194 protein-coding genes and 1 riboswitch (2 of these 195 cut by a window edge) are annotated in these 230686 nt (G+C 51.6%); of the genes, 81 read left to right on the top strand and 113 right to left on the bottom strand.

The window, feature by feature from the left end:
* From D568_RS0101835 to thiD, 6 genes are all read right to left on the bottom strand, one after another.
* Positions 1 to 269: the 5' end (the start) of a YqiA/YcfP family alpha/beta fold hydrolase gene (locus D568_RS0101835; RefSeq protein WP_020207858.1), read on the bottom strand. The gene continues 328 nt to the left of window position 1, outside the view; 269 of the gene's 597 nt are visible here — the first part of the coding sequence; its start codon is at positions 267 to 269; its stop codon lies off the left edge, out of view.
* 44 nt (positions 270 to 313) lie between these two features.
* The gene (gene cpdA / locus D568_RS0101830; RefSeq protein ID WP_026286791.1) at positions 314 to 1126 is read right to left on the bottom strand and encodes a 3',5'-cyclic-AMP phosphodiesterase; all 813 of its coding nucleotides are present in this window, start codon (positions 1124 to 1126) and stop codon (positions 314 to 316) included.
* Positions 1127 to 1295: 169 nt separating this feature from the next.
* Entirely contained in the window at positions 1296 to 1703 is a 408-nt protein-coding gene (locus D568_RS18910; RefSeq protein WP_020207856.1) for a DUF1249 domain-containing protein, read from the bottom strand.
* Between the two features lie 45 nt (positions 1704 to 1748).
* The gene (locus tag D568_RS0101820) at positions 1749 to 2381 is read right to left on the bottom strand and encodes an NUDIX domain-containing protein (RefSeq protein ID WP_020207855.1); all 633 of its coding nucleotides are present in this window, start codon (positions 2379 to 2381) and stop codon (positions 1749 to 1751) included.
* Between the two features lie 8 nt (positions 2382 to 2389).
* Positions 2390 to 4306, bottom strand: a complete 1917-nt coding sequence (gene thiC / locus D568_RS0101815) for a phosphomethylpyrimidine synthase ThiC (RefSeq protein WP_020207854.1) — start codon at positions 4304 to 4306, stop codon at positions 2390 to 2392.
* Positions 4293 to 5180, bottom strand: coding sequence for a bifunctional hydroxymethylpyrimidine kinase/phosphomethylpyrimidine kinase (thiD, locus tag D568_RS18905; protein ID WP_020207853.1), 888 nt, complete (start codon positions 5178 to 5180; stop codon positions 4293 to 4295). Before thiD ends, thiC begins: the two co-directional genes overlap by 14 nt.
* Before the next feature lie 102 nt (positions 5181 to 5282).
* Positions 5283 to 5377: riboswitch (TPP riboswitch) on the bottom strand.
* A 220-nt stretch (positions 5378 to 5597) separates the two neighbouring features.
* Between thiD and D568_RS0101805 the strand changes: the two genes are divergently transcribed.
* Positions 5598 to 6980 carry a TolC family outer membrane protein gene (locus tag D568_RS0101805; RefSeq protein ID WP_020207852.1) on the top strand — a complete coding sequence of 461 codons (1383 nt, stop codon included), beginning with the start codon at positions 5598 to 5600 and terminating at the stop codon, positions 6978 to 6980.
* A gap of 320 nt (positions 6981 to 7300) precedes the next feature.
* Here D568_RS0101805 and D568_RS0101800 read toward each other — a convergent pair whose 3' ends face one another.
* Positions 7301 to 8032, bottom strand: a complete 732-nt coding sequence (locus D568_RS0101800) for a sulfite exporter TauE/SafE family protein (RefSeq protein WP_026286790.1) — start codon at positions 8030 to 8032, stop codon at positions 7301 to 7303.
* Positions 8033 to 8265: 233 nt separating this feature from the next.
* On the opposite strand from D568_RS0101800, the gene D568_RS0101795 reads away from it, so the two are divergent.
* Complete coding sequence (locus tag D568_RS0101795) at positions 8266 to 9318, top strand: aldo/keto reductase (protein ID WP_020207850.1); 1053 nt, start codon at positions 8266 to 8268, stop codon at positions 9316 to 9318.
* A gap of 89 nt (positions 9319 to 9407) precedes the next feature.
* Here the strand turns inward: D568_RS0101795 and D568_RS0101790 are convergent, their stop codons facing one another.
* On the bottom strand, positions 9408 to 11231 hold the full coding sequence (locus D568_RS0101790; RefSeq protein ID WP_020207849.1) for a glycosyl hydrolase: 1824 nt from the start codon (positions 11229 to 11231) through the stop codon (positions 9408 to 9410).
* Positions 11232 to 11760: 529 nt separating this feature from the next.
* Between D568_RS0101790 and D568_RS0101780 the strand changes: the two genes are divergently transcribed.
* The 3 genes from D568_RS0101780 (at position 11761) to D568_RS20855 (ending at position 13110) form a co-directional block, all read left to right on the top strand.
* A complete protein-coding gene (locus D568_RS0101780; protein WP_020207847.1) occupies positions 11761 to 11976 on the top strand; it encodes a dodecin in 216 nt (71 codons plus the stop codon).
* Between the two features lie 232 nt (positions 11977 to 12208).
* Entirely contained in the window at positions 12209 to 12490 is a 282-nt protein-coding gene (locus D568_RS0101775) for a peptidylprolyl isomerase (RefSeq protein WP_020207846.1), read from the top strand.
* A gap of 191 nt (positions 12491 to 12681) precedes the next feature.
* A complete protein-coding gene (locus D568_RS20855) occupies positions 12682 to 13110 on the top strand; it encodes a DUF3429 domain-containing protein (RefSeq protein WP_020207845.1) in 429 nt (142 codons plus the stop codon).
* Here the strand turns inward: D568_RS20855 and D568_RS21805 are convergent.
* The 5 genes from D568_RS21805 to D568_RS0101745 form a co-directional block, all read right to left on the bottom strand.
* Positions 13102 to 13329: a hypothetical protein gene (locus D568_RS21805; protein ID WP_020207844.1), complete on the bottom strand. Its 228-nt coding sequence runs from the start codon at positions 13327 to 13329 to the stop codon at positions 13102 to 13104. The genes D568_RS20855 and D568_RS21805 overlap by 9 nt on opposite strands.
* A gap of 267 nt (positions 13330 to 13596) precedes the next feature.
* Positions 13597 to 17532, bottom strand: a complete 3936-nt coding sequence (gene dsr2, locus D568_RS20850) for an anti-phage defense-associated sirtuin Dsr2 (protein ID WP_020207843.1) — start codon at positions 17530 to 17532, stop codon at positions 13597 to 13599.
* A gap of 42 nt (positions 17533 to 17574) precedes the next feature.
* A complete protein-coding gene (locus D568_RS18890; protein WP_020207842.1) occupies positions 17575 to 18087 on the bottom strand; it encodes a BrxR family helix-turn-helix transcriptional regulator in 513 nt (170 codons plus the stop codon).
* Positions 18088 to 18218: 131 nt separating this feature from the next.
* Positions 18219 to 18896: a hypothetical protein gene (locus D568_RS0101750; protein WP_020207841.1), complete on the bottom strand. Its 678-nt coding sequence runs from the start codon at positions 18894 to 18896 to the stop codon at positions 18219 to 18221.
* A 25-nt stretch (positions 18897 to 18921) separates the two neighbouring features.
* Positions 18922 to 19104: a hypothetical protein gene (locus D568_RS0101745; RefSeq protein ID WP_020207840.1), complete on the bottom strand. Its 183-nt coding sequence runs from the start codon at positions 19102 to 19104 to the stop codon at positions 18922 to 18924.
* A 185-nt stretch (positions 19105 to 19289) separates the two neighbouring features.
* On the opposite strand from D568_RS0101745, the gene D568_RS0101740 reads away from it, so the two are divergent.
* Positions 19290 to 20204 carry a bile acid:sodium symporter family protein gene (locus D568_RS0101740; RefSeq protein WP_026286789.1) on the top strand — a complete coding sequence of 305 codons (915 nt, stop codon included), beginning with the start codon at positions 19290 to 19292 and terminating at the stop codon, positions 20202 to 20204.
* Positions 20205 to 20260: 56 nt separating this feature from the next.
* Here D568_RS0101740 and D568_RS21800 read toward each other — a convergent pair whose 3' ends face one another.
* Positions 20261 to 20464, bottom strand: coding sequence for a DUF1418 family protein (locus tag D568_RS21800; protein WP_020207838.1), 204 nt, complete (start codon positions 20462 to 20464; stop codon positions 20261 to 20263).
* Positions 20465 to 20525: 61 nt separating this feature from the next.
* The gene (gene smrA, locus D568_RS0101730; RefSeq protein ID WP_020207837.1) at positions 20526 to 21104 is read right to left on the bottom strand and encodes a DNA endonuclease SmrA; all 579 of its coding nucleotides are present in this window, start codon (positions 21102 to 21104) and stop codon (positions 20526 to 20528) included.
* 110 nt (positions 21105 to 21214) lie between these two features.
* On the opposite strand from smrA, the gene D568_RS0101725 reads away from it, so the two are divergent.
* Positions 21215 to 22099: a GGDEF domain-containing protein gene (locus tag D568_RS0101725; protein ID WP_020207836.1), complete on the top strand. Its 885-nt coding sequence runs from the start codon at positions 21215 to 21217 to the stop codon at positions 22097 to 22099.
* Between the two features lie 15 nt (positions 22100 to 22114).
* On the opposite strand, the gene acs is transcribed toward D568_RS0101725, so the two are convergent.
* Entirely contained in the window at positions 22115 to 24052 is a 1938-nt protein-coding gene (gene acs / locus D568_RS0101720) for an acetate--CoA ligase (RefSeq protein WP_020207835.1), read from the bottom strand.
* 306 nt (positions 24053 to 24358) lie between these two features.
* On the opposite strand from acs, the gene D568_RS0101715 reads away from it, so the two are divergent.
* The 4 genes from D568_RS0101715 to D568_RS21615 all read left to right on the top strand — a co-directional run bounded on the left by D568_RS0101715 (position 24359) and on the right by D568_RS21615 (position 28957).
* Complete coding sequence (locus D568_RS0101715; RefSeq protein ID WP_020207834.1) at positions 24359 to 25045, top strand: OmpA family protein; 687 nt, start codon at positions 24359 to 24361, stop codon at positions 25043 to 25045.
* Positions 25046 to 25565: 520 nt separating this feature from the next.
* Complete coding sequence (locus D568_RS18885; protein ID WP_020207833.1) at positions 25566 to 26432, top strand: MlaA family lipoprotein; 867 nt, start codon at positions 25566 to 25568, stop codon at positions 26430 to 26432.
* The gene (locus D568_RS0101705; protein ID WP_020207832.1) at positions 26422 to 28833 is read left to right on the top strand and encodes an efflux RND transporter permease subunit; all 2412 of its coding nucleotides are present in this window, start codon (positions 26422 to 26424) and stop codon (positions 28831 to 28833) included. The genes D568_RS18885 and D568_RS0101705 overlap by 11 nt, the downstream gene beginning before the upstream one ends.
* On the top strand, positions 28811 to 28957 hold the full coding sequence (locus D568_RS21615) for a hypothetical protein (protein WP_020207831.1): 147 nt from the start codon (positions 28811 to 28813) through the stop codon (positions 28955 to 28957). The genes D568_RS0101705 and D568_RS21615 overlap by 23 nt, the downstream gene beginning before the upstream one ends.
* A 28-nt stretch (positions 28958 to 28985) precedes the next feature.
* Here D568_RS21615 and D568_RS0101695 read toward each other — a convergent pair whose 3' ends face one another.
* Genes D568_RS0101695 through D568_RS0101685 form a run of 3 tightly spaced genes read right to left on the bottom strand, consistent with a single transcriptional unit; the run spans position 28986 to position 35674 of the window.
* The gene (locus D568_RS0101695; protein ID WP_020207830.1) at positions 28986 to 30962 is read right to left on the bottom strand and encodes a PhoX family protein; all 1977 of its coding nucleotides are present in this window, start codon (positions 30960 to 30962) and stop codon (positions 28986 to 28988) included.
* The gene (locus D568_RS0101690; RefSeq protein ID WP_020207829.1) at positions 30955 to 32841 is read right to left on the bottom strand and encodes a phytase; all 1887 of its coding nucleotides are present in this window, start codon (positions 32839 to 32841) and stop codon (positions 30955 to 30957) included. Before D568_RS0101690 ends, D568_RS0101695 begins: the two co-directional genes overlap by 8 nt.
* 58 nt (positions 32842 to 32899) lie before the next feature.
* Positions 32900 to 35674, bottom strand: coding sequence for a TonB-dependent receptor (locus D568_RS0101685; RefSeq protein ID WP_211211589.1), 2775 nt, complete (start codon positions 35672 to 35674; stop codon positions 32900 to 32902).
* 314 nt (positions 35675 to 35988) lie between these two features.
* Here D568_RS0101685 and D568_RS0101680 point away from each other — a divergent pair, with 314 nt between their 5' ends.
* The 7 genes from D568_RS0101680 to fabB all read left to right on the top strand — a co-directional run bounded on the left by D568_RS0101680 (position 35989) and on the right by fabB (position 43610).
* Entirely contained in the window at positions 35989 to 36894 is a 906-nt protein-coding gene (locus D568_RS0101680) for a GGDEF domain-containing protein (RefSeq protein ID WP_020207827.1), read from the top strand.
* Entirely contained in the window at positions 36895 to 37908 is a 1014-nt protein-coding gene (locus tag D568_RS0101675) for an AraC family transcriptional regulator (RefSeq protein ID WP_020207826.1), read from the top strand.
* A gap of 144 nt (positions 37909 to 38052) precedes the next feature.
* Positions 38053 to 39036: a Gfo/Idh/MocA family protein gene (locus D568_RS0101670; RefSeq protein WP_020207825.1), complete on the top strand. Its 984-nt coding sequence runs from the start codon at positions 38053 to 38055 to the stop codon at positions 39034 to 39036.
* Between the two features lie 86 nt (positions 39037 to 39122).
* Positions 39123 to 40415 (top strand): NAD(P)/FAD-dependent oxidoreductase, encoded by a 1293-nt coding sequence (locus tag D568_RS0101665; protein ID WP_020207824.1) that lies wholly within the window; start codon positions 39123 to 39125, stop codon positions 40413 to 40415.
* A gap of 187 nt (positions 40416 to 40602) precedes the next feature.
* Positions 40603 to 41565, top strand: a complete 963-nt coding sequence (locus D568_RS0101660) for a polyprenyl synthetase family protein (RefSeq protein WP_020207823.1) — start codon at positions 40603 to 40605, stop codon at positions 41563 to 41565.
* Between the two features lie 158 nt (positions 41566 to 41723).
* A complete protein-coding gene (fabA, locus tag D568_RS0101655) occupies positions 41724 to 42248 on the top strand; it encodes a 3-hydroxyacyl-[acyl-carrier-protein] dehydratase FabA (protein ID WP_020207822.1) in 525 nt (174 codons plus the stop codon).
* Between the two features lie 144 nt (positions 42249 to 42392).
* Positions 42393 to 43610, top strand: a complete 1218-nt coding sequence (gene fabB / locus D568_RS0101650) for a beta-ketoacyl-ACP synthase I (protein ID WP_020207821.1) — start codon at positions 42393 to 42395, stop codon at positions 43608 to 43610.
* A 77-nt stretch (positions 43611 to 43687) separates the two neighbouring features.
* Here fabB and D568_RS0101645 read toward each other — a convergent pair whose 3' ends face one another.
* Positions 43688 to 44554: an SDR family oxidoreductase gene (locus D568_RS0101645; protein WP_020207820.1), complete on the bottom strand. Its 867-nt coding sequence runs from the start codon at positions 44552 to 44554 to the stop codon at positions 43688 to 43690.
* Positions 44555 to 44727: 173 nt separating this feature from the next.
* On the opposite strand from D568_RS0101645, the gene D568_RS0101640 reads away from it, so the two are divergent.
* Positions 44728 to 46101 carry an alpha/beta fold hydrolase gene (locus tag D568_RS0101640; RefSeq protein ID WP_020207819.1) on the top strand — a complete coding sequence of 458 codons (1374 nt, stop codon included), beginning with the start codon at positions 44728 to 44730 and terminating at the stop codon, positions 46099 to 46101.
* 33 nt (positions 46102 to 46134) lie between these two features.
* Here D568_RS0101640 and D568_RS0101635 read toward each other — a convergent pair whose 3' ends face one another.
* Entirely contained in the window at positions 46135 to 48153 is a 2019-nt protein-coding gene (locus D568_RS0101635; protein WP_020207818.1) for an O-linked N-acetylglucosamine transferase, SPINDLY family protein, read from the bottom strand.
* Positions 48154 to 48340: 187 nt separating this feature from the next.
* On the opposite strand from D568_RS0101635, the gene D568_RS0101630 reads away from it, so the two are divergent.
* Positions 48341 to 49654, top strand: coding sequence for a gluconate:H+ symporter (locus D568_RS0101630; protein WP_020207817.1), 1314 nt, complete (start codon positions 48341 to 48343; stop codon positions 49652 to 49654).
* Positions 49655 to 49784: 130 nt separating this feature from the next.
* On the opposite strand, the gene D568_RS0101625 is transcribed toward D568_RS0101630, so the two are convergent.
* Entirely contained in the window at positions 49785 to 52496 is a 2712-nt protein-coding gene (locus D568_RS0101625; RefSeq protein WP_020207816.1) for a LuxR C-terminal-related transcriptional regulator, read from the bottom strand.
* 51 nt (positions 52497 to 52547) lie between these two features.
* On the bottom strand, positions 52548 to 52964 hold the full coding sequence (locus D568_RS0101620; RefSeq protein WP_020207815.1) for a hypothetical protein: 417 nt from the start codon (positions 52962 to 52964) through the stop codon (positions 52548 to 52550).
* 677 nt (positions 52965 to 53641) lie between these two features.
* On the opposite strand from D568_RS0101620, the gene D568_RS0101615 reads away from it, so the two are divergent.
* From D568_RS0101615 to D568_RS0101595, 5 genes are all read left to right on the top strand, one after another.
* Positions 53642 to 54364, top strand: a complete 723-nt coding sequence (locus D568_RS0101615; protein WP_020207814.1) for a hypothetical protein — start codon at positions 53642 to 53644, stop codon at positions 54362 to 54364.
* A gap of 33 nt (positions 54365 to 54397) precedes the next feature.
* Positions 54398 to 56746: an arylsulfatase gene (locus tag D568_RS0101610; RefSeq protein WP_020207813.1), complete on the top strand. Its 2349-nt coding sequence runs from the start codon at positions 54398 to 54400 to the stop codon at positions 56744 to 56746.
* A gap of 37 nt (positions 56747 to 56783) precedes the next feature.
* Positions 56784 to 57752, top strand: a complete 969-nt coding sequence (locus D568_RS0101605; protein ID WP_020207812.1) for a SphA family protein — start codon at positions 56784 to 56786, stop codon at positions 57750 to 57752.
* Positions 57753 to 57815: 63 nt separating this feature from the next.
* Complete coding sequence (locus D568_RS18880) at positions 57816 to 59390, top strand: phospholipase D family protein (protein ID WP_020207811.1); 1575 nt, start codon at positions 57816 to 57818, stop codon at positions 59388 to 59390.
* A gap of 39 nt (positions 59391 to 59429) precedes the next feature.
* Positions 59430 to 60527 carry a DUF481 domain-containing protein gene (locus D568_RS0101595; protein ID WP_020207810.1) on the top strand — a complete coding sequence of 366 codons (1098 nt, stop codon included), beginning with the start codon at positions 59430 to 59432 and terminating at the stop codon, positions 60525 to 60527.
* A gap of 281 nt (positions 60528 to 60808) precedes the next feature.
* On the opposite strand, the gene ssb is transcribed toward D568_RS0101595, so the two are convergent.
* Entirely contained in the window at positions 60809 to 61399 is a 591-nt protein-coding gene (gene ssb / locus D568_RS0101590) for a single-stranded DNA-binding protein (protein ID WP_020207809.1), read from the bottom strand.
* Positions 61400 to 61460: 61 nt separating this feature from the next.
* Positions 61461 to 62822, bottom strand: a complete 1362-nt coding sequence (locus tag D568_RS0101585) for an MFS transporter (RefSeq protein ID WP_020207808.1) — start codon at positions 62820 to 62822, stop codon at positions 61461 to 61463.
* A gap of 124 nt (positions 62823 to 62946) precedes the next feature.
* Between D568_RS0101585 and uvrA the strand changes: the two genes are divergently transcribed.
* The gene (gene uvrA / locus D568_RS0101580; protein ID WP_020207807.1) at positions 62947 to 65772 is read left to right on the top strand and encodes an excinuclease ABC subunit UvrA; all 2826 of its coding nucleotides are present in this window, start codon (positions 62947 to 62949) and stop codon (positions 65770 to 65772) included.
* A gap of 243 nt (positions 65773 to 66015) precedes the next feature.
* Here the strand turns inward: uvrA and D568_RS0101575 are convergent, their stop codons facing one another.
* The 4 genes from D568_RS0101575 to D568_RS20845 form a co-directional block, all read right to left on the bottom strand.
* Positions 66016 to 66306, bottom strand: coding sequence for a hypothetical protein (locus D568_RS0101575; RefSeq protein WP_020207806.1), 291 nt, complete (start codon positions 66304 to 66306; stop codon positions 66016 to 66018).
* Between the two features lie 129 nt (positions 66307 to 66435).
* Positions 66436 to 66987 (bottom strand): YdeI/OmpD-associated family protein, encoded by a 552-nt coding sequence (locus tag D568_RS0101570; RefSeq protein ID WP_245551588.1) that lies wholly within the window; start codon positions 66985 to 66987, stop codon positions 66436 to 66438.
* A gap of 167 nt (positions 66988 to 67154) precedes the next feature.
* The gene (locus tag D568_RS0101565) at positions 67155 to 67862 is read right to left on the bottom strand and encodes a DUF3313 domain-containing protein (RefSeq protein WP_020207804.1); all 708 of its coding nucleotides are present in this window, start codon (positions 67860 to 67862) and stop codon (positions 67155 to 67157) included.
* Between the two features lie 244 nt (positions 67863 to 68106).
* Positions 68107 to 68556 (bottom strand): DUF4168 domain-containing protein, encoded by a 450-nt coding sequence (locus D568_RS20845; RefSeq protein WP_020207803.1) that lies wholly within the window; start codon positions 68554 to 68556, stop codon positions 68107 to 68109.
* A 228-nt stretch (positions 68557 to 68784) separates the two neighbouring features.
* Here D568_RS20845 and D568_RS0101555 point away from each other — a divergent pair, with 228 nt between their 5' ends.
* Positions 68785 to 69540, top strand: a complete 756-nt coding sequence (locus D568_RS0101555; protein WP_020207802.1) for a DNA alkylation repair protein — start codon at positions 68785 to 68787, stop codon at positions 69538 to 69540.
* Between the two features lie 2 nt (positions 69541 to 69542).
* On the opposite strand, the gene D568_RS0101550 is transcribed toward D568_RS0101555, so the two are convergent.
* Positions 69543 to 70265 carry a glutamine amidotransferase-related protein gene (locus D568_RS0101550; RefSeq protein WP_020207801.1) on the bottom strand — a complete coding sequence of 241 codons (723 nt, stop codon included), beginning with the start codon at positions 70263 to 70265 and terminating at the stop codon, positions 69543 to 69545.
* Between the two features lie 106 nt (positions 70266 to 70371).
* Between D568_RS0101550 and D568_RS0101545 the strand changes: the two genes are divergently transcribed.
* Positions 70372 to 71151, top strand: a complete 780-nt coding sequence (locus D568_RS0101545; RefSeq protein WP_020207800.1) for a polysaccharide deacetylase family protein — start codon at positions 70372 to 70374, stop codon at positions 71149 to 71151.
* Here D568_RS0101545 and D568_RS18870 read toward each other — a convergent pair.
* Positions 71148 to 72371, bottom strand: a complete 1224-nt coding sequence (locus tag D568_RS18870) for an EAL domain-containing protein (protein ID WP_020207799.1) — start codon at positions 72369 to 72371, stop codon at positions 71148 to 71150. The genes D568_RS0101545 and D568_RS18870 overlap by 4 nt on opposite strands.
* Positions 72372 to 72755: 384 nt before the next feature.
* On the opposite strand from D568_RS18870, the gene fusA reads away from it, so the two are divergent.
* The gene (gene fusA / locus D568_RS0101535; protein WP_020207797.1) at positions 72756 to 74846 is read left to right on the top strand and encodes an elongation factor G; all 2091 of its coding nucleotides are present in this window, start codon (positions 72756 to 72758) and stop codon (positions 74844 to 74846) included.
* A gap of 64 nt (positions 74847 to 74910) precedes the next feature.
* Here fusA and D568_RS0101530 read toward each other — a convergent pair whose 3' ends face one another.
* Positions 74911 to 75825: a LysR family transcriptional regulator gene (locus D568_RS0101530; RefSeq protein WP_020207796.1), complete on the bottom strand. Its 915-nt coding sequence runs from the start codon at positions 75823 to 75825 to the stop codon at positions 74911 to 74913.
* 122 nt (positions 75826 to 75947) lie between these two features.
* Here D568_RS0101530 and ahr point away from each other — a divergent pair, with 122 nt between their 5' ends.
* Complete coding sequence (gene ahr / locus D568_RS0101525) at positions 75948 to 76958, top strand: NADPH-dependent aldehyde reductase Ahr (protein WP_020207795.1); 1011 nt, start codon at positions 75948 to 75950, stop codon at positions 76956 to 76958.
* 56 nt (positions 76959 to 77014) lie between these two features.
* Positions 77015 to 77968, top strand: a complete 954-nt coding sequence (locus D568_RS18865; RefSeq protein WP_157497592.1) for a DUF6268 family outer membrane beta-barrel protein — start codon at positions 77015 to 77017, stop codon at positions 77966 to 77968.
* A gap of 43 nt (positions 77969 to 78011) precedes the next feature.
* On the opposite strand, the gene D568_RS18860 is transcribed toward D568_RS18865, so the two are convergent.
* The 6 genes from D568_RS18860 to dauA form a co-directional block, all read right to left on the bottom strand.
* A complete protein-coding gene (locus D568_RS18860) occupies positions 78012 to 79094 on the bottom strand; it encodes an ABC transporter substrate-binding protein (RefSeq protein WP_020207793.1) in 1083 nt (360 codons plus the stop codon).
* Positions 79095 to 79099: 5 nt separating this feature from the next.
* Positions 79100 to 80359 carry a porin gene (locus D568_RS0101510; RefSeq protein WP_020207792.1) on the bottom strand — a complete coding sequence of 420 codons (1260 nt, stop codon included), beginning with the start codon at positions 80357 to 80359 and terminating at the stop codon, positions 79100 to 79102.
* Positions 80360 to 80369: 10 nt separating this feature from the next.
* Positions 80370 to 82475 (bottom strand): BCCT family transporter, encoded by a 2106-nt coding sequence (locus D568_RS0101505; RefSeq protein ID WP_020207791.1) that lies wholly within the window; start codon positions 82473 to 82475, stop codon positions 80370 to 80372.
* An 81-nt stretch (positions 82476 to 82556) separates the two neighbouring features.
* Complete coding sequence (locus tag D568_RS0101500; RefSeq protein ID WP_020207790.1) at positions 82557 to 83564, bottom strand: HAD family hydrolase; 1008 nt, start codon at positions 83562 to 83564, stop codon at positions 82557 to 82559.
* Positions 83565 to 83699: 135 nt separating this feature from the next.
* On the bottom strand, positions 83700 to 84194 hold the full coding sequence (locus tag D568_RS0101495) for a TspO/MBR family protein (RefSeq protein ID WP_020207789.1): 495 nt from the start codon (positions 84192 to 84194) through the stop codon (positions 83700 to 83702).
* A 58-nt stretch (positions 84195 to 84252) separates the two neighbouring features.
* Complete coding sequence (gene dauA, locus D568_RS0101490; RefSeq protein ID WP_020207788.1) at positions 84253 to 85998, bottom strand: C4-dicarboxylic acid transporter DauA; 1746 nt, start codon at positions 85996 to 85998, stop codon at positions 84253 to 84255.
* Between the two features lie 145 nt (positions 85999 to 86143).
* On the opposite strand from dauA, the gene D568_RS0101485 reads away from it, so the two are divergent.
* Positions 86144 to 87070, top strand: coding sequence for a type 2 periplasmic-binding domain-containing protein (locus D568_RS0101485; protein WP_040515986.1), 927 nt, complete (start codon positions 86144 to 86146; stop codon positions 87068 to 87070).
* 41 nt (positions 87071 to 87111) lie between these two features.
* On the opposite strand, the gene D568_RS0101480 is transcribed toward D568_RS0101485, so the two are convergent.
* On the bottom strand, positions 87112 to 87756 hold the full coding sequence (locus tag D568_RS0101480) for a class GN sortase (RefSeq protein ID WP_020207786.1): 645 nt from the start codon (positions 87754 to 87756) through the stop codon (positions 87112 to 87114).
* Complete coding sequence (locus D568_RS18855) at positions 87746 to 89788, bottom strand: marine proteobacterial sortase target protein (protein ID WP_020207785.1); 2043 nt, start codon at positions 89786 to 89788, stop codon at positions 87746 to 87748. The genes D568_RS0101480 and D568_RS18855 overlap by 11 nt, the downstream gene beginning before the upstream one ends.
* A gap of 115 nt (positions 89789 to 89903) precedes the next feature.
* Between D568_RS18855 and D568_RS0101470 the strand changes: the two genes are divergently transcribed.
* From D568_RS0101470 to D568_RS0101460, 3 genes are all read left to right on the top strand, one after another.
* Positions 89904 to 90476, top strand: coding sequence for a GNAT family N-acetyltransferase (locus D568_RS0101470; protein WP_020207784.1), 573 nt, complete (start codon positions 89904 to 89906; stop codon positions 90474 to 90476).
* Positions 90451 to 90921 (top strand): Cys-tRNA(Pro) deacylase, encoded by a 471-nt coding sequence (ybaK, locus tag D568_RS0101465; RefSeq protein ID WP_020207783.1) that lies wholly within the window; start codon positions 90451 to 90453, stop codon positions 90919 to 90921. Before D568_RS0101470 ends, ybaK begins: the two co-directional genes overlap by 26 nt.
* A gap of 77 nt (positions 90922 to 90998) precedes the next feature.
* Positions 90999 to 92450 carry a helicase HerA-like domain-containing protein gene (locus D568_RS0101460; protein WP_020207782.1) on the top strand — a complete coding sequence of 484 codons (1452 nt, stop codon included), beginning with the start codon at positions 90999 to 91001 and terminating at the stop codon, positions 92448 to 92450.
* Here the strand turns inward: D568_RS0101460 and ypfJ are convergent.
* The 5 genes from ypfJ to D568_RS0101435 all read right to left on the bottom strand — a co-directional run bounded on the left by ypfJ (position 92443) and on the right by D568_RS0101435 (position 96712).
* The gene (gene ypfJ / locus D568_RS0101455) at positions 92443 to 93336 is read right to left on the bottom strand and encodes a KPN_02809 family neutral zinc metallopeptidase (protein WP_020207781.1); all 894 of its coding nucleotides are present in this window, start codon (positions 93334 to 93336) and stop codon (positions 92443 to 92445) included. The genes D568_RS0101460 and ypfJ overlap by 8 nt on opposite strands.
* A 153-nt stretch (positions 93337 to 93489) precedes the next feature.
* A complete protein-coding gene (locus D568_RS0101450; protein ID WP_020207780.1) occupies positions 93490 to 94746 on the bottom strand; it encodes a cellulase family glycosylhydrolase in 1257 nt (418 codons plus the stop codon).
* A gap of 208 nt (positions 94747 to 94954) precedes the next feature.
* The gene (locus D568_RS0101445) at positions 94955 to 95449 is read right to left on the bottom strand and encodes a P-loop nucleotide/nucleoside kinase family protein (RefSeq protein ID WP_020207779.1); all 495 of its coding nucleotides are present in this window, start codon (positions 95447 to 95449) and stop codon (positions 94955 to 94957) included.
* Positions 95450 to 95455: 6 nt separating this feature from the next.
* Positions 95456 to 95878 carry a CBS domain-containing protein gene (locus D568_RS0101440; RefSeq protein ID WP_020207778.1) on the bottom strand — a complete coding sequence of 141 codons (423 nt, stop codon included), beginning with the start codon at positions 95876 to 95878 and terminating at the stop codon, positions 95456 to 95458.
* 60 nt (positions 95879 to 95938) lie between these two features.
* Positions 95939 to 96712: a cation diffusion facilitator family transporter gene (locus D568_RS0101435; RefSeq protein ID WP_026286777.1), complete on the bottom strand. Its 774-nt coding sequence runs from the start codon at positions 96710 to 96712 to the stop codon at positions 95939 to 95941.
* A gap of 89 nt (positions 96713 to 96801) precedes the next feature.
* Between D568_RS0101435 and D568_RS0101430 the strand changes: the two genes are divergently transcribed.
* Positions 96802 to 97683, top strand: a complete 882-nt coding sequence (locus D568_RS0101430; protein ID WP_020207776.1) for a LysR family transcriptional regulator — start codon at positions 96802 to 96804, stop codon at positions 97681 to 97683.
* On the opposite strand, the gene D568_RS0101425 is transcribed toward D568_RS0101430, so the two are convergent.
* Together D568_RS0101425 and D568_RS0101420 are read right to left on the bottom strand one after the other, a co-directional pair.
* On the bottom strand, positions 97680 to 98144 hold the full coding sequence (locus D568_RS0101425) for a hypothetical protein (protein WP_020207775.1): 465 nt from the start codon (positions 98142 to 98144) through the stop codon (positions 97680 to 97682). The genes D568_RS0101430 and D568_RS0101425 overlap by 4 nt on opposite strands.
* 167 nt (positions 98145 to 98311) lie before the next feature.
* Positions 98312 to 98758 carry a helix-turn-helix domain-containing protein gene (locus D568_RS0101420; RefSeq protein WP_020207774.1) on the bottom strand — a complete coding sequence of 149 codons (447 nt, stop codon included), beginning with the start codon at positions 98756 to 98758 and terminating at the stop codon, positions 98312 to 98314.
* Between the two features lie 79 nt (positions 98759 to 98837).
* Between D568_RS0101420 and D568_RS0101415 the strand changes: the two genes are divergently transcribed.
* Positions 98838 to 99329: a DUF2938 domain-containing protein gene (locus D568_RS0101415; protein WP_020207773.1), complete on the top strand. Its 492-nt coding sequence runs from the start codon at positions 98838 to 98840 to the stop codon at positions 99327 to 99329.
* A gap of 8 nt (positions 99330 to 99337) precedes the next feature.
* Here D568_RS0101415 and D568_RS20840 read toward each other — a convergent pair whose 3' ends face one another.
* From D568_RS20840 to D568_RS21885, 3 genes are read right to left on the bottom strand one after another with little or no spacing between them, the layout of a single operon-like run.
* Positions 99338 to 99712, bottom strand: coding sequence for a reverse transcriptase domain-containing protein (locus D568_RS20840; RefSeq protein ID WP_051083984.1), 375 nt, complete (start codon positions 99710 to 99712; stop codon positions 99338 to 99340).
* A gap of 20 nt (positions 99713 to 99732) precedes the next feature.
* A complete protein-coding gene (locus tag D568_RS21890) occupies positions 99733 to 99894 on the bottom strand; it encodes a hypothetical protein (RefSeq protein ID WP_020207771.1) in 162 nt (53 codons plus the stop codon).
* An 8-nt stretch (positions 99895 to 99902) separates the two neighbouring features.
* On the bottom strand, positions 99903 to 100103 hold the full coding sequence (locus tag D568_RS21885; RefSeq protein ID WP_020207770.1) for a reverse transcriptase family protein: 201 nt from the start codon (positions 100101 to 100103) through the stop codon (positions 99903 to 99905).
* A gap of 959 nt (positions 100104 to 101062) precedes the next feature.
* Here D568_RS21885 and D568_RS18845 point away from each other — a divergent pair.
* Positions 101063 to 101788 (top strand): hypothetical protein, encoded by a 726-nt coding sequence (locus tag D568_RS18845; protein ID WP_020207768.1) that lies wholly within the window; start codon positions 101063 to 101065, stop codon positions 101786 to 101788.
* A gap of 335 nt (positions 101789 to 102123) precedes the next feature.
* Here the strand turns inward: D568_RS18845 and D568_RS0101390 are convergent, their stop codons facing one another.
* The 6 genes from D568_RS0101390 to D568_RS0101370 form a co-directional block, all read right to left on the bottom strand.
* Entirely contained in the window at positions 102124 to 102561 is a 438-nt protein-coding gene (locus D568_RS0101390; protein WP_020207767.1) for a hypothetical protein, read from the bottom strand.
* Positions 102562 to 102587: 26 nt separating this feature from the next.
* Positions 102588 to 103325, bottom strand: coding sequence for a hypothetical protein (locus tag D568_RS0101385; RefSeq protein ID WP_020207766.1), 738 nt, complete (start codon positions 103323 to 103325; stop codon positions 102588 to 102590).
* A 106-nt stretch (positions 103326 to 103431) separates the two neighbouring features.
* Positions 103432 to 103698 carry a hypothetical protein gene (locus D568_RS0101380; RefSeq protein ID WP_157497591.1) on the bottom strand — a complete coding sequence of 89 codons (267 nt, stop codon included), beginning with the start codon at positions 103696 to 103698 and terminating at the stop codon, positions 103432 to 103434.
* A 48-nt stretch (positions 103699 to 103746) separates the two neighbouring features.
* The gene (locus D568_RS21880) at positions 103747 to 104148 is read right to left on the bottom strand and encodes an HNH endonuclease (protein ID WP_020207765.1); all 402 of its coding nucleotides are present in this window, start codon (positions 104146 to 104148) and stop codon (positions 103747 to 103749) included.
* Positions 104149 to 104205: 57 nt separating this feature from the next.
* Entirely contained in the window at positions 104206 to 104424 is a 219-nt protein-coding gene (locus D568_RS21875) for a hypothetical protein (RefSeq protein WP_020207764.1), read from the bottom strand.
* Between the two features lie 82 nt (positions 104425 to 104506).
* Positions 104507 to 104875, bottom strand: coding sequence for a hypothetical protein (locus tag D568_RS0101370; protein ID WP_157497590.1), 369 nt, complete (start codon positions 104873 to 104875; stop codon positions 104507 to 104509).
* An 883-nt stretch (positions 104876 to 105758) separates the two neighbouring features.
* On the opposite strand from D568_RS0101370, the gene D568_RS0101365 reads away from it, so the two are divergent.
* A complete protein-coding gene (locus D568_RS0101365) occupies positions 105759 to 105953 on the top strand; it encodes a type II toxin-antitoxin system VapB family antitoxin (protein WP_020207762.1) in 195 nt (64 codons plus the stop codon).
* A gap of 5 nt (positions 105954 to 105958) precedes the next feature.
* Positions 105959 to 106345 (top strand): type II toxin-antitoxin system VapC family toxin, encoded by a 387-nt coding sequence (gene vapC, locus D568_RS0101360; RefSeq protein WP_245551599.1) that lies wholly within the window; start codon positions 105959 to 105961, stop codon positions 106343 to 106345.
* Positions 106346 to 106503: 158 nt separating this feature from the next.
* Here vapC and ppc read toward each other — a convergent pair whose 3' ends face one another.
* The 3 genes from ppc to efp all read right to left on the bottom strand — a co-directional run bounded on the left by ppc (position 106504) and on the right by efp (position 110971).
* The gene (ppc, locus tag D568_RS0101355) at positions 106504 to 109119 is read right to left on the bottom strand and encodes a phosphoenolpyruvate carboxylase (RefSeq protein ID WP_020207760.1); all 2616 of its coding nucleotides are present in this window, start codon (positions 109117 to 109119) and stop codon (positions 106504 to 106506) included.
* Positions 109120 to 109442: 323 nt separating this feature from the next.
* The gene (gene epmA, locus D568_RS0101350) at positions 109443 to 110396 is read right to left on the bottom strand and encodes an EF-P lysine aminoacylase EpmA (protein ID WP_020207759.1); all 954 of its coding nucleotides are present in this window, start codon (positions 110394 to 110396) and stop codon (positions 109443 to 109445) included.
* Positions 110397 to 110401: 5 nt separating this feature from the next.
* Complete coding sequence (efp, locus tag D568_RS0101345) at positions 110402 to 110971, bottom strand: elongation factor P (RefSeq protein ID WP_020207758.1); 570 nt, start codon at positions 110969 to 110971, stop codon at positions 110402 to 110404.
* Between the two features lie 39 nt (positions 110972 to 111010).
* On the opposite strand from efp, the gene epmB reads away from it, so the two are divergent.
* The 3 genes from epmB to D568_RS0101330 all read left to right on the top strand — a co-directional run bounded on the left by epmB (position 111011) and on the right by D568_RS0101330 (position 116222).
* Complete coding sequence (epmB, locus tag D568_RS0101340) at positions 111011 to 112039, top strand: EF-P beta-lysylation protein EpmB (protein WP_020207757.1); 1029 nt, start codon at positions 111011 to 111013, stop codon at positions 112037 to 112039.
* Between the two features lie 61 nt (positions 112040 to 112100).
* Entirely contained in the window at positions 112101 to 113906 is a 1806-nt protein-coding gene (locus D568_RS0101335) for a hypothetical protein (protein WP_020207756.1), read from the top strand.
* Between the two features lie 234 nt (positions 113907 to 114140).
* Entirely contained in the window at positions 114141 to 116222 is a 2082-nt protein-coding gene (locus D568_RS0101330; protein ID WP_020207755.1) for an EAL domain-containing response regulator, read from the top strand.
* A 79-nt stretch (positions 116223 to 116301) separates the two neighbouring features.
* On the opposite strand, the gene D568_RS0101325 is transcribed toward D568_RS0101330, so the two are convergent.
* The 5 genes from D568_RS0101325 to D568_RS0101305 form a co-directional block, all read right to left on the bottom strand.
* Positions 116302 to 117528 (bottom strand): glycoside hydrolase family 27 protein, encoded by a 1227-nt coding sequence (locus tag D568_RS0101325; protein ID WP_026286775.1) that lies wholly within the window; start codon positions 117526 to 117528, stop codon positions 116302 to 116304.
* An 11-nt stretch (positions 117529 to 117539) separates the two neighbouring features.
* On the bottom strand, positions 117540 to 118862 hold the full coding sequence (locus D568_RS0101320) for a glycoside hydrolase 5 family protein (protein ID WP_020207753.1): 1323 nt from the start codon (positions 118860 to 118862) through the stop codon (positions 117540 to 117542).
* A gap of 37 nt (positions 118863 to 118899) precedes the next feature.
* Positions 118900 to 120120, bottom strand: a complete 1221-nt coding sequence (locus tag D568_RS0101315) for an AGE family epimerase/isomerase (RefSeq protein WP_020207752.1) — start codon at positions 120118 to 120120, stop codon at positions 118900 to 118902.
* Positions 120117 to 121298 carry a 4-O-beta-d-mannosyl-d-glucose phosphorylase Mgp130 gene (gene mgp130, locus D568_RS0101310; protein ID WP_020207751.1) on the bottom strand — a complete coding sequence of 394 codons (1182 nt, stop codon included), beginning with the start codon at positions 121296 to 121298 and terminating at the stop codon, positions 120117 to 120119. The genes D568_RS0101315 and mgp130 overlap by 4 nt, the downstream gene beginning before the upstream one ends.
* Before the next feature lie 114 nt (positions 121299 to 121412).
* Complete coding sequence (locus D568_RS0101305) at positions 121413 to 123272, bottom strand: sodium:solute symporter family protein (RefSeq protein WP_020207750.1); 1860 nt, start codon at positions 123270 to 123272, stop codon at positions 121413 to 121415.
* A 291-nt stretch (positions 123273 to 123563) separates the two neighbouring features.
* Here D568_RS0101305 and D568_RS0101300 point away from each other — a divergent pair, with 291 nt between their 5' ends.
* Complete coding sequence (locus D568_RS0101300) at positions 123564 to 124568, top strand: LacI family DNA-binding transcriptional regulator (protein ID WP_020207749.1); 1005 nt, start codon at positions 123564 to 123566, stop codon at positions 124566 to 124568.
* A gap of 46 nt (positions 124569 to 124614) precedes the next feature.
* Here the strand turns inward: D568_RS0101300 and D568_RS0101295 are convergent, their stop codons facing one another.
* Positions 124615 to 125766 (bottom strand): AGE family epimerase/isomerase, encoded by a 1152-nt coding sequence (locus D568_RS0101295; protein ID WP_020207748.1) that lies wholly within the window; start codon positions 125764 to 125766, stop codon positions 124615 to 124617.
* A 183-nt stretch (positions 125767 to 125949) separates the two neighbouring features.
* On the opposite strand from D568_RS0101295, the gene D568_RS0101290 reads away from it, so the two are divergent.
* A complete protein-coding gene (locus tag D568_RS0101290; RefSeq protein ID WP_020207747.1) occupies positions 125950 to 126807 on the top strand; it encodes a type 2 periplasmic-binding domain-containing protein in 858 nt (285 codons plus the stop codon).
* Here D568_RS0101290 and coaD read toward each other — a convergent pair.
* On the bottom strand, positions 126804 to 127280 hold the full coding sequence (coaD, locus tag D568_RS0101285; RefSeq protein WP_020207746.1) for a pantetheine-phosphate adenylyltransferase: 477 nt from the start codon (positions 127278 to 127280) through the stop codon (positions 126804 to 126806). The genes D568_RS0101290 and coaD overlap by 4 nt on opposite strands.
* A gap of 36 nt (positions 127281 to 127316) precedes the next feature.
* Complete coding sequence (gene rsmD, locus D568_RS0101280) at positions 127317 to 127991, bottom strand: 16S rRNA (guanine(966)-N(2))-methyltransferase RsmD (RefSeq protein WP_020207745.1); 675 nt, start codon at positions 127989 to 127991, stop codon at positions 127317 to 127319.
* Here rsmD and ftsY point away from each other — a divergent pair.
* The 7 genes from ftsY (at position 127990) to D568_RS20830 (ending at position 133796) form a co-directional block, all read left to right on the top strand.
* Complete coding sequence (ftsY, locus tag D568_RS0101275) at positions 127990 to 129162, top strand: signal recognition particle-docking protein FtsY (protein ID WP_020207744.1); 1173 nt, start codon at positions 127990 to 127992, stop codon at positions 129160 to 129162. The genes rsmD and ftsY overlap by 2 nt on opposite strands.
* Positions 129159 to 129836 carry a cell division ATP-binding protein FtsE gene (ftsE, locus tag D568_RS0101270; protein ID WP_020207743.1) on the top strand — a complete coding sequence of 226 codons (678 nt, stop codon included), beginning with the start codon at positions 129159 to 129161 and terminating at the stop codon, positions 129834 to 129836. The genes ftsY and ftsE overlap by 4 nt, the downstream gene beginning before the upstream one ends.
* Positions 129833 to 130819 carry a permease-like cell division protein FtsX gene (ftsX, locus tag D568_RS0101265; protein ID WP_020207742.1) on the top strand — a complete coding sequence of 329 codons (987 nt, stop codon included), beginning with the start codon at positions 129833 to 129835 and terminating at the stop codon, positions 130817 to 130819. The genes ftsE and ftsX overlap by 4 nt, the downstream gene beginning before the upstream one ends.
* Positions 130820 to 130976: 157 nt before the next feature.
* Positions 130977 to 131837: an RNA polymerase sigma factor RpoH gene (gene rpoH / locus D568_RS0101260; RefSeq protein WP_020207741.1), complete on the top strand. Its 861-nt coding sequence runs from the start codon at positions 130977 to 130979 to the stop codon at positions 131835 to 131837.
* Positions 131838 to 131912: 75 nt separating this feature from the next.
* The gene (locus D568_RS0101255; protein WP_020207740.1) at positions 131913 to 132287 is read left to right on the top strand and encodes a DUF423 domain-containing protein; all 375 of its coding nucleotides are present in this window, start codon (positions 131913 to 131915) and stop codon (positions 132285 to 132287) included.
* A 4-nt stretch (positions 132288 to 132291) separates the two neighbouring features.
* A complete protein-coding gene (trmB, locus tag D568_RS0101250) occupies positions 132292 to 132990 on the top strand; it encodes a tRNA (guanosine(46)-N7)-methyltransferase TrmB (RefSeq protein ID WP_020207739.1) in 699 nt (232 codons plus the stop codon).
* Positions 132991 to 133028: 38 nt separating this feature from the next.
* Positions 133029 to 133796: a CPBP family intramembrane glutamic endopeptidase gene (locus D568_RS20830; RefSeq protein WP_169334777.1), complete on the top strand. Its 768-nt coding sequence runs from the start codon at positions 133029 to 133031 to the stop codon at positions 133794 to 133796.
* Here the strand turns inward: D568_RS20830 and D568_RS18825 are convergent.
* Positions 133793 to 134512, bottom strand: coding sequence for a substrate-binding periplasmic protein (locus D568_RS18825; protein WP_020207737.1), 720 nt, complete (start codon positions 134510 to 134512; stop codon positions 133793 to 133795). The genes D568_RS20830 and D568_RS18825 overlap by 4 nt on opposite strands.
* Before the next feature lie 285 nt (positions 134513 to 134797).
* Here D568_RS18825 and D568_RS0101235 point away from each other — a divergent pair, with 285 nt between their 5' ends.
* From D568_RS0101235 to D568_RS18820, 4 genes are all read left to right on the top strand, one after another.
* Positions 134798 to 135880 carry an endonuclease/exonuclease/phosphatase family protein gene (locus D568_RS0101235; RefSeq protein ID WP_020207736.1) on the top strand — a complete coding sequence of 361 codons (1083 nt, stop codon included), beginning with the start codon at positions 134798 to 134800 and terminating at the stop codon, positions 135878 to 135880.
* 42 nt (positions 135881 to 135922) lie between these two features.
* Positions 135923 to 136645 (top strand): SIMPL domain-containing protein, encoded by a 723-nt coding sequence (locus tag D568_RS0101230; RefSeq protein ID WP_020207735.1) that lies wholly within the window; start codon positions 135923 to 135925, stop codon positions 136643 to 136645.
* Positions 136646 to 136744: 99 nt separating this feature from the next.
* Positions 136745 to 137344 (top strand): hypothetical protein, encoded by a 600-nt coding sequence (locus tag D568_RS0101225; RefSeq protein ID WP_020207734.1) that lies wholly within the window; start codon positions 136745 to 136747, stop codon positions 137342 to 137344.
* A complete protein-coding gene (locus D568_RS18820; RefSeq protein ID WP_020207733.1) occupies positions 137335 to 137733 on the top strand; it encodes a GGDEF domain-containing protein in 399 nt (132 codons plus the stop codon). The genes D568_RS0101225 and D568_RS18820 overlap by 10 nt, the downstream gene beginning before the upstream one ends.
* Here D568_RS18820 and fghA read toward each other — a convergent pair.
* A complete protein-coding gene (gene fghA / locus D568_RS0101215) occupies positions 137693 to 138529 on the bottom strand; it encodes an S-formylglutathione hydrolase (protein WP_020207732.1) in 837 nt (278 codons plus the stop codon). The two genes, D568_RS18820 and fghA, sit on opposite strands and share 41 nt — an antisense overlap.
* Positions 138526 to 139653: an S-(hydroxymethyl)glutathione dehydrogenase/class III alcohol dehydrogenase gene (locus D568_RS0101210; protein WP_020207731.1), complete on the bottom strand. Its 1128-nt coding sequence runs from the start codon at positions 139651 to 139653 to the stop codon at positions 138526 to 138528. The genes fghA and D568_RS0101210 overlap by 4 nt, the downstream gene beginning before the upstream one ends.
* Positions 139654 to 139755: 102 nt before the next feature.
* Here D568_RS0101210 and D568_RS0101205 point away from each other — a divergent pair, with 102 nt between their 5' ends.
* Positions 139756 to 140640, top strand: coding sequence for a LysR family transcriptional regulator (locus D568_RS0101205; RefSeq protein ID WP_020207730.1), 885 nt, complete (start codon positions 139756 to 139758; stop codon positions 140638 to 140640).
* Between the two features lie 79 nt (positions 140641 to 140719).
* On the top strand, positions 140720 to 142855 hold the full coding sequence (locus tag D568_RS0101200) for a methyl-accepting chemotaxis protein (protein ID WP_020207729.1): 2136 nt from the start codon (positions 140720 to 140722) through the stop codon (positions 142853 to 142855).
* 23 nt (positions 142856 to 142878) lie between these two features.
* Here D568_RS0101200 and D568_RS0101195 read toward each other — a convergent pair whose 3' ends face one another.
* Genes D568_RS0101195 through D568_RS0101165 form a run of 7 tightly spaced genes read right to left on the bottom strand, consistent with a single transcriptional unit; the run spans position 142879 to position 151399 of the window.
* On the bottom strand, positions 142879 to 144078 hold the full coding sequence (locus tag D568_RS0101195; protein ID WP_020207728.1) for a BatD family protein: 1200 nt from the start codon (positions 144076 to 144078) through the stop codon (positions 142879 to 142881).
* Positions 144071 to 145678, bottom strand: coding sequence for a vWA domain-containing protein (locus D568_RS0101190; RefSeq protein ID WP_020207727.1), 1608 nt, complete (start codon positions 145676 to 145678; stop codon positions 144071 to 144073). The genes D568_RS0101195 and D568_RS0101190 overlap by 8 nt, the downstream gene beginning before the upstream one ends.
* Positions 145671 to 146660 (bottom strand): VWA domain-containing protein, encoded by a 990-nt coding sequence (locus D568_RS0101185; RefSeq protein WP_020207726.1) that lies wholly within the window; start codon positions 146658 to 146660, stop codon positions 145671 to 145673. The genes D568_RS0101190 and D568_RS0101185 overlap by 8 nt, the downstream gene beginning before the upstream one ends.
* Positions 146657 to 147136, bottom strand: a complete 480-nt coding sequence (locus D568_RS20825) for a DUF4381 domain-containing protein (RefSeq protein WP_020207725.1) — start codon at positions 147134 to 147136, stop codon at positions 146657 to 146659. Before D568_RS20825 ends, D568_RS0101185 begins: the two co-directional genes overlap by 4 nt.
* Positions 147137 to 147139: 3 nt before the next feature.
* Positions 147140 to 148084, bottom strand: coding sequence for a DUF58 domain-containing protein (locus tag D568_RS0101175; RefSeq protein WP_026286773.1), 945 nt, complete (start codon positions 148082 to 148084; stop codon positions 147140 to 147142).
* Positions 148085 to 148092: 8 nt separating this feature from the next.
* Positions 148093 to 149070 carry an AAA family ATPase gene (locus D568_RS0101170; protein ID WP_020207723.1) on the bottom strand — a complete coding sequence of 326 codons (978 nt, stop codon included), beginning with the start codon at positions 149068 to 149070 and terminating at the stop codon, positions 148093 to 148095.
* A gap of 16 nt (positions 149071 to 149086) precedes the next feature.
* Positions 149087 to 151399, bottom strand: a complete 2313-nt coding sequence (locus D568_RS0101165; RefSeq protein WP_020207722.1) for an ammonia-forming cytochrome c nitrite reductase subunit c552 — start codon at positions 151397 to 151399, stop codon at positions 149087 to 149089.
* 315 nt (positions 151400 to 151714) lie between these two features.
* Here D568_RS0101165 and D568_RS0101160 point away from each other — a divergent pair, with 315 nt between their 5' ends.
* On the top strand, positions 151715 to 153289 hold the full coding sequence (locus D568_RS0101160; protein WP_020207721.1) for an arylsulfatase: 1575 nt from the start codon (positions 151715 to 151717) through the stop codon (positions 153287 to 153289).
* An 80-nt stretch (positions 153290 to 153369) separates the two neighbouring features.
* Here D568_RS0101160 and D568_RS0101155 read toward each other — a convergent pair whose 3' ends face one another.
* Positions 153370 to 154170 carry a hypothetical protein gene (locus D568_RS0101155; RefSeq protein WP_051083982.1) on the bottom strand — a complete coding sequence of 267 codons (801 nt, stop codon included), beginning with the start codon at positions 154168 to 154170 and terminating at the stop codon, positions 153370 to 153372.
* Between the two features lie 91 nt (positions 154171 to 154261).
* A complete protein-coding gene (locus D568_RS18810) occupies positions 154262 to 154837 on the bottom strand; it encodes an MliC family protein (RefSeq protein ID WP_020207719.1) in 576 nt (191 codons plus the stop codon).
* Between the two features lie 94 nt (positions 154838 to 154931).
* Between D568_RS18810 and D568_RS18805 the strand changes: the two genes are divergently transcribed.
* Positions 154932 to 156707 (top strand): sensor domain-containing diguanylate cyclase, encoded by a 1776-nt coding sequence (locus D568_RS18805; protein WP_020207718.1) that lies wholly within the window; start codon positions 154932 to 154934, stop codon positions 156705 to 156707.
* Between the two features lie 170 nt (positions 156708 to 156877).
* Positions 156878 to 158023, top strand: coding sequence for a helix-turn-helix domain-containing protein (locus tag D568_RS0101140; protein ID WP_020207717.1), 1146 nt, complete (start codon positions 156878 to 156880; stop codon positions 158021 to 158023).
* Between the two features lie 337 nt (positions 158024 to 158360).
* On the opposite strand, the gene D568_RS0101135 is transcribed toward D568_RS0101140, so the two are convergent.
* The 5 genes from D568_RS0101135 to D568_RS0101115 form a co-directional block, all read right to left on the bottom strand.
* Positions 158361 to 163508 carry a di-heme oxidoredictase family protein gene (locus D568_RS0101135; RefSeq protein WP_020207716.1) on the bottom strand — a complete coding sequence of 1716 codons (5148 nt, stop codon included), beginning with the start codon at positions 163506 to 163508 and terminating at the stop codon, positions 158361 to 158363.
* 375 nt (positions 163509 to 163883) lie between these two features.
* On the bottom strand, positions 163884 to 165032 hold the full coding sequence (locus D568_RS0101130) for a helix-turn-helix domain-containing protein (RefSeq protein WP_020207715.1): 1149 nt from the start codon (positions 165030 to 165032) through the stop codon (positions 163884 to 163886).
* A gap of 60 nt (positions 165033 to 165092) precedes the next feature.
* On the bottom strand, positions 165093 to 166580 hold the full coding sequence (locus D568_RS0101125) for a tryptophan halogenase family protein (RefSeq protein WP_026286770.1): 1488 nt from the start codon (positions 166578 to 166580) through the stop codon (positions 165093 to 165095).
* A 119-nt stretch (positions 166581 to 166699) separates the two neighbouring features.
* A complete protein-coding gene (locus D568_RS0101120; RefSeq protein WP_211211583.1) occupies positions 166700 to 169714 on the bottom strand; it encodes a TonB-dependent receptor in 3015 nt (1004 codons plus the stop codon).
* A 373-nt stretch (positions 169715 to 170087) separates the two neighbouring features.
* On the bottom strand, positions 170088 to 170339 hold the full coding sequence (locus D568_RS0101115) for a GlsB/YeaQ/YmgE family stress response membrane protein (protein WP_020207712.1): 252 nt from the start codon (positions 170337 to 170339) through the stop codon (positions 170088 to 170090).
* A gap of 251 nt (positions 170340 to 170590) precedes the next feature.
* Here D568_RS0101115 and D568_RS18800 point away from each other — a divergent pair, with 251 nt between their 5' ends.
* Positions 170591 to 171835 (top strand): DUF3300 domain-containing protein, encoded by a 1245-nt coding sequence (locus D568_RS18800; RefSeq protein ID WP_020207711.1) that lies wholly within the window; start codon positions 170591 to 170593, stop codon positions 171833 to 171835.
* A gap of 81 nt (positions 171836 to 171916) precedes the next feature.
* On the opposite strand, the gene D568_RS0101105 is transcribed toward D568_RS18800, so the two are convergent.
* On the bottom strand, positions 171917 to 173695 hold the full coding sequence (locus tag D568_RS0101105; RefSeq protein WP_020207710.1) for an alkaline phosphatase D family protein: 1779 nt from the start codon (positions 173693 to 173695) through the stop codon (positions 171917 to 171919).
* Positions 173696 to 173921: 226 nt separating this feature from the next.
* Between D568_RS0101105 and D568_RS0101100 the strand changes: the two genes are divergently transcribed.
* The gene (locus tag D568_RS0101100; protein WP_020207709.1) at positions 173922 to 175397 is read left to right on the top strand and encodes a glycosyl hydrolase; all 1476 of its coding nucleotides are present in this window, start codon (positions 173922 to 173924) and stop codon (positions 175395 to 175397) included.
* Positions 175398 to 175444: 47 nt separating this feature from the next.
* Here D568_RS0101100 and D568_RS0101095 read toward each other — a convergent pair whose 3' ends face one another.
* Entirely contained in the window at positions 175445 to 175993 is a 549-nt protein-coding gene (locus D568_RS0101095; protein WP_020207708.1) for a YbhB/YbcL family Raf kinase inhibitor-like protein, read from the bottom strand.
* Positions 175994 to 176156: 163 nt separating this feature from the next.
* Here D568_RS0101095 and D568_RS0101090 point away from each other — a divergent pair, with 163 nt between their 5' ends.
* Positions 176157 to 177227 carry a CNNM domain-containing protein gene (locus D568_RS0101090; RefSeq protein ID WP_020207707.1) on the top strand — a complete coding sequence of 357 codons (1071 nt, stop codon included), beginning with the start codon at positions 176157 to 176159 and terminating at the stop codon, positions 177225 to 177227.
* Positions 177228 to 177297: 70 nt separating this feature from the next.
* Here D568_RS0101090 and D568_RS0101085 read toward each other — a convergent pair whose 3' ends face one another.
* The 9 genes from D568_RS0101085 to tkt all read right to left on the bottom strand — a co-directional run bounded on the left by D568_RS0101085 (position 177298) and on the right by tkt (position 186917).
* Complete coding sequence (locus tag D568_RS0101085) at positions 177298 to 177504, bottom strand: cold-shock protein (protein ID WP_020207706.1); 207 nt, start codon at positions 177502 to 177504, stop codon at positions 177298 to 177300.
* A 271-nt stretch (positions 177505 to 177775) separates the two neighbouring features.
* Entirely contained in the window at positions 177776 to 178612 is an 837-nt protein-coding gene (gene rhlP, locus D568_RS0101080; protein ID WP_020207705.1) for a rhombotarget lipoprotein, read from the bottom strand.
* 68 nt (positions 178613 to 178680) lie between these two features.
* Positions 178681 to 179010 carry a YceK/YidQ family lipoprotein gene (locus D568_RS0101075; RefSeq protein WP_020207704.1) on the bottom strand — a complete coding sequence of 110 codons (330 nt, stop codon included), beginning with the start codon at positions 179008 to 179010 and terminating at the stop codon, positions 178681 to 178683.
* Between the two features lie 72 nt (positions 179011 to 179082).
* Entirely contained in the window at positions 179083 to 180708 is a 1626-nt protein-coding gene (locus tag D568_RS0101070; RefSeq protein WP_020207703.1) for a DUF4124 domain-containing protein, read from the bottom strand.
* A 121-nt stretch (positions 180709 to 180829) separates the two neighbouring features.
* The gene (locus tag D568_RS0101065) at positions 180830 to 181234 is read right to left on the bottom strand and encodes a GFA family protein (RefSeq protein ID WP_020207702.1); all 405 of its coding nucleotides are present in this window, start codon (positions 181232 to 181234) and stop codon (positions 180830 to 180832) included.
* 173 nt (positions 181235 to 181407) lie between these two features.
* Positions 181408 to 182904, bottom strand: a complete 1497-nt coding sequence (locus D568_RS18795) for a methyl-accepting chemotaxis protein (RefSeq protein ID WP_020207701.1) — start codon at positions 182902 to 182904, stop codon at positions 181408 to 181410.
* Between the two features lie 23 nt (positions 182905 to 182927).
* Positions 182928 to 183482 carry an SCO family protein gene (locus tag D568_RS0101055; protein ID WP_020207700.1) on the bottom strand — a complete coding sequence of 185 codons (555 nt, stop codon included), beginning with the start codon at positions 183480 to 183482 and terminating at the stop codon, positions 182928 to 182930.
* Between the two features lie 161 nt (positions 183483 to 183643).
* The gene (locus tag D568_RS0101050; protein WP_020207699.1) at positions 183644 to 184819 is read right to left on the bottom strand and encodes a phosphoglycerate kinase; all 1176 of its coding nucleotides are present in this window, start codon (positions 184817 to 184819) and stop codon (positions 183644 to 183646) included.
* A 97-nt stretch (positions 184820 to 184916) separates the two neighbouring features.
* A complete protein-coding gene (tkt, locus tag D568_RS0101045; RefSeq protein WP_020207698.1) occupies positions 184917 to 186917 on the bottom strand; it encodes a transketolase in 2001 nt (666 codons plus the stop codon).
* Positions 186918 to 187173: 256 nt separating this feature from the next.
* On the opposite strand from tkt, the gene D568_RS0101040 reads away from it, so the two are divergent.
* From D568_RS0101040 to ppk1, 6 genes are all read left to right on the top strand, one after another.
* A complete protein-coding gene (locus tag D568_RS0101040; RefSeq protein ID WP_051084008.1) occupies positions 187174 to 188166 on the top strand; it encodes an ArsR/SmtB family transcription factor in 993 nt (330 codons plus the stop codon).
* Between the two features lie 36 nt (positions 188167 to 188202).
* Positions 188203 to 189357, top strand: coding sequence for a methionine adenosyltransferase (gene metK, locus D568_RS0101035; protein WP_020207696.1), 1155 nt, complete (start codon positions 188203 to 188205; stop codon positions 189355 to 189357).
* A 41-nt stretch (positions 189358 to 189398) separates the two neighbouring features.
* A complete protein-coding gene (gene ahcY, locus D568_RS0101030; RefSeq protein WP_020207695.1) occupies positions 189399 to 190790 on the top strand; it encodes an adenosylhomocysteinase in 1392 nt (463 codons plus the stop codon).
* 53 nt (positions 190791 to 190843) lie between these two features.
* On the top strand, positions 190844 to 191689 hold the full coding sequence (metF, locus tag D568_RS0101025; RefSeq protein WP_020207694.1) for a methylenetetrahydrofolate reductase [NAD(P)H]: 846 nt from the start codon (positions 190844 to 190846) through the stop codon (positions 191687 to 191689).
* A gap of 11 nt (positions 191690 to 191700) precedes the next feature.
* Positions 191701 to 192015 (top strand): DUF4156 domain-containing protein, encoded by a 315-nt coding sequence (locus tag D568_RS0101020; RefSeq protein WP_020207693.1) that lies wholly within the window; start codon positions 191701 to 191703, stop codon positions 192013 to 192015.
* A 102-nt stretch (positions 192016 to 192117) separates the two neighbouring features.
* On the top strand, positions 192118 to 194172 hold the full coding sequence (gene ppk1, locus D568_RS0101015; RefSeq protein ID WP_020207692.1) for a polyphosphate kinase 1: 2055 nt from the start codon (positions 192118 to 192120) through the stop codon (positions 194170 to 194172).
* A gap of 78 nt (positions 194173 to 194250) precedes the next feature.
* On the opposite strand, the gene ppx is transcribed toward ppk1, so the two are convergent.
* From ppx to D568_RS0100995, 4 genes are all read right to left on the bottom strand, one after another.
* Positions 194251 to 195756 (bottom strand): exopolyphosphatase, encoded by a 1506-nt coding sequence (gene ppx / locus D568_RS0101010; protein ID WP_020207691.1) that lies wholly within the window; start codon positions 195754 to 195756, stop codon positions 194251 to 194253.
* A 106-nt stretch (positions 195757 to 195862) separates the two neighbouring features.
* A complete protein-coding gene (gene secB / locus D568_RS0101005; RefSeq protein WP_020207690.1) occupies positions 195863 to 196363 on the bottom strand; it encodes a protein-export chaperone SecB in 501 nt (166 codons plus the stop codon).
* 32 nt (positions 196364 to 196395) lie between these two features.
* The gene (grxC, locus tag D568_RS0101000) at positions 196396 to 196650 is read right to left on the bottom strand and encodes a glutaredoxin 3 (protein ID WP_020207689.1); all 255 of its coding nucleotides are present in this window, start codon (positions 196648 to 196650) and stop codon (positions 196396 to 196398) included.
* Between the two features lie 29 nt (positions 196651 to 196679).
* A complete protein-coding gene (locus tag D568_RS0100995; RefSeq protein ID WP_026286765.1) occupies positions 196680 to 197093 on the bottom strand; it encodes a rhodanese-like domain-containing protein in 414 nt (137 codons plus the stop codon).
* Between the two features lie 223 nt (positions 197094 to 197316).
* On the opposite strand from D568_RS0100995, the gene gpmM reads away from it, so the two are divergent.
* From gpmM to D568_RS0100965, 6 genes are all read left to right on the top strand, one after another.
* Positions 197317 to 198867 carry a 2,3-bisphosphoglycerate-independent phosphoglycerate mutase gene (gpmM, locus tag D568_RS0100990; RefSeq protein ID WP_020207687.1) on the top strand — a complete coding sequence of 517 codons (1551 nt, stop codon included), beginning with the start codon at positions 197317 to 197319 and terminating at the stop codon, positions 198865 to 198867.
* Positions 198868 to 198956: 89 nt separating this feature from the next.
* Positions 198957 to 200075, top strand: a complete 1119-nt coding sequence (locus D568_RS0100985; RefSeq protein WP_040516137.1) for a murein hydrolase activator EnvC family protein — start codon at positions 198957 to 198959, stop codon at positions 200073 to 200075.
* 87 nt (positions 200076 to 200162) lie between these two features.
* Complete coding sequence (locus D568_RS0100980; RefSeq protein WP_020207685.1) at positions 200163 to 201527, top strand: S41 family peptidase; 1365 nt, start codon at positions 200163 to 200165, stop codon at positions 201525 to 201527.
* Entirely contained in the window at positions 201502 to 202416 is a 915-nt protein-coding gene (locus tag D568_RS18790) for a divergent polysaccharide deacetylase family protein (RefSeq protein ID WP_020207684.1), read from the top strand. The genes D568_RS0100980 and D568_RS18790 overlap by 26 nt, the downstream gene beginning before the upstream one ends.
* A 39-nt stretch (positions 202417 to 202455) precedes the next feature.
* Complete coding sequence (locus D568_RS0100970; protein WP_020207683.1) at positions 202456 to 202743, top strand: DUF6316 family protein; 288 nt, start codon at positions 202456 to 202458, stop codon at positions 202741 to 202743.
* A 333-nt stretch (positions 202744 to 203076) separates the two neighbouring features.
* The gene (locus tag D568_RS0100965; protein WP_020207682.1) at positions 203077 to 203319 is read left to right on the top strand and encodes a DUF5062 family protein; all 243 of its coding nucleotides are present in this window, start codon (positions 203077 to 203079) and stop codon (positions 203317 to 203319) included.
* 11 nt (positions 203320 to 203330) lie between these two features.
* Here the strand turns inward: D568_RS0100965 and D568_RS0100960 are convergent, their stop codons facing one another.
* From D568_RS0100960 to D568_RS18780, 7 genes are read right to left on the bottom strand one after another with little or no spacing between them, the layout of a single operon-like run.
* Positions 203331 to 203663, bottom strand: coding sequence for a cupin domain-containing protein (locus tag D568_RS0100960; RefSeq protein ID WP_020207681.1), 333 nt, complete (start codon positions 203661 to 203663; stop codon positions 203331 to 203333).
* On the bottom strand, positions 203660 to 204886 hold the full coding sequence (locus D568_RS0100955) for a heme biosynthesis HemY N-terminal domain-containing protein (RefSeq protein WP_020207680.1): 1227 nt from the start codon (positions 204884 to 204886) through the stop codon (positions 203660 to 203662). The genes D568_RS0100960 and D568_RS0100955 overlap by 4 nt, the downstream gene beginning before the upstream one ends.
* The gene (locus D568_RS18785) at positions 204883 to 206046 is read right to left on the bottom strand and encodes a uroporphyrinogen-III C-methyltransferase (protein ID WP_020207679.1); all 1164 of its coding nucleotides are present in this window, start codon (positions 206044 to 206046) and stop codon (positions 204883 to 204885) included. The genes D568_RS0100955 and D568_RS18785 overlap by 4 nt, the downstream gene beginning before the upstream one ends.
* A 25-nt stretch (positions 206047 to 206071) precedes the next feature.
* Complete coding sequence (locus D568_RS0100945) at positions 206072 to 206860, bottom strand: uroporphyrinogen-III synthase (protein ID WP_020207678.1); 789 nt, start codon at positions 206858 to 206860, stop codon at positions 206072 to 206074.
* Positions 206857 to 207804 carry a hydroxymethylbilane synthase gene (gene hemC / locus D568_RS0100940; RefSeq protein WP_020207677.1) on the bottom strand — a complete coding sequence of 316 codons (948 nt, stop codon included), beginning with the start codon at positions 207802 to 207804 and terminating at the stop codon, positions 206857 to 206859. Before hemC ends, D568_RS0100945 begins: the two co-directional genes overlap by 4 nt.
* 52 nt (positions 207805 to 207856) lie before the next feature.
* Entirely contained in the window at positions 207857 to 208576 is a 720-nt protein-coding gene (locus D568_RS0100935; protein ID WP_040516128.1) for a LytR/AlgR family response regulator transcription factor, read from the bottom strand.
* A 4-nt stretch (positions 208577 to 208580) separates the two neighbouring features.
* Complete coding sequence (locus D568_RS18780; RefSeq protein ID WP_083915268.1) at positions 208581 to 209654, bottom strand: sensor histidine kinase; 1074 nt, start codon at positions 209652 to 209654, stop codon at positions 208581 to 208583.
* A gap of 122 nt (positions 209655 to 209776) precedes the next feature.
* Between D568_RS18780 and argH the strand changes: the two genes are divergently transcribed.
* Together argH and D568_RS0100920 are read left to right on the top strand one after the other, a co-directional pair.
* Entirely contained in the window at positions 209777 to 211165 is a 1389-nt protein-coding gene (gene argH, locus D568_RS0100925; protein WP_020207674.1) for an argininosuccinate lyase, read from the top strand.
* A 193-nt stretch (positions 211166 to 211358) separates the two neighbouring features.
* The gene (locus tag D568_RS0100920; protein WP_020207673.1) at positions 211359 to 213830 is read left to right on the top strand and encodes a PAS domain-containing hybrid sensor histidine kinase/response regulator; all 2472 of its coding nucleotides are present in this window, start codon (positions 211359 to 211361) and stop codon (positions 213828 to 213830) included.
* A 36-nt stretch (positions 213831 to 213866) separates the two neighbouring features.
* Here D568_RS0100920 and D568_RS0100915 read toward each other — a convergent pair whose 3' ends face one another.
* From D568_RS0100915 to D568_RS0100885, 7 genes are all read right to left on the bottom strand, one after another.
* Positions 213867 to 215357 carry a tryptophan halogenase family protein gene (locus tag D568_RS0100915; protein ID WP_020207672.1) on the bottom strand — a complete coding sequence of 497 codons (1491 nt, stop codon included), beginning with the start codon at positions 215355 to 215357 and terminating at the stop codon, positions 213867 to 213869.
* Positions 215358 to 215370: 13 nt separating this feature from the next.
* On the bottom strand, positions 215371 to 216870 hold the full coding sequence (locus D568_RS0100910; protein ID WP_020207671.1) for a tryptophan 7-halogenase: 1500 nt from the start codon (positions 216868 to 216870) through the stop codon (positions 215371 to 215373).
* Positions 216863 to 218383: a tryptophan halogenase family protein gene (locus tag D568_RS0100905; RefSeq protein WP_020207670.1), complete on the bottom strand. Its 1521-nt coding sequence runs from the start codon at positions 218381 to 218383 to the stop codon at positions 216863 to 216865. Before D568_RS0100905 ends, D568_RS0100910 begins: the two co-directional genes overlap by 8 nt.
* A 71-nt stretch (positions 218384 to 218454) precedes the next feature.
* Positions 218455 to 221829: a TonB-dependent receptor gene (locus tag D568_RS0100900; protein ID WP_020207669.1), complete on the bottom strand. Its 3375-nt coding sequence runs from the start codon at positions 221827 to 221829 to the stop codon at positions 218455 to 218457.
* Between the two features lie 672 nt (positions 221830 to 222501).
* Positions 222502 to 223833 (bottom strand): xylose isomerase, encoded by a 1332-nt coding sequence (xylA, locus tag D568_RS0100895; RefSeq protein ID WP_020207668.1) that lies wholly within the window; start codon positions 223831 to 223833, stop codon positions 222502 to 222504.
* 64 nt (positions 223834 to 223897) lie between these two features.
* The gene (locus D568_RS0100890; protein WP_020207667.1) at positions 223898 to 224908 is read right to left on the bottom strand and encodes an aldose 1-epimerase; all 1011 of its coding nucleotides are present in this window, start codon (positions 224906 to 224908) and stop codon (positions 223898 to 223900) included.
* A gap of 3 nt (positions 224909 to 224911) precedes the next feature.
* Positions 224912 to 226396, bottom strand: a complete 1485-nt coding sequence (locus tag D568_RS0100885) for a xylulokinase (RefSeq protein ID WP_020207666.1) — start codon at positions 226394 to 226396, stop codon at positions 224912 to 224914.
* A 268-nt stretch (positions 226397 to 226664) separates the two neighbouring features.
* Here D568_RS0100885 and D568_RS0100880 point away from each other — a divergent pair, with 268 nt between their 5' ends.
* The 3 genes from D568_RS0100880 to D568_RS0100870 form a co-directional block, all read left to right on the top strand.
* Positions 226665 to 227393, top strand: a complete 729-nt coding sequence (locus tag D568_RS0100880) for an NUDIX hydrolase (protein ID WP_020207665.1) — start codon at positions 226665 to 226667, stop codon at positions 227391 to 227393.
* Positions 227394 to 227472: 79 nt separating this feature from the next.
* Positions 227473 to 230343 (top strand): glycosyl hydrolase 115 family protein, encoded by a 2871-nt coding sequence (locus D568_RS0100875; protein ID WP_020207664.1) that lies wholly within the window; start codon positions 227473 to 227475, stop codon positions 230341 to 230343.
* Positions 230344 to 230462: 119 nt separating this feature from the next.
* Positions 230463 to 230686 carry the 5' portion of a DUF6491 family protein gene (locus tag D568_RS0100870; protein WP_020207663.1) on the top strand. It continues 226 nt past the right edge of the window, so the window shows 224 of its 450 coding nt (coding positions 1-224); it begins with the start codon at positions 230463 to 230465; the stop codon falls past the right edge of the window.

The following is a 230686-nucleotide window of genomic DNA, read 5'->3' as shown; positions in this document are numbered from 1 at the left end:
TTCACCAGCACCGCAGGGCGATTGTAGTGCTCGGCAAGCCAGGTAGCCCAGTAGCCGCCAAGGGAGCTGCCGATCAGCCAAACGGGCTCTGGCTGCAAAAACTCCATTAACGCTTTTAGTTCTGCTTGAGTTTGCGCAGGATAGGGGGTTAGCTGCGGGCAATGAAAGCTGAGATCTGGCTGCTGCGCTTTAAGCCACGCTTTCATCTGCTGCGCTTTAACAGAAAGCGGCGAGCTTAAGAAACCGTGCAAATAAACAACAGCAGACATATTTAAGCCTTGATTGAGACCAGTTCAACAGGGGCTAGCCCAGATCAATAACCAGCCGATTTATAATCGATGACATAACTCTTATCGGTTACCCGCGACACACCGGTTTCCAAGCGCCCGTCCGGGTATAAATCAAACCAGCGGTAGCCTGGCATCTGCGTATCTACGGTAAAATCATCACAGCCCGGTTTAAATTGTACGCAGGTAGATGGTGTCGCTAATAATAACCGCTCATCGGCCAGCCGCTCAAAATTTTGATGCACATGCCCCCAACTGATGGCCTTAACCTGCTCATGGTGCGCCAAAGCTGCAAAAAAGTCGGCATGATTACGAACGAGGTACTGATCAATCCATTCACTGCCCACGGGTACGGGCTGATGATGCAGCATTATCAACGTAGGTATATCTGAATGTTCATTTAAGGTATCGCGCAGAAAGGTCATTTCTGACTCGCTCAAGGCACCATGAACATACCCGGGCACACTTGAATCCAGTAACACCAGTAACCAACCACCTACCCGCATAGTGCGATGTGCGGGCTGAGCGGCATGCTCGACCTTCAACATAACCTCAGCAAGGTCATGATTGCCTGGCAACCAGCCTAAGGGGCAGGTGAAGTTTCGTTGCAGCGTGTCGAGAAACCGTCCATAGCAGTCCGCATCCGGCTCACTGGCAATATCCCCAGTACACACAACCGCCGCAGGTTCCTGCTGCTCACGAGCAATCAGCGCCAGCACATCAGCCAAGCTCTGGTCCGTATTCAAGCCCAATAAAGTCTCACCGTCGGCCGAGCCCAGATGGGTATCGGTAATTTGAATCAACCGTACGGGTAAACCGTTGTTGTGTGTGGGTATCACATTCGCCGCCATTGCTGAAAAGAGTCCTTTTTGTTACACCAACCCTGCGTCCTTAGCAGAAAATCGATACAACAATAAACGGTAATAGACGCCAAATCTATAGAACTACAGTACCAGCCGACAAAACTATGACGCCCACCCCATTTTTTAGCGGCAAAGCGTATGCGGTTTAAGACAAGGTGATTTCGTGCAAAGAGTGGCCGTTCTTTAAGCAGTGGTTAAGCCACTCACCCAAAAAACGATTGAATTGGGACTTTTCATCCGCTTGATACATTTTTTGATTGGGGTAGTCATAACGCGCTTCAAGGCGGCGATGCCCCTCCCAGGCCAGCACTTCGGCCAAAGCCGCATCGTGATACAGGCGTACCAGCAGTTGCGGACTTTGTAACCATTCGCTGCCATTGTCATCTTCACGGCGTACGCGCAGTGTAGTGGTATAGCGCATACGCTCGGTGACTTCGATGTGCATTTCCCAACGACTGCGCCCCTGATCGACAGCAAATCGCCAGTCATCGCGCGACTCCAGACCTGGCGTTAGTTTCAGCAAAAGCCAATAATTCGCTTCACACTGAGCCATGTGGCGTGGAAAATCTACTTTATAGCGCTCTTTAACAGCGATGAGTTACACCTCACTCATTAACGATTGACGATTCATGGCCAACCACTGCAATGTAATTAAGGCAGCGGGGTTATTCCAGCGGCCGGTATATAAAGACTCCAGCACTTCTGCCGCGGGAAGAACGTGCACTTTAATATCTTCGTGTTCTTCCGCCAGACCAAATATGCCTCCCGCATCAGTGAGGTCGCACAAGCCAATATACAAGTGCAATTTCTCATCGCAACCACCGGGGCTGGCTAAATAATTACCGATATAACGCAACTCAACAGTCTCTACGCCCGCCTCTTCCAGCAATTCGCGGCGTGCAACCTCAGGCGGCGTTTCACCTGGCTCGACCATTCCGGCGACTACCTCAAGACACCAGGGGCCAGCTTTTTCTTCCAGCGCGCCGATACGAAACTGCTCTACTAAAGCAAGCTCGTCACGCGCAGGATCGTACAACAACACACCAACGGCTTCTTTGTGATGAACCAGCTCCCGTGTCAGCGACTCGCCCCACTCACCCGTGCGAAATTGGCGGTGGCATAAACGCACCCTCTCGGCATGAAAAAAGCCCCGGTACAGCTCCTCGCGCTCAGTAATATTGACATCATCACGATTAAAAACAGGTGGTGCTAAATCGGGGCTTTTACTCATTAATCTTCCTATACTTTGTGATACAACTGCGAACCGCTTTCGCGAAACTCTTCAGCCTTAGCCTGCATTTCGGCCTCTACGTCTAGCATTCGGATTACCTGTTCACCGCTATCATCCAGGCCCAGCCCATTTTCGGCGGCGTAATCGCGAACCTCCTGACTGATTTTCATAGAGCAAAACTTGGGCCCACACATGGAACAAAAGTGGGCCACTTTGGCCGAGTCTTTCGGCAGAGTTTCATCGTGATATTCGCGTGCGGTATCCGGGTCCAGCCCTAGGTTGAACTGATCTTCCCAGCGAAATTCAAAGCGCGCTTTGGACAATGCATCATCGCGTAATTGCGCGCCCGGATGACCTTTAGCCAAATCCGCCGCGTGTGCAGCGATTTTGTAGGTAATAATACCTTCTTTTACATCGTCTTTGTTAGGCAGCCCCAAATGCTCTTTGGGCGTCACATAACAAAGCATTGCACAGCCGTACCAGCCGATCATGGCCGCGCCAATACCCGAGGTAATATGATCGTAACCGGGAGCAATATCTGTGGTTAAAGGGCCTAAGGTATAAAAAGGGGCTTCATCACAACACTCAAGCTGTTTATCCATGTTTTCTTTAATCATGTGCATGGGGACATGGCCCGGCCCCTCAATCATGCACTGAACATCGTGTTTCCAGGCAATTTTGGTTAGTTCGCCCAAGGTTTCCAGCTCGCCAAATTGAGCCTCGTCGTTGGCATCCGCAATCGAACCAGGGCGCAGTCCATCCCCCAACGAGAAAGACACATCATAGGCCTTCATGATTTCGCAAATGTCTTCAAAGTGGGTATAGAGAAAGTTCTCTTTATGATGCGCCAAACACCACTTGGCCATAATCGAGCCGCCGCGACTGACAATACCAGTAACCCGCTTGGCGGTGAGCGGCACATAACGCAGCAGCACCCCGGCGTGAATGGTGAAATAATCCACCCCTTGTTCAGCCTGCTCGATTAACGTATCGCGGAAGATTTCCCATGTTAAATCTTCTGCAACGCCATTCACTTTCTCCAGCGCTTGATAAATCGGCACAGTGCCAATGGGCACATGAGAGTTGCGAATAATCCACTCACGAGTTTCGTGAATGTTTTTCCCCGTGGATAAATCCATAATCGTGTCAGCACCCCAGCGGGTCCCCCAAGTGAGCTTTTCCACTTCTTCTTCAATGGAGCTGGTAAGCGCTGAATTACCGATATTGCCGTTGATTTTCACCAAAAAATTACGACCGATAATCATCGGCTCCAGCTCGGGGTGGTTAATGTTGGCAGGAATAATCGCACGACCACGAGCCACCTCATCGCGCACAAACTCTGGGGTAATCTCTGCGGGAATGGCAGCACCAAAATCATTGCCTTGATGCTGCTTATTTAAAATTCCCAGCTCACGCGCTTGCGCCAGAGCCATGTTTTCACGAATCGCGATGTATTCCATCTCGGGGGTAATAATCCCTTGGCGGGCGTAATGCATTTGCGACACATTTTTTCCCGTTTTGGCACGGCGTGGCACCCGGTGATGATTAAAACGCAGGTGGGCAAGCTTAGGGTCGGCCAGGCGCTCTCGGGTAAACTCCGAATTCATGCCCTCTAACTGCTCGGTGTCCTCACGCTCTTCAATCCAACGGCTGCGTATATCCGCCAGCCCCTGGCGCACATCTACCGCAACCGCCGGATCGGTATAAGGCCCAGAAGTATCGTAAACCCGCACGGGGGGGTTGGTTTCCCCCCCGAAGTCTGTCGGCGTGTCGTCCAGGCTAATCTCCCGCATGGGCACTCGAATATCGTTCCGTGAACCTTTGACATATATTTTTTCCGAGCGAGGAAAAGGCTGCACCGAAGCATTGTCAACTTGCGCACTTTCACTCAACACTCTCTCGGTACTTTGATTATTCTGGGTCATGGGAAATCTCCTGGGTATTTGGCAGGTTTTCTGCCACAGATGCATAAGAAAACGCGTAAAAATGGTCTACAGGCCCCTGACCACGGCCAACCTGCAAGCGGTCAGCTGCGGCCAAGGCGCCCGTTAAATAATGTTTAGCCTCGCGGCATGCCTCAAAAGTCTGTAAGCCACGGGCCATAAAAGCCGCCACAGCTGAAGCCAAGGTGCAACCCGTGCCGTGCGTGTTGAGTGTCTGCACGCGACGGGCTCGCAGTAACTCGCACTGGTGCTGATCCAGATACACATCCACCGCTTCATCGCCGTGCTGAAGGTGCCCTCCTTTTAGCAACACCGCTTTTGCGCCATAGGCCAGTAGCTTCTGCGCCTGCTCGGTCATCTGTTCGACGCTCTGCGCCACAGGCTCATCCAACAGTGCAGCGGCTTCGGGAAGGTTGGGAGTCATCAGGTAAGCGCGCGGTATCAGCGTGTGCCGTAGCGCCTGCAGTGCGTCATCGGCCAGCAGACGATCGCCACTGGTAGCAACCATGACCGGGTCTAACACCAGGGGAATAGAGCTGGGCAGCGACTGCGCTAAGGTTTGAATAATTGCGGCATTCGCCAACATACCTGTTTTAATCACCTTAACGGGCATGTCTTCAAGCACTGACTGTACCTGACGCGCTACAAACTGCGGCGTTACCGCCTCAACCGCCTGCACGCCTCGGGTGTTCTGTGCGGTTAACGCGGTAATAGCGGACGCGCCATAAACGCCCAATGCCGCAAAGGTTTTTAAGTCTGCCTGAACGCCAGCACCTGCGCCGCTGTCGCTACCAGCAACCGTCAGGGCTACGCACGCAGACGCAGTGCTACGGGAGGAAGATAAAGATGGGGGCATAAGCTGCTTCCTGGTGAGGGCGAGGAAACAGCGCACGCGCTACCACTTTGGCAGCGACGTTAAATCGGGTGCAACAAACCCGATAAACAGAATAGATACATTCAATCATAAGCGCTCGTTCCCTACGCCGGTACTAACCGGATCAGGTCGACGGGACTCTCTCAGCTTTGCGACGCAAAGCACCCCGACAAGACAGAACCGGCAGTCTAGAGAACAAGCCAATGACTGTAAAGCGTCGTGTTTACGGTTTTTTACCCCCCTCTTGAAAAAATGAACGTTTATTCATCTCGACCTTGAGCCTGCAAACCGCTAAACTCTGGCCTGTATTAAAATCGCACACAGCACGGTGCAACTAAATTTGTGACGCCAGCGTCTTAGCGGTCACAAAAACGGACGCGAGACCTACCGGGATACCCAATGAAGCAGACAAAACGTTACTTTCTTGCAGCCCTGATTGCTCTAAGCAGCAGCGCTCAAGCCGATTCGATCCTCGACATTTACAACCTGGCACTGGAAAACGACCCCCAGTTAAAAGCCGATAAAGCCGCCTTCGAAGCCGGACTGGAAAACAAAACGATAGGCCGTGCTGGCCTGCTGCCACAAATTAACGGTTCGGCCAGTGTCAGCTACAGTGAAACCGACTCTGCGTATGAAATTCGCAGCGGTGAGGCATCACTCACCCCCGCCGGCACCACAGAAAGTGAAGTCACCCGCTGGGGGCTAGACTTAAATCAGGCGCTGATAGACTTGAACGCATGGCACACCTACCAGCAAGGTGCCGCCTTGAGCGAACAGGCGAAAGCGCAATATTCAGCCGACCAGCAAAACTTGATTGTGCGTGTGGCAGAAGCCTACTTTAACGTACTGCGTGCTATCGATAACCTTGAAGTGGCTCTGGCCGAAGAAAAGGCCTTAGGGCAACAGTTAGAGCAAACCAAACAACGCTTTGAAGTGGGTTTGACCCCGATCACAGACGTACACGACGCCCAGGCCGCCTACGACAGCGCTCAAGCGGCCACTCTTGAGGCACGCGGCCAGCTGGGTATCAGCTACGAAGCCCTTGAAGTAATCACCGGCCAAAGCCACGATGCGATCGCACCGTTAGGTGAAGATTTTCCCGTTGTTCCACCGTCACCGGCAGATCGCCACAGCTGGGTAGAATTCGCTCTGGAAAACAACTTTACGCTCAAGGCGGTCAGTGAGGCGGCTAACGCTGCTGAACAACAAGCCAAAGCCGCTCGCGCCAATCACCTGCCCACGCTGGGACTGAGTGCCGGATACAATGAATCCGATACCGAAACCGACATTGACTCTATTCCGTTTAACTACAACGACCAAGATGGCTACAACGTCGGCATCAATCTGAGCGTGCCCATTTTTAGCGGCCTGCGCACCTCGGGCCAGCGTCGTCAGGCATACGCCCAAGCCATGCAGGCCGACGAGCAATTTAACTTTCAACAGCGCAACGTTATTCAAAACACCCGCTCGCTGCACCTGGCGGTAGAAACCGGCGTGGCGCGAGTCAAAGCGCGTAAACAAGCAATCGTTTCCAACGAAAGCGCCGTAAAAGCCACGCAATCAGGTTTTGAGGTGGGCACCCGCAACCTGGTTGAAGTGCTGCTGGCGCAGCAATCTCTGTATCAGGCGCGCCGGGATTACTCTAACGCGCTCTACGATTACCTGATTCAAATGACCAATTTACGCGAAGCGGCCGGCATGTTAACCCCCGCCGATGTCGAACGCATTGACAGCTACTTGAAAGAAACAGAAGTGGTGCGCCGCAGCGATTACGGTTTGTAGCATCATCGCTTAATACGCAAAAAAACGGGCCAGGTGGCCCGTTTTTTTATGTGGGAAATTTGCCGTGGTGTAACATTTCTCCTGCTGATAACACGGCTAACCGTCGGCAGAAGACTCTCAGAGAGAAGAGCGCAAAGAGTGAAGGTTTACCGCGGCCCACCATAGGGTAGACAGCGCCTACGTATGACTAAAAACCAAACACTGATCATCAAACACAACCACCCACTATTACGCACCATTTCCAGTTAGCGCCCCATAAACACCGAGCACAACCTATTGAGGGGGCTCTTGCTTAACCAGCATCACGGTAAAAACATCCGCTAATAAGACAGCACCCCACGAGCAACAGCGGCAATACCGGCCAATGCAGCAATAGAAAGAATAACGGGCCGCAATGCCGAAAAAGGCAGACGGTTTACCAAGAGCCCGGACAACCAAAAGCCGACAAACACGCCGGGGCAAGTCCACAAAAACAAGGTCAGCTCTTTGCTGCCAATAAAACCGGCAGGGGCCAAAGCCACGACGCTGGCAAGGCAGGCAAAGAGAAAAAAGGCCGACAAATTAGCACGCACCAAAGGCCCGGTTTCATTTTGATAAATCAGCGCGATCGGTGGCCCGCCTACAGCGGTTATGGTACCCATATACCCCGACGCGCCCCCTGCTAAAATGCTGTTGCGATCCGTCAGGCGAGGCTTCACCCCCATCACACTTATGGCAACGGCCAGCAATATCAGTACGCCAAACGCCAAATCAAACCCCTGAGCACTTAATACCGTAAGGGTAAGCGCGGCCAGTGCGGTCCCAATAATATTGCCACCAATGGCATAACGCACCTGGCGAAAACTCAGGCTTTGATGATTGCGTATCAGCATAAGAACATTGAGCAAAACTGCATTCACAACAGCCACACCGGGTACCAGTGAAGGGCTGATCAAAAACAACAGTGGTGCCGAAAGCGTACCAATACCGTAACCCGCCACACCCTGTAAGCAAGAACCCGCAAGTAACGCAAGGTTGGCGAGCAATAGTTGCATCAAACTGATATCGGTCAAAACACGTCCTAAAAATTTAACAGCGGAGAATCTGAATCGGTTCGCAATTTTAACGACGCCAAGGTGAGCCATGCGAGCTTTTTTGCACAACTTTCTCTGGTTTCGATGGTACTCCCTAAACAAAAAACAGACATCCACACAATTGAGAGAATCAAGTAACGTAAGTCACGTAGCGATTAGCGGGAACTGCCCCCATACTACAAGGCTGTTAACCTACCAACCGGAGACTACCTATGGACTACAGCACACTGGGCCACAGCGGGCTGTCTGTGTCGCGGGTTTGCCTGGGCACCATGACCTGGGGCACACAAAACAATCAGGCAGACGCCAACGCGCAAATTGAATACGCGCTGGCGCAGGGCATCAATTTTATCGACACCGCCGAAATGTACGCGGTACCGCCCACCGCCGACACCTACGGCACCACCGAAACCATTATCGGCAACTGGATTGCCGCCAACCCCGGCCGCCGCGACGAGTTTTATCTCGCCAGCAAAATTGCCGGCAACGGGCTTAAGTACATTCGAGGCGGTGGCGACATCACCGGCGAAGCCATTATTAAGGCCATCGATGATTCCCTCGCCCGGCTGCAAACCGATTATATTGACCTGTACCAGCTGCACTGGCCCAACCGCACCTCGCCGCACTTTGGCAAACACGCCCCGGGTCGTATTCACTTTACCGATGTGGACACCGCTGCGCACTCGGCGCAAATGCTTGAAATTCTGCAGGCGCTGGATGAAAGCGTAAAAGCGGGCAAGATTCGCCACTTCGGCCTGTCGGATGACACCCCGTGGGGCATTAATGAATACGTGCGTTTAGCCGAGCAGCACAAACTCACCCGGGTAACGGCCATTCAAAACGAATTTAATTTACTGCACAGCAAAGACTGGCCCTACCTGATTGAAAACTGCGTTCACCAGCAGGTGGCTTTCTTGCCTTGGTCCCCCTTGGCCGCAGGTGCACTAACCGGTAAGTACCTGAACGGTGCCCGCCCCGAAGGCAGCCGCTGGAGCAAAGCGCAGCGCAATGGGTTGTTTCGCGATACCGAACAAAGTAACGCCGCTGTAAGCGCTTATTGCGATGTGGCACAAAAGCACGGTTTAACCCCGGCGCAATTAGCGCTCGCTTGGTGCAATCAGGTGGATGGCGTTACCTCAACCATTATCGGTGCCACCAGCATGGACCAACTTAAAGAAGACATTGATGCCTTTGCCATTACCTTAAACGACACGGTACTCGCCGATATTGCCGCCGTGCACAGGGAGTATCCGGTGCCCTTCTAAACCGGGCAGCTACTTTTATTCAGCGCACAAAAAAGGGCGAGCCAAATGGCCCGCCCTTATTCACGCCTTTTTTAGCGTGCGTAAAACGTTTATGGAAAGTCCGGCAACTCGTCCAGCGTAATCACCCGTTCATGGTTATACACGTGGGATTTATGCGCGTTGGTGTTGTAGTACTCGCCGGTCCAGAAATTCGACGAACTGCTTACGCCCTCGGCCGTGTCACCATCATTCCACACCATAAAGTACAACCACCAGGCACCGTCGGCCGCCATTTGGTCGGGGTCCGGGATGTTGCTGTTCTCACTGAGCGCCACCATTTTTACCTCGTGGGGGTAAGCCTTTGTGAGTTCATACACATCCGATTGCGACTCGTAGTTTTGCTGGCCGTCGTAAATATCGTGGCTGACAATATCCACATACTCATCGCCGGGGTACCAGGCACCGCTTTGACCGTTCCACACCCAAATTAAATTATCCAGGCCGTAATGGTTGGTTAAACGGTCGTACAGGTAACGCCACAAAACCACTTGAGCGTAAGCGGCGGGAACACCGTCGGTGCGATCACTGCGACCCCACCAGAACCAGCCACCCGAGGCCTCGTGCAAGGGGCGCCACAACACGGGCACATCGGCGTCTTCCAAACGTTGCAGCTCAGCGGCAATCATATCCACATCGGCTTCAATGTTGGCAAAGCTTGCGCTGGCGGTATCCAGTTCTCCGTTGGCAATGGGGATCACAAAGTCCGTGTCTTCGGTATAAAACTCACCGATCACACCCTCTGCGGCATCCGGGTCGCGCCAGTGCCAGGTAAAGTTCACCAAGCCGCCCTGGTTCCAATACTCTATAGCCTCTTCGGTTTGCGTCAGACCCGAAATACCATTCCAATACAAACCGTAGTTCATAAAGTCGTAACCCATCATCGCCGGAGCGCGCCCAGTGTCGTTAATCACACGCTGAGTCTGGTCAATGGCGTCTTGCCAGGTTTGATCCATCTGCCCCGAGAGCATATAGCGGCCCCAAATAGATTGCAGATAATCGTAAACCGCCACCGTGCTGGCACTGGCATTGGGGTTTACCGGCACGTCACGCATAGCACTTTGCTCGCTACTGCCCATACCGGGGCACATACTTTGCGACAAGCACACCGCGCCGTTTTCACTGCCCCAGCTGCCATTATCGGCGGAGCACAAGGTAATTTGCTCGGCGCCTATCTGGCAGTAAGGAAAATCACCGGGGCCCGGGTCGGCGGCCGACTCGAACACAATGCACGAGTAACTGTTCTCCCACCCCCAGCCATCGCCGTCCGGGTCTGACGCCGCATTGCGACAGTAAGGCCAACCGTTACTGGCAGAGTTAGGAATCAGATTGCCAGCGCCCGAGCTTGAGGAAGACGAACTGGTGGATGAACTTGACGATTCTGAGCTTGAAGATGAAGACTCTGAACTCGAAGACGACGAGCTCGACGATGACTCCGAAGAGCTGCTGGATGACGAACTACTGGACGACGAACTGCCACCGCCCCCATTCACCTGCAGAGCAACCAGCTCGGGCAAATAGTTTTGCGCCGCACTCGCCGTGGCACAAAAACCAAAGCTCGTGCTGCTGCCCGCACCTACCTGGCCGTTGTAACCCATATTGGTCACAGCATTGCCGCTTAAATTGCCGTTCCATAAATTGTTAATGGATGAGTTATTGGCCTGCAGGGTGACCTGCCAACCGCTCAGCGCGGCGCTGCCGCCATTATCCACTGAAACCGACGCACAATAACCACTGCCCCAGTCGTTCTGCACCGTTAACGTGGCAGAGGTTTGATGAATACCGGTAACGGTATTGGCCTGCACGCCACCGGTCACCACAGCAAGCGTTGCCGCCAGCGCTACAGGTAAGATGGGCCTTAATCGTTTATCTATCATAGGTTCACTCCATTGCTTTACATTATTGTTAAACCAATAAAAAACAGAGCTGAACAAAGCGCTAAAAGCTGGCGTTTAAAAATAAAAAACTACGCCAAACGCTTGCGGATTTTTGCGCTTAAAACCAAAGCGTTATTATCTATACCGCCATCAATCCGTCGGGAACAACACATTGTCACTCCATCCAAACAACATGTAACCGATACCATTCAGCTCGCGCACATCATTCTCTTAAAAGCCAAAAAACACAGAGAAGTGGGTCACAGCTGAAAACCTTTTTTCATTTGAAACTGAAAAATGAGCACTAACGCATAGACATTCGGCGGATAAATCTTTTGTTATCGTTACCTGTTCTTACGCTTAAACAATCGCACCAAAAGCAAAGCCAGATTAACGCGCGGGCAATGCTAAGGGTGTACTCCGAAAACAACACGAAAATGATCCAGACCAGAACAACGCTCGTCTATGCTTAAACACATTCACCGGCTTTACTGAACGCAAGGTTCATGTCTTAGAAAAGGAGATACCTATGTCTAACCACCACACCTACAAAAAAGTAGAAATTGTCGGCTCATCGCCCAACAGCATCGAAGAGGCCATCGAAAACGCGCTGGCCGAGTGCCATAAAAGCATCAAAAACCTGGAGTGGTTTGAAGTCACCGAAACCCGCGGCCATATTGTTGACGGTAAAGTTGGACACTACCAGGTTGGCCTGAAAGTCGGGTTTCGTATCGAGGGCAGCTGACGCAGCCGCTCATCCTCTTGCAGCCAAACCGTTAATACCGGCATTGATTAAAAACGCCAATAGCAGGCGGGATAACACGGTCTGAACACACCCAAGCGCAGCGCAAGCGTAAAGGTTGGTTAGTTCTACGAGCGTTCGCCCGCCTGCGTCTGGATATGCGCCGCAAAACCGATTATCGTACGCGGCCTATGGTTAACCCTAACACCGCTTATTATTGAAGAGAGACATCACTATGGCACAAGCATCTGCACGTCACATTCTGGTTGAAAGCGAAACCGCCTGTAACGAACTCAAAGCCCAAATCCAGGGCGGCGAAGATTTCGCCAAGCTGGCACAAGAGCACTCCAAATGCCCCTCGGGCCGTAACGGCGGCGATTTGGGCTCATTCCGTCCGGGCCAAATGGTGCCAGAATTCGATAAAGTCGTGTTCAGCGCGCCGCTGAATGAAGTGCAAGGCCCGGTAAAAACCCAGTTTGGCTACCACCTGCTGGAAGTGACCGAGCGTCAGGACTAACCGCATTTTGCAGCGACCGGTGGCGCCGACAACTCGGTGGCCCACCGGGGCTCTGCCCCTCCTCTGTTCCCCGGGCAATTCCACAATTTATTCCCCCAAAAAGAGCCGTCCGTATCCTCCCTCTGCGGTCAAATAACGCTAACCCCACATCCGTTCTCCCGCCGACTGCGTAACAAAGGTTAGGAGGCACCATGAACCAGACACTTCGAAACCGGCTCGGCTACGCAGGTTTAATTCCCTTTGTCGGCCTCGCGCTTGTGAGCGTCCTGCCCGACTACCGTCATACAGCACTGCTGGCGCTGGTCAGCTACGGCGCCATCATCCTGAGCTTTATGGCGGGTAGCCTGTGGGGGCAAGTTCAGGGCAAGGCGCATCGGCGTGCCGGGCCATTAATTGCCAGCAACGCCCTCGCGCTCAGTAGTTGGGCCGCGCTGTATTGCGCCGTAACCGGCTGGATTCTGATCGCGCTGGCAGGGCTGGCGTTGGGGTTTATTGCTTGCTGGGCCTGTGAACGGCTATGGGTTCGACAAGCGCCGGACTACAGAAAATTGCGGAGTGTGCTGACCTCTATAGTAGCTGCGTGTTTGCTAGCCGTTATTTTCATAATCGTTCTAAGCTGACTTTCGCGTGGACTCAATGTTGACTGGTAAAGCCCGGCCATCAGTAAACAAATGGATTGGCACGTGGTAAGGATCGCTATAAAAACGAGCTTGAGAAATTAACAGGGCAAAGAACTCGCCCGGCGAAACAAGGCCTACCGGCCTAAAATAATGTGACGCCTTTTCAACAAATTTTTCCAGCCCAATTTGTTCTTGTTTTCCCTGCTCCTTAAAGGCCATGTATAGCACGTCTCTCCAGTTCCATTGAAAGCGAAAAGTAGGATATATTGCTTCTTACCCAACCGCTCGCGAACATGGTTCGTGATAAAGTTAAAGCTATCAAAAGTTTCAGCAGGGGCGGAGCACGAGTCCATCTTCAGCCAAGCGGGGCCAGCAAATGAGTCGCTCTAACCCATACCGAGCATCGCTTCACTCTCCCAGCCAGCTTTGCAAGCCACCAAATCACCTCATTCGTGCGTATAGGAACAGAACGCAGTGACTAAGTGACTAATGGGAACATTCTGTAGATTGACACTCTAGCCAAGGAATTCGAATTTCAGCGAATTCATCAGGTGCGAGACATTCGATTTTCCACTTTTCAACAACTTCAGGAACAGGGTCGCCAATGGTTTCATAATACTCAAAAAGTGCTACCGCCAGAACTGATGAAACTTGACGAACCCCTAGGTTTTCGTCAAAGTCAAATTCTTGTGTATCTCTATCATATGCTGTTTCATTCAACAATCTGTTAAGTCGACTTAGAGTAGCCAACTCCAAGCGGGGATCGAATCTAGCCGGTGATTTTTTCAAAACACGAACTATAATCCATAGCGCTGGGATTATTCTATTTGACGGACACCATGCGAGATACTGAGTAAGCATTGACACTGGATCAACTTCTTCAAAGCTTGAATCGACATCGCTGGCATATAGGATAATTTTATCGATAGCTTTGAGACCATCTACTTGAATAGCAATTTGATTGGAAAGCAATGCCTCATTGATTCGGCTATTAAGCTCACCCTTCCAATCAGGAAATAAGTGAAGAGATGCTGCTTCAGCTTTGAGTGCAGGCAATTCTAGTTCTTGAGCTTCCTTAAGAAATCGACCAAGAGATGATTTAATTTCCTCAGGCGAGTCTACGCTGAGCTTAGGCCCTACAACCTCGGAAATCAGATCAAGCATACGGGAAAATCTTGCTCGAAACTCCTCTGAAATGGATGGAGAACCAACGGGTTCGTTTTCTTTTTCAGCCAACCTATCTTTGTCGGCGTCCCACCATTCTATCAGGCGCTGTAATATCTCGGCGGCATCTTTCGCTGTCCATATATTTTCACCATTACTGCTAGCACCAATAATTTCATGCACGATGGATAGGCGCCCTCCCGTCATACTAACGCCCCTGTCCTTCTGTATCGGGAAAGGTGCACTCTCTACATATCTTTTGAAACGCTTAACAGGATTAACGCCCTCTGGGTAAGGAAATCTTAGAAGAGCAAATTTGTAAAAATCGGTTTCATCCGGCAAACCGTAACCATCAGTTACGCTCCAAATGACTTCAGCGAGGTCTTCGCTCTCGTCTACGTCGAGCAGCTGTAACGTATGGAGGGTTACTAGGGAAGTTATCGCCCAACGCCGACGATCAGGGTTATCCAAAGCTGCTTGCTGGAATAAATGATCTACCATTTCAGGGCGAATCTCCACCGCTTGTACACATCCGGGCTTCTGCTTGAGATCGACCAGCAAGAAGGGATTTATAAATTCATCCCTCACAATTGGATTAAGATCTTCGGGGAACGGAATTTTCAGAAACTCTGGTATCAGGTTGTATTGTTCCACTTCGGGCATAGAGTTTATAAGCCGATTAAGCAGGTTCCTCATATTTCCGTAACTATTTTTTTCGGGTGAGGCATAAATATCGGCAATAAACTCAAGAACGCAGCGCTTCATGCCGTCTGAACACTTACAACAAAGTCTAGAGATTAATTCAGGCAGTAATTGAGCGAGGCGAACACCGTAGCTATCATTTCGGGATGAATCGTCCTCGTTAATATCATTCCGGCATTTTCTAATCGCATCCAAGTAATTCTGAATGAGCTGATCGGCTTCACTGGTGGTAAACCTGTAAACGGATTCGCGGTTGAATAAGCTATCAGCAGCTTTCACATCCCCCAATCTGGCGAGCGTGGATATAGCCCAAAATGAGGAAGATCTTGAGATACGCTGCAAACTTGCCAAGGTGGTTTTTACGTCCATCCGATATGACAAACCGATCTCTTCAAAGAACCTAAGAAATGAATACGCGTTTATCAACTCCTGATCAACACCGAAAAAATGACGTGTTTTGGAGACTAGACCGACATCAAACTCACGCTTTTCGGTAAAAGTTTTTAACTGAAAATACGGCTTATCCAACTTTAATTCGTACATTTTAATTTCATTCCACGGATCACAGCGGAACGCTTTGAGCTCATCCCAACGAGCATTCTGTTGCTGTAGCTCGTTTCTGCGCTGGCGCATTCGAATACTTATTAAATACTGATTCCATTCTAACCTTCTGTCACTTAATCGTTTCTCACACAGGTCTTCCCAGTTTTCATCAAAACTATCAAATCTTTTTCGGGGCTTAACAGTACTGCTTGTCTGGCGTTTAGATTCAGAACTATGCTGTCCTTGCACCCACTCATCTTTAATATATTCCTTTATTACACTTTCTTCATCAGCTGTTGCAGGCTTCCGCATCATCCAATCACTGGCATCTTTAACATACCGAAAAAGAAGCATTTGATACGATTCAGCGGAAACCGAAAAGTAGCTTTTCGGGGTATATTCGTTATTGCTCTTTTTGCGGGATTCAGCCAGTGACAAACGGATTTTCTCATCCGTGTCATTTACGTGGCCAATCTCTGCAAACGCAGCCGCACGCTTAGCCATCCAGTAGGGCTGCGATTCATTTGGCCGCCAGTTTTCAAGTCGATCTTTAGCGGCAGGAAAATCCAGGGTGAATAAACTAAAAAGAAACCCTTCATAATTCAGAAACTCCCTTTGTTCCGCTGAAAGAAAATCAGAAAGCGCCTTAAGCTGAATTTCTGATTCCTTCCACTTCTCAAGATGCCCCTCTTCGCGATAAAACCTCAGCATCGCCACCCCGATGGCCAGCCACGCCTGCTGGAGATCATCCCATGGAAGATCTCGAAATTCAGTATTACTAATATAGATCTGGCAGTTTGCGGCCGGACTTTCGCGTTTAAATGGCCAATACTTTTCAAGAATTTTTTCGCATATCTCTGCGATATTGTCGAAAACTGGCAGTAAACATCGTTCAAGTCGCCAAATCAGTTCAAATATGTATTGAATGTCCAACCCTGGAGGACATTCTTCCAGCCCCGGAAGGTAGTTAACCCAAGCATGCGAGTACACCCACAAATTCTCACGATTGCTATGCGGCAAGATCAACCAGCCGGGATATGCCTGCCTCTGTCGACGCCATTCTTCAGTGACCTTCTGAATTTCTTCAATACGGTCCGAGCTATGCTCAGGGTGCATCATGGAGGGGTTGTAAGGCCAATCGAGAGCATCCGGCTTTTTCGATCGTATGTACTCGAAAAACCGAATCAGCGCCTTGCTGTGGTCGCTTTTATCAATCCCATCACAGCACGAGAAGTCAACAACGATAATCCCACGCTGGGCCAAGAGCTGAAGTCGGGCGGGCAAAAGGTCGAATACCCCAACCAGATAGATTTTCTGAGACTTATCCTTGCCGAGATTGTCGCGAATCCAACCGATCCACTGCAGAAAATTAGGGTCGTCGCCGGAAAACCCAATCAGACAAAAAGTATTCTCAAGAAGTGCTTGCTGAACGGTATTGACGAATGGGGCATACTCGTGCGGATAACGTCGATAATCCTCTTCAGTGATAATAAAGGGTCGTTCCGAAGGGAAGCTTCCGTGTAGTTTCACAATTCTGGGCTTAACGGCGTAAGGAATATCCTCTTTGTTTACAACCGGCTCATATCTCCGGGTTACGACCTTGGCACTGGCCCGCTCAAGCAAGGTATCGTAATTAGTGGTAAACACATCCACCCACGGTAGCTCAAGCAACTCGACATGTAACCCAGATGGTTCGACGTTCTTATCCGGAATATTAGAGCGCAGCAAATTCTCTAATGCGGGCCTGCCGATACCAGATTGTACTTCTTCAGCCAACCGCAAAACGTTCAGGTACTTTTGGCTAGCCGCATCAGCCTTGACGCCATGCGCCTTTTGATAGAAAAGCTCACCCAACTGGTTCCAATCAGGAAACCCACTGTCAGCGTTCTTGCTGTAGCCCGCGCCGACCATGACAGCGGCTCGTTCGGCCCATAAACGTTCGGCAATCTCGTTCAAATAAGGCCGAATGGAATCCGGCACATCAATTTCGCCTCCACTTTCTATACCTCTCATGGGGCATATACCTCTCGATAATTTATCACTAAAAAACATGTTTCAAATCAGAATGAAACAGTACCTCTTTTGACTATTCATCACCTTCGATCCTCTAGCATCGGAAAAATAATATTCCGCATTAGACCTCTTTAAGCAGGTGAGCGTTATGCCGCTGCCGGTGGTTTGCCAGATGTAGTCATTGGCCTGGCTGTTGTGAATGGCTTGAACAATGGGCCATATCAAAGCCGCAGACACTCCCCGTGCAGGAAGGCTTAAAGAGTAGATAGGAAGTGTTTCGATGGCCAAAGGTTGCGCCAACCAAGCCAGGTACTGATCGGCCAGCCTGGTAATAAACAGTGGCTTAAAATCTGACTCGGGCTGGTGGCACTTGCGGCGGGTATTGTAGCTAAGATTATTAGGCGCTAATTCCAGGTAGCGCTTTATATCCTGACTGGCCTGCTGGCGGGAGAGCCCAAAGTGCTTCACCAACAAGCTACTGTTGGCAGCCCCTTCCCAGTAGACGACTAACTCAAATATCTGTAAGCGCGCTCGCTGCGCGTCGCTGGTGTCCATAACAGCGTGTCCTTTTTATATTCGCGCCTTGGCGCACAGATCAACACCAATATAGTGCCATAAGCTCGCACCAGTTAAAATGCCGGGCCGCTGACTGCGAAAATAACCCACCGCTTTCAGACGCCAGCACGTTAGCTGTTAAGTTGCTGGTAGAGGTGATCGTTATAGATGTGAAGACTTAGAATCTTGCCCTTGGGTACAATGATTACCAAATCTTGAAGGCTCGTGTCGTCATCCCCTTCTAATAACTTTTTCAGTTCATGCTCGTAGTCATTCACTAAGTTGAACGACAATGTCTCATCGCTTCGATAACCACTGTAAGCCGGAAGAAAAGTTAAATACTCCGACTCCGGCGCTGGGGTGTCGATAATCATGCCCACATAAACTTTTCGCGTCTCGAGAGTGATTGCGATAGGCTTAAAAGCCTCGGAAGCATACAGACAGGTTGCATCAAAATCGTTTTTCTGCAGTTCTCGGGTTAGTGCATTTGTACGCACGTTTGGCAATTTATTGTACAGGGCAGCGGTAAGCCACCCCCAAAAGAGCATGTGAATCGCAAAGGCAAGGCTTTTTATATCTGCCGAAATAGGGAGACAGGCCGAATTTTCAAGTTGATTACAAATCCAATATCCAGATTCAAGAGAAAACAATGACAGGGGAGCCAAGACAAATCCAACGCCAAGAGCAGGAAGATATAACTTATGTCCTGATTGGCGGGCTATTCGATATCGGGTAGCGTAACACTTTGTGGAAAAAATAAAGCCACCGACGGCAATAGCCAACAGGGTAAAAAAACTTGTTCCAATCATAATGGCTCCATCCTTGGACCAAAGGCTATTTTTTTTCAGTACGGTTTGCTAGCTTTGCGTCTATTAACTGGCGAAGATTTTTTTGAAAGGTTTTGGATTTGGTAGGAGTGTCGTGCTTCATTTGAAGCTTGCCGTTGCCGACAATCGTATAGTACTTTTCCAAGGTATCTTTACGTTTAGTTTTGGGTAAATCGTGTACGGTACTCATGGTTGCCCCCCTGCTCTCTCACGCTTTACTATAGCACCTGAACATTAGGTAATGACAGCCCGCCCCTAAATGCTTGAAGGCGATTATCCTCTACGTCTGGCAACTTCCAAGTCTCTGCCATTCACCATGAAACCGAAACCTCGCCCCCAAAAACCATAACATCTATATATTCAATAACTTACGCCATGAAACTATTCCACTACTTCAACCGCCTCTTCCCACTCTGGGCCATTTTGCTGGGAACGCTGGGTTACTTGCTCCCCGCGACGTTCACCCCGATGGCACCCGGCATTGCCTGGCTGCTGGCACTAGTGATGTTTGCTATGGGGCTGACGTTATCGGCGGCGGATTTTACGCGCGTGGCTCGCACGCCGAAGCCGATTTTGCTGGGGTTAGTATTGCAATTTACGGTGATGCCTTTGGCGGCGCTGGCGGTTTCACGCCTATTGGAGTTAAGTGCGGAGCTGACCACGGGCATGGTGCTGGTGGGTTCGGCGGCAGGTGGTACGGCCTCTAACGTAATTACCTGGTTGGCCGGTGGTCGCGTGGCCTTGTCTGTGTCTATGACTCTTGCCTCAACCTTAGCCTCGGTGCTGTTAACGCCTTTGATTACCTGGCTGCTGTTACAGAATGCGGTAGAGATTAACGCGGCGGGCATGCTGGTCAGCATTGCCAAGATTGTGCTGGCGCCGGTGTTACTGGGTGTAGTGGTGCATCACTTTACGGCCCGCGCCGTAAAGCGGATTGAGCCACTGCTGGCCAGTGTGGCCGTGGCGCTGATTGTTTTGATTATCGCCATTGTTGTGGCACTGAACGCTGGGCGCTTAGCAAGCATTGGCGCCGTGGTTTTATTAGCCGTTGTTATGCACAACGGTATGGGCCTGCTGGGCGGCTACTGGCTGGCCCGCGCACTGCGCTTTGATGAGCCCACCTGCCGCACTATTGCCATTGAGGTGGGCATGCAAAACTCTGGCTTAGCGGTCGCATTAGCACAGCAGTTTTTTACCGCCACGGCCGCGCTGCCGGGCGCGCTTTTTTCAGTGTGGCACAATGTGTCTGGCTCGCTGTTGGCGAGCTGGAGGAAAAGACATAACGACTAACACCGCGTTAGTCGTTCGCCTTTTCCTGCAACCGTTCTCGGCCAGGTTGAAACGATTTACCCCTGCCGCAAGCCGCGCAGAATATAAATAACCGCTGGCAGCAAGAGCGCGATACCCACCACAATAAATACCACGCCATCTTTTTCAAACTGCATAGCTTCGGGCAGAAAATTAACCTCAGCAAATTCCATCGCCATACCCAAACCGACCAAGATGCAGCCGATAAAATCCAACACGGCCAAGTGAATAGGTAATTTCATGTGAGTTCCTTTTGTTATTGTCAGCGAAAGGTCAGTCATAACCCAACGCCATGCGCGGCGGCTATTTTCGCCGTGAGTGTTTTTCCCAATTTTCGCGGCGTTTTTCTTCGCTTTTTTTAAGCAATATGTAGGTGGCGCCACTGGCGCCATGGTGTTTTTGCGCCGAATGAAACGCCAGCACATCGTCAAATTGTGGCAGCCAGTTGGCGACGCAGCTTTTTAGCAGGGCCGGGTTTTCTCTGCCCTCGCCTTTGCCGTGGGTAATCAGCGCGCAGCGAATGTCGTGGTTCATGCAATCTTGCACAAACTGGTAGAGCGCAGCGCGCGCCTGCTCCACCGTCATGCGGTGCAAATCCAGGCGGGCATCAATGCTGTATTTACCCAGGCGCAGGTTTTTGTACACCCCGTGCTGCACACCGTCGCGCTTAAATTCCAGAATATCCAGGGGTTTTACCGGGTCGATATGCTCCGCACTGAGAAAGTTGGTGTCTTTTGCGGTGGTTTCGGTCGCGGCTTCGCGACGCTTAGCCAGGGTTTGGCTGCTGGGCTTGGCTTTTTCCAGGGCGACCTTTTTATCGGCGCGAATAGGGCGCACGTCGCTCATTTCTTGGAGGAAAATGTCCTGCTCTTTGTCACTCATGGCTCTACATCTTTGCACGTCAATTAATGTGCATTATGCCGGATTTCAAGCCTGGCATCACGCCGGTTTTGGGCTATGCTGTTTAACTACCACCAGCGCAAGGGATTACCATGAGTCAGTTTTCGCAGGCGATGCTCACGCTGCTTGGCATATTACTGGCGTGTTTATTGTGGGCTGGCGCAGGGTTTGCCGGTGGCGATATTCAACCCTCTGACCAATTGCAGCCGCTGTATGTTGTTTGCGATGCATTGCTTACTGCGGTGAGTTTCCTGCTGCTCGCTATTTTTTGTTTTGCCCCAATCAAGCGCTCTTTAGCCACCGTATTGGTGGCGGCAAGTGCTCTGATATTTATGAGTGCCTGGCATACCCTTTTAAGCAATTTGGTGTATTCAATGCCCGCCGTGATGGCGCTCATCGGCAAATGCTTTTTACCTCTCGGGCTTGGGGGTTTAACTCTGGGGATTTATCGGCTGATTAAAACCTATCGCCTGAGCCGCTTGTTACTGGGCAGCTATCGTAAAATTGAGCACAGCCTATCTACCCGTGACCAGCTTACCCAGTTATTTAATCGACGGTATTTTTACACCAGCTGCTCTGAGCTGCTTAATTCTTGCCAGGCGCAAGGCGAGCCCTGTTCGCTGATTACCTTTATTGTTCGTAATTTAGCTGATATTAACGCCCGATACGGAATTCAGGCCGGTGATGCGGTCCTCAGCGAGTCTGGGTTGACGCTTTTGCGCAATACCCGACAACAGGATATCGCCAGCCGCCTGGGTGGGCGTAAATTGACCCTCTTTTTACCTAACACTAAAGCGCAAGACGCACTTCCTGTTGCTCAACGGCTGGAATCTGCGCTGAGCAATGCCCACCTGACCCAACCGGTAGAGCAAACTATAACGCTGCAAATAGAGTGGAATATCCAGCAGTCGGCCACTACGGACAGCCTGGAAGCGCTGGTTGAAAGAAATGAGGCAGCCCTGAGCAGGGCTGCCTAGAAGGGTCGAGCAGTGTTACCGGTTAACGCGATGGTCGATCAGGTCATCCACCACGGCAGGGTCTGCCAGGGTTGAGGTATCACCCAAGGTATCCAGCTCATTGGCGGCAATTTTACGCAAAATACGACGCATAATTTTCCCCGAGCGGGTTTTCGGCAAGCCCGGTGCCCACTGAATAATATCCGGCTTGGCAATGGCGCCAATCTCTTGCACACACAGCGCGATAAGCTCTTTTTTCAGTTCATCGCTGGGTTCTACGCCGTCCATCGGGGTCACGTAGGCGTAAATGCCCTGCCCTTTAATGTCGTGGGGGTAGCCCACCACGGCAGCTTCGGCGACTTTATCGTGCAGCACCAACGCGCTTTCAACTTCGGCTGTGCCCATACGGTGGCCAGAAACGTTCAGTACATCGTCCACACGGCCGGTAATCCAAAAGTAACCGTCTTCGTCACGGCGCGCGCCGTCGCCGGTAAAGTAATAGCCAGGGTAGGTTGAGTAGTAGGTGTCAATGCAGCGCTGGTGGTCGCCATACACAGTGCGAATCTGGCTGGGCCAGCTGGCTTTAATGGCCAGACTGCCTTCACCGGCGCCTTCCACTTCGTTGCCCTCGGCATCCAGCAGTACCGGTTGCACGCCAAAAAAGGGCTTGGTGCACGAGCCAGGTTTCAGGTCGGTAGCGCCCGGTAATGGCGTCATCATGTGGGCGCCGGTTTCGGTCTGCCACCAGGTGTCCATAATGGGGCAGCGCTCATCGCCCACGACTCTGTAATACCACTCCCACGCTTCGGGGTTAATGGGCTCGCCCACACTGCCCAAAATACGCAGGGATTTACGCGAGGTGCGCTTGACGAAATCATCGCCCGCGCCCATCAAGGCTCGCACGGCCGTTGGTGCGGTGTAAAAGCTGTTAACGCCGTGCTTGTCGACCACCTCCCAGCAGCGCGCGGCATCCGGGTAGGTGGGTACGCCTTCAAACATCAGGGTAGTCGCGCCATTGGCCAGCGGGCCGTACACAATATAACTGTGCCCGGTCACCCAGCCGACATCAGCGGTACACCAGTAGACATCACCTTCTTGAATATCGAACACGTATTTGTGGGTCATGGCCGCCTGCAGTAAGTAGCCGCCAGTGGTGTGCAACACGCCCTTGGGCTTACCCGTGGAGCCTGAGGTGTAAAGAATAAACAGCGGATCTTCCGAGTCCATCCACTCGGGCTCGCATTCTGGGGCCACCGCTTCAACGGCGTCGCGGTACCAGACATCGCGCGACTCGTTCCACTCGATATCACCCGCCGTGCGCTTCACCACCAGGCAGGTATGCACCCCCGGGCATTCGGCCAGAGCTTTGTCGGCGTTGGCTTTAAGCGGGACTTTACGGCCGCCGCGCAGGCCTTCGTCGGCGGTAATCAGCACTTGGCAGTCGGCGTTTTGAATACGATCTTTCAGAGCGTCGGGCGAGAAACCGCCAAACACGACCGAGTGCACGGCACCAATACGGGCGCAGGCCAGCATGGCGTAGCAGGCCTCGGGAATCATGGGCATGTACAGGCACACCCGATCACCTTTTTTCACACCGCGATCGCGCAGCACATTGGCCAGGCGACACACTTCTTCGTGCAACTCGCGGTAAGTAATCAGCTGATCTTCAGACGGGTCGTCCCCTTCCCAGATAATGGCGGTTTGATCGCCCCGGGCCTCAAGGTGACGGTCGATACAGTTGACACTGACATTCAGCTTACCGCCCACAAACCAGGCGACTTCACCTTTTTTCAGGTCGCTTTCGCAGACGGTGTGCCACTTTTCTTTCCAGTCTAAAAAGGTCTCGGCCTGAGCGGCCCAGAAGGCGTCGGGGGATTCTACCGACTGACGGTAAAGGCTTTGGTAGGTGTCGGCATCGATGGCGGCGTTCTGTTTGATCGCCTCGGGTACCGGGTAAACGTGCTGCTCGGTCATACATAATCTCCGCGCTGATTTGTCTGTTATTGTGCCGCCCGCCGTCGGCAGGGCTGGGCCGATATTATGAACTGACCAAGCTTAACAGCGGATTACCGTCAGCGCCAGAGACAACGTTGTCAAAACACGCAGAATTGCAAAACTTAAACCTCACTCAAAACGCTCCGATTCACGGCGCCATTATTCGGCACAATTGCTACGCAACTTGCCCGATTTGCGTCACCGTCCTGCCCTTTTGCGACGGTTAAATAGCTCCTGTAGACACAGAAAACACCCACTTTTTACGGTAATAACAGGAGCAACACCATGAAAAAAGCATTACTCGCCAGCGCTATTATCGCGGCCAGCACCACGCAAGTACCCACCACTCAGGCAGCCAGCCTGGAAACCAAACAAGCCGGTGTTGCCACCGCGGGTGTGATTACCGGCGCACTGGTTGGCGGCCCTGTGGGTATGCTGGCGGCGTTTATCGGCACCATTTATGTTACCGAACAAATGGAAAATAACGCGGAGGCAAAACAACTGGAGAAAGAATATCAACTATCGCAAAGCCAGCTGCGCGATGTCACCGAACAGCTGCACGCAGCCCACTCCACCATCAACGACTTTGAAAGCATCACTCTGGATCAACTTGAACTGCAGGTGATGTTTAAAACGGGCGAGGACAGCTTAAGCCCGCAAAACCAGCAAGCATTGGACAGCCTGGCAAAATTTTTAGTGGATAACGCCGAGCTTAACGTACAGCTGGACGGCTACGCCGATCCGCGCGGTACCGATGAATACAACAACGTGCTGTCGCAATATCGCGCTCACTCGGTCAAAGATGCCCTGGTCGCGGCGGGCGTCGACGCCGCACGCATCAACATTACCGCCCACGGCGCATCCTCTGGGCGCAGCAATGGGCAAGATTTAGAAACCTACGCCCTGGAGCGCCGGGTGGATATTCAAATTATCAACCAAAGCCAAGCGCCCTCTTTAGTTCACGCTCACTGACGCCAACCATTTTCCAGGGCCTGTTGACACTGATTGAATACAGCCTGTTACGACTAAAAATTCGTCAATCAAGGCGCGAGGAGAGAAGTTTGGTTATTCCAAATGAACGACGAGCAACGCAGAGTGGCGGATTTTTAACCGCAACCCGAAGGGCTGGAACCAGTTTTGCCCCCAGCGTTGTTACCGAGACCCAAAGCACTCGCTGTGCTCGCGGGGCCAGCTTTCGCTTATTTGGAATAACCAAACTGCGCTCACGGTGCCTAGCTGGAAACAAAACTGGTTTCCAGCAGGCGGATTCAATCAGTGTCAACAGGCCCTAGCTCACCCCCAACTTGGGCGGCTTGGCCGCCCCTTTTTTGGTAGAACTTACAAACCGCCAAGCCCACCGCTGTAGTTTTTAACCCACACCTTACGCGTAACCCCTCTACTCCGCGCTAAACACCGTCTGGCACAGCGCTTGCTCAAGACCTGTAGATACGCCTAAAAATCACAACACAATAGCGCGAAACAGGACTTCACCATGATCGGCACCCGCCTTGGTACGCAAACGCTTTCCCGTTGGCTTTTGATTACGTTGCTGGCCGTTGCTGGCAGTGGCTGCGCCAGCCTTAATCAGCCCGAACAAGACGTGGGCCGCCGCTACGTACCCTTGGAAACGCCCGCCAGCGAGGTCGAAGGCGGCGTAAAAGTGATTGACGCTCCCGAAGGCATTCCCGATGTAGAGCCGACGGTGGTGTCTTATACGGACTACAACGACCCCCTTGAAGGCTTTAACCGCGCGATGTTTGCCTTTAACGATGTCGCCTACCGCTACGCGTTAATTCCGCTGGGAAGCGGTTACGTAAAAGTCGTGCCGCTGCCCGTGCGCAACAGCGTCACCAACCTGTTTTACAACTTGAAAACGCCGATTTATTTCGTTAACAACTTGCTGCAACTTGAGGGCGCCTTGGCTTGCCGCAACCTGGCGCGCTTTGTCATTAACTCTACCTTAGGCCTCGCTGGGCTGTTTGACCCGGCGGCCGACTGGTTTGGACTGGAGCGCGCCGAAGCTCACTTTGACGATACTTTAATGAAATACGGCGCGGGCTACGGCGTATACTTGGTGTTGCCATTTTTTGGCCCGTCGGATTTACGGGACGGCACCTCGGCCATTACCGACTACCTGCTCAACCCCATCACCTATTTGATGGATAACCCGGAAAAGTTCGGCGTAAAAGCCTTCGACTACCTACAGGATTATGCCAGCGATGCCGAACGCTACGAAGTGCTAAGAGAAAAGAGCGACGACCCTTATATTCTGTTTCGCAATCTGTATTTGCAAAGCATTATGCGCGATAAAGACTACCAGGGGTTAAGTAAACAAAGCGAGGCAACCGATGGACCATAAAATTTCCGCTGCGGTTCGCCACCATAAACTCATACTGCTGATATTTGCGGCGCTCACTCTGTTGCTGGCCTGGCAAGCCAGCAAGTTCACCATTGATGCCTCAGCAGATACTCTGCTCACCAAAGACAATGAGCTGTACTTAAAAACCCGGGTAACGGACTCGCGCTTTGCCCCGCAAGAGTTTCTGTTAGTTGCCTATGAGCCAAAAGATCATGAGGTGCTGTCCGAAACCAGCTTTAACGACATAGCTGCACTAAGCCAAGCGTTTGAAAAAATAGAACGGGTTGAATCCGTACGCTCTATTTTGAACGTGCCCTTAATCAGCCTTGCGGACGGAGGCTTAGGCGCCGGAGCAGCCGACCAGTGGACAATAGAAAACAAAAACTTCTCACCCTCGCGCCTTAAAGACACCTTCAAAAACCACCCTATATTTGAAGACTTGGTGATCAACCAAGAGCAAACCGCTACCGCCATTCAACTGCTGTTTAAGGCAGACCCCGAGCTTGCCGACATAGAAAGCCAGATCACCCAACTGCAAGAAAAAATGCTGCAAGGTGAGTTGAGCGATGAAGAGACCCAACAGCTTGAGGCTCTGCAAAAACAAGCGGAGCCTATCGAAAAGCGATTGACGCAAATCCGCAACCGGGAAATTGACCGAATTCGCGAGATTATTAAGCCCTACGAAAAATCGGTCAATTTATACATCGGCGGTGCCCACGCACTGGGTTATCAGCTGATTAATATCGTGAAAAATGATTTGGTGATTTTTGGTAGCGCCATCGCGGTTATCATCTGCCTGCTACTGCTGACACTGTTCCGTCGCTTGCGCTGGGTAGCGCTTACGGCTACCTGTTGCGTTAGCAGTGTGGTGATGACCCTTGGCCTGTTTGGGGCACTGGGGTTTAAGGCCACAGTCATTTCAGCCAACTTTGTCGCCTTGCAGCTTATTCTCACCCTGGCCATTGTGGTACATCTGATTGTGCAGTACCGAGAGAGCTGCGAGAAGCATCGCGAGTGGACACAAAAACAATTGCTAAGCGAAACCCTGCGTAAAAAGTTTAAACCCTGTCTTTACGCCGGCATTACAACCTCGGTGGGCTTTGCCTCATTGCTGCTAACAGACATTCAACCGGTGATCGCTTTTGGCTGGATGATGATGATCGCAATGCTGGTGTCCATTACCACCAGCCTGTTGCTGTTTCCGGCGCTGCTGTCGTTTTTAAAGCGCGAAGAAAAAGCCACCCCTCACAACCTTGCCAAACATTTACTCAACGGCTTTTATGGCATAGCAGACAAAAACGGCAAGCTGGTGGTGTTACTCAGCCTCGTTTTACTGGGCGTCAGTGCGGCGGGCCTGTTTCGCTTGAGCATTGAAAACAGCTTTATTAATTATTTTAAAGACTCAACCAATGTGTACCGTGAACTGAGCTTTATCGACCAGCAGTTTGGCGGCACCACCGCATTAGACATTACCTTTTCACCCACCAAGCCCAGCAACACGGATTTGGACTTTACCGCCGAGCAACTGCAAAGGCTGCAATTAATACAAGCGGCCTTAACGGACTACGAAGCCAGTGGCGATACGCTGTCGGTGGTTAACTTTACCGAACTTGCAAAGCAGATTAATGGCGGCAAGCCGTTAACAGAGTATGAAATCAATGCGGTTTACTGGACGCTGGATAAAAAGCTTCGCGACAGTCTGTTAGGCTCTTACTACAACGAAACGCAACATCAATTTCGCGTAAGCACCCGTGTACAGGACACCACCGAAGGGCTCAACCGCAGCGATTACCTTGAGCAAATTAAAGCTGACATGCAGGCGCTGGAAATACCGGAAGACCAGTATCAAATGACCGGCCTGTTTATGTTGTATCAGAACATTCTGCAAAAGCTTTTTCGCTCGCAGATTTTATCGTTAGGTTTGGTTTATGTGGTGTTAACCCTGGCGTTCTGGGTGATTTTTCGCTCACTGCGCTTGGCCCTTATCGGTATTGCACCGAACATTCTTACCACGGTAACGGTGCTGGGTACCATGGGCTGGCTTGGTATTCCGCTCGACTTGATGACCATGACCATTGCCTCGATTGCCATGGGTATTGCCGTAGACGACACCATCCACTATATGCATCGCTACCGCGAAGAGAGCAGCCACAGCGATGCCATGTACCGCACCCATCACAGCGTCGGCTATGCCCTGCTGTACACCACACTGATTATCGTGATCGGGTTTTCCATGCTGCTGTTCTCGGACTTTGTGCCCAGCATTCAATTCGGGCTGCTATCCGGTTTGGCCATGAGCATTGCGCTACTGGCCGATCTAACCTTGTTGCCGGTGCTACTGAAAAAGTTTTTACCCAGCAAGGCGGAAATCGTCAAGAATGAATCAGGATTTGCGTATTAACCCGGCAACTATGATTGTCGGGTTAATAACGGCGCAGGAGGCGAGCGCGAGCCTCTTAATTACCAGGTTAATAGGTGAAAGCGCCTGGCTGGAAATCAGTTTTATTCCCAGCCAGGCGCAGTAGCTTTAAGAAACCCTCAGGTTTGTAGCTGTCAGGTTCCTATCACGCCGCCATCATCCTTGGTGACGACCACGGTGGTGGAGCGCGGCCGGGTTACACCATCGCTGGCCGGGTAACTTAACCCCGGGTGCTGAACGTTAAACCACAAAGTTTTGCCATCGGGCGTGCCGGTTAAGCCGGTAATTTCGGCACCCACGGGTCCGGTCATAAAGCGTTTCACTTCGCGGGTAACCGGGTCGGCGCACAGTAACTGATTGGTACCCTGGCCTGCGTATTCCGGCTCAAGCTCGTCGTAGTCAGTGGCAATCCACAGGCGGCCGTCGCCATCAAACCACAAGCCATCGGGGCAGGAAAAGCGATCCCCCTCAAGCGCGGCAAACTCACCGGGCTTAGGCTGGGTTTGCAGCACGGGACCGGCGAGCAAAAATAACTCCCAGTGGAATTTTTTTGCAGCCGGATTTTGATCGAACTCACGCCAGCGCAAGATCTGCCCGTGGTCGTTATCGGCGCGCGGATTGGCGGCGTTTAGCGGCTGATCGGGGTCGACTCCGCGCTTGTAGTTGTTGGTAAGGGTTACGTAACCGTCGGTGGTTTGCGGATGCACGGCAACCCACTCGGGGCGGTCCATGGGGGTTGCCCCCACGACATCGGCAGCGCCGCGCAGATTAATCAGTACATCGGCTTGCGTAGTAAAACCGTTCTCTGCGGTCAGGCCATTTTCACCCTGCACCAGAGCGCGCCACTCGCCGGTACCATCGGCGTGATAAACAGCCACATAGGCGGTGCCTTTGTCCAGCAAGTCTCGATTGGCAGCGGGGGCATCGGCGCGAAACTTACCCTCGGGAACAAATTTATACACGTACTCGCCGCGAGTATCGTCGCCGGAATAAAACGCCATGGTGCCATCGTCGGCCAATACACAAGTGCAGCCCTCGCGCACCAATCGGCCAAGGGCAGTGCGCTTAACGGGGCGAGATTCGGGGTCGAAAGGGTCAAACTCCACCACCCAACCGAAACGATTGGGCTCGTTCACATAACCGCTGTGTTTTTGCTCCGCTTTGGGTGTGGCATCAAAACGTTCGTCCACCGACTCCCAATAGTTGTAATGGCTGCTGGCACCTGACGCTATGCCATAGCGCTTGTGAGCCGGGCGATTTTGCCAATCCTGCTGGTCGCGGTTAACGAAATAATTCTTCCAGTTTTCTTCGCAAATTAAATACGTACCCCACGGGGTTACACCCATAGCGCAATTATTTAACGTCCCCAGCACGCGGCGTCCGGTATCATCCTGCAGGGTTTTCATCGCCGTTGTGCCCGCTGCCGGGCCGCTGATATCCATTACCGTATTGGCCGTCAAGCGGCGGTTGAAGCGCGAGGGGTAAACCTTTTGCCACTGCCCGGCGTCATCTTTTTTAATTTCAATCACACTCACGCCGTGGGCGGCTTGCTCTTTGAGCACTTCTTCCATGGGGCGCTGCTTGTGCCCTTGCTCATTTTCGCTAATGGTGGGGCCGTTGGTGTGCAAAGTGTCGTTGATGTATTCGTGATTTACCACCAACAAGCCGTGCTCGTTGGGCGCATCGGGAAAGGGGAAAAAGTGCATGCCGTCGTTATTCTGCCCGGCTTGCAGCTCCTGCTCGGCGGCGGAGTTACTGGCATCACTACGCCAGTCGACCGCCCCGTTAACCACCTTATCGCCCCAGGAGAAAAAAGGCCGAGCGGTGTAGCCCTGGGGCACGGTTACCTCATCGACTTTGTCGCCCAGAGCCACCGGCACGGGCGCAAAGCCTATCTCCGGGCGCAGCGCATCGGTAAACATGCCTGCGGGCTGTGAGCTGCAGGCCAATAATAAAAAAGGCCCGGCGCCGGGCGCCAGGCAAGCAGCCATGGAACCTGTCACGAAACGACGTCGTGAACAGGCGAGCTCCCCGAGGGAAGTTCTTTGGGTGGGGTTAACCGCGATATCGTCAATATCGAAATCGCGCCCCTGTATTTTTTTCTCAGTCATTCAAATTCAACTCCTGGGCGATATCTGACCAAGGCACCAGTTTAAAGTTTTGCGGACGTTCGGGCATAACATTATGCCCATCCTGTGCGATAAAGGCCCCTTGCTCGTAGCCTTTACCCAGCGAGCGGTGTGTGACCTCTAAACCATCGGTTTCAGAAATCGCATCGATGCCCGCGCCGTAGTTTGCCCCGACACGAAACTTACCCAGCACCTTGTAAGGCGCGCTGGACTGCAGCACTACGTAACTGTCATCACCCTGGCTGGAGACGATCAGGTAGCGGCTGTTTTCGGCCGGGTACAAAGCCATACCTTCCACATCGGCCACCATTATCTCGTCGACGCCTCTGATCAGCACAGGTGCATCACCAGCTTCGGGGTTTGCTGACAAGGTGTAAACGCCAACCCCCTCTTCACCCACAAATAACTGGCCGGTAGCGTCGTCGGCTACGCAACCTTCGGGCTGGGTTTCAACCGCGAAGGTACGCGCTAAAGATGCGCTGATCTTGCCATTGTCTGCCTGCAGCAAATACTGCTCAAAGGTACCGCTTTTACCATTGGCAATCGCGTAGGTGTTGCCACCGTTTTGGTACATGCAGAAGCCGTAAATTTCTTCGAGCCCGGTGGGCAGTTCCGCTACATGCTGAATGTGACCATTTTCAGCGTCAACGCGATAAATCGACAATGAATTGTCATCGCGCTGGGTTGCGACGGCGATATCATCGATACCATTGCCAAAATCAAAACCGTAGCGCAAATCCACGTTGTTTAAACGACCGGTTGGCAACAGCTGCTTTTGTTTGCCATCTAAGGTGTACACCAGTAAACCGTGCTTTTTATCGGTACCGAGAATCAAACTTTTTTCAGGGGTTTGCGGGTGTACCCAGATAGCCGGGTCGTCGGCCGCATCGCCAAAACGCGCTACCGGGTCGGTTTGTACACTGGGCTGTACCAGTTTAACGCTTTGTTCGCTAGCCGCTGGGGCGGAAAAATCCAGCTGACCGCCAGCAACCGCAAAACTTTTACGCGCAAATTCGCCGCTGGCATCGTCACGAGCTTGCAAGTGCAGCTGACCGTCTTTGGCGTTATACCAGGCGCGCAATTGCTCTGGCTCTTCAATGCCCTGCCACTGCCCCAAGGTCGTCGAACTCCAGCCGTTATCACTGGGTTGATGCACATGTACCTCGGCAGTATCTACGGTTACGGTGACCAAATTATTACCCAGATAAGCAATGGCTTCTGTACCCTCGCCCAGTTCACCGTAAGGGCTTGCCAAACCGACCACTTCCCGGCTTACCGGCTTTTCAGCGTTGGAAGAGTAGCGCCACACGCCCATTTCCTCTTCGGCAATAAACAACCCTCCGTTGCCATCCGCTGCGCACGCTGTGGCGTTGGGGGCAATGGGTAAGGTGCGCAGTTGCGCCGGTGTTAACGACTGCTTATCGCTGTACACAACCCATTGCTCGGCACTGCCGCGCTCGTCCAGCATAAACAAGGACACACTGCCATCGGCTTCGGGGGCCAGGCACAAACCTTCCACTAAAAAGTTGGGCGATGCCAACGTCGCTAAACGCTCAACACGTTTTGCATTATCGCGAAGCAAGTACAATGTCGGCGTCGCCTCTACTCCGGCAATGGTGGCGACCAAATAGCCATCGCTTACTTGCACGATATTCACAGCGCTTACGTCACGGGCAATGGCTTTGCCATTCTCAACGCGCAACTGACCACTGTCATCAAGTGCCAACCAAAAAACCGCTTCGCCTTGCTGTAAGGCGGGAATATAGTCCACGGAGGCGTCCGTAGGTTTATCTACCGGCGCAGCACAGGCACCCAAACTTAAACATAAGGCAATAGACGCGGATAAATGCTTTAAAGTCATATTACGTAATCCCAAAAAGCGGCGACGGGCGCCGCTGTGAGTTCTTGTTATTCAATGCTTAGAAGTTGGTAACCGTGAGCCCCAGCTTGAAAGTCAAGCCGTAGGTTTCAAACTGCGCATTGTAGGATGAATCATTTACGTAGGCGTAATAAGGCTCATCGGTTAGGTTCAGCGCTTCGAAATACAGCTGCACACCTTCACTCAAGTAATAGCGAGCCGAAAAGTCCAGTTGAGTTTGTTCATCCACATAGACGTCTTCAGACGCATCGGTCACATCTTGAACTTCAAGCAGGTACTCAGACTTATAGTTGGCCGCTAAGCGAACATTAAAGCTGGCGGCTTCGTAACCAATGCTTACGTTACCGGTCGTGTCAGACTGACTTGGCAGCTTGCTATCACGGCTTAACCAACCACCTTCGTCTTCATCGTAGTAGCTCAGGCTCGCTTCAGAATCCGAGAACGTAGCGTTAGCCGACAGCAACAACCCGCTCAAGGCACCGGGCAAAAAGTCCATTTGCTTAGAGAATGCCAGTTCAATACCAGACACTTCGGCCGAATCGCCATTGGCGAAGGTTATCGCTTCGTCATAGTCACCGTACTGATCGGTAGCGGCCAAATCTGTCTGGTAGATAAAGTTTTCAATATCCTTGTAGTACACGTACGCAGAGACTACACCGGCCAGCCCCATGTAGTGCTCAAAGCCGAAGTCAAAGTTTTCCGACTCCATAGGCTTAAGCAGCGGGTTACCAAACTCTGCCTCGCCATCGTCAATAACAAAGTTTGGTGCCAGTTGCTCAAAGTTAGGGCGCACCAGCGAGTTAGTCCAGGAGCCGCGAATTTGCGAGTTTTCGCCAATGGTGTAACGGGCGAGCACGGATGGGAAAAAGTTATCGTACTGATTATCAACCTCTAAAGGTGAGAACTCATCACCATCAAACAGTGTGCCTTGGGAGGCAAACTCGGTATCTTCGTAACGTACACCGGCAATCAACCGCAGATCGTGCAAATCAATACGGCCCATGACGTATGCTGCCGATACGGTTTCTTCGACATCAAAGTCTTCGATGGTTGAGTCTTCCTCCGAGTAAAACTCACTTTCGTCCAGCCCCGTGAGCGACGCGGCAACCGCATCGCTGTTAATACCCGGACCAAAATCACCTAGGGTGAAATCAGGTGCGCCAGCGGCATACCCGCTCATCAGCAGTTGCTCATCGCTGAAGCCGTGTTCATCCAGGTCTTCAAACACCCAGATTTCAACGTCGTTGTCTTTCTCACGGTTGCGGTACTTACCACCAAATTTTAATTGTGCTGAGTGATTCGCAACAAAGAAGTCGCGGGTAAAATCCAGCTGGAAAGACTGCTGGGTATCGTTAGTGCCCGATGAAGCTTTTTCCACTTCGTCCATTTCATAGCTGTCGGCGGCAAAGAAAGCATCGGGTACCATTAGGTAAGGTTCACGGGTATCGGTAAAGGATACATTTTCAAACGCATCGCTAGCGGCAAACACTGCACCGCTCACATGCTGTGGCTCGTCTTCACTGGACTCAGAAACGGCGGCACGGTAGTCAATGGTCCAACTGTTAACTCGCGTGGTACCACCTAACGCAGTCGACAGAATCTCTTGGGTTTCTTCGCGGTCTTTTAATTCGCGTGCAACCTCAGCAACACCAGAAGCACCTGGAAGAACACCGTCTTCAAATTCAAATATGTTAGCCAGACGAATCTCTGAATCGGTGTATTCACTGTACAGGTTACGCCAGTAAAGCTCGGTGTTTTCACTGAGCTTGTAATCAAAGTTTAGCGTTGCACCAGAGCGCTCACGAGAGATTAAATAATCGCGTTGTTCTACTTCTTCGAGCAGGGTGCCGTCATCGTCAAAATCCCAAGCGCCGCCGGTCTCTACGTTATCGGAGCCAAAGTCGCGGTCGTACCAGCTGATACCACCCGCGATGCCAAGGTTATTCGTACCGCTGCCAATGCTGAACTGATCCGATGCGGTCAAAGCCAGCTTGGGGCTGGTGCTGTCGGTTAACTCGTTATAACTTCCCTCGGCGGTAAACGAGTAGAACATATCGTCACGGTCAAACGCTGACAAACTTTGAATATCAATGCTACCACCGAGCGAGTTCGCATCCATATCAGCCGTTAACGTTTTGCTGACAACCAGTCCTTCAAGTAAATCGGAAGGGATAACATCCAAAGCCACGGCGCGACGGCCAGAGTCAGGAGACGGTAAGTTCACGCCGTTAACGGTTACCGAGTTATAGTCTGGGCCCAACCCGCGAATACGAACGTAACGGCCTTCACCTTGGTCACGCTCAATGGACAAACCGGGCAAGCGCTGCAACGCTTCGGAAACGTTGGTATCGGGAAACTGGCCGATGGCATCGGCGGCCACGGCGCTCACCAAATTGTCAGATGAGCGTTGAACGTTTAACGCTTTGTTCAAGCTACCCGCCTGGCCCATAACAATCACGAATTCTTCGCGCGTGTTATTAGGTTGAATTTGGAAGTTACTGACTAAGGTTTCGTTATCAACCACCTCAATGGTGCGCTGCATGGTTTGCACACCCAGGTAGCTCACGCTCAGCGTGTAAGTGCCCGGCTCGATACCGCTTAAGTTGTAGCGACCATCACGACCGGTGACGGTGCTCACGTTTAACTCTTCGAGCTTAACCCGGCTACCCTGCAACGGCAGGCCACTAACTTCGGTAGTCAGTTGGCCGCTGATTTGACCATCAGCAATAGCGCTAGCAGCACCCAGCATGGCGATAGTGGCGGCGAGCATTTGACGGCGCACTTGCGGTGCACGGCGATTGGCAATTTTTTTCACGGTATCTCCCCCAAAGAGTCCTACATCGATACCAGCGGCTTGCTGGTCAGTAAAAGTGGGGCAGACAATAAAAAGCCTGCGTGACAGTTCTGTGACAGCGATTGCCCCGTCATACCATTTGAGGTGCGTCAGCCAGAGAATTGAGCTAATCAGCCCCCGCAAAATAACGGGCGACCGGCATTGCAGCGCATAATTGCGGTAAAAACACCGGCTCGCCAAAAACTCCCTGAGCCAATTTGCCCCCGACCTTTGTCATACAACTGTTACAAAAGGCTGATAGTTACAATGCGTTCATACTACTTTGCGACTGCACCATGATTTTTCTGCACAAATGGAAGCTATTAGCCATAGCGCTGGCCACCAACCTCACTATCCTGCTCAGCCTTGCTGTAGGTGATATAAAACTCTGGCAAGAGATTGATTGGCTGGATATTGTCGGGGAGTCCGGTGTGTGCCTTCTTACAATTCTGTGGCTGGCCTTTACCCTGAACAGCCGCCCCAAAGGCTCGGTTACCACACTATTAGCCCTCGGCCTGGGTTTGATTTTTATCGGCTCCTTTCAAGACTTGATGGACGAGGTTATCGCCATTCCTGAAACCTCCATTTGGCGCGGCAGCATCGAGTCTACCCTTATGCCCGTGGGCCTGATTGTGCTCACCCTGGCACTGTACCACTGGCATAAAGAGCAATTGCTATTCAGTCAGGAACGCCGTCGCAAAGAACAAAACCTGCGCGAGTACCGCCTGCAGGATCAATTAACCGGGCTTGGCGATGCACGCTTTTTACAGCAGCAGCTGGAGCAACAACTGGAGCACTGCCGCCAACAGCAACAACCTTTGACATTAGTACTGCTGGACTTGGATCAGTTTGACACCATCAACCGTCGCTTCGGCCACGCCGAAGGCGACCGTTTGCTGAAAGAGCTGACGGAGCTTTTACTGCTGAACCTGCGCCGCTGCGACCTGTTATGCCGCTATGCCGGTGATCGCTTTGCGGTGCTGCTACCGGGGGCCGGTGAACAACTGGCCACTCAGCTATCTTCGCAATTGCAAGATGCCGTAAGCCACTTCGCTTACAAAACCACTCAGGGTGAAAGCGTGTACCACAGCGCCAGCGTAGGGGTTGCCACCGATACAGGCCACACCCCCGAGTCATTGATTGACCTGGCAACGCAAAGACTGTTAACGGCCAAAGACAGCCGCGCACCGAGGGCGGCATAAATGACACTTTGGTATGAAAATGACAGCCCGATCATTGCCGCTCATGAATTTCCTGCCGCTTTAATTGATTTAGGCTGCAGCCGTGGTTTGGAACCAGACAAACTGTTGCGCGGCACGGGAATCTTTATGGAAGACTTTCTCTCCGGCTGCCTGAACATCAAGCCCAGTCAATGCTACGCACTGATACGCAACCTGCGCCAGCAGTTGCCGGGGGCCGACACCCCTTTTCTTGCGGGCCACAGACTCTACCCGGGCAACTTTGGCCCGGCCAGTACCGCGCTGACTCTTGCCCCTAACTTACTTGAAGCCCTACAAACTCTTGAGACCTACCACAGGTGCTTGAGCCCCTTGCTGCACCCCCGCCTCTCGGTGGACAGCGAATTTGTCTACCTATACTGGCACGACTGCTGCGATGTCAGTGATGGCAATAGCTTTCTAACCGATATGATGATGACCGCGGTCACTTCCGTGGGCCGGCTGCTGCATCAGCGCCCCCTGCCGTGGGACTATTTTTTACACGGCGACATTCGCAACCACGAGCAGTACAGCGTGAACTGGGGTAGCCGAGTGCGCCCTCAGCAGCACATTAGCGCTATGCGCCTTCCTCGAGACATCGCTACCGCCCCCAGTATCAGCAACAGCGCCAGTGCGGCGATTATTGCTAAACGCCAGTGCCAAACACAGTACCAGGCCATTCCCAGCACAGGCTTTGTGGCCCATATCGATGGCTTGATCCGTGCCAGCATTCCTGGGCACATCAGCTTAGAATCGGTGGCGGATTCGCTCAACATGAGTACGGCCACCTTTAAACGTAAACTGCAAAAACACCACACCCATTTTCAACAGCGCTATGACACGGTGCGCAAAGAGCTGGCGATTGAGTGGCTGACACGACAACAGCTGGATATTGAAGAAATTGCGGCACGGCTGCATTTTCACGACAGCCGCAACTTACGCCGAGCCTTCAAGCGCTGGACGGGAGTACTGCCCAGCGCCCTTTGCTTACCCATTTAATTCACACGCCCGCCTTTATCTCACGGGCTGCCCCACATCAGTCTTGACCATTCTTTAACACAAGCACAAAGTTATCCACATAGTTTGGGCTCACTCAAGGGCGTATACTGTGGCCATTCCCACTCCACCACCATTGAGGAGACTATGGCCAAAATTCGCTGGGGCGTGCTCAGCACCGCCAAAATCGCCCGCAATCACGTCATTCCCGCCATTCAGAGCTCGTCCCTAGGCGAGGTTGTTGCCATTTGCTCACGCAGTGAAGATCAGGCACAACGCGTTGCTGCCGAGCTGGATATAGAACGCGCCCACGGCAGTTATGAGGCGCTGCTGGCCGACCCGAACATTGATGCCATCTACAACCCTTTACCCAATCATTTGCACGTGCCCTGGTCTATTAAAGCCATGGAAGCAGGCAAACATGTGCTGGTGGAAAAACCCATGGGGCTGGATGCCGCTGACGCCCAGACACTGCTAGAGGCGAGCACCAAGTTTGCAGACTTGAAAGTGATGGAAGCGTTTATGTACCGCTTTCACCCCCAGTGGCAGCAAATTCGCGAGTTGTGCCAAAACACCATTGGTCCGGTGCGCAACATTCAATGTGAGTTTTCCTACAACAATCGCGACGCCAGCAACATTCGCAACAGCGCCGATATGGGCGGGGGCGCGCTGATGGACATTGGCTGCTACGGGATCTCTCTGGCGCGTTTTATTTACAACGCCGAGCCAAACCGCGTATGCGGCCACATGAACTTTATGGACTACGAGGTGGACGCCATTACCTCAGCCATTATGGAGTTTGAGGCGGGTACCGCCAGTTTTAGCTGCTCGACCAAAACCGAGCCCGGCCAATGGGCTAAATTGTGTGGCGAAGCGGGCTATATTTACATCCCACTGCCATTTAACCCAACAGCCGATAGCGAAGCTGAGATTATTGTGCGCCGCGGCGGCAACAGCGAGACCATCACCCTCGCGCCCGCCAACCAATACCGCGCTATGGCCGATCACTTTTGCGATGCCATACTGCACAACAAAGCGGTGCCCACCCCGTTGAGTGATGGGGTCAATAATATGAAAGTGCTGGACAAAATTATTGCCAGCGCGCAAGCAGGCACCTGGCTTAAGGTGTAAAGCTGAACACAACTACCAAAACAATACGGGCCAAAAGCCCATAGCCACTGCAAGGCAATCCCTTGCAAAAAAGGAGAAAGTCACACGTGAAAAAGATTGTTGTCGTTGGCGGCGGGGCCGGTGGGTTAGAGCTTGTTACCAAGCTCGGTAATAAGCTGGGCCGCAAAGAAAAAGCACACATTACCCTGATTGATAAAAACACCACCCATGTATGGAAGCCGCTGCTGCACGAAATTGCCGTAGGCACCATGGACGAAGGGGTCGATGCCGTGAGTTATCGCGCCCATGCTTTCGCCAACCACTTCCATTTTCGCATCGGCACCATGACCGATATTGACCGGGAAAATCATCAGGTCATATTGGCCCCCATGTTTGATGAGGACGGCCAGGAGCTACTGCCCGAAACACGCATCGACTACGACATGCTGGTGCTCGCTATGGGCTCATCGTCCAACGACTTCAATACTCCAGGCGTTAAAGACCACTGTATTTTTCTCGACGGCCCGGGCCAGGCGCACCGCTTTCGCAACAAACTGCTGGGCAAATTTTTACGCATTCAGCGGGTGCCTGGGGTGCGCGACTCGGTGAACATCGCTATTGTCGGAGCCGGCGCTACCGGTGTGGAGCTGTCGGCCGAGCTGCATCACGCGGTACACAAGTTTCACACCTACGGCTTTGATGCCGTCGACAACGAACACCTAAACGTCACATTAATTGAAGCGGGTGAACGCATACTGCCCGCCTTGCCCGAGCGTATTTCTGCCTCGGCCAGCCGCGAACTGGCGAAGCTGGGGGTCAACATTAAATTGAACACCCGCATTACCGCCGCTCAGCCAGACGGCTTAGAAACCGGTGACGGAAACAAAATTGAGGCTGATTTAATGGTCTGGGCAGCAGGCGTTAAGGTGCCGGATGTATTAAAGAACATTGGCGGCATTGAAACCAACCGCATTAACCAGCTGCCGGTAAACGCCTATTTGCAGGTAAAGGGCGAAGCCAACATTTTCGCTATTGGCGACTGTGCAGAATTCGTACAAACCGACGGTAGCCGCGTCCCACCCCGAGCGCAAGCCGCTCACCAAATGGCGGACATTTGTTATCACAACATTCGCGCGCAGCTCGACGGCGGCAAGAAAAAAGTCTTTCAGTACAAAGACCATGGCTCACTGGTATCCCTGGCCAACTACTCCACGGTGGGCAGCTTAATGGGCAACCTGAGCCGCGGTACTTTGTTTATTGAAGGGCGTCTGGCGCGCATCGTGTACATCTCTTTGTACCGTATGCACCAACTGGCGGTACACGGCTACATCAAAACAGGCCTGCTGATGTTATCGGGCAGTATTAATCGCTGGTTAAAGCCCAAGCTGAAACTGCACTAACTCGCCCACAGACACTCATGGATTCTTTCCACCTTCTATGAGTGTTTTCATAAGCCCCTTTTGCCAACCGTAAAAAGGGGCTTATCCGGTAACCTGCCGCCCCAACCGCTCGGGCATACCCAAGCCCGGCTTGACAGCCTACCCCCCTCTGCTAGGATGCGCTCTGCCGAATTTACAGGACATCTACATGCTGCCCTTCCACAACGTCGTCGCCGATGACTTCGAACAAGTTAACGAACTGATTATTCGCCAACTGCACTCGGATGTAGGGCTGGTGGAAAATATCGGCCATTACTTGATTGAGGCCGGCGGCAAACGACTGCGCCCGCTGATGGTGTTACTGGCCGCGCGCGCGCTGAATTACTCTGGCAAACAACATTTAGATTTAGCCGCAATTATCGAGTTTATTCACTCGGCCACCTTGCTGCACGACGATGTTGTCGACACCTCCACACTGCGCCGCGGCCGCCCTACCGCTAACGCACAATGGGGGAATGCCCCAAGCGTACTGGTCGGGGATTTTTTATATTCGCGTTCTTTTCAAATGATGGTGGCCATTGGCAATATGGATGTGATGACTATTTTGTCGGACACCACCAACGTGATTGCCGAAGGCGAAGTGCAGCAGTTAATTAACGCTAAAGACCCGGATTTATCCGAAGCCGGCTATATTGACGTTATCCACAAAAAAACCGCCGTGCTTTTTGCCGCTGCCTGTGAGGTCGGAGCCGTGATTGCCGGTGCCGATCAGGCCACCCGCCAGGCGCTGAAAGAATACGGTTTGCAAGTGGGTATTGCGTTTCAACTGGTGGACGACGCGTTGGACTACAAGGGCGACGCCGAGACTCTGGGCAAAAACGTGGGCGATGATTTGGCCGAGGGTAAACCCACCCTGCCACTCATTTACGCCATGAGCCGAGCACCTGCAGCCGAGCGTGACACCATCCGTAATGCCATCAGCAATGGTGATGCCAGTAAACTTGAAGAGGTGGTGGCTATTGTGGAGTCCACAGGTGCCATGGACTACACCTTGAAAGCCGCAGAAAAAGCCGTACAACAAGCCCACGCAGCACTAGAGCCACTAGCGGCAACGCCTTATCGCCAAGCCATGGCGGATATCGCCGACTTTTCTCTGGGCCGTAACCACTAACCACTGATTGGTTCATGCCAGCGCCACCCGCCACAAGCCAGTGCTGCAAGCCTATGACCACTGGACAAGCGCCGGGCAAACGGTAGAATGTGCCCCTTTGCGGGTTGCACCGTTTGTCGGGTATTGCCGCCTATGAATTTTTATCCAGAGTTAAAACTATGACTTCATTCGTCCAAAAGAGCTCGTACAATTTGGAAGAGTTGCTCGAGTGTGGCCACGGCCGTATGTTTGGCCCGGGCAATGCCCAGTTGCCAGTTCCCAATATGCTGATGCTTAACCGCATAGCGCATATCAGTGAAACTGGCGGCGAGTATAACAAGGGCGAAATTGTCGCCGAACTGGATATCAGCCCCGACCTGTGGTTTTTCGACTGCCATTTCCCTGGCGACCCGGTAATGCCCGGTTGCTTGGGCCTGGACGCCATGTGGCAACTGGTGGGCTTCTTTTTAGCCTGGAAAGGCAACCCGGGCCGCGGGCGCGCCCTCGGTTGTGGCGAAGTGAAGTTCACGGGCCAAATTCTACCCACCGCGAAAAAGGTGAGCTATCACATTAATTTAAAGCGAGTGATCGAGCGCAAACTGATTATGGGTATCGCCGATGGCCGAGTATCCGTAGACGGTAAAGATATCTACTTTGCCAAAGATTTGCGGGTAGGCCTGTTTTCCAACACCGACTCCTTTTAATAATAACGGCAATACTGCCCTTTTAGGGCACTATGCTTTCCCCCGCGGGTCGAAACACCCCTGCCACAGAAATATGGCAGGGTATGTCATAATGGCAGAGTTAAATGCCGCCTGTGCGGGCTGAGCAATTCAAAGAGGTAGCCTATGAAACGCGTTGTAGTTACCGGTATGGGCATTGTCTCCTGCCTTGGTAATGATAAAGCCACTGTTCTCGACGCCTTGCGCGAGGGCAAATCCGGCATTTCATACAATTCCAGCTATGAAGAGATGGGGTTCCGCTCAAAAGTGTCGGGCTCAGTCGACATCAACCTGAAAGATCACATCGACCGCAAAGTATTGCGCTTTATGGGCGATGCGGCAGGTTACGCCTATATCTCAATGGACCAAGCCATTCGCGATGCAGGCCTGAGCGAAGAGCAGGTCTCCAACGAGCGGACCGGCATTATCATGGGTTCTGGCGGTGCCTCTTCTCAAAACTTAGTAGAAGCGGCCGACATTTTACGTGAACGCGGCCTCAAGCGCGTTGGCCCCTACCGCGTTACCCAAACCATGGGCAGCACCACGTCTGCTTGCCTGGCAACGCCTTTCAAAATTAAGGGCGTCAACTACACCATTTCCTCGGCCTGTGCCACCAGTGCCCATTGCATCGGAAACGCTATGGAGCTGATTCAACTGGGCAAACAGGACGTAGTGTTTGCCGGTGGCGGCGAGGAAGAGCACTGGTCTTTATCCTGCTTATTCGACGCCATGGGCGCCCTGTCCACCAAGTACAACGACTCGCCGGATAAAGCTTCACGCGCTTACGATGCGGCCCGAGACGGCTTTGTGATTGCCGGCGGTGGCGGCTGTCTGGTACTCGAAGAGTTAGAACACGCCAAAGCTCGCGGCGCCAAGATTTACGGTGAATTGGTGGGCTATGGTGCCACCTCTGACGGCTACGATATGGTTGCCCCCTCTGGCGAAGGCGCACAGCGCTGCATGCGCCAAGCGATGGCCACCGTAGACGGTGAGATCGACTACATTAATTCCCATGGCACCAGTACTCCGGTTGGCGATCTGGCCGAATTAAAAGCCATTCGCGCCACTTTCGATAAAGTGCCCGCCATCAGCTCAACCAAGTCTTTGACCGGTCACTCTCTGGGTGCCACAGGCGTGCAAGAAGCCATTTATTCGTTGCTGATGATGGAGAATAACTTTATCTGCGCCTCGGCGAATGTTGATGAGTTGGATGCAGAAGCCGATGGAATGAATATTGTGCGTGAACGTCAGGACAATGTGCAGCTTAATCGTATTTTGTCCAACAGCTTTGGCTTTGGTGGCACCAACGCCTGTTTGGTATTCCAGCGTTACAGCGAACAATAAGCAAAAGATTGCTCGCTATTGCGGCCAGGGATGGCCGCCACCATTCGAGAGCCCACTTTACACCCTAAGCCTTGCGTTTATTTGTTGTGCTGTGCGTGCAGCCACTGGCGTACCATTGGCAATAAGTAAGTACGCCAAGTCCGTGTTTGCACCCCGAAGTCGTTACGTACCCGCAAACTATTCAATACGGCGCTGATCGGCACCTCCAGCGCAGCCTCATCCACCTGGTCCCACTTCGGCTCTGGACCTTGGTAGTCCTGCTGGCACAGAACCTCCCAAAGCTGTTCAGCAAACTCCACTTCATTACAAGCGTCGCCCGAGCAGTAATGGTACACACCCCAGCAATCAGCACCACTGTCAATCTGCTTAAGAATGCCTACCGTGACACGCGCCAAGTCAGACAAGGCTGTGGGTGCCCCCCGCAAGCGACGGTTTAACCGCCAGGGCTGCTCGCCCTGCAAAGCATCTAATAGCCGCGTGAGCAGGTTATCCCCGTAGCTACTGATGACCCAGCTAGTACGCAACACCAGCACCCGGGTATCGGCGGCCAAGGCTTTCTGCTCTGCAAGATAGAAGGCTTTTCCCAACTCACTATTGGGTTGTGGCTCGTCTTTTTCAGAGTGCTTACTTTTGTTGTCATCACCGAAAACACGGTAACTGGACATCTGTAACAGCGGGATTTTTTGTTGGGCACACACCCTGGCAATATTTTCAGCCGCTACCGGCAGCAGAGCTGTATTGGCTGAAAGCGGACTGTCCCCCCAACCAAGATTGTTGAGCACCACATTGGGTCTCTGGTGAGACATATATTCCATCACCGCGGCACGGTCCGTCCAATTCAACTCATTGCTGGGAGGCTGTAATACATTAAAGGGCTCACGCTCAAGCTCATGCTCCAGCGCTACTCCAAGTGAATGGTGTGAATCAGCTAACAACAGTTTCAAAATACACTCTCTCGGTTGAGTTTGGCTTGCATTATCGCAATCACTTTAGCCCAAGGCTACCGTAATCAATAACAAAGTCTGGTTTACGGCCCACTCAACCCCTCAGCAAAGCCTAGCCTGAATTATCAATTTTCTGCCACAATAGAAGCCCTGAAACCAACGGTACGCCTCTCTTGTTAAACGTTTTATTGTTCGCCACGTTTTTACTTTTATTGCCGCTAATGCAAGCCAAGGCTGCTCCTCCTGAACTGCCCCCCGACTGGCACTCGGGGTTTGCTACAGAGCCCGTGTTCGACAGCAAGGTGTTTTGGGTTGAAGCAGGCAAAGAAAACGACAACACCATTTTACTGATTCACGGATTAGGGCAAAAAGGCTGGCGCGATTGGCAGCAGTTAATCCCACTACTTGCCCAAGAGCACCGGGTGTTGGCCATCGACCTGCCCGGCTTTGGCCGCTCAGACTCCCCTGCCGGAAAATACTCCCCTGAGAACTATGCCAACATGATCAAAGCACTGGCAGACAATGCAGGGCTTAGCCACTTCGACCTTATCGGCCACTCAATGGGTGGCAATGTCGCCTTGCGTTTCGCCACTCGCTATCCTGAATATTTAAAACACCTTGTACTGATCAGTGCCGCCGGTGTTTTAGAACGCAGCACCTTTGCTCAGCATTCTGCGGCGCTGCCGATAGAGTCGGGCATGGTACCGGCACTGCAGGAGCTGCCCGAATCTCTGCAAGTGGATATCAGCCAATTAATCCGTGATGTGAGTGGGGAGCTATTGCGCTGGGAGGCCCTCCCCACACCTGAGGATTTGTTAGGTAGCGATGAACACACCTGGGCGAGAGCATTAGCTGGCCAGCCAACCATCAATGCGGCCCTGGCCCTCACACAAGAAAATTATTCTGGCGACCTTTCATCACTTCAAGTACCCAGTTTTATCATCTGGGGAAAAGACGACCCAGTGACACCTCTGCGTACAGGCCATCTGCTCAACGGACAACTGCCCAACTCACGTTTAGAGGTTTTTCCTGAGATGGGTCACATGCCGGTCAACTACCCTGAACGAATTTATCCGCTCATAAGAGACTTTCTGAAAAACCCAGACACGCGGTCTCAGCATGTAGCAGATACCCCAGCCTCTAAAGGTGAGTACCACTGCAACAACCAAAACAATCAAACCGTCAGCGGTGTCTACACCGCCATGCGCATTGTGGGCTGCAAAAACATTCAGCTAAAGCAGGTTCAGGCTCAGTCCATTTTTATTCATCAAAGCCAAGTAGACATGCTGAATGTCAGCGTCACAAGCCCAGGCACTGGCCTTCAAGTAGAGCACAGCAGCCTTACCGCTACCAACCTCAGCATCAACGCCGAGCGCGCTATTGTGGCGGGCAATAGCGAGTTGGACCTCGCCGGTGCCACCCTAACAGCAAAAAAAGCGGCGCTGACGAACCTTGCTCCAAATCGGTATGTATTTTCGGTCAGCGAGCTTAAAAGTTCTGGTGTTCAAGAGTGGGCTCATGGAGTTTACCGTTTAGGCGCACAATAAATGCACAACAAACGTCACAAGCCCACCATCAAATCATTCGCCGTTTTGCAGCGCTTTTACACGTAATTCGAAGTCTTTTGCGAACGCTTCCGGCTGACATACGCTGTCAGCAAAAGATTGGTGCACCCGTATTTTCAGTTCATCATCGGACTTAACCTGAGAGGCAGTTTCCAGCGCAAGCTCAATGTAGTCGCCTGTACTGTGGGTAACCCACTGGGACAACCCCGCGTACTCTAAGACACTATGAGTTTGCCTTGAAACCATTGAATCCCCCGAAAGCGTGATGACTGGCGTACCCATCCACAAGGCATCGCAACTGGTTGCACACCCAGAAAAAGGAAAGGGGTCAAGCACAACATCAATGGCATTGTAAGCGGACAATAGGTCGGAGTGGCTTTTGGTCCCCGACAACGTGATTGCTCCTACATCAATACCCGCGTTTTCGGCTCGCCGTAAAAAGTCGGTTCGCTGTTCTTGAAAGTCAAACGGCCAAGAGATCAAATCCAAGCTTGCACCCTCGCAGCGACGGATAATGTCTGCCCATGCACGCAACACCGTGTCGTTGAGTTTAGACACTCGATTAAAGCAACCAAACCGGGTTCGCTCTGAGCGCTTCGGCTGCACAGCGGGGGCGTCGGCAGGCGGTGAATAACACAAACGCCCCTTAGGGAGGTACATACACTGCGTCAGCTCTTGCCCCCCTAAAATCTTATCGCTCACAAAACAATCTATTTGCGGCAGCCCTGTGGGATGAAAATAATCCAACCAACTCAATTGCAGCGGTGCAATGCGGTGCGCAAATGCGTGTAAATTGTGGTGCGGGCCATGCCCTGACAGCTCAATAGCGATATCAATTCGGTCTTTTCGCGCACGCTTTTGCAGTTGCGTTGCAGAGAGCTTACTGGCATCCACATATTCGTCTGCCGCTTTGATAAAACGCTCGGTACTGCGATCGGAGTATTCATGAGTTTTATAAAGGTAGTGCTTTACCCCGTTGCGGGGAAACCGTTCCAGCACCTCAGCAAAGAAGGTTTCAGTGGGGCCGCTCGCCAACCTGGGGCTCACCCATGCTATGTTCAATGTATCGGCAACAGCTCGTGGCTTTAGCTGGGCTGACTTAATTGAAGCCAAATGTAAATCCACCCATGTTGCGTGTTCACGAGCGATGTTCTCGGCGCTAACAGCAGGGTCATGCTGGAGGGTAATCAGATAATTGCTGTGCGCCTGCCAATACTCAGGGGCCACAGAAAGTATTTGACGGTAATACTCACCTGCGCGTTCAGGCTGTCCGCGGCCCTGGTGTACAGAGGCTAATAACAATAAAGCCTCTTTATACTCTTCAACAGAATCCGGGGGGATTTTTTCGGCCAACTCAATAGCCAGTTTTAACGCCCCTAGCTGTCTTACGCACTTCGCCAACTGCAATAGCAAGGCGTCAGTTATTTCACCGTGCCCCGCAAGCATTCCTGCAAGAGACTCGGCGGCTTCTGTGGATCTTTCGGCTTCGAGCCGAACCAACACCAGCCAGCGGGGCCAAAGGCTAAGCTCTGCGTCCTCCCGCGGTAATGGCAAAGAACGAGAGTTTTCAGCAAAGCCAAGCTGCCGTTCAGATATTGCCAATTCCAGCTGCGACTTCACATCGCCTGGGTTCAAGTCAGTCGCTTTAACAAAAGCCTCGTAAGCTGCCTGCCATAGCTGTTGCTCACGATAGGCAATACCAAGATTCATCCACGCGCCAAAATGCTGTGGGTTTTGCGACAAAACAGCTTTGGCATCACGCTCAACTTGCGGCCAGGCCTCAAGCGCTAATGCATTGGCGGAACGAGACAGAAGCGCGGAGGCGTGGCCCTTAGATAAAGCTACTGCCTTATCAAACCAAGGCGCTGCAACAAGGTACCGCCCCTGCGAATACAGAGACAACGCCAGTATTTGATTAACGCCCGGGTGGCCGGGCTGCTTTTTCACAATTTTTTTTGCCAGAGCCTCCGCGCGAGCAAAGTCCCCGCTGTGGTAAGCAGCCATACAATCGCTTAACAGCTTTTGTAAACTCATATAATTCCCTTTCACATCACGACATAGCCCATGTTAACACTGGCATAAGCACGAGCAACGACTACAACGCTCACGCGTCGCATTAACGACTACACCTGGCAATCCACTCCACCCCTCGCATTTGCAATCACAAGTATGCGAGAATAATGGTAGCGCTACCAAATAAAAATAACCCGAGAGACCACCTATGGATATTTTCGCCGTATTACTCGTTATTGCCCTGCTAGTGGGGCTCATTACCCTGGGCAAGTTGCATCCGTTTTTAGCCTTTTTAATTACATCGTTGGTAGGCGGGATGTTGCTGGGCATTCCACTGGCACAAATTCCAGGCTCTATCGAAACCGGTATAGGCAATACGTTAAGTGGCCTGGTCATCATCATTTGCGTGGGCGCCATGTTCGGTAAACTGGTCGCCGAAACCGGTGCCGCGCAACGTATCGCCGATGTACTGATGAAAGCCTTTGGCCGCAAACGAATTACCTGGGCACTGATGCTGACCGGTTTTATTGTCGGCATTCCGCTGTTTTATAACGTGGGTTTCGTGCTGTTAGTGCCGCTGGTGTTCTCGGTGATGTATCAATCCAAACTGCCAGCGGTGTATTTGGGTATTCCCCTGCTGGCGGCGTTATCTGTCACCCACGGCTTTTTGCCCCCGCACCCCTCGCCGACGGCGATGGTGCCCATGTTTAATGCCAGCATCAGCACCACGTTAATCTACGGCTTGATCGTCGCCATACCGACGATGATTGTCGCGGGGCCATTGTTTGCCAACTATTTAAAGCGCATTCCCTCGCAACCGTTAAAAAGCTTCACCCCCAAAGACATACCCGACGCACAACTGCCGGGCAAAACCAATGCGTTTATCACCGCGCTTTTGCCCGTGGCATTTATTGCCGGCTCATCGTTTTTGCCCAGCCTGGCCGCTGAGGACACCACCCTGCGCGGGCTGTTCGAGCTAATCAGCAACCCCTCCGTGGTAATGCTGGTAACGCTCGGCATCGCCACCTGGACGCTGGGCCTCGCTCAGGGCCATAGCATGACAAAGTTAATGGAGCACTACGCCGAGGCCATCCGCGATATTTCCGTCATTATGCTGATTGTCGCCGGGGCCGGGGCGTTAAAGCAGGTGTTTATCGACAGTGGCGTCAGCGATCAAATTGCCGCTGTCCTGCAGGATGTAGCGCTCAACCCGCTGCTACTCGGTTGGCTTATCGCCACCGTTATTAGAATTTGCCTGGGTTCTGCCACCGTGGCGGGGCTTACCGCTGCCGGCATTATGGCACCGGTGGTCGCGGTTACCGGCGCCGACCCCAACCTGATGATTCTAGCGGTAGGCGCGGGCAGCTTAATGTGCTCCCACGTCAACGACTCGGGTTTTTGGATGTTTAAGGAGTACTTTAACTTAAGCTTGAAAGACACCTTGAAATCGTGGACGGTAATGGAGTCAATCGTGGGCGTGATGGGGCTAATCAGCGTGCTACTAATAGATACTCTGATTTAATACTACACCACATTCAGGGTAGAACGACTTAAGGTGATCGACAGGTTAAACCATTCGCCAGTAAGGTGCGGCGATAGCCTATTTGCCAGTGTGGCAGACACGTATAACCGGTCACTTTTTCGAGAATGTTTTACCCCTCTCTTTTTAACAAGCGCAGTTGCTCAACCCTAATAACAGCTTCTCTTCTGCTGGAGACTTCTAGTTTTTGATAGATATTTTTCAGATGGTAACTAACCGTATTAGTAGAAATGAACAGGGACTCAGCAATTTCTTTATTCCTACGTCGGGATACTAAATGCTCCAGAATGTCCACCTCCCTGCTGGTAAGCTGCGCCAAAAGTTTATTCTCTTCAGCATCTGAATCACTTTCTTTTAACTTTGACTCCCCAGTGACATTTAAAACTCGAGAAATAAAACCTATCTGTTCCTCACCTTTAAGAGACTCAACAACGTCAAGGGGTATGAACCTTGCCATCTCCATAAACGGAGCGACCCAGTACTGTTCGACCGCCTCATCTACCGCTTTTTGAAGGGAGGTTTGTGCTTGGTATATATTTTCAGATAGCGCATAAGCGATTGACAGCAACAACAAAATCTCAACTTTGTAATTATTAAGGTGCTGCGAGCAAACCTGATCATAGAGCTTCGTTAACCCCGGAAGCAGAGAACTCGCGGCCTCCCTTCCGGCCATGGCAAGGGTTGCCTTTATTCTTGTCAGACAAGGCTCCTCTAACCAGAAGACAAAGGTTCCTGCGGAAGGGTGTTGACTTATTTCCCCTGCCATATCAAAAGCGACTAGGACATTGTTCTGCACATACAGGCGGGCAAGAGAGGAATAGGCAAGCTCGTACGTACTCGACTCTACTGGAGCCTCACTAAGTATATTACGCAAGCAACTTATAGATCGGTTAATCTCCTCCTCATCAGATAAATATAGACTGCACAAACCCATCACAAGGAACGCTTCAATCTGAAGCCGTTTTTCTACATTATTACCTACTGCTATTACTTCATCTGCTGCACGTCTGGCGCTTTCAATGCGTCCGCTGGAAAAAAGACACAACATTCTCATGTACCAGCCCCAGCCTTTAGCATGATCACTTTTTACACTTTCTGTTGCTACAACTATTAATCGGTCAGCTTTTCGCAGAGAACCGATAGCGTCTAAAGACACATACAACACATAACTATAAGCAGCTAATATTCGTGTCGCTAAAAAATTGTGACCATAAGCATTCAAACGGTTCACTTCTTCCAAATCCAGAAGGGCTTCCTTGAGGTCACCTCCCATGGTTTTAACCATGGTGTAGTAGATGTACGCTTCTCCCAAGACAAAAGGGTCATCTATACCACACGAAACCGCCTTTTCTAAAAGAACACTGGCCCCGCCCACATCCCCCATCCAAAACTTGGGAATGGCCTTATAGAGATACAGCTCATAAAGCTGGCCATTGGTAAGATGGCCTTCGCCCCCTTTTGAGGTTATCTGAGCGATAGTTTCCTCCATTGAAACTACATCCAGTTTAAATTTCTCTAAAGACAACCTTGTGAGCAGTAAGACAGGGTTTTCCTGCAAGGTTTTTCGCGAAAAAAGATTCATCCACGACTCGATAGCAAGCCATTTATCGGCGTCCATATAATGACGCCGATAACAACCAACCAGCTCCACCCCCCGAGCCTCCATACCGTTTTCTAGATATAACTTTATCGCCTCTTCGACAAACCCTTCTTTTGAGTACCACTCACACACTGAGACAACAATGTTTTCAATCTTTTTTTGGTCGACGCGCTTATGTAGCCTATCAATTAGAAGAGATCGAAAAAGGCTATGAAACCGAAAATAGTGCTCTTTTAACTCGAGCCGGCTCACGAACAAGTTGCACCGCTCAGCCAGATTTACAAACTCATGACCTGAAGGCAGGCACTCCTCCCTCGAGGCGGCGACAATCTTATCGACTTGCTCCACCGTAAATGTCGACGGTATGGACGCATACATCAACAACTTAGAGATAGCGGGGTCAAGTTCATTTATCACCTCATTAAACAGGCACTCTTGAGCTTGGCCTATTCCGCCAGAAAGACACGCCAAATAATCATTATCAATTTTTTTGGTCTGCCCAATGATGGATAACATTTGCAGACCATTAGGCCACCCCTCCAGAACACGCTGCACATTATTTAAAGATTTTGCGGCCAATGAAAAATCTAAGCTGTTTTCTAAATACACCTTAGTTTCACCATTATTAAACCTTAACTGAGAGATTCTTATTTCTTCAATGGCGCCCGTTGCCCTCATTCTTCTCAAAGGAAATGACGGGTCCCTTCTAGTGACAATTACAACGTGAAGATCGTCTAACGCATAATCTATGACCGTGCCTACCAACTCGTTAACCTTAGAAGTGGTGGCTATCTCATGATAATCATCCATCACCAGATAGACATCGCTTCCCAATGCCTCAACATCAAGCAAAATATTCTGCGCCAGGCTAGCCAGGGAGTAAGAGTCCAATGATTTCATCGCCGATTTTGTTTGTCGCATGGACCCCGGAAACGAAACCTGAAAAGAAGCTATTAAGTAACAAAGAAATTTGCTGAGGCTGCCTTCTTCTTTATTCAATCTAAGCCAAACCACAGGAGAGTTAAGTGTTTTACACCACGCAGAGACAATGGTAGTTTTTCCATACCCCGGAGGAGCAGAGACCAAGCTCAGTTTTTTATAACTTGATTGATCAAGCCTTTCGTAGAGCCCTTTACGTTCTATTAACCCTTCCCGCAGCTTAGGACAAACGATCTTTGACTTAAAAATTTGCCCATATTCTTCCATACCTTGCCACCACTCCATTAAAAATGGTTCTTATTAATTGGTATAATTTTTCTATTTTTCCGGCGTCATTTAAGCAGCAGAATCCGGTTTCTTGGCTACTCGTAGCCGTAAATAGCTGTACCAGCAAAATATTACCGTTCCTATAAATAGAGCATAATAAGCTACCGATAAGGTAAGGCTTAACTCTAACGGTCTCGGTGCCTCCATCAAAAACTGACGGGTCCCGGCTGAAAGCTCTGGCAAGTGGTTTAAATCGGCCATATAACTGGAGACAATTTCTCTGTTGTACTTAAGAAGTCGCGCCGTCAATATCGAAAAGTCGATATAAAGCAAAGTGATGAGCAGCAAAAGCCAAGCATTGAGCCGCCGCACTGCAAGTTGCGATATTGCCAGAAGACCAAAGGTAATGCCGACCCAAAACTGCAGAATATCCCAGCTTCTGTTGATGTATTCACTAGAAATGTAGACAAACTCATACTCTTCCATTGTCTCTACCTTATGTAAGTCATTTTCTCACTCTCGTCCCGAGAAGAGCCCCTGGCACCTAACAACAGAAACCCCTTCAAGTTTTAAGCCCTAAGATAAATTTACTATCAGGTGGTTTTCAGATAGTTATCGGCCTCAACTTATTAATAATGATGAATGCGCCAATCCATGGGGTTTTCAGTATAAAACTACCCATTTACTACCCATACGGCTAACCCAATTTGCCTTACTCTTTCATTGGTTCAGGGCTGGTGGTTCGCGGCGTTATCAAATCTCTATGCTCTAACCTCTCACGAAACACCCCTTTACCGCTTGTTTTATGTAGTTGGGCTTATTTTACTCTATCTATGGATAGCTGGGAGGCCAGGGAATGACTCACGTCACCAGTGATCATGAAAACACAGTACATAACTACAAAATTGTCGTCTCAGGCGCAATTCCAGAATCTTGGCTAGACCGGATGGGAGAAATGCGATGCACCACCATCAGCTCTTTAAGCGCACACCAACAAAGAACAACCTTACAAGGCGCCGTTAAAGATCAGGCTGAACTAAACGGTATTTTGCAATCGTTATATGACCTCCAACTCCCCATAGTCAGCGTCTGTCGAGTAAAAGATACACAGTCACGTTAACAATCGCAGTATTACCGAAAATTAGATTAGGGATGAACATATTATGAACTACCTAAGATCGCTTGCTTTCGCTTCCGGATCAATAGCCGCTGCATTCGCATCACCTGCGTATTCTGCTGAAGTGCAATACACCGCAGAGCTGTACGCATTAGGTGCGGATGTGGATATTTCCGGTGAAGGCTTCTCCGAAACAGCGGAGTTTGGAGACATATTGGATAACCTGGAGATGGGCTTTTTTGGCTCGTTTTCAGCCAAAGGCGACAAGTTTGGTGTTATTGGAAACCTTCTGTATGTGGATGTCGAAAACACCAAATCAAAAGAAAACCCAAACATTTCCGCCTCGATTAAGGCCGAGATTTCAACATTAGTACTAACGGCGGCAGCAGGGTGGGAGTTTTATGAGTCAACGTCCGCTGAAATTAACGGGGTTTTAGGTGTTAGGTGGTTAGACTTAAATTCAGATATCGATTTCGCCCTGAGCTCCATTGGCGAAGCCAGTAACCATGCCGATGAAGATATCTGGGATGGCGTAATCGGCATCCAGGGTAGAAACAACTTGTCGGAAAAATGGTATATCAGCTACTACGCCGATATCGGCACTGGCGATTCCGATTTTACCTGGCAAGCAACCGCATCTCTCGGATACCAATTTAGCAAACTGGTTGTCGTTTTAGGGTACCAGTATCTGGAATGGGATCTGAAAGATACCTTAGTAGATGAACTCACCGTTTCAGGTCCTGCTCTGGGGCTGAGGTTTTCGTGGTAACAACCGTACTAACTATTATACGAGGACACTTCAATGTTTAGAGGGATATTAGCGCTGACAGCTATGCTCAGCGCAACCGTTACTTATGCTCAGGAGTCGCTCCCCTTTCCGCCAGATCCATCGGGCAGTAAAGCGGGAGAAACCATTGCCGAGTCAAAGTATTCACCGTCACCTGCAAAGTCGCACCTTCCGGATAATGCACCAAATGTTGTTATTATCATGCTGGATGACGTAGGACCCGCGCTGCCTGGCACTTTTGGCGGACCGATTAAAACCCCCACCTTGAGCGAAGTTGCCAACTCAGGTATTACCTTCAACACCTTTCACAATGCGGCCATGTGCTCACCCACACGAGCTGCACTGTTAACCGGTAGAAACCATCACCGTTCGGGTTTTGGCCAAATCGCTGAATTGGCCAACGATTGGGACGGATACACTGGTCACTGGCCTGCAACCACCGCCTCTGTGGCAAAAGTATTAAGCTACTACGGTTACAATACCGGCGCCTTTGGTAAGTGGCATAACACCCCTGCGGAACACACCACCAGCGCCGGCCCCTACGAGCGCTGGCCTACTGGCCGATTGGTAGGCTTTGACTATTTCTACGGCTTTCTGGCAGGCGAGTCCTCTCAATGGGAACCCGCTGTTGTGGAAAACACCGTCAGGCTGACCCCACCTCATCACGAAGAAGGCTATCACTTTACTGAAGATATGACAGAACAAGCGGTCAGCTGGATGCGCAACCATGTTGCTTTGCGCCCCGAAGACCCTTTCTTTATGTACTGGGCTCCAGGTGCCTCTCACGGGCCCCATCATATTTTCAAAGAGTGGGCTGACAAATACGAAGGCAAGTTCGATGAGGGTTGGGATGAACTTCGCAAGTCCATCTTTGCTCAGCAAAAGGCCCTGGGCTGGATTCCGGAAAACACCAAGCTCACCGATCGTCCGGAAACCATGGAGTCTTGGGAAAGCATCCCTAAAGACGAGCGTGAGTTTCAATCCCGCCTGATGGAAGTTTTTGCCGGCTATACCGAGCACGCCGATACCCAGGCAGGTCGAATCCTCGACGAGCTGGATCACTTGGGGCTGAAAGAAAATACCCTCGTCTTCTATGTATGGGGCGACAACGGCTCAAGCTCTGAAGGTCAGCGTGGGACCATCAGTGAGCTGCTTGCGCAGAACGGTATTGCCACCGAGACGAAAGACCACATTCGCGCTCTCAACGAATTGGGGGGTCTTGATGTTCTAGGCAGCAATAAAACGGATAACATGTACCACGCTGGCTGGGCCTGGGCTGGCTCTACCCCGTTCCAGGGAACCAAGCTGAACGCATCGCATTTTGGTGGCACTCGCACACCGCTGGCTATTTCCTGGCCCAAGCATATTAAGCCAGACGATACTCCGCGCAACCAGTTTCACCATGTTAACGACATTGTACCTACCATCTACGATGTTATCGGTATTGAAGCTCCTAAAGAAGTGGATGGCGTAACGCAACAACCCATGGATGGTGTCAGTATGGTCTACACCTTCGATAACCCTAAAGCTGAGAGCCGCAAACAGGTTCAATACTTTGAGGTTATGGGCGATCGGGGTATATACCATGATGGTTGGTTCGCTTCCGCCTGGGGGCCACGCATTCCTTGGGTTCCGGGATTACCGAAAAGCATAGGAACCTGGACACCCAAAGACGATAAATGGCAGCTGTATGATCTGAGTGAAGACTTCTCTCAAGCTAACGACCTTGCCGACTCTCATCCTAAACAGCTAAAGAAAATGAAGTCGTTGTTTAGAGATGTAGCAAAAGATAATCAGGTCTTTCCCATCGGCGGTGGCTTATGGTCGATTGTATGGAGCCCCCAATCGGCACCTCAGAACCCCGCAACTGAGTTTAACTACACCCAGGATGTGGTCGGTGTCCCCGAGTTTGCAGGGCCTAAAATTGGTGCTCGCAGCAACAAAGTTACCCTCAAAACCGACATTACCTCGGACACTCAAGGCGTTCTTTACGCTCTAGGGGCTTTCTCTGGGGGTATTGCACTTTGGGTAGAAGACGGCAAGCTTCATTACGAATACAACCTTTTCGAAATCGAAAGAACGCGTATTACCAGTGAAGAGAAATTGCCGAAAGGTGAAGTTACCATTGTTGTCGAGACAAAAATCGCCAAGCCCCGAGGCAAAGCTGACATATCCATAAGCGTCAACGGCAAGCAAGTCGCGTCCGGAACCGCACCTCGTACAGCGGCCCTTGCTTTCACGGCTAATGACGCCTTCGACGTGGGTACTGACAGCTACTCGCCGGTTTCACTCGCTTACTTTGACAAAGCTCCGTTCACCTACAACGGTAAAATCGATACTTTCAATATTGTTTATACCAAGTAACGGGTTTGTTATCGAAAAGTAAGGAGTATCAAACAGAATGGAAACTTATAACAGTTTAAAGAAAAAAGTGATGTTCCCACTGTTAGGCATCTCCATTCTGGCCTTGAACTCCCCCTCGTCCGCGCTCGCGGACGAAGGGGGAGTGAGCTTTTGGCTCCCAGGCCAGTTTGGTAGCTTTTCAGCAGCGCCGGTAAGTGAAGGTTGGTCGTTAGGCGCCGTTTACTATCACTTATCGGCGGATGCGGAGTCCAGTCGAGAATTTCCCTTGGGCGGTAATATTGTCGCCGGTCTGGACACAAGGGCGGACCTACTGTTTTTAGCACCCAGCTATGCATTTAGCGATCCCATCTGGAATGGCGGCCAGCTTAGTCTTTCTATTACCGGGGTGGCTGGGCAGGTGGATGTTGCGGTTGACTCTACGTTAACCCGAGTGGACTCAACCACTGCAACACGTCATCTAAGCGATTCCTCTTCTGGAATTGGCGATTTATATCCGGCCGCTACGGTTCGTTGGAATAGCGGTGTTCATAACTATATGACCTACGCCATGGCCGGAGTACCGGTTGGCGAATACAGTAAAGATGCTCTCGCAAATATCGGCACCAACCATTGGGCGCTGGATATCGGCGGAGGCTACACCTACCTGAACAACGACAACGGCCGAGAGTTCTCCGGTGTTTTAGGGGTAAATTATAATTTCGAAAACCCGGACACCGACTATCAAAATGGGGTCAGCATGCATTTTGATTGGGCCGCCTCCCAGTTCTTATCGGAAAGCTTTCACTTGGGGTTAGTTGGGTATGTCTACCAGCAAGTCACAGGCGATAGCGGTAAGGGAGCCAAGCTAGGTGACTTTAAGTCCAGTGTTGCATCAGTAGGGCCGGAATTTGGCTGGCTAATGGGCGACGGGAAATGGTACTTAAATCTGAAAGGGTACTATGAGTTTGACGCCGATAAACGGCCCGAAGGCTGGAACACCTGGTTAACGTTGTCTGCACCTTTGTAAAGGTGTGATTGGCAAGCAAGCCAGTATGAGTACGTATTTTTATACAAGAATAGACACATTAATATGAATTTATCTCGTATAGTGCTGAGTGCCACCAGAATTTTAATAATATATTTGGCAGCGCTCGTCGCTGCCTGCTCTTCGCTCCCCGATCGACTTGCCACCCCTAACCAGTTTCCCCCCCCAAGTCACGCCGAGTTAGAAAGCAGCAAGCTGCATCAGCAAGTCAAGCAAGCAAGTGCTAAGCACTCAGGTAAATCGGGATTCTATGCATTAGAAAGTGGCGTTGATGCCCTGGCGGCTCGTCTCGCCCTGATCGACCAAGCCGAGGTCAGCCTGGACCTTCAATATTATATTTGGCACGACGATCTTTCAGGAAGATTGCTGTTTAACAGTTTACTCAACGCAGCTGACCGTGGAGTAAAAGTTAGATTATTACTGGATGACATAGACACGCCGGGAAAAGATCGTCTTCTATCGCTTTTGCAGGCAAATCAAAACATTGATATTCGACTATTCAATCCTTTTATAAACCGCAATGTTCGGTGGTGGAACTTCCTTACCGACTCCACCAGGCTTGACCATCGAATGCACAATAAATCTCTCACCGCAGACAGGATTGTCAGCATTATTGGCGGTAGAAACATCGGCGATGAATATTTTGAAACTGGAGATAGAATAGGGTTTAGCGACTTAGACGTTTTAGTTTCTGGAAGCGCTGCTAAGGAGGTCAACGCTTCTTTTGACGAATTCTGGAGCAGCCAATGGGCATACCCGCTTGGCCAGATAGCAACTGACATAGAAGTAACTGACGAAGACTACGCTAATTACCGACAAACGCTTGAAATCTACTTACACAAGAGTCTTGAGTCTGAACTAAGAAATTCAATTGAACTGAGCCAATCAAAGATAGAGGACGACCTTGGAGGAAAAGGTGTGGTCTGGAGCGGTTGGCAATTCTGGCATGACAAACCATCCACAGTAGAGCACACGCACCCCGACAGGGATAGCTACCTGGCACCGAAAATAATAGAACTCTTACAGTCCGCACAGCGGGAAATATTAATAGTTTCTCCATACTTTGTTCCCGGAGATAAACTGACCGATCTTTTAGTGAACAAAGCTCAGCAAGGCCTTACTGTTAAGGTTCTTACTAACTCGCTAGCAAGTAACGATGTGCCGATAGTTTACGCCGGATATATCAACTACAGGGAGGAGTTAATCAAGGGCGGCGTCGAGGTATACGAGTTGATGCCAACATCCAAAAGAGACAAAAGCAAAGGCGGCGGAGAGTGGAGCGGATCATCCAGTTCAAGCTTGCACGGAAAATATTTGGGAATTGACGCCAACTACTTCTTTGTCGGTTCATTTAATTTAGACCCTAGGTCTGCTTTTTTGAATACAGAACTAGGAATAGTATTTGAAACCCCTTCTTACTATAAACTTCTGTCAGATGGTTTTAATGAACTTACGGATGGGTGGGGCTATCGAGTATACCTGGATGATAACGGCGATGAGACGTGGGAGACACTTGTAAACGGAGAGCGTGTGACGTTCGACTCCGCGCCCGAAGTATCTTCATGGGATAATTTTTGGGTTAACTTCCTTTCGATTATCGTGCCAGAATCCGAACTCTAACTGACAACATGGACACTCGACCTTCAGTGGTATTGACTCATGGATAGTCTGATTCCTGCGGTATTTAAGTATATTTTTATCTTTTTACTCGCTGTCACTGTATCGACGGCTTCTAACGCTGAGAGTACAACTCAATCTAACTACGAACCTGTCTCGGTCGATTTGGCCGCGCCTTGGGATTGGATACAGCTGACATCAGGAGAATGGTTAAAAGGCGACATCGATAGAATGGACAACTTCAAGCTCTATTTCGATAGCAGCAAGCTGGATGCTCTGACCATTAAATGGGACAACATAGAATCGATTTATACCAATCGGGTTATGGCGGTACTTCTTTCCGATTTCACAACAGTGGTTGGTAGAATTCAAACTAAAAATGGCAGGTTGTACGTTGAAGAAGTGGATGCCGAGTTTTCGTTTGATGATGTTTTGAATATTGCATCGGGCGAAAAAAAACGTCAGGACTTATGGTCTGGCGACTTAAGTATAGGGCTCAATCTACGCGAAGGAAACGTAAATCAGGAAGACTTAAGCATGAATGTCAACTTAGTGGGGCAGACTGCTTTAAACAGAGTTCAGTTCACCTACCAGGGGCACTACTCATCTACTGACGATGTTACCAGTACAAACGAAGACAGAGTGAATTTAATATGGGATAAACGCTGGAATAAAGATTGGTTTTGGCGCCCTTTTTTCGTCGAGTTTTATAGCGATCCTTTTCAAAATGTTGACTACCAGTGGACGGCTGGCGGCGGGATAGGCTATTTCATCTATGAGCGCTACTCTCTTAACTGGGCTGTAGCCGCAGGGCCTGCCTATCAAAGAGTAAAATACGTTAACACTGCCGCCACCAACCCCTTGGGTTCAGCCGCATTTTTTACCGCCACTCAATACTCTCACGAAGTAACCGACGACATTGATATAAAGCTTACTTATCAGGTTATTTTCTCCTCTACCGAATCCGGCAAAGAGAACCACCACCTATTGATGGGCTTTAGCTTCGACCTCACCGACACCATCGACCTAGACATTAACGCCTACTGGGACAGAACATCCGAACCGCAGCCAGATAAGGAAGGCAATATTCCAGAAAAAAATGACTACCGCTTAAGTGTTGGGATTGGCTGGGAAATATAGCATTCACGGCGTCGCCACAAGACCAACAGTTTATTTACTGGCAATCTTTTTCATCTTTCAATGCAGTCATATTAGCCAGCAAACGCGAGGCCCTGAAGCTAATATGGCCCCCTATAAGACACAAATTACCTCTAAGAAAAACACCACCTCACCTCAAAGCTCCCAAAAGTTTGCAATTTACATGGGCGTTGAAAACTTCTTGAAATCAGATCAGTAATTTACGACCCCATTAAACCAAGAAAGCCCCGGTTAACGGGGCTTTCTGTACACTCTGGGAATCGCTAGAACGGAATATCATCATCAAAGCTGTCAAAACCACCAGCCGGAGGCTGAGGTTGTGCCGGTGGCTGCTGAGGGGCTTGTTGTTGATTGGGCTGGCCCTGAGGCTGGTTAAAACCGCCCGCCGCGGCTCCAGCTGCCGCAGCCGGAGCGCCGTAGTTTTGCTGACCGCCACCGTAATTTTGCTGGCCACCACCAAAGTTCTGGCCGCCGCCGTAATTATCCTGGCCATAGTTACCACCGCCGTCGCCACCGCGTGAATCCAGCATTTGCATTTCGCTGGCAACAATTTCCGTGGTGTAGCGGTCTTGACCGTCTTGCCCCTGCCACTTGCGGGTACGCAGGGAGCCTTCAATATAAACTTTTGAGCCTTTGCGCAAATACTCGCCCGCAATTTCTGCCAACCGATTAAAAAATACCACGCGATGCCACTCGGTACGCTCTTGCGGCTGGCCGGTATTTTTATCTTTCCACTGGTCAGAGGTCGCCACACTGACATTGGTTACGGCGCCGCCAGAGGGCATGAATTTGGTTTCCGGGTCCTGCCCCAGATTTCCCACCAAGATGACTTTATTTACGCCACGCGATGCCATAGTTTTCTCCTGAGAATTTCGTCGTCATTCATTAGCGGGCCACTTTATCACAGTGGCCGAATTATGCAGATTCCAATAGCTTTGCGATTGCCGCCCGATCCACCCGGCGCGAATCCACCTTTAAGTACACCATATCTTCGTCCGGTACGATCAGCACCTCGGCAACCCCTTCTTGCGCCGCCAGCAAAGGCTCAATAACATCTGGGCGGCGGCCATTTAACGGAAACAGCATACTCGCCAAATAGCGTGGTGGCGCCATCCCCCGTGCCAATAGCCACCACAGGCCAACCACTAAAGCGCAGGCTCCCAGCACTAAAGCTGCATCACCCTGCTGATACAAGATGCCGCCCACAGCCCCGCCACAAAAGGCCCCAAAAAACTGGGCCGTCGAGTAGATACCTGTAGCTGTGCCCTTGGAGCCTGCCGGAGCCAATTTGCTGACCAGCGATGGCAAGGTAGCCTCAAGCAGGTTAAAAGCCATAAAAAAGGCAAATAACCCCACCAACCACCAGACTAATGCCTTCGGCACTAGCGCCAACCAGAGTAACGACAAGGCTAGCAGCCCCACCGCCAACAAAAACACCGGTTTCATTTTGCGACGTTTTTCGGCCACGATGATCAGCGGCAACATGGCAATAAAAGAGCCTGCCAACACCGGCAAATAAATCAGCCACTGCTGTGTACGCGCCACCCCCAATGGTCCGCTGAGCATTAAGGGCACCACCACAAAGCTCGCCATCAGCACAAAATGCAACGCAAAAATACCGGCATCCAGGCGCAGCAACTCTTTGTTTTTCAGTGTTTGCCACAGCAGCTGGGGCACAGCCCCGGATTCGCGCCGCCGGTTACGGCTCTGGGCCACCTTCGGTACCACGTACAACGTGATTATGATGCCCTGCACACCCAGCGCCGCGGTTACCCAAAAAATCAGGCTTAAGCCGCCAAGGCCTGCCAAAGCGGGGCCCACCACCAACGCCAGAGCGAAGGATACGCCGATGGAGGCGCCGATGCTGGCCATGGCCTTGGTGCGATTTTCATCCGAGGTTAAATCGGTTACCAGCGACATTACCGCACTGGCGATAGCCCCACCGCCCTGCAGTAAGCGCCCCAGTATCAGCCCCCAGATGGAATCGGCAACGGCGGCGATAATCGAGCCGAGAATAAAAATAAGCAGCCCGGTAATAATCACGGGCTTGCGACCAATTTTATCCGAGAGCACGCCGAAGGGAATTTGCAGCAGCGCCTGAGACGCCCCATAAGCACCCAGCGCCAACCCCAGCAGCGCCGCACTGGCCCCAGTGTACTGTGCGCCGTACACACTCAATACCGGCAACACCATAAAAAGCCCTAACATGCGAAACGCATAGAGCGAAGACAACGCCATCACAGCGCGGCGTTCAAACTGAGAGGTGCCGGGTGTCACAGATAAACCTAAACCAGTGGTCGAAAAGAGCGGAATTCTACCAGAGATTGCCCTACACCGGAGCGGCCTCTGTCTTCCATTTACCGTATAATGGGCGGTTTTTGAACAAATCACAGGTGAGCTTTTGGATACCATCTACGTTCGCGGCGCGCGCACTCACAATCTGAAGAACATCGATCTGGACATCCCCCGGGACAAGCTGGTGGTTATTACCGGCCTGTCGGGCTCGGGCAAGTCCTCGCTGGCCTTCGACACCCTTTACGCCGAGGGCCAGCGCCGTTACGTCGAGTCGCTGTCCACTTACGCGCGCCAGTTTTTGTCGATGATGGAGAAGCCGGACGTCGACCACGTAGAGGGCCTGAGCCCCGCGATTTCCATCGAACAGAAGTCCACCTCCCATAACCCGCGCTCCACCGTGGGCACCATCACCGAAATTTACGATTACCTGCGCCTGCTGTTTGCCCGCGTGGGTGAGCCGCGCTGCCCCGAGCACAATATCCCCCTGGCCGCGCAAACCGTGAGCGAAATGGTCGACACCGTATTGGCGCTGCCCGAAGGCACCAAACTGATGCTGCTGGCACCCGTGGTGCGCGACCGCAAAGGTGAGCACTTGCACACCTTAGAGAACCTGAAACGCGAGGGGTTTATTCGCGCCCGTATTGACGGCCTGCTGGTGGATTTAGACGATGCCCCCAAGCTGGATAAAAAGAAAAAGCACAGCATTGATGTGGTGGTGGACCGCTTTAAAGTGCGCGATGGCCTGCAAATTCGCCTGGCCGAATCTTTCGAGACCGCTCTTAACCTCAGCGAAGGCTTGGCCGGCATCAGCTTTATGGATGGCGAGCAGGACGACCGAGTGTTCTCGGCAAAGCACGCCTGCCCCGTTTGCGACTACAGCCTGAGCGAGCTGGAACCGCGACTGTTTTCGTTTAACAATCCGGCGGGGGCCTGCCCCACCTGCGATGGCCTGGGTGTGAAACAGTTTTTTGATGAGAGCAAAGTGGTGCTCTACCCTGAGGCCTCGCTGTCCCAAGGTGCCATTCGCGGCTGGGACAAACGCAACGTGTACTATTTTCACATGCTCACGTCGCTCGCCGAGCACTACGGCTTTGATGTAGAAACCCCCTGGGAGAGCCTGAGCGCTAAACAGAAAAACGCTATTTTGCAGGGCTCGGGCAAAGAGTCTATCCAGTTTAACTACGTCAACGAGCGCGGCGATGTTATTAAGCGCAATCACACCTTTGAAGGGGTAATCCCTAACCTTGAGCGCCGCTACCGCGACACCGAGTCGGCCAGTGTGCGTGAAGACCTGGCGAAATTTTTATCCACCCAGCCCTGCCCATCGTGCAAAGGCACCCGCCTGCGCGAAGAAGCCCGCCACGTGTTTGTGGATGAAAAAACACTGCCGCAAATGGTCGAACTGCCGGTAGGCGAAGCCCACAGCTATTTTGAAGCGCTGGAATTTGAGGGTGCCCGCGCCGGCATTGCCGACAAAATATTAAAAGAGCTGCGCGACCGCTTCCGCTTTTTGGTGGACGTGGGCCTTAACTACCTGACCGTGAACCGCAGCGCGGATACTCTGTCTGGAGGCGAGGCGCAGCGCATTCGTCTGGCCAGTCAAATTGGCGCGGGGCTGGTAGGTGTGATGTACATTCTGGATGAACCCTCCATTGGCCTGCACCAACGCGACAACGAACGTCTGCTCAGCACCTTGACGCACCTCCGCGATTTGGGCAACACCGTGATTGTGGTGGAGCACGACGAGGACGCCATTCGCCTCGCCGACCACGTAATCGATATAGGTCCGGGCGCGGGCGTACACGGCGGGCAGGTCATTGCCGAGGGCACGGTGGATGACATTATGGCCAATGCCGACTCCTTAACCGGGCAATACCTGTCGGGCAGTAAACAAATTGCCGTACCCCGTCAACGCACCCCTATCACCCCAGAAAAAATGCTCACACTCGCAGGCGCCACCGGCAACAACCTGCAAAACGTCACCCTGGAATTACCCCTGGGACTGATGACCTGTATTACCGGTGTCTCTGGTTCCGGTAAATCGACCCTTATTAACTCCACGCTCTATCCGATTGCGGCCACCGAGCTAAACGGTGCCAGCACCTTAAAACCCGCCCCCTATAAAAGCATTACCGGGATGGACCAGCTGGATAAGTGCGTGGATATCGACCAAAGTCCCATCGGCCGCACACCGCGCTCTAACCCCGCGACCTACACGGGTATTTTTACTCCGGTGCGTGAACTTTTTGCCGGTACGCCCGAGGCGCGCTCACGCGGCTACAAAGCCGGGCGCTTTAGCTTTAATGTCAAAGGCGGGCGCTGCGAAGCCTGTCAGGGCGATGGCGTAACCAAAGTTGAAATGCACTTTCTCGCCGATGTGTACGTGCCCTGCGACATTTGCAAAGGCAAACGCTACAACCGCGAAACCCTGGAAATTAAATACAAAGGCAAAAACATTCACGAAGTCTTGGAGCTGACCGTAGAAGAAGGCCGCGAGTTTTTTGAGGCCATTCCATCGGTCGCCAACAAGCTGCAAACTTTGATGGATGTAGGCTTGTCTTACATACGCCTGGGCCAAGCGGCGACCACACTGTCCGGCGGTGAAGCGCAGCGCGTTAAATTGGCTAAAGAACTGTCCAAACGCGACACAGGTAAAACCCTGTACATACTCGACGAACCCACCACCGGTTTGCACTTTGGCGATATTCAACTGCTACTGGATGTTCTGCACCGGCTGCGCGACCACGGCAATACCATTGTCGTCATTGAGCATAATCTGGATGTTATTAAAACCGCCGACTACCTGATCGACCTCGGCCCCGAAGGCGGCAGCGGCGGCGGGCAAATTATTGCCAGCGGCACACCGGAAAAGGTAGCGAAAAACACACACTCTTACACCGGCCACTTTTTGCAGCCGCTACTCAAAAAATAGGCGGATAATTCCCCAACTGAAAAGCGTCGTTTAACGGCGCTTTTAACTGTGCAGCGGTATCGAAGATGTTTGTGCTCAGTGATTGTTAGTAAATCATAGACGGCTGAACCGCACGGGCGCTTTCACAAACATTAAACATCACCCGATATTTTATAAAATCTGTAAAGAGTCAAACCAGCTATCACAGGTCGACAGCAACTAATAAAAAAAGAAAACTCTAAAAGCTTGCAGATATAACCACGATTAATCGTTGCGATCTTCGTGCGGCCGGGTACTGGAAATCACAGACCACAGCCTGCGAAACCGGCGCTCTAATAATTTTTCTACCTTATACACAGTATGATTAATTTTATGCCAACGTGACCTTGCCTGCTGCAGCAAGTGACGCGAGCGTTTGTTCGCGTACAGTAACGCCACCAGACTGATAGTGAGCACCAATAAACCGACAGGGATTGGGGACAACAACAGTACGACGCCAAGCAACAGCCCCACCAGCGCTATCAAGGTAATCAGCCAATCTCGGAGACGCCTCATCGCCTTGGCTTTTCACCCATTGCATGACGACAGATTTTGTAAAGCAGCGACATGCTCATCCGTTACCTCGTCAACCAAATAAAATGAAGCCTACCGGGCAATTATTTCATTCAGTTAACAATGGCGGCCTTACAAGGACTCTGGAGCACGAAATGCTTTGCTGTAAAAGCCAGATGAGTCGAAACAGCAGACCCGGGTTTTTCCCTCGGCCAGCATATCGCAGGCGTCACTGATACGCTTATTGCGAGTTTTTGCCTGCTTGGCCGATTCAATCCAATGAATCCAGTCAACCTGTGCGACAGGCGTCGTTTTACTCCAGGTTTCCTTTGCAGCAGGCGCGGCGACGAGCGCTTCGCGAAAGTCTTCGGGCAGCTCTGGTTCTGGCTCATGCGACAACAATGTGATCGTAAAACCCGCTGTGTGGCCGAAACTCAGGTCGGCCGCGTCCAGTATTTGCTTATTCAATTTAAGCCAATGACCTTTTTGGCCATCCGGCTCCAGCATCGCGACAAACTCCTTAGAATTTACACGAACACTGACGGAAATCCGCCCCCGCCTAGGCAAGATCTCGCTGGCTGAGTCAGGTAGCAACACAAACCCCCAGCCACCCTCTGGCGATTGCGCGGGGCGAAGAATGTCTGCGCTGAAACTTTTGCTTTTATTGGAAGTAAGCATTGTCATATACCTTAACCAATGAAAACTTAATAAGGAGTAACCCCAAAACCACTCTCGTCACCAGTACCGGCTCTCTGTGCATCCGCTTCGTCTCCGCCCACTCAAAAAAGCCCTATGCAGGTACCGAAGCCCATGTCATGTGAAAGTACTTTATTACACACCAGAGAGCGTCTTTATTGTGCACTCTGGCTCTGCATTTCTTCAATGTCTTTATGCAGATCCGTCACCACCCTCTGAAACGAGCGCTTCCAGGCCAGGTTACGCCCTACCCGATCATCCACCGAGTAAGAGCTGGACTTAATTTCCATACCATCTTCAATAACGGCAACCAAATTACCGCTTTGCGACTCAACCAACACCGCCTGAAAGGTCAGCACACCAACGCCCATATTGTTATTTGACTGACCGACTGTACCCAGCGCATCCTCACGGCGCATAGACGTCGGCATAAAATCTTTCATGCGAAACTCAATCGCCAATACATTAGGGCCACCGGTACGGGTTGACTCAAGAACCTTTGAGCGAGAAAATTTTTTCTCAATATAGTCATCAAAAAACTGACAAATCTTATCCATCTCATCGAACGACGATTTATTCCATGACGCTCTAAACTCTTCATCCGAATGATTCGAAAGCGCCATTCGATCAAATGTCATGGGAAAGAAAATCGCTTTATCGTAACGCGAGAAATCCACGCGCGTGTCATAGAAAAAAGTACTGAAGTTAGAATCGCCCCATAATGCAAAATGTTCTACTTCGGTGGCGGGCATCACGGTGGCCACCTTAGAGGACTCTGGGGAGCTTTCATTTGAAAGAGGCGCTGGACTCGCAACAGCCCCCACACTGAAACACAAGGGCACAATAAGAAACAGCATGCGCATGGTAAATTTCTCGATTCTTTAGCTTTAATTATCGTTTTTTTAAAACGCACACTATTCCTGTGCACGCGCTTCACTATAGCGGATTCTTTGCTAGCAAGGGAGAAATAAGGAAAACCGCTGGAGGCGCCGACGCTGCCGAAGGCGAGCGCGAGCCCTGTAAAATAAAGGGATTTCGCAGATTTTACAGGGCGACAATTAAGAGACTCAGGACGAGTCTCTTAATGGCAGGTTAATAGACAGAAGATTAGCTTTCGGCTTCGGTCTCTTGACCTTGGCCAGTAATTTCGGAGATAGCCGCGGCGATGCGGTTACGCAGCTCTTCGCTCTGATTGGCAGCCTGTGCAATCTGACGATACTCAACCAACTCCAAGCCGGAATCCGTAATCGCCGATTTCATTTTCCCCTGCGCTTCCTGTTGCAGCTGCTGGGTTTGCTCTGGGTCTTCCGCGGCACCCTGTAACTTGGCGCGATACTCTTGACTCAACCCCTGCACGGCAACGTAAGCATCGGCAAACTCATCAATTTGCGCATCACTCACCTCCAAGGTGGGAGCCGCCTGTTGTGGCATAGCTGGCGTCGCGGGCGCTTGAGGTTTTTGCTCCTGAGCGTAAACATTACCCGCCGCAAGCCCTGACACCAGCGCCAGACTCATCAGCGATGACTTTACAAGCTTTGATGATTTTAAAAGTTTCATAGTTAACTCCAGTTTTCCAGAATGATCTTAAATGTCTAAAACTTTATGCCTAGAATTTTTAGCAGCACTCAAGCTGACAATGTCAGCTATGTAAACGCAGCAACCATGCCGACTTTACAAGCGATTGATTTGTTTGAAAAAGTTTGACTCTGAACCAAAAAAATTAAAACAATCTGTAACTTTCACCAACGCTTTCATAAAATCTACAAAAAACTCAGGCGCTAGACGATGAATGTGACCCTAACATACGCGAACTCACTCACCAAATTGCTCAGGCGCCACCAAAGTGCCGCTCAAAAGTCTTCTTTACAGCGGTATTTCTCACACAACGTTGCTCTGCTAGGCGTTACCGCACCGCAAATACGACAGGTCATTAACGATTTTTACTCCAGTCACGCTGAATTAAACAGCGAGGATGTGCTGCAGATCACAGAGCACGTGCTGCAGCATGCAAACTACAATGAAGAGAAGCTGTTAGCTTTCGGTTTGATAAACCGATGGGTAAAAAAGAGCTATGACGACAACCTGCTAAAAACTTTTAGGTTCTGGCTCGAACATTATGCGGACAACTGGTCTTTGGTTGACGATCTGTGTCTGAAAACCATTTATTCCTTTTTTCTCGCCAGGCCACACCTGATTAACACCATTCAACCCTGGGCGTTGTCACCCAGCCCCTGGTGTCGCAGAGCAAGCAATGTGGCTTGGGTCAAGTTTGTCGATAGACAAATAGGCAAAGATCACTACCGGCTAAACACCGATTTGATTTTTTCTAACTGCAATACGCTGTTATACGATCCGCATGAACATGTACAAAAAAGTATCGGCTGGCTGCTGAAAGTGACAGGCCAGCACCACGGCGAACTCACCGAGAACTACCTTCGTCGCCAAGGCCCCTTTATGCCACGCGCGACCTTAGGCTGCGCCGTAGAAAAAATGCCAAATCGAAAAACTCTGCTGGCAGAAATCTCATCGCGCCATCAATAATCTTATCGCGCTTCTGACTCGGCGCCGGACAGAACCCGCAGCATCCAGCTCAGGGCAAGTTCATCATCCAAAGGCGCTGATAGCGATGCCAGTGCCCGTTGATACACTTTCTCACCAATGTCCTGTTTGCGCTTGTTCATCAGCGCCAATGCATACTCACGGGTGAACTCCGGATGCCCTTGCAGCGTTAATACACACTCGCCTATGCGAGTGATTGCCACGGGGCAAAAAGCCGTGCTGGCCAACACTTCTGCATCAGGCGCTGGAGCAATTACTTGGTCCTGATGACTGGATAGCAGCTTAAGCTCGCGGCCCTTATCGCCAACGCCAGTTACCGACGCCGTTAGCTGATTTTTATGAATACCTACGCACCAGCCGCCTTGCGCTTTTTGCACCACACCGCCCAGCGCCTGATGAATAACTTGATGCCCGAAACAAATGCCCACTAAAGGAATTTGCAGCCTTACGAGGTCACGAATGGTGCTTTGCAGACGATGAATCCACTTGTCCGTATCGTAAGCGGCGCTTTGGCTTCCGGTAATCAGAACGCCTGAAAACGTTTCTAGCGCCTCAGGAAACTCACCTTTATTCACGTCAAAGCGAACAAATTCCCGTGCAGGCTCTATAGCGCAAAGGCTGTGGATAAACATATCCGGATACTGTCCGTGCACACTGGCAAGCTCATCGGGTATGGTATCGGTATTTAAAATGGCAACAGGCTTCACGCCGCCTCCTTTTCAATCATTAACATTTGCGCACTTGGCGCACCGTTTGTGCTCAATTATTCTGCTGCCCCAATAACAACTCAATAACAAAACAGAGGAATTCAAAGTGCGCATCTTCATCTCCTGGGTTACTGGTTTATCGCTCTCACTTTGCGCAAGTCTGGGCCAGGCAGAATCACAGTGGAACGGCAAAAGCGCCGCTGTAGTTCTTACTTATGATGACTCTTTAAATGTTCACCTCGATACGGTCATCCCCGCGCTGGACCAACGCAACCTCAAAGGTACGTTTTATATCACCCTGGCCTCTCAAGGTTTTTCTCAGCGAATTGACGAATGGCGCAGCGCCGCCGCTAATGGCCATGAGCTGGGCAATCACACCTTGTTTCACCCGTGTAATGGACAAGGAGCCGGTCGAAGCTGGGTGTCATCAGAGCAGGATTTATCCACGTGGAGCGTAGACCGCATGGTGCGTCATTTAGAGGTCGCCAATACCGCGCTACAGGCGGTCGACGGCAAAACCAAACGCACTTACGCTTACCCCTGTGGGGACATGACAGCGGGCGGTGAATCGTATGTAGACGCCATAAAGCCTCTCTTTGTCGGAGCACGCGGCGTTGTGCCAGGCTTTCCACCAGCCGCGCAAACAGACCGCTACGATATCGCGTCGCATGTGGTCAACGGCCAGAGTATCGAAGCGTTGAAAGCGCTGGTAAATACCGCCATTGGCGAAAAAGGCTTACTGGTGTTTTTGTTTCACGGCGTGGGCGGTGAACACTCGATGAATGTGGACACAGAAACCCATAACCAGCTGCTGGACTACCTAAGGCAACAGCAAGACCAACTGTGGATTGCCCCTATGCTGGACATTGCCCAAAGCTTGCCTTAACGAACAAACAGTACCTGGTCATTCACCAGCACATCCAATAACAATATGTGGGTATCCGACAGCGCAAGCGCATACGTTTTACACATATCGCCACTGCGAATATCACGATAAATATCGGATACCACAATTTGTTCCTGAGCCATTCCGCGAATACCTATTAACTTGGGAAAATACGGTCGGTGACTCCAGTTCCGCCCTAAATAGACCTGCTCAGGAATAAAACCTTCATAACCCAACTCAAAGTTAGGCGAAGTTTGAGTGCCCTCATAATTACACCAATACAATCTCAAAACGCCTAAATTATGCAGCGCATTGGCTGACAGAGCCTGGTGTATATCGCCTGTTTTATCAGATGAGTTTAACCAGGTCTTAAGTTTGCGAGCCTCCTGCTCGACAGCCAGTTGATGACGATAAGCCCGCCTGTGACTGGCCGCTTTACGCTGCAAATAATGCGATTTCAACTCTTGCATTTGCTCCACGTAAGCCGAACCACAGGCCACTTCGCGCAAAGCAGCATCAAACAGCCACCCCTGCACCATATCGGCACCGCACTCCACGGCAAAGTCAAACTCATCGGCCGTTTCAACCCCTTCGCAGACGATCTGACAGCCAGCTCTCATCGCCATGGCGGTGGTAGCCAAAGCAATGTCGGCAGCCGCACCGCCGCTTGTCGCAGCCTTAAACAGGCTCATGTCCAGCTTTATCAAATCAGGTTCCAGCGCAATAATGCGATCCACCTGTGACGCACCAGATCCAAAGTCGTCCACAGCAACCCGTATTCCATGACGCTGATACTCACGGGTTAAACGTCTCAGGTTATCCAAATTCCCACTGCGTTCGGTCACCTCCAACACCACACGTTTTGGATCAACCTGCAGCTCATCAATCATTTGTAGCGTAGGAATAACATGGGTATCCGGTAGGCGATCAACCCATACAGGAGAAATATTTAACGCTAAAAAACCCGAATCAGGCCGCAAGGCAAACTTTTTTAACGCCTGATAGCGGATTGATCTATCAACACTGAGCACCCAGTCCTGACTGTGACTCTCATCAAAAAAAATACCGGCAGCCGACACCACTCCGCCTGCATCATTTTGAGACCTCGCCAGAGCTTCGCTTCCTGCCACACGACCAGTTTCCAACTCAATAATCGGCTGATAACAGGGGAAGTACTGCTGCAGCTGCGTACCCGGGGGAAACTCTCTCTGTGACTTCAAGGCTGTCTCTTCTCTCATATCAATACAGCATTCACCGGGACGGACCCTTTACACGTAAATGACAACGGTGTCAGCAGGAATCGTACCAACTCCCTGCCACCTAACAGCTGAGACGCAAGCGCTGATAATGTTCGGCTTCGCACCAAGTTGGAGTAACGTGTTTATTGCAGCGAGCCTTACGCACCAAAAGAGAGCCAAGCCACCACAACCACTATCGAAACCTCAAACTCCATACACTAGAACTATTGAAACTCAAGGAAGGAGGGACGAATTTGAACAAAATAGTAAAAAGCTGGACTTTCAAGACCAATTGCCATTGGCAATTGGTGCCTCGCTCGCTGTACAATGCCGTCCAATTTTTGGCCTAGATCAACGAGTATCGACATGACAGACCTTAGTTTATATAGAAACATCGGTATCTTTGCCCACGTAGACGCGGGTAAAACCACCACCACCGAGCGTATCCTTAAGCTCACCGGTAAAATCCATAAGCTGGGTGAAGTGCACGAGGGTGAATCCACCACCGACTTCATGGAGCAGGAAGCCGAGCGCGGCATTACCATTCAGTCCGCTGCCGTTACCTGTGAGTGGAAAGGTCACCGCTTTAACGTGATCGACACCCCTGGGCACGTTGACTTTACCGTTGAAGTGTACCGCTCTTTGAAAGTACTGGACGGCGGTATCGGCGTATTCTGTGGTTCTGGTGGTGTTGAGCCCCAGTCAGAAACCAACTGGCGCTACGCCAACGAATCCGAGGTAGCCCGTATTATCTTCGTCAACAAGCTGGACCGTATCGGTGCTGACTTCCTCAACGTGGTTGATCAAATCCGCAACGTTCTGGGCGCCAAGCCACTGGTTATGACTCTGCCTATCGGCCGCGAAGACACCTTTAAAGGTGTGGTTGACCTGCTGAGCCAGAAGGCCTACGTATGGGACGACTCAGGTCAGCCAGAAAACTACAGCGTTGAAGATATCCCTGAAGATATGAAAGACGACGTTGCAGCCTACCGCGAAGAGCTGATCGAAACCGCGTTGGAAGCCGACGACGACCTGCTGATGGCTTACATGGAAGGCGAAATGCCCTCTGAGGAAGACCTGAAGCGCTGTATCCGTGAAGGCACCCGCGATCTGACCTTCTTCCCCACCTTCTGTGGTTCTGCCTTTAAGAACAAAGGTATGCAGTTGGTTCTGGACGCCGTAGTTGACTACCTGCCCGCTCCGACCGAAGTAGATCCACAAGATCTGACTGACGAAGAAGGTAACCCAACTGGCGAGAAAGCCATTGTAAGCGCCGACGAGCCCTTCCGCGCCCTGGCGTTTAAAATTATGGACGACCGTTTCGGCGCCCTGACCTTCGTTCGTATTTACTCCGGTAAATTGAACAAAGGCGACACCATCCTCAACTCGTTCACCGGTAAAACCGAGCGTGTGGGCCGCATGGTGGAAATGCAGGCCGACGAACGTAACGAGCTGAGCCACGCGCAAGCCGGTGACATTATCGCCATCGTGGGTATGAAGAACGTACAAACCGGTCACACCCTGTGTGATCCTAAGCACCCTTGTACTCTGGAAGCCATGGTGTTCCCGGATCCCGTTATCTCTATCGCGGTTGCGCCAAAAGACAAAGGCTCTACCGAAAAAATGGGTATCGCCATTGGTAAAATGGTTGCTGAAGATCCATCCTTCCAGGTTGAGACCGACCAGGACTCTGGCGAAACCATTCTGAAAGGTATGGGCGAGCTGCACCTGGACATTAAAGTAGACATCCTGAAGCGCACCTACGGCGTGGAAATGGAAGTGGGTCAGCCTCAGGTGGCTTACCGCGAAACCATTACTCAGGAAATCGAAGACTCCTACACCCACAAGAAGCAATCTGGTGGTTCGGGTCAGTTTGGTAAAATCGACTACCGCATTAAGCCCGGCGAGCCGAACTCTGATTTCACCTTCAGCTCTTCCGTTGTGGGCGGTAACGTGCCGAAAGAATTCTTCCCGGCCATTGAGAAAGGCTTTAAGAGCATGATGGAAAAAGGCCCACTGGCTGGCTTCCCTGTGCTGGACGTAGACATCGAGCTGTTCGACGGTGCTTACCACGCGGTTGACTCCTCGGCGGTAGCCTTCGAAATCGCCGCGAAAGGCGCTTTCCGTCAGTCTATGCCCAAAGCTGGCCCGCAGCTGCTGGAGCCTCTGATGAAAGTGGACGTGTTCACCCCGGAAGATCATGTAGGTGATGTGATCGGTGATTTGAACCGTCGTCGCGGTATGATCAGCGGCCAAGAGCCAAACGCCACTGGCGTGCGTATCAAGGCAGAAGTACCTCTGTCAGAGATGTTCGGCTACATTGGTCACCTGCGTACCATGACTTCTGGTCGCGGTCAGTTCTCTATGGAGTTCTCTAAGTACGCTCCATGCCCACAGAACGTCACCGAAGAAGTGATTGCCAAGGTAAAAGAGCGCGAAGCAGCTGAGAAGAAGTAAGCCGCAACCCGCTTAAAAAAAGCCCCGCCATGTGCGGGGCTTTTTTGTTTATAGCGCCCGGTTATCACATGTCCCGCTGCAAATTAAACAATGTTAGATTCTGATCCAACAGAGACAGAAACTCCGCGAGCTTTGCAGGCTTATTCACCCCCAGGCGGTACACGGCCGAAATACTCATACCACTGCTGACCCAACCGGGCAAAAGCTCAACTAACGCCCCTCGCTGTACCTCTTCACGCACGACTAACCAAGGCAGCTGAGCAACCCCTGTACCCGCCAACAGCATGCTTTTCAGCGCTTCCATATCGCTGCATTGGAATACCCGCGGCACAGTCACCGTATGGGCAGCAGCTCCACGAGTTAACGTCCAGTCCACAAAGGGGCGATCAAAAACCTGCAGGCACCGATGCGCGGGCAGTTGCTGAGGCTCCGAGATTGCGCCATAGCGGCGAATGTAATCAGGAGATGCCACCAGTACACGGTTGGCGTAGCCAAGCTTTTTCTCAATTAAGTTTTCATCCCTCGGCCCCCCCATCCGAAAGGCCAAATCCAATCCTTCACGAAACAAGTCTTCGTAATCATAAGAGAGCTTAAGCGTGACATTCACCTCAGGCCAAGCATCGAGAAACTGCGGCAATAAGTCCCGAGCGATATAGCGGCCCAAGGCCGGTGGTGCCGCCAAGCGTAGTTGCCCACTGACGCGTCGATGACTGCTCTGCACATCCGTGAACATCAGCGAGGCCTCTTCGAGCAGCGAGCGCGCCCGGCTGAGTAAAATCACGCCAGGCTCGGTCAAGCGCACCACCCGCGATGAGCGTTCAAACAGTGATACGCCCAGCTCAGTCTCAAGGCGCTGAATCGCTTTGCTGACAGCGGATTTCGGCACAGCCAGTTCTTCCGACGCACGGGTAAAGCTCAGCTGCTGTGCCGTGGCGACAAAAATACGAAGTAACTTAAAATCTATTGTTTCCAAATTCATAACAGTGGGTTTCTAAATAACGCATTGTTTCAGCCACTTCAAGATACCATAATTAATTCGATCACCCCCTTGTCACCGTATTTTTTATCTCGGTGACCACCACAGCCAATTCAGGAGGAAGCATGATTAAGGCCTACGCCGCCCAAGAAGCCGGGCAAGAACTTACACCTTTCGAGTATGATCCAGGCCCCCTGGCCGCCGATGAAGTAGAAATTAATGTTGAATCCTGCGGCCTGTGCCACAGTGATCTGAGCATGCTGGATAACGAGTGGGGCTTTACTCAATACCCCTTTGTGCCTGGGCATGAAGTTATAGGCACGGTTAACGCTGTAGGCAGTAATGTCAGCACACTAAAGGTCGGCCAAAAAGTGGGCCTGGGTTGGCACAGTGGCTACTGCAACGAATGCCACACCTGCAACTCGGGCGACCACAACCTGTGTGCCAGCGCCCAGCCCACCATCGCTGGTCACCACGGTGGCTTTGCCGATAAAGTGCGCGCCCAGGCAAAAGCCGTGGTTGCCCTTCCAGATGGCGTCAACCCAGACACCGCAGGCCCGCTGTTTTGCGGCGGCATTACCGTGTTCAACCCCCTGGTGCAGTTTGATTTACCCCCTACCGCCAAAGTGGGCATTATCGGTATTGGTGGCCTGGGTCACATGGCGGTTAAATTCCTTAATGCCTGGGGCTGTGAGGTTACCGCGTTTACCAGCAGTGAGCACAAAAAAGCCGAAGCCTTAGAGATGGGTGCCCACAAAACGCTGGATTCAAAAAGCAGTGAAGCCCTGGAAAATGCCGCGGGTTATTTCGATTTAATTCTGTCCACCGTCAACGTTAAGCTGGACTGGAACGCCTATGTAAACACCCTCAGCCCAAAGGGGCGTCTGCATTTCGTGGGTGCAACCTTAGAGCCCATAGAGTTAGGCGTATTTGGCTTAATCGGAGCACAGCGCTCGGTTTCCGGCTCACCAGTGGGCAGCCCTGCGACCATTAAAAAAATGCTGGATTTCGCCGCGCTTCACAAGATTGAACCGACGACGCAAACCTACCCCATGAGCCAAATTAACGAGGCGATTGCCGCCTTGCGCGATGGCAAGGCGCACTATCGGATTGTACTGAGCAACACCGCACAGTAGATGCCTAACGGGTAGTCGTGCACAATGCACGACTACTCAGTTTTTATGGCACTGCTATGTCACGAACGACACCACTCACTTTACGTTTAACCCTCCTTCTTACCGGTGCTGTATCGGCTAACACCCACGCAGGCATTATGACCGAATGGGCAGAAAAATTTGCCGCCAGTGATATTGTATTCAGTCGCTCCGATTCAAACGTTCCTTTCTTACCATTAGCCTTCGCCAGCGCCCGCCACTATCAAGACAGCGACGTCACTTTAGACGATGGTCGCACCTTAAGCTTTTCGCAACAGGCCATCAGCCAAGGGGCTGTAGTACCGTTTTTAATGAGTAACCGCGACGCGTTACTGCTGGGTGAATGGATTAGTTGGTCGAAACTTTCTCCCGAATCCGAGCACTACAATGACTTGCAAGTGCTGTCTGTTGGTTTGCCCGTGGGCTGGCTTCATCAACGCAGCAAAGATTGGCAAACCGGCGGTTTTTTAATGCCTTTGGGTCACAAAGCCGACAGCAACGATGCACAATGGAGCTGGGAGTTAATGGGCGGAGGTTTTGCTCGCTATACCCAAACCGACAAGCTGTGGTGGGCTTATGGTTTGTATTTCGATGTCAGCGATCATTCAAGCTTGGTGTTGCCTTACCTAGGCGCCTCTTATCAGTTTAACGAACGCTGGACACTGAGTGCGATCATGCCCTGGCCTGCTGTCATGTACGCCCCAAGCGATGACTGGTTGTTTCGTTTTGGCCTTGCTCCTGCAGGAAACTCGTGGCAATTGAATACGGATGGCGATCAGTTCAATTATGTGATGGATAATTGGGACCTGGGTTTGTCGGTAGAAAAACGCGTACACCGCCATTTTTGGTTAGAACTAGAAGCCGGTGTAGGTGGGTTAAAGGGGCTAAGCGTCGATGTGAATAGCGGCGACTGGGAAGCACCCGACTTTGCCATGAGCAGCAGTGGCTACATTAACATTGGCTTTAATTTTCGCCCGTCCCTGGGCAATTAGAAGAACTTAACACGTCGGAGAAAGAGCGCTTCACACCATCGTATTATCTCGGCAAAGCTTTGGGCACCATCACCGACCGCTCTACCCAACGATCAAACCGACGCTCGATTCGGCCTAAATTTTCAGACCACCAGTTAGAGTCCAGTTCAATCGCATTTTGTAGATGTGCCTCAGAGGTTGGCAATCGATTACGCACCGATTCATCCAGCATAGCAACTGCCGAATGGCGCATCGGGCCGTAGGTTATATAGTTGGCCTGCTCGGCCAGGCTTTCGGTTTTGCTGGCAAAGCGAATAAAGTCCAACGCCAAACCAGGGTTGCGACCATTTTTTACAATCGCCCACACATCGTAATACCAGATATGGTTATCCCATAAAATGTCCAAAGATTCGCCGCGATCGATGGCCGCACCAACACGACCATTGTACGCCGAAGACATCACCACCTGATCCGTTTCCAATAACCGAATAGCCTCTTGCCCGGTTTCCCACCACAGCAAATTCGGTTTCAAACGATCGAGCACCGCAAACGCTCGGCTCAAGCCATCTTCAGTGGATAAAACATCATAGACTTTGTCAGCGGGTACTCCGTCGGCAACTAATGCCCACTCAAGGTTACCTTGCGGAGTTTTACGTAACGCACGCTTACCGGGATATTTGTTCAGATCAAAAAAATCTTTCACGCTGCTTGGCGGAGCTTGAAAACGGCTTGGATCAAAGCTGATTACCGTTGCACTGGCAATATTAGGGATACCACAGGGTGTTACCTGACCATTTACAAAATCTTCTGTCGCAGATGTTCCATCTGGCGCTGCGGGCATATCCTCTAGGCTGATAGTTTCCAACAACCCTTCTTTACAGGCGCGAATGGCGTCGTAAAGCTCCAGGTCAATAACCTCCCAAGAAACATTCCAAGAGCGAACCTGACTGCGAATTTCATCAATACCGCCTGTGTACTGCAACACATTCACACGGTGCCCTGTGTGCTGTTCGAACGGCCGTATATAACCCAAAATTTGGCTTTTTACATAAGCGCCGTCCCAAGAGACAACATTCAGAGTCTCTGCCGAGATGGCGGTACTGAAAACACTGGCCAGAAATCCGGCCAATAAACTTCGCATACGCATAACAATTACCAGTAATACCCGATGTTAATATTGAAGCGCCCCTGCCAATCGTCTTCACCGCCAGCAGCCAATGAACCCGCGCCAAAGTAAGGCATATTTTTCGCCAGGATATAATCGACGTAGGTAAATATAGGGCCGCTACCGATGGCGCAGCCGGTCGTATTAATTTCAGAATCCACCGCACCGGCAATGGATTTGCTGAGACGGGAATAATCGTTGTAACAGGTCAGGCTATCGATAAGACGCCAGGGTGATGGCACGTTGTAAGCGACATTGGCCACCATTACATCGGCGTCGCTGTCGATATCGTAACTACCGGCAAAAGCCCCTACTCTGACTGTAGATGGATCTACTCCAGAAGGATCTTTGGCATCGTATTCGTAGGTAGTCCCCTGAAGCTGGAAGTTCCAACGACCACAACGGCTGTCAAGGTGTGCCGCACCTGCGTATCTGTCGCCGCTGCTGTCGGTGGTGGTATTGTATATCTGCCCCGCTTCTATTGATGCCCCCAGCTCAGTTTCACACCCCGAGTCCAAACCAAAAGTGTAAGCCAGACGGCCATTAACCGTGTTGGTCTCTTCGTTTTGCTGCTCGTCGACACGAACCAAATCAAAACCATAGCGATCTAAGTTCGTAGCGTCATTCAGCTCTTCGTTTTTATAAAATGCCAGCTGTGAACTCCATGGACCATCGTTGCGTACATACTTGATGCCCATGTCATAATCATCTGCCAAGCCCACATAGTAAGGTACACCGTACCAGGCGTTATGCGATGCGTAGGGCAATAAACCAAAGGGCACTTGACTGATGCCCAGCTGCAGCTGGCTTTGATCTTCAAATTCGTACCCCACCCAACCGTGATGAATGACATTCATGTAAGCGTAAAAACGATATTCAGCAGAAATCAAAAAATCATCAATTTTGCCATCGACATTAAAGCGAAAAACGTCCAGGCCACTCTCGCCTTTCTTCCCCACTGACGCATCCACGTCATCGCGATAAATCAAATTAAAGCGAAGCGCCCCACCAATATCGATAGCAGGCTCTTCGACTTTGTTAATCACAGCGGCTTCTTTTCGCTCTGCCGGAAGCTCAGCCAGCTCAAGATTTTGCTCAACAACCTTAGACTGCTGGCTTTCCAGCACCTCGATTCTCTGTTTCAGAGCTTCAATCTGCGCCTGTAAATCTTTTTCAGCCTCATCCGCTGATGCTGTCATCACCAGCGTAGAGAAAGATGTCAGAACCAAATAACGGATTGCGTTCACAGCCGGCCTCCTAGCTTGCTGATGGCGTGCGGGGATCTTCCGAATTATTATTTACGCCAGCTTCGTCTTCAGGTGGTTCAGGTGGCGTTGCCAGCATATCGTCATGCTCTTCCATACGCCAAGGCAAACTCGCCGTGGAAATATGCAGAAAGTGCAGGTGCTTTTCAAACTGATCTAAAATGTCGGTAATGATATCTTGCTGATCAAAACCGTAAACATCATACGACTGCCCACCTCTGCGTAAAAACACTTCAGCGCGATAATAAAGCTTCTGCTCTTCATCTTCACGTGGCATTTCCGGATAAGCATAATCTGGAAGTGCATGATCCAACATTCGAATTTCGTAAATGAAATCAACATGCTCTTCTTTGATAACCTCAAGATAAATACGCTGATTTTCTTCATCCGTATGCACTTGGGCCTGCCAACCCTCTTTCACCAGTTCACGCTCTACGCGGTGCATGGCTTTACTGACTGTGGTATCCATGAACTCACGCACTTCGTCGCAAGTGGGGAATGTTACCAAGCCATGCAACCGCTGCCGCCATAAGCCGCGCCCATTGGTTCCAGTAAACCGCGTGTGAATATCGGTTTTCAAACTGCTTTGATGGTGCCCTTCAATCACCAGAGCGCGCCACATCCCAACCGCCGAAACAATCATAATTAAGCTGAACGGCAAAGCACTGGCAATGGTCATCGTCTGCAGCGCACTCAAGCCGCCGGCTAACAATAAGGTAGCCGCCACAACCCCTTCGGCTGTAGCCCAGAATACTCTCTGCCAAACCGGGGTGTGCAATGCACCGCCAGAAGCCAAGGAGTCAATCACCAAAGACCCAGAGTCAGATGAAGTAACGAAGAAGGTAATAATAAGCAGTACCGTAATAAAAGAGACTATTGAGGTCAGCGGTAATACTTCATAGAGTTTAAACAGCGCAATCGCCTGATTATTTTGCACATCGCCAATAAGTGCGGTATAGCCCTCATTCATAATCTCATTAAGCGCGGTATCGCCAAATACCGAGAACCATAAAAAAGTAAACAGTGATGGTACCAGCATCACCCCCACCACAAATTCACGAATGGTACGGCCGCGGCTGATTTTGGCGATAAACAAGCCCACAAACGGTGCCCAGGCAATAGTCCAGCCGAAAATAAATAATGTCCAGTTACCAATCCAGTCACTGCGGGAATACGCCTCTAAATTGAAGGTACGCTCGACGATGAAATTTAAATAACTGCCGGTATTTTGTAGGAAGGTTTCCAGAATATGAACCGAGGGGCCGACGATAAAGACAAACACCATCAGCGAAATAGCCAGCACCATATTCAAAATGGACAGCCGCTTAACGCCTTTGTCCATACCGGCAACTACCGAGAAAATGGCCAAACCGGTAATGCAGGCGATGGTGATAATTTGCACCGTGTTACTGACGGGAATGTCGGGCCAAAGATAATTGATACCCGCATTAATTTGTGTAACCGACAGCCCCAGGGTGGTAGCAATACCAAACATAGTGCCAAGAATGGCAAAGACATCTACCGCGTGGCCAATAGGACCGTAAATTTTGTCTCCTACCAGTGGATACAGCGCCGAGCGAATGGATAACGGCAAGCCGTGACGAAAGGCGAAGTACGCCAACACCAAGCCAACCAAGCCATAAATAGCCCAGATATGAAAACCCCAATGGAAAAATGCAATTTGCATTGCTTGTTTCGCAGAACCAACGGTTTCGGCAGCCCCTTCGGGTGGTGATGCATAATGCAATACTGGCTCCGCGACCCCAAAAAACAAAAGGGCAATACCATAGCCCGCTGAAAACAGCATGGCGAACCAGGCGGGGAAACTGTATTGCGGATCGGCGTGGTCGGGGCCAAGCTTAATATTGCCCCACTTGGTCATCGCTATACCGACGATAAACACCAGAAAAAATGCCACCGACAGCATATAAAACCAACCAAATGTGCTGGTTATATAAGACAGTGTTGAATCAAAAACATTGGCGGCTAAATCGGGGTTACTGATCGTACCCACGACTAATAAGAAAATAACAACAACGGCGGGAATGAATACCGGAACCAGAACCGTTGAAGCGGGTTTACTCGATTGTTCACTCATAGATCCATCCTGAGGGCGGTTAGACTTCTTTATTTAGCCTAACAGTTCGGCGGCGTGTTTGCACACCGCCGACTTTCACAATTACGGGTAAATCTGCTGCCAGTCGTCTTTCATATCGATGACCAACCAACCACGCTGAGGTGCTTCATCCAAGGCCTTATCCAACTGACCAATGTGCGAATTTCGGTCATAGGCGTACTCGCGCTTGGCATCGGTATGATGAATGATAATCCCAAGTCGAGGCAGGGTATCTTCTTTATTACGGGCAATAGTGGTGTATTGCAGCATTTGTAAATCGCCATCTGAATTACCCATTGCCACCAGCGGGCGACGGCCAATGTGCCGCGAAATACCAACCGGCTTACCCGCTTTATCATCCACTAAACTGATTTCTGGCTGCTTGATAACAGTTGGAACTCCATTTTGCATTTCAAATTTTGCTTCCAAGGTCGAACCGACCACCTGCTCTGGAGGAACACCGTAGAGTTCTTCGGCAAACACACGTAAAAAGTCTATGCCGCCACCAGAGACGATAAACACCTTGAAATCATTTGCGCGAAAATAGTCCATTAGCTCCAGCATAGGCTGGTAAACCATTGCCGTGTACGCTTTGCCCGTCGCAGGGTGTTTTGCCGTCGCCAGCCACTCACTCACAATAGCGGCAAACTCCTCCTGACTCATCCCCGTATGGGTCTCAGCAATAATTTTTGCCACTCCCTCCATACCACCTGCGGCCAACTGCTTAAGGTCTCCAGCCAACACACTTTTGTATGGCTCAGTGTCTTGCCATTGTGGATGATCTGCGGCGAGTGTTTTAATTCTATCCAGTGCAAATAAAAGCTGGAAATACACCGGCTGCTCGGCCCACAAAGTACCATCGTTATCAGTGGTTACAATGCGCTCCTCCGCAGGCACAAAACTGTCCGTACCCGGTGTGGTCACTTTTTCAACATAGTCTAAAATGGTCTTTTTAGCCGCGGTATTATTCCACGATGGTAGAGGTTCCTCCGCTACGGCCTGATAAGAGATAGTAGCGATAAATAACGAAAAGGTAAGATGCGCTAGACGAGCAATAACGGAAGCATTCATAACCAATATCCTTTTGCACATTTAAATAAAATAAATCACGATGAAGTTTACGCCCCCCAAGAAAGAGGCTCACCAGAAGGCCACAGTATAGTCTTATAAGATAAGCACGAGGGAGTAGGGAAACCTGACTGTGGATTACAAACTTTGCGGGTTAAGCTGCCAAACGGCTAAGTTTAAAGCAACGGCGAACGTCACCCACCCCCAGCAAGGCAACATCAACACCGCGGCCCAACGATTAACGAATACAAAATAGTAAACCGTTACCGACAATAACCCCCACAACACCACTACATCTAAAAACGCTAGCCCCCCCATTTTCCAGGCAAAGAAAAGCCAACACCACAATGCATTAGCTATGAGCTGCAACAGGAAAAATACAAGCCCCTTTTTCGCGTAGGGGTGCTCTCGTTTAAGCCAAACAAGCCAAGCCGCCACCGCAATCATGGCATACAAAAGCGTCCAAACCGGGCCAAATGCTTTTCCCGGCGGCGCCCAGGCGGGCTGCTGCAACAACTTGTAAAAATCCTGCGCTTCAATGGCTGCAATACCGCCCACACTCGCGGCGGCAAAGCTCAAAAGCAACCACCCCATTAAAGAAATGGCCGAGTGCCGCAGGCTGTTCGTGGTCATTGGGTGTCCTTAGCGTAAAAACGAAGTCAATATTCGGTCAATAGCTTGGTGCAGTTCATTATTCTGCCACAGCCGGCGCTGCTACCGGGTCACTATCAATCACGGCCTCCAGCGCTTCCGCTAAAGTAGGATAGACAAAAAAGTTGCCGTTCTCAGGTTTTATCTGCGCCTTTACCATGGCTTTTAAAGGCTGAAACTGGATGTCGGACAATATCAGCTCTACTTTACGCTTTTTACAGCGTTTTAAAAAACTCGCAAAACCATCAAGCCCACCAGCATCCAACAGTGGCACACCGTCCATGTGGACGACTAAACCGCGCTGATCTTTTGCCAACCGATCCAGCTCGGCAAAAATTTTATCGGCCGCGGCAAAAAACAGCGGGCCGGATATTTTCACCACCCGCCAGCCTTCAGGCAAAGGCTTGGGAACATGCTTGAGCTTTTTGGTAATGTCACTGACCTTGGTCATGGCGGCGATATCGCGCATAAATAAAAGAGCGGCAATCACCACTGCGCTGCCAATGGCCACCACCATATCCACCATCAGCGTCAGCAATAAGCATACGCTGAACACCAACACATCCGCCGGTGGCGCCGTGCGAATGGTGGCAATGATTTGTCGGCCGTAACACATGCGCCAGGCCACAATAATCACCAGTGTGGCCATACACGCCATGGGCAAATGTTTTAGATACGGCGCAATCCAGAGCAAACTGACCGCAATGACCAGCGCGTGCACGATGGACGCTAAAGGCGTGGCGGCCCCGGCGCGCAAGTTCGTGGTAGAGCGTGCCAGCTCTGGGGCAGCACTAAAGCCCCCAAAAAACGCAGCTACCGTATTGCCCACACCCAAACCGAAAACCTCGGCGTTAGCGTGATAGCGCTTGGCTGTCATACGCTCAAGCATTACCGCACACAGCAGTGCCTCAATAGCACCCAACAGCGCGATGGTTAACGCCTGGGGTAACAGCGAACTCATCATAGTCAGAGACCAGGGCTCACCCTGCCCCTGCCGCCAGGGGGGAACAAACTCCGGCAAAAAGTTGGGTATGCCCGCCACGGTATGTCCGGCCGGGGCCTGATACTCGAAGCTGGTAGCAATGGTGGCTACCGGGTAGCCCCAGTGGGCCAGTAAAAATGCCAGCAATGTCCCAACAACAATCGTCAGCAGATGGGCCGGAATGGGAATGCGCAGTAATGGCCAGGCGTACATCACCGCAAAAGAGGCAACACTTACCAACAACGTGGGCCAGTGTACCGTGGCCAGGTGGCGAAGAATCATCCACAACTTGGCGAAATAAAAGTCGGGCATAGGCTCGGTTAATACCAGGCCGAGTAAATCCGGTATTTGGATGGTTGCCAGAATCAGGGCAATGCCCAAAGTAAACCCAAAGGTAACGGTATTGGGAATGTAGGTGACCACCCTGCCAAACCGGGCGACGGCCATCAGCATCATAAACACGCCGGACATGAGCGTCGTAAGCAACAAACCGGACAAACCGTATTGCTGTACCACCGGCTGCAGTATCACCACAAAGGCGGCCGTTGGGCCCGACACCGAAAACCGAGAACCACCCAATACCGCCATCAGCAACCCGGCTACTAGCGACGTATACAGACCGTGCTCGGGGGGCACGCCTATCGCAATTGCCAAGGCCATGGACAGAGGAATGGCCGAAATACCCACGGTGATGCCCGCCAGTAAATCGCCGCGCAGCTTGGTGAAGTTATACCCTTCCTCAAAGCAGCTTTCGCGCAAAGCGCTGGCGACTTTTAACCCCTGTAAATTGCGTCGTGCCGACATAGCTGATCCGTTTTAGCTCCTTGGGTTATGACAATAAAGTATACACTCGCCCTCTTGCCAAAGGCTCGGCAAAGCGATATAACACCTGTCACAATAATGACATAATATACGCCACGGGCATTCCGTGAGCGCACTGGGCGGATGTATGCAATGCACCAGAAGAATTAAGCGCGTTCTCGCGTTTACGACGTTTATCAGCCTGATGTTCTGCGCAAGCTACGGCTTCTGTGCAGAGGCAGAGCCAGCCAGCGTGCCCTCTGCAGCCTCAAACTCCCAGATGCACGTCACCTTATGGGGCGGCAAAAGCGGGCGAACCGCCTACGAGGCAGAGCTGTTACAGACCATCCTCGATGCCACTGCCGAGCAGTTTCCCTCTTATCAATACACAGTCAACAACGACCTGCTGGGCGCGCAGCGAGGCCGTCTGGCTGTCGCGGAAGGCGAGCTGGTTAATGTCTATGTTTCGGGGTTACGCGAAGATCATTACACCCAAACCGGCCAGCTGATCGCCATAGAGCTACCCACCATGAACGGCCTGCTGGGCTACCGGGCGGCCATTGTGCGCAAGGCGGAACAAGCGCAGATACAAAGCGCTACCGCCCAGTACCAACTGCGCAACTTAGTTATTGGCCAGGGCCAAGGCTGGGCCGATACCGACATTTTACGCTTCAACCGTTTTACCGTAGAGGACAGCGGCCGCTATGAAAACCTGCTGGACATGCTCGCCTATAAACGCTTTGACGCGGTGCTTTTAGGTTTGGCGGAGGCGCACCACGAACTGCAGAGCAGTCGCGCTGCCAATGAGCTGAGCATTTTGCCCGAGCTGATTATCTACTACCCACACGCGATGGTATTTTACGTCAGCGGCAAACAACCGATACTCGCCGAGCGCATCCGCCAGGGATTGTCCCAGATCACCCACAACGGCACGCTTGATGGCCTGTTAGAAAAACATTTCGGCGACGCTCTGGAGGCCATCCGCAGCCCAAACGCCAGCCTTCTGGTGCTGGAACATCCCCACCCGGGGCTAGCGCCCAACTTGCAACAGCCCTTGCTCGCCAAACACCCCTAACAACTTACCCAGTCCCCTTAATCATTCGCTTCAGCCTTGGCTTACAACCGCGCCTGATACCTGCCCAGCGCCGGCTGCGCTTGCCAAGCGCGATCGGCACGCACTACATAGCGCAGCGCGCCCCTGGGCACAGCGGCATCAAAGGGATAGCAAGTGACCAGCCATAAAGTATCGGCAGCGGGTTCTATCCACAACTGCTCACGGCTGGCATCGGCGATAGAGTATTGGCTAATGGTATAGCTGCGCCAGACACCATCCTCGCCCTGCCAGCGCAGCGTATCGCCGCGCTTGAGGTCACGCAAAAAACCAAAGTGCGTATCGCGATGGCCGCCAATCACCCGTGCGCCGGAGTCTACCGAGCCGTCCAGCAATCCAGGCCCAAACGCGAGGGCTTCACCGTGGCCTCCGGCCAGAACAAACAAATCCTGCTGCACCTGACCCGAGCCGTTCACCCACTGCAAACGCGCTACGGGCTGTGTGTCCGCCCAGGGCCAAGGCGCAACACGCAGCTCAGGCGCGGCAAGCTTTTGCTGCCAGGCGCGCTCAATTAGCAGCTGCGCCACACTGGCTTTTACCTCAATACCTAAAGCGCTTCCCCACTGGTAACACAGCACCACCAGCAACACGGCGCTGACCAACAAGCGGCTGCGGTTTTGCACCACAAACGTTTTTATCTTAGCGTCCATAGCGCACCCCTTTGTATTGCATAGCCAGCAACATCAACAGCGCCACCGCGCCCAGCAGCCAGTGCCACACCACACCAGCTGCGGTTTGCGGGTAACCTACCGCCCGCATGGCGGAGCCCGCTGGTATCGCACTGGCTATCTCATGGTCTTGCGCAGTAATCGACTCGGGCTTGCTCGGTGTTTTATCCACCGCCACTAAACTGGTGAAACGTGACATAAGCTGATACTTGAGCGCCACCGGCAGTATTTTGGCTGCCGCACTATCGCGCTCGCCCAAGCGATAAGCCTCATCTTCTAAAAAGGCAATTTTTTCGCGCCCAAATCGCTGCGCCAGTACCGGCACGGTGTTCTCGTCATTCTCGGCGGGATTGCTCAGCACCAACTCACGCACCCAGGTCTGGCCCGCAGATTCACCGCGCACGACCACCCGCGCATCCGAACGTGAAGGCCAAGGCGGTAATTTGGCAATCACCTGCACCGGCTCCCCCCAATACAAGTCGGGCACCTGCCGTGGAAAGGACTCGACCGGTTGCGGCCAATCGATACTGACGTTGGTGACCACAGGCTTTTGCAACTTACTCAGTAACTGTTGCATACGCTCTTGCACCTGGCTGGCGTTAGCAATTTCAGTGAAGCTGCCGCGCCCAAATTCGGCGGCGCGGCGCATAAAAAAGCGGTTGGGGGCGCTGCCAATGGCAACGGTAAATAGGCGCGCATCCCCCAAACGACGATGAATAAGCGTTAACAGTTGCGCCTCATTACCAACGCTGCCGTCGGTGACAAACACTATTTGCTGCACATGCGACTCTTGCGCGGTGTGGTCAAACGCACGGGACAACGCCGAGTGCATTTCAGTACCGCCATCGGCGCGCATGGCGAGAATTTCACGCCTTGCCTCTTGCTTGTTGTGCTCACTGGCGATCACTGCCTGGGAGAAGACAGCCCGCGTATGGCTTGCAAAAAACACCACATTAAAACGGTCTTCAGTGTTCAGTTGCTCCAACGCCATCAGCGCACTTTTTCGCGCCTGCTCTATCGACTGCCCGGCCATGGAGCCCGAGGTGTCCACCACCAAAATCAGCTCGCGCGGCAACACTTGCCCGGCGTTCACTTGCTGGGGCGGCATGAGCAAAATTTGCGCGTAGCGATCACCGCGCCAACGGCTCACAAACTGTGCGGCCACCGGCGATGCGTCGGCCCTGGCGCGCCAGCGCAACTCAAAATCCCGGTCCATTTCGGCAACCTGGTTTTGCAGCAGAATACGGCGTTCACCGTCCGAGCCGCCTATTGCATCAACGCGCACCTTATGGGTATCACTCGTCACGGACTGCAGTGGTACCCCAGCATGAAGCTCTACCTCTATCGTCATCGGGTTGAGCGGCTGCGCCGAATCAGCTTTAACTTGGGCAGGCGTAATTAAGTGTGCATCCGCCACCTGATCGGTGGGCAGTGCCCAGCCCGTAACACCGGTAGTGATGCTTGCCTCGGGCAGTAATTCGGCGCGGCTAACACCCGGTATATAGCGCGGTGTTAATGTCGTTGGGATACGCAGGCGGAATTCGCCAGCGTCGTAAATGACCTGCTGGCTGTAACCGAGGGTGATCTCAACGGTTTCACCGGGGCCCACGTTCGCCAGTTGTTGGCGAAATAAATTAGGGCGCTGCTGCTCAATTAAGCTGGCCTTTTTACCTGCAGCTTTAGCGGCCGCAAAGGTTTGTTTGGCCTGCTGCTTTTCCTGAATTTCACCTTCGATAATTCGCTCGCCCACTTTCATCGTCAAGCGGCTTACCGCACTGTCTTCCGGCAGCGGAAACACATAGGTGGCATTCACCCATTGCTCTGCGGTGTTTTTAAACGTCTGAGTCAGCTCTACCCGAGCCTCTAACCCCTGAATACTCAACTGGTAATGGCTGGACAGGTGCAGCGCCTGCCGTTGCCCATCCAGCAGCAGTTGCCCGGTTGATTCGCCCTGCTCTGCCGCCGCACTGCAGCAGACCAACAGCAGCAGCCATAGTCCTATGTGTTTGCCCATTGCACTTCTCCGTTAGTATCGATGAGTGCAGTAAAACAAAGCATTAAGGAAGCGCCGGGGCCGAAAGGGGCAAAGCGCTGATCAATTGTGATTAAATATGGCAGGAGGAAAAATCATGCAGCCGATTACCGTTGACGCGCAGGTCAGCCTGCAACCGGTTATGGTGGCCGACGCCCCGGAAATATTTGCCCTGGTGGACAGCAATCGTCTGCACCTGCGCCAGTGGTTGCCCTGGGTAGACGCGACCACCACATTAGCGGATATGCAAAAGTTTCTTGCCGATGCCTCGCAAGACAACAAGCAAGGCTGCGATGCCACTTTTTGCGTGGTTCACGCCGCCCGCAAAATAGGAGTTTGCTCGCTCAATGCAATCAATAAATCCCCCGGGCAAGCGCGTATTGGCTACTGGCTGGCGGAAGATTTTTGCGGCCAGGGCATAATGAGCCGCAGTGTGAACAGCCTGTGCCAGTTCGGCTTTGCGGTACTCAAACTGCATACATTGATACTCTGCGCCGCCGAACACAACGAAAAAAGCCGTGCAATTGCCGAGCGACTGGGTTTTAGCAATACCCGAAAAATCATGGCGGCAGAAGATTTATACGGCGAAGAGGTTAATCACATCCGCTATGCATTAACGGTTTCGCAGTTCGAGAAAAACGATTATGACCCCAGCAATTATTCTGCTTGATAAGAGCAACACCAAGTACCGTTTACACGAATATACTCACGCCGCAAACTGCACCGCCTATGGCGAAGAAGCGGCCCAGGCACTGAACGTCGCGGCGGCGCGCATTTTCAAAACTCTGGTGGCGGAGTTGGCCGACGGCGAATTGGTTGTGGCCTTGGTAAGCGTTGACTCAAGTGTGCAACTCAAAGCCCTTGCAAAAGCCGCTGGCGCGAAGAAAGCGAGCATGGCAGCGGCGGCAAAAGTTGAGCGCACTACAGGTTTCGTGCTGGGCGGCGTCAGCCCCCTGGGACAAAAGAAAACCTTGCGCACATTTATCGATACGGCCGCGCAAAATTTCTCCACTATATACATCAGCGCGGGTAAGCGCGGCCTGGAGATCGAGCTAACCGCGCAGGATTTAGCGGCCTTAACTCGCGCCCGCTTCTGCAATATTGCCACCCCATGATATAGGCTATAGTTTATTGCCCGCTAAACGATTGCATAAAAATGTACGGTTTAGGACATTGCAGCAGAGGAAAGCTTATGCCCGCTCCCATTATTCTCGGCGGCGCCGAAGGTGCCAATATTACCCTTGAACCATCGCTGGCCAACCGCCACGGTTTGATTGCCGGTGCCACCGGGACCGGCAAAACAGTGAGCATGCAGGTATTAGCCGAGTCATTTTCGCGCCTTGGGGTGCCGGTATTTTTACCCGACATAAAAGGTGATCTATCGGGCATAAGCCGGGCGGGAAAAGCGCACAAAAACATAGACGCACGCCTCGCTGCGATGCAAATACCGGACTTTACCTTTGCCGGAAACCCGGTGCGATTATGGGATTTAACCGGCGCCGAGGGCATTCCGGTACGTCTGTCCATTTCCGATTTGGGCCCGCAACTATTGGCGCGTCTGCTGGATTTGAACACCACTCAGGAATCTATTCTGAGCATTAATTTTGACTATGCCGACGATCAGGGTTTACTGCTGCTGGATTTAAACGATCTGACCACCAGCCTTAACTTTGTGCAGCAAAATGTCAAAGAGCTGCAGGCGGAATACGGCCGGGTCTCGGCAGCCTCGGTGGCCGCTATAAAAAGGCGTTTATTACTTTTGCAGCAGGAAAACCTGGGCGACTTTTTCGGCGAGCCGGCGCTGGACTTCGGCGATTTAATAGCCCAGCAAAATGGCGCTGGCGTTATCAATATTCTGGATGCCAGTACCTTGATGCAGAGCCCTAGAACCTACGCGGTCTTTTTGCTGTGGTTAATGTCTGAGTTATACGAACATTTACCCGAGGTAGGCGACCCAGAGAAGCCTGTCATGGTTCTGTTTTTCGATGAAGCGCACCTGCTTTTTAAAAACACCCCCAAGGTGTTTGTAGAAAAAATCGAACAGGTTGTGCGACTGATCCGTTCCAAAGGCGTGGGTATTTATTTTATCAGCCAAAGCCCCGGCGACATTCCCGATAATATTCTCGGCCAACTGGGTAATCGGGTTCAGCACGCACTGCGCGCTTACACACCCAAAGAGCGCAAAGCCGTGCGTGTAGCGGCGCAGTCGTTCAGGCCCAACCCCGCCCTAAACACCGAGCAAGTTATCGCCGAGCTAGGTGTGGGTGAGGCTTTGGTATCAACGCTTGAGCCGGGCGGCATACCCGGCATGGTACAGCGTACCTTGATGGCCCCGCCCCGCTCTAAAATTGGCCCCATTACGCAGACCGAACGCCAACAGCTGATAAACAATGATTCACTGCAAGCGAAATACGCCACCGCTTTAGATCCGGAGTCGGCTCACGAAATCCTGCAAAAACGCCAGGCACAAATGGCCGAACGCGCAGAAAAAGAAACACAAAAGAGTAAAGGCAAAACAAGCAAAACCCGGCGCTCATCGCGGCAAAGTGTTGGCGAAGCGTTTATGAAAAGCATCGCCCGCAGCTTGGGCAGTGGGCTGGGGCGTAAACTGGTGCGAGGGCTTTTAGGGTCGTTACTTAAATAGGCGCCGAGAAAGTATCGCACTGCCGCATATCGCCGGTTTCAAAGCCGCGTTTAAACCAAGCCACTCGCTGCTGTGAGGTGCCGTGGGTAAAAGACTCTGGGGTAATGTAACCGCGCGCCTCTTGCTGTAAACGGTCATCGCCAATGGCCGAGGCCGCCACCAGCGCTTCTTGCAGGTCGCCCGGCTCTAATAAATCGCGAAATTTATTGGCATTGTAACCCCACACGCCGGCAAAGCAATCGGCCTGCAACTCCTGGCGTACAGACAACTCGTTGGCCTCGGCTTTACTCACACGGGCTTGTTGTTCGCGCACCTTGGGGGAAATACCTAACAGCGTTTGCACATGGTGACCCACCTCGTGGGCGATAACGTAAGCCTGAGCAAAATCACCGGGGGCGTTGTGGCGATTTTTTAAATCTTGGTAAAAGCTTAAATCAATATACACCTTGCGATCCGCCGGGCAATAAAATGGCCCCATGGCCGATTGCGCGCGACCGCAGGCCGAATTCACCGCGCCGCTAAACATCACTAAGGTGGGCTCTTGATACTGGCCGCCGCCCTCAGAAAAAATCCGCCCCCAGGTTTCTTCGGTATCGGCCAGAACCACAGCGGTAAACTCGGCCAGTTCTTGCTCTGCCGCACTGGGCTGGTAAGCCGGGCTCTGCTGACCACTGGGGCCACTGGCCGATAAAAAAGGAATATCGACACCCAGGTAAGAGGCCACAAACAGGGCGCCAATAATCAACACAACCCATTTTCCGCCTTTACTCCCCAGCAACATAGGCAGCAAGCGTAACAGCGGCGCAGCCCCTGCATTGCTGCCAGATGCACGCTGGCCACGTCGGTCTTCAATATTGCTGCTGCGTCTGCGGTTTTGCCAGCGCATGATTCTCTCCTTGAAAATAAGTAGGTTTGGCAGTCCGTTACAGAATAGCGCTTTAGCACCTGCGCCGCTGCACAAATTAAGCCCCTGCAAAGCGTACGAGCGAGAGAAGAATATGAAAGAGAGGCGCACCCCGCGAACCGGGGTGCGATAGGTTTACTGTGAATTACAGGTGCTTTGCGAAATACAGCTTTGGTTATTCTCCCAACCCCAGCCGGATTGCGTGTTTTGACAAACCGGGTACATACTGCCATACCAATCACAGGTACCCGCTGAGCTGCCACCACCGGTTTGCGATGTAACGACGCAGCTTTGACTGTTCTCCCAGCCCCAGCCGTCACCATCCGGATCGGACGAGGCATCACAGCATACGGGATAACCATTGTGCGTACCGCAACTGGAACTGCCGCCACCGTTATTACCACCACCGCCGGTATACACTGTGGCAATGTTTGAGGTGTTAGCAATGCCGTTCGCAGAATTCAGAAGGGTTTGCCCCCAGCTGGTGAGATTCGCAGCGTTAAAGTTCTGCACAATATCAAGCGACGCTAAGTTACTGCTGTTGCCCGACCAGGACCACCCCAAATAACCCACACCGTAAGTTTCACCGGCCTGCAATATGGCGCCCTCAGCGACCTCACTGCCGTAGTGGTCGGCGGCGAATTCTCCCACCACCAAGGGCAGGCCGTCCGCCACAAAGCCACTGATGTAGTTCTGCACTTTGCTGGCGGTGTCGTACACCTCGTACATGTGCACACTGAACACAACATTCTGGTTTGGGTCCGCCGCCACAACCGTTGGCGCATTGCTGCGCATGAGGTTTTGCCAATCCTGCCCCCAGTTTGGCGCATCCACCATAAGCGTATGGTCAAGCCCCGCGTTTCTCAGCCTTGTGATCGCGCTGCTGTGGGCATTCACCCAATCACTGGCAGGAGCGCCGTTGCCGAACGGCTCGTTGCCAATATTGATAATCACGTAGTTTTCTTCGCCCTGAAGCACGCTGGCAATATCCAGCCAATAGTCAGTAGCACCGGCCAGCGTTTGCGCGCCGCTCTCTTCGCCGTAGCCGGTGGTGTCGTGCACCTCCAGCACGGCAACCAGATTGTTGGCTTTGCACAAATTAATAATGCTTTGAACCTCGCTGGCGGAGGTACGGCTCCAGCGGTGTCCGCTGGAAAGCACCACGCGTACAGAGTTCGCCCCGGTGGCGGCAATATCGGCAATGGCTTGCGAGGTTTGGTTGGTATACCAAGCGTGCGGGTGGTTAACCCCTCGCATGACAAATGCATTGCCATTGTCATCTTTTAACGTGGCGCCGTCGGTGTAAAAGCCGGCCTGGGCAGAGGCGCTCAGCAGTGTAGCTGCCGCAGTGGTTAGCATGGTTTGAAACAGGTGCTTTTTCGTTTTTAGCATTATGGTACTCCGATTCATTTGATTATTAGAAGATGTGCAACCGGTTACATTTTTAGTGTAAAGCAAAGCCAGTCGCGCTAGCGGAACTGCGTCATAAAAATTATTAGAGGCCTTAAATAGCTTAGAACGAATCGAAATTCATTGCTGTAGCGTTATTTGAAAGAATTGTAACCGTTTACACTTCAAGCCTGGATACACACTAGTCCAGCTAGCCCGCACCCATTTTTTCAGCACTGACCACATTAAATCCTTCGCTCGCTGTGGGTGCCTGAAAGTAACGAGTAACCGCGGCGAACATGTCGGCCGTATCCGTTGCCGCCCGCGCAGGCTCGACTAGCCGACGCTGCTCAATGCGAGCAAGGCAAGTTGCATCGGAAAGATCGAGGAACACAAGCTCGTGCTCAGCAGACGTGGCATCAAGCAACTCGCGAAACCACGCTCGTTGCGCCATGGTATTCGCCGGAAAGTCCATTACCACATCAGTCCCTGCGGCTAACATAGACTGCACAAGCCCTTTTACCGGCACCTTCAAGCGGCTGGAAAAACGCACATAATCATCCAGCGAAATAATTTGGCCGGGGAACAGGCTGGCCAGCCACTCATCCTCGTTAAGCAACACGGCCTGATTTTGCGCCGCCACTTTTCTTGCCAGGGTAGATTTTCCGGCGCCCATTTTGCCGCAGAAGAACGTCAGTTTAGCCACTGCTGTTTAAGCGCCTTGTTTTTTCATACGCTCGCCCAGCGCGCGCATGACATCCCGCCAAGAAATAATACCCACAGGTTCGTTATTTTCATTAACCACGGGAATGCAGGATATTGGGTGGGCGTTAAACAGCTCCACTACAGCCGCTACCGAAGCCTCAACGCTTACCGCCTTTGGATGGCGCGCCATAATCTGGTGAACTTTTTTATTTAAAGTCGCCAGGTCTTTTGTGGTGGCAGCGACCGAATCAACATTAGGGCTAATCGCCTTGAGAAGGTCGCGATCTGAAATCACGCCCATCAGGTTTTTATTCTCAACCACCAAAAGGTGATGAAAATTAACATGATCAAAAATGTCTTTAACCGTCGCCAGCGTATCGTCCAGCTCAACGGTAACAACTTTATCGCTCATGAGTGATTTGGCTTTCATACGTAGCCCGTTGCGTCACCGAAAATGTTGAATGCGTGCAGGCTAAGTATAATAGCCTGCTTAAGCACGCACCAACCGAGCCTCCAGCAATAAATTGGGGCCTAGCTTTACCACTTTAACTTTGCGCGGGTTAAGCCCTAATTCTTGCAGGGTTTCATGAATTTCCGGCAACTGCTCCGCTTGCGGCGCCGCCAGTAATAGCTCGCGCACAGCGCCCAACACCATCTTGACCGGCACAGCGATAAAGTACACGGAAATCAGTACCATCATCGCCGGGTCAGCATACACAGCGTAATGAGCCCACGCCGTTTGCTCCAGCAGCCAGGCCAGCACAAAACCAAAGGTTACGGCGGCACTCAAGGCACTGTCCATCAGCCACTGGCGCTGCTCGGCCTGCACCAAGCCGCTGTCGTTGCGGCCGAAAGCCCAGCGCAGATAACTCCACACCATAGCGCAGCCCACAAAACTGATGGCGCCAAAGCCTATGGCCATATCAACGTCTATCGGGCGGCCGCCCTGCACCAAACCCACCAGTGCTGACAGCAGCGAGAACAGGCAGACAATGGCAATCACCAAGCCTTTTACGGCAATCACTAAAGGCTCTACCGCGCCCAGGCCAAAGGGGTACCGGCTGTTAGCCGGGCGGCGAATAATTCGCGCGGCGTACAGCGAGAGCAGCGACAGCCCCAAGCTGATCAGCGAATAGGCGCCGTCGAACAAAATTACCATCGATTGCGCCCATAACCCCCAGACGGTACCAGCCACTGCAAACAGGCCAGCCATTAGCGCCGATATAATCAGCGCCATATTTTCCCGCGCCAGATACGTAAACATTTTGACCTCCCATGCGTTACAGGCCATATTATCGGTATCCGCTCACAGGCGTGAGTCACTCAGCGACGGAAAAACCGTCACAGGTTCCCATGAAGATTTCTCAGATCTCAGCGTTTCTTTGTATTGCCCGACACGGCAGCGTGGCCGCCGCGGCCCGCGAGCTAAACCGCAGCCGCACCACGGTAAGCACCATGCTGACGGCGCTGGAAGATGAGCTAGGGGTAGAGTTATTTGAACGCACAGGTAACCGGCTGCAGCTTACCGCCATTGCCCAGTCCATCCTGACCGATGGTCGGCGCCTTGAGCAGGTAGCAGGGCAAATTCAGGCGCGCTGCCAACATCACTTAAGCGGGGCCGAATCGGTTTTGCGTATCGCGCGGGACGATTCACTGCCCGAGCCGGTGTGGCGCGACTTGCTGCGCCAGCTTAAGCTCAAGTTTCCGCAAACCAGTGTTACCGTGTACCTGGCGCCGCCGCGCGAACTGGCACCTTTGGTGCGTAACCAATCGGTGGATGTTGCCTATGGGCTGATGCCCGAGCTGTTAAACGAAGGCTACCAGTGGTTTCGTGAACTGGCCGATGTGCGCATGCTCACCGTAGCTGCCCCCAACCACCCCTTAAGCCAGCTGAAGCGAGTCACTCAAGACGACCTGGTGGCCCACACCGAAATTACACTGGCCTATATGCAAGACGCCATGCTGGTGGCCGAATCACCCGAGACGGCCAACTACCTGGCATTTACGCAATACGAATTGATACGCGATGCCGTGATCGATGGCTCGGGCTGGGCAGACTTGCCGCTGCCATTAATTGCCCAGGCGCTGCGTGCAGAAACTTTAAAAACCATCCACCACCGCAGCGCCAACTGGTGGAAGGTATTCAGCGCCCTAGAGTCAGAGCAGGCCCAGGGCGGCGCAGTGGTAAGCTGGCTGGCACAGGCATTGGAACAGCAACTGGAAGCCTTGAATTAAGGTTGGTCGCCAAGGCGGCGGTAAATACGCACCACCAGCTCTTCGGCGGCAATCATCACCACCACCACAGCAATAAATGGTACGGCGCCATGAAAGCGGCCGTCAAAGTGAATCTGATCACCAAACGCGAACTCTATGGCGCCCAGCATAATAAATTTTGAGACAAACAGAATAAACCAGACGGCAACATAATAAGCCCCTTTGGCCGCCGCACCCGACTTGGTCTTGAAATAATCGCTAACGTAATGCTCAACCTTAAAGGTTGCCTGCAACAAGAGCTGCATCAACGCCGCCACCAGCAACGCCACCGAAAAAGCCTCAATATGCACCCGGTCCCAATACTCGTTAAATAGCCCCAGCACCACCAGATCGATCAAAATGGCGAGCGTATACCGAACAAATAGCTTCTGGCGACTGGTGGGCGGCAGCGCCAGTGCCGATACCGTTTCTTGTTTTGACATGGTTCATTCCCTTTTGAGCAGCGAAGACTTTCGCTTGGTTGTTAGCGTAGATTGGGGAAATATACAGGTTTCTGTTATGGACGTCTGTTTCGATTTGGCTACAAGTATTGAAAAACAAGAATCGTGCGACCCAATAATTTTTTTGAAATCCATCATAACCTAGAGCATCAAAAACCCAAGCCCTTTCCCCTACGCCTTTTCAGCCGCTTATCCGAACCTTTATTTTTAATCGCAGCAGAGGCCGCTAACCCGAGCAAGCGACGGAACCTAGGACATTCCATGTGACTTGGCGCAGAACACACGGCTGCGTGCCGAAGGCCATCGCGCATGGCCATCAGCTTCTGGATGGTAGCGTCCAGTTCTTCGGCTTTTTGGGTCAGCAACTCTCTATCAATATTTGGGTTTCCGTTAGCCCCTAGCATCGGAGCGATCTCATCCAACGAAAAGCCCGCGGCTCGCCCCAACGCAATCAACGCAAGCCGCTCCAGTATATCGGCGCCAAACACCCGGCGCAGCCCTTGCCGGCCCACAGAGTTGATTAACCCTTTCTCTTCATAGAAACGCAATGTAGAGGCGGGAACCCCAGAACGCTTGGCCACTTCTGCGATATCCATAAACAACTGTTGACCTCAAGTTGACTTGAGGTTGTACGCTAACACCCGCTTACAATCGAAACAAGCAAAGGAAAAGTTTATGAACAACCTACTGGCTATAGGTTTAATCGGAATCGGAGCAACCATCACGTTGGATTTGTGGAGCATGATCAGAAAAACCGTGTTTGGCATGACGCCCCCAAACTACGCAATGGTCGGGCGCTGGCTGGCTTATATGCCCCAGGGGAAATTTCACCATACATCGATTTCGGCATCGGCCCCTGCTCGGGGTGAACAAGTTATTGGCTGGACGGCCCACTACGTAACAGGCATCGCGTTCGCAGCGCTTCTGGTGGCTATTACCGGCGAGCCCTGGATTAACCATCCCACCATTGGCCCCGCACTAGGCGTCGGAATTGCAACGGTGGCAGTCCCCTTACTGTTAATGCAGCCGGGCATGGGGGCGGGCATTGCCGCATCCCGAACCCCAAAACCAAACTCTGCACGAATGCACAGCCTTATCAATCACGGCGTTTTCGGGCTCGGCCTGTTCGCCTCCGGATGGCTACTACAGCTCTGGTATTCCATGTAACGAAAAGCTCACTTGACCGCACAAAGGAGAAAGATATGTATATTCCCGCCCGCTATTCCCCAATACTGTTCAGCTAGTGGCCGATGCCGATTGTGCCGGCACCACGTCCCAATGGCTTTCACCGCTCGCGCAAACCGCGACTTCATCGTCTTGCGCTGCACACACCATTGGCCCTGGCGGGTCTTGCTCCAGTAATGGGTAAACCCGAGAAAATCGATACTGCATTTCTCTTTGGGTTTGAACGCCACCACGCGGGTTTTCTCCGGGTGCAGGGTCAGTCCGTAGCGACCGAGTCGCTTCGGTAGCACGTCCATCACCTTGCTGGCATCCTGAGGGTTGCGCAGAATCAGCGCCGCATCATCCGCAAACCGAATCAGGCTCACACGCCCCGTTAAGCGTGGGCTCACTTGCGATCCCAGCCAAATGTCAGCACATGGTGCAGGTACACATTCGCCAGTAACGGTGAGATCACGCCACCCTGTGGGCTACCTTGCTCCGGATAGTGGAGAGCGCCTCCCTCCATCACTCCGGCTTTTAACCACTTGTTGATCAGGCGCAGAATCACGCCGTCACCTATCCGCTGCTGGAGAAATGACCGCAGGTGGCGTTAACCAGATGGTCGAAGAACCCCTGAATATCCAACTCGACGATATGGCCCCCGCCCTGATCCAGTTGCCCGCGCAGTAACTCCAGCGCCTGATGCGCACTTCTATTGGGCCGATAGCCAAACGAGTGCGGGTGAAACAGGGGTTCATACAATCGCTCCAGTAACATGACGATAGCCCGCTGCAGCACTTTGTCCTCAAAGGTCGGATCCCGATCGGTCGCTTGCCGTCGCCTTTGGGCACATAGCCTCGCTTGACCGGGGGCGCCACATAGCGGCCCGACTTGGCCCGTTCCAGAAGACTCTCGAGATTGCCTTCTAAATCTGTCGCATAGTCCGCTGCCGTTTGCCCATTGACTCCCACTGCGTCATCCTTGCGCGTTTGATAAAACGCTGCGCGTAACAGGTCTTCCGTCAGGTACTGGTTGATGTTGGTAAAACACCGCTGCGAGAAATCTCTCCCCAGCTTCGCTAACCTCAGCAGTGAGGTGGACATGTCTACCGAACTCTATGCTTCTGCCATGTTGCCCTACTGAGGATGTGATGAATTGACTTTCCCTTCCCTCCACTGGCTCCCGGCGGATGTCGGTTCGCCCGCTTCATCGGTACTATGGAAAGCTCCGAGTTCTGTCTCGTCTTCTCGCCGAAGTCCTTATTATCGTTCCGCGGCAATACCTTGGCCGATACTGTCTTCGCTCGCTCTAACGCGCCTCCCGCCACAGCGCCTGGACTCATTTGTTGTCCGCTTGCCCGCAAGCGGCTTCCACCAAGGAACGGACAGACCTCCCGAGTTTCCAGGGTTTCCTTGCCAGCATGCCAGGCTCTCAGACACCGGTGGGGCGGCTTCTCCAGTCAGCTCGAGAAGCCTGCTGTAACCTTCCGTTATCTTGAAAACGTCGGCACCCACATAGAGGGTCATTTCGGTGCTCTATCACCGTGGCCTGCTGGCTCGCTGTCTACGCTTAGCCATCACCGTCACCGATGACAGCCCAAGACTCGCTTCCGGGTGGCGACCAACCTTGCCCGAGTGGGACTTGCACCCACGGGAAACCAACGCACAGTTTCCGTCAAATAATGCCCCTATCGCTCAACTTCCCCTGCGCCTGAGCTTCGCTCGGCGCACCAAGATTTGCCCCCTTATTCCCTCATTGAGAAATGGCAACTAAGGCTCGCCGACATCAGTTGGTTTATGCGCTGTTTGAATGAGTCCATTGCCCGTAGGGCCAATAAGGAAGACAACTGCACAGGGCGATTCTTTGAGGGACGCCTTAAGGGCCAGGCGCTGCTGGACGAACGCGCCCTCTTAGTCTGTATGGCCTACGTAGACCTGAACCCCGTCAGGGCAGCTATGGCCGATACGCCAGAGTTATTGATTTACACCAGTATCCAGGAAAGACTAGGCATTACCCCCAAACATCAAACTCAAACCAAACGGCAGACTAAGAAAACACAGGACGAATACGAAAAGTTGAGCCAAGCAGCTCTAATGCCTTTTGCAGGAGGTGAAACCGATCAGAACCGCCTCGATCATATCCCCTTCCATATCAGTGACTATATTGAACTCATCGACTGGACAGGGCGCGCTATTCGCGACGATAAACGTGGCTCCATCAACAACCAACTGCCCGGCATACAGCAAAGGCTCAACCTTCCCACTAAAGACTGGCTGGACAGCTGTTGTCGTATTAAAGACCGGTTCGGCTTGGCAATTGGCCCCATCGCCAAAATCACAGACTTATGCAATCGACTCAACCAACGCTGGTTACACGGCATCAGCAACTGCCGGAAGCTCTACCCTGTACCTGTACCTGTACCTGTACCTGTACCTGTACCTGTACCAAGCCTACCGACGTAATCTTTCTAAAAAAGCAAAATCCACATGCCAACTGGTAGACTTTCGCACGGCCGTTTTTCGTCAACAACTCTGAAAACAGAGTGATTTATAAACTCAAACGTTGGAACACAAACCACACTACCCACAACGTCACTGACCGGCAGCAATCTCTAAACTGTGGGTGTCCTATTTAATGCTACTCTAAATAGTAAATAGTGGGTGTCCTAATATATTCCCACCCACAATATCGCTGACCGCCAGTAATCTCTAAACTGTGGGTGTCCTATATATTTTCTGCCTGTCCTATTTATTGGTTTCTAGTTATTAGTACCTGCCCTAGTTATTAGTAATTTGATTTATTTGACTTCCACCCGCTGGAACTGAGCGACATCAAAATTAAGCGGAAAAAAGGAGGACATACCTAGATCCAAACAAAACAACGTATTTTCAGACACATTTAGCCATGTCTGCGCGTCATTCATTGTTAATATTGGAACACCGCTTCTTGAATCAAGAATAGTAAATTCAAACGGTACACGAATGAAATCTCCCTCCCTCTCAACTTTGTAAAATTGAACTTCACCAACACCGAATTCGCTAAAGGAATCTTCCATACTTTTTACAAAAACCTTGTAAGGTACTGTTTGTTTGAATTCCGGAGTTTTACATGAATATATGGCTTTCCAATCACGACTTATAAAACTCTCAAAGTAAGTTTCCGCCAAATTTTCATAGTCTTGACTTTTTGAACACGAAAGAAGGAGACCTGCTAATGTAATCGCTATATATTTCATATTATCCGAAATCTATCCTCTACAAATTATGGGTTTGCAATGTCAATAATATCCCCAAGAGGCGATCCGCTATTGAACTTCCATTGATAAATTCTCTCTGCGATCGGAACCACCTCTCGAACATTCGTAGCTTCACAGGTGTAACATGCTTCAAAACTTGGCTCGAAACTATTTTCGACAACGGAATAAATTTTACCTTCGGTTCTCAACAGTATATTACCTGGAACAATTTTCAATCCCGTTTTTGCGGTCCAATACCTATTGACTCCCGTCAACTTACAGCAACTTGGCACGTCACCCAAAGTTAAAACCTCCCCCCCATTTACTAAAGAAAGTCCGAGATCACCATTTCCATATCCTCCACTAGCATCGAACGTCTGAACGCGTTTAATAGTTTGTTCCGATCTTGTTAAAACCACTGTTTTTCGGTTGTATCGTTTCTGCCCCCCTCCGCTCATAGCCAACCCAACGTCCTTTCTTGCAGCCGAGGCCGCCCCAGATCCAAAAGTAACAGCCTGTACGTTTGCACTCGCAGACGGAGAGCTGCTACCACTAGCACTCCCGTGCTGAGCAACCTGCGCCATCGACACCTGCATTGCAGCATAAAGCTGGCCACTAAGAGTATTCATATTAATGGCCCTATTGCCAAAATACATCCACCCGCTGCCCGAGGCCTGCCATGTGTGTAACATATTAAAAGCCGTACCGAACGAAAAGAAATATCCGGCATTCGCAACTGGTTGTTCAGAGTCTGTGTATTCCATAGGGCCCGCAGGATCACCGGCCTCCAAATACCCTGTAGGATCGGTTCTAGACAACGGACTATTCCGAACATAAGAATACCGGTTATAACTCTGCGAATCGTATGGATCAATCACCACCAGATCCGCACTGAGGAAACGACCAATAGTTGGGGCCCTGCATATGCACAAGACCGTGATCGTCCAACATAACATGGCCGGTAAAGCCTACATCGGTTGTATAGTAAACACCGGATTGATCGCCGTTTCGCCAATCAGGCTCGCGACGCTTGCTCCAGGGGGCGTAGCTCATACGTTGCGACACCGCACCAGCGCCATCGGTTATAGCCACTACAGAGCCCGACTCTACTACCACTTGCCCCCTTATTGACTTCATAAACAAGCGGCGGAATAGCCGTCAGGCTTGACCGCCTTGTTACACTTTTTACTCGTGCACTAGTCTCGATATCTTTTTGTACATTGAATCTACTAAAGATGCTTTATTAATTCCATAATGCATCTTTCTGTGGCAGTTTGGGCACAAGGCCACTGCGTTTGTAATAGTGTCTGAGCCGCCGTCAGCTAAGCGGGGAAGATGATGAACCTCTAGAAAGGGCTCACCTTCTGCTGTTGTAAAAGGCGCAACAAAATTACAACTCTCACACTTGCCTGACGCCTTTTTAAGAACCCATGCTTTAACCTTTGGATCTCTGCTGAAATTAGTTACTTGCGAATATGTTTTTTCAGGCTCTTTAATACCAGTTGGCTTTGAAAGACTACCCTTAGCTTTATAGAAAATAACTTGAGTTTCAAAATCAGCGACCTTGGGTAGACTTTGTCCTTCCACTTCCGATATTAACCTTTCTATTACTTCTGCGTTATTTGAGCCTATATTTTTCGCAGGTTATAGACCCGGAACCCACTTACGCCCCATGAGGGAGTAGAGGTAGGAAATATTCTGCATTCGATATTCGAAAGATTTTTCAGTACGACCAAACCGGTCGGCAAGTTCAGCGTAGATGTGCCTTTTAATAAATGGAACCTCGTTTGCTTCATCTGAACGCATCTGAACATATGCTTCCACTGCAGCTTTTAGCTCTTCTTCTGTCCAGTTATCGCTCAATCGTGATTCCTTGTGATGTGTAACGCCTTGAATAATCGGCCGTTTGGAGCGCCAGCGCAAAGCGGTCCGCTTGATTCACTTGTTAAATGGCTACAAGCTCGATGCTTAACCTATGCTTTGATTCAAGCATTTTGAGGAACATCTCATCTAAGCGTCCAATCAACGAACGGATGCCGGTTTCCTCACTAATAAACACGAGCTTTGTCAGCCTTTGTCCTGCAACTTGGTACTCGTTGTAGGTAAGCACCTTTATCAGGTCTTTGTAGAACTCGTGGTGCGTATTTTTTCCAGAAACCTTGAGTTCATATGCTGTATTATTCTGCAAATCGACGACATCGATTCGCTCATTATTTGCCCTTGAAACCCTCACCTCACCCAACACGTCATCACCGCAGACCGCTGCTTGCCATTCCTTTGTGATGACCTGTGCGGACTTGGTATGTGCAGACACATCGCCCTCCTGTAGCCGATGCCGTAGATGGATTTTTTTCAGAGCTTCAACAATCATCGCCATTTAACATTTGTATGTCGGGCATGCGCAACATCCTTCGCTGAAAAACTCCAACAAAGAGGCTCAAGCCTTTGAATTATCAGTCATTTAAGCCAATTACGGGCTTCAGGAAGGGCGAACAAAGTGTGCGTGCGCGTTAACGCGCGAAGAGCGGTCTTGTTATCTAACCTTCCAAACTGGTTAAGTGCCTGACTATAAAGTTTTTTCTAAAACTTGAAAACCGCAAAGCAAACGATAGTTTATAGCAAACCGCCTCCTCACCTCTGAAGCCCCTTATATCTTTAATTCGATATAAGCCTTAAAACGCGAAGGTGACTTGAAATACACGGCCGCCACAAAGTTGAAAACGTGGAACCAGTTGGGTTTCTCGCCCGTTTACAACTGAGCCGAGCGGAGGCCGATTTTAGGGGTTGAGCGCTCTGGATGAGCGCGAAAGGTCTAAGCGCACATGGATGTGCGGTTTAGACCGACCGCTAAAATTGGCTGGAGGGAGGGCACCCCGAAGGGGCCAGCTGTTGGGCGAGGTTTTTGGTTACTTTTTGCCGAAAAAAGTAACTCGCAACGCCCGGCGACACGGGCATATTGAAAGGAAAATAGCAATTTTAGCAATATGTTCTAGACATAGTGCGTGAAGTCAGGAACACAAAGACCCCAGCACTTAAAGCCATTAGATCCCCGCTTTCGCGGGGATGACGAGGCTTAAGTATGTGCCATTCGCTTCAGACCTCAGACGTCCGACCTCAGACCGCTTAGCCCCCTCAAGTTGACCAAACCACGATGTGTATATATCCTGAAAACATACACATCAGGTGAGGTAAAAACAATGCGCACCAATATCGAAATTGACGATAAGCTGATGAGCGAAGCACTTAAGGCAACCGGTCTTAAAACCAAGAAAGAGGCTGTAGAACAAGGACTCAAGGCTTTGATTCAGCTGAAAAAACAAGAAGGGATTAAACGCTACAGGGGCAAGCTGGAATGGTCCGGTGACCTGGACGATATGCGGAGCGCCTCTTGATTCTCGTGGACTCCAGCGTTTGGATCGACTTTTTTAGCGGAAACGACAGCGCCGAGGCCGATCTTTTAGACAGTATTTTAGGCAACCGCGCCGTGGCGATAGGCGACTTAATACTCACCGAAGTGCTGCAGGGGTTTCGCCATGAAAAGGACTACAAGCTAGCCAAAAGCCTGCTGGAAGAGCTTACTATATACGAGCTTTTAGGAAAAAATATGGCCATCAAAAACGCTGATAATTTTCGCAAGTTACGAAAGAAAGGTATTACCATACGAAAGACCGCTGACGTTATTATTGCCTCATATTGTATTGAGCATAATCTTCCCCTGCTGTTCTCAGACAAAGATTTTCAACCCTTCGTAAAGCACCTGGGCCTGCAAAACGCCGCGCAGTAAAAGCCTGAATCAGAGGTGTCGCTTGTTAAACACAATGCACGAATAGCCTTCGCATAAGACGTTAGCCCCCCTCAAACAAAAAAGGGGAGGCAACCAAAAGGCCACCTCCCCTCATTTCATCAACCGTTCACCATACCCCGTGAACCGTCAACCAACCACTACCCCGTATTCCGCATCCCCGCAGAAATACCGGCCATGGTCACTTTAAGCGCGCGCTCAAGCTCGTCGCTAAAGGGTTTGCCGCTGCGATAGCGTTTAAGCAATTCCGCCTGCAGCAGGTTGAGCGGATCGATATAGGGTTTGCGCACGCTTAAGGTCTGGCGCAGCACCGGATCGGACTCGAACAATTCGTCTTGCTTTTTAATGCGGTTAATCAGCACCTCAAGCGCAGACAGATCGGCGCGCAGTTCCTGACCCAGTGGGTGCAGTTCTTGGGGCACCAATTGCTTTTCGTAGTAAGCGGCGATGGGCGTGTCCGCCTTGCCGATGACCATTTCCAGCAGGTCTAAAAACGCTGAGAAGAATGGCCAGTTTTCTACCATGTCGTTCAAGGTGCCGGGGGAGTTTTCCAGCGCGTATTCCAAGGCTTGGCGGGTACCCAACCAGGCGGGCAGGTTTAAGCGCACTTGCATCCAGGCGAATACCCATGGAATGGCGCGCAGGCTTTCAACCCCGCCGGTGGCTTTACGCTTGGCCGGGCGCGAACCCAGTGCCAGCAGGCCCAGCTCTTGCTCGGGGGTGAGTGAGCGAAAGTAAGGCACAAACTGTGGGTGCCCCTGAACAACGCGGCGGTAGCCTTCAAGGCTGGCTTGCGCCATGCGCTCGATTAAGTCGCGCCATTCGGCTTGCGGCGCGGCGTGGGGTTCGAGAGTCGCGCGCAGGGTGGCCACGGTGTAAGTCGAGAAGCTGCTAAAGGCGACTTTGGGCAAGCCGAACTTGTAGCGAATCATCTCGCCCTGTTCGGTTACGCGAATTTTACCTTTTACCGAACCCGGCGGCTGCGAAGCCATGGCTTTTTCTACCGGGCCGCCACCGCGCCCCACAGTGCCGCCGCGACCGTGGAACAGAATTAAATCGATACCGTGCTTATCGGCCAGTTGAACCAGGCGCTCTTGGGATTTGTACTGGGCCCAGGTAGCGGCGAATTTTCCCGCGTCTTTGGCCGAGTCGGAGTAGCCGATCATCACGGTTTGCTTGGTGCTGGTGTACTCGCGGTACCAAGGCAGTTGCCACAGCAGGTCCATAACCTCGGCGGAGCGATCCAGATCGTCCAGGGTTTCAAACAGCGGTACGATGGGCATGTTCCAGCTCATGCCGCACTCTTTTAACAGCAGCGCTACGACTAATACATCTGAGGGCTGCTGCGCCATGGAGATAATATAGGTGGATAGAGTTTCCGGCGGCTCGCTGGCGATCACACGGCAGGTTTTCAGTACCTCGGCGCCTTCGTCGCTCACGGGCCAGTCGGCGGGCAGCAGCGGGCGTTTTTCCTGCAGGTGTTTAAGCAAAAATTCCTGGCGGGTGGCTTCGTCCCACTCCAGGTAGCTGCCCATTTCCAGATACTGGGTCAGCTCGTCCATCACGGCGACATGGCGCTCGCCGTCCTGGCGCACATCCAGAGGCACCAGGTTAACGCCAAAGCTGTGCACCCGGCGGATGGTATCCAGCAGCGGGCCATTGGCAATGTGCGGCAGACCTACGTCGTTAAGCGAGCGGTAGCAAAGCATTAACGGCTCGAGCAAGTCGTCGCGGCTTTCGATCAAACCGGCGGGTTTGGCGGGCTCTTCGCCCTTAAGGGTGGCTTCGGCCCAGTCCAGGGTAGCCTGAATGCGCTTGCGGAAACCGGCCAGATAATCGCGATAAGGGGTGTCAGAGTCGCCCACTTGTTCGCGCAGCTCGGCGCTTGCCTCGTACATGCTCAGGTCGCCGTAGAGTCCTTCCACATCGCGCAGGTACAGCTCGGCGGCCATCCAGCGGCCCAGCAATAGAACCTCGCGGGTGACGGCGTGGGTGACATTGGGGTTACCGTCGCGGTCGCCGCCCATCCACGAGAAAAAGTGGAAGGGGTGCAAATCCAGCGGCAGCTTTAAATCCAGGTGGCGGCTGCTCAGGCGGTCCAAGTGGCGGATAAAGTCCGGCACGGCCTGCCACAGGCTGTTTTCAATCACCGCAAAGCCCCATTTGGCTTCGTCCACGGCGGTGGGTCGTTCGCTGCGGATCTCGTCGGTGGACCACATTTCTTCCACCAGACGGTGTAGGCGACCGATAACCTTGTCTTTTTCAAAGCTGAGCAAATTGCCGCGCTGCTGATCCGACAGGGTATTAACGATTTGGTCGTACTTGCGGATTAAGGTGCGGCGGGTCACCTCGGTGGGGTGGGCGGTCAACACCAGTTCGATGCGCAGGTTGCGAATCTCTTCGGCCAGTCTGTCCTGCCCGTAGGTGTCTTTAAAGTTGAGCAACATGGCCTTTAGCCCATCTTCAGGCTCGGCCTCGGCGCTGGCGCCGTACTCTTGGTCGGCCATATTGGCCAAATTAAGAAACTGATTAAAGGCGCGCACGATGGGCAGAATATCCTCATCGTTAAGTTCGCCCAGCATATCCACCAGGGCCGAGGGGTCATCCTCTTCGCTCTGATTGATACTTTTGCCCAACTGGCGGATCTGTTCGATCCTGCTGAAACGCTCTTCGCCCTCGTGGTCGCGAATGGTCTCGCCCAGTAACTCCCCTAATAAGCGGACGTTTTCCCGCAGGGTTTCGGGTAACTGTTGCATCAACTTTTCTCCGTTGCCAAAAAAAGACATTTTAAGGGATTTTGAAAATTCCCGTCAGGCCCAAAACCGCAGCCATTTTCATTATCCACATTCACTGTGGATAACTTTGTGCACGGGCTTTGCGTAACCGCCCCGGGGCCAGGCCACGCCTGGCCGGAGCAAAACTGTGTGATTCACAACCAGGGCAAAAAGCACACAAAAACAGACAGTTATACGGGCCTTTATTGCTCACAGATGCATCAAGTGTGGACAATTTTAAAGCGCCAGCAAAGGTTTTCCACTGCCCGCTCCAATTACCCACAAGTGTATTCGGTCAGCGTTATTCACACCCTGTCGGCGGCAAAAGCCAGGGTGTGGGCAATATCGCGGGTGCCGGTTAGCTGCATCAGTAAGCGATCCACCCCCAAGGCGACACCGGCGCAGTCGGGCAGGCCCGCCTCCAAGGCCGCCAGCAGCTTGGGGTCAGCCGCTATGTCAGGCAAACCCAGATCGCGGCGCCGCTTCTGATCGGCGGCGAACCGACGGCGCTGCTCTTGGGGGTCGGTTAATTCCCAGTAGCCGTTGGCCAACTCCATGCCATTTAAAAAGGCCTCGAAGCGGCGTGCCACCAGCGTACCGGTTTTATCAGGCAATATTTTCGCCAAGGCGGCCTGGCTGGCAGGATAATCGTAAATAAAGGTAAGCCCTGCGGGCATTTGCGGCTCTAACCTGTGAGTAACCAGCAAATCCAGCCAGTCATCGCACGTTAAGCCGGTATCGTCTATTTCAATCAGCGTTTTACCCACACGACGCAGCTCGGCCAATTCGCAGGTGTGTGGGTTTATCCCCAGGTTGCTCGCAAACCATTGGTGGTAACTCAGGTAATGCACAGCCACATCGGGCAGCACGCTCTGCACCAGCTCGGCAACCTCGGCCATTAGCTGATGATCATCCAGCCCTAAGCGATACCACTCCAGCATAGTGAACTCTGGGTTGTGACGGCGGCTGGTTTCAGCGGCGCGAAAGACTTTCCCCAGCGAGTAAATGCAGCGCGGCTGGGCCGCCAGCAAACGCTTCATGGCGTATTCGGGGGAGCTTTGCAGGTAGCGGGTACAGCCGGTGTCGTCGGCAACGATAGGCTGAATAAAAGGGTCGGTGACAAAGTGCGAGGCCAACAGTGGCATATCCACTTCAAGCACATGGCGGGCGTAAAAAAAATCGCGGATGTTTCGATACAAATTCGCCCGCGCTTCGATAAGCGCGGGCGAACAAGAGGGTAAATACTCGGAGTTAGACACAGCGCTTAGCTGTTGGCACGGCCCAGGTATTCACCGGTGCGGGTATCCACACGCACCACGTCGCCTTCGTTCATAAACAAAGGCACTTTAACCACGGCGCCGGTGCTCAAGGTAGCAGGCTTGGTGCCGCCCTGTGCGGTGTCGCCTTTCAGGCCCGGGTCCGTTTGCACCACTTCCAGCTCAACGTGGTTGGGCGGGGTAATCACCAAAGGTGCGTTGTTAAACAGGGTAACCACACACTTGTCTTGCTCACGCAGCCACTTGGCAGCATCGGCAACGGCTTTTTGATCGGCGGCAAACTGGTCAAAGGTGTCTGGGTCCATAAAGTGCCAGAATTCGCCATCGGTGTACAGGTACTCCATATCCCGATCGACCACATCCGCGCCTTCCAGTGATTCGTTGCTGCGGAAAGTACGTTCCCATACGCGACCAGTGGTCAGGTTGCGCAGCTTAACGCGGTTAAAGGCCTGGCCTTTACCGGGTTTAACCAGCTCGTTCTCTACGATGTTACAGGGATCACCGTCCAGCATTACTTTCAACCCGGTGCGGAAATCATTGATAGAATAGGTGGCCATAACCCCTCTCTAGACGTTAACTGAATTTGAAAGGCGCCAATGATACATCGAACCGCCGCCACATGGCAGACCGAAACCTGGCAAGAGGCGCTGAAAAACCTGATTCGGACCCCCGAAGCGCTGTTTGCTGAACTGGGGCTGGCCCCTGACCTGCTCCCGGCGGCCCGTTTGGCCAGTCAGGATTTTGCCCTGCGGGTGCCGCACAGCTATGTGGCGCGCATGGAGCGCGGCAATATCAACGACCCACTTCTGCGCCAGGTGCTACCCTTGGGCGACGAGCTTATCGCTGAACCCGGCTACACCCACGACCCGCTGGGCGAAGCCGACAGCAATCAATTGCCGGGGCTTATCCACAAATACCACGGCCGCGTTTTACTGGTGGTGACCGGTAACTGCGCCATCAACTGCCGCTACTGTTTTCGCCGTCACTTTCCCTACAGCGAAAACCGCCCCAGCCGCGACCACTGGCAGCAGGTGTTCGACTATATAAAGAAAGACGAGACCATTACCGAGGTTATTTACAGCGGTGGCGACCCACTTGGCGCACCAGACTCAACCCTTAACTGGCTAACAGATCAAGTCAGTGAAATTTCTCATGTGCGTCGCTTGCGAGTACACTCGCGCCTGCCCATCGTCATTCCATCACGTATTACCGAGGACTGCATTAAAGCTCTGACCCGGCCACACCTGCAAACCACGCTGGTCATTCACGCCAATCACGCCCGTGAATTAAACCACGAGGTTAAACACGCTATTGCCGAGCTTAAACACGCAGACATTACCGTTCTTAACCAAACAGTTTTGCTTAAGGGAATAAACGATTCTCTGAGGGCACTGTCCGAACTGAGTGAAACACTTTTTGCACACGGCGCATTGCCTTACTACCTTCACTTACTGGATAAAGTGCGCGGCGCGGGGCACTTTGACGTTACAGAGTCTGAAGCGCTGTTACTGCATCAAAAGTTACAACATCATTTACCCGGTTATTTAGTGCCTAAACTGGTGCGGGAAATAGCCGGTAAACCGTGTAAAACGCCCGTGCATTCTCTCGTTGACAGGCAATATTAAGCGACAAGCGGCGGCTAAATCCGCTATATTTACTATATCGCAATACAGGTTCAAACATTTAATGAGCAACACTACACCGCAGGAATTACTGACACGGCTACGTCTTCCAGAGCCCGAGCTTAAGCAACTGAGCTTCTGCAAAAGCCCTACCCCTAAAAGTGTCGCCGCCTGGGTGGATGCCTTGCCCCTCACCCGTATCAGCTTTGTCAGCGCTTTACTTTATTCTGCAGTGCCTGAACTTGCCCGCCTGAAAACCGATGGTGAAAATCATTTGGCATTGATTGAGACCGTGCGCCCAGCCGTGCACGGCAGTATTCTCGGACTGTCAAAAACGTTTTTGAACCAGCCCATTATTCTTCCCGAGCCTGCACGCAAAGCAGCCACGGTTGCGCAGGCGTTACAAAAGCATTTAAGCAACGCTTATTCTTGTGCTCTGCGCGATTTACTTAACAGTAAATCCAGCGACGAGCTTCGCGCCCTGGCCATTCACAGAGCAATCACCAGCTTAGGTCACCTTCTGCTGCGCAGCTATCAGCTTTATGCTCCGGCCATGACCCAAGTCTGGCGAGAAATTAACACTCTGTATCAATTAGCCGAGACCCTGTCACTCCATACATTGCCCGTTGATGACCCGCTGCCCCATCACCGGGGTATCAACACCGTTGAAGCGGCTTTTTTACGTATCTGTCTGCTCGCCTCTTGCCGCCCCAATCAGTTGCGTCAAGTGGATTTATACAACGTATACCGCGCCCTTGAGACGCTTGCCCCAAAAGCTCGTTTAGAAAGTGAACGAAACATGACCGCAGAGGGCCTGTACAGCGTTATGCTCGACAGTGCTGGCCCACCCGTATACCGCAACCGGCTCGGCCTTTACGATAGCGACGCCATTCGGCAAATAAACACATCCCATTTGTGTGATGAGTTATCGGCTATCACGAACTCTGCCGATAAACTACGCCCCCTCAGCCTCAATTCGGCGCTGGCTAATCACATTCTGAACGCCTGGCAGCATACCGCGCAGCGAACCTTTGACCGGCACGCCGGTGAAGGCTCTTTAGACGTGACCGTCGGCCTAAGCAATTTGCACTACTACGTAGCCGAGGAAACCCCCTTCAGTATGTTTGTTCGCCAGCCATCCGAAATGGGATTGGAAGACAGCAACGAGGCGGTGTTCAAAAAGCGCAGCTTAAAACTCAAAGACCGAATAAGCTCAGATGCAGGAGATCCTTGGGGCGAAGCGTTTGATGTAGCCCGCCCCGCACTCAACAACACGGGTGCAGCAACAACAAATGTAGATGAAAAAATTCGCCAAAGCTCACGCTTACGCTATCGGGGCGAACACCCGATTTACTCTGTCGACATTGTTGATGTAAGCGCGGGTGGTTATTGCCTTGAGTGGCACACCGAGATTCCACTCCAGCTGCGGGCCGGAGAAATTCTTGGCATCCGAGAACCCGGTCGCTTTAAATGGGCCATCGCGGCGGTGCGCTGGGTGCAGCAAGCCCGTGGCTCCAGCCAACTTGGTATTCAACTGCTCGCACCGCAGGCACAGCCAGCGGCGGCAGCGGTAATACAAAAAACAGGAGACGACGCAGAATACCTGCGGGTGCTGGCGCTGCCCGCTCAAAGACTGGCAAACCGCCCCGCCAGTTTACTGACCAACGCGGTGAGCTTTCATGAGCAGCAAAAAATTAAACTTTACCAAAATGGAAAGCTGTCAACCTTGCAATTGACGCGCAGACTGTTTACCACGGGTGCTATCAGTCAGTTTGCCTATAAAGTGCTGACCAGCACGAGCTCTGATACCGAGGGCAATTCATCCTCAACCCCGTCATCGAATGATTTTTCTGCGGTCTGGCGGCAGTAAAACACGACATCGTCGCATTATCCCACCTTAAGGTGTCGCTTAATTCTTTATTCGTTATTCGGCGGTTGTCGCAGGCCCTGATTCGGGTAATATAGTTAGTCTCGAACTACACATGGACTAAGTACGGCAACTGTATATCGATAATTGGTTTAGCCCAAAGGATCAACGGACATGGTTCCTGGATAGCTCAGCCGGCTTCGCAACCAATGAGAACTAAGAGCAGACTAATCCTCTATGACTCCCAACGACACCATTCGCCTGTTAATCCTTAACGACTCTCAAGCAGAAGCTGAGCGACTCATCAGCATGCTACACAATGCCGGGCACCCAAACCGTGCACAACATGTATCCACTTCTGAGGCGCTCGTTAAATTACTGGAAGATCAAGTTTGGGATTTAGCCATCGGCCACGACAAGACCCAATCATTAACGCCGACCCAAGCCATACAAATCATTCGCCGTCTCAATAAAGACGTCCCACTGATTTTGCAAACGGATGAAGAGGGTAGCCTGCCAGTGGTGGAAGGCATGAAAATAGGGGCGTGTGATGTTATCCGCCTGGATGAGGATCAACACCTTTTACTCGCCATCCAACGAGAAATGAACAATCGCCATCAGCGCCAGGATAAACGTATTGCAGAGCGACGTTTCCGCGAATCTGAGCGCCGGGCTCAATCCCTGCTGGACAGTTCAAGAGATGCGATTGCCTACGTACAAGACGGGCTTTACTTATACGCCAATGAATCCTTTGCTGAGTTATTTGGTTACGAAGATAAAGACGACATTGACTGTATGCCGATTATGGACATGGTGGTTGATTCGGATCAAACCCGGCTGAAAGAGTTTTTAAAGAACTTTACTCTCAAAGGGGTAGACGCAGAATCCACCCAGCTTAACTTCAAAGGCTTACGTCAAGACGGCAGCAGCACCGACATTGCGCTAGAGGTAGCCCACGCCACCTATGATGAAGAGCCCTGCATACAATTCTTAGCCCGCGCCACTCGCACTGAAGGGCCATCTACGCAAGAACTTGAGGCAGTAAAGTCACGCGATGTCGTCACCGGGCTGTACAACCGCAGCTTTATGATCAGCCATGCCGACAAGGCAATAGATGCTATTCACGATGGGCAAAGTCGTGCCCTGCTGTACATCGACATCAATGATTTTGCCGAGAATGTGCAAAGCAAACTCGGCGTTTCCGGGGCGGACTTAGCCTTGGAAGATTTAGCTAAATTATTCTCCTCACAGCTTCAGGAGGGCGAAACACTGGCTCGTTTTGGCGATTCCAGTTTTACGTTATTGAGTGGTCAAACCACCGCTAAGGATGCCGTTGCCCGCGCCGAGAAAATTTGTCAACTAGTGGCCGATCATATCGTAGAGGTGAATCGTAAAACACTGCAACTGAACGCCAGCATCGGGGTATCGCTAATAAACGAAAACACCGTTAATGCTGAAACGGTGATCGAGCAAGCTATCGACGCTGCAGAAAAGGCGCGTGACAGTGAAGAAACCTCTGCTTTACTTTACGAGCCTCCCATCAGCGCCGAAGAAAAAGAAGAAAAAAACCTTCTTGCGGATATCCATCACGCACTGAACAACGACCTGTTCCGCCTGATGTTCCAGCCAATTATCAGTTTGCGTGGCTCCGACGAGGAATATTACGAGGTTCTGTTACGCCTAACCAACCAAGATGGCGAAGAAGTTTCCCCTAACCGCTTTTTAGAGTCCGCCTCCGAGGCTGGACTTGGAACGAAAGTAGACCGGTGGGTAATTTTAGAATCGATTAAAATGCTGTCAGAGCATCGCTCTCGCGGAAGCAATACCAAGCTTATCGTTAACTTAAACCGTGACTCTCTGTGCGATAGCAGCTTACTACCCTGGCTCGCGGTAGCGTTTAAAGCCGCTAAACTGCCTCCAGATTCGGTGGTATTTCAGGCTCAAGAGGTGAGCGTCACCAACCACTTGAACGCCGCCAAAGCGTTAAATAATGGCTTAATGAAACTGGGGACGTCTCTGGCCATCAGTAACTTTGGCTGTGGCCTAAACCCGTTCAACGCCCTCAAGCATGTCAACGCTAAGTTTATTAAAGTGGACGGCTCGTTTACTCAGGACATTCAAAATAAGAGTGAAAGCCCCGAATCACTTACACAACTTCTTCAAGAGCTGCACGAAAATGAAAAAATCACCATTGTGCCTTATGTAGAGAACGCTGGCGTTTTGTCTACACTCTGGCAAGCCGGGGTGCATTATATTCAGGGGCATTATCTGCAAGAGCCAACAGAGTCCATGAGCTACGATTTCAATATGGAAGGTTAAGCGCTACTGAACAAACGCTGATACTGAGTTATAAAAAAGGCGGCAAATTTGCCGCCTTTTTTAATGCTGCTACTTAAGTTTACTGAGCAGGCGTTAAACGCAACACCACCACATCGTGTGGAGGAATTTCCAACTTCAGTGGCTTATCGGTATTGCCCTTACCGCCCTTCCACAAATCTTTCCAGGTAAAGCGTTTATGGTTGAAGTTAATTTCCAGCCCAACCTGATCGTCTTTTACAATATTAAACTGCCAATCGTGGGTGTACTTAAGTACATCGTCGCCACGGTTTAAAAACAGCAGCGCCAGCTCGTCGTTCGCCAACGGCTTGAGGAACACGTTTAAATCGCCCGCATCGATATAGCGCATGGCCTCAACGCCGCGAGGGTCCTGGTTCAGCGCGATAATCTCCTTATTCGTGAGAATTTTACGGGTGGTGTCCGACATGCTGCGCAAGTCATTACCGGTAATCAATGGCGAGTTAAGCATAGCCCACAGTGAAAAGTGCGAACGGTCTTCCGCTTCGGTCATACCGTTACCCACTTCCATCATGTCGTAATCGTTCCAATGACCAGGGCCTGCGTACTGACGCAAACGCAAATCTTTGCGGATATCCAGAATCTTTAAAACACCTAAACTGCTCCAACTGCCCCAGTTGTACGCGCAATCCCAGCAAGGGTAAATATCACCGGTAGCGCGCCAGCTGTGGCCAATATCCTGCGCCCACTCCCAGGGCTGATTATCTCCCCACTCGCAAATGCTGTAATAAATGGGTCGCCCTGCTTTATGCAGCGCATCGCGCATGGTGGTGTAGGCACCAACAGGGTTGATGTTCTCAGTGTCGCACCAGTCGTATTTTAAGTAATCGATACCCCACTCGGCGTAGGTGCGGGCATCTTGATACTCGTAACCGCGTGAACCCGGACGGCCAGCACAGGTGGTGTAACCCGCATCAGAATAAATACCCAATTTTAAGCCTTTGCTGTGCACATAATCTGCCAGCGCTTTCATGCCCGACGGAAAGTGCTCTTCACTGACCTGAATATTGCCCTCTTCGTCCCGCTCGCCGTGCCAGCAGTCATCAATATTGATGTATTCGTAACCGGCATCGCGCATGCCAGTTTCCACCATGGCATCGGCCATTTCGCGAATCATGGTTTCATCCACGTCGCAGTCAAAGGTATTCCAGCTGTTCCACCCCATGGGTGGCGTATCCGCTAAACCTTCAAACTTCTGTTCAGCGGCAGCATTTAAGCTCAGCAGTACCGCACCGCACAAAACGCCAGTTTTAATTAGAGTTTTTCGCATAATCTTGTTCATTATTCTATTGCTTGCAGTGCCTGGGCATGGTCTTTAATAATGCGCAGAGTCGATTCGTCGTTGGAGAAAACCGAATTTAAGCCCTGCGCCTCTTGCGGCGGATCGCCAAAAAAGTCGTCCCCTGGCTGCCACATATAATCTTCACGGTCGGTTTCACCAAAGCCACCCCAGGCCCAGAAATTAGAGCCGGCAAAAGGGCCGCCTTCACGGGCATTCAGTTCAATAAAATCGAATACCTGAGCGTAAAAGCGATCGCGGTACTCGGTGCTGGTGTTGCGAGCAAACACGCCGTTATCGCGCTCTACGCCAAACTCTTCCAGTACAATGGGTTTGTTCAGACGTTCAGCAATAGCCATGTGCTGCTGCATGTAATCTTGTGCGGTTTCCCAGGCGCTGGGGTAAGACGCCTCGGCGTTTTGCGCATCAAACCAGCTCCAGTTTTTAATCCACATGTGAAAAGTCAGGTAGTCGACATTGTCACTGGCGTGGGATTTTTCGAACAGCTCGGCATCTTGCAGCGTACCCATAGCACCTTCGTTACCGGTACTCACCAGCTGTTGTGGTGCTAACGATTTAATGTAACCGGCGGTTTCGTCAATCCACTTTTCAAAATGTGAATAAAACGGGCGACCGTCGGCATCACTGCCCGGGCGCGGCTCGTTGGCCAACTGCCAGGACATAATGGTTGGATCCTGGTTGTAAGCAACACCGGTGATGGTGTTGGTGCGAGTGACAACCTTTTTAATCACATCGCGATACAATGCCTGCGCCTCGGGCATGTGATAAAAGCGCGCCGAGTTCTGCATAAAAGGGTTCCATTTACCGGTCACATCCGGGTCAAGCACTGGCTCGCCGGTAAACCATGCCACATACTGTGACATGCCGCCGGACCACTGCCAGAAATTATTCAGGTAAAGCACCGCCTTCATATCGCGTTTGGCCATTTCCGCCAACAGAAAGTCCATGCCTTCTAACAGCGCCTGGTTGAGATCGCCGGTTTTGTTTTTCACAATCGCGGGACGCACCGCGCGCATCAGCTCGCTCTCTTCCGACGCGGCCAGCACACGAAGATTATTGATACCCTTGGCCTGCAGCAAATCCAACTCTTTAATTAAGCGCGCGCGATCCCCCAACTCACCGGGCGCCCCCAGGTAAGCGCCGTACCACATATTGGCACCGGCGTAACGGTAGGATTTTCCATCCAAAACAAATTGTGAGCCGTCTACGCGCACAAACTCATCGCGTTTGGCATCACTTTGCGGGCCTGCGCAGGCGGCCAACAGGCACACCAGCGCGACAACGATAAAGGGCATTTTTATCATAGGTTGTCTCTACTTATTATGGATTAAGAAAATTGTTTTACTCACTCAGTAACTTTGCCACTTCAATCATGGCGCGACCGTTGTGATAGGGACCTTTCCAGAAACCCGCTTTGTAATCGCGCGCACCGTCGGGCTCATCCAGCCGACAATGCCAGCGCCATTCTCCGCGCTCGCTGTCAATTTGGTAATCCTTAATAAAACGCCAAACATTAGCGGCGGTGGAGAACAGCTCTTGATCGCCACTGAGTTTCCAGGCGAACAAGAAGCCCACCAAGGCTTCTGCCTGTACCCACCAAACGCGCTGCGAGTGAACTTTACCGCTGACTTTTTCCATACTGTCCAGCACCTCCCCAAGCTCACCCAAAGCTTCGTGGCGGCAGGTTTGCGCCAACTGAATAATATCCGGCACCAGTTTATCGGTGAGGGTCTTATCATCCAGCGAGTGCAACGCTTTATACAGTAACCAAGCGCATTCGATATCGTGGCCGTAGGTCAGCTCGGTGGAGCAATCCTGCCAGTCTTCCTGCATAAACATGCGCAGGTGGTAGTTGCCGCGATCAATCATGTAACGGTCAAACAAATCAATGTTGTAAGCCAGCGCCTGCTCTACCCGCTTTTCTTTACACACCTGGTACAGCGAGGTGTAAGCCTCGAGCACATGCAAGTGGGTATTCATGGTTTTGGGAAAGTTAAGGTCTTTTTCGCTCAGGCGTACGTCATCCATCTTGCCCCATTCACGTGTATAGGCCTCAAAATAACCTTCTTGCTCACGATCCACACAGTGCGTTTCGATCAACTCAAAACAGGCCATGGCTTCGTCATAGGCCTGCTGTTCGCCGGTTAACTGGTAATAGGCTACCAGTGCATAAACGGCAAACGCCTGGGCGTACACTTGCTTTTTGTCGTTGGCGACCGAGCCGTCTGCATTGAGTGACCAGTAATAACCACCAAATTCGGCATCGTGAAAATAATCGCGCAAGTATTGGCGAGCACGCTCCGCCGCCTGACGGTACTGTGCATCGCCGGTAAAACGCGCCGCCTCACTGAAGAACCACAAAATACGCGTGTTAAGCACTATGCCTTTTTCCGCGTTCACGTCAGGCTTATTGTCATCGCAAATTTGGCCGTAAAAACCGCCGCGCTCGTTATCGATTGAATAATCCAACCACCAGCGACCAGTGCGCGCCAGCTCGGCGCGGCACTCGGTGGCGATTTGCGCTTTGCTTAACGCAGCTTCTTGCATAGCGGGTAAACTCATTTCAGCGAATCCAGAATGTCCAGGTTGCCTTTGATCAGCGCGTTGCGAGTTTGCACTGACGCAGCAGAGCGCAAACCGTCTTCTGGGGTGTTGGTGCAATAATCCACCAGCTTATCAACGGTTGAGGTAGCCACATGCATGCGGGTGTCGGACGAGGCGTAGTAAATAAATACGTCGTTGTTTTCGTTCACGATCCAGCCGTTGGCAAATGCAACGTTGGATACATCACCTACTCGCTCACTGCCTTGCGGGGCGATAAAGTGACCACCTGGGCGATGGGTAACGACCCAAGGCTTGTTTAAGTCGGTCATAAACACATACAACACATAGCGCAAACCGGCGGCGGTGTTGCGCACACCGTGCGCCAGATGCAGCCAGCCCTTGTCTGTTTTGATGGGCGCAGGGCCCTGACCGTTTTTCACCTCTTTGATGGTGTGGTATTCCTTACCATCGACAATCACTTCGTCTTTGATTTCAGCGTTTTCCATGGACTCGCTCAAACCCCAGCCAATGCCCCCACCAGAACCGACGCTGATAAAGCCATCTTGCGGGCGGGTGTAGAGGGCGTATTTACCATCCACAAACTCGGGGTGCAGTACCACATTGCGCTGCTGGCCTGAGTAGGTAATTAAATCGGGCAGGCGCTCCCAGTTGACCAAGTCTTTGGTACGAGCGATGCCGCACTGAGCTTCAGCGGCCGACAGATCGTTAGGCTGAGTTTCGTCTTTGCGCTCGGTGCAGAACAAACCGTAGATGTAACCGTCTTCGTGCTGGGTTAAGCGCATATCGTACACATTGGTGTCCGGACGATCGGTTTCCGGGAGAGTGATGGGGTAATCCCAAAACTTGAAGTTGTCGACCCCGTTAGGGCTTTCAGCGATAGCGAAGAAGCTTTTACGGTCATTGCCTTCAACCCGCACAGCCAAAATGTACTTGCCGTTCCAATAGAGCGCGCCGGAATTAAACGCGGCATTAACGCCCTGACGCTCCATCAGGTACGGGTTTGTGGCTTCGTTTAAATCGTAGCGCCAAGTAATGGGAGCGTGTTCGGCGGTGAGAATGGGGTTCTCCCAACGCGAGTAAATACCATTGCCCGGTGTCACTTCGCGGTTAGGGCGGGCGATAAGGGCCTCATGGTTTTGTAACAATTCCTTGGCGCGTGTTTTAAAGTCACTCATGTTGTTTGTCCTGCAAGTTCTATTGTTCAGTCGTTTAACTGCCACCGGTGGCGCATTCAGAAACCGGTTACAGATTACATTATAAAAAACCCCAATGAAGGGGCTTGCCCGGCGCTAAGCGCGGGGCAGATATTGCGCTGGGGTGTCCTTTGGATGATCTTCCAAGGTACACCACCAGAACTTCCACAAGTACATACTGCTGGCGGCAACAACCAACAGCGAAATTACAAACTCTTGCCAGTGTTGGATAACCATAAAAATCGCCGAAGCCGTCATAGACGTCTGCCACACAATACCCACGGCGATATTGCCCCAGTCGCGCGCGCAGTGACGGTTGCGTTCCAACTCTGGGTGCTCCTGTTTGGCCGCCTCATAAACCGGGCCCCAGAAGCCCCAGGGCCGAACTTTAATATAGAAGGCTTTCAACACTTCCATGTCGTCGGGCTTGGAAAGCAAAGAGCCAATCACACAGGCAATCAAACAGCCGCCGAAAATAAACGGGAAGGCGTAAACCTGCATAAAGGTGACGTCCAGCATCCATTGCAGCACTTGGATAATCAGCAAGATCACCACCCCGGCGGCCATACCGCAAAAATAGCCCACACCATTAAAGCGCCACCAGAACCACTTGAGCACATTAGAAGCGGTATAGGCGCCGTAGAAGGCACTCACAATCCACATAATGATGGAGTTTAATGACGGCACAAACAGACCGATCAATACACCCAAAACCACAAACAGTACGGACACTATGTAGCTGGCAATCACATAGTTTTTGTCGTCGCCTTCGGGCTTGAAATAGCGCTTGTAAATATCGTTAACCACATAGGCAGGTGCGGCATTAGTGGTGGCGGCAAAAGTGGACATAAACGCCGCCAGCAAGCCGGCGATCAGCAAACCTAACAAACCGGGCGGTACGAATTCGCGCATAGCGAACGGCAAGATTTGCTCGAAGTCCACATCCGGCCCCATGGCACGCAAGTCATCCATAAAGTAAACCAGCGCCAGAATAGTCAAACCGGCAATCAGCATATAGCGCGGGAACAGCAACACCACGTTCACAAAGCCACTCATTTTTGCGGCTTCAGTGGGGCTGCGGGCCGATAGAACACGCTGCATATCATAGTTAGGCGGCGGCCCCATCAGGCTTTTAAGAATGCCCGAGGTCAGCATTAGCATAAAAAAGATGGTAAAGGGCTCGTAGCCATCGGCGACGATTTTTTCGTTCGCGGACTGCAGAATACCGGACCAGTCCATATCCAGATTCCAGCCAAACCCAATGCTCGCCCAGTTATCTGGAACCACCGCCGCCAGCATATCGGGCGACACCTGCTGCATGGCAATAATACCCACCGCCACACAGGCAAAGGTCATAATAAAAAACTGCAGCACCTCGGTGAACACCACGCTGAACATACCGCCTTTCACCACATACACCGTGGTTAACGCCGTAATAATCAAGCCGTAGTAAATATCGTTAGTGGTTGGGTCTGGCGATAATTCCCAGGGCAGAAACACCGAGGCAAATTTACCGATGCCGATAAACCCGTAGGCCAAAAAGCCCACCACGTTAACCAGCGCGAACAGCACCACAATAAGATGGGACAGACGCGCGCCCAGACCATCGCCAAAACGGAAGGTAATCCACTCTGCCCCCGTGAGTACGCCAGAGCGACGCAACCACACAGACAAAAACACCATCATGAATATCTGGTTAAACACGGGCCACAGCCAGGGGATGTATACACTGGTAAGCCCGTAAACGAACAGCAGATACACCATCCACATGGTGCCCGAGATGTCGAACATCCCCGAAGCATTCGAAAGACCGAGGGTATACCACTTAAGCTTGTTGCCACCGAGAAAGTAGCTGCGGATATTTTTACTGGCTTTGGCCGAAATCCAGAAACCGATTACGATTGTGGCCAGGATGTAGCAGACGATGACCGCTACGTCGATAAAAGCTAATTGCATGCTGTAGTCCAACGTTATTATACGAACTCGAGCTGGATTCGAGTGCCCGGGCCGACCAGAGCCTGCTATCAGACTCTACTGCAACCGGTATCAGCCGCGCCCCTAGGCAGAATAATGCCAGAAGCAACGCCCGCTGGGAATTCCCCGAGGGCAATCTCATCGCTCTATCTATACTAACGCGGCGCAATGTAACCGATTACACATCGGATATCCAGCACTTTACACTACTTATCGGCGCCCTGACGCTGTGCTAGTATCCCCGTTTGCATAAAACAGTAAAAGGCAAAGCGAGTGTCCAATATCCGAGATGTAGCCCGCGAGGCAGGCGTATCCGTCGCCACAGTGTCACGCGCCCTGAGCGACCCCGAAAAAGTGTCGCAAACCAGCCTGAGCAAAGTTCACAGCGCCATCGAAAAGGTCGGCTACCGACCCAACATGCTGGCACGCAGCTTTCGCTCAGCGAAAAGCTATGCTGTGGTGGTCTTGGTACCCGACATCACCAACCCGTTTTTCTCCGAGGTGATTCGCTCCATTGAAGATCGCGCGCAACAAAAAGGCTATGCGGTTTTGCTGGGGGATACTCGAGGCTTACCGGAGCGCGAGAAAGAGTACATTCGCCGGGTGGAGACCCGCCTTGCTGACGGTGTGATACAGCTTCGCCCCGACGAGCCCGGTAAGCAGAGCCAAATTCCCAGTGATGTCTCATTTGTGAATGTGTGCGGTTGCGAATCGACCACCGGCCCGCGGGTGCGCATCGATAACCGCGGCGCGGCGCGCTCAGTGGTTGAGTATTTAATATCCCTTGGGCACAAGCGCATTGGCGTCATATCCGGCCTTAGCACCAACCCCCACACCATTGACCGCCTTGAAGGCTACAAAGAAGCGCTGCAAGCGGCCAATATTGAATTCGACAAAACCTTGATTGCCGAGGGTGACTTCACTACCTGGTCTGGCCTCAACAGCGCCAAGCAATTTTGCACTATGACCGAGCGCCCTACTGCCGTATTTTGCATGAACGATGAAATGGCCATTGGCGCCATTCAAACGTTTAAAAGCCAGGGGTTAAAAGTGCCGGAAGATATTTCTGTTACCGGCTTTGATGACATCAGCTACGCCCGCTACAGCGACCCAAGCCTGACCACCGTCACCCAGCCCGCCGAAGAAATGGGCAAGCTGGCCATGGATATGCTGCTGCGATTGATTGAGGGCCAGGAGTTGGCCCAGGAAGAAAATGTATTGCCGGCCGAGTTTGTGATTCGCAAGAGCACCACTGTGCCCTCGAAAAAAACAACGTAAAACACCATTTGCCTGAGTGCAGTTATAACTGCACTCAGGCTTCCCCTCATACTTTTTCTTTCTGATAGCGTAACAATTCCTGCATCATCGCCAGCAGATGGTAAAGAGTGCTGGCAGGGGCCGTATCCGCAACCACCTCGTCTTGTTTGCCACGCTGATCAATATAGCTACCGGGCGTTGAGCCGCACAGATAGTAGTCGAACAAATGCTTAACGGATTCGGCAGCCCGCAGCTCCGCTTGCGCATCTCCCCTCTCTGCCATCACCAGCGAAGCTTTAATAAGCTCCGTCAGCCCCCAGCAGCGCTTGGTGTGCTGCAGCACTTTGCCTTCGGGGGTAACCGAGTCGAACAGTAAACCAGAATCGGGTTTTAAACCCAGTTCAAGACCACGACTATACAGCGTCGACAGGTACTGACTGACATCTTCACCGCTCAAGCGTGAGTACCAATCCAGCAACCACACCCACTCCATCATGTGGCCAGGCTCTACCACCTGGCCGTCATCACCCGGGGCGAGACTCCAATCATCGCTGAAAAACTCAAACAGAACACCGCGCTTTGCGCAAAAAAAGTATTTTTGGAACAAACTATACATTTGCTCTGCACGGGCCAACCACTGTTTATCACCACTGGCCTCAAACAGCGCCATAAACGCTTCAAACAAATGCATGTGCGGGTTTTGGCGCCGCCACTTGTAGTCATAGTCGCCTTCCACCCAGCCGCCATTAATACCAGCAAAGTGTTTTTCAAAATGCGCCACCAGTGTCTCGGCTTTTACCAGTGCACTGCTATCACCATTTACCCGGTATTGCCAGGCGTACGCCAACAGGAAAAACGCATGGTCGTAAAGATCTTGTCGAGTATCAATAACGGCAAGCTCGGGGCTCAGTAAATGCGTAAAACCCGCTTCAGCGCTCGGGTGTGCCGCTTTAGCTTCGACAAAGTCCAACATTCTTTTACCCACCGCCGCGCCATCAGCGCACCAGCCCAAATCTTGCGCAGCGGTAAAAAAGAAGGATTGTCGAGCCTGCACCCGCACACGAATATTAGCCTGATCATCCACCTCGCCCGATGCCAAAAGCCGCTCGCAACTGTTGCCGTGCTCGGTATCGATACTTCGCTGGCGCCATAAAGGTAAGGCCTTATCAACAAACCATGCGGCCAGGTGTTGGGTTTGGCTGGATAAAGAAATACTCATGGAATGTCCTTAATTCTACTGAAAGAAATTGCTGAAATTCGGCCGCCGAAATAATGCCCGAGACTGTAACCGGTTTCAAGACAATATTCCTTGAGTAAGCTCTGCCACACGCCCTGGCTTTTATCGCCATCTATTAGGCCTTCAGGTAGACTTTACGCTATGACAATGACAAGACCTTGAGCAATGGCGGCAGACACCTCAAAGAGCACCCAGCCCTTATACCAATTCTGGATTATCGCCATCTGCTGCACCTTATTGGTTTCATTGCCATGCCACTCGCAGCCACTGCCAGATCATCTGGTTTTTTCCACCGGCACTATGACCAAAAAGCGAATTGAACACGAAACAGCGGCGATAAAGCTCGCACTGGAAAAAAGCCGCGACCGTTATGGCGATTATTTATTCGACGTCGACCGCACCAGTTATAGCCGTACCCGCATTCTTCGCAGCTTACTGACTGGCCGCACCATCAATACTATCTCCGCCCCCGAGCAGATTTACTTTAAAGAAAGCGCCAGCCCGCCCCTATTAATTGTTCCTGTGCCACTTCTGTACGGCACCCTGGGCAAACGTCTACTCATTGTTAAACGTGAAAGAGTTTCTGAATTTAACAACCTTAATTCCAGAGCTGAGCTGGCGAAATACTCCGCAGGCCTGGGTTTTGATTGGATAGACACTCAGATTTTTGCCCAAAACCAGCTCCCGTTCACTACAGGTACAGACCCGCAACAACTTTTTACCATGCTGGCGCATGAGCGCTATGATTATTTACCTTTAGGAATGCTGGAAGCTGACGCAGCCCTTGAAGCGTCAGGCATGAGCCAGCAATTGGCAATTGTAGAAGACCTCCTACTGGAGTACCCATTACCCGTTTATTTACAGTTAAGCCCGGACCAGACAAGGTTAGCTCAACGTTTAGAGTACGGCTTAGAAAAGGCGACTCAGGATGGCAGCTTAAAAACCCTGTTTGAGCAGTACTATGATGCTCAGCTCGAAGCGTACCGCGACTTTCGTCGAATCACACTCCCTGCAAATGACTAAGTAAACTTAGACTTCAAGGCTCGCTCCACTTCCGGCGTAACAAATTTGCTCACATCGCCGCCCAATGCGGCAATTTCACGCACAATCGAAGAGGAGATATACGATAAATGCTCAGCAGGGGTGAGAAACAGGCTTTCCATGCGCGGGTCTAGGGCGCGATTCATATTCGCTAACTGAAATTCGTATTCAAAATCCGACACGGCACGCAAGCCCCGCAGCACACCATGGGCACCGCGATCGTGGACAAACTCCACCAGCAAGTTGTCAAAGCCGCATACCTCAACGTTATCCAAATGGGACAAGGTTTTTTTAACCAAATCAACCCGGGCGTTTAAATCAAATAGGGGTTGCTTTCTTGTGCTGGCCGCGACGGCAACAATAACGTGATCAAAGAGCCGACAGGCGCGCTCCACCAGATCCTTGTGGCCGTTGGTAATGGGGTCAAATGTGCCTGGATACACGACCTTGCGCATAATTTTATTCTCTGCTGACGGTTTGTGGGGCGGATACTACAAAATTCGCTCTGGCGTTTCCACTCGGTAAAGACAATAGCGCACATTGCCTGCGCGCTTATCCCGATGCAAATGCCAGTGAGATGGCACTTGATACGGACAATCTGTACCCGACTCAATATAGACCATGGCCTCCTTCGCCAGCCAGGGTGTCAACCGATCAATGCACACTTGCCACAAATCAGCCGCAAAGGGTGGATCGAGAAACACCACATCAAAAGGCTCTTCCACTGTTTGCTCAAGCAACTCCACAGCGTCCCCCTGGTGCAAGCGCCCCACACTTTCTTTTAATATGCTCAAACTGTCGGATATACACGCCACTGCCCGATTGTTGCGCTCGCACAGCAACACATGCCCTGCCCCGCGGGAAATAGCCTCAAACCCCAAAGCGCCAGACCCGGCAAACAAATCCAGGCAGCGCGCGCCCGGCAGGTGAGGGGCCAACCAATTGAACAGCGTCTCGCGAATACGGTCACCCGTGGGCCGTAACCCCTCTACAGAGGCAAAGGCTAATTTGCGACCGCGATGCCGGCCACCAATGATCCGCAGTGTTTGGGTTTGATTTTTTTGCGCTCTGTTACGGGAATTAGCCACCAGTTTCTCTCCACCGTCCTGAGAAGTGGTAGGATAGCGCCTTTGTTGATCAGCGATAAGGGTTAGCACTCCCGCCATGTTTTTTAAGCGCTTTAGAAAAAATACCAACTCTCAGGAGAAAGTCGCTCAGAGCGAGCCGCAAACACCTGAGAATGCCGCCGAGGCGGAACCGTTAGCCGAGCCCGCAGAATCAGAGGTAAAGTCTGAGGCTGAGGCATTGGCCGAGCAGCCCACCGAGCCCGCTGTTGCGGACCCGGAGCCTGCTGCCGAGTCGGGTACCGACGAAAACACCGACCTCGCTACACCTGAGCCCGAGGCACCGGTGAAAAAAGAAGGCTTTTTCAGTCGTATCAAACGCGGCCTGTCACGCACCAGCAACAATTTTTCTGAAGGTATCGGCAATCTCTTTTTGGGTAAAAAAGAGATTGATGACGAGCTTCTGGAGGATATTGAGTCTCAGCTGCTGGTTGCCGATGTGGGCATGGAAGCCACCGAACAAATCATCGAAGACTTAACCGACCGGGTAGCGCGCAAGCAATTGGCCAACCCCGAGGCACTGTTCAGCGCGCTCAAGGCATCCCTGCGTGACTTACTCGAACCGGCCGAACAACCTCTGGCAATCGACACCAGTCACCAGCCTTACGTAATTTTGGTGGTCGGCGTAAACGGCGTGGGTAAAACCACCACCATCGGCAAACTTGCCAAGCGACTGCAAAACGAGGGCAAATCGGTGATGCTCGCCGCAGGTGATACCTTCCGCGCCGCCGCCGTGGAACAACTACAGGTGTGGGGCGAGCGCAATAGTATTCCTGTTATTGCCCAGCACACCGGTGCCGACAGTGCTTCGGTCATTTACGATGCCGTGCAAGCGGCCAAAGCTCGAAACATTGACGTTCTAATCGCCGACACCGCCGGTCGCCTGCACAATAAAGACCACCTAATGGAAGAGCTCGCCAAGGTTCGCCGAGTGATGGGCAAGCTGGACGACAGCGCGCCGCACGAAACCCTGCTGGTACTGGATGCGGGCACAGGGCAAAATGCGGTCAGCCAAGCCAAACACTTTATTGAAGCGGCCCAAGTGTCGGGCATCGCCCTCACCAAACTCGACGGCACCGCCAAAGGCGGCGTTATTTTTGCCCTCACCAAGCAATTCGGTTTGCCGGTGCGCTTTATCGGTGTAGGCGAAGGTATCGACGACCTGCAACCGTTCAGCGCGCAACCTTTTGTCGAGGCACTGTTTAACCAGTGATTCGTTTTGAAAACGTCAGCAAGCGCTACGACACCGGGCAGGAAGCTTTAAGCCGGGTCGATTTTCATATCGCCCGCGGTGAAATGGTGTTTTTAACCGGCCACTCAGGCGCGGGAAAGAGCACCCTGATGAAGCTGATTATGCTGATGGAAAGACCCAGCCATGGGCAGGTATTGGTTGGCGGACGCCAAACCAACCGCATTCGCGGCGCGGGGATTGCTCACTTTCGCCGTGACATCGGCGTGGTGTTTCAAAACCATCAGCTGCTTTTTGATCGCAGCGTATTCGACAATGTCGCACTGCCGCTACAAGTCGCAGGCTTTCAGGTAGGCGACATAGGTCGACGTGTACGCGCCGCACTGGACAAGGTCGGCCTGTTGCACAAAGAAAGGCAAAACCCCATTACTTTATCCGGGGGCGAGCAACAACGTGTTGGCATCGCCCGCGCTGTCGTTAACAAGCCCGCGCTGGTGCTGGCCGACGAGCCCACGGGCAACCTGGACCCAGAACTATCGGCGGAAATCATGACCTTATTTCGCCAGTTTAACGAGCTGGGCACCACACTGGTTATTGCCACCCACGACATCGACTTAATCGGCCGTATGAACAAGCGCGTGCTGAGTCTGGCCAACGGCCGAGTCACCTCTGGCGCCGCCCCCGGGGGGAGCCAGTGAAGCCACGCACCAAAACAACGTCCCGTCCGCAGGGCGCCGTACACAGTAGAACCCAGTGGCAAGACAAGCTCAGCGCCTGGCAGGCTCACCACAGTACATGCGCCATCGAGAGCTTGATGCGCCTGCTGCGCAGCCCGCTGCAAAGCGTCCTAACCTGGCTGGTAATTGCGGTTGCCACGGCTTTACCCGCAACCCTTTATGTAGCTCTGGAGAATATTCAGGCGCTGGGCTATCAATGGCAGGACTCCAGTCAGATTTCTGTGTTTTTGCGCCGCGATGCCAGCGCCCAGTCGATCACCGAGTGGCGCCAACAGCTCGCCTCGCGTCAGGACATCGCCGAGCTGACTTACGTTAGCCCCGAGCAGGCCATGAGCGAATTTCGCCAACACTCAGGGTTGGGGGATGTACTAGACGATTTAGAGCAGAACCCTTTGCCGCCGGTGCTATTAGTGCAACCGGCAACCACTGCCAGCCAGGGGGCCGCCTTAGAGACACTTTTATCCGACCTGCAAGCTCATCCGCTTACCGACGATGCTCGCCTGGACATGATGTGGGTCCAGCGCTTGGAGCAACTGCTGCTGCTCGCAGGCCGCACGGTCTTTTTCCTCGCGCTCTTGCTGGTGCTGGGCTTACTGTTAGTGATTGGCAACACCATACGACTCGCCATTGAAAGCCGCCGCGCCGAAATTCTTGTGGTCAAACTGGTGGGCGGCACCAATGCCTATGTGCGCCGCCCGTTTTTATACACAGGCCTTTGGTATGGCTTGGGTGGAGGACTGATTGCGCTGATATTACTGGCCGCTGGATTGTACTGGCTGTCACCACCGGTTTCTCAATTAGCCAGCCTGTACCAAAGCGATTTTAAACTTGAGGGGCTGGATTTTATCACCAGCGCGCAGCTGGTATTACTGGCTGGATTGGTAGGATTGGCCGGTGCCTGGCTGGCGGTTGGCAGACACTTATCCGCCATCGAGCCGCAATAAATGAGCTTATGCTGTAAATAAGGGTTAAGAGCCTGTTTTATATAGCATTTAAATGAACTTTAGGTTATTGGAACTCTCTAATCAGTAGTGCTAGACTAACCGGCCCTCTGGGTATATGTGAGGGCTAAAACAAGGTACCACTTGGGAGTAGACAACTATGGGCACAAGCCTACAGCCATTAGGAAATATCGCACCCGGCGCTAATCTAAACGCCTACGTGCAGGCTGTCAGCAGTTTTTCCGTCCTTTCCGTGGAGGAAGAGCAGTCACTCGCTGAAGACCTTTACTACAACGACAACCTTGACGCCGCACGCAAACTGGTGATGGCGCATCTGCGTTTCGTTGTTCATATCGCCCGCTCTTACAACGGCTACGGTCTGCCGCTGGGCGATTTGATTCAAGAAGGTAATGTCGGCCTGATGAAAGCCGTAAAGCGCTTCAACCCAGAAAAGGGTGTGCGCCTGGTTTCTTTCGCCGTGCACTGGATCAAAGCCGAAATTCACGAATACATTTTAAAGAACTGGCGTATTGTCAAAGTGGCCACCACCAAGGCCCAACGCAAACTGTTCTTTAACCTGCGCGGCGCTAAAAAACGCCTCGCCTGGCTTACCAACGACGAAGCCAAAGCCGTTGCCGAAGACCTTAACGTTGAAGTGAAACATGTCCGCGAAATGGAAGGACGCCTGTCCTCCTACGATGCCGCTTTCGACGCCCCCGAGGGCGACGATGACGACAGTAACTACGTGGCACCAGCGCACTATCTGGAAGATAAGCGCCAGGACCCAGCAGCCCAGCTAGAAGCAGCGGACTGGGAAGAAAACAGCGTTAACGGCTTAGAAGCTGCCATGGCGCAACTGGATGACCGCAGCCGCACTATTTTGCAACGCCGCTGGCTCAGCGACAGCAAAGCGACTTTGCACGATCTGGCCGCCGAATATGGTGTATCCGCAGAACGGATTCGTCAGCTGGAAAAAAACGCCATGAAAAAAGTAAAAACCATGATGCTGGAAGCGGCGTAACCGCAAAATCAGCAAAGGTCAAAAGGCCGCGCACCGCGCGGCTTTTTTGTGTCAGCGACTTAAACGGTTCCACTCATGCCACAGCTTTTCATTACCATCGCTGCCGCCTTCGGCTTTATCTCGGTAGCGCTCGGCGCTTTTGCCGCTCACGGGCTGAAAGGCAAGCTGGCTCCCAACCTGTTGGCCGCCTTTGAAACCGCGACCCAGTACCAGATGTATCACGCACTGGCCTTACTGGCTGTGGGCCTGCTTATCAAGCATCAACCCTCAAGCTGGCTGACGACCACTGGCTGGTTATTTGTCGCGGGTACCGTGCTGTTTAGCGGCAGCCTTTACGGGCTTGCCCTTACCGGTATTCGCCTGCTGGGCCCTATTACCCCTATCGGCGGAGCCTGCTTTTTAACGGGCTGGCTTTGCTTGTTTATCGCCTCTGTAAAACTGATTAAGTAACCTCATGAACGAAGAGTTTCGCCCCGAGTACAAAAAAAAATCCATTCGCAGCTTTGTGATTCGCGCCGGACGCATGACCGAAGGCCAGCGCAAAGCGTTTGAAGCCCACTGGCCCCAGTATGGCTTAAGCTTATTCAATGGTTCGCTCGACCCGGAGATTACCTTTGGTCGTAAAGCGCCACTGGTTTTGGAAATCGGCTTTGGTATGGGCGACTCATTACGAGAAATGGCCCTAAACGAGCCAGATAAGGACTTTGTGGGTATTGAAGTGCACCCACCCGGCGTCGGCCGCTTAATTTACACCGCGGCTCAGGATGAGGTTCGCAACCTAAAGGTCTATATGGCCGACGCCACAGATGTACTGGAAGATTGCATTGCCGACAACAGCGTTAGCCGCTTGCAAATTTACTTCCCCGACCCGTGGCATAAAAAAAAGCACAATAAACGCCGCATTGTGCAACCGGGTTTTGTGCAGAATATTCGCCGTAAACTTGCACCGGGAGGCGTGCTGCACTTAGCCACTGACTGGGAAAACTACGCCGAACACATGAAAGAAGTAATGGATGCGGCGGAAGGTTATCGCAACACCCAGGCAGACGGCAGTTACTCGCCTCGCCCCGACTACCGCCCGATTACCAAGTTTGAAAAGCGTGGTGAACGATTAGGCCACGGAGTTTGGGACCTAGTCTACGAAAAACTCTAGCAGGCAAATAACGAGAGGTGTTGCGAGGAATCTTCATTGTGCCAAGGATTGTTACCCAGCCAACGCCTCTTTGTTTTTCGGTGGCAACGAGTGGAGTCATTTTACTCGCTGCAACCATCAGCTGGGCGGCCGGAGCGCTGCCCACCGTTTGTTTAATCGGCCTGGCTTTGTTGCCTCCCGCTCTTTATGGCTTGCAACACCTCACTGGGCTTGCAGCCGCAGGGCTTTGGCTTTTCAGCCTGGGCTTAAGTTTCTTTATCGCCACTTATCGCCCCGAAAACTTTCACTACCCTTTGATCCACCACTTTACTGAACTCAAGTTTGAGCTGCATCTAAACTTGGCCAAGGTGCTAACAGGCTACCTATTATTGGCCTGGCTCTGGCAACAGGGCTCCTCCAAAAGACTGGAACTATGTCTGCCATTAAGCCTGGCCAGCAGCACTGCCATTATTGTAACTGCCTGGTGGCTATTTAATTACCAATGGGACCCCAAGTGGCCAAACGGGATTTGGTGGTTCTTGGCGATTAATTTAGGCGCAACGGTTATAGCCGAAGAGGCGTTTTTCAGGCTAGGGCTGCAGAAATCTGTGTTGCAAATGACCGGCTCAAGCCCTTTCGCCGTTATATTCAGCGCCGCTGTTTTTGTTTTGGCCCACGCCCCTAAGGACGTGGCCTCAGCACTGTTATTCAGTTTAGCCGGACTGACTTATGGGTTGGTTTACAACTATACCGGACGATTCTCAGCCGCTGTCTTAACACACTTCACAGTTAACGCCCTGCATTTCTCCCTGCTCAGCTATCCCTAGTTCGAGCTATCTATAACCCAGTCATCGATACCGTATTTGTGCAAAATCTCCGCCAGCTCGCCGGTGTGACGAGCTTCATTCATATACTCAGTAATCCAGCGTGTATAGGTATCCGACCTGGCCCCAGCCGGAGAGAACGCGATATACACTTCACTGAACATATCAGTGTTCTGGACGCTGCCAGCAAGGACAAAGCGGTTTTGAAAGTTGTTAGCGGAAATCCAGTGGCGCATAACATACTCATCCTCCAGAAGAGCATCTATGCGCTTGCGTATCAACATACTCGCCCCACGCAATAGGGGATCATCGCCAGATAATATGGTGACTCTTGATGCATTTACCTGATCGTGAATGTATGCCTCAATTTGCTCGCCATAACTATAACCCCCAATAACCCCTAAGCGCAGATCCCGCAAAGACGAGATTCCCGAATAGCTCCAGTTACTGGAGTTTTCAACCCAAAAACCGTTACGCATTTGCCCCTGCGCAATTGCAGGAAATTTAAACCCTGGTGCTTCGACCTTGGAGGCACCGATGACGCCGTCGAAAGTACCTTTTTGTACCGCATGTAACGCACGCAGCCAGGGCATTATTCGGTAATTAACTTCGACACCATGCTCGGCGAATGCACGCTGCGCAATTTCTACCATAAACCCTGGCGCATCAGAGCCCGGTTCGCAATTGTAGGGACACCAGGAATCCGCTACCAACGTCACAGTCTCCGCCTTTAAAGGAGGGCAAAGTAACCACAACAACAAGGTAGACATAGCAACATGAAGTGTTACGGCGATATACCTCATAGACACCCAGGCTTGGCAGAATTCATCAATTTACATTGAGCACGATTCTTGAATGCATCAGCTTACGGCACAATGTCGTCTGTTAACAGAGACAAAACAATTATCGAGAGTAATTTATGCGCTTATTTTAAGTAAAATATACACTGTATTGCAGCACACTCCAGCAGACTGTTACTTACAACAAGGAATCTGGCCTTCCCAATGCTAACTTTCAACTTCACTCTAACCATCATTTTATTGCTAACCACCCTTATCCCACTTTTACACTTATCTTATTGGCCCGTACGTGTTCTAGACTTCCCTAGACTGCAAATTGCTTGCTTGTGGGTAGTACTTTTAATTACTGAACTGTTTACCTTACCTCTGGACAGCCTGTTCAGCTGGGGGCTGATTGCTGTAGGCGTCGCCGCCCTCACCCGGCAACTTTGGTGGATCATTCCCTATACTCGCTTAGCGCCCACTGAGGTAAACCCCGCTCCGCATCATCCACATATACCACGCATCAAACTGTTAACGGCTAATGTGCTAACCCCTAACCGACAGGCCGAAAAGCTGCTCAGTCAAATCCAGGAACATAAACCAGATATTGTGGTCACTTTAGAGTCAGATCAGTGGTGGCAAAACCAGCTGGACGCTTTGCAGCCAGAATACCCTTATACTCTCAAATGTCCTTTAGATAATCTTTATGGAATGCACCTCTATTCACGATTACCATTACACGACGCCAGCATCGAGTATTTGGTGGAAGAGGATAAGCCCTCAATGCATGCTCAGGTAGAGTTAGCCAGCGGGGACAGGGTTCGCTGCCATTTTCTTCACCCCGCACCACCAAGCCCCACTGAAAACAGCGAATCAACGGAACGGGACGCTGAGCTATTGGTGGTCGCTCAAAAGCTGCGAAACCAGAAGAATCCTGTCATTGTCACTGGCGATTTAAACGATGTAGCCTGGTCTAAAACAACTCGCTCCTTCCGCACCGTCAGCCGTCTCTTAGACCCAAGGATTGGGCGGGGCATGTTTAACACGTTTCATGCCAAATACAGACTATTACGCTGGCCACTGGATCATGTATTTCACTCAAGTCACTTTTCTCTAGTGCGAATGTTTCGTCTCAAACCTTTCGGCTCAGATCATTTTGCTTTATTTACCGAACTGGCATTCACCCCCGCTGAGTACCAGCAGCAGGAAGCGCCAGAAGCTACGCAACAAGAAGTTGAACTCGCCCTCGATAAAACACAAGAAGAGTCAGTGTCACCCAAAGATGTACCCACACCAGGAAACTAAACCTTTAAGACTTTACTCAACCCCTGTCACTCAGGAGACTACATGATTAAACTAGCCAATTTTTTACTCAGCGTATCACTGATACTGGCCTCTGGATCCAGTCTTGCCCAATCAATGCCCGACTTTCCTCACATTAGCGTCACCGGTGAAGCTAAAATCGAGGTTGCTCCGGACATGGTCACACTTCAGTTTCAAATAAGCGCAACAGAGAATGACGCCAACCAAGCAGTCGATGTCGTCACACAGCGAGCCTCTGATATCGTGAGTTTGGTTAAAGAAAAGGGCTTAACTCGTAAAGACATAGAAACCTGGGCAATCGATAAACAAACTCGGCGCGAGCGTGACCCCGCAAGCGGGCTGCTAAAGATTACAGGGTACGAAGTCACTCAACGGTTCATTCTTCACATTAACGGTCTGGAGAAATACGAAGCAATTGTTAATGAACTGTTACGCATGCCCAATACCGAGCGCCTAAATGCCGAGTTTGATGTAACTCAGCGAGAGTCTCTCACCCGTGAATTGACCGCCAAAGCAGCGAAAGATGCGAAACGGCGCGCGCAAGAGATGGCCTACGGCCTGGACGTAAAGATCAGCAGCGTATACGCCATCAGCCAAGCAGGAGACTTCAGCCAGCCTTTGGCCAAGTTTGCCATGAGCGAAGCACAGTATGACCGTGCCGGCGGTGGTGGGCGGTTTGAGCTTTTTGCCCCTCAACATATTACGCTTGAAAAGCATATCAGTGTGATCTTCCAGATTACCCCCTAACCCACTTTCAGTCATTCGCTGATCATTGTCGCAGCAGCGAATGACTGCTATGTTTAGTACTCCACTTCCGGGCAGGCACGAACGAGGGTGCCCTGTTCTATGCTAAAAAAGTTACGAGAAGATTTTCGCCTCGCCATGGCGACGTTGTTATCAGGTTGCGCAGTTCTGGCTATTGGCCCCTTTGCCATAATTCGTGCGCTAAAAGGTGATTGGGTTATCGCGGGCCTTGATGCTGTGATTACTCTGGGTGTGGCGAGTATGTTTCGCTATCACCTGATTTACGGACGCTCTGAGGCGTCCAGTATTATCGCCGCAAGTTTCTACAGTTTGGCGGGGCTGGGTATGAGTTACCTGAACCCACAGCCAATGATATATTGGATGTACCCAATTATTCTGGCGAACTTTTTTCTGCTTAATTTGCGGGCAGCAATAATAATTAATGTCGTGTTATTTTTTATGCTATTGCCATTAGCGTCTCACTTCCCCGAGCAGATGGAATTTTTTGACTTAATGGTATCCATTGCTCTGGTAGCAGCATTTGCCGGAATTTTTGCCTGGAAAACAGATGATCAACACCAATTATTAGATAATTGGGCCCATATGGACGCTCTTACCGGCGTAGGTAATCGCCGAAAGTTCTTCGCTACACTCAACAAAAAAAGGAGCTCTCACCAAGCGCTCTTATTCTTATGGATCTAGACCATTTTAAAATAATTAATGATCAACACGGCCACGAGGCAGGAGACAATACTTTACAATCTGTGGCGACACTTATTAAAAGTCGGCTGCGATCAGAAAGTGATGATGTGTATCGCTACGGCGGCGAAGAATTTCTCCTGCTTCTCAACAACACAGAGCTTTCAGGAGCCTGCCAGCTAGCCGAGGCCCTGCGAGGGAGCATTGCAAGCACATTAGGTATTACAGCCTCATTTGGCTGCGCCCAACATAAAGAGGGCGAATCCTGGGATGACTGGATTGAACGGGCAGACCAACAATTATACGAAGCCAAAAATGCAGGCCGAAACATTGTTCGGCCCGCATTCAACACTACAAATGGCTTATATGAAACCGAAAATGCTCCTCAATAAAACTGGCGATAAAATAATAGCTGTGGTCATATCCAGGCTGCAGCCTGAGAGTTAGCGGATAACCACTCTTATCGGCTGATTTTTTTAACGCATCAGGCTTTAGCTGCTCAGTCAAAAAAGAATCACTCTCGCCCTGATCAACCAAAGCCGGAACACTTCCACCCGCCGCCATCAGCTCACTCGCGTCATACTCTTTCCACAACCGGGTATCATTACCCAAATAATGTGTAAAAGCCTTCTTACCCCAAGGGCACTCCATTGGATTACTAATGGGGCTAAAAGCCGTAACAGAGCTATAGCGCTGAGGGTTTTTAAGAGCAACCGTCAAGGCCCCATGCCCCCCCATTGAGTGTCCACTAATGGCACGCTTACCTGTTACAGGAAAATATTTTTCAACCAAGTCCGGCAGTTCATTCACCACATAATCGTACATTCGATAATGCGCAGCCCAAGGCTCCTGGGTAGCGTTCAAATAAAATCCTGCCCCTAACCCGAAGTCATAAGCCCCCTCAGTATCATCAGGCACGCCATCCCCTCTGGGGCTCGTATCGGGTGCGACTATGGCGATCCCCAGCTCAGCAGCCACACGCTGTGCCCCCGCCTTCTGCATAAAATTCTCGTCGGTACAGGTAAGCCCAGACAACCAATAGACCACGGGCACACTTTTACCTTCGGACACCACAGGCGGTAAGTAAATGGCAAATTCCATGTTGCAATTAAGTACTTCGGACTTATGGGCATAGCGCTTGTGCCAGCCACCGAAACATTTATTACTGCTAATGGCCTCTATACTCATTTCGCCTCCTGCTGAAAGTGAATGACGCTACGAATGCTCTCACCTTCGTGCATTAGGTCAAAGGCTTCGTTGATATCATCCAATGGCATAGTGTGAGTAATGAAGTCGCTGAGCTTAAATTTACCCGCGAGGTAATCCTCAACAATACCCGGCAGCTCTGTGCGACCTTTTACCCCACCAAATGCTGTACCGCGCCAGACTCTTCCGGTTACCAACTGGAAAGGCCGCGTGCTGATTTCCTGCCCGGCGCCGGCAACGCCAATAATGACCGACTCGCCCCACCCTTTATGACAGCACTCCAGCGCTGAACGCATCACATCCACATTGCCGATACATTCAAAGGAGAAATCCACACCGCCATCGGTTAGCTCGACAATCACTTCCTGAATAGGCTTGTCGTAATCTTTCGGATTTATGCAATCAGTGGCGCCCAGCTGCTTGGCCAACTCAAATTTCTTCTCGTTGAGGTCTATTGCCAGAATACGGCCCGCACCGGCCATGGTCGCGCCAATAATGGCCGACAGACCAATACCGCCCAAACCAAAAATGGCGACAGAGTCTCCTTTCTGCACTTTGGCTGTATTAAGCACAGCGCCCATGCCTGTGGTGACACCGCAGCCGAGCAGGCACACCTCTTCTAAAGGCGCCGATTTGTTTACTTTGGCCAGCGATATTTCGGGTAATACCGTGTATTCCGAGAACGTCGAACAACCCATATAGTGATAAATAGGTTCGCCATCTTTATAAAAGCGGGTGGTACCGTCCGGCATTAAACCCTTGCCTTGAGTTTCGCGAATTTTTTGGCACAAGTTGGTTTTCCCAGAGGTACAGAATTTACATTCGCCACATTCGGGGGTGTAAAGAGGAATCACATGGTCCCCCACCTGCACACTGGTCACACCCTCGCCCACTTGCTCGACAATACCGCCTCCCTCATGACCTAAAATCGCGGGCCAGTTACCCTCTGGATCATCGCCCGACAACGTAAAGGCGTCGGTGTGACACACACCACTTGCGACTACTCGTATCAATACTTCACCGGCCTTGGGCGGCATCACATCGACAACTTCAATGCTTAAAGGCTTTCCTGGCCCCCAGGCCACGGCTGCACGGGACTTAATCATCTTGTTCTCCACTCATTCATCGAAAACCACTATTGTAATTACCTACAGCAAAGTAATAATAGCCACATACAGCAAAACATTTTTACACACGGGTAATAATATATGGGCACTTGGGATGGCATCGAAGAGTTTGTAGCGGTAACGGAGAGCGGCAGTTTTACCGCGGCCGCCGATAAGCTGGGCATGTCTATCGCCCAAGTCAGCCGCCAAATAAAAGCTCGCGAGGCCCGCATGAATACACGCCTGCTCAACCGCACAACTCGCAAAGTGGGTTTAACAGAAGAGGGCCAGGTGTTTTACCAGCACTGCCGCCAAATACTCGATGCCTTGGCCGGTGCCGAGAATGCCCTTGATGACTTACAATCCAGCCCCACCGGGGCATTGAGAATGACCGCCCCGGTGTCATTTGGCGAGCAGTACGTCGCCCCGCTGATCAATGACTTTGCCTGTCAACACCCTAAGCTTCGTATCGATCTGCGGCTCACCAACCAGCGCCTGGACTTAATGGACGAGGGACTCGACCTGGCCCTTCGACTTGGCCCCCTAGAGGACAGCCGCGTAATTGCCCGCAAGCTATGCGAAAGAACGCCTATCGTCTGTGCCGCGCCCGACTATTTAGCCCGTGCCGGACAACCTTACAGCCTGGAAGAACTCTCGCAGCACAACTGCCTTCTGGGCACTTTAGACTATTGGCGGTTTAGCGAGAACGGGCGCGCGCGCACGGTTCGTGTTAATGGCAATTTACGCTGCAATAGTGGCCCCAGTCTGGTCGATGCTGCGTTAAAAGGGTTAGGGCTTATCCAACTTCCTGATTATTACCTGCAAAGTGAGTTAGCACAGGGGTTATTGATTCCGTTATTACAAAATTATGCTCCTGGACAAGAAGGCATTTGGGCGCTTTACCCGCCCAGCCGACGACTGTCCCCCAAAGTTCGACTGCTGGTTCATTATCTAGAAGCTCATCTGGCCCCGAGGTTAACAAATTAACCCAAAATAGAAATTTTTCTCAATTTTTCCAGAAGACTCCCGATAACTGAATATGCTTTAAGGGTTCCCGGAGAAAAACATGTTCCGCTCACTAAAAACGAAATTGCTGAGCGTGATTGCCATCGCGTTTGTCCTCTTGCTAGTGATGTTAGTCGCTCAACTGGCCTACAGTCTCAACGGCATGAAATCACAGCTTGTTGAGCAAACACAGAAGACAATGGAGAAGGAGGTACTCGGCCGCCTGCAAAGCGAAGCCTCTAGTTTAGGAAACTCGATATCAGGTTATCTCAATGGTGTGTTTAGAGTTTCCGATACACTGGCTAACAGCCTGGCGGCCAATGTTGCGGAGACCGAGTCAACCACCGAGCCCTTAAGTCGCTCCCAACTCAACCAGTTAGTGGCCGAAACACTGCGCAGCCATCCTGATATCAGCGCTCTATACGCGCAATTTGAAGCCAATGCTTACGACAGCTCAGATAGCGATTACCTGAACACCGATGCTTTACATACCGTTCCCGATACCGGTGGTTTAGAGATTTATTGGATTCGTGACAAAAATGATCAACTGGTTCAAGAACGGGTGGTCGACTCCAGTGAAAAATATCTGCAAGATACTGATGAGTTCGGCCAACGCGAAGCCGAATGGTTTTTATGCTCAAAGGATACAAATAATGCCTGCATGCTCGAGCCCTATTTTTACGAAATACGGGATGGCTACAGTGAGCTGATGACCAGTCTTACCAGCCCTATAATCGCCCAAGGAAGTTTTCGCGGAGTGGTTGGAATCGATATCAACCTGCCCATTATTCAACGATTAATTGATCAATTACAAAAAGAGCTGTATCAAGGCCAAAGCCGCGTCACCCTGCTCAGCGAAAAAGGGTTAATTGTCGGCTCCAGTGAATACACCAAGCACCTCACCCGACCACTCAAAGAAGCGCGTGACACCTTGAACGGACAACTGCTGAGCCTTCACCAAGAGCGCCATCAGTTTTTACATAAGGATGGAATTTATTACGTCTCATCTGCGTTAACGATTACGTCCTCTGGTACCACTTGGTCATTGCTTCTTGAGTTACCCGACCAAGTGGTTCTCGCCTCTACCGCAGCACTGACGAAAACCATTGATGATAACCTTGCCTCACTTTTACGTACCGAGATTATTATTGCCCTGCTCAGCACTGCGGTTATCATGTTTGTATTGCTCTTTTTAGTGCGCTCTATTGTCAGCCCTATCCGCCAGCTCGATGAACGTGTGCACAACCTCGCCAGTCAAGAAGGCGACCTGAGCCGCAGTATTGAAATACAAACCCACGCAGAGCTGATGTCGTTAAGCCAGGGGTTTAACGCCTTCATTACCAAACTACGGCACATGGTGCTTGAGCTAAAAAACATTGGCGCAAGTGCTAAAAACTCAGCCATTCAGTTCAAGACCATTAATGCGCGGGCGGCTGAAGCTACGGGAGAGCAACAAAAAGAAATTGACAGCGTCGTCACTGCTACCAATGAAATGTCGCAAACAGCCTCCAGCGTATCTCAGCTAGCAGCGGACGTAGCCAGCAATGCAACGCGTTCGCTGGATACCGTTATCAATTCTCGTGAATCGCTGGCCAGCTCGGTCACCCAAGTCGAAGCGCTAACTCAAGACATGCTGTCTGCCAGCGATAGCATTCGCGACGTATCAAACCGTACCGAAGACATAAACCGTATTCTTGACGTTATCCGGGCCATTGCAGAGCAGACCAACCTACTCGCCCTGAATGCGGCTATTGAAGCCGCGCGCGCTGGCGAGCAGGGCCGTGGTTTTGCTGTGGTTGCCGATGAAGTCCGTAGTCTCGCCAGTAAAACCCAAGACAGCACCAATGAAATTAACGATTTAATATCCAATCTCAAAGAGGGGGTAGCTCGTTCAGTAGCGATCATTGCCAGCAGCAATGAGAAAGCCGAAGATACAAAACTCAACACTCAGGCTTCTTACGAATCTCTTAAAACAGTGGTTGAAGACGTTAACGCCATTGCAGACAACATTACCCAAGTGGCAACCGCTGCAGAAGAGCAAAGTGCAGTCAGTGAAGAAATCAGCCGAAACTTAACGATTATCGGCGACGCCGCAAACCGTCTTGCAAGCATGACGACCGAATCCGATCAAGCGGGCATTGAACTGGAAACTATTATGCAACAATTGGATGAGCAGCTGACGTCACTGCGCACCTAGGCAATTCGCCAAGGCTAACGCGGCTAAGGGTTAAGCGGTTGCAACTTTGTGCGCTTGCTACTCTGCATTTGTTGCAGCGCATGGCGATAAGCGTTTAGCTGCTCTACCATCTCGCTGGTTGTTCCAACTTGAGATTTCGGAAGATAAATTCGCGCCTCTAATGCCAGCATAAGCGCGCTGTATTCTTTTTGCCGCGAAGTTTGATGACGTAACTCAGCAGGCCAACTATTGTGCCACTCATGTAAAGCTGCTTCACAGCCTCGAGCGGGTTTTACCAGAGCCTCGCGCGCCCGACGAAAACGTGCAGGCTCGGTTTGCTGATACTTTTTATAGCGCTGCCTCAGCCAGCGAATCAATAGCGCAAAAATCAGCAACCCAAACATCGCCAGCAATAGGTAAATCATTTTTTCCGCCGCTGTAGCGGGCGACTTGGCGATCTCAAACACTCGCCCCTCAGCTGTGACCTCTATCATCTCGCCCGAGCTGGGCTGATAATAACGCAGTGAGATGTCAGCAAAAACCATCTCTCCCGACTTTTTAATCAACACATCCTGCTGCTCGGTGCGCACACCGTTAACCTGTCCATCATCTACTTCATCCTTACTCACCGGGCTTCGCTGATAGGATGAAACGGTGTCACCTTCGAACGCTTGTAATAACGGCGGTAAAAACAAGGACGAGCTGCCACTGACTCGAGCAATCAGCGAGCGGCTTACACTGTCACCTACTGTTAACTGATCTTGCGCCGTAAATGATTGCTGCAGATCAACATCATCGGCAATGATTAATGGTTCCAAATTCCGCGCCTCTGGCGGTATAAAGGCATTAAAGGTAACCGGCGGAGGCGTAACTTCAATGCTTTGCGATGCGCCATTTTCACCACTAAAGTGCAGCGTTAAAGGCGTAAAATTTAACGTAAAACTACCGGCCGCCATAGGCACCACCGTGTAATCTTTGACAATGCCGGACCAGGTTTCGCCGTTGACGCGCTCTGATACAGGGTAAGAGCTTTTATTGGTGGTAAGGCTGATAATATTCACCGCCTCAACCTCGTCAAAATACACCGGCTTAGTAAACCATGTGGGTACCAGAATTTTGACCGATAATGTGTTTATTTGCCCCACCATTACCTGCTCATCACTAACTGCTGAGGTTATTCTTGGCTCAGCCACAACCGACCAGGAAATAAAGCACAACACCAAAACAACTATCATTTTATTCACGACCACCTCCCGGGCTGTTTACCTCATTGGCAAACTGAGCCGAGAGAAAATCACTCATATCCGAATCTACGCTGCGCATCCACTGCTCTCGCGCGTCTTCCGATAATGTATCCCCTACTTGGTACTCTTGAGTTTTACCGCCTTCTTTTTCGGGTGCGGCTTTTTTATCGTCTACTTCCAACGATACACTTTGCTCTAAATCGATATTATCTCCGGCGTCAATCAGCTCCTGAATAATAGCCTGGGTAATCGCAAGATTACGCTCTGCTTTGGCAAACTCGGGATTTTCTTTTAGCACCTGCTGATAAGCGGCGACAGCCTCATAGTATTGATGCCCTTTTAGCAACGCATTGGCTCGGTTGTACATAGCTTCAAGGCTGCCAATTGTGGCAAATAAGTTTGCGGCCTGACTGTATTTACCCTCTTCATAAAGCGCGGTAGCTTTCCACATGGGGTCGTCAAATACTTGCGCCGCCCGTTCAAAATGATTCTGCTGATAATGCCAATAGCCTTGTTGATCGGGCGTAACAAACCAATCCAGAACATCGGCGCGCGCTGTTTGCGGCTGCACGGTAAAGCCGATAAACACTGCCACCAACACCGGGGCCGCACCGCGCGATCCAACCTGAGCGCCAGTGGAGGTAAACCCTTTGCGGAACCACAGCGCCATTAGCACCAGTACCGGCCAGATAAAATACCAGGCCATGTCCTTATAGGGAGCGTCGGAATTCTCACGCAGGGCACGACGCTGTAACTCACCCACTGACTTATCCAAAGCCAATAAATCCTGATTATTCAAAGTAACTTTCTGAGTAATAACGTGGGGCAGTTCTGCGACGATGGTGGGATTCAACCCAAAAGTTAACGACCGTCCTCGCTCATCGCTCTGGTAGGCGCCACTCTCGTTGACAATAACGCCTCCTTCTTCAGTGGCAAATTGCCACCAAATGAACGGCGTCTGGCTCTGCTTTAATTTTTCCACTTCGCCCGGCTGCAGGTTATCAGCCATCAGCACCACTACCCCCTCACCCGCACGATCGACTTCCTGTGTGGCCAGAGCGATGGCGGCAGCCGCGTCGTCCGCGCCCAGCGAATCGTTGTTGGGCATAAGGTCGGGGCTCAGCGCCTCTACAAAGGGCTGAAATACGCGATTGTCTTCGGTCATTGGCAGCACTTTGTGACTGCTATCGGCATAGACAATTAATGCGGTTTTTGCCCCGGCACGAAACGAGAGTAAGTCGGTTATTTTTTGTTTTGCACGGGTCAACCGATTCGGTTGGATATCGTTGGCCAGCATGGTTTTCCCCAGCTTTAAGACCAATACAATAGGAGGTGACTGCTGTTGATCATCCACCGTTTTATACCATGCTGGACCGGCTGCCGCGATCACCAATAACAAGGAGAGAACGGCAACCAGATCAACCGGTTTAAATTTATCCCGCAAGGTTTGACGAGGAGTTAATGCTTTAACCAAATGCGCGGGGATATGCTCCTGCCAATTGGCTTTGCTTACTAAACGCCTACGCAGCATCCAATAAAGCAGGGCCAGCACAGGCAAGCTCAGTAAGAGCTCGGGGCGCAAAAAATGAAAATCAAACATGGCGGCGCTCCATCAGCAACACACGGATAACACTGATGATAAAGGACAGGATTAAAAGCCCAAGTGCCGCCACCAGCGGGTAAACTAACAGCGCCTGCTCGCTGCGCTGTATGGGCTTTTCACTGGTGGTCGCGGCGATTTTATCGATTTCGGTATAGACCTGGCTCAGAGCGTTTGAATCTTGAGCCGAGTAAAATGCCGCCCCTGTGATCTCGGCAATTTTTCGCAAGGTATCAAAGTCCACCCGATACTGTCCCTCTCCATGCTCATCGCCAATACCAATGGTAAATATTTTAACTCCGTCTTCTGCCGCAATATGGGCGGCATTTAAAGGTGACATTCGCGAACCAGTATCGGCACCATCGGTAAGTAGAATTAACACCCGATCTTTTACCTTTGAGGACTCAAAATGTTTAATGGCCAGCCCTATAGCATCCCCAATAGCGGTATGCGGCCCGGCTATTGATACAGAGGACTCTCGCAGAATTTCTTCAGCGCTGGCCAAGTCCTGAGTAAAGGGCACCTGTATATAAGCGCGGGTACCAAATACGATTAAACCTATACGGTCTTCACTGCGGTCGCTGATGTATTGCGATACCACGTTTTTAACTGCCTGCAAGCGCTGGATTGTTTCGCCATTGGTATCGGGAAAATCTTTTTCTCCCATCGAGCCGGATAAATCAATTGCCAGCATAATATCGCGACTGATCACTTTTTCCTGAATAGGCTCGCCCAGTTTTACCGGCTCGGCGAGTGCCAATACCAAAAGCACCCACATTAATAACCCGGCGATAAGATCCCACAGCGGCTTAGTAAACACTTGACTGCCAGCCCCAACTCTCGCACCTGACACTTCGGCTGCCAGATTAAAAAATGGAATTCGGATCGCAAGCGCACGCTGGCGCAGGGCTGGCAACAAAAAATAAGCCAACAACGGAATAGGCAACAGAGCGAGAAGCCACAAGTGCTTAAATACGATCATGTAGCCACCGTATAATTTTCTAACCAGTAAATCGCCTGTCGCTTAAGTGCTGCACGATCAAAATTGTGGCTTTTGCGTAAGAGGTAGAAGTCAGTAAACGTTACCCGGTTATCCACCCGAGCATTTAAATATTCACACCATGGCTCGCCCGTCAAAGCCGCCACTTCTGTACGCGGCGTATGACTCAGCAGACAGCGTTTAAGAATCGCGCTGATTTCGAGAGGGTTGTAATCATCACCCAAAGCGTTAATCTCGGCAATCGCATAGAGGCGATAGCGATTTTGATAACGGCGGTAATAGCGCCAGCCTAACAGTAAACCCAGCAACAACAATATCAGGCCCATTAATACCCACCAGCCAGGCCCCTGAGGAATCATAGATATCGGATCGGCGGCTTCCAGCGGTTGCATTAACTCAAACAGCTGGTAAATCTCCAGTCCTTCCAGATCACTGTTATCGGTGGCGTTATCACCCATGACTTACCTCCGCACCGCCAGCGCTTCGGCCATCTGCATAAAAGTATCGCCTGCGGTGCTTAACTCCATCACAGACAGGTTTATTCGCTCGCGCCAGTGGCCAATTTTCTCTACTCGCTCGGTGAAGCTACTTTGCAATTTGGCGTGAGTCTGGCGGTGACTGGTATCTAAAGTCATTTGTAAACGGCCATCGCTGACAACCATTTGCATATTTTCTGGCAGAGCGCGCGCCATGGGATCAACCACTTGCACTAATACGACATCATTGTGCGCACTCAGCTGGCCGAGATAGTTTTCTGTTTGAGCGTCAATCTCATCAAAGTCACTGATCACGATAATCAACTGGTCGTGACCGGCCAGTTCCGCGGCTGTTTTAAGCGGCAGGTTCAAGTGCATGGGCTTAGCGGCCGGCTCATCACAATTAAGGGCGAGATTGCATTCAGCCAGCGCGCGAATTATTTGCTCTAACGAGCGAGCCCTTTTACTGGGCTTATACGCATGTACTTCGTTGTCGTTAAACAGTACCGCGCCTACTCGGTCACCACGTTCAAAAATACCGTAAGCACAGAGCGCAGCGGCCTCGCTTGCAGTAACAGATTTCATGTTGTGCTCGGAGCCAAAAAACATGCTCATTCGCTGATCCACAATAAGCAGCGCCGAGCGATCTTTTTCTTCTGCATACACACGCACATGGGGCTTACCTGTACGGGCGGTGACACGCCAGTCCATGGTACGGATATCATCACCGACGCGATAATCACGCAGCTCTTCGAAACTTAAGCCTCGCCCACGCATACGCGATCCGTGCCTACCGGAGAGAATGCTTTTACTGTTGTGACGGGGCAGAAAATGGAGTTTGCGAGCATGTCTTTGCAAACTTTTTAAATGTGCAAAGTCTGTATAAATTCTTGGGTCAAGCTCAGCAGTCACTTTTGGGGTTGTCGACATGTCGCCCCCTAAGGTAATGCAACCAGCTCGATAATTTTATCAATTACGGCATCGGCATCCAGACCAGCCCCCTGGGCTTGATAACTGAGGGCGATACGGTGGCGCATAACGTCTTTGGCAATAGCGCGAATATCTTCGGGGAGTACATCCGTTCGACCATTTAACCAAGCCTGGGTGCGGGCGCATTTATCCAGCGAGATGGACGCGCGAGGTGAGACACCGATATCTATCCAGCTTGCCAGTTCGGTGTCGTATTTTTCAGGAGTTCGAGTGGCATAAACCAGGTCTGCCATATATCGAGCCATAGCGGGATCTACACTAATCTGGGCTATTTCTTGGCGGGCCGTAAAGATAACGCTTTGCTCGGTTCGCGGATTTTCGCTGTGCGGTTTAGCACCCTGAGTCTGCTGCTCTTCAAGACGCACCAACTCAATCACTTTGACTTCATCTTCGACCGTCGGGTACTCGATGTTGATTTTCATTAAAAAGCGATCCAGCTGCGCCTCGGGTAAGGGGTAAGTCCCCTCCTGCTCCACCGGGTTTTGCGTGGCCAGCACCATAAACAACGGCTCCATGGCGTGGCTTTTACCATTAACCGTTATCTGCCGCTCTTCCATGGCTTCCAACAGCGCTGACTGTACCTTAGCCGGGGCGCGGTTAATTTCATCGGCTAATACAATGTTGGCGAAAATGGGGCCGGGGTCAAAGTGAAATTCGCCGCCATCGGGTGTCTGATGAAAGACTTCCGAGCCGGTAATATCAGACGGCAGCAAGTCGGGAGTAAACTGCACCCGGCTGAACTCGCTTACCATATTTTTTGCTAGGGCTTTAATGGCTCGCGTTTTCGCCAGCCCCGGTAGCCCCTCAAGCAGTAAGTTACCATTGGCCAGTAAGCCAATCAGCAAACGGTCGACAACTTCTTCCTGGCCAATAATGCTGGCCGCGATGCGTTTTTTTAGCGCCTTGATTTGCTCCAGTGTGTTCATACCGACTCTTTCACCCTCAATCCTTTTGATACTGTTCCAGTTCCCGCACCATCTGCTGAATTTGCGGATTACCAGGCACCAGCGAGTTTAGCTTTTTAGCGTAGAATAATGCGCGATCGTATTGTTTCAGCTGTGCATACAGACCTGACATGGTGTAACTAATGTCAGGGTTGCCAGGCTGCAGTTGATACGCCTTTTGCATTTGCATCACCGCATCTGATATACGCCCCATATCTTGTAGTAACAAGCCGTAGGTGTAAATAAAGTTAGCGCTGGTGTCAGAAGCGCTGGCCGCCGCTTGCAACTCAGGTAAAGCTTTTTGTTTTTCACCTTGGCGAATATAGCTCATGGCGAGTGCATAGCGCACCGTAGAGGCGTTGCCATTTACCGCAAGCGCTTGCTTGAGTACTTCTTGGGCTTTAGTTTCATTTTGGCGCAGCCGGTATACATCCGCCAAATTAACGTAGGCGGGCATAAATATCGGTTCAATTTCAATGGCCTTTCGATAGTGGTTTTCAGCGCTTTTTGCCCGTCCCAACTCATGCTCTAAATTACCCAGGTTGGTGTGCGAGAAGCCACGATCAGACTGGTAGGCCTGCACCTCACGATATTCTTCCAGCGCCTTTTTTAATCGCGCTTTATCGCTGTCATTTAATGCCGTTTCCGGGGGCTGCACTAACATACGGGCCAGCGCACGAGCGGCCTCTGCGCGAATGGGTAAATGCTCGTCATTGAGCAAGGGACTCAGCATGCGCCATTTATCGGGATCGGGATAATTAGCCGCTGCGGTAATAGCCGCCTGCCGTTTAAGCGGGTCTTTATCACGTACCGACCGGGCTATGGCTACCACCGCATTGCGACCTGGCGTCTGTGCCATGCGGTACAAAGCCGATGCACGAATGATATCTGGGTAACGCGAGTCCTGTGCGATTTTGGTCAACTCTTGTCCGGCGTCACTGGCCCCGGTATCACCTTTATGAAAAGCCGTAGCGAAATGCTCACTTCCCATCCGCGTACTGTCCGGGTGCCACTGACGAATTTGCTCCTCGGCCCACTTGGCCGTTTTATCCTCATGGCAACTGTTACAGGCGTTGGGTATTTTCAGCGACTGACTTAAATCCGGGCGGGGAACTTTAAAACTGTGGTCACGCCGTGGGTCAATCTGCATATACGTTGTGCTGGGCATGTGGCAGTCAACGCAAGCGCTGCCTACAGCACCCGCCGGATGCCCATGGTGGCTACGGTCATCATACGTCGCTTGAGTATGACATTGAGTGCACACCTGATTGCCGGGCAGCTTTAACTGTCCAGAGTGAGGGTTATGGCAGTTGGTACACGTCACTCCGGCCTCGTACATTTTGCTTTGCGTGAACGATCCCCACACGTAATCCTCATCCCAAATCTGGCCATCAGCGTGATACAAGCCTTCCGTAATCAGGGCTGGCTGATAAGTGTGATGGTAGTCATCAGGAGCTTTACTGTCCGAAAAGGCCGCTCGACGCGAATGACAACTGGCGCATACCTGCACTTGCTGACTGGGCTTAATTTCAGCAATAGCCTGCATCAGCCCCTGATCATTCTCGCGGAACATAGGCGTTTTTGTGCCTATATAAGAGCTGTAGCCCTTATTTGCGATGGACTCGTCGCCAGCCGCCCACTTTAGGTGGTTCTCGGCGCTGCCATGACAGGCGGCGCAACTGACGTTAACCGCTGAATAAATGGAGTTATAGGATTGGGTTGCCACGTCAAAGCCTTTGCGAAAATCCGTCGAGTGGCAATCGGCACACATCTGGTTCCAGTTCTGCCCCATATTGGACCAGTGAAACTCGTCGCTCGGTGTTTGCTCTGGGTGTAACACAAACCAGCGCTGCCCCCCCTGCTCTTTGGGGCGACTGTCCCAAGCGAAGGGGAAAAACTGAAATTTTCCTTTGCCCGCATCAAACATGTATTGCTGCAAAGGTTCATAACCAAAGGTGTACGCTACCGGGAAGGTCTGCTGTTTGCCATCCAAGCCCGGCATGGTGATAAAAAGTGTGTTGTCACGCTGAGTAAAAGTAGCGGTTTGTTCCAGATAAGCTAAAGACTGATTATCAAAATTACCCAAAGCCCTGTTTGGGGTGGCAGGTTCCATAGCGTGAAAGTGATGCGAACTCTGCCAGTCTTTGACTTGCTGTTGGTGGCAGCTAGCGCATTCAGCTTTAGGCTTAGCTCCACCACTGTAACCATAGCTAAAGCCATAGCCACACAAACTCACCATACCCGTTATAGCGGTTAGCAAAACAACCACTTTTTTGCTGCGCCACTTATTTTTCAGTCGTCCTAACGCCACCCTCAGCCCCACATTACTACTTGCTTATTACGATAGGTGTATTCTGGCACAGCTTACCGGTATAAAAATAGCGGCTCCGCTGGCTAACAACTTTATGGCCTTGCGAGACCTCGCCTTCATGACATTGTTATGACACATAAAAAAGTAGCGCATGCCTTGGGCAAGCAATAATTTAAGTTATATACTCAGAACTTCTAGGACGAGATTCAGCCGTTCATTCGGGCTCACCTCTTGTTATAGATAAAGGCTGATTCAAATAGCAAACCGTGTTTGCGCATTAATCTGCCAACCTGCCATAGCTAAAGGAGTTAGATCGTGTTTACATTTAAAGCACAGTGGAAAAAGCTTGTTGCTTTGACCGCGCTCAGTCTCGGTGCATCCGCCGCCACTCAAGCTGCCGATAAACCTAACATCTTGGTGATCTGGGGTGATGATATCGGTGTTCATAACATCAGTGCCTATAACCACGGCATTATGGGCTACCAAACCCCCAACATTGACCGTATTGCCAACGAAGGCGCTATGTTTACTGATGCCTACGCGCAACAGTCATGCACCGCTGGCCGAGCGTCGTTCATTCTGGGGCAACACCCATTCCGTACTGGCCTGCTCACCATCGGCATGCCTGGGTCCGATCACGGTATTCCGGACTGGACTCCCACCATTGGCGACATTCTCAAAGAGCAGGGCTACACTACTGGCCAGTTCGGTAAGAACCACCTAGGTGATCAAGATAAACACCTGCCAACCAATCACGGTTTTGATGAATTTTTCGGTAATCTGTACCACCTGAATGCCGAAGAAGAGCCAGAAAGCTACTACTACCCCAAAGACCCAGAGTTCCGTAAAAAGTTTGGCCCACGGGGCGTACTGCGCTCAACGGCCGACGGTAAAATTGAAGACACTGGGCCCCTGACCAAAAAACGTATGGAAACTGCGGACGACGAGTTCTTATCCGCTGCTTTGGACTTCATTGATCGCGCGGTAAAACAAGACAAGCCTTTCTTCGTGTGGATGAACACCACCCGCATGCACGTGTGGACTCATCTCAAGCCAGAGTCTCAGGGCACGACCGGCATTGGCCTGTACCCAGACGGCATGGTTGAACACGACAAAACTGTCGGGGTTTTATTGGACAAGCTCGATGAGTTGAAAATTGCCGACAACACCATTGTGATGTACTCCACCGATAACGGTGCCGAAACCATCAGCTGGCCGGACGGCGGCACCACCCCCTTCCACGGCGAGAAAGGCACCACCTGGGAAGGCGGTCACCGCATTCCTCTGGTTGTTCGCTGGCCTGGCGTGATCAAACCTAACACCAAAATCAACGACATTATCTCTCACGAAGACTGGATGCCTACCTTCGCCGCCGCCGCTGGCGAGCCAGATTTGGTGAACAAGCTGAAAAAAGGCTACCGCGCTAATGGCAAAAAATGGAAAATCCACCCCGACGGCTACAACTTTTTGCCCTATTTTAAAGGCGAAGCTGAGGCCCCTCGTAAAGAGATTTTCTACTTCGGTGCTACCGGTGAGCTAAACGCCGTGCGCTATGAAGACTGGAAAGTGCATTTCGCCACTTTGTCAGGAGGCATTAACACTGCCACCCGCGAAACTCCCGCCTGGCCGCTGGTGATTAACCTGCGTGCAGACCCCTACCAGAAAGGTGCGCTGGAGTCGGAGATGTACTTAAAATGGTACGCGGAAAACACCATGTGGATTTTCGTACCCATTCAGATGCAAGTGGCTAAGTTCCTGAAAACCATTCCTGAGTATCCCTTCCAAAAAGGTTCCAGCTTGAGCATGAGCAATATCAGCTACAAAACCTTTGAAATGAAAGATGCTATGGAACGTTTGGATAATTTGGAAGCTACCGTACCGCGTAATTAATTCGCCATGTAACACAAAAAAGCCCCGGACATCCGGGGCTTTTTTGTGGGTAAAACACCTTTGATTCGGCTCATTCCAAATTAAAGCTGGTAGTTAAACTCGATCCGTTGATCACCATCGTCAAAGTCGACATTCTCGTTCCAATTGGCGAAATAGCGAACATTAAAACGCGGGGTAATTTGATAACTGAGCGCGAACTCGTGGGTGAGAATATCGCCATTGTCGCGGCCGTAGTAGTTGTCTTCGTAATTGTCAGAACCTGTGATGGTCGTTAACCAAAACGGGTTGTAGTTAATCCAAATTTTATCGGTAATGGCGAGTTTGGCATACATACCGGCCAAACCGTAGAAACCCATAATCGAATAGCCGCTATCGATAGAGCCATCGTCTTCTATTGCGTTCTCCCCCATGGATACACCAGCGCCCACCAGAGGGTATAAATTAACCGGTCCCATTTTGGGCAGAGCCTGCATAATACCGTAAGAAATATCAGCCGACTTTTCCGCCACCAGGTTCTGCTTTAAGTTAACCGTAGCGTCTATTTGTTTACCACGGCCTTTAGTCACATCCACGGTAAAATTACGAAAGCGAAATGAATCGACAGAATCGGTGGTGATATCTTCATCTCGCCACCCCAATGCATCACCGTAAATTCCCTTTACTTCAATCAAATTCATGCCCGCTGTCGTGGGGCTACCGGTATCATAGGACTGACCCACTTTGAGGTTTAGGCCTTTATCGGTAATGCCCGCCCCCACCTGAGTGTAAATGGCAAGCGGGTCCGACATATCCTGAACCTCCCCTTCTTCAGCTGCCATGACAGTCGCAGAGAAACATGCCCATGCGCACAAAGCGCCTGTAGCCGCTAGTTGAATTTTCATCGTGTTTCCTTTTCCCTTGAAAATGTAAACAAAAAACTTACCTGAGCACTAAAATCATACAGGCGCAATACGACGGATTAAAGCAACAACCCTAATTAGCACTGGGAGTACAAGCTTTGTACAAAACTTTGTCGTCTTGTTGCACAATTGCCTCTGCCCCTTTAGCCCAAAATGTAATACTGCCGTCACTGTACTTCTCTCCCGAAGCGCTGGGCACTTTTTGCATTCGGTGCGCGGTGCGCGTTTGCGTATCCGAGAGCCAAATTTCATCCTCCTCCAGTTTTACCCGCATGTCACCGGCGCGATATTCACCGCGAAACACTTTAAACGACTCGCCGCCCTGGCACTGGTAATCCGTCTGCTGATATTCGGCCGCAGCCGTTTCGTTGTCCAGGCAGCGCGGTTTTTTATAGGCCATACAGGCTTTGCGAGTACAGGCGGCCACCTCTGCATCCGGGGCGCGAGTGCAGGTATTGCAACCATCAAAAAAATGGCTGCATGAGGCTGGGATAATATCTTTCCAGCTCTCGGGTCCATAGCTAGACGTTTTTTCTTCGGCCGCTGCCAAGCCCTTGCTGGAAACGGATTCTGTCTGCTGTGGTTGCTCCGGGCTGCAACCACTGAGTAAAAGCGCCAGCAGGCCACTGGTTAACCAATAATTAGCCATAATAAGATCTCCATCATTGTTCGTCTGGACTTATAGCATTTATAGCCACTGAGTGTGGGTCTATGTTTATACTTAAGGGAATTTTTCCGCCCAAATGACTAACAAAGTGCGATACTTAACACTTCACGGCTTTCAGCTTACCCGGTGGCCAGCTGCAACTGTTTTCCTGCTGGCCATGCTGATTGCCAGCAGTATGGGGCAGGCGGCGCAGAGCTTGGCCGAGCTCAATGCTGAGTATCTGATCTCAGAAAGGCGATTGAATCTGGAGCAGGCCGAAAGCTCCGCGCAATGGCAAAGCTTTAGCGCTGCTCAGATGAACCAGGGCATTAGCAACCGGGATTATTGGATTCGCTTTACTCTTGCCAACCCGACAGAGCGCCCGCAAGTGCGTTTTTTGGTAAGCCAAACCAGCTATTTAGATAACCTCAATGTAATCTATCCTGCGGCGGATGGTTCGCTTACGTCTATCGAACTGTCGGACCGCCAGCCCTTTGCCTCTCGCGCAATCGATCACCGCACCCTGGTGGCACCCATAGAGCTGCCCGCTAGAGTCCAGACTCAGGTATACGTGCAAGCCTATAACCAAAAACCGGATTCAGTCACGCTGGGGTTTCGCCTACTTAATGAGCGCGAGTTTCGCCAGCTGCAGCAGCGCGATTACACCGCCCTGGGATTATTCTACGGCGCACTAGCAATTTTAGTGATTATGTCGCTGGTATTCTCCGTTATGTTGCGCCAGCTCAACGCGCTCTACTATGCGTTGTTTTTACTCGCCACGGCACTGATGTGGCTGCCACTCAACGGTTTGGGGTTTCAGTGGCTGTGGCCCAAGGCCGTATACTGGCACAACGAGGGATTTCACCTTAGCTACTTGGTATTTGTGTTTTTTGCTTTGCAATTTAGTAAAAACTTTCTCCAACTGGCGCACTTAAGCCCGAAACTTTTACGACTGTTTAACGGCTTGCAATGGCTGGCATTAGTGGCTGCGGCCATACGCCTGGCGGGATTTTATCTGCCTGTGCTGTCACTGTCGTTCGCGCTTCTTGTGGTGCTGGGTATTATGATTCCCCTGGCCAGTGCAGTGGTGTGGCGACGCGGCTTAGGCTACGCCTTTTGGAGCCTAATGGCCTGGCTGCTTTACGCCGCCGGGCTACTTACCAGTATTATCAGTGCTGCCACTCAGTGGCTACCCTGGGGCATGACACCCTTACTTATGGTGCAAACCGCCAGCATGCTGGAAACCATTTTTTTAATGATCGGCATGGCCACATGGCTGGTCAGCCTGGAGCTGGACAGACAAAAGGCGCTGAGCCTGGCGAATGAAGATCCGCTCACCGGTCTTGGCAACCGGCGCTGCCTACAGGCGGCATTTGAGCAGAGCAAGTCCAGCTTAGAGCAGGATACACGCCCATCGTATTTGATTATGATCGATTTGGATTACTTTAAAACTATCAATGACACCTATGGTCACGACGCCGGCGACCAGGTGCTGCGCGAAGTGGGACAGCTGTTAAAGCGCAGCTGTCGCGAAGAAGATGTGGTAACCCGCTACGGCGGCGAGGAGTTTGCCATTTTGTTGCGCGCGGCAGATCAAAACAGAGCTCTTACCATTGCCGAGAGAATTCGACAGGAATTTTCTGCTACACCGACCCGCTATCGCAATTATGAAATTGCGCACACTTTGTGCTGTGGCATCGCCGAGGTTTCCAACCCGCAATGGCAACCCAGCGCTCAGGAGATGATGCGCCACGCTGACGAAGCACTGTATCAGGCCAAAGCAGCAGGACGAAATCAGAACCATGTGTATCAGCCAGCAGGCGAACGCAAGCAAAGTCGCCACGAGACAGCGATGAAGCTAAAAGATGAATAATGATTGCCTGATTATTCCTATTGCTTATACTGAAAACGTTATAATAAGAAATCTCGCAAAACCTGACTGAATCCAAGACGGCAGTCCCACAGAGTCAATAGCGCGGCTGAATTGTCGTTACCTTGACTATGCTGTGAAGCCGCCAGCCACACTATAAAAATAGCCACTCTATGGAAGCGTATATATTCAATTTTCACGATGTCGTTTTATTTATGACGATCATCGAATGCATCATGCTGGCATTGTTCCAGTGGGCTCTACCCACCGGCCGTCACCTTTCCAGCACCATGCTAATCGGCTTTTTGCTCTGCACCAGCATTCACAGTGCATGCGTGCTGTTACTGTGGAACGACATGGTACACACCACCGACTTCTTCGACTTAAATCTGGTGCCCTATTTACTGCTGTTAGCCACCTTAATAAAAGGCCCCGCACTCTATTTCTACGTGGCGTCGCTGACTGAGCAAGAGTTTAAATTAAAGCGTGCGCACCTGCTGCACCTTCTTCCATTGGCCGTTAGCTGGCTTTTGCTGTTTGTGTTTGGACTGGACAGCGACGCCATGCGCTGGCGCGGTGAGCAACAAACCGAGACTGAGACTGCGGTGGTGAACTTTCTCTGGCACAGCTCGAAAGTAATTCCCTTTATTTATGGCCTGGCATCGGTGTATTTGGTGCAGCGCTATTACCGGTCTTTGAAAGATCAATATTCATCCATTTCCACTAGTGAACCGGGCTGGCTGGTGGTGCTAACCATTGGTTTTTTGCTCAGCTGGGCCTTTTCGCTGTTTGTTCATATCAGCGCGCAGTTCGTCTCGGAGCAAATGTCGAACTACTTAGGCATATCTGAAAACTACGTTATCTTTGTGCTGATTAACGGCTTGTTTGCCTACAGTGCCGCCTATGCCCATCGGGTATTGACCACCAAGCCAATCGCCAACAAAGAGGCTCCACCGGAGCAACCCGACGACAGCGCCATTGATAAAGTTCGCAAAGGCATGGAGGTAGAACAGTTATATCTGGAGCAGAACCTGAATATTGAAGAGTTCTCCAACCGCATCGACTTACCTGTGCGTGATGTTTCCGGGGTGATTAACAAACACTTTGGCACCAACTTCTTTGAGTTTATGAACTCTTACCGGGTAGAGGAAGCCAAGCGCCTGCTCGCCGACCCCGCCCACAGCAATATGACTATTCTGGATATTCTGCTGCAGGCCGGGTTTAACAGTAAGTCTGCGTTTCATCGCTTCTTTAAACGCTTAGTGGGCATGTCACCATCGGAATATCGCAAACAGCAGACCCAGGAAAAAAGCGCTTGAGCGCAGAACGCAACATCAGTTTCAGCTCTTACAGGTAGTATAAAAAAGCCCTCCCGACTGGGAGGGCTGAAAGGAGAGTCAGTTACTATATTCGCAGACTCGCAATGACAGTCACCTGACGGGACTTGTTAGCCAAGCCCAAACTGTCAAAACCGTGAACATAACCCGGTTACCCGGTTGCCCATACATTCACTCAATCACTATCGCCTGCTTTTTCTTTACGATCGTCCCACCTTGTAAAACTGGCACCGCTTGTTTTTTGTCTTCACCCGTTTTCAAAGGGCCCGGCGCGCCTCACTTTCAACAAGTCTAAGTGGGACGCGCCAGGGAGCAAGGCTTATAAGGATTCGATAAACGCCAACAAGTTATTGCGAGCACCAACCGAAAGCGCATCGTAAGATTGCTTAGAGGCTAACGCCTCGCCACCGTGCCAGCGAATGGCTTCATCAATGGTGCGCGCGCGGCCATCGTGCAGGAAGTTCGCGTCGGGCGTGCAATACTCATGGCCATCCAGGCCAAACCCATCCCAACCATGATTGCCCGCAACACCCCCGGTCACACAGGCCGATAAACCCACACCCCACAGGGGCGCGGTACGCCATTCACTGCCACTGGCCTCACCTTCGCCTAAGTTGTCCGCCAGGCCAGGGCCCATATCGTGCAGCAGCATATCGGTATAAGGGCGAATGGTTTGATCACGCAATTCGGCCAACGGATGATACTGGCTGGTTTGGTGCGTGGGCGTGTGGCAATCGGCACAACCGATTTGCGCAAAGGTCTGCTCACCGCTCAATACCGCCGGATCATTGTAGTTGCGCTGCGGGCGTACACCGAGCAACGAGATGTACTTGACCAGGTAGTCCACCTCGGTGTCTGCTATTTCAGAACCGGATGGACCGCAGTCGGATTGTTGTACACCGCAGTCAGGTGACGGCATTGCCGTCGTCATAACGCCCATATCGGTATTAAACGCTTGCACCACCTGATGCTTAACGCTGGCGGTAGCGGCCTTGTAACCAAAGCGGCCCAGGCGGGTTTGCCCAGTTTCGGGGTCGGTCACGCGGTTGGCGCGCCCCGAAATGCCATCTCCGTCGGCATCATTCGGATCTTCCAGCGCCAGTATGGCCGACTCAGGAATGGCCTCCAGCAAACCGATACCGTTCAGGTTAGGCGCTAAGCGCGCCGAAAAGGTCGCTGGCGTGCCAGTTTCAAAGGCGTAGTTGGGCGAGCGCAAGCCACCGCTTTCGGTCCAAAAGTCGATAGCCACGGAGCCTTCACCAATCACCCCACCGCTGTTGGACGGCTGCAACACGCGGCCACGCAGTGGATCTGGATTGCCATTGGCATCACCGATTTTAAAAACCCAACGGTCCAACGGCTCATCGTCAGCGGCCACTGAAGCGCGCCCATTTCTTTCATGACAACCGGAGCAGCGCTCGTGAATGTAGTGAGTACTGGATTTGCCAACCATAGGTGCAAACACACCGTTTTCGGCATTTTCATCGTGCGTACCGTCCACAAACGAGGTGTGATGCACCCGCCGCCCCAATACAAATGGTTGACCATTTTCATAACCCAGGTTGGTCGCCATTTGCTGAAAATGACCATCGGGCTCGGCGGTCATCTGCACGTGCAGGGTCGTATCGCCGCCCATGCGGGCTTTCTCGGGTACAGGGATGGAATCGCGCTGCAAATAATTGCCCGATACAAACTCCACCTTGTCCGTCACATCCCAGGGCACTAAGCCTTCACCCACAATGTACAGGTAGGTGGTGCCGTAATAATTGGCGCGGCCACGGGGCACACCCGCATCCAGAAACTGGCTGATTTCAAACTCCAGCTTATCGCCCACTTGGATTGGGCGGCCTTCACGACAGTTCCAACTTTCTTCTTTCCAGTAGTTCACGTTGTCGTTGGTTTGCATCACCCCGTTGCCGCAGTACTGCGCCAAGGTGTGTAAACCTTCATACCACCAGCGGTTTTCCGCTTCGGTATCGGACAACTTGAACTCGGTACGGACATTCATGCGAATGGAGTCACCTCCTTTCGCCACATAATCGATAATTTCAATGGCCGCGGTGCGATCTTCCCAATAGAACGTCAGGTAATGGTCATACGCCTGGAAGTGGTTTTCTTTAGCGTGTCGATCGCGAGCGCGGTCGGCAAAGCGCGTGACCAAGGCGTCGCCGCGGTCGTAACTGATCACCGGCTCAAGGGGGGTGTTTTGATCAAACAAAGGCACGACTTGAGCACCGGGCGGCAAGGTCACCGCACAGCCGTTAACATCTACATTCGTACCAGCTGGTGTGCCTGGACACTGATCTTGTGCATCGACAACACCATCGCCATCACTGTCGCTGGGGGTCGGGTCCGGATCGGGGTCTGGGCCTGGATTAGAACCGCCACCCAGAGTCAAGCTGGCCCAAGGTGAGTCCACAGCGCCCCCCAGATTTGCATCCCAGTAGGTAAAACTGTATTCCACTACATCACCACTGGCTAACCCGCTCACCAAGTAACTATTACGACCGGCGTTCTGAACCATAGCTACGTTCACTTGGCCGCCGCCATTAATGCTGTAGTGCAAATCGGCCCAATCGGGCGTATTGAGATAAAATTCAACGGCACCGCCCGCCTGCTCGGTGGCGCCATAACTGCCACCACCGCCATTATTGTTGGTTAGCACACAACCGCTGGCATCAACCTGGGCTCCCGCAGCCGTTCCGGCACACAGATCTTTGTCATCTGTAACGCCATCGCCATCGCTGTCACCAAACACCTGACAACCGGCGCTGTCCACGTTGGCGCCTGCCGGGGTGTTGGGGCACGCATCCGCGCCGTCACTCACACCGTCGCCATCGCTATCACTCACGCCGGTGCCGGGTGTTAGGGCCAGCCAGTTCACGTTAAACGGGGCACTTTCGACATTCAGGCGAACATTTGCCACGCCATTGGCGACAGTGATTGACCCCAGGTTTACCGTTGTCCAGCTCTGCCAACCGCCGGTATCGCCCACCGATATTGCACCGGTTGAGGCGCCATTCGCGCTGACACTGATACTGCCCCCGGCCCCCTGAGAAGCCAGGCGTGCGGTCACCTCATAGGTGCCAGCGGCCAGCTCAGCGTTAAACTCAAGCCATTCACCGGCGGCCGTCCAGCCCACGTTATGGCCCCCACCGGTGTCCGTGGTCGCCTCGATATCCACATCATCGCTGCGATAAACGGCCCCGTCGTTACCGGGGGTGGTGTCGTAGTAATTGAGGTAGTCTTCCGCCTGTAACTGCACACCTGCCGTCGTACAGCCTGCGCCATTAACGCTGCTGCCTGCGGCCGTCGACGGACAAAGGTCGTTGGCGTCGCCAATTCCGTCGCCGTCGGTATCAACCGTTATCTTCTCAAGACTAATCCAGTTGAGATTCAAGCCCGCCGCGTCGACGTTCACACGTACATTGGCGCTACCCGCCGCGACATCAAGCGTACCCAGGCTTACGCTCGACCAACTCTGCCAACCCCCAGTGCTATCGATATTGCGACTGGCCGTATAGGCTCCGTTAATGCCAACACTCAAGGCACCGCCGCCGTTCAGCGAGGCAACACGAGCGGTGATCTCATAGCTTCCAGCGGCCAAATCGGTGGCGTATTCCAGCCATTCTCCAGCTGTCGTCCAACCCACGTTGTAACCGCCGTCGGTGTCGGAACTGGCTTCAATGTCTACATCGTCCGTACGGTAAGCGCCGCCGCTGTTACCGGCATCGGCATCGTAATAACTCTGGTAGTCCTCAGCCTGTAAACGCACGCTATTGGTGGCACAACCCAGGGCGTTCACACTCGCGCCTGTCGGGGTATTCGGGCAGGCATCATCGCTGTCGTTCACCCCATCACCATCAGAGTCTGTCGGCACCGACACGGCGCAACCAGAACTATCAACACTGGTTCCCGCAGGCGTATTGGGGCAGCTATCGTTCTGATTCGCAACGCCATCGCCGTCGTCATCAGCGGCATCACCGCCGCCTTGGTACACAATGTCATCCAGTGCGATAGAGAAATTCGCCGCGGGCATGGCATCGTCGCCATTTAAGATCACGAAGGGGTACGACAGTGACTGAATCGCCACCAGAGAGCCACGCAAGTCAGCAACCGGAATGGTTACCCTGCCCCACTGACCGTTGCGTACCAAGCCGTATTTGGTTTCACCGGCGGGGAAACTGATGTAGTGCTCATTGGTATAGGTATCCGTGATACCAATTTTAAAAGAAACGTCGGCGGGCACCTTGATACGGAACGTCAGTTGACCGTTTTCAAAGTTACTTAAGTTCACCGCCTGGCGCGCTTGAATACCACCGCCAAACCACTGTCCGGGGGCGGTGTAATCCCAGCTGATCACGTTACTGCCTTCGGCAGGTGCTTCACTGCCCCCGGCTAGAGAACCCGTGCTCCAGATATACACATCGGAGCTCAAACCCGCCTCCAGTTTATTGCTGGTGGGGGTATTGTCGGTAAACACCCCAAAGGTGCCCACTTCGGGTTGCGATGTGTTGCCCAGAATAACTTCACCTTGGCCGTCGTACTCGTACACACGCACATAGTCGATGTACATCTTGGCCGGCAAAGGTGCCGTTACTTCGCTATTTTGCTGTGCGTCGGTAAAGTTACCGCCAACAGCCAAGTTCATCAGCAAATAAAAGGGGGCACGAAATTCTTCAGACTCTTCGGTAATACTTATGGGCGCGTCGTACATATCGTATTCAACGCCGTTATCGACTGCGGTAAACCGCAGGGCATCTTCGGTCCAATACAGCCGATAGGTAATAAACCGATCGTTCATGGGGGTAGACGACACATAGGCGTTATCGGTCTCCCACGCAGACATGGCCGCACAAGTCGGGTTGCCCTCCACACAGGCGCCCTCGGCGTAAAAAATCGCGTTACCACCGACAAAGTTGTTTACGCTGGTGCCGGGGTAAAATTTATCAATTTCCTCCTGGCGATGGCCCATCTCCATCATGTCGATTTCGCCTTTGGCGGGCCAGCTTGCGGTACTGGTACCCAGTAACCAGAAGGCGGGCCACAGGCCCGTATCCAAATTAGGCACGCGAATGCGGGTCTCAATCATGCCGTACTGAATGGCCACTGAGTTTTGGCTGTCGAGCTTACCCGAGGTAAAGGCACTGCCATCGACAGTTTCGGCGCGCGCTTCAAGTACCAGCGCCGAGTTACCGGGCTCGCCCGGTACAGGCTCAATCGAGACATTATCGGCCTGATAGTTTTCCAGCTCCTGATTGCCCCAACCGCACAAATTCGGCCCGAGTTGGCAACCATTACCGGTAACCACATTCCAATGCTCGGAATTTAAAGAATTAAAATTATCCTCCCACAGTAGTTGCCCGACTTGCTGGGCCTGTGTGGTTACTGAAAGCAGAGCAGTCGCCAAGGCAGCTCCTGCCATTAACGGCGGGCGGCTACATGTACGCCAATTACGTTTAGTCATGAAACTTCTCCAGGGTTGCTTATTCTTATCCCGTAATGTTTACACCAGTAGCAATCCGATTGCGGGCTCGTAGGGGTGTTGCGTTAGATCTGCCATGAGCATCACCAGAAAAACTCCTCCAGCACCTAAAGGCACCAGCCTACTTTGAGCGTCTACCTTAGCGAGGGCCCGGACAAGATTCGTCACCCTTTAATCATTTACGTGATCTGACACCCGATAATTATGCCAATCAGCCAGAGGCCTTGTATGACGGCCGCTACGCGAATAACAAAAATGCGAAAGAGGTAGTAAAAAGAGTGGTAATAAGTGCCGAGTCCCACCTTAGTAGGGACGCTAAAAAACTGGGAACAAGCAATAAACGTGAACCTGCGCACATTATTGCGACGCGCGAAAATCCACCTTAGGTTTCTGACGGCGATAAGCAGAAGGAGACATGCCTACAAGACGATTAAAAAAACGATGAAAGGAAGATTTATTATTAAAACCAGAGGCCAACAAAATATCTAGCACGGTCATACCATCACAGGCGGGATCACTCAAAAGCTGTTTAGCGTGGTCGATTCGGTGCTGATTAATAAACTCAAAAAAACGCGTTCCCAGTTCACGGTTAATGGCCTGAGACACCACCCTTGGCGACAAGCCGATCCGCTCGGAAAATTCCTCAATATTAATACTGGGCTGTAAGTGCAGCTTATGCTGCCGCACCCCTGATTCAATGGCCTGCAGCACGCCCGCGGATACCGGATTAGTCTCTGCGGGCGTGTCATCGCCAGAGAGCTTACTGTGCAGCGTCCATGTGCATGCAAGATTGTAAAAAATGAGCCCGTTAAGCAGTAAAAACCGAATAAAATTATGCGATGTGCCCACCGCATCGGCCACCGAACCACCCACCCAATCAGCCATTAAAATGACCAGTACGGACCACCCCCAGCTCACCAAAAAGCACAGGCTTAATACCACCAGCCAGGCAATTTCTGACGAAGGCAAACTGGATAAGCGTTGCTTCGCCTGCCGCACCGAGCGGTTTATTAACAGCACACACCAACAAGCGTAGGCCACCGACACAAGGCTCGAGAAATACCACAAACCACTGGCCAACTTATCCGCCAAATCAAGGTCTGCCCGTGACTGCAAATCCGTAGTAGTCACCCCAACCCACACAACGGCGAGTAATGCGATCAGCACCGGCGCCCCATGCCACCAATCGTTGTGGCGCAACGGCTTTTGGTCCTGCAGTAAAGAGCGTACGTAAAAATAAAACAGCGGGCCACGAGCAAAGTGACTAAAGGTAAACAATAGCGCCAAAAGGCGCTCGCGCGGCCAGCCCTGCAACGGAAAGTCCGGATTCCACATAATCAGGTTGGTCGCCATATCCACCGCCACCAGCAGCAGAAATACGGTTAACCAGTTACCTTTAGCGGTATTTTCATCGCGGTGCACGCTGCGATACGCCGCCAGTAGTAGCACCTCAAAAATGGTGATAATTAGAAAGACATCGTGAAGATTAAAAATTCTTGAGCCCACGAGCTTCTCAATTTCTCATTCTGGAAAAGCGGTTATTTTAATTATCATCCGCATAAACGATTAGCTGTTACCATAACGGCAGTAGTGGTTCAAAAAGTCGCCATGAGAAGGAAGCCCCTGGACTTTCCTATGCATAGAAGAGCGTATCGCCGCCATAAAATCTGTCATTTCCTGATCCGATAAAAGGTCAGCGGCCGGATGGTAAGAACTGGGAATTATTCCTTGCCCCATCATTACCTGAACCCAGGACTCCTCACCGAACAATTCATTATCCACCTTAAATACCGTGCCGTTAGCCCGGAATAAGTTGATCTTTTGTTCTAAAGCCGGAGGAATTTCCATATTCTGGCAATAGCGCCAGAATTCAGAATCACTTCTGTCGGTAACTTTGTAATGCAGAATAATAAAATCACGTATACGTTCAACATCCACTTTTGTCTGCTGGTTAAATTCCTTCTCACTACTGAGATTAATACCGTCCACACTTAACAGCTGGACTAACCGTACTAATGATTTTTGTATGAGATGGATACTGGTCGACTCCAAAGGCTCCAAGAACCCACTCGACAACCCCAACGCGAGACAGTTTTTGTGCCAGTGTTTACGCCGCGTTCCCGTACGAAACCGAATTATTTTTGCAGCATTGATCGCATCACCGCTAAGATTATCCATTAGCGTGGCTTCGGCTTCACCATCATTCCAAAACTTACTCGAATAAACTAACCCGTTGCCCACCCGCGTTTGCAGCGGAATACGCCACTGCCAACCGGCTTTATGCGCGATAGAGCGCGTGTAGGGGACAGGCGCCTCATGCATTTGCGTTTGCACAGCCAAAGCGGAATCACAGGGCAACCAGTGAGACCAATCCTCAAACCCAACATTCAGAGCGCCATCAATCAGTAGCCCTCTAAACCCCGTGCAATCAATAAAAAAATCACCCGACACTCGCTGTTCCGACTCCAGCACCAACGAGTCGATAAAGCCGGAGTCATGATTTAAACTCACGGTATTTATTTTACCTTCTACTCGAATAACGCCCGCCGCTTCACTTATTTTTCTAAGATATTTCGCGTACAACCCCGCATCGAGGTGGTAAGCGTAGTTCATTGGAGCCTTTGAGAGAACCGCAAACTTGGACTCTTCTGCAGCCAACAACTCGGCGCAGTAATCTGAATAAGGAAAGTTAATGCCGCGACGTTTTGCCGCCAACCAAAAGTGTACAAACTGGCACGCCCAGCAATCTTTCCCTGCATACCCGAAAGAGTGAATATATCGATGCCCCAGCTCTTTCCAATTCTCGAAAGAAATCCCCAGCTTAAAAGTGGCATTAACTGCTGACATAAACTCTCGTTCTGGCACATCGAGCATTTTATGAAAAGTCTGCAAAGGAGGGATAGTCGCCTCACCAACACCCACGGTCGGTATTTCATCAGACTCAACCAGAACAATCTCATAACGCTTACCCAGCGTCTTACCCAATAACGCCGCGGCCATCCAACCCGCCGTGCCGCCACCGGCAATCACGATTTTCTTTACGGGATATGTCATCTCTTCAACCTGAAGCTATCTTTACATTATTTAGAATAGTAATAACTGTTTTATACAGAGACAAAAAAGCCGCCAGAGAACTGACGGCTCAATGTTAACAGACTATCGCTCCATGCAACTTAGAAGGCGTACCGCGCCCCGATGTTATAACGGGCATATCCTTCGTAGTAACCGATGGTTTGCTCGTCAGCACGGCCAAAGGTTCTGCCGTTTTCCTCCGTAAGGTTTAAACCCTCGAAAAATACGGACAAATTATCAGTCACATCATAGCTGACGTTCATATCAATTTGCGCGTACTCATCGACAAATACGGGGTTATTACCCGTACCAGTAGCAGTAGAGGCCAAGAACTCGTCACGCCAGTTATAGGCGATACGAGCCTGGAAGCCGTACCCCTCATAGAAACCCACGAGGTTAGCCGTATCACTTACACCGGTAATGGCAAACTGCGGATCATTCAGAGTGAGATTATCGAACTCTGTGCTTTCGTCTACCATGGTGTAGTTGACGATAACCCCAAAACCGGTATCCCAAAAGTTATGCTGAACTGCGAACTCAATACCGTCGATATCGACAGTTTGATCACTGTTCGCAACCTCAGTCACATTGATTGGGGTATTCGGGTCTTCGCCTGCGATACCGACAATAACAATATTGCCGCTTGCATCTAGATAGGCAGTATCTGGATCAGCGTAATTGGCGTATATGTATTCACGAATTTCAACGGCACCCTCAGCACCCGCTGCCTCTGCAGCCTGCGCACGAAGCCCTAATCCTGGGTGCGGCGTATTTTCTAGAGTGCCGTCTTCCGGAACTACACGAGAGCCAATAAAGTTAGAGACCTCTTTTTGGAAATAGCCTATCGATACGTAACTCGCGTCATCGTAGTACCATTCGGCTGACAAATCGATGTTATCGGACTTATAAGGATCAAGCCCCGGCGTGCCCCGAGAAGCCGTTGCCCCCTCAATACGTACCCCCGTGTTATAGGTGGTGCCGCCGCGTAAATCCAACCAATTCGGCCTGGCGATACTCTCACTGTATGAGGCACGCAAGACAACGTCGGTAAGCGGCTCAATACGGAAATCAATCGATGGTAAGAAGAAGTCATATTCACCTGAATCCTGCACCACAACAGGATCGCCCTCTTCGGGCATGGTGTATTCATTGGCGGACAACCACTCGATAGGCCCATAGGACTGTGCCGTGGCGGGAGTGTCTACCTCAGACTCTTCGTAACGTAACCCAACGTTTACCCCTACAGGCATATGGCCCCACTCGGAGTCGTAATTCAGCTGCACAAAAGCGGAGCTGGACTCTTCGTTGATCTCATTAAACTGGTTCGGTGCCTGCGCGCAATACCAGGTTGAACCATCGGCACACTCGGCAGGGCCTGCACCGTCGTCAAGATTTTGCGCAGCGAAATCACGGATCGCATAAAAATCGAACGAGTATCGCTGATTAAATGGCTCGGTGTTGGTGCCGCCTAAAAAGTTAGCATCTTCCTGACTCAGTTGACCATAATCCCCGCTGAAACGATCCAGAATGGTCTCTTCGTTAAACCAGGCTTCATCTAGCAACCCGGCCTCACCAAGCCCGCCCCAGGTTTCGCGCTGGACATTAGAGAAAGCCGAGGAATATTCACTTTTGGTATGGGCCACCCCAAACAGCAAACTTACATCATCGTTGAATTCCCACTGGCCATCCAATTGAACCTGATCGATATCATGCTTCATCTGGCTGTTACGGAAATAACTGCCTGACACATGTAAGTCTTCTACTCGTAAGTCAGACCCGCCATCCGGGTTCAGCGTATCCAAAATCAGGACCGGCATATCACCGCGAAAATCAACGATTTGATGGTCGCGAATATAAGCCGAGACGGCAATACCCACACTGTTACCAAACTCATTGCCCGGACGCGCTTCCGCGCTTGAGCTGTGGGCATCCAGTGTTAAGGTGAGCGGCTCAACGGGCTTCCACTCAATATTCAGACCTACAGAGTTGTTTTCGTATAATGACGATTGCTCACCCACCCCCATCGGCAGGTCGGCACCCGTTAAGTCCTCGGCGTACAACACCGGTGTTTGTACAGACGGTGAATCAAAATCGGTAAATACGGTACTTTGGCCCGCGAAATTAAACCAACCGCCAATGTCGTTATAAGTAGAGTTCACCTCGTTTTCGCTGTAGGTGTAATCTACCGTCGCCGTCAGATCATCCGTGGGCGCATACTGCAGGGTTAACTGACCGTTTGTACGGGTGCGTTCAAACTCGGTAAATCCGTAGCCAAACTGCTGAGGTGTTGAGTAAATATCATCCGCCGAAGGAGGATTGCGGTGATTGCCAGCATCGAAGTTTACACCGCCCCAACCGCCATTCTCATCAAAGGAACGCCAGCCTGTACCAACCTGCGCATTTGCAGACCCACCATTGCGCTCCTGATAACTACCGGTAACCGCAATACCGATTTTGCCGTCCGCGAAGGTATTGCTATAGATACCCGATATCTCGGGGGCCATTGATGGATCATTAGAAGACTCATCATATACACCTTTCACCCCCACTGAAGCCACAAAACCAGAATCGAGAGGACGTGGTGTCAGAATGTTAATTGTCGCCCCCATTCCACCCGGCGGCACGTCAGCACGCGAGGTTTTATACACCTCAACCGCCGACACACTTTCAGAAGCAATGTTGGCAAAATCAAAAGAACGGGAGCCAGATGCGACCGTGTCTTCTAACGAAGCTCCCGGCATTTGGCGTCCGTTAAGAAGCACAAGGTTAAAATCCGGGCCCAAGCCGCGAACAGTAACCTTAGAGCCTTCTCCATTACGGCGGTCAATGGACACACCGGTAATGCGCTGCAGAGATTCCGCGAGGTTAGTATCCGGGAACTTACCGATATCTTCCGCTGAGATCGCATCCACCACGCCACTGGCGTCACGTTTTAAGTCCATCGAGCGCTCAAGGCTGGCACGAATACCGGTAACAACCACTTCTTCCAGCATTACATCTTCGTCTGCTTGGCTGGCATTTGTTTGGGCAAGCACCCCACTGCTGAAAGTTGCCAGTGCCGATGAGGCAATGGCCGACGCAATGAGTTTACGTTTGAAATTCTGTTTCATTCTCATGGAGCTGATCCTCGAACCATTTATTGTTATGTCATAAGCCAGACGAACGACACTTGGCGGACCAAGCTCGAGCTGGCCGAACCTGAGTCAATATCGGTCCCGAAAGCGCAACCGTCGTCCCACTTTGACAGTGATCGATAACATGGCGTGTCTCACTTTATAAAACTACAAGTGGGACTCTTTTTTTATTTATAGATCAAGGAGTTATATTTATCACTTAAATAAAATAAAACACTGACTAATAACGTAAAGACGCCCAGAAAAAGGCCGCAAGAGGTGTTATTTTGGCTCAAAACCAAGCCAGATAAAGAAAAACCGGAGTCTTTCCAACTCCGGCTTTTCCGTTGCATTAAGGTAACAACTGATTTTTACGCTAGGCTTTTTTCACCAGCGATATTAAGAACAATAAGATGACTGCCCCTAAGGTAGCCGTGATGATTGAACCAATTAACCCACCGGCCGTAATGCCGAGTAAACTAAAAACAAAGCCCCCAATCAGTGCTCCAATAATCCCGACAACGATATTGCCCAGCAGGCCAAAACCACGACCCTTCATTATCTGGCCGGCAAGCCAACCGGCAAAAGCACCGATAAGCAGAAAAATAATAATGGCGGTAATATCCATACGAACGCTCCTGTTATGAACAATAGTGGTACTACACTTACCTAGGCTATACCATGGTGTATGTTGTTCCTACATTGAGGTTAAACAGTTTCTCAATAACGAAGGTTTCCTATATAGCTAAAAGCCTTTTACCGCTGAGTGGCTGTTCAGCAAGAGTTCAGCGCCCCTCCTATACGCTAACCTTAATGGAGCAATAGACCCCGGTTGGGTGTCTGACAACGGCACGGAGCATTCGCTTTAGGGCTGACACTATGAACATTGCATCAATACCAAAATTTTTTGCCGCCGTTATGCTGATGATTTTTAGCGCGGCGTCCTTCGCCAATGACGACTTCACCAGCGAGAAGCGTCAACAACTGTTAGCGCCCGTGGCGCTGTATCCGGATACCGTTCTTACCCACATTCTTATCGCAGCCACCTACCCACTGGAAATTGTGCAAGCCGAACGCTGGCTGCAACAGCGTAAAAGTTTGTCTGCCGAAGAGGCGGTCAACGCCGCTAACAACGAGCCCTGGGATCCCAGCGTCAAAGCGCTGCTGGCCTTTCCAGACTTACTCTCGCGCATGAGTGAAGACTTACTTTGGACTCAAGAGCTGGGCGAGGCTTTCCTCGCGGACGAACAAGCTACCCTGGCCGATGTACAGCAATTGCGCCAACGCGCCTGGGATAACGGCAGTTTAGAAGGAATGGAGCACCAAAAAGCGAGCCTTGAAGACCGACAAATTATCATTCAGCCAACTCGCCGCGAAGTGGTGTACGTGCCCTACTACGATACCCGTGTTGTATATGGCAGCTGGGGTTGGCCTGCGTATCCGCCCGTATACTGGCCCCGCCCGCCACGTTACAGCGGCGGATTTTACTGGGGATTTTCTGCACCGGTAGGGGATTGGTTTTACTTTAGCGGCTTTCACTGGGGCCATCGCACCGTGGTGATCAGCCATAGCCGCCCTTACTACCACTACCGTCATCGCCATTACGGGTATCACCCACGGGTGGAACACTGGCGTCACGACCCGCACCACCGCCGTAACGTCCACTATCGCCATCACGGTGCGATACCTCAGCAGCGCTTAAACGCTTTTGAGCAACGCGGCCGGGTCAATTCAACGCAACATCGTGAGCAGGTACAACGCCAGTTGCGCCATCACCAAAGCCGCATTAATGCGGTTTACGGGAGTAACAAACAGCCCCGTGTCGAGCGCAGCCCCGGCATTAAGCAGCACTCCCGCGAGGCGATTCATCGCACGGAGCGGCTACAGCGCAACACGATCAAGCGCACTCCAGTAGAGCGGAATAATCCGCGCACTCGGGTGATCGAGCGCAACACCAATCGCCTGCAAAGCCAGCCGCGACCGCAAAGCCAGCCACGCATGCGCAGCGAGAGCCGCCCTAAGGCAAGTAGGCAGGCGGCCCCCAGCCGCCCAGTTGATCGCAGTCGTTACAGCAATAATGCCCAACGCTCCGGTTCCGGCGCCCGCGGCGGCCGCTTTGACTAGGGCCTGATCGCACCCAGAAAACGAGCATTCCGAGGCACTGTTCAGGCCACTTTAAGCCTATCGACACTCTGCAACTGCCCGCTAGACAAATTGGACCGGGCTGCCTGCCTGCACTTGCATTTGCTGGGCACGAGTTGATTGCAGTTGGTAGCTGGCCTGCTTAATGGAGGAGACAAACTCCCACTGAGCGTCGATTTTCTCGCGAGTTATATCCAGCGTCAGAAAGCCGCGATCGCTAGCATTTAAATATTTAAGCCCGGCGACCAGCTGTACAATGCCCGCTTCGGTCTCGGCATAAGCCCCGGCGGGAATCCCCAGATATTTTTCCAACCCCGGAGAGCTAACCGATGCGGTTGCCAGCTCAACCCCCACCGCATTGCCTTCTGCATCCTGTAGCTCGCTGGCCCACGCATTGTGGGTGTCTCCGGCTAACACGACTAACCGCGCGTTGGACTCACGGGCAATTTGATACACAGCCTCGCGCGCAGCGCCATAACCATCCCAGGCATCCAGGTTGTAAGGCACCGCAGGTGCCTGCAGCAGCGCCAATACCTCAGGGGTCAGGCGGGATTGATTTGCCTGCAAGTACGCGAGCTCTTCGGCAGTCAGTGTTGGATCACCAGCTTGAGCACGTGCCGCCAGCAGTGCAATCGCCCCCAGCTCGGCGTAATCGGGAATCGCCATTTGCTGTGTAGCGATAGCAAAAGGCAGGTACATCTGCCCCATCAGCACCTGCTGCCCCAGCAACTGCCATGTGGCACTTGAGCTGGCCATAGCCGAGCGTAACCAGTCCAGCTGGGCATCGCCCAACAATTTGCGTGAAGGGTCGTTAATGTCGGCAAAAAGACCCTCAAAATCGAAGGCACCGGTGGCGGCATCAAAGTAATCGGTGATGACCAAGGGCTTTGCGCGCGCTTCATTACGGGTATCAAGCATCAACAAGTTGACCAAGTCACCCCATTGAAATTGACGATAAATACTTGAGGGCATGGCCAGTTCATCGCTACTGACGGCCCCCTCGGGGCGAATGGGCAACCACTCAAAATACGCGCGCATAGCGGCCAGCTTACGCTCGTCAAAATCACCTTCGCCGTCGTTATGATTTTCCGCGCCGCCGTCGTAGGTGTCATTGGCGATTTCATGGTCATCCCACACCACCAGAAAGGGTGCGCTGGCGTGCGCCGCCTGCAAGTCGGCGTCACTGCGATACTGAGCATAGCGGGTGCGATAATCGTCCAGCGTAAACAGCTCGTTAGCGGGCAACGACTCACGCCCCATGGCGGACGCCTGTTCAGAGGCATATCCGCCAGAGCCGTATTCGTAAATGTAATCCCCAAGATGCAGCACTAAATCCAGATCGCGTTTGGCCAACTCGCCGTACACATGAAAGTAACCGGCGGGGTAGTTAGAACAAGACACTACCGCAAGGGTTAAATGCTCGCTGCTTAAATCGGGCAAGGTACGGGTTTTGCCGACAGTGGAAATCTGGGTCGCGGTGCGAAAACGATAATAATACCGGGTGTCTGGAAGCAGGCCGCGAACATCCACTTTCACGGTAAAATCGCGGGATATGTGCGCTTCACCTGTGCCTTCGGCCAACACATTATTAAATTCGGCATTATCGGCCACCTCCCAGCTCAAGCGCACGGCCTCGGCGCTGGTATCGGACGGTGTTACACGCGTCCACAGAATCACGCTATCGGCCAGCGGATCACCCGAGGCGACGCCGTGATCAAAGGTTCCAAATCCGAGTGAATCGTCATCGTCGCTGCCGCAACCGGACAACGCCGTAGTGACATAAAGCCCGCCCAACCCGAACAAACCGTTGCGAATAAATCCGCGTCTGGATACATCTGGCATTTCAATTCTCCTGCAATTTTGAACAGGGGAGTATCAATGTCCGCGGTGACAAGTAAATGACAGCCTCCGAATACAAGTTATTTAAATTAAGTCACCGTATTGTGTGTCATACAGCCGCCAACCCTCATTGCCGCGCCAAACTGTAATCGGTTACACTTTGGCGCGCGATAGCACCTTTCGATAATAAAAAGCGGAGCACAAGGTCCGCCGTTATAGAGAAAATGCCATGAAAATAAAAGCAATGTTGTACCTGGGGCTCAGCGCCCTATACCTGACCGCTTGCGGCAGCAGCGGTGGCAGTGAACCTGCCCCGACGTCTCCACCAAGCGTCTCAAGCAGCAGTTCAGACCTCTCAAGCAGTGTAAGCAGCTCGACCGACAGCAGTGACAGTACCGGCTCAAGCAGCTCGACGGCCTCTGTGGCGGGTTTAATTCCAAACGCTGCCAACAACGGCAGCCCTTATTGTCGCTACAGCGAATCGGCCAACGGCTGGGGTTGGGAAAACGGCCACAACTGTGTGATTTACCAGTCCGCTGCCGATCCGGGCGTGGGTGAATTTGATCACTGCAAGGTAGGTGCAGAAGAAATTAATTATTGTGCGAGCAATTCGGATAACAACAGTAATTGGCAATTCAATAACGGCGACGTGTGCATCGCGCGCACCTTTTGTCCGGGCAACAATGAAAAAAGCCAAACTGCGCTGAGCACCTCACTCGTTACCCCCGATGCCAGCGCCACCAGCCAAAAAGTGTTTGATTACCTGCACAGCGTATGGGGCAGCAAAATGCTGAGCGGACAAATGGATTTAACCTGGGCTGATCAAATTGATATGCACCAGCGCGTTCTAGACGCCACCGGTAAAGAACCCGCGCTTATGGGTTATGACTTTATGAATTACGGTGCCTACGCCAATGGTTCGGGCCTGACACAAACCGAAGAAGCCATTGAATACTGGAACAAAGGCGGTCTTATCACCTTTGCCTGGCACTGGCGCGATCCGTCAGGTGATAGTAAAAACTTTTACGCAAATCAGGAAGATGCCAGTAAAAACACCCGTTTTACCATTCCGGTTAAGGATGGTGCGCTGGATACCGAAAGCGACGCCTTTGCCGCCATTGAGCACGATGTAGACCTGATTGCAGGCGAGCTTAAAAAGCTGGAAAACGCCGACGTGCCGGTTTTGTGGCGCCCACTGCACGAAGCCGCCGGTGGCTGGTTTTGGTGGGGCCGCGCACGCACCGATGGCGTACCTGCTGCCTACGCGCAAACCCTGTTGTGGCGCTACCTGTTTGAACGCTTAACCAACTACCACGGGCTAACGAATTTAATTTGGGTGTGGAACGGGCAAAACGCCATCTGGTATCCGGGCGATGACGTTGTCGATATTGTCAGCACCGATATCTACGATGGTGCGCAAAACTATGAGTCGCAAAAAACCTTATACGATGTCACCAAAGCCTACCCGCACCGGGAAAAGATGGTCGCCCTGAGTGAGAACAGCAACATACCCGACCCGGATGCCATGGCCGCTGATAATGCCTGGTGGCTGTGGTTTATGGTGTGGAATGACGGTGCGTTGGACACTACTGAGGATCACTCAAACAACTTCTGGACCGGCGAGTACTACAACACCGACGTTCACAAAAAACATGTGTATGAGCACGAGCGAGTAATTACCCTGGATGAGTTGCCGGAGTTTTAGCCGGTGCGTCAGACGTTGGGCGACCAACGTCTGACGGATTAAACAGGCTACCTGCCGTACATCGCGGTAAAGCTGGCCTCGCCAATTTTATTGGCGTTAATCATAAAGCCGATTAAGGCCGCACTGGCGTTGTCAGGTACTTGCAGTGAGTCGGTGCCCAGTGCGTACAGGGTAAATTCATAGCGGTGAGGTTCGTCCCCCTCAGGCGGGCAGGCGCCGCCAAACGCTTTAACGCCGTAATCCGACGGCCCTTGGCGAGCGCCCTCGGGCAGCTTATCGCCGGTTTCGGTGCCTGCCCCGGCCGGGATTGAACTTACCTCGGCGGGGATATTAATCACCTGCCAATGCCACCAGCCAGACCCAGTGGGGGCATCAGGGTCGTACACCGTTAAGGCGAAGCTTTTAGTTCCCTCTGGCTCGCCCGACCATTGCAGCTCGGGGGATACATTGCCGCCGGTACAGCCAAACCCGTTAAACTCCTGAGCCGATGCCAGGGTGCCACCATCGTTTACAGCCGGACTACTCAACGTAAAGGACTCAGCATTGACATAGGCGCTACCTGCCACCAGTAAAGCGGTAACCGCTTGCTTCCACATAACTATCTCCTTGCGCTATTGCGGGGCGGAAACGTGCGACCTGCGCGCCCTTGTCGGACTATCCTTGGGGGGCACAACAAGGTGCTTCCGAACCCTGTATGATTGGGGAAAAACCGACTATACCGTCAAACCGAGATTAATCACCAGCCCCGGAGGCTGATCCATGACGCTGTTATTACTCTATATCGCCCTGGCTTTGGGCGTATCGTTTTTGTGCTCGGTAGCTGAGGCTGTGCTGCTGAGTGTCAACTCAGCCTATTCGTCATTGCTAGAGCAAGGTGGCAAGCGCTCTGGCAAGCTATTGGCTGAACTCACCAAAGACGTCGAGCGCCCCCTGGCGGCAATCCTGACTCTCAATACCATCGCCCACACCATTGGCGCCGCGGGTGCCGGCGCACAAGCTACCGTAGTATTTGGCAGCGCGTATTTGGGGGTATTCTCCGCCGTACTTACACTGCTTATTTTGGTACTTTCAGAAATTATTCCCAAAACTCTCGGCGCTTATTACTGGCGAGGCCTCGCCCCCTTTACGGCGTATGGGCTGCACTATTTAATCAAGCTGCTTTACCCGTTTATTCGCTTATCCGAAATGCTGACCAAGCTTATCACCCGCGGCGAGCGCGCCGGCACTGGGCTGGATCGCCAAGAGCTGGCTATAGCCGCCGATATTAGCAGCGCCGAAGGACACCTGGATGAAAACGAAAGCCTGGTGGTTAAAAACCTGCTGGCGCTTCGCAACACCACCATCCGCGAGGCCATGACCCCACGTACCGTATTGTTTAGCGAGGCCGAAGAACACAGCGTAGAGGACTTTTTTGCCCACCATAAAACCATTCCCTTCTCCCGCATTCCGGTCTACGCCGACGACCCGGACAATATTACCGGCGTGGTTCTGCTCAGCGATCTGTTAGTCGCTCAGGCCAAAGGCGACACCCAAACGCCACTGCAAGACTATCGCCGCGAGTTACCCGCCCTGCTGGATGCCATGCCCCTGACCCAGGCGCTGGAGGAGTTTTTACGCAAAAAGACCCACATGATTCTGGTGGTCACTGAATTTGGCGATGTGCAGGGCATTATTACCCTGGAGGACGTGCTGGAAACCCTGCTGGGCCGGGAGATTGTGGATGAAAACGATAAGACCCGCGATATGCAGGAGCTGGCGCGCCGACACTGGCGCCGACAAGCCAAGAAAAGCCGTGCCGATATTGAAGAAGAGAGTCCGAAGTCGGAATAAAACTAAAACAACGGACATAAAAAAAGCAAACCCGAGGGTTTGCTTTTTTAGTCTGGCGAAATAAAGTTACTTAAACAGCAACGATATTCTCAGCCTGAGGACCTTTTTGGCCTTGAGTTACAGTGAACTCAACGCGCTGGCCTTCGGCCAGGGTTTTGAAGCCTGAACCAGAAATGGCGCTGAAGTGAGCAAATACGTCTGGACCAGACTCTTGCTCAATAAAACCAAAACCTTTTGCTTCGTTGAACCACTTAACGGTACCTTGAACTGTAGACATAACAATATCCTGTAATCAAAAAAATAAGCGCCTTGCGCCTGCTAACCATAGCAAACTAGGCAGGAGTAGCAAAAAATCTAGACGTATCTTTAAAACTGCAGGACGAGGTGTTACAAGTACAAACTCGAAGGCGGATCTAACGAGTGGTCAATTTCTAGCTGATTGGCACTGTATAGGGAATATTTGCCTTTGTCTATCTTTATTTTACACAAAGGGCAGAATCCGCCTTGGTACAGTTTTGCAGTAAAACAGCCCGTCCGCCTAAGGCCACTCAGGTTCTAGCGCTGCGATGGCGCAAAGCCATTAAGAACCCTAACACCAGTAATGTCATCAAAGATACAGAACCACCACCGCCGTAACCTTTACGGTAAGATACCTCTACACTCTTATCCTGCTTAATACGCTCTTCAAACGCCTGCAGCTCCTGAGTAAGATTTTTGCTCATATCCGCCATGGCCAACGCAAAGCCCTCTTCTTTGACTTCACGGCTTACTTTGTCCAGCTCAACCAGCGTCGAGTTTTTAGCCAGCTCACTCACACCGGGCGCACGCAGAAGCAGCTTGCGAGTTTTCATATCGATGACGGCCGTATCTACAAAGGTATTAACACTATTTTCACTACCCTTAACCACATACGAACCTACAATGGTCCAATACAGCAACGAGCTCTTGCGCCCCGATGAGATCGCCATCTGGTCAAAGGACACCAGTGCGATAACATCCAAGCTGTACAGACGAGACAGTTGCTCCAGCCCATCAAACCCTTTTCGTGAACGCATGTAAGCCTCAGGGATAACGGTAATATCGCTCACGTACTGTAAATGTGAGAACTCCGACTTCACCTGCTCAAGCAGTTGAGTTTTCTTGTTCTCAGGTAAGGCCTCTCGATTGGAATAGTTAGCGGGAACAAACGCCAGCCCCACCCGTAATGGCAACTTCAGGTGCGGGGTTTGATCTTGCTCAATCGTCGGAATTTCATTGTCCGGGTATAGAAAATCCACCAAGCTACTGGAAGTACCGGAACGGTATTCATTGTTGACAAAGCCACTGCAAGCGCTGATAAAAGCAGCAAAAGTAAGAAATAAAAAGGACAGCGTTAATTTTGACATGATCATCCCTAATGGTTGTTTACAGGCCGCAAAGGGTTGCGGCATCCTAATAAAAATGTGAGCCACCTTCAATCCAAAATTACGCTACCCTCTTTGACCTGTAGATACCCGGTGTAAGAGAGCAGAACCGTATCCACCACCGCCGAGGCAATTCCATCCACCAGGTAATAACCCGCAAACCAGTTCAAGTTCGCTCCTTTTGAGGGCGCGTGCAGCGAGCAAAAGTTAAATGCAACCCCGCTGTACATTCGAGAGATAGACTTACAGTAAGTGTTTTTTCGCTCCAGGTTCGCAGTGACACTGTGGTCAGACGAACCTACGGTAGTTACCGAGCCACAGCCCGTCAAGCCTATCAGCAATGCCAGAGTGGTTGTGCGGCACGCCGTTATTTTGATCATAGTTGCTCCCTGTTTTTATGCTGTTCGCGTTCGCGCTTAGATTTAGCAAAATAACTTTTGTTTTCCAATGTTCTATAGGCTGTTCAACTTGGGCTCGGGCCTTGTGGTCAGCACTACCAAACGTTGCACAAACTCGGCCGCTTCCGGGTCACCCAGCTTTTCTGCCATACGCGCACTCTCCAACGCCCGATAATATTGCTCCAGGTGATAGTAGGTTCCGGCACGCTCTGAGTAGGCAACCGCATTGTCTGGGTAACGCGCGATCACGTCATCCCAAAAGGCGACAATATCAATCAGCCGGGCTTGGCGGAATAACGCAAAATCCAGCCACCGGGCGTACTTCATATTCTCGGGCTTTAATTGTGTCAAACGTCTTAACACCGCTTCGGCTGACTCATTCTCGCCCAACGCCAAATACGCCAAGCTTTGTTTAAATTGATTTTGCTCGTCGTATTTGGCCACGTCTCTTTCAACCATCTGCCGAGCTAAATTTTTATTGACATCTTTCAGCTCTGGGTGAGCGTAGTTGCGAAAAATTTTCTCGCGAAACTCTCTTGTATCTTCATCGGCAGAGTTCAGCGCATAGGCCCGCTCTATATCCGCCAGCGCATTGCTGTAACTGCCAAAGTAATAGAACGCCTTAGCACGCCAATAATGAAAAAAATCGATATCCGGCTGAAGATGTATCGCTGCGTTAAAGTCATCAATTGCCAAACGATACTTGCTAAGCCAGTAGTAGGCCCTACCGCGCTGATAGAGCGTTGCCGAATTCGGCCCGGTCGCTAAAGACTTATTGAAATATTCGATGGCAAGATCATAGTCTTTGCTTCGATAGTGCCCCAAGCCTCGCTCATAATCTTCATAACCGGCTAATTGCTTTAACTTGGGGTTCGCGGAAGTAGCCAATGGCTGGCGCGAGACAAACGCTTCAATATCATCCCACGAACCGCCCCAGCGAGGCACTAAAAGACGGATGTACGCACGCCTGGCAATGTAATTGTCTGGATACAGGCGATTAGCTTTTTGCAACGCCCGATTAGCAGCTGCTCTGTCGACACTGGGTTGCGCCAAACTGATCTGAATAACAAAAGCGATCAACGCCTGAGGGTTAATGGACAGCGCTTTTTCTACATCTTCGTGAGCAAAAGCAAACTCGCGCTGCATACGCGAAAAATTGTCCCTAGGTGTTTTATAGGCGTAGGCACCGCCGCGCTCAGCCCAGCCACGAGCGCCTCGGCACCTTGCCCGGGCAAGGTAGGGCTGGTAGTTGTCCGGCGTGGCATTCACCCACCGATTAATTTCATTGAGCATGTCATCGTCGGCACGGGCAAATATGGAATAAACCGAACGAAGCGCTATATCACGAGTATTGTCGCGCTCAACAGCCTGCTGCTTAAGCTCCAACTCTCTATTAAGCTGATCAAATTGACTGGTACGCAGCAGGTGACGAAGATAAAAGGTTTCGCTATAGGCGGGACGGCTATAAGTGACATTATCGAGATTGGCCGGCTGACTCTCTGCAGGCATTGGTCGAGGCTCACGCTTTGCCGGTGCCGGACTCGAGACGGGCGCTTCGACCTGCTGCCCAGGCGGGGGCTTATCGCTGAAATGGGTTCGGCCATTCTCGTCGGTCCACTGGTACAGCTGAGCGGCGGCGGGCAGGGTTATAAATATTAACAACAGCAAACACAGTCGCATCACCATCCTCCATGAATTTTTGCGCTATCCGGTACGGGTTTTCAGTATAAATCGATTTACAGAGCCACTCCAACGGTGGTTATCGTTATCATCGCTTCGCAGCGACACAATATCGATTATTTTATGACTCGGGTAAAGTGGCAAAGCCTGGGGCAGCCGTAATATCAGCCTCCCACTGAGCGCAACTGGCCTTATAAATATTCGCGGTGGGCTTTATAACAATGTCCGTATCCAGACTACCGGCAGGCACCAACACTTCGCCACTGTCTTCCACCCCCGGCATGGCTGAACCACAATGGCGACAAAAGCTTTTACGGTGCGCCGTACCCGGCAGCGTAAAACAAGTGACCGCGTCTTCCCCACTCAGCCATAAAAGTGATCCCGCAGGGCTGAATAAATTGGCAGCAAAAGTCGAGCCGGTTCCTTTTTGGCAATACCGACAGTGACAAACATAAAAACTGTCAAAGTCACCACTCACTTTAAACTTTACCGTCCCACACAGGCAGGAGCCACAATAACTACCCATAGTATTCGCTTTTTCAGAAGTCGAGAAAAACGTTTCCGCACAAACCAAAGAGGATCGACAAATGCAGCGTTTTGCGGATACCACTTACTTAATAATCATCGCACACATTCGTCTTTTAATTTCTAAACTATTCGCAACAGTTGAGTGAATTTGGCATAAATATGAAAGAAGGCTTACACCGTAAATGATTCTACCGCTTTTCGATTTTCCGCGACGTGATCACGTAATTCGGACGATTCTTTTACCAACTGATTTGACAGGTCTGAAAGCCGTCTGCCGTCATCGTTAATCAGGCTTGCCTTGGCTCCAATATGCTCCATAACCTGACGCTGAGCTTCAATAGCATGTGCAATAGCCTGAAACATTGCGTTCACTTTGAGAGCATCATCCGCAATATAGTGCAACCGATCACCTTCCTTCGCTATACGCTCACTGCCTCCCGCTAAGTCCTTTTGATTTTTTGCCATAGCAGCGACCGTTTTTGACACGCTGGCATTTAACCGATCAATCAAATCACTGATACCCGCAGCCGAGCTCTTTGCCCTCCCTGCCAAGGTTCTGACCTCATCTGCTACTACTGCAAATCCTCGACCTGACTCCCCTGCCCGCGCAGCTTCAATCGCGGCGTTTAAGGCCAGCAGGTTGGTTTGCTCAGAGATCGCCGTAATACTCTCCACTATAGCGCCAACAGCGTGTGTATCGTCGGTGACTTGTCGTAACGACTCAGACAAACCAGACATATCAGTTTCAAGATGCTGGATGGAGCCAACGATGCTTTGCATGTTTTTACTGGCAACGGAAACTTCACCATTTAAAGTCTCCATTAATTCTGCCGACTTGGTGCTGTTTGCTTCCACTTCAGCAATACTTGCCAACATTTCCTGAGTCGACTGAGCGATGTCAGATGTCTGCTGATATTGATGCTCGCTTATAGAGCCGGCATTTGCACTCACCCGATCTAGAGATTCACTAAGCGAGCTCAAGCCATCAGCGCGAGCGCGAAGCCCTAGGAATATCTGATTGAATGAAGCGATTAAATCATGCATAGCTTGTTCGGAAGCCGAGTTTGTTTTCAATTGTCGCGTTTTCAGTGTCCGATTTCTGGCAACATCTTCAACAATATCTACTACGGCTTGGTCAGCTTCGCTGCGACGGCGCAGTTGGATTGACAGCGCTGACAAAATAAACGCTTCGGCGGCAGCAAACGCCGCGTGCAACAACGTTATACCCCAAGAGCATTTAATCGCGAAGGCCATCAGTGGCACGCCCGCCAAGTCAACTCCCGCCAACTGCCAAGCGGTAAAACTGATATGGTGTAGAGCAACTGTAGCTAAGGCTGCCATAATCGGTCGCCAATCTTCGTAAATTAAAAATACCGACATCAGGGCAAAAATATGAAAGTGCATTTCTAGCATGCCCAGCTGCGATTGAATCAAAAGAGCTGAGAAACTCATCATTAAAATGGCAAAAATAACCGATAGTAACCAATGCCCACGTAACGCAACATAGGAGAGCACCCCTACTCCTGTCAGGGTAAGTGATCCGATGAAGCTGAGCCAAAAAAGACCGGCGCCGAGAACCCCAGACACCCACATCACCGGTAACTGGAGCAAAAGAATAATTAAAACTGATCTATCGTTATTGGCACGAGATTTGGTGGATTCACTCATAAGGATTCTCATTTGAAAAGACACTAAGGCGACGTGGACATTTTCTCCAAGAGACTTTCTGACGACACATTGTTAGCGGTAAACACAGCCTCTACTTTTCCATTATTGCTAATTAAATATAGACGATCTGAATGGTTGTCTGGGTTATCTTTCAGGTTACCAGTGTCTTTCAACTCTATACGCAAACGCTCAAGCTGCCACTGAGTTAGCTGGGCGGACATTACACCCAGGGAGTCAATCCACTCCCCACGCTTTTCAGCGGTATCTCGCTCGGGATCGATCGTAACAAAAAGTATCCGCAATAAGCTTAAATCAACTCTGCGAGAAATCTTGGCGAGCTCGGAAAGCCGACCGGGACAAACGCTGTCGCAAGACAGGTATCCCATATAGAGGAGGATATAAGGCGACTGAACGTCACTCAGGGAGTAGTTGCGGCCATCTGCTCCGCGCCAGTCAAATGGTGTTACCGACCATTTAGCTTTTTGATCAACCAAACTGTCCGTCAACATTATGGCTAGCGGTAGAGCACACAATGCCATCAACGTTAAGGCGATTTTTACTGGCAAATAGCGATTCATAAACTGTAGCGACTAATCAGAGCGGCCCCATAGGCAGCCAACCAGTATTGTACGCTGATCAATCAGGAGCAGTTCATTTCGCGCGCCGAAAAAGTAACTTTAAGCACAAATAAAAAGGCGAGCCATCTGGCCCGCCTTTTTAACTGCTGCACAAAACGATATTAGTCTTTCGCGCGCTCTTCCAAAATCGCTACCGCAGGCAACTCTTTACCTTCTACAAACTCAAGAAAGGCACCGCCACCTGTGGACACATAGCTGACTTGGTCGGCCAGGTTCCACTTATCAATAGCGGCCAAGGTGTCACCACCGCCCGCAACAGAGAAAGCCTCGCTTTGTGCAATAGCGCGCGAAATGGTTTCGGTGCCCTTGGCAAAAGCGTCAAACTCAAACACACCACAGGGGCCGTTCCACAAAACGGTTTTGGCGTTTTTGATAATCTCAGCCACGCGCGCAGCGGTTTCCGGACCATAGTCGATGATTTCTTCATCGGCCTGAATTTCATTGGCCGCTTTTACTTCGGTTTTGCTGTCGTGACTCCAATCGCTAAAGCCTTCTTTGGTGGTGCGCACGTCGGTAGCAAAAACCACCTCGGTGGCTTCACGCAAACGCTGAGCTTCAGGAATCAGGTCTTTCTCGTACAGGGAGTTACCCACTTCGTTACCAGCGGAGGCAACAAACGTATTAGAAATACCACCGCCTACCACGAGCGTGTCGGCAATTTTCGACAGTGCATCCAATACGCTCAGTTTTGTAGACACTTTGGAACCACCGACAATCGCCACCAGTGGACGAGCTGGGTTGTCCAGCGCTTTGCCCAGTGCTTCAAGCTCACCGGCCAGCAGGGGGCCCGCGCAAGCGACCGGTGCAAATTTTGCTACACCATGGGTAGAGGCTTGAGCGCGGTGCGCAGTACCAAAGGCATCCATTACAAACACGTCACACAAAGTCGCCATTTTTTTCGCCAGCGCATCGTCGTTGGCTTTTTCGCCCGCGTTAAAGCGCACGTTTTCTAGCAGTACGACATCGGCATCACCCATGTCTACGCCATCCACCCAGTCTTTGACCAGCGGCACGTCACGGCCCAGTTTTTTGCTCAACTCGGCGGCGACTGGTGCCAGCGATGCGGCTTCATCGTAAGTGCCTTCTTCGGGGCGACCCAGGTGAGACATCAGCATCACTTTGGCGCCGGCCTCAAGGGCTTTTTTGATGGTAGGCAGCGAAGCGTCGATACGCACCGTGCTGGTAATGTTGCCGTTGTCTAATGGCACGTTAAGATCCTGACGGATCAATACGCGCTTACCCGAGAGGTTCTGATCACTCATCAGTTTTACGTTCATGTGTGTCGCTCCGTAGATTGCGCTTAGGCGCACTTGTCGATTTGTTCAGGCGGGAAATAAAACGCCGCCGGTTGGCGGCGTTTTAGCAGCTGAGGATTTAGTCCAGCAGCTCTTCGGCAGTTGCCGCAATGTTATCGGCGGTAAAGCCGAAGTAGTTCATCAGGTCTGGGCCTTTGGCCGATTCACCAAAGGTGGTCATGCCTACCACGCGACCATCAATGCCTACGTACTTGTACCAGAAGTCAGCGTGCGCTGCTTCAACAGCAACACGGTTGGTGACCGCCAATGGCAGTACCGACTCTTTGTACGCGGCGTCTTGCTGATCAAAAACGCTGGTGCTCGGCATGGAAACCACACGCACTTTCTTACCGGCAGCGCTCAGTTTATCGGCAGCCTCAACGGTCACCGGTACTTCCGAGCCGGTCGCCATCAGGATGATTTCTGGCTCGCCGTCGCAGTCTTTTAATACGTAACCACCTTTGGCGATGTTGGCCACCTGGTCATCGGCACGCTCAACCGTGTCGATACCCTGACGGCTGAACACCAGTGCAGCAGGGCCGTCTTTGCGCTCGATGGCAGACTTCCAGGCCACGGCGGTTTCGGTGGCATCGCAGGGGCGCCAGGTATCCAGATTCGGAGTCAGGCGCAAGGTGCCCAGCACTTCGATAGGCTGGTGAGTCGGGCCGTCTTCACCCTGGCCGATAGAATCGTGGGTGTAAACAAACACGTTGCGCAGCTTCATCAGTGCCGACATACGCACAGCGTTAGCCGCGTATTGTTGGAACATCAGAAAGGTAGCACCGTAATTGATAAAACCACCGTGAGCGCTCAAGCCGTTCATGATCGCGCTCATACCGAACTCGCGCACACCGTAATAGATGTAGTTACCTTCGGCATTTTGTGCAGTCACTGGGCGTGAACCTTCCCACATGGTCAGGTTAGAGCCGGCCAGGTCAGCAGAGCCGCCCACCATTTCTGGCAGCAACTTATTAAAAGCAGCGATGGTGTTTTGCGAAGCTTTACGTGAGGCCAGTTTTTGCGGGTTTTTGTGGCACTCCTGAATAAACGCTTGCGCCTTCGCATCAAACTCGGCAGGCAGGTCACCTTTAATAACACGGCGCTCGTACTCGGCGGCGTCTTCGGGGTAAGCCGCTTTATAAGCCTCGAACTTTTCGCTCCAGCTCTGCTCGGCAGCAGCGCCCTGCTCTTTCGCATCCCAACCGGCGTAAACGTCGGCAGGAATTTCAAACGGCGCCGCATCCCACTTGAGGAACTCGCGCGCTGCGGCGATTTCATCGTCACCCAGTGGCGCACCGTGGCAATCGTGCGAGCCAGATTTGTTGGGCGAGCCGTAACCGATGGTGGTTTTACAGCAAATCAGAGTTGGCTTTTGATCTTCGGCCTGGGCCGCTTCAATGGCGCGCTTGATAGCGTCAGGGTCGTGGCCATCAACATTGGCAATGACGTGCCAGCCGTAAGACTCAAAGCGCTTGGGAGTATCGTCGGTAAACCAGCCTTCAACGTGACCGTCAATGGAGATGCCATTGTCATCCCAGAAAGCCACCAGCTTACCCAAACCTAAAGTGCCGGCCAGCGAGCAGGTTTCGTGAGAGATACCTTCCATCATGCAGCCATCGCCCAGGAAGCAATAGGTGTAGTGATCGACAATTTTATGGCCATCGCGGTTGAATTGCGCGGCCAGCATTTTCTCGCCCAGGGCCATGCCCACAGCGGTACTGATGCCCTGCCCCAGAGGACCGGTGGTGATTTCAACACCCGGGGTGTAACCCAGTTCAGGATGGCCCGGTGTTTTTGAGTGCAACTGACGGAAGTTTTTCAGCTCTTCCATGGGCAGGTCGTAGCCGGTCAGGTGCAGCAGAGAGTAAATCAACATTGAGCCGTGGCCGTTAGACAGCACGAAGCGGTCACGGTCACTCCACAGAGGATTTTGCGGGTTGTGTTTTAAAAAGTCGTTCCACAGGACTTCGGCGATATCGGCCATACCCATGGGTGCGCCCGGGTGGCCACTTTGGGCTTTCTGGACGGCATCCATCGACAGTACACGGATGGCATTAGCGAGTTCTATACGAGACGGCATAGGGGTCAAGGCTCCTTAAATGTCGTAGCTTAGTTAGGTTCAGGTTGACCTCTAGCGGGCCTAAAATCAGTGATTACGCAACCTTGTCTTGTGTGCGGATGCAGGACTCCCCTCCCATCATCCACTTCAGGCCTGTTGACCTGAGGGGGCGGTATTGTCCCGCACATGGCCTCATCAGTAAAGGCGAATCATTCCAGTCGCAGCCCTATATCAAAATATTTTGATATAGGGCCATCTTTAGTCTATGATGCCCACCATGAACCAAGCCGCTTCTTCGCCACCGGCGATCAATACCCTTACCGACTCTGACACCCTGGCAAGCTTGTTAAAAGCCGCTGGTGACCCTCTGCGCCTGCAAATTCTGCAAGTGTTGGCGCAAAACTCCTATGGCGTGTCGGAGCTTGCGCGTATTTTTGATGTTCGCCAATCGGGTATGAGCCATCATTTGAAACTGCTTAACAATGCAGGCTTAACCACAACCCGCCGCGAAGGCAACTCGATTTATTATCGTCGGGCGATTGTGGTGCCAAACCAAGCATTGGCAGCCTTGCAAAGCGCATTATTCGCAAGTGTCGACCAATCCAGTCTCAACGCCTCTGTAGCAGCTCAGTGCCGCGCTATCGCCGCTGAGAGAGCCGAAGCATCACAACAGTTCTTTGCCGACAACGCCGATAAGTTTCGCGCGCAGCAAGACCTTATCGCCAGCTATCCAGTGTACGGCGAGCAAGTGGCACAGTTGTTAAGCAACACGCCTGTGAAAAATGCGCACCTGGCCCTGGAAGTCGGCCCCGGCCAAGGGGAGTTTTTACCTGTGCTCAGCAAACGCTTTGCACACGTGATTGCGCTCGACAGCGCTGAACCCATGCTGAGCCATTCCCGCGCAGCGGCGCAATCCGCAGGCCTGGGCAACATCGAATTTATTCATGGCGATACTACCGAGCTCTCTAACCATAAAGTTCTGGCCGATTGCATCGTCATGAACATGGTGCTGCACCACACACCGTCGCCAGCAGATATTTTTAAAGACTTAAGTGCGGCGCTTATACCGGGAGGCGCTCTGGTGGTCACCGAACTGTGCCGTCACGAGCAAGATTGGGCGCGGGAAAACTGTGGAGACTTATGGCAGGGATTTGAACCTGACGACTTAACACAGTGGGCTTTGGATGCCGGCCTAAAAGACGGCCAGAGCATGTTTATCGCACTGCGCAACGGTTTTCAGATTCAACTAAGACAATTTTTCAAACCTTAAATTTGCAACACTGACAACTTCAGGAGCCACATTATTATGGCCGAATATTCTGTATTTACTTCCGAGTCCGTTTCGGAAGGCCACCCCGATAAACTGGCTGATCAGATTTCCGATGCAGTGCTGGACGCCATCCTAAAAGATGACGCCGATGCTCGTGTAGCGGTAGAAACATTAGTAAAGACGGGCATGGCGGTAGTCGCCGGTGAAGTGCGCACCTCTACTTACGTGGATTTAGAAGATTTGATCCGCCAGGTCATTCTGGATATCGGCTACAACAGTTCCGATGTAGGCTTCGATGGTGCCTCTTGCGCCGTTCTTAACGCCATTGGTAAACAGTCCGCCGATATCGCCGTGGGCGTGGATGAGGCCGAAGACAAAGACCAGGGCGCCGGAGACCAGGGTTTGATGTTTGGCTACGCGTCTGACGAAACCGATGTACTCATGCCAGCGCCTATATACTTTTCTCATCGGTTGGTTGAAAAGCAAGCCGAGCTGCGCAAAAGCGGCAAACTTGGCTGGCTGCGACCCGACGCCAAAAGCCAGGTCACCCTGCGCTACGAAAATGGCAAGCCTGTCGCCGTGGATGCCGTCGTGCTATCAACCCAGCATGACCCCAGCATAAAACTGGCCGACCTGCAGGAAGCGGTGCGCGAGGAAATCATCAAGCCAGTTTTGCCCGCCGAGTGGCTACACGACAACACCCTGTACCACATTAACCCTACCGGCCAGTTTATTATCGGCGGCCCGGTCGGCGACTGCGGTTTGACCGGGCGCAAAATTATTGTCGACACCTACGGCGGCATGGCCCGCCACGGCGGCGGCGCCTTCTCGGGCAAAGACCCATCCAAAGTAGACCGCTCCGCTGCCTACGCCGGCCGCTATGTGGCAAAAAATATCGTCGCCGCCGGCTTAGCCAGCCGCTGCGAGATTCAGGTGTCCTACGCCATCGGCGTGGCCGAACCCACATCCATTTCGGTTAACACTTTCGGCACCGGCAAACTGCCCGACACTGAAATCGTAAAACTGGTGCGCGAACATTTCGACCTGCGCCCCAAAGGCCTGATTGCCATGCTCGACTTAAAGCGCCCTATTTATCGCGCTACCGCCGCCTATGGCCATTTTGGGCGAGAGCTACCGGAATTCACCTGGGAAAACACCGATAAGGTTGATGCGCTGCGAAAAGCGCTGTAACGAAACCTGCGGACACCTAACACTATTTACTGGAGAACATTATGAGCCACTTTACCGACTACAAAGTCGCCGCCAAAACCGCCGAAGAATTTGAGCAACTGGCCCAGTGGGGCCGCCGCGAAATTGATATTGCCGAAGGCGAAATGCCCGCGCTGATGGCGCTGCGCACCAAGTACGCCAGCGAACAGCCGTTAAAAGGCGCAAAGATCATGGGCTGCATTCACATGACCATTCAAACCGCCGTGCTGATCGAAACCTTGATCGCGCTCGGGGCGGAAGTGCGCTGGTCTTCGTGCAACATTTTCTCCACTCAAGACCATGCAGCCGCGGCCATTGCCGCTGCCGGCATTCCGGTTTTTGCCTGGAAAGGTGAAACAGAGGAGGAGTTCTGGTGGTGCATCGAGCAGACGATAGTGAAAGATGGCGAAGTCTGGGATGCCAACATTATTCTGGATGACGGTGGCGACCTGACCCAACTGGCCCACGAAAAATACCCGCAAATTCTGGACAAGATTCACGGCATCAGCGAAGAAACCACCACAGGTGTGCATCGCCTGCAAGACATGATGAAAAAAGGCGAGCTTAAAGTGCCGGCCATCAATGTGAACGATGCCGTCACCAAAAGTAAAAACGACAACAAATACGGCTGTCGCCACAGCTTAAACGATGCCATTAAGCGTGGCACCGACCACTTGCTTTCAGGTAAAAAAGCACTGGTTATTGGCTATGGTGATGTGGGTAAAGGTTCAGCTTTATCACTGCGGCAGGAAGGCATGATCGTAAAAGTGACTGAAATCGACCCCATCTGCGCCATGCAAGCCTGCATGGATGGCTTTGAGGTGGTTTCACCCTACAATGATGGCATCAACACCGGCAAGGTGGAAGACATCAACACCGCAGTATTAGGTAATACCGACTTACTGGTCACCACCACCGGCAATATCAACGTCTGCGATTCAGCCATGCTGCAAACGCTGAAAAACGGCGCCGTAGTCTGCAACATCGGCCATTTCGATAACGAAATCGACACCGCCTTTATGCGCGAAAACTGGGAGTGGGAAGAAGTTAAGCCACAAGTTCATAAAGTCTATCGTGACCGCTCAAGCAACAACCACTTGCTGCTGCTGTCCGAGGGCCGCTTGGTAAACTTGGGCAACGCTACAGGCCACCCATCACGCATTATGGACGGCTCTTTCGCCAACCAGGTATTAGCGCAAATTTATTTGTACGAACAAAAGTTCGCCGATCTGCCCGCTAGCGAAAAAGCCCAAAACATTTACGTTAAGGTTTTGCCTAAGCAGCTCGATGAAGAGGTGGCACGTCACATGGTTGAAGGCTTCGGCGGGGTAATGACCAAGCTTCGCACCGAGCAGGCCGACTATATTGGCGTTACAGTGGACGGACCGTTCAAACCCGAAAGCTATAAATATTAATTGGGACGTGCGTCTGACGCCCGGCGTCGGACGCAAAACCACAGGAAACAATTATGAGTGAAGATTCTTTACGCTTAAGCTTTGAGTTCTTTCCGCCCAAGACAGACGAGGGCAGGAAAAAACTGGCTGTAGTACGCGACACATTGGAAGAGTTTTCTCCGGACTTCTTTTCGGTTACTTACGGTGCCGGAGGTTCCACTCGCGACAACACAAAAAACCTGGTGACTCAGTTCAACTCACTAGACACCCCAGTGGCGCCGCACCTGTCCTTTGGCGGAGACGACGAAGCCTCGATAAAAGCGTTACTCAGCGAATACCAAAGTGCCGGTGTCGAACGTATCGTTGCACTGCGCGGTGATATGCCCTCGGGCGTGGGCGGGTCCTACCAGCTGGTATACGCCAATGAACTTGTGGCCTTTATCCGCCAGCATTTCGGTGACACCTTCGAGCTGGAAGTGGCCGCCTACCCGGAAATTCACCCGCAAGCCAAGAATTATGAAGATGATGTGCGCTATCTAAAAGGCAAGTTTGACGCCGGGGCCGACAACGCCATTACGCAGTACTTTTTTAACCCGGACGCCTACTTTTATTTTATGGATCAGTGCGCGAAAATCGGTATTGAGAAACCGATTTATCCGGGCATTATGCCGATCATTAACTATCGCAACTTGACACGCTTCTCCGACAGTTGCGGCGCCGATATTCCGCGCTGGCTGCGCCGCCGCCTTGAGAGCTTCGAACACGACCCAGAGGCTTTACGCGATTTTGGGGAAGAGGTGGTAACCGAGCTGTGCGAGACGTTGCTGGAGGGCGGTGCCCCCGGCTTGCATTTTTACACCATGAACCAGGCCGAGCCTGTGGCAAATATTGTGACCAACCTGGGCCTGGACGAGCAATAGAGAATTAAATAATGAATAAAATAGGCATTGTTATACTGATCTCAGCCGCGATCAGTGGTTGCACCTGGGTTGAGCTGAAACCTGAAGCTCAATCCATTGCCGTTGCCCGCAGCCAAGATATCGCCACCTGCAAACAGGTAAGCCATGTTACGGCAAATGTGATGGATGGCGTCGCTTTTCTTGATCGCAACGAAGAAAAAGTGGCCGAAGAGTTAACCACAATTGCCCGCAATGAGGCCGTGCGCTTGGGCGGGGATACTGTCGTACCCTCATCGAGCATCACTGACGGAAGCCAGCACTTCACGGTTTACCAATGTAAAAACTGACCAACGAGCCCCAGGCGGGCTTAGCCCGCCTGTAACAAAAACTTCATAAACTCAGTATAGGTTGCAGAGGATTTTGATTTGATACAGCACAGGGGTAGTACAGTGTCCGAGCAGTTTTTTAATCGTGAACTGAGTTTGCTGGAGTTTAACCGGCGCGTGCTGTATCAATCCTACGACACGTCTTTGCCCCTAATGGAAAGACTGCGCTTTCTTTGCATCTTTTCCACTAACCAGGATGAATTTTTTGAGGTTCGCGTTGGCGGGCTGGTGCAAATGCTTGAAGTCGGCACAAGCGCTATTCCATCCGACGGCCTGACCCACGCCGACAACCTAGCGGCTATCGGCCAGATTTCTCACCAGCTGGTGGATGAGCAGTACAAGATTTTTAATCAGGACATCCTGCCAAAACTGAACGATAAAGGCATTCATATTGTCCGCCGAGATGACTGGACTCACGAGCAAACAGAATACCTAAACGAGTACTTCGAAACCGAAGTGTTGCCCCTGCTAAGCCCCATTGGCCTGGACCCCGCGCACCCCTTTCCGCGTATTATGAATAAGTCGCTGAACTTTATTGTCGCGCTGGATGGTAAAGACGCGTTCGGCCGCAGCTCTGGCCGAGCCATTGTGCAAGTCCCCCGCTCGCTGCCTAATGTGATTGAGCTGCCTGAGGGTATATCCAATAACGGTCGCAACTTTGTGTTTATGTCGTCCATTATTCACCACTTTATGGGTGAAATTTTTGTTGGCATGACGGTACTCGACTGCTTTCAATTCCGCCTCACGCGCAACTCGGACATCTTTTTAGACGAAGAAGAAACCGATGATTTGCTGCGCGCCATGCAGGGTGAGCTGGTTTACCGCCAGTACGGTGACGAAGTGCGGTTAGAGCTAACCGGTACTTGCCCCGAAGATATTGAAGAGTTCTTGTTGGAACGTTGCGAGATTAACCGGCGCGACATTTACAAAGTAGACGGCCCCGTTAACCTAAACCGTCTTACTGATTTGTTTGACCTGATTGAAGACCCCGAGCTGTATTTTAAGCCGTTTGTGCAATCTATGCCCAAACTCCCCAAACGCGCCGACAACTATTTCGAAGCGATCAAGAAAAGTGACATTTTACTCCATCACCCCTTCGACTCCTTTCAAGCGGTGGTTGATTTTCTGCGCGAAGCGGCAGCGGACCCTCATGTATTGGCCATTAAGCAAACTTTGTATCGCACCGGCTCTAACTCGCCGGTAGTAGACGCATTGGTAGCCGCCGCCAAAGCGGGTAAAGAAGTTACTGCCATTGTTGAGCTGCGCGCTCGCTTTGATGAAGAACAAAACGTTGCCCTGGCCGAGCGCTTACAGCGCTACGGCATTCACGTTATTTACGGCGTTGTAGGCTATAAAACCCACGCTAAAATGCTGCTGGTGGCGCGGCGCGAAAACAAGAAGCTCAGCTATTATGTTCATTTAGGCACAGGCAACTATCACCCCAAAACCACTAAGCTGTATACCGACTACGGCATCATGACGGTAGACCCTGCCGTTTGCGCCGATGTTTACCGGATTTTTATTCAGCTATCCAGCATGGGTAAAGCCTCAAAAATGAGCGAGCTGATGTACGCGCCGTTCACGCTGCATAAGGGCATGCTCAAACACATTCATCAAGAAACCGAAAACGCGCGCAAAGGCATACCAGCGCGGATCATTGCCAAAATGAATTCGCTGTATGAAGAACAGTTGGTGCTGGCGTTGTACGAGGCATCGAACGCTGGGGTGCAAGTGGACTTAATTGTTCGCGGCGTGTGTCAGCTGCGCCCCGGTATTCCAGGGCAATCCGAAAATATTCAGGTTCGCTCAATCGTAGGGCGCTTTCTTGAGCACACCCGCGTTTTCTATTTTGAAAATGGGGGCAACCCTCAGGTGTATTGCTCCAGCGCCGACTGGATGATTCGCAATATGTTTCACCGCGTTGAAACGTGCTTTCCGATTAAAGCGAAGAAAATACGCGAACAGATGATTAACGACCTAAAACTCTACCTAGCCGATAACACGCACGCCTGGATACTGCAAAGTGACGGCAGCTACGTGCATACCCAACCCAAAGAGGGTGAGCAAGCTATCAATGCCCAAGCTGAACTGCTACACCAACTGACAGCAAATAATTAAAACCTTTGCTTAGCACAAGATTCGGCCGGGCTACCGCGCACCACCTTAAAAGGTGCGCGCCCGGCTTTCGGCTTAAGCTTAAATAGCCGTGACACTCAGCTCATAACCCGACTTGCTTTGATAACCCGCCTCGGATTCCAAATCCGCACAAGTCAGTGGGTTGGCTTCAAGCCACTTTTCAGGAATCGACAAGACAATCTTTTTCTTCTTTGCACTTAACGTCAAGCCCTCGGGCAATGAGTGCCTGCGAGTGCGATTAAAGATGTGCGCCAAACGCAGAATAATCGCCAAAGGCAGTAAATCTGTGCCCGCCTCTGCGAAGTGCTTGGCATTCATACTTTTGCGATGGCAGCGAACCAAAGCGGCAAGCTGTGTTTGCTCGGCGCGCGAGCAACCTGCTATATCCACGTTTTGTACGATATACGCGCTGTGCTTGTGATAGTCGCTGTGAGATATATCCAAACCTACCGGGTATAAAAAGGCCGCCCAACGCAATAACTTACCCGCATCTTTTACATCCAGCGACCAGCATTCCGCCACCTGCTCAAGTAACATCTGCGCGGTATTGGCAACACGCTCTGCCTTACTCGCATTGACATGAAATCGATCGGCCAAGGCCCGCACACTGCTTTCGCGAATATCGTGATCTTCCAAGCGCCCCTTTAAGTCAAATAACAGGCCCTCGCGCAGCGCCCAATCGGCAGCCACCATAGTCTCGATATGCAAGTTTTCAAACAACGCCGCCAGCACAATAGCACCACCAAGAAATACGGGCTGACGATCTTCCGAAACGCCATCCAGCGCCAAATCCGTTGCGCCGTGCTTTGCATAAAGCGCGATGATCTTTTCCAATGATTTTAAGGTGATCTCACCGCTGCTCCAACCGGCAGCCTGGCAAACGCTTGCCACGGCTTTAATTGTGCCTGAAGCGCCTATGGCCTCCTCCCAAGGGCAGTCGCTGTATTCATCTGCCACGGGGGAAATTTCCTGACCGGCGGCAATGCGCGCTTTTTTTATAGCCTTTTCTGTCACTTTACCATCGGCAAAAAAACGCTTGCTCATGGCCACGCAGCCCATGCTGAGGCTCTCTTTTACTTTTGGCTCCATACCCTGGCCGAGAATCACCTCGGTGCTGCCGCCGCCGATATCCGCCACCAACCTCGTGCGGCCATCGGGAGCGATACAATGGGCAACCCCCAAGTAAATCAAACGAGCCTCTTCCTCACCCGATATAATTTCAACCGGGTGGCCAAGCCTTTGCCGGGCTTGCCGTAAAAACTCTTTTGAATTGGCAATTGAGCGCAGGGTTTTAGTACCCACACAGCGCACACTGCCCGATGGAAAACTGCGCAGCCGCTCTGCGAAGCGCTCTAGACAAGCGAGGGCACGCTCACTGACCTCAGGATTTAAACTGCCATCATCTTCCAAGCCCCAGCCCATACGCACCGGTTCACGCAGTTTATCCAGTAGCGTGAGTTGTTGGTTTTCCCAGCGCGCAATAATCATATGGAAACTGTTAGAACCCAGGTCAATCGCCGCAATATGATCGCCGTCACTGGGAGCGAATTTGGAAAGGTTAAACATAGATAATTAACCCCAGAGGCCAAAGTAAGTGTTATTTAGGCTTATTGCAGCACAAATAAAAAAGGCCCGCCACTGGCGAGCCCTTTTTAACGGCGATAAACAGCAATTAAGCGTCAGCTTGCGCTTTTTCAGCCGCCTGCTTTTGCGCGCTGCTAAGCGCTTGAGCGAAGACCGCATCAAAGTTAATGGGCGGCAGCATCAATGGTGCAAATGAGCCACGGGTAAGAATGCCGTCAATGGTTTCGCGAGCGTAAGGAAAGAGGATATTCGGGCAGTTGGCATTGATAATCTGCGCCATCATATTGTTGTCCATACCGCTGATGGCAAACAAACCCGCCTGTTTTACCTCAATCAGGAAGGCCACGCGCTCTTCAATCTTGGCGGTAATGGTCAGAAGCAGTACCACTTCGTGATGAACCTCATCCACTCGATGAACCTGGACGTTCAGCTCCTGCTCAATTTTCGGTGCTTGCTTCTGGTTAAAGCCTTCCAGCCCCATTGGCGTCTCAAAAGACAGGTCTTTTAAATAAACACGCTTAATGGAAAATGAAGGTGCCGCTTTATCTTGTCCGTTGGCCTGAGGCTCTTGAGTGTTTTCTTCTGCCATAATCCTATCTCTTTTATCAAATTGAATAAATATTAACCGCCCAGCAATGCATCCAGCTCGCCACGTTTATCCAGCGCCCAGAGGTCGGTGAAGCCGCCTACATGACGATCACCAATCCAAATCTGGGGGACTGTCTGCTGGCCACTGTCGGCCATCATCTTCTTTCGCAATGCAGGTTCACGATCCACACGAATTTCTTCGACCTCTACGCCCTTACTCGCCAACAAACGCTTAGCGTTGACACAAAATGGGCAAATAGCCGTGGTGTACATTAAAACTTTTGTCATGAGCGCACCTATTTTACAAGCCGATCAAGCTATTTTTTAACCAGCGGTAAACTCTGATTTTGCCATTCGCTGATGCCACCCGATAAGCGACGTACCGAAAAGCCCTTGGCTCCCAACTGACGCCCGGCGCTACCCGCATGCTGTCCCATTTTATCGACCACAATCAGCGTTTTATCCCGATACTTTTCCAGGCTCTCAACCTGCTCAGCCAGCTTAGAAAAGGGGATGTTAATGGCATCGACCATGTGGCCGTTTTTAAACTCGCCACTGTCACGAACATCCAACCAAACACCCGCTTCAGTATTAATCAGCAAGGTCGCCTCAGATGTGGTGATGGGCTGGCCGTTTTTCAAGCGCTCGCGCCAAGCGTATAAGTAGATAAGCACCACAAGAATGCCGACCAACATCCACTCTTGCCCTAAGAATATAAATAAATCGTCCACCGGATGCCCTTTAAAACTGGTTACCAAACACCGACCCACCGGGCCGAGCCGCAAAGGGCGGGAGTATACACCAGCTGCCAACATCTCGTCAGGCACTGGATTTATGAGACCGATAGCGAAAAACTCCCCAACCCCGAGGGCCACAGCGTAGAGTTGTCCGTCGTTAACCGGTAGAATAAAGTTCTATTTATTCATTTCCCATACACACAAAAGCGATTTGCCTATGACTGCCAAGAAAAAACCTATGGTATTGCTGGTTCTAGATGGCTTTGGCCACTCAGAAAGCACCGAGCACAATGCAATTTACAGTGCGAACACCCCAGTATGGGACGAGCTATGGAATAACCGTCCCCACAACCTGATAGGCACTTCTGGCATGGCGGTAGGCCTCCCCGAAGGTCAAATGGGTAACAGCGAGGTTGGCCACATGACTTTGGGTGCCGGCCGGGTGGTTTACCAAAGCTTTACCCGCATTAACAAAGCAATCGAAGACGGTGACTTTGCCACGAACCCTGCCTACACCAAAGCGATTGACCAAGCCAAGGATAAAGACAAAGCGGTACACATTATTGGCTTACTGTCCCCAGGTGGCGTTCACGCTCACGAAGATCACATTTTTGCCATGATAAAAGCCGCCGCAGAGCGTGGCGCTAAAAAGATTTATTTGCACGCGTTTTTAGACGGTCGCGACACCGCCCCGCGCAGTGCTGAAGCCTCGCTGCAAAAAGCGCAGGATGTGTTTGCCGAGATCGGTACCGGCCGAGTGGCCAGCATCTGTGGCCGCTACTTTGCCATGGACCGTGACAATCGCTGGGACCGGGTAGAACAGTGCTACAACGTTATGGTAACCGGCGAGTCTGAGTACGACGCTGAAACAGCGGTGGAAGGTTTACAAGCGGCCTATGCGCGAGACGAAAACGACGAATTCGTTAAGGCCACGGTTATTGCTGCCGAAGGTGAAGAAGTCGCCACCATCAGTGACGGCGACTCAGTGATCTTTATGAACTTCCGTCCTGATCGCGCCCGCGAAATCACCCGAGCCCTTATCGATCCAGCTTTCGATGGCTTTGAGCGTAAACTCGTACCTGAGCTGGGCGACTTCGTCATGACCACTGAATACGCAGCGGACATTAAAGCCAGCTGTGCATTCCCGCCTCAGGCATTAACTAACTCGTTTGGTGAATACCTGCAAAATCAGGGCAAAACTCAGCTTCGCATCGCAGAGACTGAAAAATACGCGCACGTGACTTTTTTCTTCAACGGTGGGCAAGAAGCTGTATTTGACGGTGAAGACCGTATTTTGGTGCCATCACCAGATGTGGCTACTTACGACTTGAAACCCGAAATGAGCGCACCTGAAGTTACCGACAAGCTAGTAGAAGCCATTGAATCAGGTAAATACGACGCCGTCATTTGTAACTACGCCAACGGCGATATGGTTGGGCACTCTGGTGTATTTGAAGCTGCCGTGGCCGCCGTTGAAGCCGTAGATGCTTGTGTTGGCCGAGTTGTAGAAGCCACCCGTAAAGCCGGTGGCGAAGTGCTCATTACCGCTGACCATGGCAACTGTGAAGAGATGTTTGATCCCGAGTCTGGCCAGGTCAGCACACAACACTCCACCTTGCCTGTACCTCTGGTTTACATCAGCGAGCGCAAAGGCAGCATTGCCGATGGTGGCTCCCTGGCTGACGTAGCGCCAACCATGCTACACCTCATGGGGCTGGAGCAACCGGCGGAAATGAACGGTCGCAACCTTATCACTCTGGAAGGCTGAAACCGGGCTCAATGTTGACCTGTTTAAGACTTAAGAAAGCGCAAAAATTCATAAACACCCGGCAGAGCAAAGCTCGCTGCCGGGTGTTTATGTTACTGCTGACGCTGCTATGGATTCCTGGTAGCTGGGCCGCCAACGACGCAGCCGACTATCAGAAAAAGCTGGAGGCGCTGAAAGCGACCATCGAGCAACTTAAAGATGAGCTTAATGATGCAAAAGGTGAAAAAGGCAAACTTGAAAAGCAACTGGAGAAATCTGAAAGCGATATTGGGAATCTGAAAAATAAGGTTGATTCCCTGAACGACGATATCAATCAACAAGACCAAAAGCTGCAAAGCCTTTATCAAGAACAGCAAGACCTGCTACGACAGCGCCAAGCGCAACAAGAACAAGTTGCCGCTCAGGTGCAAAGCGCTTACCGAGCAGGCCCACAGGGGCCTTTAAAGATGCTTCTGAATCAAGAGTCGCCCGAGCGTATCTCTAGACTCAACAAATATCACGACTACCTATTGAGCGCTCGTAGCCGTAAACTTTCCCAGTACCGCGCCACGTTAACCAAACTCGCAAACATAGAACCCGACATTATCGCCACCCGCGACAGGCTAAACCTTCGCAAACAGCAACTGGAACGGCAAGCACAGCAATTACAAGCAGAACAAAAGCAACGCTCATTAACGCTGCAGAAGCTCGAAAAGCTCATCTCCAGCAAAGATAACCGGCTCGCAGCCGAGCAAGACAACAGTGAACGGCTCAATGCACTGCTAGCGGAAATGACCGCCACCCTGGGTAGCGCCAACCCTTCCACTACTCGTTTTAGCCTGCTGCAAGGTAAACTACCTTGGCCCACAGACGGTAAATTACGCCATAACTACGGCAGTCGACGCGTTGGCAACCAACTGAGCTGGGAAGGGATGGTGATCGAAGCTCCAGTCGGCACTCCCGTGCATGCGGTTCACAGTGGCCGAGTTATCTTCGCAGATTATTTACGTGGCCATGGTTTGCTGGTCATTATCGATCACGGCGAAGGCTTTATGAGCCTGTACGGGCACAATCAAAGCCTATTGAAAAAACTAGGGGATGGCGTTAAAGCCGGTGAAGCGATTGCCCGTGTAGGCAGCAGCGGCGGTCAACATTACTCCGGGCTGTATTTTGAAATCCGCCATAAAGGTCAGCCTACCAACCCCAATAAATGGCTTGCTCGCGCTTAGGTCTTGATGCCCGGCGCCATCAACCCTGATTATTAGTAAACGTTACACTGTGCGCCCAACACCTTGCGCACCCTGCAGGAGACACTCATGCGTTTTGTCGGATCTCTATTTACACTTGCGGCTTTGATGCTGGCAACGGCATCTCCTGGGTGGGCGCAGCCTGCCGAGACGCGAGAGACACACACCTCTGAAGCGAGCTCCGAATCTACTAAAGCGCTACTACCGCTCGAAGATTTACGTACCTTCACCCGCGTGTACGATCACATTCGCTCCAGTTACGTCGAAGAACTTAGTGATACCGAGCTTCTGGAATACGCCATTAAAGGCATGATGGCCGAGCTAGACCCCCACTCTGCTTACCTGGACGCGGAATCGTTTGAAGATTTACAAGTGAACACCTCGGGCGAATTTGGCGGCCTTGGCATCGAAGTCGGTATGGAAAACGGCTTCGTCAAAGTCATATCACCAATCGACGACACGCCGGCGCAAAAAGCGGGGGTTGAAGCGGGAGACTTAATCATTCGCTTGGGCGACCAACCGGTCAAAGGAATGAATTTAAACGAAGCCGTTGCCATTATGCGAGGGCCTAAAGGCAGTGATTTAACCGTTACTATCGTGCGCGAGGGCGTCGACCAACCCTTTGACCTGACCATAACCCGCGACATCATTAAAGTACGCAGTGTGCGCACCAAGATGCTGGACGATCATTACCTCTATCTGAGGATTGCCACCTTTCAGGTTAATACGGGGCGTGATGTACACAGCAAGCTGGAAAAGGCTCTGCAAGATTACCCCAATACCAGTGGTGTCATTTTGGATCTCCGCAACAACCCTGGCGGTGTTTTACAAGCGTCAGTTGATGTCGCAGATGCCTTCCTCGATGGCGGTTTAGTGGTCTACACCGAGGGCCGCCTGGAAAGCAGCTACAGTCAATATAACGCCAACCCTGGCGATCTCTTAAACGGCCTTCCTGTGGTAGTACTCATAAACGATGGTTCTGCATCGGCGTCCGAGATTGTCGCTGGAGCCCTGCAAGACCAACATCGCGCGGTAATTATGGGAACGAGAAGCTTCGGTAAAGGCTCAGTGCAAACCGTTGTCCCCATTACGGAAAGCCGTGCAATAAAGCTCACCACGGCTCGTTATTACACCCCCAGCGGCCGTTCGATTCAGGCCCAGGGGATAGAACCCGATGTGGTAGTAGAGCGCGCCAAAGTCACTGCCGTAAAACCTCGCCTACGCACCACAGAAGCAGACTTGGCCGGACACTTAAACAATGACAACGGCAAAGCGGAAGTTGGTAGTAAAGCGCGAGAAAGCAAACGCAATAGCAGCGCCTCTCTGCTGGCCAATGATAATCAACTGCACGAAGCCCTTAATTTACTCAAAGGTTTAAACATTTTTCGCCAGCAGCCTGAAAATAATAATGACGCCCCGCTTGTTCGCCCCTAAACAGCTCCTGGCCACTGTGCTATTGAGCTTGTGTTATGTCTTAAATACGCAAGCCGCGCCTCCACCCGCAAGGCTTGCCATTATAATTGACGACCTTGGTTACAACCTGGAATCCGGGCTGCGTACGATAGCGCTACCCGGTGCCTACACCTTAGCGCTATTGCCCTCTACCCCCCATGCTCAAACATTAGCCCAACAAGGCAAAGCGCATGATAAAGAACTCATATTACACACCCCCATGGCCAACATGGCCGGCCTTAACCTAGGCCCAGGCGCTTTAACCGAGGACTTGAGCCGTGCAGAATTTATCGCCAGTCTGCAACACAGTCTTAATCAGATACCAGGCATAAAGGGACTCAACAACCACACCGGTAGCGCGCTGACCCCGCAACCTCGCTACATGGGCTGGGTCATGGGGGAGGCCGCTAAACGAAACCTCTATTTCGTTGATAGTCGCACCACCGCCTCCAGCAGAGCATTTGAAGTGGCTGCAGCCTACGGATTACCCAGCGCTCAAAGAGATGTATTTCTCGACCACCAGCGTGATCGTCAGCTCATCACTCAACAACTTGAACGCGCGATCGCCCTCGCTCAACGCCGTGGCCAGGCAATTGCTATTGGCCACCCCTATCCAGAAACTTTAGATGTACTGGAGCAGGCGGCCACCATGCTAGAAAAGGCTAAGGTTACCTTGGTACCTGCCTCACAACTCGCTTACAAAGCCCCTCCCGGAACTCAGGCATGCCCCCTACCTCCGGCCATGTTGCGCCCGCCTTTAGTCGTCACCCAACAAAGCCATACGACAAAAAAGTGGTGGTATTTACAGTACTTGATGCAAAGGGGTTATGAAGCCAAAACCCCAGTAGAGAAATACGATATAAACAGCTAAGGCTGAGAAGCGTATAATTCAAAAGGGTATACGCAGTGCGTGTTGAAGCAGGAGCTGAGCTGTGGCACGCAGGACGAGGACATTGAACTGAAGGAAGATACGATGATCAACGACCATAGAAAAGGCGAACAAGGAGACATTCCACCTCGCAGCGGACGCTTCGTGGAAAAGTCTGGCTACTGGTACTATCAAACCCGTGAAGGTGTAGACATTGGCCCCTTCGACACCCGCCAGGCCGCCGAAGTTGGTGTGGGCGAATTTATCGATTTTATTTGTGCCTCTGCCCCCGAAGCCGCAAAAATAATTGAACGCTATCGCGCGGCTTAACAGCTAACAAAGCGGCTTTTTAGCCGCTTTGTTAATAAGACCTCACCTGAACGGTTCAGCCGTTGCCTCCAGGCTTTGCTGTAAATTGATTTCTCTGGATTACCCGCCCGCCATTGTTCTCTGCAGTCGTACTTCACCACCGTATTAGATTAAATCACTTTCTAGCAAAACCGCTTCACTGCCAGAAGCTCAGTTAACTCTCATTGCCCCGCTCTGAACTGGTTGTTTACTTCGCGGGCAGCTGCCTATAATTGCTTTACGCTATAAACGCACCAATACCATCCAAGCAAATAAGTCACATGCTACGAAGATATAAACCTATAAGGGGTATGCATGAAAAAGCTGGAAAATGAAAAAGAGTTCTTTAAAAAAGCCTTGAAAGTCGGAAGTTCTTACGCCGAAAAGCGAGGTGCGGCCAGGTTCTCCCCCGACGACTCTGCTGCGGAACGTGCTCTGTATCTATATCGCTTGCTTACCCATGACAAACTGATTCAACCCCTCCCTGAAGATCAAGTTTCCCAAAAAACGATTCAACACAAGCTCGCCCTGTGGGCATCCCGCCTGCCGGATACGTAACACACCTTTATTTACTGAGTAAAAAAGATCGCCAGCCAAACCGAGTGCTCCCCTGCCAAAGTGCCCTCGACGCGGTGCTTTTCACCCGCGGGAATATAAACATAATCACCGGGAGCTAACGTCTCCTCCCGGCCATCTTCCCACCTCAGTAATGCACCGCCCGTTAACAACACCACCCACTCATGCTCATTTTGCTGATACCAAAACCCAGGTTTTGAGCTATGGCCCAAAGAAACAATTCTCTCAATGCGTACATTTTTCCCTTCAAGCAGTAGAGAGCTCAACTCTTGGGGCAGTTTCTCCGGAATATCAGCAAATAAGTTCGCAACCTTATCTGAACTCATGGCAGTGGCAGCTCTTGCTGGGAGCGAGCCAAATAATGCAGAGCCTCCCGATAAAGGGCTGCACCGTTATCAGATTCACCAAGCTGCTCTAGTAGCAAACCCAACTCAAGATACACATCCGCTTTTGGAGCGACATCCAGCGACTCTCGAAAATAATCTTTCGCCTTTCCCCATAGCTGATTACGCGTACATATACGCCCAAGTGCTGCAAGCAATACTGCATCCGAGCCCTGTTGTTTTTGCCATGCTGCCGCAGTTTTCAACTGGGCTTTAGGGTTAGCGCCCTTCGTGTGGCCATAAAGCTCAACCCACTCTTCACGCCATTGCTTTTGCAATGCTTTTGCCAGCATGGGCTCAGCATCCTCATCGCAGCCCAACCGTAATAGCACAGCAGCAAAACCAGCCATGAGTTCAGGTTCTTTCTGTTGTGCCGCTGGGACCCTTGACCAGATGCTGTCCAACGCTGACTTGCTCATGGGTATATCTTGCAACTTCTTGTGGCGCTTCTCCAGAAGCTGCAGCTGACGCAAGTAAACATTGATTTCAAGCGAGCGTAAATCCTCATTATTGCGCACTTTCAGGCGACGCAAGCTCGGCAACAGCTCTTCAAGCGCATCAATATCATCCAGCTCCCAATACACATTAGCAAGCAAATCGAGCACCACTGGGTGCTCAGGTGCGCTGCGTTTAATGCGCTTGAGAGTAGCCAGACACTGTTCGTAACGACGACTTCCCAACTGCATTCTTGCCTGGGTCAAAGCCACCGCAAGCTCACTGCTTTCGCGGCTTTTCTCAGCTTTATGCAATAAATCCAGCGCCCCAGAAAAATCTTTAAGTTCGTACGAGCAACGGGCTGCGGCCAGGTAATTAACCAGTGGATTGATGGACTTATCCGCAGACTTTATGAGCTTCTTGCGAGCCACCAACCAATTACCTTCAATAAAGTCTACTAACGCTGTCATGGTTTGTGATTGGGCACTCATTGACTGGCGTCGCCCACTGCCAATAAACCGAACAACTTTGCGGCCACCACGCACCAAGCGCCCAACCCAATAAACGGCAAAGGCTAAGAGTAAAAAAAGCATCAATGCCGTCCACACACTCATTTCTACCGTTGTGGAGGCGTAGGCAATCAAAACGTAGCCGCTGTCGTAACGCATTAGCTGAAACACCAATGCTCCCAGCAGCATGAACAACAACAGCAGAATCAACCTTTTTTTCATGGTGTCTGCCCCTCAGAAACTTTATGCAGCCGGTCGATATAGTTCTGTAATTGTTGCTGTGCTGAACTGATGTCTGGCACTTCAACTTTTATAGAAAGCTCATCTAACTTTTGCAGCTCGCTGCTCACCACTTGCATCTGCGCATTGCGAGAAAAGTAAGTTTCCAACCAGCCTTTGGCACGCCTTAAGCTTTGGTGATAGACCTGTGACTCTTCTCGCAGCAATGCAATTTGGGCCTGCTCTAACATCAGCTGTAAATTCTGGCGTAAAAACCAAGCCTGCTCGGGCCCCAACAACGGCTCTACAGGCTCGGCATAATTATTCACTCGTACCAGCGAGGCTAGGGTTTTCAGTCCATTCATAACACTCGCTTTAATGCGGGTCCATACATCCACATTGGCCTCTGGCACCCGGGCAGAAGAATGGGGGGCCACCGGTAGTTCGCGTTGAAAAGACTCTAGCAATGGCAGCTCTTCAACTTGAAGGATCAGTGCCTGCAACTGCAGATAAATCCCTTCTCGATCCACCGGCTCGACCATTTTCAGCTCGATCAACTCTTGGCTAAGCACCTCACGTATGGCGAATAGGCCTGGATCATCCTGTTCTTTTAAAATTTTATCCGCCGCTTGTGCCAGAGCCAAAGCCTCGGCACTATTGTGCTCTACTAACACTTTTTGGTTGGCAAGGCGAAGTAAGAATGCAGCTTCAGCCAGCTTCCAATCGTCCCGAGAGGTATCCGCCATTGCATCAAGCCGGCTTTGCACTGAGCCGACATCGGCTGCCAAAGAGCGCACCACCGCCGGATCGATGCCCGCACCGGCTAACTCTTCAAGCTTTTGACTAAGCAAGCCGTTTTGACTTTTTAACTGAGCCAGTTGGCGCTCAAGTGGAGCGGCATCGAATGGTTCAGGGCTCTGCGTAGGCACAGGTATCTCACGCGCCTGCAAAGTCTGTAATTGTTGCCACATCTGCCAGCCGTACCAGGTTCCAGCGGCAGTCACCCCAATTAACAGCAGTAAACAAAACCAGGCAACGCCACCACCAGCAGATTTTTTTTGACGGCTCTTCGTTTTACCATCCCGCCTAGCTTTACCCGCCTCAACCGGCACCTGCGTCTGCTCTGTCTCACTTTCAGGGTGTTCCTTGGGGGTATCTGACATGAGTATTTCTCCTACTCGGCCTGGGTTAAACCAGGGTTTGGCGATATGCCTGAATTTGTTCCAACATCGCCACATTGCCCGCATTGCGAGCCTGCAGCACTTGCGTAAAACCAAGCTCCTGAGCCTGGCGGGCCACTCGCTCACCCGGTACAAGCACAGGTAAGCGCAGTAGGCGCTCGGCAACACCTTCGTGCTGCGCTAGCTGATATACATTCTTTAAACTTTCGCCACTGTGTACCGTAATCAAATCTTCGGGCAAGGCCATTTCAAGCCATTGACGCAAAGCCTGGGCGCTGCTGGTGGCCAGGGTGCGGTGATATAGTTCGCAATGACGAACCAACGCACCACGCGCTCGAAGTGTTTCGGTCATCAACTCGCGGCCACCGCGACCACGAAATATGACGACCTTCTCCCCGGCGACATTCTGTAACGCGGGTTCGGCCAATAAATGCTCACTGTTCATCGAAGAAGCATCACCGCCCAAGGCGCTCACCGGAATATCAACGTTAGCCAGAGCTTCGGCTGTACCCCGCCCCACTGCAAAGCACTCTAGTCCCACGGGCCACTGGGGCCAATAGTCATCCAGCCACTCGCTGGCGTAATGAGCCGCATTACGACTCACAAACAGTGCCTTTTGGTATTGATCAATATCCAGAATAATCGATTTTACCGCCTGCACTTCGTCGTCTAACGAAACCGGCTCTATAACCATTGCGCAGATGACATCTGCGCTATAACCCTGCCCTCTCAGCCAGTGCTGCCACTGACTTGCCATCGGTTCGGGCCGGGTAATCAGCAAACGCCAATCGTTCATTGCAAGGAGCGACCGTAGACTTGGGCAAGAATTTTATCCGCCCCGGCGGCCAGTAAACGCTCAGCCATAGCAATGCCCATGGCCTCAGCAGAGCCCTCCGGGCCACGGTCTTCTTCAAACAATATTGTTGAACCATCCACTGCGCCGACCAACCCGCGCAACCATAACTGGTCATTCTCCCGCACGGCATAACAGGCAATAGGCACCTGACAACCGCCTTCCAGTCGGCGGTTCATGGCGCGCTCGGCTTCGACGCAAACAGCTGTCGGAGCGTGGTGCAAGGGCGCCAGCAATTGTTGAAGCTCAACATCATCGGTTCGACACTCGATACCCACGGCGCCCTGCCCGCCGGCGGGCAGACTTAACTCCGGAGCCATATAGCTAGTGATACGCGGCTCAAGCTCCAGGCGAATCAGGCCCGCACTGGCAAGAATTATTGCATCAAACTCACCGTCATCTAACTTTCGCAGCCTTGTTTGCACATTACCGCGTAAAAATTTCACACTCAAATCAGGCCTTGAGGCTAAAACCTGACACTGGCGGCGCAAGCTCGAGGTACCCACCACACTGCCCGCCGGCAGCTCTTCAAGGGTTTTAAAGGTATTGCTCACAAAGGCGTCACGTGGGTCTTCTCGCTCGCAGATCACCGCTAACCCCAAACCCTCAGGAAATTCCATGGGCACGTCTTTCATTGAGTGTACGGCGATATCGGCCTCACCCGCCAACATTGCCTGCTCCAGCTCTTTGACAAAAAGCCCTTTACCACCCACTTTTGCCAAAGGTACATCGAGAATTTTGTCGCCTCGACTGGTCAGCGGCACCAACTCCACTACAAGTCCGGGGTGGTGCTTTTCCAACTCGGCTTTTACGTATTCGGCCTGCCACAGAGCGAGCAGACTTTTGCGTGTAGCGATACGAACGGTACGTTGACTGAGCTTATTCATATATCCCCTGCGGACACCCAAAAATAGGCATGATAACAAAGCCTGATCAAGGCTACAGGTTTTGCAACAACGCCTTTACCGCACTGGCATGACGACGACTGACGGCAGGCTTATGCTCAAGATCCACTAAACGCAGGCAATAGCCACCTTCGGGGCTTCGCTCCAAGGCCCGCACATGCTCAAGCATGACCAACGCATTGCGATGCACACGTATGACGGTGTCCCCTAACTGCTGCTCAAGCTCTTTGAGCGTCTGATCCAGCAAGTGTTGCCCTTCAGTGTGATAAACCGTCACATATTTTTGATCGGCGAGAAAGAAACGTACCGCCTCTAACGGAATACGCTCTATCCCCTTGTGGGTTTTTGCCGTAATACACACTGGCGCGGCCCTGGATGTACCGCGCTGCAACTTATTGGGCTTAGCCGCTCGGATCAGCGCTTGTTGCAGATGCTCGCGGCGCACTGGTTTCAGCAGGTACCCCACGGCGACGGTCGCAAACGCCTCGAGAGCGTGCTCATCGAAAGCGGTACAAAAAATCAACGCGGGCGGGTCATCAAGCTCACCAATGTGGCGTGCCGCACTCAGGCCACTTTCGCCGGGCATTTGGATATCGAGCAGAACGATATCTGGATCAACCCGTTCAATTTGCTGCAAAGCCTCTGACGTATTAGTCGCTTCTGCCGACACCCGATAGCCATCAATATCATCTATCATGCGTACTAACCGCGCACGCGCCAGAGGCTCGTCATCTACTACTAAAATTTCCCACATAGCGTTATCCATATTGCTGCCGATTTACCGCTTTCGCAAAAGCATTAAGAGGAATTGTTATAGTGGCGGTAAAGGTTTTCGTATCGGGCTTAAGCGTTAGCTGCGCCACACCATCAAAATGTGCCTGTAATCGGTCCTCTATATTGGCCAGCGCAATACAATTGCCGCGCTGAGCACCGGGCTGATATGGCTCGGGCAACGAATTGCACACCTCAATGACTAACTGTTTCGCTTCCACCCCGGCCTTGAGGCTCACCCAGCCACCGGTAGAGGAAGGCTCGATACCGTGGCGTATGGCGTTTTCTAACAGTGGTTGCAGCAGCAAATTCGGCAGCATCGCTGTGGCTGGCAGGGCATCGACGTGCCAATCTAACTGCAACCTATCCCCCAGGCGGGCCTGTTCAATGTGCGCATAACTCAAGCACAAGGCCAGCTCTCTACTGGCCGGTATTAACGCAGGCTCAGCTAAGCTGGCGCGCAACAAATCACTTAAGTCCTCCACCTGACGCTCAGCCAATTCGGGCTCAATCGAAATCAAACTGGCAATAGTATTCATACTGTTGAACAGGAAGTGGGGTTCTATTCGTGCCTGCAGAGCCTGAATACGTGCATTTAATTCAGCCTGGCGCTGCCGATACAAGCGCTGCTGCAAATACAAATAGCGCAATAACATACCCGCCAAAATGGCAGCAATGATCACGTGGGTGAATATCTGCATCCAGTCAATATACTGCCCCCCAACGCCCTGCAAAAACCACTGGCCCGCAAGCGAGAAAAAAGCCGTAGAGCACAGCACCACCGCATAACTACAAATACCAGCCGTCACGGGATTCATACGGGTTAATATGGGCTGCATAAGGCACAACAAACCCGCACTGGCCAGTACAATCCACTGCAGCAAGAATGAAACCAGCCCCAATTGCGCCCAATTAAACCCGCCCAGCCCCACATCGGCCAACACCAATAATAACGCTAGCAACTCGGCAACAATTACCAGCAGTAACAGTGCGTAGACATTGCACAGATTTGGCAGCCCTTCACTGCGGCGACTGCTAACCCTTGAGGTGGGATCCATCATTTATCTGTTCTCGCCCCTATACCGGTCGTTATTGGCTATAATGCCGCCACTTTGTATTTTATCGGCACTGGCGCTCACAGCAACTGGCGTCAGCGCCAACCACTATAGCCGCGAGAGAGACTATGAGCGAACAAGATCAGACCGCCAAACCTTGGGGAGGCCGTTTTAGCGAGGCCACCGACGCTTTTGTGGAGCGTTTTACCGCATCAATTGGTTTTGACTGGCGACTGTATCACCATGACATCAACGGTTCTATTGCCCACGCCACAATGCTGGAAAAAGTAGGCGTACTGAGCAGCGCCGAAAAAGATCAGATTATTACCGGGCTGGAAGAAATTCGTGCCGACATAGACGCAGGCAATTTCAACTGGTCTGTCACACTCGAAGATGTGCACATGAATATCGAGGCTGCACTCACCGAAAAGATCGGCATTACCGGCAAAAAGCTTCACACCGGGCGCTCGCGTAACGACCAGGTTGCGACCGATATCCGTTTGTATTTGCGCGATGAAATTGACACTATTGCCGGTGAGCTGAAACGCCTTCAACACGGTATTTTGCAAGTGGCTGAGCGTGAAGCCGAAACCATTATGCCCGGCTTCACTCACCTGCAAACCGCCCAGCCTGTTACCTTCGGCCACCACCTGCTTGCCTGGTTTGAAATGCTTACCCGCGATGCCGGACGCCTGGCCGATTGCCGTGCGCGCCTGAACCAGTCCCCCTTGGGCGCAGCGGCGCTGGCGGGCACTACCTACCCCATCGACCGAGCCATGACGGCCGAGCTGCTGGGCTTTGATAAGCCGACCAACAACAGCCTGGATTCGGTATCTGATCGAGATTTTGCCATCGAGTTCTGCGCCTTTGCGAGTATTTTGTTGACGCACCTGTCGCGGGCCAGCGAAGAATTAGTGCTGTGGACCAGCGCTCAGTTTAACTTTATTGACCTACCCGATCGTTTCTGCACTGGCTCCTCGATTATGCCGCAGAAGAAAAACCCCGATGTGCCAGAGCTGGTACGCGGCAAAACGGGTCGGGTGAATGGCCATCTGATTAGCCTGCTGACACTGATGAAGTCACAGCCGCTGGCCTACAACAAAGACAACCAGGAAGATAAAGAGCCGTTGTTCGACGCCATTGATACAGTAAAAGATTGCCTGCGCGCTTTCGCCGATATGGTGCCCGCCATTACCTCACGTAAGGAAAACATGTACGAGGCGGCGCGGCGCGGCTTCTCTACCGCAACGGACCTGGCCGACTACCTAGTGCGCAAGGGCATGCCCTTTCGCGATGCACACGAAGTGGTAGGAAAGTCCGTGGCCTATGGCATAGACACAGGTAAGGACTTGTCTGAAATGAGTCTCGAAGAGCTTCAGCAGTTCTCCGATACCATTGCAGCAGATGTGTTTGAAGTGCTGACCTTAGAAGGCTCCGTCGCAGCGCGTAATCACACAGGCGGCACAGCCCCCGAACAAGTTAAGGCGGCCGTCGCTCGCGCGCTCGATCAATTGTAACCCGCCACAGTAGAATAACCGCGCGCCGTTGGCACTGCCGGCTGCGGCGCGCGCCCTCAAAGAAACCCTCTGCGCCCTACACCGCCCTCGCCCCAAAACCTAAAAGCACTGGCTTTGTCACAGTAATCGACTATAGTTAGCTGTTTAACAACGATTATCAATCCACGCAGGCGGTCAAAACTGGGGGCCACCCATGCCAGGGAATGAAAAAGCTCTTGAGGCTCGAATAGCACAGTTAGAGCAAGCTCTCGCAACTCAAACTGAGGCACAGCTACCCGAACAGGATGCTCTGCAGGCCCATTTTGAACTTCTGCTTGGCGAAACCGATGACAGCGCACTGCCTTTAAGTTTGCAGCTACTGGGTTCCCAAATTGACTGCCAAGAGCTGGCGATTTGGCTGGTATCCAACCACCTACAAAACTGGCAACTGCTGGCTCAATCGTCACTTCTTGAGCAACCCCAACTTAACCCTGATCAGAATCAATCACTGGAAAAGTTTCAAGCCACGCAATGGCGCGATTTTCACTTGGTACCCATTTCGTCCAACGGACAATTGATCGCCGTGTGGCAAATCGCAACAACAAATCTTTCCTGCAACCAGCTCGCCCTGGGCAAAAAAGTCGGCGCGCTCATCCACGACGCCTACTGTCGCAGGCAGCTTTTGCATAAACTGCAGGAGCGGGACAAACGCTACCACTACGCCATGGAAGCCTCTCGCGATGGCTTATGGGACTGGCAGATTCGTGATAATAGAATTCATTTCAGTCGCGGCTTTTGGCGTATGCTCGGTTACGACTACCAGCAGCGCCCCGGCACCCTCGACACCTTTAGCAACTATCTGCTTCACCCGGATGACGCGGCCGATGTTATCGATAAGCTCCAAACATCTCGATACAACCGGCAACCACATTGCAGCTTTGAGCATCGCCTTCTCTGTCGAAACGGTGAAGTGGTATGGGTGAGCTGTCGCTGTATTTTTGTTGAGCCCGACGAACATGGGACTTTCACCCGCTGTGTCGCCAACTGCAGTGACATTACAAACACCATTATCGCCCAAAACGAGCTGCTTGAGGCCCGAGTACAGGCAGAAGAAGCAAGCCACACCAAAAGCCAATTTATGGCGAGCATGAGTCATGAAATTCGCACCCCTATGAATGCCATAATAGGCTTAAGTCATCTTCTCGAGGACACCTCGATCAATGACTTGCAAAAAAGCTATATCAACAGTATTCAGAGCGCCGCTAATTCCTTACTGCAAACCTTCAATCAAGTTTTCGATTACGCCAAACTGGAAACCGGAAAAATCATTCTTGATAACAACCATTTTGACTTAGAACAGCTTCTTGAGCACCTTGCTCGATTTTTTGAAAATAGCTCGCTGCACGAAAAATCAAATATTATTTTTGACATCAAAGAAGGAACCCCACGCTTTATGCGTGGTGACGCCACGCGAATCAGTCATATCATCAGTCAACTTGTCAAAAACGCGCTGCAATACTCGGGCTGTCATGAGGTGATTGTTAGCGCCGAAGCCTTAGAAAAAAACTCAGACACTTTAGTCATTAAGTTCAGCGTCACGGATCACGGCACGGGTATTGAACAAACTCAACTCAAACAACTTCAAGAAAAACTGAAATCCTCCGCGCCCATCAAGCAGAACAGCCCCTCTGATTTTGGCTTACATATATGCAACCTGCTGGTAGCCATGATGCACGGGGAGCTAACGGTAGAAAGCGTCGCAGCAAAAGGGACCACTTTCGCCTTTACCGCAAAACTTGAAGCAAGCCAGATAGGCGACAATCGTATTCAGCAGCACGGCAGTAAATGCCAACATCTCAACTTGTTAATTGTCGATGACAACCCAATAGCCTTAAATATTTTAAAAAAGACGGCCGAAAAAATAGTCGGTAACATCGAAACCGCATCGGATGCTCACTCTGCCATTGGTAAAGTGCAACAAGCAGAAGCAGAAGGCCAGCCTTTTGATATCCTTCTGCTAGATTATAAGATGCCGCTGAAAAGTGGATTAGACGCTGCCAAGGACATTAAATGCTCAACTGACCTGCATAAAAAACCGCTTATTTTTTTAGTCTCTTCATTCCAGCGCGATGAAATATTTTCGAATCATCATGGTTCAGATTATGTCGATAGCTTTCTTGGTAAGCCTGTTAGTGAATCCCGCCTGTTTGATGCCATCAGTCGGTGCCTACCAGAAACCATAACCGAAAACCCGACGCACAATAGCGATGAAATGATAAAAGCACTGCGAGGGCTGCGAGTGCTTTTAGTCGAAGACAATGTGATTAACCAACAAGTTGCTCGCGGCATACTTAGAAAGGCTGGCATCAGCGTTATCAGCGCCGATAACGGTCAACAAGCCATGGATATTTTGCACAGTAACGCAGAGGGTTTTGATGCCGTTTTAATGGATATTGAAATGCCAATTCTGGACGGCATCAGTGCCACCAAAGCAATCCGGCATGACCTTAATCTTCGTGACCTGCCAATTATTGCCGTCACCGCTCAAGCGATTCAAGGTGACAGAGAAACGTGCCTTAAAGCTGGCATGAACGAGTACATCAGCAAACCTCTCAAGCCCGCGGACCTGTATCAAACCCTATACGACTTGCTCAGCACAAAAAAAACCAGACAGTTGCACCGATAGTGATGCAACCGCATTAGAAGTGCTTTTACCGTAAAATCACATATAGTGTTTCTTCACAAAATCCCCATGCTTAGGCAGCATAGAAACACGCTTTTCCACCGCATGGCGAATATGCGTCATTCTCATGCGCAGCTGCTCGTCCGATATAGTGTCGGCCACAGGGTGATAGCCTTCTGGCTCAACGCCCTGCCCCATCAGCACTGAAAACCAACTGGTTTCCCGAAACATGTCGTGTTTATTAATAAGAACTTCACCACGCTCTTTAAACACCTCGAGCTTCTGCCGCAATGAGTCCGGCACCGCCATATTCCTTACATATTGCCAAAACGGACTGTCATCTCGCTCAGTGATGGCATAATGCGCAATCAGAAAATCTTTCACTTCATCATATTCTTGATACATTTCCTGATTAAATCGCTCAACCAAACAGGGCTGAATTGTACGCCGAGGAAACATAGCTAAAATCTTATGTATGGCTCTCTGGATAAGATGAATGCTGGTCGATTCAAGCGGTTCTAAAAAACCCGCCGAAAGCCCCACGGCGATACAATTATTCACCCAAGACTTCTTTCTCACCCCCGTTTTAAAACGAAGATAACGAGGTTCAGCCAATGCCTCACCGTCCAAGTTATTAAGCAATACCGAACGGGCCATATCATCAGTGATGTATTTGCTGCAATAAACATAACCGTTGCCAACCCGATGTTGTAACGGAATGCGCCACTGCCAACCCGCCTCATGAGCGATGGAACGAGTGTAGGGCAGCAACTCACCCGAAGAGGCCGAAGGCACGGCTACTGCACTGTCCACGGGCAACCAATGACTCCAATCTTCGTATCCGGCATTATAGGTTTTCTCGATCAAAAGCCCTCGAAAGCCGCTACAGTCTATGAAAAGATCCCCTTCGATACGCCGACCACCCTCTAGCGTCAAGCTGGTAATATCCCCCGAGTCCGGGTTCTGCGCCACATCGCAAACCGCCCCCTCAATACGCTGAACACCTCGCGCTTCTGCAAATTCGCGTAGAAACTTGGCGTAGAGCCCAGCATCAAAATGATAGGCATAATTCACATCGGGCAACATTTTGGGGCCTGGTTCCTCTTCCACCCAGGCAAACTTTTTCTCTCTTGCCGCGCAGGCTTCTGCATTGAAGTTGAGAAAATCCGCTGCCCCTCCGTTTTTTCTCCAGCGTAGCCAATAGTGCATAAAGCTAATGCCATCCATATCGGAGCCAATCATACCGAATGGATGAAAATAGGAAACGCCCTTGCGTTTCCAGTTCGCAAACTCGATTCCCAGCTTGAAGGTTGCTTTCGTCGCCCGCACAAACTCAGCTTCAGAAATACCCAGGGCGTTGTTATAAATCATAATGGGAGGAATTGTTGCCTCACCCACGCCTACCGTACCTATGGCTTCCGACTCCACCAGGGTAATAGACACCGGCCCTCCGGATAGGGATTTAGCCAGTGCAGCGGCAGTCATCCAACCAGCCGTACCGCCACCTAAAACGACTACGCGATTAATCATTCTTGCTCCCCCTTCAGAACATGGACCCGGTAAAGTTTTCATTATTTGAGAGCCCTAAGTGTACCGACAAATCCGGCATTTGATCCGCTTCATGGGCGATAAAACTCAGCATCTTTTGAAATTCCTTAATCTGCTCATGTTCATCTAAATTAGCCACCTGCAAATCATACCCTTGTGGCAAAATTCCATTACCACAAAAAAGGGCATACCAGTCCTCTTCCTGAAAGGTTTCATCCTCTTGCATAGAGAGAACGCCTCGCGAAGAAAACAACGATAACTTTTGCCGCAACCCTGGTGTTAACGGCTTTGCTTTTAGAGATTGCCACAAAGGATCGCCATCACGGCCATTTAGCACATAGTGCCCCAACTGAAAATCCACAATACGATCAACATGGGAGTTTACTTTTTGTGCGTACTTGCGCCTTTCTTGTTCAAAATTATCATCAACAGGGAAAAGCGCCATCAGGTAAGACAGCGTGAGGTGCAGCACGTGCAACTGCACACCATTGACAGAGTCAAGATTCGCCGCAGCGCCACCAACCGCAATACAGTTTGCTACCCAGGGCCTTCCCCTACGCATTAGCTTGTGCCTTTTTACAACCCCATCTCTCATTGACATACCACTTAGCCGCTGCAAAATAGCCGGTATTTCATCCGGCACAACTTGATCAGGATCGTAATTAAACACTAACGCTGCCTTGTCTTTGGTTGGGTACACACCCAGCCAACCCCGGTCACAGGCAATGCAATGATTGTACGACGGAATGGTTGGCAGGTTATCCGCCGACGCGAGAACACTTGACGATAACGGGAAAAGATCATTCAGCGAGGCATCAGCACTCTGATCCAAGCTAGTAATCAGCTCGCCCTTAGGGCCGCTGGCGTCTATGAATAAGTCTGCCGACACCACCTGACCATCCGCCAACACCAACTGGCGAAGCTCCCCCGATTCAACAACCACCTTAGCAATATCACCGGCGTATCTTGTTATACCTTGTGACACAGTTTCTGTGGCTATTCTTTTTAAATAGGGCAGCGCGGGAATATTAAAACTATAAGATGCTTTGCTGAATAGAGAGGTTTGCTCATTTAGCAGGACAAACTTATTTCTCTTCGCGGCGGCAACCGCCAACGAAAATTCATGATAGGGAACCTGCAACCCTTTTTGTCTGCCACGAGCCCAGTACTGCACAAAGTCAATGTCATTGATGGGCAACCCGTAAGTATCGAACACTTGGTAGTAGTCACCCACCGCCGACCAATCAACAAACCGATTGCCCAGAGAGTTCACAGCGCCAAGGTTGGCAATAAGGTCAGATTCAGACAACCCCAGCAACTTATGCAATCCACGCACAGAGGGAATACTGGGATAGACCTCTTGCTCACCAATGTCAGACGGCAGCTCGACTATGGACAGAGAGACCAGCGCATTAGCCCCCAGAAAACGTTGCAACACTCTCGCCGTGATCCACGCATCGGCATCTCGACCGACCACACAAATACTTTTAACCATGAGCTAACTCACCAATTTGAGACTTGCAGTAATCGTTAATAAATTCTCGATGAGAACTTAAGTCCGCCACACCTGAATCAATTGAATGCTTGATAGATTGCATACGATCCGCAAGGCGCTGCACGCTTTGGTTATCACAGACTCGCTCGTAGCCACGCGCACCACCCACCTGCCCCATCAACACCGCAAGCCAACTGGAAGGTGAAAACAAACCGTATTTGTACTGGTCTATGTAACCACGACTGGCATACAGCGATATTTTTTCCCGTAAAGAGTCGGGAAACTTCATTTGCCGGCAGTCATCCCAAAAAGACTCGCCCTCTCTACCGTTTGCAACGTAATGCAATATCAGAAAGTCTCTTATTCGCTCATATTCAAGGTCGATTCTGCGATTGAACTCGTCAACAAGTGGGGCAGAAGGGTGTTTATCTGGAAATAGGTTGAGAAGCTGCTGAATCGAAACCTGAATAAGATAAATACTCGTCGATTCCAGCGGCTCCAGAAAACCTCCGGAAAGACCCACAGCAATGCAGTTCCCTTTCCAGTTGACCTTACGACGACCTGCTTCAAATTTTAATAACGCAGGATCCGACAGCGGCGCCCCCTGTATAGGGTGGAGCAAGCTGCTAGCGGCTTCATCGTCGCTGATATGGTGGCTGGAGTACACGTAACCATTACCCGTACGATGCTGTAAAGGGATGCGCCACTGCCACCCCGCCGCTTGAGCCGTAGATTTCGTATACGGCGGCATCGACGACATAACCTCACTCGCTGCTGTCACGGCTCTATCACAGGGCAACCAATGAGACCAGGACTCGAACTCGACACCAAGCTCCGCACCCAGCAATAAAGACCGAAACCCCGTACAATCAATAAAGTAATCGGCCGTTATTTCCTGGCCAGATTCGAGTACGATTTTTTCAACCCGAGCACGGTCATCAGTGCATTTAACCTGAGTCACTCGCCCTTCGATACGCGATACACCCTTACCGACTGACATTTCTTTTAAATAGTTCGCGTAAAGTCCCGCATCGAAGTGATAGGCATAAGAGTATGTAGAGGCTATGGCATTGGCATCACTGGCCGGAAACGTAAATTTACCCTGACGAGCGGCTTGAATAGAATAGCTGTAACTCTCCAAAGGCTCGGCCAGACCTTTTTGATGTACCTTTAACCAATACTGATGAAAGTCCATTCCCTGAAAACTTTTACCAAAAGAGCCAAAAGGATGCATGTAACGCTTACCGGGTGCGCCCCAACCATCAAATTCAATACCCAGCTTGAAAGTGGCACCGGTTTTTTTCATCATATCCGGCTCAATAATTCCCAGCTTGTCATTAAACTCTTTGATGGCCGGAATTGTCGCCTCACCCACACCCACGGTACCAATTGCGTCGGACTCAACCAGCACCAGGTCGCACACTTTATCCGTAACCACATGCGATAAAGCGGCGGCGGTCATCCAACCTGCGGTACCACCACCCACAATCACGATTCTTATTTTTTCATTCATTACTATATCTGCCCCAAAAAAAATGCGCTGCTAAACAGCAGCGCATTTTTCGGTTAGCTTAGTATTTCGTTTTACTGGAATACAAAGCGTAAACCAACAGTGAATCGGCGATCCTGCTGATGCCAACCCGTGGGCAATAGCAATCCACCATCTTCTACGTCAGTCACCTGCTGCCTTAATACAGTCTCTTCGTTTAACAGGTTACTACCCTGGAAACTAATATCAAGATTATCGGTTAAGCTGAATTTGATCGAGCCATCCAGCTGCCCATAAGCTTCCGTCCAAACCGGGTAAGCTACACAGCAGTCGATAGCCGTTACCATATAGTCATCGCGCCAGCTGTACGCCAAACGCGCTTGCCAGTCACCATATTCGTACATGCCGATCAGGTTAAAGGCGTGATCACTCAACCCCTCTAAGCGGTCTGTACTAATGGAATCTGGCGCCTGATCGGTAATGGTCGAACCCTCACCACCGGTATTTTTAACACCTGAGTTGGTAATACCATTGTTATCAATAAAGGTGTAGTTGGCCTGCATGCCTAAGCCGTTAAACGGCTCAGGCAGGAAGTCGAAAAACTGCTGGTAAGCAATCTCGAAACCACTGATATCCGCACCTTCTCCATTCAGCGGGCCGCGAATTTCAGCCGTACGATTCACACCATTATTTTCAAACTCACGATAGTAGGTGCCAAACTGAATATAGTCATCAAATTGCTTATAGAAGACCGTACCCGTTAATGAACCCACATCCGAGAAGTAATACTCCAGGGCTAAATCAAACTGCGTTGCCTCAATGGGCTTGAGGAAGGGGTTCTGCGCATCACCGCCATAGTAAACATTGGCCCCAACGATTTCGCCATCAGCATTTTTTTCCCATAAAAGGTCATTGGGGTCATTGGCGTCCGGCAGTCCCTGTCCAACACTGACATAGTTACGCAAGTTGCCAATATCCGGACGAGACATGGCTTTAGAAGCCGCAAAGCGCAGTAACAGCTCTTCACTGAGATCAAACTTAATATTGAAGCTCGGCAAAATATTGGTGTGATTCGCTTCCGTACTGCTGGTTTCGTTAGCACCGTTCATAAAGGCCACGTCATCTTCCGACAAATAACAACCTACTGAACCGGGTACCGGAGCCGGGCCACCACCCTGAGCAAATTGTGGCTCACAACCCAAAATAGTACGGGTAGGATCTGGCTCACGAACATAGACAGGGTTGCCAAACTCATCAACTTCACCTGTATCAATGGCGGTGAAGAAGTACTCATCACCCAATCGTGGATACGCGATACCACCGGTACTGGTGTCCTTGGTGTCCACGTAACGCACCCCAATATTACCGGAGAACGGAATACCTAAGAATTCAGCGTCAGAACCACCAAAGTTAAATTGTAAATAGAAAGCCTGTGTGGTTTCCGTAATATCGACCACTTCGGCCGGCGTGTAACAGGTACCGGGAATTTCTTCCGCGCGGTCGCCCATGTTCGAGCAAATAGGATCCCAACCCGTACCACCGGTAAAGCCCAGTGATGACGCGCCAAAGGCATTGGCCATACGCTCACGATCTTGCAGCAAATCCATATTGGCAAAAACGAACTGGTTTTGACTGATATCGTGATAGCTGGAGGTGCCGAATTCACGCACTTCGTAATAATCTTCCGGGTAACCGGTAAAGCCAGGCTGTGCGCCCACTCCATTTGCCGGTTCGTGTTGGTCAAGATTGTAGTAAGGCGCTTGGTCAGCAGTCCAGGTGTTGGCTACGTTCTGCCAGTTGTAGCCACTCCAGCGCACTTGCTGATCGCGCTCAGCCCAACGCACACCGGTTTTGATGGATTCAAGCCATCCATTGTCAATATCAAATTCAAAATCTGCTTTTGCCGCAAGCTGCTCACCCTCACTCTCTTCTAAGTGATCCATGATGAAGTGAGTGCGATAGTTATTAGGGTTAGCCCACAAGCCCTGCGACATATTCACGTTGGTGGGCTCATGTAAGGTCAATGACGGGTGACCACCACTTAAATCCAACTCGGCGTTGGAGTAGGTGGCAAAATTCATGGAAATGTCGTAGTTGTTAACCTCTGACTGCACATACTGAACATCAAAGTTCGAACGAATACTGTCAGTAATCGACCACTTCATATTCAGCGAGAAGTCTTCGGTCACATTCTCGTTATTGTTAGAGCGGGTTTCAGCCGTGGTATCTACACCGCGTGTAGTCGGTGAGCAGCCATTGCCATCCCAACCGTTATCTGCATTATCGTAACAAGGGACAACCAGTGGTTGGCCAGCAGCATTTGTAGCAAAGCTCTTAGCTTCTTCACTGCTACCACCCCACCAACCAACACCTGTATTAAAGGTACCGCTTTGGAATAGCCCCTGATCATCAAAAATAAAGTCATCCGTGCCGGGCGCTGGTTGCGGGCGGGTATTATCGCGTGCATCACCTTCGAATGGAGGTACCTCGTAGTAAACACTTTGCTCATAGGAAAGGTCAGCAGGTGCAATACCAACCACATATTCTTCCCACGCATTATCGTATTCAGAACGGTTGTACTGGGTTGTCAAAACAACCGTTTCTGATGGGTTCTGATATTGAAAGGCCAGTGCAGTACCCAAACGATCACGATTGTAAACATTCTCACGGAAATTAACGGTTGCAGGAATATAACGCAGGGTGTCGTCACCGTAGACATCGCGGAAGCGGTTCATCCGATAAAGCTGCATACCTTCGGTCTGAGTAACAACCTCTGAGTAGGCAACATTACCCAGAAACCCAAACTCACCAACACTGGTTTCCCAACGGTTACTGTACAAACCAGATACTTCGGGAGTAACTTCTTCAGACAAGGTGCCGTAGTTTGCGTTAACGGTTACGGCGACCATCTCGCCGTCCTGGTCGAAAGGCACACGGGTGCGCATATTAACGGTACCGGCAATACCACCTTCAATCAGCTCTGCCATCTGGTTCTTATAGGTGTCTACCCCGGACATCAGCTCGGGAGACACATCACCCCAGCTCAAGCCGCGCGAAGAGTTAGCGCTAAAGGAATCGCGGCCGTTGAACTCGGTGCGTACCTGATTTAAACCACGAACAACGACACCCGAAGGCTCGGCCGAAAAGTGAGCGGTGTCGTCGGAGGCAGCAAAACGGTTTACCGTAATCCCGGCCACACGCTGCAGGGCTTCAGCAACAGACTTGTCGGGAAATGAACCTAAATCCTTGGCCGTAATCGAATCCACCACAGTGGCGGCGTTGCGCTTAATATCCTGGGCCGTTTCGAGGGACTGACGCATCCCTTTTACTACCACCTCTTCAAGCAGCATTTCTTGATTTGTTGCATCAGCGTCTTGGGCAGACGCCACCACACTGGTCAACACCAGCAATGATGATGCAAGGGAAGTAAACCCGACTTTACGACCGGGCACACGAGTACGAATAGTCATAGCATGATCTCTTTTATAATAATTAATACATGAGCATTAGTGGCTAACGGCTTGCATTACAGTCGACACAGCATCCAGGCTGATTGTTAGCGTTATCCGACTTATAACAAACCATCGGTAAAATTTTGGCTTAACACTGCCAAATAGTCAATTAAACACTAGGAACGCCAAAGAAATTGTAACCGAATGCATAAAGTGTCCAAAACAGTAACACTTTATGCGCCAAGCTTTCCTTCACACCTGTAAATTAGCGCTCTCAGAACATTCTTCAGCGCCAAGCCTTCAGGATTTGATGTTATATTTCGACCGTGCATCGCCACACCAAAGACAGAAAAAACTAGACTCTCTGATCTCCACAGCGAGTAACAAATTTCTGATGTTTGCGTTATCATTTTTAACAAAAACAACCAAAAAACTCTAAAGCAGCGGCGGCCACCCTCTGCCGTTTACTAGAGGCACTGCTTTCTCTTTGCTGTCATCACCCACCCTAAGGCAGACTGCACCAAAGGCTTTTCAAAGGTGACAGCTAGGCCAGAAAACCAAGTAACATCACACGGATTCGAACGCCAACCTCGACGGTTAGGCTGATCACTGCCGCAAACCCCCATCGAAACGGCGCGCTGAGTAGCAGCACGCCGCCTGACGTTAAACAAAGCGCCTCAGGAAATCACCTTAGCGAACGTAACGGTTGATAATGTTCTCGTACAATTCTTGCTGGCCGCTGATTTGCGCAGGCTCACCACCGGCATTACCGATAGCCGCCAGAGCTTCCAGGCTCAATTCGCCAGCTTCAAATTTGGCACCATCGCCAGAATCGAAAGTGGCGTAACGCTCTTTGCGCATAGCTTCGATGGGCGAGTTTTGCAGAATGTCATCGGCAATCACCAATGCGCGGGCAAATACATCCATACCGCCAATATGGCCATGGAAAGTGTCGACCAAGTCGGTAGAGTTACGACGGCGCTTGGCATCGAAGTTAACACCACCACCAGCCCAGCCACCGGCGCGCAGTACCACAAGCATCATCTCAACGGTTTCGTTGATGTTGTAAGGGAACTGGTCAGTATCCCACTGGTTTTGGTAATCACCTCGGTTGGCGTCAATAGAACCCAACATGCCGGCGTTTGCAGCAACCTGCATTTCGTGGTCCATGGTGTGGCTGGCCAAAGTAGCGTGATTGGTTTCGATGTTCAGTTTGAAGTCTTTATCCAAGCCATGATGACGCAGGAAACCAATAACGGTTTCGCTATCGAAGTCGTACTGATGCTTAGACGGCTCCATTGGCTTAGGCTCAATCAGGAAGTTGCCGGTAAAACCGTTGGCGCGGCCGTAGTCGCGAGCCATGGTGAGGAAGCGCGCCATATGCTCTTGTTCGCGGCCAATATCGGAATTGAGCAAGCTCATGTAGCCTTCACGGCCACCCCAGAACACGTAGTTCTCACCGCCCAGGGCGATGGTGGCATCAATCGCGTCTTTCAATTGTGCGCCCGCATAGGCAACCACATTAAAATCCGGGTTGGTAGAGGCGCCATTCATAAAGCGAGGGTTGGTGAACAGGTTAGAGGTGCCCCACAACAACTTCATTCCAGAAGCTGCCTGTTTTTCTTTGGCCCACTCAACCCAGTTAGCCAAACGCTCTGACGTTTGGGCACGGCTGTCACCCTCTTCAATGACATCCACATCGTGAAAACAATAAAAAGGCGTGCCCACTTTTGTGAAGAACTCAAACGCAGCATCCAACTTCATGCGCGCACGAGTTTCAGCATCTTTACCTTCATTCCAGGGAAATACCAGAGGCCCTGGACCGAAAGGATCGTGACCGGCGCCGCAGAAAGTGTGCCAATAACAGGTCGCAAAACGCAAATGCTCTTTCATGGTTTTGCCGCCGATCACACGGTTTTCGTCATACCATTTAAAAGCCAGCGGGTTATCCGACTCTGGTCCCTCGTAGGCAATTTTACCTACGCCTTTAAAGTATTCTTTATCTCCGATGAGTACACTCATAACAATTACCTTTTAGTGATGCTGCGGCATTCAAAACACCGCGAAATTAATAATGATAGGAGACTTACGCCTCGCAAACGCGCACACCAAATACGCCCTTGTAACTTTGCCCCGGTTTTACAACCACCAACCCTTCACCTGTGTTGAATGCATCGATACCGCAGCTCATAGGTTCAACCGCTAACGACTGGCGATCAGGCGACGTGTACACCTGTATAAAATTCAAACCACGGGGTCCCGTTTGCTGCCACAGCTGCAAGCCAAAACCTTCTCGCTCACTCGCAAACAGAGCCGCGGCCTCAGTTGCCTTTGGCCCCAAGACGAAACAGTTGTCCAGCTCCACTCCCGCCAAACCCGCAGGCGCGTTAAAACGCTCGTCAACCAGTCGCTTGCCGGTCGGCAACATACGCTCATCCACCAACACACGCTCGACGGCGGGTAATTGCAACGAACAGTCGTCAATGGATACACCCAAGGTGTAATAGGGGTGCCACCCCAGGCCCACCGGTATGGGCTGCGTGTCTTTGTTCTCAACCTGCATTTCTACCTGCAGCGCACCTGCGGCGCTTAGCTGATAGACCATGCGTACCTCAGCTTTGAAGGGGTAGCCGGGCTCGGTGCCATCCACAGCGTAGACCAAGGTGGCACTGCTGATATCGCCACTGGCGGTTTGATTGACCACTTCAGCGGGTGTGCGATGCAAAAATCCGTGCAACGCATTGTTTAAAGCAGGCTCGTTAACCGCAAACGACAACTCTTTACCACCAAAATGGTAACGGCCCCCGCGCAACCGGTTGGGAAAAGGAAACAACACCGCCCCGCGATAGCCAGGGTTTGCGGCACATTCGCAACGCTCTACCCCCGCAATCACATTGCGCGGCCCTTGCGGTGTCGGCACGATCAACTCATTGATCATGCCGCCGTAGTTTGGCTCTAAGGTCAGCCGTGATGGCCCCGCTTCCAGCACCAGTGGCGTTGATTCAACGCTCAGGGGAGCTGAAGACTCTGGCTCCAAGGACGCTGAAGGCTCTCGCACCAAGGACACTGAAGACTCTGACTGTTCGCGGCCAGTCATAAATTAACCCAAATCCGCCAAGGCTTTTTGCCAGGCACCGTAGGCCTGCTGATACTCATTAGCACGGCTGCTATCGGGCTCGATGACGGCGACTTTCTCAAGTCCGGCAAAGGCCTCTTTACCTGAGGCGTAAAAGCCCGCTCCCAAGGCGGCGCCCCGGGCAGCGCCCGCCGCACCGTCGGTATCGTAAAGCTCTACCGCCGCCTGGGTGGTGTTGGCAAATGTTTCGGCAAACACCTGACTGAGAAACATATTGCCTTTGGCGACTTTAATCACTTCACAACTGCCGCCCAGCTCTTTGAGCACATCAAAGCCCTGATTGAGCGCGAACACAATGCCCTCTTGCGCGGCGCGCACCATGTGGCCTAAACCGTGACGATTAAAATCGATATTGCGAATGTGGCCACCCAGATTGCGGTTTTGAAAAATTCGCTCGGCGCCATTGCCAAAAGGGTGAAACACCAAGCCGTCACTGCCAACGGGAATCGGCGCCGCCAACTCATTCAAATGGGGGTAGCTGATATCGCCGCCTGCGGTGAGCATTTGGCGTAACCAGCTGTAAAGACGACCCGTACCATTCACACACACCAGCACGCCATTGCGCTTTTGCGCCTCGGTGTCGGTGACATGCACAAAGGTGTTGACGCGGGACTTTACGTCCGCCACGTCTTTATCGGTCACCCCGTAAATCACTCCAGAGGTACCTGCGGTAGCCGCAACTTCACCGGCCTCCAGTACATTCAGGCTGAAAGCGTTATTGGGCTGATCACCCGCGCGATAACTGACAAGCGTACCCGGTGCCAGCCCAAGCTCTGCGGCAACCGCATCACTAACACGGCACTGCTCGCCGATATTGGGCACCAGAGGCGGCAGCAAATCGCCATCCATATCCCAGTGCGCCATTAATTGATCCGCTGCAGCGCGCTTTTGATAATCCCAAAAGGTACCCTCGGACAAGCCCGAGGCGGTTGTGGTCAGCTCTCCAGATAATTTCATGGCGATGTAATCACCGGGCAGCATGGCCTTGTGCACGCGCGCAAACAGCTCGGGCTCATTCTCCTGCACCCAGCGCAATTTAGCAGCGGTAAAATTACCCGGCGAATTCAGCAGATGGCCATAGCAATAGTCATCGCCCAGCGTCTGCAAAGCGCTTTCGCCATAAGGCACAGCACGTGAATCGCACCAGATGATGGCAGGGCGCAAAACCTGTTGCTGATCATCCACCAGCACCAATCCATGCATTTGGTAAGAAATGCCAATGGCTTTAATGTCTTTTAGCTCAATGCCCTGCGCCGCGATTTTTGCCAGGCCCGCGGTCACACATTCCCACCAGGTTTCGGGGCGCTGCTCCGCAAAGCCGGCCTGAGGACTGCTGATTTCCAGCTCGGTTTCGGGGTGGGTAACCGCGACTTTAGTGCGTCCGGTTTCTCCATCGATGACCGCCAGCTTGGTTGAGGAACTACCAATATCTAAACCTAGAAACAACATGACTCTCCACTTATGTAATCGTTGTTATCATCGCGTCATTGATCGCCCATTAGCGATTACGAATTCTATAATGAACGCATCCTAGCTTATTGTCCCCATGACCACAAGAGTTTTTGCTTGAATTCTATACGGGTTTCGTCCAAATTACTCCGCCATCGGGTTTCAGTGTTGTAATATGGTATATTTGACCACAAGAAATCAAATACTAAGTGATTACCATATATAAACATTTGTAATGTTTTAGCGTTTTACTACAGGCCAAAAGACCGTGTCAGACTCCAGCCACTCCTATAGCAGCCACGTCGAACCATCCTCTACGCCAGACAATGTCATCAAGGCGCTTTCTATCGACAACCTTATTTTTGGGCTCGATCATGGCAAATTAGACATACTGCTCATCAAACACAAAGTGGGCATCAGTAAAGGTCAGTGGGCCCTGCCTGGCGGCTGGATTCGCTACGACGAAAACCTGCGTGACGCAGCCACCCGCCACCTGCACGAGCTAACCGGAGTGACCGACTTGTACCTGGAGCAGCTGAAAACCTTCGGCCGGGTAGACAGATTCCCTTCCGAGCGCGTGGTCACCGTAGCCTACTACGCACTGGTCAGCGCCGAAGATTACAAAGTGGTTGCCGGCAACAACGCCACCGATGCCAGCTGGTTTGGCATTCACGAGTTACCCGAGCTGATTTTCGACCACAAGGAAATTATCGATTTTGGCATTCAGCACCTGCAACAACAGGTGCGCCGCCGCCCCATCGGTTTTAACCTGCTGCCCGAAAAATTTACGCTGTTACAACTGCAAGAGCTGTACGAAGGGATACTTGATACCAAGCTGGACAAACCCAACTTCCGCCGCAAAATCATGAAAATGAATCTGCTGGCCAGCTGCGATGAAAAGCAACAGGGTGTTGCCCACCGTGCCGCCAAACTTTACCGCTTCGATGAAGAGGCTTACCAAGCACTGACGGAAAAAGGCTTTTCTTTCGAAATCTGAAGCCTATTTTTAACGCAATTCAGGCCGCATTATGTTATGGTTTATGTGACCATAACATAATGCGCAAAGAGCCTGACTTGTGATTCGACGCTATCTTATCTTTTTTGCTTGGTTCCTATTGGCCGGCAGCCATCTGTGCAGCGCTAACTCTGCGGCCCTTAGTAAACATGACCTTCTTAACGAAACAGCGTCATCGGCCGGGTTTAAGCTGGTTAATGGTCGAAAAACGGCCACGCTGTATCAACCCTCAAACGCCGACCCTGCGATAAGCTACGCCCTGCGCGATCTGCAAGCGGACATCAAACGAGTCACAGGGCGCAAAGCCTCCATCACCTCCGACGCCGACAAGCTCGGCCAACAAGCGCTCATTGTTGGCGAGCTGGGAAAAAGCCCCCTCATTGACCAACTCATCAGTGAGGGAAAATTAGATGCCTCTGAACTCAAGGGCCGCTGGGAAGGTTTTCTCATTCAAACCCTTGAAGCTCCCTTCCCCGGCACGGCGCAAGCTCTCGTTATTGTCGGCAGCGACCGCCGGGGAACCGCTTATGGCCTGTACACCTTAAGCGAACAAATTGGCGTGTCCCCCTGGTACTGGTGGGCAGACGTCGCCGTCAAAAAACGCGACAACCTCTTTATTAAAGCAAACACCCGCATTATCGACGCGCCAGTGGTGAAATACCGCGGCATTTTTTTGAATGACGAAGCGCCCGCACTAACCGGCTGGGTTGAAGAAAACTACGGTGACTACAACCACGAATTCTATGACAAAGTGTTTGAGCTTCTTATGCGCTTACGGGCCAATTACTTGTGGCCCGCGATGTGGAATAACGCTTTTGCCGATGACGACCCCAAAAACCTAGAACTTGCCCACCAGCGCGGTATTGTCATGGGCACCAGCCATCACGAGCCCATGATGCGCGCGGATAAAGAGTGGAATCGTTACGGGGAAGGCCCCTGGGACTACGAGCGCAACCCAGATAAACTGTATCAGTTCTGGCGAGAAGGCGCCGAGCGCAACAAACCCTTCGACTCCATTTATACACTTGGCATGCGCGGACAGGCCGACACTCCCATGAGCGATGAGCAAAACATCGGCTTACTGGAAAAAATTGTCGCTGACCAACGTGAAATTTTAGACGATGTATTCGAGCAGGATTTAAATAAGGTCCCACAAGTTTGGGCACTGTATAAAGAAGTCCAAGGCTATTACGAAGACGGCATGCGAGTACCGGATGATGTCACCCTGCTGTGGGCCGACGATAACTGGGGCAACATCCGCCGCCTGCCTACCCCTGATGAACGCCAACGTTCTGGTGGCGCGGGGGTTTACTATCACTTCGACTATGTTGGCGGCCCGCGCTCATACCGCTGGATGAACGTTACCCCCATCGCCAAAATCTGGGAACAGATGAACCTGGCCGATGCCTTTGACGCGAAAAAGATTTGGATCGTTAATGTGGGCGACTTAAAGCCTCAGGAATTTCCCACCGAATTTTTTCTGCGCATGGCCTGGAATCCCCAAGACTGGCCCAAAGAGCGACTGAAAGAGTTTGGCCAACGCTGGGCCGAGCGCGAATTCGGCGCTGAATATGCCGCCGACATAGAAGCCATTATTACCGGCTACACCCGTCACAACGGCCGCCGCAAACCAGAATTAATGAGCCCAGACACCTATAGCCAGCTTCGTTATCACGAGGCAGACCGCATCAGCGCCGAACTCGCCAGCCTGCTGGAAAAAGCCGAAACCATTTATAAAAACGTCCCATCGCGGGATCAGGATGCATTCTTTCAGCTGGTACTACATCCCATTAAAGCGACTTATATCATTCACGAACTCTACAGCAACGCCGCGAAAAATCGACTATATGCCAGGCAAGGTCGTGCCAACGCCAATGAGTACGCTGAACGAGTCCGCGAATTGTTCGCAGCGGATGCAGAGCTGAGCGAACAATATCACGGCATAAAGGGCGGAAAGTGGAACCACTTTATGTCGCAACCGCATATTGGTTATACCCACTGGAACAATCCGCCCGCTAACACCATGCCAGTTACCTACCATTATCAGCCTCATCACAAAGCCGACATGGGTGTAGCAGTGCAAGGGTCTGAGGCCAGCTGGCCTGAATCCAGTCGCCTGACGTTGCCAGAGTTCAGCCTATATGGCGAAACCAGCCACTACATTGATATCTACAACAAAGGGCTCACCCCCTTTGAATTTACCGCCAGCACCAACCAACTCTGGATCAGCCTGAGCGCCACCAAAGGTGAAATTGCAAGCAGCCAACGCTTACAAGTCAGCATTAACTGGCCGGAAGCGCCCGAAGGCACTCATACGGGTGAAATCTATATTAAGGGCACAGGGTGGGGTGGCGCGAGCATAGCGGTCACGGCTTTTTTACCTGACCGGGCCACTCGAAGCCAAGCAAAAGGCTATATTGAAACTGCGGGAGTCATTGCTATTGAGCCGGCCAACTACAGCAAAAAAAGCCGTGACACGAAAACCGTATGGGAAGAAATTCCCCAACACGGCCGCACAGGCTCATCCGTATCCACGTTCCCAGTCACCGACAAGTCTTACACAGACCTCAGCACGGCACCCTGGATAGAGTACGACTTTTACGTTTTCACTGCTGGCGATATAACAGTCAATAGCCAATTTGCCCCCAGCCTTAATTTTGTTCCTGAGAGGGGGCTTAGATACGCTATCGCTATTGACGATAATCCACCGCAAGTTGTAGATATTCTCAGCGACCTATCTCACAGTGCCTGGCAAGATGCTGTTCGTAACGGTGTACGGCAATCACTAAGCCAACACCTTCTAGCTGAACCGGGACAACATACCTTAAGAATTTATGCCATAGACCCTGGCGTTACTTTGCAAAAGCTGATTATTAACAACGGCGGCCTTAAACCAAGCTACCTTGGCCCCCCTGCCAGTTATCACCGCTAAATCGAACCCTGTAGCAACCTCAGGAACTTTCACCCGGCCCCGTGCCGGGTTTTTTTTCATCGAAAGGTGACTATACTTAGACACTTACACGAACACCTACTGGGCTTATGCGAGTACAAATGATGAGACAGCAAACTTTTTTATATATCGCTTTCGGTATAGCACTCACCAGCCTTATAAACGCTTGCACCTCCACAGGCAGCGCTTCTAGTAACATTTCCAATACACTCCAAAGCATGACTGGTCAAAACGGTCGCGCATGCATTGATGCAGGAGATATTCGCGGGTATGGGGTTTTAGATCGAAACGTGATTTCCATTAATGCTTTTAACAAATACTATCT

Origin of the sequence: Gilvimarinus chinensis DSM 19667, from assembly GCF_000377745.1 — a bacterium.
Classification (GTDB): domain Bacteria; phylum Pseudomonadota; class Gammaproteobacteria; order Pseudomonadales; family Cellvibrionaceae; genus Gilvimarinus; species Gilvimarinus chinensis.
This window is presented reverse-complemented; position numbering and strand designations above follow the sequence as displayed.

Coding starts and splice junctions, on each gene's coding strand:
- D568_RS18910 (WP_020207856.1), bottom strand. CDS start 1,703: ATGGCTCAGTGTGAAGCGAATTATTGGCTTTTGCTGAAACTAACGCCA.
- D568_RS0101820 (WP_020207855.1), bottom strand. CDS start 2,381: ATGAGTAAAAGCCCCGATTTAGCACCACCTGTTTTTAATCGTGATGAT.
- thiC (WP_020207854.1), bottom strand. CDS start 4,306: ATGACCCAGAATAATCAAAGTACCGAGAGAGTGTTGAGTGAAAGTGCG.
- thiD (WP_020207853.1), bottom strand. CDS start 5,180: ATGCCCCCATCTTTATCTTCCTCCCGTAGCACTGCGTCTGCGTGCGTA.
- D568_RS0101805 (WP_020207852.1), top strand. CDS start 5,598: ATGAAGCAGACAAAACGTTACTTTCTTGCAGCCCTGATTGCTCTAAGC.
- D568_RS0101795 (WP_020207850.1), top strand. CDS start 8,266: ATGGACTACAGCACACTGGGCCACAGCGGGCTGTCTGTGTCGCGGGTT.
- D568_RS0101790 (WP_020207849.1), bottom strand. CDS start 11,231: ATGATAGATAAACGATTAAGGCCCATCTTACCTGTAGCGCTGGCGGCA.
- D568_RS0101780 (WP_020207847.1), top strand. CDS start 11,761: ATGTCTAACCACCACACCTACAAAAAAGTAGAAATTGTCGGCTCATCG.
- D568_RS0101775 (WP_020207846.1), top strand. CDS start 12,209: ATGGCACAAGCATCTGCACGTCACATTCTGGTTGAAAGCGAAACCGCC.
- D568_RS20855 (WP_020207845.1), top strand. CDS start 12,682: ATGAACCAGACACTTCGAAACCGGCTCGGCTACGCAGGTTTAATTCCC.
- D568_RS21805 (WP_020207844.1), bottom strand. CDS start 13,329: ATGGCCTTTAAGGAGCAGGGAAAACAAGAACAAATTGGGCTGGAAAAA.
- dsr2 (WP_020207843.1), bottom strand. CDS start 17,532: ATGAGAGGTATAGAAAGTGGAGGCGAAATTGATGTGCCGGATTCCATT.
- D568_RS18890 (WP_020207842.1), bottom strand. CDS start 18,087: ATGGACACCAGCGACGCGCAGCGAGCGCGCTTACAGATATTTGAGTTA.
- D568_RS0101750 (WP_020207841.1), bottom strand. CDS start 18,896: ATGATTGGAACAAGTTTTTTTACCCTGTTGGCTATTGCCGTCGGTGGC.
- D568_RS0101745 (WP_020207840.1), bottom strand. CDS start 19,104: ATGAGTACCGTACACGATTTACCCAAAACTAAACGTAAAGATACCTTG.
- D568_RS0101740 (WP_026286789.1), top strand. CDS start 19,290: ATGAAACTATTCCACTACTTCAACCGCCTCTTCCCACTCTGGGCCATT.
- D568_RS21800 (WP_020207838.1), bottom strand. CDS start 20,464: ATGAAATTACCTATTCACTTGGCCGTGTTGGATTTTATCGGCTGCATC.
- smrA (WP_020207837.1), bottom strand. CDS start 21,104: ATGAGTGACAAAGAGCAGGACATTTTCCTCCAAGAAATGAGCGACGTG.
- D568_RS0101725 (WP_020207836.1), top strand. CDS start 21,215: ATGAGTCAGTTTTCGCAGGCGATGCTCACGCTGCTTGGCATATTACTG.
- acs (WP_020207835.1), bottom strand. CDS start 24,052: ATGACCGAGCAGCACGTTTACCCGGTACCCGAGGCGATCAAACAGAAC.
- D568_RS0101715 (WP_020207834.1), top strand. CDS start 24,359: ATGAAAAAAGCATTACTCGCCAGCGCTATTATCGCGGCCAGCACCACG.
- D568_RS18885 (WP_020207833.1), top strand. CDS start 25,566: ATGATCGGCACCCGCCTTGGTACGCAAACGCTTTCCCGTTGGCTTTTG.
- D568_RS0101705 (WP_020207832.1), top strand. CDS start 26,422: ATGGACCATAAAATTTCCGCTGCGGTTCGCCACCATAAACTCATACTG.
- D568_RS21615 (WP_020207831.1), top strand. CDS start 28,811: ATGAATCAGGATTTGCGTATTAACCCGGCAACTATGATTGTCGGGTTA.
- D568_RS0101695 (WP_020207830.1), bottom strand. CDS start 30,962: ATGACTGAGAAAAAAATACAGGGGCGCGATTTCGATATTGACGATATC.
- D568_RS0101690 (WP_020207829.1), bottom strand. CDS start 32,841: ATGACTTTAAAGCATTTATCCGCGTCTATTGCCTTATGTTTAAGTTTG.
- D568_RS0101680 (WP_020207827.1), top strand. CDS start 35,989: ATGATTTTTCTGCACAAATGGAAGCTATTAGCCATAGCGCTGGCCACC.
- D568_RS0101675 (WP_020207826.1), top strand. CDS start 36,895: ATGACACTTTGGTATGAAAATGACAGCCCGATCATTGCCGCTCATGAA.
- D568_RS0101670 (WP_020207825.1), top strand. CDS start 38,053: ATGGCCAAAATTCGCTGGGGCGTGCTCAGCACCGCCAAAATCGCCCGC.
- D568_RS0101660 (WP_020207823.1), top strand. CDS start 40,603: ATGCTGCCCTTCCACAACGTCGTCGCCGATGACTTCGAACAAGTTAAC.
- fabA (WP_020207822.1), top strand. CDS start 41,724: ATGACTTCATTCGTCCAAAAGAGCTCGTACAATTTGGAAGAGTTGCTC.
- fabB (WP_020207821.1), top strand. CDS start 42,393: ATGAAACGCGTTGTAGTTACCGGTATGGGCATTGTCTCCTGCCTTGGT.
- D568_RS0101635 (WP_020207818.1), bottom strand. CDS start 48,153: ATGAGTTTACAAAAGCTGTTAAGCGATTGTATGGCTGCTTACCACAGC.
- D568_RS0101630 (WP_020207817.1), top strand. CDS start 48,341: ATGGATATTTTCGCCGTATTACTCGTTATTGCCCTGCTAGTGGGGCTC.
- D568_RS0101625 (WP_020207816.1), bottom strand. CDS start 52,496: ATGGAGTGGTGGCAAGGTATGGAAGAATATGGGCAAATTTTTAAGTCA.
- D568_RS0101620 (WP_020207815.1), bottom strand. CDS start 52,964: ATGGAAGAGTATGAGTTTGTCTACATTTCTAGTGAATACATCAACAGA.
- D568_RS0101615 (WP_020207814.1), top strand. CDS start 53,642: ATGAACTACCTAAGATCGCTTGCTTTCGCTTCCGGATCAATAGCCGCT.
- D568_RS0101610 (WP_020207813.1), top strand. CDS start 54,398: ATGTTTAGAGGGATATTAGCGCTGACAGCTATGCTCAGCGCAACCGTT.
- D568_RS0101605 (WP_020207812.1), top strand. CDS start 56,784: ATGGAAACTTATAACAGTTTAAAGAAAAAAGTGATGTTCCCACTGTTA.
- D568_RS18880 (WP_020207811.1), top strand. CDS start 57,816: ATGAATTTATCTCGTATAGTGCTGAGTGCCACCAGAATTTTAATAATA.
- D568_RS0101595 (WP_020207810.1), top strand. CDS start 59,430: ATGGATAGTCTGATTCCTGCGGTATTTAAGTATATTTTTATCTTTTTA.
- ssb (WP_020207809.1), bottom strand. CDS start 61,399: ATGGCATCGCGTGGCGTAAATAAAGTCATCTTGGTGGGAAATCTGGGG.
- D568_RS0101575 (WP_020207806.1), bottom strand. CDS start 66,306: ATGAGGCGTCTCCGAGATTGGCTGATTACCTTGATAGCGCTGGTGGGG.
- D568_RS0101570 (WP_245551588.1), bottom strand. CDS start 66,987: ATGACAATGCTTACTTCCAATAAAAGCAAAAGTTTCAGCGCAGACATT.
- D568_RS0101565 (WP_020207804.1), bottom strand. CDS start 67,862: ATGCGCATGCTGTTTCTTATTGTGCCCTTGTGTTTCAGTGTGGGGGCT.
- D568_RS20845 (WP_020207803.1), bottom strand. CDS start 68,556: ATGAAACTTTTAAAATCATCAAAGCTTGTAAAGTCATCGCTGATGAGT.
- D568_RS0101555 (WP_020207802.1), top strand. CDS start 68,785: ATGAATGTGACCCTAACATACGCGAACTCACTCACCAAATTGCTCAGG.
- fusA (WP_020207797.1), top strand. CDS start 72,756: ATGACAGACCTTAGTTTATATAGAAACATCGGTATCTTTGCCCACGTA.
- D568_RS0101530 (WP_020207796.1), bottom strand. CDS start 75,825: ATGAATTTGGAAACAATAGATTTTAAGTTACTTCGTATTTTTGTCGCC.
- ahr (WP_020207795.1), top strand. CDS start 75,948: ATGATTAAGGCCTACGCCGCCCAAGAAGCCGGGCAAGAACTTACACCT.
- D568_RS18865 (WP_157497592.1), top strand. CDS start 77,015: ATGTCACGAACGACACCACTCACTTTACGTTTAACCCTCCTTCTTACC.
- D568_RS18860 (WP_020207793.1), bottom strand. CDS start 79,094: ATGCGTATGCGAAGTTTATTGGCCGGATTTCTGGCCAGTGTTTTCAGT.
- D568_RS0101505 (WP_020207791.1), bottom strand. CDS start 82,475: ATGAGTGAACAATCGAGTAAACCCGCTTCAACGGTTCTGGTTCCGGTA.
- D568_RS0101500 (WP_020207790.1), bottom strand. CDS start 83,564: ATGAATGCTTCCGTTATTGCTCGTCTAGCGCATCTTACCTTTTCGTTA.
- D568_RS0101495 (WP_020207789.1), bottom strand. CDS start 84,194: ATGACCACGAACAGCCTGCGGCACTCGGCCATTTCTTTAATGGGGTGG.
- dauA (WP_020207788.1), bottom strand. CDS start 85,998: ATGTCGGCACGACGCAATTTACAGGGGTTAAAAGTCGCCAGCGCTTTG.
- D568_RS0101485 (WP_040515986.1), top strand. CDS start 86,144: ATGCAATGCACCAGAAGAATTAAGCGCGTTCTCGCGTTTACGACGTTT.
- D568_RS0101480 (WP_020207786.1), bottom strand. CDS start 87,756: ATGGACGCTAAGATAAAAACGTTTGTGGTGCAAAACCGCAGCCGCTTG.
- D568_RS18855 (WP_020207785.1), bottom strand. CDS start 89,788: ATGGGCAAACACATAGGACTATGGCTGCTGCTGTTGGTCTGCTGCAGT.
- D568_RS0101470 (WP_020207784.1), top strand. CDS start 89,904: ATGCAGCCGATTACCGTTGACGCGCAGGTCAGCCTGCAACCGGTTATG.
- ybaK (WP_020207783.1), top strand. CDS start 90,451: ATGACCCCAGCAATTATTCTGCTTGATAAGAGCAACACCAAGTACCGT.
- D568_RS0101460 (WP_020207782.1), top strand. CDS start 90,999: ATGCCCGCTCCCATTATTCTCGGCGGCGCCGAAGGTGCCAATATTACC.
- ypfJ (WP_020207781.1), bottom strand. CDS start 93,336: ATGCGCTGGCAAAACCGCAGACGCAGCAGCAATATTGAAGACCGACGT.
- D568_RS0101450 (WP_020207780.1), bottom strand. CDS start 94,746: ATGCTAAAAACGAAAAAGCACCTGTTTCAAACCATGCTAACCACTGCG.
- D568_RS0101440 (WP_020207778.1), bottom strand. CDS start 95,878: ATGAAAGCCAAATCACTCATGAGCGATAAAGTTGTTACCGTTGAGCTG.
- D568_RS0101435 (WP_026286777.1), bottom strand. CDS start 96,712: ATGTTTACGTATCTGGCGCGGGAAAATATGGCGCTGATTATATCGGCG.
- D568_RS0101430 (WP_020207776.1), top strand. CDS start 96,802: ATGAAGATTTCTCAGATCTCAGCGTTTCTTTGTATTGCCCGACACGGC.
- D568_RS0101425 (WP_020207775.1), bottom strand. CDS start 98,144: ATGTCAAAACAAGAAACGGTATCGGCACTGGCGCTGCCGCCCACCAGT.
- D568_RS0101420 (WP_020207774.1), bottom strand. CDS start 98,758: ATGGATATCGCAGAAGTGGCCAAGCGTTCTGGGGTTCCCGCCTCTACA.
- D568_RS0101415 (WP_020207773.1), top strand. CDS start 98,838: ATGAACAACCTACTGGCTATAGGTTTAATCGGAATCGGAGCAACCATC.
- D568_RS21885 (WP_020207770.1), bottom strand. CDS start 100,103: ATGTTACTGGAGCGATTGTATGAACCCCTGTTTCACCCGCACTCGTTT.
- D568_RS0101390 (WP_020207767.1), bottom strand. CDS start 102,561: ATGAAATATATAGCGATTACATTAGCAGGTCTCCTTCTTTCGTGTTCA.
- D568_RS0101385 (WP_020207766.1), bottom strand. CDS start 103,325: ATGGAATACACAGACTCTGAACAACCAGTTGCGAATGCCGGATATTTC.
- D568_RS0101380 (WP_157497591.1), bottom strand. CDS start 103,698: ATGAAGTCAATAAGGGGGCAAGTGGTAGTAGAGTCGGGCTCTGTAGTG.
- D568_RS0101365 (WP_020207762.1), top strand. CDS start 105,759: ATGCGCACCAATATCGAAATTGACGATAAGCTGATGAGCGAAGCACTT.
- ppc (WP_020207760.1), bottom strand. CDS start 109,119: ATGCAACAGTTACCCGAAACCCTGCGGGAAAACGTCCGCTTATTAGGG.
- efp (WP_020207758.1), bottom strand. CDS start 110,971: ATGGCCACCTATTCTATCAATGATTTCCGCACCGGGTTGAAAGTAATG.
- epmB (WP_020207757.1), top strand. CDS start 111,011: ATGATACATCGAACCGCCGCCACATGGCAGACCGAAACCTGGCAAGAG.
- D568_RS0101335 (WP_020207756.1), top strand. CDS start 112,101: ATGAGCAACACTACACCGCAGGAATTACTGACACGGCTACGTCTTCCA.
- D568_RS0101330 (WP_020207755.1), top strand. CDS start 114,141: ATGACTCCCAACGACACCATTCGCCTGTTAATCCTTAACGACTCTCAA.
- D568_RS0101325 (WP_026286775.1), bottom strand. CDS start 117,528: ATGCGAAAAACTCTAATTAAAACTGGCGTTTTGTGCGGTGCGGTACTG.
- D568_RS0101320 (WP_020207753.1), bottom strand. CDS start 118,862: ATGATAAAAATGCCCTTTATCGTTGTCGCGCTGGTGTGCCTGTTGGCC.
- D568_RS0101315 (WP_020207752.1), bottom strand. CDS start 120,120: ATGAGTTTACCCGCTATGCAAGAAGCTGCGTTAAGCAAAGCGCAAATC.
- mgp130 (WP_020207751.1), bottom strand. CDS start 121,298: ATGAGTGACTTTAAAACACGCGCCAAGGAATTGTTACAAAACCATGAG.
- D568_RS0101305 (WP_020207750.1), bottom strand. CDS start 123,272: ATGCAATTAGCTTTTATCGACGTAGCGGTCATCGTCTGCTACATCCTG.
- D568_RS0101295 (WP_020207748.1), bottom strand. CDS start 125,766: ATGAGTATTTCTTTATCCAGCCAAACCCAACACCTGGCCGCATGGTTT.
- D568_RS0101290 (WP_020207747.1), top strand. CDS start 125,950: ATGGCGGCAGACACCTCAAAGAGCACCCAGCCCTTATACCAATTCTGG.
- coaD (WP_020207746.1), bottom strand. CDS start 127,280: ATGCGCAAGGTCGTGTATCCAGGCACATTTGACCCCATTACCAACGGC.
- ftsY (WP_020207744.1), top strand. CDS start 127,990: ATGTTTTTTAAGCGCTTTAGAAAAAATACCAACTCTCAGGAGAAAGTC.
- rsmD (WP_020207745.1), bottom strand. CDS start 127,991: ATGGCGGGAGTGCTAACCCTTATCGCTGATCAACAAAGGCGCTATCCT.
- rpoH (WP_020207741.1), top strand. CDS start 130,977: ATGGGCACAAGCCTACAGCCATTAGGAAATATCGCACCCGGCGCTAAT.
- D568_RS0101255 (WP_020207740.1), top strand. CDS start 131,913: ATGCCACAGCTTTTCATTACCATCGCTGCCGCCTTCGGCTTTATCTCG.
- trmB (WP_020207739.1), top strand. CDS start 132,292: ATGAACGAAGAGTTTCGCCCCGAGTACAAAAAAAAATCCATTCGCAGC.
- D568_RS0101235 (WP_020207736.1), top strand. CDS start 134,798: ATGCTAACTTTCAACTTCACTCTAACCATCATTTTATTGCTAACCACC.
- D568_RS0101230 (WP_020207735.1), top strand. CDS start 135,923: ATGATTAAACTAGCCAATTTTTTACTCAGCGTATCACTGATACTGGCC.
- D568_RS0101225 (WP_020207734.1), top strand. CDS start 136,745: ATGCTAAAAAAGTTACGAGAAGATTTTCGCCTCGCCATGGCGACGTTG.
- D568_RS18820 (WP_020207733.1), top strand. CDS start 137,335: ATGGATCTAGACCATTTTAAAATAATTAATGATCAACACGGCCACGAG.
- fghA (WP_020207732.1), bottom strand. CDS start 138,529: ATGAGTATAGAGGCCATTAGCAGTAATAAATGTTTCGGTGGCTGGCAC.
- D568_RS0101210 (WP_020207731.1), bottom strand. CDS start 139,653: ATGATTAAGTCCCGTGCAGCCGTGGCCTGGGGGCCAGGAAAGCCTTTA.
- D568_RS0101205 (WP_020207730.1), top strand. CDS start 139,756: ATGGGCACTTGGGATGGCATCGAAGAGTTTGTAGCGGTAACGGAGAGC.
- D568_RS0101200 (WP_020207729.1), top strand. CDS start 140,720: ATGTTCCGCTCACTAAAAACGAAATTGCTGAGCGTGATTGCCATCGCG.
- D568_RS0101190 (WP_020207727.1), bottom strand. CDS start 145,678: ATGTTTGATTTTCATTTTTTGCGCCCCGAGCTCTTACTGAGCTTGCCT.
- D568_RS0101185 (WP_020207726.1), bottom strand. CDS start 146,660: ATGATCGTATTTAAGCACTTGTGGCTTCTCGCTCTGTTGCCTATTCCG.
- D568_RS20825 (WP_020207725.1), bottom strand. CDS start 147,136: ATGGGTGATAACGCCACCGATAACAGTGATCTGGAAGGACTGGAGATT.
- D568_RS0101175 (WP_026286773.1), bottom strand. CDS start 148,084: ATGTCGACAACCCCAAAAGTGACTGCTGAGCTTGACCCAAGAATTTAT.
- D568_RS0101170 (WP_020207723.1), bottom strand. CDS start 149,070: ATGAACACACTGGAGCAAATCAAGGCGCTAAAAAAACGCATCGCGGCC.
- D568_RS0101155 (WP_051083982.1), bottom strand. CDS start 154,170: ATGAAAATTCAACTAGCGGCTACAGGCGCTTTGTGCGCATGGGCATGT.
- D568_RS18810 (WP_020207719.1), bottom strand. CDS start 154,837: ATGGCTAATTATTGGTTAACCAGTGGCCTGCTGGCGCTTTTACTCAGT.
- D568_RS18805 (WP_020207718.1), top strand. CDS start 154,932: ATGACTAACAAAGTGCGATACTTAACACTTCACGGCTTTCAGCTTACC.
- D568_RS0101140 (WP_020207717.1), top strand. CDS start 156,878: ATGGAAGCGTATATATTCAATTTTCACGATGTCGTTTTATTTATGACG.
- D568_RS0101135 (WP_020207716.1), bottom strand. CDS start 163,508: ATGACTAAACGTAATTGGCGTACATGTAGCCGCCCGCCGTTAATGGCA.
- D568_RS0101125 (WP_026286770.1), bottom strand. CDS start 166,580: ATGACATATCCCGTAAAGAAAATCGTGATTGCCGGTGGCGGCACGGCG.
- D568_RS0101120 (WP_211211583.1), bottom strand. CDS start 169,714: ATGAGAATGAAACAGAATTTCAAACGTAAACTCATTGCGTCGGCCATT.
- D568_RS0101115 (WP_020207712.1), bottom strand. CDS start 170,339: ATGGATATTACCGCCATTATTATTTTTCTGCTTATCGGTGCTTTTGCC.
- D568_RS18800 (WP_020207711.1), top strand. CDS start 170,591: ATGAACATTGCATCAATACCAAAATTTTTTGCCGCCGTTATGCTGATG.
- D568_RS0101105 (WP_020207710.1), bottom strand. CDS start 173,695: ATGCCAGATGTATCCAGACGCGGATTTATTCGCAACGGTTTGTTCGGG.
- D568_RS0101100 (WP_020207709.1), top strand. CDS start 173,922: ATGAAAATAAAAGCAATGTTGTACCTGGGGCTCAGCGCCCTATACCTG.
- D568_RS0101095 (WP_020207708.1), bottom strand. CDS start 175,993: ATGTGGAAGCAAGCGGTTACCGCTTTACTGGTGGCAGGTAGCGCCTAT.
- D568_RS0101090 (WP_020207707.1), top strand. CDS start 176,157: ATGACGCTGTTATTACTCTATATCGCCCTGGCTTTGGGCGTATCGTTT.
- D568_RS0101085 (WP_020207706.1), bottom strand. CDS start 177,504: ATGTCTACAGTTCAAGGTACCGTTAAGTGGTTCAACGAAGCAAAAGGT.
- rhlP (WP_020207705.1), bottom strand. CDS start 178,612: ATGTCAAAATTAACGCTGTCCTTTTTATTTCTTACTTTTGCTGCTTTT.
- D568_RS0101075 (WP_020207704.1), bottom strand. CDS start 179,010: ATGATCAAAATAACGGCGTGCCGCACAACCACTCTGGCATTGCTGATA.
- D568_RS0101070 (WP_020207703.1), bottom strand. CDS start 180,708: ATGCGACTGTGTTTGCTGTTGTTAATATTTATAACCCTGCCCGCCGCC.
- D568_RS0101065 (WP_020207702.1), bottom strand. CDS start 181,234: ATGGGTAGTTATTGTGGCTCCTGCCTGTGTGGGACGGTAAAGTTTAAA.
- D568_RS18795 (WP_020207701.1), bottom strand. CDS start 182,904: ATGAGTGAATCCACCAAATCTCGTGCCAATAACGATAGATCAGTTTTA.
- D568_RS0101055 (WP_020207700.1), bottom strand. CDS start 183,482: ATGAATCGCTATTTGCCAGTAAAAATCGCCTTAACGTTGATGGCATTG.
- D568_RS0101050 (WP_020207699.1), bottom strand. CDS start 184,819: ATGAACGTAAAACTGATGAGTGATCAGAACCTCTCGGGTAAGCGCGTA.
- tkt (WP_020207698.1), bottom strand. CDS start 186,917: ATGCCGTCTCGTATAGAACTCGCTAATGCCATCCGTGTACTGTCGATG.
- D568_RS0101040 (WP_051084008.1), top strand. CDS start 187,174: ATGAACCAAGCCGCTTCTTCGCCACCGGCGATCAATACCCTTACCGAC.
- metK (WP_020207696.1), top strand. CDS start 188,203: ATGGCCGAATATTCTGTATTTACTTCCGAGTCCGTTTCGGAAGGCCAC.
- ahcY (WP_020207695.1), top strand. CDS start 189,399: ATGAGCCACTTTACCGACTACAAAGTCGCCGCCAAAACCGCCGAAGAA.
- metF (WP_020207694.1), top strand. CDS start 190,844: ATGAGTGAAGATTCTTTACGCTTAAGCTTTGAGTTCTTTCCGCCCAAG.
- D568_RS0101020 (WP_020207693.1), top strand. CDS start 191,701: ATGAATAAAATAGGCATTGTTATACTGATCTCAGCCGCGATCAGTGGT.
- ppx (WP_020207691.1), bottom strand. CDS start 195,756: ATGTTTAACCTTTCCAAATTCGCTCCCAGTGACGGCGATCATATTGCG.
- secB (WP_020207690.1), bottom strand. CDS start 196,363: ATGGCAGAAGAAAACACTCAAGAGCCTCAGGCCAACGGACAAGATAAA.
- grxC (WP_020207689.1), bottom strand. CDS start 196,650: ATGACAAAAGTTTTAATGTACACCACGGCTATTTGCCCATTTTGTGTC.
- gpmM (WP_020207687.1), top strand. CDS start 197,317: ATGACTGCCAAGAAAAAACCTATGGTATTGCTGGTTCTAGATGGCTTT.
- D568_RS0100985 (WP_040516137.1), top strand. CDS start 198,957: ATGTTACTGCTGACGCTGCTATGGATTCCTGGTAGCTGGGCCGCCAAC.
- D568_RS0100980 (WP_020207685.1), top strand. CDS start 200,163: ATGCGTTTTGTCGGATCTCTATTTACACTTGCGGCTTTGATGCTGGCA.
- D568_RS18790 (WP_020207684.1), top strand. CDS start 201,502: ATGACGCCCCGCTTGTTCGCCCCTAAACAGCTCCTGGCCACTGTGCTA.
- D568_RS0100965 (WP_020207682.1), top strand. CDS start 203,077: ATGAAAAAGCTGGAAAATGAAAAAGAGTTCTTTAAAAAAGCCTTGAAA.
- D568_RS0100960 (WP_020207681.1), bottom strand. CDS start 203,663: ATGAGTTCAGATAAGGTTGCGAACTTATTTGCTGATATTCCGGAGAAA.
- D568_RS0100955 (WP_020207680.1), bottom strand. CDS start 204,886: ATGAAAAAAAGGTTGATTCTGCTGTTGTTGTTCATGCTGCTGGGAGCA.
- D568_RS18785 (WP_020207679.1), bottom strand. CDS start 206,046: ATGTCAGATACCCCCAAGGAACACCCTGAAAGTGAGACAGAGCAGACG.
- D568_RS0100945 (WP_020207678.1), bottom strand. CDS start 206,860: ATGAACGATTGGCGTTTGCTGATTACCCGGCCCGAACCGATGGCAAGT.
- hemC (WP_020207677.1), bottom strand. CDS start 207,804: ATGAATAAGCTCAGTCAACGTACCGTTCGTATCGCTACACGCAAAAGT.
- D568_RS0100935 (WP_040516128.1), bottom strand. CDS start 208,576: ATGTGGGAAATTTTAGTAGTAGATGACGAGCCTCTGGCGCGTGCGCGG.
- D568_RS18780 (WP_083915268.1), bottom strand. CDS start 209,654: ATGATGGATCCCACCTCAAGGGTTAGCAGTCGCCGCAGTGAAGGGCTG.
- argH (WP_020207674.1), top strand. CDS start 209,777: ATGAGCGAACAAGATCAGACCGCCAAACCTTGGGGAGGCCGTTTTAGC.
- D568_RS0100920 (WP_020207673.1), top strand. CDS start 211,359: ATGCCAGGGAATGAAAAAGCTCTTGAGGCTCGAATAGCACAGTTAGAG.
- D568_RS0100915 (WP_020207672.1), bottom strand. CDS start 215,357: ATGATTAATCGCGTAGTCGTTTTAGGTGGCGGTACGGCTGGTTGGATG.
- D568_RS0100910 (WP_020207671.1), bottom strand. CDS start 216,870: ATGGTTAAAAGTATTTGTGTGGTCGGTCGAGATGCCGATGCGTGGATC.
- D568_RS0100905 (WP_020207670.1), bottom strand. CDS start 218,383: ATGAATGAAAAAATAAGAATCGTGATTGTGGGTGGTGGTACCGCAGGT.
- D568_RS0100900 (WP_020207669.1), bottom strand. CDS start 221,829: ATGACTATTCGTACTCGTGTGCCCGGTCGTAAAGTCGGGTTTACTTCC.
- xylA (WP_020207668.1), bottom strand. CDS start 223,833: ATGAGTGTACTCATCGGAGATAAAGAATACTTTAAAGGCGTAGGTAAA.
- D568_RS0100890 (WP_020207667.1), bottom strand. CDS start 224,908: ATGACTGGCCGCGAACAGTCAGAGTCTTCAGTGTCCTTGGTGCGAGAG.
- D568_RS0100885 (WP_020207666.1), bottom strand. CDS start 226,396: ATGTTGTTTCTAGGTTTAGATATTGGTAGTTCCTCAACCAAGCTGGCG.